General features: G+C 50.0%; 227 protein-coding genes, 3 tRNA genes and 2 riboswitches (1 of these 232 only partly in view). Of the genes, 123 read left to right on the forward strand and 107 right to left on the reverse strand.

All coding sequences use genetic code 11. The annotated features are described in order from the left end of the window. The first annotated feature begins 29 nt into the window (after positions 1-29). The 4 genes from rsmI (at position 30) to IE094_RS07055 (ending at position 3,198) form a co-directional block, all read left to right on the forward strand. Positions 30-887 carry a 16S rRNA (cytidine(1402)-2'-O)-methyltransferase gene (gene rsmI, locus IE094_RS07040; RefSeq protein ID WP_189639878.1) on the forward strand — a complete coding sequence of 286 codons (858 nt, stop codon included), beginning with the start codon at positions 30-32 and terminating at the stop codon, positions 885-887. After that, complete coding sequence (locus tag IE094_RS07045) at positions 884-1,231, forward strand: YraN family protein (protein ID WP_189639879.1); 348 nt, start codon at positions 884-886, stop codon at positions 1,229-1,231. The genes rsmI and IE094_RS07045 overlap by 4 nt, the downstream gene beginning before the upstream one ends. An 85-nt stretch (positions 1,232-1,316) precedes the next feature. Next, positions 1,317-2,264, forward strand: a complete 948-nt coding sequence (gshB, locus tag IE094_RS07050; RefSeq protein ID WP_189639880.1) for a glutathione synthase — start codon at positions 1,317-1,319, stop codon at positions 2,262-2,264. A 25-nt stretch (positions 2,265-2,289) separates the two neighbouring features. Next, positions 2,290-3,198: an alpha/beta hydrolase gene (locus IE094_RS07055; RefSeq protein ID WP_229802136.1), complete on the forward strand. Its 909-nt coding sequence runs from the start codon at positions 2,290-2,292 to the stop codon at positions 3,196-3,198. Here the strand turns inward: IE094_RS07055 and IE094_RS07060 are convergent. Genes IE094_RS07060 through cobU form a run of 4 tightly spaced genes read right to left on the reverse strand, consistent with a single transcriptional unit; the run spans position 3,164 to position 6,770 of the window. Beyond that, positions 3,164-4,678: a YifB family Mg chelatase-like AAA ATPase gene (locus IE094_RS07060; protein ID WP_189639882.1), complete on the reverse strand. Its 1,515-nt coding sequence runs from the start codon at positions 4,676-4,678 to the stop codon at positions 3,164-3,166. The two genes, IE094_RS07055 and IE094_RS07060, sit on opposite strands and share 35 nt — an antisense overlap. Positions 4,679-4,722: 44 nt before the next feature. Continuing rightward, positions 4,723-5,592, reverse strand: coding sequence for a glutathione S-transferase (locus tag IE094_RS07065; protein ID WP_189639883.1), 870 nt, complete (start codon positions 5,590-5,592; stop codon positions 4,723-4,725). A gap of 57 nt (positions 5,593-5,649) precedes the next feature. Beyond that, positions 5,650-6,228, reverse strand: a complete 579-nt coding sequence (locus IE094_RS07070) for a histidine phosphatase family protein (RefSeq protein WP_189639884.1) — start codon at positions 6,226-6,228, stop codon at positions 5,650-5,652. After that, complete coding sequence (cobU, locus tag IE094_RS07075) at positions 6,225-6,770, reverse strand: bifunctional adenosylcobinamide kinase/adenosylcobinamide-phosphate guanylyltransferase (protein ID WP_189639885.1); 546 nt, start codon at positions 6,768-6,770, stop codon at positions 6,225-6,227. Before cobU ends, IE094_RS07070 begins: the two co-directional genes overlap by 4 nt. Before the next feature lie 162 nt (positions 6,771-6,932). Between cobU and coaBC the strand changes: the two genes are divergently transcribed. The 3 genes from coaBC to IE094_RS07090 are packed head-to-tail and all read left to right on the forward strand — an operon-like array spanning position 6,933 to position 9,505. Further along, positions 6,933-8,129 carry a bifunctional phosphopantothenoylcysteine decarboxylase/phosphopantothenate--cysteine ligase CoaBC gene (gene coaBC / locus IE094_RS07080; RefSeq protein ID WP_189639886.1) on the forward strand — a complete coding sequence of 399 codons (1,197 nt, stop codon included), beginning with the start codon at positions 6,933-6,935 and terminating at the stop codon, positions 8,127-8,129. Beyond that, a complete protein-coding gene (gene dut / locus IE094_RS07085) occupies positions 8,126-8,596 on the forward strand; it encodes a dUTP diphosphatase (protein WP_189639887.1) in 471 nt (156 codons plus the stop codon). Before coaBC ends, dut begins: the two co-directional genes overlap by 4 nt. Beyond that, the gene (locus IE094_RS07090) at positions 8,597-9,505 is read left to right on the forward strand and encodes a HesA/MoeB/ThiF family protein (RefSeq protein ID WP_229802137.1); all 909 of its coding nucleotides are present in this window, start codon (positions 8,597-8,599) and stop codon (positions 9,503-9,505) included. A 2-nt stretch (positions 9,506-9,507) separates the two neighbouring features. Here the strand turns inward: IE094_RS07090 and IE094_RS07095 are convergent, their stop codons facing one another. Beyond that, positions 9,508-10,494, reverse strand: coding sequence for a 2-hydroxyacid dehydrogenase (locus IE094_RS07095; RefSeq protein ID WP_189639888.1), 987 nt, complete (start codon positions 10,492-10,494; stop codon positions 9,508-9,510). Between the two features lie 118 nt (positions 10,495-10,612). Here IE094_RS07095 and IE094_RS07100 point away from each other — a divergent pair, with 118 nt between their 5' ends. Continuing rightward, positions 10,613-11,110: an SH3 domain-containing protein gene (locus IE094_RS07100; RefSeq protein WP_189639889.1), complete on the forward strand. Its 498-nt coding sequence runs from the start codon at positions 10,613-10,615 to the stop codon at positions 11,108-11,110. A 32-nt stretch (positions 11,111-11,142) separates the two neighbouring features. Here IE094_RS07100 and IE094_RS07105 read toward each other — a convergent pair whose 3' ends face one another. Continuing rightward, positions 11,143-13,176, reverse strand: a complete 2,034-nt coding sequence (locus tag IE094_RS07105) for a M3 family metallopeptidase (protein ID WP_189639890.1) — start codon at positions 13,174-13,176, stop codon at positions 11,143-11,145. Between the two features lie 153 nt (positions 13,177-13,329). Here IE094_RS07105 and IE094_RS07110 point away from each other — a divergent pair, with 153 nt between their 5' ends. The 3 genes from IE094_RS07110 to IE094_RS07120 all read left to right on the forward strand — a co-directional run bounded on the left by IE094_RS07110 (position 13,330) and on the right by IE094_RS07120 (position 17,038). Further along, positions 13,330-13,647 (forward strand): hypothetical protein, encoded by a 318-nt coding sequence (locus IE094_RS07110; protein ID WP_189639891.1) that lies wholly within the window; start codon positions 13,330-13,332, stop codon positions 13,645-13,647. A 122-nt stretch (positions 13,648-13,769) separates the two neighbouring features. Beyond that, the gene (locus tag IE094_RS07115; protein WP_189639892.1) at positions 13,770-16,271 is read left to right on the forward strand and encodes a GcvT family protein; all 2,502 of its coding nucleotides are present in this window, start codon (positions 13,770-13,772) and stop codon (positions 16,269-16,271) included. A 47-nt stretch (positions 16,272-16,318) separates the two neighbouring features. After that, positions 16,319-17,038 (forward strand): hypothetical protein, encoded by a 720-nt coding sequence (locus tag IE094_RS07120; RefSeq protein ID WP_189639893.1) that lies wholly within the window; start codon positions 16,319-16,321, stop codon positions 17,036-17,038. On the opposite strand, the gene IE094_RS07125 is transcribed toward IE094_RS07120, so the two are convergent. The 8 genes from IE094_RS07125 to fabA all read right to left on the reverse strand — a co-directional run bounded on the left by IE094_RS07125 (position 17,039) and on the right by fabA (position 24,149). Beyond that, positions 17,039-18,238 (reverse strand): endonuclease/exonuclease/phosphatase family protein, encoded by a 1,200-nt coding sequence (locus IE094_RS07125; RefSeq protein ID WP_189639894.1) that lies wholly within the window; start codon positions 18,236-18,238, stop codon positions 17,039-17,041. Continuing rightward, a complete protein-coding gene (locus IE094_RS07130; RefSeq protein ID WP_189639895.1) occupies positions 18,235-19,218 on the reverse strand; it encodes a threonine ammonia-lyase in 984 nt (327 codons plus the stop codon). The genes IE094_RS07125 and IE094_RS07130 overlap by 4 nt, the downstream gene beginning before the upstream one ends. Next, complete coding sequence (locus IE094_RS07135; RefSeq protein WP_189639896.1) at positions 19,215-20,039, reverse strand: alpha/beta fold hydrolase; 825 nt, start codon at positions 20,037-20,039, stop codon at positions 19,215-19,217. The genes IE094_RS07130 and IE094_RS07135 overlap by 4 nt, the downstream gene beginning before the upstream one ends. After that, positions 20,036-20,725 carry a haloacid dehalogenase type II gene (locus IE094_RS07140; protein ID WP_189639897.1) on the reverse strand — a complete coding sequence of 230 codons (690 nt, stop codon included), beginning with the start codon at positions 20,723-20,725 and terminating at the stop codon, positions 20,036-20,038. Before IE094_RS07140 ends, IE094_RS07135 begins: the two co-directional genes overlap by 4 nt. A gap of 67 nt (positions 20,726-20,792) precedes the next feature. Further along, a complete protein-coding gene (locus tag IE094_RS07145; protein ID WP_189639898.1) occupies positions 20,793-21,569 on the reverse strand; it encodes a metalloprotease in 777 nt (258 codons plus the stop codon). Positions 21,570-21,594: 25 nt separating this feature from the next. Then, positions 21,595-22,383 (reverse strand): enoyl-ACP reductase FabI, encoded by a 789-nt coding sequence (locus tag IE094_RS07150; protein ID WP_189639899.1) that lies wholly within the window; start codon positions 22,381-22,383, stop codon positions 21,595-21,597. A gap of 4 nt (positions 22,384-22,387) precedes the next feature. Continuing rightward, positions 22,388-23,617, reverse strand: coding sequence for a beta-ketoacyl-ACP synthase I (gene fabB, locus IE094_RS07155; protein ID WP_189639900.1), 1,230 nt, complete (start codon positions 23,615-23,617; stop codon positions 22,388-22,390). A 25-nt stretch (positions 23,618-23,642) separates the two neighbouring features. Next, complete coding sequence (gene fabA, locus IE094_RS07160; RefSeq protein WP_099592246.1) at positions 23,643-24,149, reverse strand: bifunctional 3-hydroxydecanoyl-ACP dehydratase/trans-2-decenoyl-ACP isomerase; 507 nt, start codon at positions 24,147-24,149, stop codon at positions 23,643-23,645. A gap of 158 nt (positions 24,150-24,307) precedes the next feature. On the opposite strand from fabA, the gene irrA reads away from it, so the two are divergent. After that, on the forward strand, positions 24,308-24,724 hold the full coding sequence (irrA, locus tag IE094_RS07165) for an iron response transcriptional regulator IrrA (RefSeq protein ID WP_189639901.1): 417 nt from the start codon (positions 24,308-24,310) through the stop codon (positions 24,722-24,724). Between the two features lie 9 nt (positions 24,725-24,733). Here the strand turns inward: irrA and IE094_RS07170 are convergent, their stop codons facing one another. After that, a complete protein-coding gene (locus IE094_RS07170; RefSeq protein ID WP_189639902.1) occupies positions 24,734-25,573 on the reverse strand; it encodes a hypothetical protein in 840 nt (279 codons plus the stop codon). Positions 25,574-25,724: 151 nt separating this feature from the next. Here IE094_RS07170 and IE094_RS07175 point away from each other — a divergent pair, with 151 nt between their 5' ends. The 13 genes from IE094_RS07175 (at position 25,725) to IE094_RS07235 (ending at position 37,285) form a co-directional block, all read left to right on the forward strand. Then, positions 25,725-26,162, forward strand: a complete 438-nt coding sequence (locus IE094_RS07175) for a Ros/MucR family transcriptional regulator (RefSeq protein WP_229802139.1) — start codon at positions 25,725-25,727, stop codon at positions 26,160-26,162. Between the two features lie 87 nt (positions 26,163-26,249). Beyond that, positions 26,250-27,575, forward strand: a complete 1,326-nt coding sequence (gene miaB, locus IE094_RS07180; RefSeq protein ID WP_189639903.1) for a tRNA (N6-isopentenyl adenosine(37)-C2)-methylthiotransferase MiaB — start codon at positions 26,250-26,252, stop codon at positions 27,573-27,575. 171 nt (positions 27,576-27,746) lie between these two features. Continuing rightward, the gene (locus tag IE094_RS07185) at positions 27,747-28,310 is read left to right on the forward strand and encodes an OmpA family protein (protein WP_373295859.1); all 564 of its coding nucleotides are present in this window, start codon (positions 27,747-27,749) and stop codon (positions 28,308-28,310) included. Further along, positions 28,310-28,618: a hypothetical protein gene (locus IE094_RS07190; protein ID WP_189639904.1), complete on the forward strand. Its 309-nt coding sequence runs from the start codon at positions 28,310-28,312 to the stop codon at positions 28,616-28,618. Before IE094_RS07185 ends, IE094_RS07190 begins: the two co-directional genes overlap by 1 nt. A 130-nt stretch (positions 28,619-28,748) precedes the next feature. Further along, positions 28,749-29,768 carry a PhoH family protein gene (locus IE094_RS07195; RefSeq protein ID WP_373295860.1) on the forward strand — a complete coding sequence of 340 codons (1,020 nt, stop codon included), beginning with the start codon at positions 28,749-28,751 and terminating at the stop codon, positions 29,766-29,768. Beyond that, the gene (gene ybeY, locus IE094_RS07200) at positions 29,761-30,279 is read left to right on the forward strand and encodes an rRNA maturation RNase YbeY (RefSeq protein WP_189639905.1); all 519 of its coding nucleotides are present in this window, start codon (positions 29,761-29,763) and stop codon (positions 30,277-30,279) included. Before IE094_RS07195 ends, ybeY begins: the two co-directional genes overlap by 8 nt. A 5-nt stretch (positions 30,280-30,284) precedes the next feature. Next, complete coding sequence (locus IE094_RS07205; protein ID WP_189639906.1) at positions 30,285-31,154, forward strand: hemolysin family protein; 870 nt, start codon at positions 30,285-30,287, stop codon at positions 31,152-31,154. 10 nt (positions 31,155-31,164) lie between these two features. Continuing rightward, positions 31,165-32,676 (forward strand): apolipoprotein N-acyltransferase, encoded by a 1,512-nt coding sequence (gene lnt, locus IE094_RS07210; RefSeq protein WP_189639907.1) that lies wholly within the window; start codon positions 31,165-31,167, stop codon positions 32,674-32,676. A gap of 46 nt (positions 32,677-32,722) precedes the next feature. Beyond that, a riboswitch (SAM-SAH riboswitch) is annotated at positions 32,723-32,771 on the forward strand. Positions 32,772-32,775: 4 nt separating this feature from the next. Continuing rightward, positions 32,776-33,942, forward strand: a complete 1,167-nt coding sequence (metK, locus tag IE094_RS07215) for a methionine adenosyltransferase (protein ID WP_189639908.1) — start codon at positions 32,776-32,778, stop codon at positions 33,940-33,942. A gap of 90 nt (positions 33,943-34,032) precedes the next feature. Then, complete coding sequence (trmB, locus tag IE094_RS07220; RefSeq protein ID WP_189639909.1) at positions 34,033-34,749, forward strand: tRNA (guanosine(46)-N7)-methyltransferase TrmB; 717 nt, start codon at positions 34,033-34,035, stop codon at positions 34,747-34,749. Positions 34,750-34,815: 66 nt separating this feature from the next. Next, positions 34,816-36,150: a 3-phosphoshikimate 1-carboxyvinyltransferase gene (aroA, locus tag IE094_RS07225; protein WP_189639910.1), complete on the forward strand. Its 1,335-nt coding sequence runs from the start codon at positions 34,816-34,818 to the stop codon at positions 36,148-36,150. Further along, positions 36,147-36,782: a (d)CMP kinase gene (cmk, locus tag IE094_RS07230; RefSeq protein ID WP_189639911.1), complete on the forward strand. Its 636-nt coding sequence runs from the start codon at positions 36,147-36,149 to the stop codon at positions 36,780-36,782. The genes aroA and cmk overlap by 4 nt, the downstream gene beginning before the upstream one ends. A 266-nt stretch (positions 36,783-37,048) precedes the next feature. After that, positions 37,049-37,285 carry an EF-hand domain-containing protein gene (locus tag IE094_RS07235; protein WP_189639912.1) on the forward strand — a complete coding sequence of 79 codons (237 nt, stop codon included), beginning with the start codon at positions 37,049-37,051 and terminating at the stop codon, positions 37,283-37,285. Between the two features lie 119 nt (positions 37,286-37,404). Here IE094_RS07235 and IE094_RS07240 read toward each other — a convergent pair whose 3' ends face one another. Beyond that, positions 37,405-38,454, reverse strand: coding sequence for a Hint domain-containing protein (locus IE094_RS07240; protein WP_189639913.1), 1,050 nt, complete (start codon positions 38,452-38,454; stop codon positions 37,405-37,407). 331 nt (positions 38,455-38,785) lie between these two features. On the opposite strand from IE094_RS07240, the gene rpsA reads away from it, so the two are divergent. The 5 genes from rpsA (at position 38,786) to trpB (ending at position 43,391) form a co-directional block, all read left to right on the forward strand. Next, a complete protein-coding gene (gene rpsA, locus IE094_RS07245) occupies positions 38,786-40,465 on the forward strand; it encodes a 30S ribosomal protein S1 (protein WP_189639914.1) in 1,680 nt (559 codons plus the stop codon). A 314-nt stretch (positions 40,466-40,779) separates the two neighbouring features. Continuing rightward, positions 40,780-41,061, forward strand: a complete 282-nt coding sequence (gene ihfB / locus IE094_RS07250; RefSeq protein WP_189640241.1) for an integration host factor subunit beta — start codon at positions 40,780-40,782, stop codon at positions 41,059-41,061. Between the two features lie 49 nt (positions 41,062-41,110). Next, complete coding sequence (locus tag IE094_RS07255; protein WP_189639915.1) at positions 41,111-41,452, forward strand: LapA family protein; 342 nt, start codon at positions 41,111-41,113, stop codon at positions 41,450-41,452. Between the two features lie 69 nt (positions 41,453-41,521). Then, on the forward strand, positions 41,522-42,166 hold the full coding sequence (locus IE094_RS07260; protein ID WP_189639916.1) for a phosphoribosylanthranilate isomerase: 645 nt from the start codon (positions 41,522-41,524) through the stop codon (positions 42,164-42,166). Next, on the forward strand, positions 42,156-43,391 hold the full coding sequence (gene trpB, locus IE094_RS07265; protein WP_189639917.1) for a tryptophan synthase subunit beta: 1,236 nt from the start codon (positions 42,156-42,158) through the stop codon (positions 43,389-43,391). Before IE094_RS07260 ends, trpB begins: the two co-directional genes overlap by 11 nt. A 96-nt stretch (positions 43,392-43,487) precedes the next feature. Here the strand turns inward: trpB and IE094_RS07270 are convergent, their stop codons facing one another. From IE094_RS07270 to IE094_RS07290, 5 genes are read right to left on the reverse strand one after another with little or no spacing between them, the layout of a single operon-like run. Further along, complete coding sequence (locus IE094_RS07270; protein ID WP_189639918.1) at positions 43,488-44,273, reverse strand: SDR family NAD(P)-dependent oxidoreductase; 786 nt, start codon at positions 44,271-44,273, stop codon at positions 43,488-43,490. Further along, positions 44,273-44,980 (reverse strand): acylneuraminate cytidylyltransferase family protein, encoded by a 708-nt coding sequence (locus tag IE094_RS07275; RefSeq protein WP_189639919.1) that lies wholly within the window; start codon positions 44,978-44,980, stop codon positions 44,273-44,275. Before IE094_RS07275 ends, IE094_RS07270 begins: the two co-directional genes overlap by 1 nt. Further along, entirely contained in the window at positions 44,977-45,909 is a 933-nt protein-coding gene (locus IE094_RS07280; RefSeq protein WP_189639920.1) for a Gfo/Idh/MocA family protein, read from the reverse strand. Before IE094_RS07280 ends, IE094_RS07275 begins: the two co-directional genes overlap by 4 nt. Positions 45,910-45,969: 60 nt before the next feature. Continuing rightward, on the reverse strand, positions 45,970-47,094 hold the full coding sequence (gene neuC / locus IE094_RS07285; protein ID WP_189639921.1) for a UDP-N-acetylglucosamine 2-epimerase: 1,125 nt from the start codon (positions 47,092-47,094) through the stop codon (positions 45,970-45,972). Beyond that, positions 47,087-48,121: an N-acetylneuraminate synthase family protein gene (locus IE094_RS07290; protein WP_189639922.1), complete on the reverse strand. Its 1,035-nt coding sequence runs from the start codon at positions 48,119-48,121 to the stop codon at positions 47,087-47,089. Before IE094_RS07290 ends, neuC begins: the two co-directional genes overlap by 8 nt. 159 nt (positions 48,122-48,280) lie before the next feature. Here IE094_RS07290 and IE094_RS07295 point away from each other — a divergent pair, with 159 nt between their 5' ends. Genes IE094_RS07295 through ccmI form a run of 4 tightly spaced genes read left to right on the forward strand, consistent with a single transcriptional unit; the run spans position 48,281 to position 52,437 of the window. Continuing rightward, positions 48,281-50,272: a heme lyase CcmF/NrfE family subunit gene (locus tag IE094_RS07295; protein ID WP_189639923.1), complete on the forward strand. Its 1,992-nt coding sequence runs from the start codon at positions 48,281-48,283 to the stop codon at positions 50,270-50,272. Positions 50,273-50,276: 4 nt separating this feature from the next. After that, complete coding sequence (locus tag IE094_RS07300) at positions 50,277-50,834, forward strand: DsbE family thiol:disulfide interchange protein (protein ID WP_189639924.1); 558 nt, start codon at positions 50,277-50,279, stop codon at positions 50,832-50,834. After that, entirely contained in the window at positions 50,834-51,304 is a 471-nt protein-coding gene (locus IE094_RS07305) for a cytochrome c-type biogenesis protein (protein ID WP_189639925.1), read from the forward strand. Before IE094_RS07300 ends, IE094_RS07305 begins: the two co-directional genes overlap by 1 nt. Beyond that, a complete protein-coding gene (gene ccmI / locus IE094_RS07310; protein ID WP_189639926.1) occupies positions 51,301-52,437 on the forward strand; it encodes a c-type cytochrome biogenesis protein CcmI in 1,137 nt (378 codons plus the stop codon). Before IE094_RS07305 ends, ccmI begins: the two co-directional genes overlap by 4 nt. Here ccmI and IE094_RS07315 read toward each other — a convergent pair. Then, positions 52,434-54,488: a protein-disulfide reductase DsbD family protein gene (locus IE094_RS07315; RefSeq protein WP_229802141.1), complete on the reverse strand. Its 2,055-nt coding sequence runs from the start codon at positions 54,486-54,488 to the stop codon at positions 52,434-52,436. The two genes, ccmI and IE094_RS07315, sit on opposite strands and share 4 nt — an antisense overlap. Before the next feature lie 173 nt (positions 54,489-54,661). Between IE094_RS07315 and IE094_RS07320 the strand changes: the two genes are divergently transcribed. Beyond that, the gene (locus IE094_RS07320; protein WP_229802143.1) at positions 54,662-55,387 is read left to right on the forward strand and encodes a DsbA family protein; all 726 of its coding nucleotides are present in this window, start codon (positions 54,662-54,664) and stop codon (positions 55,385-55,387) included. Here IE094_RS07320 and IE094_RS07325 read toward each other — a convergent pair whose 3' ends face one another. Genes IE094_RS07325 through bcoG form a run of 5 tightly spaced genes read right to left on the reverse strand, consistent with a single transcriptional unit; the run spans position 55,388 to position 61,718 of the window. Continuing rightward, the gene (locus IE094_RS07325; protein ID WP_189639928.1) at positions 55,388-56,173 is read right to left on the reverse strand and encodes a carnitinyl-CoA dehydratase; all 786 of its coding nucleotides are present in this window, start codon (positions 56,171-56,173) and stop codon (positions 55,388-55,390) included. Further along, positions 56,166-58,214, reverse strand: coding sequence for an acetate--CoA ligase family protein (locus tag IE094_RS07330; protein WP_308429207.1), 2,049 nt, complete (start codon positions 58,212-58,214; stop codon positions 56,166-56,168). The genes IE094_RS07325 and IE094_RS07330 overlap by 8 nt, the downstream gene beginning before the upstream one ends. Then, positions 58,211-59,371, reverse strand: coding sequence for an acyl-CoA dehydrogenase family protein (locus tag IE094_RS07335; protein ID WP_189639929.1), 1,161 nt, complete (start codon positions 59,369-59,371; stop codon positions 58,211-58,213). Before IE094_RS07335 ends, IE094_RS07330 begins: the two co-directional genes overlap by 4 nt. A gap of 5 nt (positions 59,372-59,376) precedes the next feature. Next, positions 59,377-60,813, reverse strand: coding sequence for a carnitine 3-dehydrogenase (locus tag IE094_RS07340; protein WP_189639930.1), 1,437 nt, complete (start codon positions 60,811-60,813; stop codon positions 59,377-59,379). Next, positions 60,810-61,718 (reverse strand): 3-dehydrocarnitine:acetyl-CoA trimethylamine transferase BcoG, encoded by a 909-nt coding sequence (gene bcoG / locus IE094_RS07345; RefSeq protein ID WP_189639931.1) that lies wholly within the window; start codon positions 61,716-61,718, stop codon positions 60,810-60,812. The genes IE094_RS07340 and bcoG overlap by 4 nt, the downstream gene beginning before the upstream one ends. 78 nt (positions 61,719-61,796) lie before the next feature. Between bcoG and IE094_RS07350 the strand changes: the two genes are divergently transcribed. Continuing rightward, positions 61,797-62,738: a GlxA family transcriptional regulator gene (locus IE094_RS07350; protein WP_189639932.1), complete on the forward strand. Its 942-nt coding sequence runs from the start codon at positions 61,797-61,799 to the stop codon at positions 62,736-62,738. A gap of 2 nt (positions 62,739-62,740) precedes the next feature. Here IE094_RS07350 and IE094_RS07355 read toward each other — a convergent pair whose 3' ends face one another. Together IE094_RS07355 and IE094_RS07360 are read right to left on the reverse strand one after the other, a co-directional pair. Further along, the gene (locus IE094_RS07355; protein ID WP_189639933.1) at positions 62,741-62,959 is read right to left on the reverse strand and encodes a DUF6500 family protein; all 219 of its coding nucleotides are present in this window, start codon (positions 62,957-62,959) and stop codon (positions 62,741-62,743) included. Beyond that, positions 62,959-65,793 (reverse strand): [protein-PII] uridylyltransferase family protein, encoded by a 2,835-nt coding sequence (locus IE094_RS07360; protein ID WP_189639934.1) that lies wholly within the window; start codon positions 65,791-65,793, stop codon positions 62,959-62,961. Before IE094_RS07360 ends, IE094_RS07355 begins: the two co-directional genes overlap by 1 nt. Positions 65,794-65,988: 195 nt before the next feature. On the opposite strand from IE094_RS07360, the gene rpsD reads away from it, so the two are divergent. After that, the gene (rpsD, locus tag IE094_RS07365) at positions 65,989-66,609 is read left to right on the forward strand and encodes a 30S ribosomal protein S4 (protein ID WP_189639935.1); all 621 of its coding nucleotides are present in this window, start codon (positions 65,989-65,991) and stop codon (positions 66,607-66,609) included. A gap of 53 nt (positions 66,610-66,662) precedes the next feature. Here rpsD and IE094_RS07370 read toward each other — a convergent pair whose 3' ends face one another. Together IE094_RS07370 and IE094_RS07375 are read right to left on the reverse strand one after the other, a co-directional pair. Further along, positions 66,663-67,607 carry a glycosyltransferase family 2 protein gene (locus IE094_RS07370; protein WP_189639936.1) on the reverse strand — a complete coding sequence of 315 codons (945 nt, stop codon included), beginning with the start codon at positions 67,605-67,607 and terminating at the stop codon, positions 66,663-66,665. Between the two features lie 113 nt (positions 67,608-67,720). Beyond that, positions 67,721-67,924: a hypothetical protein gene (locus IE094_RS07375; protein WP_189640271.1), complete on the reverse strand. Its 204-nt coding sequence runs from the start codon at positions 67,922-67,924 to the stop codon at positions 67,721-67,723. A 199-nt stretch (positions 67,925-68,123) separates the two neighbouring features. On the opposite strand from IE094_RS07375, the gene IE094_RS07380 reads away from it, so the two are divergent. The 3 genes from IE094_RS07380 (at position 68,124) to IE094_RS07390 (ending at position 70,846) form a co-directional block, all read left to right on the forward strand. Further along, positions 68,124-69,356: an MFS transporter gene (locus IE094_RS07380; protein WP_189639937.1), complete on the forward strand. Its 1,233-nt coding sequence runs from the start codon at positions 68,124-68,126 to the stop codon at positions 69,354-69,356. Positions 69,357-69,422: 66 nt separating this feature from the next. Then, positions 69,423-70,295 (forward strand): 50S ribosomal protein L11 methyltransferase, encoded by an 873-nt coding sequence (locus IE094_RS07385; RefSeq protein ID WP_189639938.1) that lies wholly within the window; start codon positions 69,423-69,425, stop codon positions 70,293-70,295. A 53-nt stretch (positions 70,296-70,348) separates the two neighbouring features. Continuing rightward, positions 70,349-70,846 carry a hypothetical protein gene (locus IE094_RS07390; protein WP_189639939.1) on the forward strand — a complete coding sequence of 166 codons (498 nt, stop codon included), beginning with the start codon at positions 70,349-70,351 and terminating at the stop codon, positions 70,844-70,846. Between the two features lie 41 nt (positions 70,847-70,887). Here IE094_RS07390 and IE094_RS07395 read toward each other — a convergent pair whose 3' ends face one another. Beyond that, positions 70,888-71,103, reverse strand: coding sequence for a DUF1127 domain-containing protein (locus IE094_RS07395; protein ID WP_189639940.1), 216 nt, complete (start codon positions 71,101-71,103; stop codon positions 70,888-70,890). 187 nt (positions 71,104-71,290) lie between these two features. On the opposite strand from IE094_RS07395, the gene ruvC reads away from it, so the two are divergent. The 16 genes from ruvC (at position 71,291) to folD (ending at position 87,251) form a co-directional block, all read left to right on the forward strand. Next, on the forward strand, positions 71,291-71,803 hold the full coding sequence (ruvC, locus tag IE094_RS07400; protein ID WP_189639941.1) for a crossover junction endodeoxyribonuclease RuvC: 513 nt from the start codon (positions 71,291-71,293) through the stop codon (positions 71,801-71,803). Further along, positions 71,800-72,474, forward strand: coding sequence for a Holliday junction branch migration protein RuvA (ruvA, locus tag IE094_RS07405; protein WP_189639942.1), 675 nt, complete (start codon positions 71,800-71,802; stop codon positions 72,472-72,474). The genes ruvC and ruvA overlap by 4 nt, the downstream gene beginning before the upstream one ends. 17 nt (positions 72,475-72,491) lie before the next feature. Beyond that, entirely contained in the window at positions 72,492-73,526 is a 1,035-nt protein-coding gene (ruvB, locus tag IE094_RS07410) for a Holliday junction branch migration DNA helicase RuvB (protein ID WP_189639943.1), read from the forward strand. Continuing rightward, positions 73,526-74,179: a hypothetical protein gene (locus IE094_RS07415; protein WP_189639944.1), complete on the forward strand. Its 654-nt coding sequence runs from the start codon at positions 73,526-73,528 to the stop codon at positions 74,177-74,179. Before ruvB ends, IE094_RS07415 begins: the two co-directional genes overlap by 1 nt. Next, positions 74,179-74,577, forward strand: coding sequence for a YbgC/FadM family acyl-CoA thioesterase (locus IE094_RS07420; RefSeq protein ID WP_189640246.1), 399 nt, complete (start codon positions 74,179-74,181; stop codon positions 74,575-74,577). Before IE094_RS07415 ends, IE094_RS07420 begins: the two co-directional genes overlap by 1 nt. A 110-nt stretch (positions 74,578-74,687) precedes the next feature. Beyond that, the gene (gene tolQ, locus IE094_RS07425; RefSeq protein ID WP_189639945.1) at positions 74,688-75,383 is read left to right on the forward strand and encodes a protein TolQ; all 696 of its coding nucleotides are present in this window, start codon (positions 74,688-74,690) and stop codon (positions 75,381-75,383) included. 9 nt (positions 75,384-75,392) lie between these two features. Further along, on the forward strand, positions 75,393-75,866 hold the full coding sequence (tolR, locus tag IE094_RS07430) for a protein TolR (RefSeq protein ID WP_189639946.1): 474 nt from the start codon (positions 75,393-75,395) through the stop codon (positions 75,864-75,866). Positions 75,867-75,870: 4 nt separating this feature from the next. After that, the gene (tolA, locus tag IE094_RS07435) at positions 75,871-77,016 is read left to right on the forward strand and encodes a cell envelope integrity protein TolA (protein ID WP_229802144.1); all 1,146 of its coding nucleotides are present in this window, start codon (positions 75,871-75,873) and stop codon (positions 77,014-77,016) included. Next, on the forward strand, positions 77,013-78,443 hold the full coding sequence (tolA, locus tag IE094_RS07440) for a cell envelope integrity protein TolA (RefSeq protein ID WP_189639948.1): 1,431 nt from the start codon (positions 77,013-77,015) through the stop codon (positions 78,441-78,443). Before tolA (IE094_RS07435) ends, tolA (IE094_RS07440) begins: the two co-directional genes overlap by 4 nt. After that, positions 78,440-79,762 (forward strand): Tol-Pal system beta propeller repeat protein TolB, encoded by a 1,323-nt coding sequence (gene tolB / locus IE094_RS07445; protein WP_189639949.1) that lies wholly within the window; start codon positions 78,440-78,442, stop codon positions 79,760-79,762. Before tolA (IE094_RS07440) ends, tolB begins: the two co-directional genes overlap by 4 nt. Positions 79,763-79,825: 63 nt before the next feature. Further along, positions 79,826-80,356, forward strand: coding sequence for a peptidoglycan-associated lipoprotein Pal (gene pal / locus IE094_RS07450; RefSeq protein WP_189639950.1), 531 nt, complete (start codon positions 79,826-79,828; stop codon positions 80,354-80,356). 10 nt (positions 80,357-80,366) lie between these two features. Further along, a complete protein-coding gene (gene ybgF / locus IE094_RS07455) occupies positions 80,367-81,185 on the forward strand; it encodes a tol-pal system protein YbgF (RefSeq protein WP_189639951.1) in 819 nt (272 codons plus the stop codon). 50 nt (positions 81,186-81,235) lie between these two features. Continuing rightward, entirely contained in the window at positions 81,236-82,444 is a 1,209-nt protein-coding gene (gene tilS, locus IE094_RS07460) for a tRNA lysidine(34) synthetase TilS (RefSeq protein WP_268247220.1), read from the forward strand. Positions 82,445-82,523: 79 nt separating this feature from the next. Beyond that, a complete protein-coding gene (gene ftsH, locus IE094_RS07465) occupies positions 82,524-84,440 on the forward strand; it encodes an ATP-dependent zinc metalloprotease FtsH (protein WP_189639953.1) in 1,917 nt (638 codons plus the stop codon). 172 nt (positions 84,441-84,612) lie between these two features. After that, positions 84,613-86,289 (forward strand): formate--tetrahydrofolate ligase, encoded by a 1,677-nt coding sequence (locus tag IE094_RS07470; RefSeq protein WP_189639954.1) that lies wholly within the window; start codon positions 84,613-84,615, stop codon positions 86,287-86,289. 62 nt (positions 86,290-86,351) lie between these two features. Next, on the forward strand, positions 86,352-87,251 hold the full coding sequence (gene folD / locus IE094_RS07475) for a bifunctional methylenetetrahydrofolate dehydrogenase/methenyltetrahydrofolate cyclohydrolase FolD (RefSeq protein WP_189639955.1): 900 nt from the start codon (positions 86,352-86,354) through the stop codon (positions 87,249-87,251). Positions 87,252-87,292: 41 nt separating this feature from the next. Here the strand turns inward: folD and IE094_RS15545 are convergent, their stop codons facing one another. The 17 genes from IE094_RS15545 to IE094_RS07560 all read right to left on the reverse strand — a co-directional run bounded on the left by IE094_RS15545 (position 87,293) and on the right by IE094_RS07560 (position 105,369). Beyond that, a complete protein-coding gene (locus tag IE094_RS15545) occupies positions 87,293-87,643 on the reverse strand; it encodes a sarcosine oxidase subunit gamma (RefSeq protein ID WP_229802146.1) in 351 nt (116 codons plus the stop codon). A 184-nt stretch (positions 87,644-87,827) separates the two neighbouring features. Continuing rightward, entirely contained in the window at positions 87,828-90,773 is a 2,946-nt protein-coding gene (locus tag IE094_RS07485) for a sarcosine oxidase subunit alpha family protein (protein ID WP_189639957.1), read from the reverse strand. Continuing rightward, complete coding sequence (locus tag IE094_RS07490; RefSeq protein ID WP_189639958.1) at positions 90,770-91,054, reverse strand: sarcosine oxidase subunit delta; 285 nt, start codon at positions 91,052-91,054, stop codon at positions 90,770-90,772. Before IE094_RS07490 ends, IE094_RS07485 begins: the two co-directional genes overlap by 4 nt. Before the next feature lie 12 nt (positions 91,055-91,066). After that, positions 91,067-92,317: a sarcosine oxidase subunit beta family protein gene (locus IE094_RS07495; protein WP_189639959.1), complete on the reverse strand. Its 1,251-nt coding sequence runs from the start codon at positions 92,315-92,317 to the stop codon at positions 91,067-91,069. A gap of 239 nt (positions 92,318-92,556) precedes the next feature. Further along, positions 92,557-93,216: a metallophosphoesterase family protein gene (locus IE094_RS07500; protein ID WP_189639960.1), complete on the reverse strand. Its 660-nt coding sequence runs from the start codon at positions 93,214-93,216 to the stop codon at positions 92,557-92,559. A gap of 68 nt (positions 93,217-93,284) precedes the next feature. Continuing rightward, positions 93,285-94,595: a DUF8689 domain-containing protein gene (locus tag IE094_RS07505; RefSeq protein WP_189640248.1), complete on the reverse strand. Its 1,311-nt coding sequence runs from the start codon at positions 94,593-94,595 to the stop codon at positions 93,285-93,287. Between the two features lie 231 nt (positions 94,596-94,826). Next, positions 94,827-95,312 (reverse strand): A24 family peptidase, encoded by a 486-nt coding sequence (locus IE094_RS07510; protein WP_189639961.1) that lies wholly within the window; start codon positions 95,310-95,312, stop codon positions 94,827-94,829. Beyond that, the gene (locus IE094_RS07515) at positions 95,309-96,163 is read right to left on the reverse strand and encodes a tetratricopeptide repeat protein (RefSeq protein WP_189639962.1); all 855 of its coding nucleotides are present in this window, start codon (positions 96,161-96,163) and stop codon (positions 95,309-95,311) included. The genes IE094_RS07510 and IE094_RS07515 overlap by 4 nt, the downstream gene beginning before the upstream one ends. Positions 96,164-96,192: 29 nt before the next feature. After that, positions 96,193-96,729: a tetratricopeptide repeat protein gene (locus tag IE094_RS07520; protein WP_189639963.1), complete on the reverse strand. Its 537-nt coding sequence runs from the start codon at positions 96,727-96,729 to the stop codon at positions 96,193-96,195. 31 nt (positions 96,730-96,760) lie between these two features. Then, positions 96,761-97,750 carry a type II secretion system F family protein gene (locus IE094_RS07525; RefSeq protein WP_189639964.1) on the reverse strand — a complete coding sequence of 330 codons (990 nt, stop codon included), beginning with the start codon at positions 97,748-97,750 and terminating at the stop codon, positions 96,761-96,763. A 13-nt stretch (positions 97,751-97,763) separates the two neighbouring features. Next, positions 97,764-98,726, reverse strand: coding sequence for a type II secretion system F family protein (locus tag IE094_RS07530; RefSeq protein ID WP_189639965.1), 963 nt, complete (start codon positions 98,724-98,726; stop codon positions 97,764-97,766). A gap of 9 nt (positions 98,727-98,735) precedes the next feature. Further along, positions 98,736-100,145: a TadA family conjugal transfer-associated ATPase gene (locus tag IE094_RS07535; protein ID WP_189639966.1), complete on the reverse strand. Its 1,410-nt coding sequence runs from the start codon at positions 100,143-100,145 to the stop codon at positions 98,736-98,738. Between the two features lie 3 nt (positions 100,146-100,148). Then, positions 100,149-101,681, reverse strand: a complete 1,533-nt coding sequence (locus tag IE094_RS07540) for a CpaE/TadZ family protein (protein ID WP_189639967.1) — start codon at positions 101,679-101,681, stop codon at positions 100,149-100,151. Between the two features lie 181 nt (positions 101,682-101,862). Then, positions 101,863-102,510 carry an OmpA family protein gene (locus IE094_RS07545; protein ID WP_189639968.1) on the reverse strand — a complete coding sequence of 216 codons (648 nt, stop codon included), beginning with the start codon at positions 102,508-102,510 and terminating at the stop codon, positions 101,863-101,865. A 4-nt stretch (positions 102,511-102,514) separates the two neighbouring features. Beyond that, entirely contained in the window at positions 102,515-103,945 is a 1,431-nt protein-coding gene (locus IE094_RS07550) for a type II and III secretion system protein family protein (protein ID WP_189639969.1), read from the reverse strand. A 166-nt stretch (positions 103,946-104,111) separates the two neighbouring features. Then, positions 104,112-104,957 (reverse strand): Flp pilus assembly protein CpaB, encoded by an 846-nt coding sequence (gene cpaB, locus IE094_RS07555; RefSeq protein ID WP_189639970.1) that lies wholly within the window; start codon positions 104,955-104,957, stop codon positions 104,112-104,114. A gap of 202 nt (positions 104,958-105,159) precedes the next feature. Then, positions 105,160-105,369 carry a hypothetical protein gene (locus IE094_RS07560; RefSeq protein ID WP_189639971.1) on the reverse strand — a complete coding sequence of 70 codons (210 nt, stop codon included), beginning with the start codon at positions 105,367-105,369 and terminating at the stop codon, positions 105,160-105,162. 330 nt (positions 105,370-105,699) lie between these two features. Here IE094_RS07560 and IE094_RS07565 point away from each other — a divergent pair, with 330 nt between their 5' ends. The 3 genes from IE094_RS07565 to IE094_RS07575 all read left to right on the forward strand — a co-directional run bounded on the left by IE094_RS07565 (position 105,700) and on the right by IE094_RS07575 (position 108,917). Then, on the forward strand, positions 105,700-106,500 hold the full coding sequence (locus tag IE094_RS07565) for a lytic transglycosylase domain-containing protein (protein ID WP_189639972.1): 801 nt from the start codon (positions 105,700-105,702) through the stop codon (positions 106,498-106,500). Positions 106,501-106,591: 91 nt separating this feature from the next. Beyond that, entirely contained in the window at positions 106,592-108,541 is a 1,950-nt protein-coding gene (locus IE094_RS07570) for an acetoacetate--CoA ligase (protein WP_189639973.1), read from the forward strand. Positions 108,542-108,545: 4 nt separating this feature from the next. Beyond that, a complete protein-coding gene (locus tag IE094_RS07575) occupies positions 108,546-108,917 on the forward strand; it encodes a diacylglycerol kinase (RefSeq protein WP_099592322.1) in 372 nt (123 codons plus the stop codon). Here the strand turns inward: IE094_RS07575 and IE094_RS07580 are convergent. Further along, entirely contained in the window at positions 108,914-109,153 is a 240-nt protein-coding gene (locus IE094_RS07580) for a DUF8831 family protein (RefSeq protein WP_099592323.1), read from the reverse strand. The genes IE094_RS07575 and IE094_RS07580 overlap by 4 nt on opposite strands. A gap of 147 nt (positions 109,154-109,300) precedes the next feature. On the opposite strand from IE094_RS07580, the gene IE094_RS07585 reads away from it, so the two are divergent. Further along, positions 109,301-109,654 carry a YigZ family protein gene (locus IE094_RS07585; protein ID WP_189640250.1) on the forward strand — a complete coding sequence of 118 codons (354 nt, stop codon included), beginning with the start codon at positions 109,301-109,303 and terminating at the stop codon, positions 109,652-109,654. An 84-nt stretch (positions 109,655-109,738) separates the two neighbouring features. Continuing rightward, complete coding sequence (locus IE094_RS07590; protein ID WP_099592324.1) at positions 109,739-110,473, forward strand: lysozyme inhibitor LprI family protein; 735 nt, start codon at positions 109,739-109,741, stop codon at positions 110,471-110,473. Here IE094_RS07590 and trhA read toward each other — a convergent pair. After that, positions 110,470-111,132, reverse strand: coding sequence for a PAQR family membrane homeostasis protein TrhA (gene trhA, locus IE094_RS07595; RefSeq protein WP_189639974.1), 663 nt, complete (start codon positions 111,130-111,132; stop codon positions 110,470-110,472). The two genes, IE094_RS07590 and trhA, sit on opposite strands and share 4 nt — an antisense overlap. 295 nt (positions 111,133-111,427) lie before the next feature. Between trhA and IE094_RS07600 the strand changes: the two genes are divergently transcribed. Continuing rightward, complete coding sequence (locus IE094_RS07600; RefSeq protein ID WP_189639975.1) at positions 111,428-112,165, forward strand: DUF2971 domain-containing protein; 738 nt, start codon at positions 111,428-111,430, stop codon at positions 112,163-112,165. A 120-nt stretch (positions 112,166-112,285) separates the two neighbouring features. On the opposite strand, the gene rimO is transcribed toward IE094_RS07600, so the two are convergent. The 3 genes from rimO to IE094_RS07615 form a co-directional block, all read right to left on the reverse strand. Further along, on the reverse strand, positions 112,286-113,665 hold the full coding sequence (gene rimO, locus IE094_RS07605) for a 30S ribosomal protein S12 methylthiotransferase RimO (protein WP_189639976.1): 1,380 nt from the start codon (positions 113,663-113,665) through the stop codon (positions 112,286-112,288). Between the two features lie 42 nt (positions 113,666-113,707). After that, positions 113,708-114,499: a crotonase/enoyl-CoA hydratase family protein gene (locus IE094_RS07610; protein ID WP_189639977.1), complete on the reverse strand. Its 792-nt coding sequence runs from the start codon at positions 114,497-114,499 to the stop codon at positions 113,708-113,710. A gap of 71 nt (positions 114,500-114,570) precedes the next feature. After that, positions 114,571-116,241, reverse strand: coding sequence for a saccharopine dehydrogenase family protein (locus IE094_RS07615; RefSeq protein ID WP_189639978.1), 1,671 nt, complete (start codon positions 116,239-116,241; stop codon positions 114,571-114,573). A gap of 154 nt (positions 116,242-116,395) precedes the next feature. Here IE094_RS07615 and IE094_RS07620 point away from each other — a divergent pair, with 154 nt between their 5' ends. From IE094_RS07620 to IE094_RS07635, 4 genes are all read left to right on the forward strand, one after another. Continuing rightward, positions 116,396-116,938 carry a TetR/AcrR family transcriptional regulator gene (locus IE094_RS07620; protein WP_189639979.1) on the forward strand — a complete coding sequence of 181 codons (543 nt, stop codon included), beginning with the start codon at positions 116,396-116,398 and terminating at the stop codon, positions 116,936-116,938. 81 nt (positions 116,939-117,019) lie between these two features. Further along, a complete protein-coding gene (locus IE094_RS07625; RefSeq protein WP_189639980.1) occupies positions 117,020-119,029 on the forward strand; it encodes a hydantoinase/oxoprolinase N-terminal domain-containing protein in 2,010 nt (669 codons plus the stop codon). 9 nt (positions 119,030-119,038) lie between these two features. After that, a complete protein-coding gene (locus tag IE094_RS07630) occupies positions 119,039-119,743 on the forward strand; it encodes an HAD family hydrolase (protein ID WP_189639981.1) in 705 nt (234 codons plus the stop codon). 118 nt (positions 119,744-119,861) lie between these two features. Continuing rightward, entirely contained in the window at positions 119,862-120,263 is a 402-nt protein-coding gene (locus IE094_RS07635) for a BrnA antitoxin family protein (protein ID WP_229802149.1), read from the forward strand. Here IE094_RS07635 and IE094_RS07640 read toward each other — a convergent pair. Together IE094_RS07640 and ettA are read right to left on the reverse strand one after the other, a co-directional pair. After that, complete coding sequence (locus IE094_RS07640) at positions 120,260-120,457, reverse strand: hypothetical protein (RefSeq protein ID WP_229802151.1); 198 nt, start codon at positions 120,455-120,457, stop codon at positions 120,260-120,262. The two genes, IE094_RS07635 and IE094_RS07640, sit on opposite strands and share 4 nt — an antisense overlap. Positions 120,458-120,689: 232 nt before the next feature. Then, the gene (gene ettA / locus IE094_RS07645) at positions 120,690-122,345 is read right to left on the reverse strand and encodes an energy-dependent translational throttle protein EttA (protein WP_189639983.1); all 1,656 of its coding nucleotides are present in this window, start codon (positions 122,343-122,345) and stop codon (positions 120,690-120,692) included. A 152-nt stretch (positions 122,346-122,497) separates the two neighbouring features. On the opposite strand from ettA, the gene IE094_RS07650 reads away from it, so the two are divergent. After that, entirely contained in the window at positions 122,498-123,286 is a 789-nt protein-coding gene (locus IE094_RS07650) for a siderophore-interacting protein (protein ID WP_189639984.1), read from the forward strand. A gap of 99 nt (positions 123,287-123,385) precedes the next feature. Here the strand turns inward: IE094_RS07650 and IE094_RS07655 are convergent, their stop codons facing one another. Both IE094_RS07655 and IE094_RS07660 read right to left on the reverse strand, forming a co-directional pair. After that, the gene (locus IE094_RS07655) at positions 123,386-124,015 is read right to left on the reverse strand and encodes a hypothetical protein (protein ID WP_229802153.1); all 630 of its coding nucleotides are present in this window, start codon (positions 124,013-124,015) and stop codon (positions 123,386-123,388) included. A gap of 185 nt (positions 124,016-124,200) precedes the next feature. Continuing rightward, complete coding sequence (locus IE094_RS07660) at positions 124,201-126,138, reverse strand: DEAD/DEAH box helicase (RefSeq protein ID WP_189639986.1); 1,938 nt, start codon at positions 126,136-126,138, stop codon at positions 124,201-124,203. A gap of 320 nt (positions 126,139-126,458) precedes the next feature. Between IE094_RS07660 and IE094_RS07665 the strand changes: the two genes are divergently transcribed. The 3 genes from IE094_RS07665 to dacB all read left to right on the forward strand — a co-directional run bounded on the left by IE094_RS07665 (position 126,459) and on the right by dacB (position 129,076). Further along, entirely contained in the window at positions 126,459-126,725 is a 267-nt protein-coding gene (locus IE094_RS07665) for a VOC family protein (protein ID WP_189639987.1), read from the forward strand. Between the two features lie 227 nt (positions 126,726-126,952). Continuing rightward, positions 126,953-127,546: a nicotinate-nucleotide adenylyltransferase gene (locus IE094_RS07670; protein WP_308429208.1), complete on the forward strand. Its 594-nt coding sequence runs from the start codon at positions 126,953-126,955 to the stop codon at positions 127,544-127,546. 39 nt (positions 127,547-127,585) lie between these two features. Beyond that, entirely contained in the window at positions 127,586-129,076 is a 1,491-nt protein-coding gene (gene dacB, locus IE094_RS07675; RefSeq protein WP_189639989.1) for a D-alanyl-D-alanine carboxypeptidase/D-alanyl-D-alanine endopeptidase, read from the forward strand. A gap of 12 nt (positions 129,077-129,088) precedes the next feature. Here the strand turns inward: dacB and IE094_RS07680 are convergent, their stop codons facing one another. Next, complete coding sequence (locus IE094_RS07680; protein WP_189639990.1) at positions 129,089-129,514, reverse strand: tellurite resistance TerB family protein; 426 nt, start codon at positions 129,512-129,514, stop codon at positions 129,089-129,091. Positions 129,515-129,609: 95 nt separating this feature from the next. On the opposite strand from IE094_RS07680, the gene IE094_RS07685 reads away from it, so the two are divergent. Then, the gene (locus IE094_RS07685; protein ID WP_189639991.1) at positions 129,610-131,256 is read left to right on the forward strand and encodes a lysine--tRNA ligase; all 1,647 of its coding nucleotides are present in this window, start codon (positions 129,610-129,612) and stop codon (positions 131,254-131,256) included. Here the strand turns inward: IE094_RS07685 and chrA are convergent. Next, the gene (chrA, locus tag IE094_RS07690) at positions 131,248-132,519 is read right to left on the reverse strand and encodes a chromate efflux transporter (protein WP_189639992.1); all 1,272 of its coding nucleotides are present in this window, start codon (positions 132,517-132,519) and stop codon (positions 131,248-131,250) included. The two genes, IE094_RS07685 and chrA, sit on opposite strands and share 9 nt — an antisense overlap. Positions 132,520-132,524: 5 nt before the next feature. Continuing rightward, positions 132,525-133,415, reverse strand: a complete 891-nt coding sequence (locus IE094_RS07695) for a chromate resistance protein ChrB domain-containing protein (protein ID WP_308429209.1) — start codon at positions 133,413-133,415, stop codon at positions 132,525-132,527. Positions 133,416-133,519: 104 nt separating this feature from the next. Between IE094_RS07695 and IE094_RS07700 the strand changes: the two genes are divergently transcribed. Further along, entirely contained in the window at positions 133,520-133,921 is a 402-nt protein-coding gene (locus IE094_RS07700) for a DUF4864 domain-containing protein (protein WP_189639994.1), read from the forward strand. A 105-nt stretch (positions 133,922-134,026) separates the two neighbouring features. Then, entirely contained in the window at positions 134,027-136,321 is a 2,295-nt protein-coding gene (locus IE094_RS07705) for a glycosyl hydrolase family 28-related protein (protein WP_189639995.1), read from the forward strand. Here IE094_RS07705 and IE094_RS07710 read toward each other — a convergent pair. After that, positions 136,318-136,872: a DUF4453 domain-containing protein gene (locus tag IE094_RS07710; RefSeq protein WP_229802154.1), complete on the reverse strand. Its 555-nt coding sequence runs from the start codon at positions 136,870-136,872 to the stop codon at positions 136,318-136,320. The genes IE094_RS07705 and IE094_RS07710 overlap by 4 nt on opposite strands. A 76-nt stretch (positions 136,873-136,948) precedes the next feature. After that, complete coding sequence (uvrB, locus tag IE094_RS07715; RefSeq protein ID WP_308429210.1) at positions 136,949-139,129, reverse strand: excinuclease ABC subunit UvrB; 2,181 nt, start codon at positions 139,127-139,129, stop codon at positions 136,949-136,951. A gap of 397 nt (positions 139,130-139,526) precedes the next feature. Here uvrB and IE094_RS07720 point away from each other — a divergent pair, with 397 nt between their 5' ends. The 5 genes from IE094_RS07720 (at position 139,527) to IE094_RS07740 (ending at position 142,664) form a co-directional block, all read left to right on the forward strand. After that, a complete protein-coding gene (locus tag IE094_RS07720; RefSeq protein WP_189639997.1) occupies positions 139,527-139,838 on the forward strand; it encodes an ETC complex I subunit in 312 nt (103 codons plus the stop codon). A gap of 87 nt (positions 139,839-139,925) precedes the next feature. Then, positions 139,926-140,002: transfer RNA gene (locus IE094_RS07725), tRNA-Arg, on the forward strand. A gap of 62 nt (positions 140,003-140,064) precedes the next feature. Next, entirely contained in the window at positions 140,065-141,711 is a 1,647-nt protein-coding gene (locus tag IE094_RS07730; RefSeq protein ID WP_229802155.1) for a glycosyltransferase family 4 protein, read from the forward strand. Between the two features lie 83 nt (positions 141,712-141,794). Then, positions 141,795-142,262 (forward strand): hypothetical protein, encoded by a 468-nt coding sequence (locus tag IE094_RS07735; protein WP_189639999.1) that lies wholly within the window; start codon positions 141,795-141,797, stop codon positions 142,260-142,262. 186 nt (positions 142,263-142,448) lie between these two features. After that, on the forward strand, positions 142,449-142,664 hold the full coding sequence (locus IE094_RS07740; protein ID WP_189640000.1) for a DUF1127 domain-containing protein: 216 nt from the start codon (positions 142,449-142,451) through the stop codon (positions 142,662-142,664). A gap of 77 nt (positions 142,665-142,741) precedes the next feature. On the opposite strand, the gene IE094_RS07745 is transcribed toward IE094_RS07740, so the two are convergent. From IE094_RS07745 to IE094_RS07755, 3 genes are read right to left on the reverse strand one after another with little or no spacing between them, the layout of a single operon-like run. Then, positions 142,742-144,949 (reverse strand): 3-hydroxyacyl-CoA dehydrogenase NAD-binding domain-containing protein, encoded by a 2,208-nt coding sequence (locus tag IE094_RS07745; protein WP_189640001.1) that lies wholly within the window; start codon positions 144,947-144,949, stop codon positions 142,742-142,744. A gap of 24 nt (positions 144,950-144,973) precedes the next feature. Beyond that, entirely contained in the window at positions 144,974-145,432 is a 459-nt protein-coding gene (locus IE094_RS07750; RefSeq protein ID WP_189640002.1) for a cupin domain-containing protein, read from the reverse strand. Then, on the reverse strand, positions 145,432-146,643 hold the full coding sequence (locus IE094_RS07755) for an acetyl-CoA C-acetyltransferase (RefSeq protein WP_189640003.1): 1,212 nt from the start codon (positions 146,641-146,643) through the stop codon (positions 145,432-145,434). The genes IE094_RS07750 and IE094_RS07755 overlap by 1 nt, the downstream gene beginning before the upstream one ends. Positions 146,644-146,850: 207 nt before the next feature. On the opposite strand from IE094_RS07755, the gene IE094_RS07760 reads away from it, so the two are divergent. Further along, positions 146,851-148,035, forward strand: a complete 1,185-nt coding sequence (locus IE094_RS07760; RefSeq protein WP_189640004.1) for an FAD-dependent monooxygenase — start codon at positions 146,851-146,853, stop codon at positions 148,033-148,035. On the opposite strand, the gene IE094_RS07765 is transcribed toward IE094_RS07760, so the two are convergent. After that, positions 148,036-148,800, reverse strand: a complete 765-nt coding sequence (locus IE094_RS07765; protein WP_189640005.1) for an SDR family NAD(P)-dependent oxidoreductase — start codon at positions 148,798-148,800, stop codon at positions 148,036-148,038. It abuts the gene before it with no gap. Between the two features lie 104 nt (positions 148,801-148,904). On the opposite strand from IE094_RS07765, the gene IE094_RS07770 reads away from it, so the two are divergent. After that, positions 148,905-149,960, forward strand: a complete 1,056-nt coding sequence (locus IE094_RS07770) for a saccharopine dehydrogenase (protein ID WP_189640006.1) — start codon at positions 148,905-148,907, stop codon at positions 149,958-149,960. On the opposite strand, the gene fghA is transcribed toward IE094_RS07770, so the two are convergent. The 3 genes from fghA to IE094_RS07785 are packed head-to-tail and all read right to left on the reverse strand — an operon-like array spanning position 149,957 to position 153,421. After that, positions 149,957-150,784 carry an S-formylglutathione hydrolase gene (gene fghA / locus IE094_RS07775; protein WP_189640007.1) on the reverse strand — a complete coding sequence of 276 codons (828 nt, stop codon included), beginning with the start codon at positions 150,782-150,784 and terminating at the stop codon, positions 149,957-149,959. The genes IE094_RS07770 and fghA overlap by 4 nt on opposite strands. Positions 150,785-150,791: 7 nt before the next feature. Next, positions 150,792-151,502 (reverse strand): response regulator transcription factor, encoded by a 711-nt coding sequence (locus IE094_RS07780; protein WP_189640008.1) that lies wholly within the window; start codon positions 151,500-151,502, stop codon positions 150,792-150,794. After that, on the reverse strand, positions 151,499-153,421 hold the full coding sequence (locus IE094_RS07785; protein WP_189640009.1) for a PAS-domain containing protein: 1,923 nt from the start codon (positions 153,419-153,421) through the stop codon (positions 151,499-151,501). Before IE094_RS07785 ends, IE094_RS07780 begins: the two co-directional genes overlap by 4 nt. Positions 153,422-153,598: 177 nt before the next feature. Here IE094_RS07785 and IE094_RS07790 point away from each other — a divergent pair, with 177 nt between their 5' ends. The 23 genes from IE094_RS07790 (at position 153,599) to ppk2 (ending at position 180,027) form a co-directional block, all read left to right on the forward strand. Continuing rightward, positions 153,599-155,560 (forward strand): AMP-binding protein, encoded by a 1,962-nt coding sequence (locus IE094_RS07790; RefSeq protein WP_189640010.1) that lies wholly within the window; start codon positions 153,599-153,601, stop codon positions 155,558-155,560. After that, complete coding sequence (locus IE094_RS07795) at positions 155,557-156,372, forward strand: ABC transporter ATP-binding protein (RefSeq protein WP_189640011.1); 816 nt, start codon at positions 155,557-155,559, stop codon at positions 156,370-156,372. The genes IE094_RS07790 and IE094_RS07795 overlap by 4 nt, the downstream gene beginning before the upstream one ends. A 36-nt stretch (positions 156,373-156,408) precedes the next feature. Then, positions 156,409-157,407, forward strand: coding sequence for a branched-chain amino acid ABC transporter permease (locus IE094_RS07800; RefSeq protein WP_189640012.1), 999 nt, complete (start codon positions 156,409-156,411; stop codon positions 157,405-157,407). A gap of 2 nt (positions 157,408-157,409) precedes the next feature. Further along, a complete protein-coding gene (locus IE094_RS07805; protein ID WP_189640013.1) occupies positions 157,410-158,486 on the forward strand; it encodes a branched-chain amino acid ABC transporter permease in 1,077 nt (358 codons plus the stop codon). A gap of 58 nt (positions 158,487-158,544) precedes the next feature. Further along, positions 158,545-159,831, forward strand: coding sequence for an ABC transporter substrate-binding protein (locus IE094_RS07810; protein WP_189640014.1), 1,287 nt, complete (start codon positions 158,545-158,547; stop codon positions 159,829-159,831). A 70-nt stretch (positions 159,832-159,901) separates the two neighbouring features. Then, complete coding sequence (locus IE094_RS07815; protein WP_099592361.1) at positions 159,902-160,726, forward strand: ABC transporter ATP-binding protein; 825 nt, start codon at positions 159,902-159,904, stop codon at positions 160,724-160,726. After that, positions 160,726-161,940, forward strand: a complete 1,215-nt coding sequence (locus tag IE094_RS07820; protein WP_189640015.1) for a phenylacetate--CoA ligase family protein — start codon at positions 160,726-160,728, stop codon at positions 161,938-161,940. Before IE094_RS07815 ends, IE094_RS07820 begins: the two co-directional genes overlap by 1 nt. Before the next feature lie 23 nt (positions 161,941-161,963). Beyond that, positions 161,964-162,932 (forward strand): NAD(P)H-dependent flavin oxidoreductase, encoded by a 969-nt coding sequence (locus IE094_RS07825; protein ID WP_189640016.1) that lies wholly within the window; start codon positions 161,964-161,966, stop codon positions 162,930-162,932. Positions 162,933-162,954: 22 nt separating this feature from the next. Continuing rightward, positions 162,955-164,136, forward strand: coding sequence for a thiolase family protein (locus IE094_RS07830; protein ID WP_189640017.1), 1,182 nt, complete (start codon positions 162,955-162,957; stop codon positions 164,134-164,136). Then, positions 164,133-164,900: an SDR family NAD(P)-dependent oxidoreductase gene (locus tag IE094_RS07835; protein ID WP_189640018.1), complete on the forward strand. Its 768-nt coding sequence runs from the start codon at positions 164,133-164,135 to the stop codon at positions 164,898-164,900. Before IE094_RS07830 ends, IE094_RS07835 begins: the two co-directional genes overlap by 4 nt. Before the next feature lie 14 nt (positions 164,901-164,914). Next, on the forward strand, positions 164,915-166,063 hold the full coding sequence (locus IE094_RS07840; RefSeq protein ID WP_189640019.1) for an acyl-CoA dehydrogenase family protein: 1,149 nt from the start codon (positions 164,915-164,917) through the stop codon (positions 166,061-166,063). Continuing rightward, positions 166,064-167,095 carry an enoyl-CoA hydratase/isomerase family protein gene (locus IE094_RS07845; RefSeq protein WP_189640020.1) on the forward strand — a complete coding sequence of 344 codons (1,032 nt, stop codon included), beginning with the start codon at positions 166,064-166,066 and terminating at the stop codon, positions 167,093-167,095. Between the two features lie 12 nt (positions 167,096-167,107). Further along, a complete protein-coding gene (locus IE094_RS07850; protein WP_189640021.1) occupies positions 167,108-167,878 on the forward strand; it encodes an enoyl-CoA hydratase in 771 nt (256 codons plus the stop codon). Between the two features lie 82 nt (positions 167,879-167,960). Further along, positions 167,961-168,566 (forward strand): TetR/AcrR family transcriptional regulator, encoded by a 606-nt coding sequence (locus IE094_RS07855; protein WP_189640022.1) that lies wholly within the window; start codon positions 167,961-167,963, stop codon positions 168,564-168,566. Beyond that, a complete protein-coding gene (locus IE094_RS07860) occupies positions 168,566-169,729 on the forward strand; it encodes an acyl-CoA dehydrogenase family protein (RefSeq protein WP_189640023.1) in 1,164 nt (387 codons plus the stop codon). Before IE094_RS07855 ends, IE094_RS07860 begins: the two co-directional genes overlap by 1 nt. Continuing rightward, positions 169,729-171,336: a carboxyl transferase domain-containing protein gene (locus IE094_RS07865; RefSeq protein ID WP_189640024.1), complete on the forward strand. Its 1,608-nt coding sequence runs from the start codon at positions 169,729-169,731 to the stop codon at positions 171,334-171,336. The genes IE094_RS07860 and IE094_RS07865 overlap by 1 nt, the downstream gene beginning before the upstream one ends. 10 nt (positions 171,337-171,346) lie before the next feature. Further along, on the forward strand, positions 171,347-173,350 hold the full coding sequence (locus IE094_RS07870) for an acetyl/propionyl/methylcrotonyl-CoA carboxylase subunit alpha (protein WP_189640025.1): 2,004 nt from the start codon (positions 171,347-171,349) through the stop codon (positions 173,348-173,350). After that, positions 173,350-175,023: an AMP-binding protein gene (locus IE094_RS07875; RefSeq protein ID WP_189640026.1), complete on the forward strand. Its 1,674-nt coding sequence runs from the start codon at positions 173,350-173,352 to the stop codon at positions 175,021-175,023. Before IE094_RS07870 ends, IE094_RS07875 begins: the two co-directional genes overlap by 1 nt. Then, positions 175,016-175,870 carry a hydroxymethylglutaryl-CoA lyase gene (locus IE094_RS07880; protein WP_189640027.1) on the forward strand — a complete coding sequence of 285 codons (855 nt, stop codon included), beginning with the start codon at positions 175,016-175,018 and terminating at the stop codon, positions 175,868-175,870. The genes IE094_RS07875 and IE094_RS07880 overlap by 8 nt, the downstream gene beginning before the upstream one ends. Then, positions 175,867-176,658 carry a crotonase/enoyl-CoA hydratase family protein gene (locus tag IE094_RS07885; protein ID WP_373295861.1) on the forward strand — a complete coding sequence of 264 codons (792 nt, stop codon included), beginning with the start codon at positions 175,867-175,869 and terminating at the stop codon, positions 176,656-176,658. Before IE094_RS07880 ends, IE094_RS07885 begins: the two co-directional genes overlap by 4 nt. A 13-nt stretch (positions 176,659-176,671) precedes the next feature. Next, a complete protein-coding gene (locus tag IE094_RS07890; RefSeq protein WP_189640028.1) occupies positions 176,672-177,385 on the forward strand; it encodes a type 1 glutamine amidotransferase in 714 nt (237 codons plus the stop codon). Beyond that, on the forward strand, positions 177,382-178,779 hold the full coding sequence (locus tag IE094_RS07895; RefSeq protein ID WP_189640029.1) for an aspartate aminotransferase family protein: 1,398 nt from the start codon (positions 177,382-177,384) through the stop codon (positions 178,777-178,779). The genes IE094_RS07890 and IE094_RS07895 overlap by 4 nt, the downstream gene beginning before the upstream one ends. Positions 178,780-179,109: 330 nt before the next feature. Beyond that, positions 179,110-180,027: a polyphosphate kinase 2 gene (gene ppk2 / locus IE094_RS07900; RefSeq protein WP_189640030.1), complete on the forward strand. Its 918-nt coding sequence runs from the start codon at positions 179,110-179,112 to the stop codon at positions 180,025-180,027. Here the strand turns inward: ppk2 and IE094_RS07905 are convergent. The 4 genes from IE094_RS07905 to IE094_RS07920 form a co-directional block, all read right to left on the reverse strand. Then, positions 180,024-180,281, reverse strand: coding sequence for a hypothetical protein (locus IE094_RS07905; RefSeq protein ID WP_189640031.1), 258 nt, complete (start codon positions 180,279-180,281; stop codon positions 180,024-180,026). The genes ppk2 and IE094_RS07905 overlap by 4 nt on opposite strands. Before the next feature lie 62 nt (positions 180,282-180,343). Beyond that, a complete protein-coding gene (locus IE094_RS07910; RefSeq protein ID WP_189640032.1) occupies positions 180,344-181,621 on the reverse strand; it encodes a DUF2254 domain-containing protein in 1,278 nt (425 codons plus the stop codon). A gap of 12 nt (positions 181,622-181,633) precedes the next feature. Beyond that, positions 181,634-182,602, reverse strand: a complete 969-nt coding sequence (gene speB, locus IE094_RS07915; RefSeq protein ID WP_189640033.1) for an agmatinase — start codon at positions 182,600-182,602, stop codon at positions 181,634-181,636. An 11-nt stretch (positions 182,603-182,613) separates the two neighbouring features. Next, on the reverse strand, positions 182,614-183,954 hold the full coding sequence (locus IE094_RS07920) for a glutamine synthetase family protein (protein WP_189640034.1): 1,341 nt from the start codon (positions 183,952-183,954) through the stop codon (positions 182,614-182,616). A gap of 100 nt (positions 183,955-184,054) precedes the next feature. On the opposite strand from IE094_RS07920, the gene IE094_RS07925 reads away from it, so the two are divergent. Then, a complete protein-coding gene (locus IE094_RS07925; RefSeq protein ID WP_229802157.1) occupies positions 184,055-185,422 on the forward strand; it encodes a glutamine synthetase family protein in 1,368 nt (455 codons plus the stop codon). A 9-nt stretch (positions 185,423-185,431) separates the two neighbouring features. Next, entirely contained in the window at positions 185,432-186,730 is a 1,299-nt protein-coding gene (locus tag IE094_RS07930; RefSeq protein WP_189640258.1) for an NAD(P)/FAD-dependent oxidoreductase, read from the forward strand. Between the two features lie 16 nt (positions 186,731-186,746). Here the strand turns inward: IE094_RS07930 and IE094_RS07935 are convergent, their stop codons facing one another. From IE094_RS07935 to IE094_RS07950, 4 genes are all read right to left on the reverse strand, one after another. After that, complete coding sequence (locus IE094_RS07935; RefSeq protein WP_189640035.1) at positions 186,747-186,995, reverse strand: peptidase; 249 nt, start codon at positions 186,993-186,995, stop codon at positions 186,747-186,749. A 103-nt stretch (positions 186,996-187,098) separates the two neighbouring features. Then, the gene (locus IE094_RS07940; protein ID WP_189640036.1) at positions 187,099-188,724 is read right to left on the reverse strand and encodes an ABC transporter ATP-binding protein; all 1,626 of its coding nucleotides are present in this window, start codon (positions 188,722-188,724) and stop codon (positions 187,099-187,101) included. Continuing rightward, positions 188,714-189,634 (reverse strand): ABC transporter permease, encoded by a 921-nt coding sequence (locus IE094_RS07945; protein WP_189640037.1) that lies wholly within the window; start codon positions 189,632-189,634, stop codon positions 188,714-188,716. Before IE094_RS07945 ends, IE094_RS07940 begins: the two co-directional genes overlap by 11 nt. Continuing rightward, entirely contained in the window at positions 189,631-190,611 is a 981-nt protein-coding gene (locus IE094_RS07950; RefSeq protein ID WP_189640038.1) for an ABC transporter permease, read from the reverse strand. Before IE094_RS07950 ends, IE094_RS07945 begins: the two co-directional genes overlap by 4 nt. A gap of 257 nt (positions 190,612-190,868) precedes the next feature. Here IE094_RS07950 and IE094_RS07955 point away from each other — a divergent pair, with 257 nt between their 5' ends. From IE094_RS07955 to IE094_RS08005, 11 genes are all read left to right on the forward strand, one after another. Continuing rightward, a complete protein-coding gene (locus IE094_RS07955) occupies positions 190,869-192,470 on the forward strand; it encodes an ABC transporter substrate-binding protein (RefSeq protein WP_189640039.1) in 1,602 nt (533 codons plus the stop codon). 192 nt (positions 192,471-192,662) lie between these two features. Continuing rightward, positions 192,663-193,406, forward strand: coding sequence for a gamma-glutamyl-gamma-aminobutyrate hydrolase family protein (locus tag IE094_RS07960; RefSeq protein WP_189640260.1), 744 nt, complete (start codon positions 192,663-192,665; stop codon positions 193,404-193,406). Between the two features lie 99 nt (positions 193,407-193,505). Beyond that, a complete protein-coding gene (locus tag IE094_RS07965; protein ID WP_189640040.1) occupies positions 193,506-193,964 on the forward strand; it encodes a (2Fe-2S)-binding protein in 459 nt (152 codons plus the stop codon). A 2-nt stretch (positions 193,965-193,966) separates the two neighbouring features. Beyond that, positions 193,967-196,213: a xanthine dehydrogenase family protein molybdopterin-binding subunit gene (locus tag IE094_RS07970; protein ID WP_189640041.1), complete on the forward strand. Its 2,247-nt coding sequence runs from the start codon at positions 193,967-193,969 to the stop codon at positions 196,211-196,213. Between the two features lie 9 nt (positions 196,214-196,222). Beyond that, positions 196,223-196,858: a hypothetical protein gene (locus IE094_RS07975; RefSeq protein WP_189640042.1), complete on the forward strand. Its 636-nt coding sequence runs from the start codon at positions 196,223-196,225 to the stop codon at positions 196,856-196,858. Positions 196,859-196,867: 9 nt separating this feature from the next. Further along, positions 196,868-197,185, forward strand: a complete 318-nt coding sequence (locus IE094_RS07980; protein ID WP_189640043.1) for a hypothetical protein — start codon at positions 196,868-196,870, stop codon at positions 197,183-197,185. Positions 197,186-197,262: 77 nt separating this feature from the next. Beyond that, the gene (locus IE094_RS07985) at positions 197,263-198,099 is read left to right on the forward strand and encodes an arsenate reductase/protein-tyrosine-phosphatase family protein (RefSeq protein WP_189640044.1); all 837 of its coding nucleotides are present in this window, start codon (positions 197,263-197,265) and stop codon (positions 198,097-198,099) included. A gap of 11 nt (positions 198,100-198,110) precedes the next feature. Then, positions 198,111-199,109: an ArsJ-associated glyceraldehyde-3-phosphate dehydrogenase gene (locus IE094_RS07990; protein WP_189640045.1), complete on the forward strand. Its 999-nt coding sequence runs from the start codon at positions 198,111-198,113 to the stop codon at positions 199,107-199,109. After that, positions 199,106-200,359: an organoarsenical effux MFS transporter ArsJ gene (arsJ, locus tag IE094_RS07995; RefSeq protein ID WP_189640046.1), complete on the forward strand. Its 1,254-nt coding sequence runs from the start codon at positions 199,106-199,108 to the stop codon at positions 200,357-200,359. Before IE094_RS07990 ends, arsJ begins: the two co-directional genes overlap by 4 nt. A gap of 54 nt (positions 200,360-200,413) precedes the next feature. After that, entirely contained in the window at positions 200,414-201,385 is a 972-nt protein-coding gene (locus tag IE094_RS08000) for a LysR family transcriptional regulator (RefSeq protein ID WP_189640047.1), read from the forward strand. 128 nt (positions 201,386-201,513) lie between these two features. Further along, positions 201,514-203,949 carry a GcvT family protein gene (locus IE094_RS08005; RefSeq protein ID WP_189640048.1) on the forward strand — a complete coding sequence of 812 codons (2,436 nt, stop codon included), beginning with the start codon at positions 201,514-201,516 and terminating at the stop codon, positions 203,947-203,949. Between the two features lie 30 nt (positions 203,950-203,979). Here the strand turns inward: IE094_RS08005 and IE094_RS08010 are convergent. From IE094_RS08010 to IE094_RS08040, 7 genes are all read right to left on the reverse strand, one after another. Further along, positions 203,980-204,054 (reverse strand) — tRNA-Phe (locus tag IE094_RS08010). An 82-nt stretch (positions 204,055-204,136) separates the two neighbouring features. Then, positions 204,137-204,319, reverse strand: coding sequence for a DNA gyrase inhibitor YacG (locus IE094_RS08015; RefSeq protein WP_189640049.1), 183 nt, complete (start codon positions 204,317-204,319; stop codon positions 204,137-204,139). Then, the gene (locus IE094_RS08020) at positions 204,316-205,359 is read right to left on the reverse strand and encodes a ribonuclease E/G (RefSeq protein WP_189640050.1); all 1,044 of its coding nucleotides are present in this window, start codon (positions 205,357-205,359) and stop codon (positions 204,316-204,318) included. Before IE094_RS08020 ends, IE094_RS08015 begins: the two co-directional genes overlap by 4 nt. Continuing rightward, entirely contained in the window at positions 205,356-205,943 is a 588-nt protein-coding gene (locus tag IE094_RS08025; RefSeq protein ID WP_189640051.1) for a Maf family protein, read from the reverse strand. The genes IE094_RS08020 and IE094_RS08025 overlap by 4 nt, the downstream gene beginning before the upstream one ends. Before the next feature lie 4 nt (positions 205,944-205,947). After that, the gene (infA, locus tag IE094_RS08030) at positions 205,948-206,166 is read right to left on the reverse strand and encodes a translation initiation factor IF-1 (RefSeq protein WP_099592398.1); all 219 of its coding nucleotides are present in this window, start codon (positions 206,164-206,166) and stop codon (positions 205,948-205,950) included. A gap of 227 nt (positions 206,167-206,393) precedes the next feature. Further along, the gene (locus tag IE094_RS08035) at positions 206,394-206,639 is read right to left on the reverse strand and encodes a hypothetical protein (RefSeq protein WP_189640052.1); all 246 of its coding nucleotides are present in this window, start codon (positions 206,637-206,639) and stop codon (positions 206,394-206,396) included. A gap of 83 nt (positions 206,640-206,722) precedes the next feature. Beyond that, on the reverse strand, positions 206,723-206,968 hold the full coding sequence (locus IE094_RS08040) for a hypothetical protein (RefSeq protein ID WP_189640053.1): 246 nt from the start codon (positions 206,966-206,968) through the stop codon (positions 206,723-206,725). A gap of 584 nt (positions 206,969-207,552) precedes the next feature. Here IE094_RS08040 and upp point away from each other — a divergent pair. After that, positions 207,553-208,185: a uracil phosphoribosyltransferase gene (gene upp, locus IE094_RS08045; protein ID WP_189640054.1), complete on the forward strand. Its 633-nt coding sequence runs from the start codon at positions 207,553-207,555 to the stop codon at positions 208,183-208,185. 3 nt (positions 208,186-208,188) lie between these two features. On the opposite strand, the gene IE094_RS08050 is transcribed toward upp, so the two are convergent. Genes IE094_RS08050 through IE094_RS08080 form a run of 7 tightly spaced genes read right to left on the reverse strand, consistent with a single transcriptional unit; the run spans position 208,189 to position 213,077 of the window. Continuing rightward, complete coding sequence (locus IE094_RS08050) at positions 208,189-208,905, reverse strand: FkbM family methyltransferase (RefSeq protein ID WP_189640055.1); 717 nt, start codon at positions 208,903-208,905, stop codon at positions 208,189-208,191. Continuing rightward, complete coding sequence (locus IE094_RS08055; RefSeq protein ID WP_189640056.1) at positions 208,902-209,357, reverse strand: arsenate-mycothiol transferase ArsC; 456 nt, start codon at positions 209,355-209,357, stop codon at positions 208,902-208,904. Before IE094_RS08055 ends, IE094_RS08050 begins: the two co-directional genes overlap by 4 nt. Before the next feature lie 4 nt (positions 209,358-209,361). Further along, entirely contained in the window at positions 209,362-209,841 is a 480-nt protein-coding gene (locus tag IE094_RS08060) for a UPF0262 family protein (protein WP_189640057.1), read from the reverse strand. Then, entirely contained in the window at positions 209,834-211,147 is a 1,314-nt protein-coding gene (gene hisD / locus IE094_RS08065) for a histidinol dehydrogenase (protein ID WP_189640058.1), read from the reverse strand. The genes IE094_RS08060 and hisD overlap by 8 nt, the downstream gene beginning before the upstream one ends. Positions 211,148-211,155: 8 nt before the next feature. Then, positions 211,156-211,641: a DUF2948 family protein gene (locus IE094_RS08070; RefSeq protein WP_189640059.1), complete on the reverse strand. Its 486-nt coding sequence runs from the start codon at positions 211,639-211,641 to the stop codon at positions 211,156-211,158. Next, complete coding sequence (gene murA / locus IE094_RS08075; RefSeq protein WP_189640060.1) at positions 211,638-212,906, reverse strand: UDP-N-acetylglucosamine 1-carboxyvinyltransferase; 1,269 nt, start codon at positions 212,904-212,906, stop codon at positions 211,638-211,640. Before murA ends, IE094_RS08070 begins: the two co-directional genes overlap by 4 nt. Before the next feature lie 12 nt (positions 212,907-212,918). After that, complete coding sequence (locus IE094_RS08080; protein WP_189640061.1) at positions 212,919-213,077, reverse strand: hypothetical protein; 159 nt, start codon at positions 213,075-213,077, stop codon at positions 212,919-212,921. Positions 213,078-213,247: 170 nt separating this feature from the next. Between IE094_RS08080 and IE094_RS08085 the strand changes: the two genes are divergently transcribed. Next, positions 213,248-213,322 (forward strand) — tRNA-Thr (locus tag IE094_RS08085). Between the two features lie 251 nt (positions 213,323-213,573). On the opposite strand, the gene IE094_RS08090 is transcribed toward IE094_RS08085, so the two are convergent. Beyond that, complete coding sequence (locus IE094_RS08090) at positions 213,574-214,095, reverse strand: hypothetical protein (RefSeq protein WP_189640062.1); 522 nt, start codon at positions 214,093-214,095, stop codon at positions 213,574-213,576. 495 nt (positions 214,096-214,590) lie between these two features. Between IE094_RS08090 and IE094_RS15630 the strand changes: the two genes are divergently transcribed. From IE094_RS15630 to IE094_RS08110, 5 genes are all read left to right on the forward strand, one after another. Further along, complete coding sequence (locus IE094_RS15630; RefSeq protein ID WP_373295863.1) at positions 214,591-214,683, forward strand: DUF6537 domain-containing protein; 93 nt, start codon at positions 214,591-214,593, stop codon at positions 214,681-214,683. 150 nt (positions 214,684-214,833) lie between these two features. Beyond that, positions 214,834-215,265: a hydroxyphenylacetyl-CoA thioesterase PaaI gene (gene paaI, locus IE094_RS08095; RefSeq protein ID WP_189640063.1), complete on the forward strand. Its 432-nt coding sequence runs from the start codon at positions 214,834-214,836 to the stop codon at positions 215,263-215,265. 159 nt (positions 215,266-215,424) lie between these two features. Continuing rightward, the gene (locus tag IE094_RS08100; protein WP_189640064.1) at positions 215,425-218,232 is read left to right on the forward strand and encodes a molybdopterin oxidoreductase family protein; all 2,808 of its coding nucleotides are present in this window, start codon (positions 215,425-215,427) and stop codon (positions 218,230-218,232) included. After that, positions 218,229-218,975: a 4Fe-4S dicluster domain-containing protein gene (locus tag IE094_RS08105; protein WP_189640065.1), complete on the forward strand. Its 747-nt coding sequence runs from the start codon at positions 218,229-218,231 to the stop codon at positions 218,973-218,975. The genes IE094_RS08100 and IE094_RS08105 overlap by 4 nt, the downstream gene beginning before the upstream one ends. 89 nt (positions 218,976-219,064) lie before the next feature. Beyond that, entirely contained in the window at positions 219,065-220,114 is a 1,050-nt protein-coding gene (locus tag IE094_RS08110; RefSeq protein ID WP_189640066.1) for an extracellular solute-binding protein, read from the forward strand. A 43-nt stretch (positions 220,115-220,157) separates the two neighbouring features. On the opposite strand, the gene IE094_RS08115 is transcribed toward IE094_RS08110, so the two are convergent. The 14 genes from IE094_RS08115 to IE094_RS08180 form a co-directional block, all read right to left on the reverse strand. Further along, a complete protein-coding gene (locus IE094_RS08115; RefSeq protein ID WP_189640067.1) occupies positions 220,158-221,240 on the reverse strand; it encodes an ABC transporter ATP-binding protein in 1,083 nt (360 codons plus the stop codon). Then, the gene (locus tag IE094_RS08120) at positions 221,237-222,049 is read right to left on the reverse strand and encodes an ABC transporter permease (protein ID WP_189640076.1); all 813 of its coding nucleotides are present in this window, start codon (positions 222,047-222,049) and stop codon (positions 221,237-221,239) included. Before IE094_RS08120 ends, IE094_RS08115 begins: the two co-directional genes overlap by 4 nt. Before the next feature lies 1 nt (position 222,050). Next, a complete protein-coding gene (locus IE094_RS08125; protein ID WP_189640079.1) occupies positions 222,051-222,935 on the reverse strand; it encodes an ABC transporter permease in 885 nt (294 codons plus the stop codon). Positions 222,936-223,041: 106 nt separating this feature from the next. Then, positions 223,042-223,773 carry an ABC transporter permease gene (locus IE094_RS08130; RefSeq protein ID WP_189640082.1) on the reverse strand — a complete coding sequence of 244 codons (732 nt, stop codon included), beginning with the start codon at positions 223,771-223,773 and terminating at the stop codon, positions 223,042-223,044. Then, positions 223,770-224,522: an ABC transporter ATP-binding protein gene (locus IE094_RS08135; RefSeq protein ID WP_373295862.1), complete on the reverse strand. Its 753-nt coding sequence runs from the start codon at positions 224,520-224,522 to the stop codon at positions 223,770-223,772. The genes IE094_RS08130 and IE094_RS08135 overlap by 4 nt, the downstream gene beginning before the upstream one ends. Further along, positions 224,495-225,181: a thiaminase II gene (gene tenA, locus IE094_RS08140; protein WP_189640085.1), complete on the reverse strand. Its 687-nt coding sequence runs from the start codon at positions 225,179-225,181 to the stop codon at positions 224,495-224,497. The genes IE094_RS08135 and tenA overlap by 28 nt, the downstream gene beginning before the upstream one ends. After that, positions 225,178-226,116: an ABC transporter substrate-binding protein gene (locus tag IE094_RS08145; protein ID WP_189640088.1), complete on the reverse strand. Its 939-nt coding sequence runs from the start codon at positions 226,114-226,116 to the stop codon at positions 225,178-225,180. The genes tenA and IE094_RS08145 overlap by 4 nt, the downstream gene beginning before the upstream one ends. Before the next feature lie 15 nt (positions 226,117-226,131). Beyond that, on the reverse strand, positions 226,132-227,103 hold the full coding sequence (locus tag IE094_RS08150; protein ID WP_189640090.1) for a HesA/MoeB/ThiF family protein: 972 nt from the start codon (positions 227,101-227,103) through the stop codon (positions 226,132-226,134). Further along, the gene (locus tag IE094_RS08155; RefSeq protein ID WP_189640092.1) at positions 227,100-227,696 is read right to left on the reverse strand and encodes a thiamine phosphate synthase; all 597 of its coding nucleotides are present in this window, start codon (positions 227,694-227,696) and stop codon (positions 227,100-227,102) included. The genes IE094_RS08150 and IE094_RS08155 overlap by 4 nt, the downstream gene beginning before the upstream one ends. Further along, positions 227,693-228,466 (reverse strand): thiazole synthase, encoded by a 774-nt coding sequence (locus tag IE094_RS08160; protein WP_189640094.1) that lies wholly within the window; start codon positions 228,464-228,466, stop codon positions 227,693-227,695. Before IE094_RS08160 ends, IE094_RS08155 begins: the two co-directional genes overlap by 4 nt. A gap of 3 nt (positions 228,467-228,469) precedes the next feature. Further along, positions 228,470-228,667: a sulfur carrier protein ThiS gene (gene thiS / locus IE094_RS08165; RefSeq protein ID WP_189640097.1), complete on the reverse strand. Its 198-nt coding sequence runs from the start codon at positions 228,665-228,667 to the stop codon at positions 228,470-228,472. Continuing rightward, positions 228,657-229,631, reverse strand: coding sequence for an FAD-dependent oxidoreductase (locus tag IE094_RS08170; protein ID WP_189640099.1), 975 nt, complete (start codon positions 229,629-229,631; stop codon positions 228,657-228,659). Before IE094_RS08170 ends, thiS begins: the two co-directional genes overlap by 11 nt. Further along, positions 229,631-230,431 carry a bifunctional hydroxymethylpyrimidine kinase/phosphomethylpyrimidine kinase gene (gene thiD / locus IE094_RS08175; protein ID WP_189640100.1) on the reverse strand — a complete coding sequence of 267 codons (801 nt, stop codon included), beginning with the start codon at positions 230,429-230,431 and terminating at the stop codon, positions 229,631-229,633. The genes IE094_RS08170 and thiD overlap by 1 nt, the downstream gene beginning before the upstream one ends. Before the next feature lie 49 nt (positions 230,432-230,480). Further along, a riboswitch (TPP riboswitch) is annotated at positions 230,481-230,585 on the reverse strand. Positions 230,586-230,667: 82 nt separating this feature from the next. Then, a protein-coding gene (locus IE094_RS08180) for an MBL fold metallo-hydrolase (protein ID WP_189640102.1) crosses the window boundary here: on the reverse strand, positions 230,668-230,686 show its final stretch. Its footprint extends 746 nt past the window's final position; the window shows 19 of its 765 coding nt (coding positions 747-765); its start codon lies beyond the right edge, outside the window — the gene reads right to left on this strand; it ends in the stop codon at positions 230,668-230,670.

Consider the following 230,686-nt stretch of genomic DNA (forward strand, 5'->3'; position numbering starts at 1 on the left):
GGCAAGCATACAAAGGCGGATTTAATATAATGACGGATAAAAAGCTGCCAGTTGGGCTGTATTTGGTATCAACACCGATTGGCGCAGCGCGTGACATTACATTGCGCGCTTTGGATATCTTGGCCAACGCAGATGTGTTGGCCGCAGAAGATACGCGCAACACACGCCGATTGCTGGATATTCATGGCATTTCGCTGGGGTCGCGACGGATCATTCCATATCATGATCATAACGGCGCTGGGCAACGGCCAAAATTGCTGGGTGCCATTCAAGACGGAAAAACCGTTGCTTACGTTTCGGATGCGGGTACACCGCTGATTGCAGATCCTGGATATGGGCTTGCAAAGGAAGCGGGCAAACAGGGCTTGGATGTGTTCGCAGCGCCAGGAGCTTCCGCGTTGCTGGCCGCATTGGTGGTGTCTGGCATGCCAACGGATCGATTTATGTTTGCTGGCTTTGCGCCCAATAAACAAAAGGCAAAACAAAATTTCTTGTTAGAGTTCGCAGAGCTGCGATCAACCCTTGTGCTATATGAATCGCCCAAACGTGTGTGCGATACGCTTGAGCAAATGGTGCAAATTTACGGTCCCTCACGCCAAGTTGCATTGTGTCGCGAATTAACCAAAAAGTTTGAACAAATTGTGCGCGGAACGCTCGAAGATGTATTCGCGCAACTGAAAGATGTACCGACAATAAAAGGTGAATGTGTGTTGGTTTTGGGCCCGCCCGTGCCCAAAGAGATTGCAGATATCGAGATTGAAGAAAAAATTAGGGAATTGTTAGGGGAACATAAAGTAAAAACGGTGGCACAGATCGCGGCGGATGAATTTAATATCCCGCGCAAACAAGCATACGATATCGCGCTAAAGGTGAAAAAAAACGAATGAACGCCTCAAAAAACTATCACGCCGGTCAAATGGCCGAGGAAATTGTTGCGCAAAAATATGCAGCGGCGGGGTTTGACATTATTTCCAAACGCTATCGCCGCCGCGAGGGGGAAATTGATTTGGTGTTGGGCCATCAAAGCAAACTTTATTTTGTTGAGGTGAAAAAAAGCAGCAGTTTTGAAAAGGCGGCCGAACGAATTAATCTGCATCAAATCGCGCGGATCAAAAACGCAGCACTGCGTTTTCTTGTTGATACGGGGCGTATGTTAGAAACGGAAATGCGGTTTGATGCGGCATTGGTGAACGACGCTGGTCAGGTAAAAGTGATCGCAAACGCGTTTTAGTCCACATGTAAAACCATTTTCGCTTTGCATCCTTTGCTGCACTGGTTCATGAAGTATCAAATTGTTTGTAAATGAGGTTTCTTTCATGACCAATTCTTTGAATGTGGCGATCCAAATGGATCCAATCGCGCCAATTGATATCAACGCAGATAGCACATTTCGCATTATGGAAGAGGCGCAGAAACGTGGGCATAATTTATTTTACTACACGCCCGACAAATTGGCCTTTCAAGAAGGTGTCATAACTGCAAAGGGATGGCCCGTGCGTGTGCAGCGCGAAGTAGGAAACCACTATACGCTGGGAGAGTTGCAAGAAATTGAGCTTCAGACCCAAGATGTTGTTTGGCTTCGCCAAGATCCGCCGTTTGATATGGGATATATCACGACGACACACTTTCTGGATATGGTGCACCCCGAAACGCTGGTTGTGAATGATCCAACTTGGGTGCGCAATTATCCAGAAAAACTTTTGGTGTTACAATTTCCTGAATTGATTGCCCCCACGACAATTGCGCGAGATTTGGAAACGCTCAAGGCATTCAAAGAAAAACATCAAGATATTATTCTTAAGCCTTTGTATGGCAACGGTGGTGCAGGCGTTTTTCGACTTGGCCCCGATGATCGTAACATCAATTCGTTGCACGAATTGTTTTCTGGCATTAATCGCGAACCGCTGATTGCGCAAAAATTTCTGCCAGATGTATCCAAGGGCGATAAACGCGTGATCTTGGTTGATGGTGAACCTGTTGGTGCGATCAATCGCGTACCAGCAAAAGGTGAAACGCGTTCCAACATGCATGTCGGTGGACGACCGGAAAAGGTGGAATTATCCGAACGAGATTTGGAAATCTGTGCCGCGATTGGGCCGTTGTTGCGTGAAAGGGGACAGGTGTTCGTTGGCATCGATGTGATTGGCGGGGTCTTGACCGAAATTAACGTAACATCGCCCACTGGCATTCAAGAGCTGGAGCGATTTGATAACATCAATGTTGCCGAAAAAATTTGGCAAGTTATCGAAGATAAGTGCGCGTAAAATGCCATCTATTCGCTTAAAATTAATGTCGCTGATCACTCGGTTGGGATTCAAATCCGTGTTGGCGCGGACACATGACATCAATTTTATGCGTCACTATACGAACAAACTTGCAAAGCGAACAACAGTTGATCCCAAAAATGTGACCTATGGTCAAATTCAACTCGCCACTGGCGCCACCAAGGTAACGTTTACAACCGCAAAGTTTGAACAGAAATCGAACGCAGGAGCGTTGTTGTATATTCACGGTGGTGGGTTCGTTTTTGGTGCGCCTGAAATGTATCGTCATTTGGCGGCGGATATTGCCGATCAAATGGGGTTGATGGCCTATGTGCCAAAATATCGTTTGGCCCCAGAGAATCCATATCCTAACGGTATTGATGATATCAAATCTGCATATCATGCATTGCTTGATGCGGGCATTGATCACAAAACGATTGTTATCGGTGGTGACAGCGCGGGTGGATGTTTGACGCTTTTGTTGCTTGCCTATTTATTGGAGAATAATTTACCATTGCCGGCCTGCTGCTTTGCTATTAGCCCAGTTGTCGATCTGACATTTTCAAGCGAAAGCATCAAAAAAAATGCCCGTTCAGATTCGGTTTTACCCGCCAAGCGCGCGGGTTTTTTATGCGAATTGTACTTGTCGGATAGTGATCCTGCCGATCCTAGGGTATCACCGATCAATGCCGATTTTACGGGTGCGCCACCGATATTACTCCATGCGTCATCAAAGGAAATTTTGCGCGATGATACCATCCGCATGACCAAACATTTGGTGCAACAAAAAGTCGAAGTGCGCACGAAGTTTTGGCAAAATAATTACCATGTTTTTCACATTCTGCGCGGCCGTGTGCGAGAGGCGGATCAAGCCGTTTCTGAAATCGCTAAATTTGCGATCAAGCATTTACCGCAGAAATCAAACGATAGCTAAGCGCCTCTGCAATATGGGTCTCATTCACATTTTCACGAGCATCCAGATCGGCAATGGTGCGAGAAACACGTAAAATGCGATGATACCCCCGCGCGGTTAGTTGAAATTTTTGCGCAGCGCGCGCCAAAAAATCTTGGCCGGCGCGATCTGGTGTCGCGACTTGTTCCAACAATCCCCCTTCGATATCGCTGTTCAGGCGTACGCTGGGGTGATCCGCGTATCGCGCGAATTGAATGGCACGCGCTTTGGCCACGCGTTTGGCAATAACATGGCTCGGTTCGCCGTCTGATTTGATGTTAAGGGCGTTAATGTCGACTGCGGGGACCTCGATGCGTAAATCAAAACGGTCCATCAATGGCCCTGATATCCGCCCCAAATAATCCTCACCGCATTGGGGAACACGTGAACAGGCACGATTGGCATCGGCGAGATATCCACATTTGCAGGGGTTTGCCGCGCCAACCAACATGAATTTGCATGGATAATGTGTATGCGCATTTGCACGCGCCACCATGACCTGACCTGTTTCAATCGGTTGGCGCAAAGTTTCCAACACTTGGCGATTAAATTCTGGGAGTTCATCAAGAAATAATACGCCGTTATGCGCGAGTGAAATTTCGCCAGGTTTTGCACCGCGCCCGCCACCAACGATTGCCGCCATAGATGCGGTATGGTGAGGATCACGAAACGGTCGGGTTTTGGAAATTCCGCCTGATGTCAGCAATCCAGAAACGGATTGGATCATTGATGTTTCCAATGCCTCTTGTGCATCGAGGGGTGGCAGCAAATCGGGTAATCGCGCAGCCAACATGGATTTCCCCGCACCGGGTGAGCCGACCATAATCATATGATGGCGCCCCGCCGCGGCGATTTCCAATGCGCGTTTGGCGCGTTCTTGGCCTTTGACATCGGACAGACATTTGCCAGTGGATTGCGATCGCACCTCGCCAGGGCGTGCGGGGGGGAGTGGTTTTCGTCCCGAAAAATGGTTCATCGTTTCCAACAATGTTGCGGGGGCAGTGACACAAACCGCGCCAACCCACGCCGCCTCTGCGCCGCAATCCTTGGGACAAACCAAATCGCATGATGCCTCTGCGGCGGCAACGGCGGCGGGTAATGCGCCGTTTACGGGGATCAATTTCCCATCAAGCGAGAGTTCACCAAGCGCCACAGTTCGCGCAACCTCGTCTTGTGGTAACACATCCATTGCGGCCAACACCGCCAGCGCAATGGGTAAATCAAAATGCGACCCTTCTTTGGGTAAATCAGCGGGTGACATATTTACTGTGATTTTTTTGGATGGCATCGCAAGTGCCATTGACCCAATTGCGGAACGCACGCGCTCCTTTGCTTCGCTGACCGCTTTGTCTGGCAAACCAACGATGTTGAAGCTTGGCAACCCAGGGGACAGGGCGCATTGCACCTCTACCAAACGCGCATCGACGCCTTGGAATGAAACCGTGTATGCGCGTGAAACCATTGATACCCCCTGTTAACCAAGGTTAACGCTATGGGGGCATTAGTTTAATTTTGGTAAATTTTTATGAAATTTGTCCATGCTTCGGGGTCTGCAATGGTTTTATCGCGGCAAAAAGCGTTGCAAAAACCAAAGATGCGCCCATCAATTTCGAGAAAATGGGTTACTGGATCGCCAGAATAGGGGCAGTTGGAATTTTCGGGTGTGCCCGTTTCAATCGCTTTCGCAACAAGCGGTTTTGGCCCTGGCCATTCAACATTTGGTAGGTCTAGATCATACCCTGGTTGAACATAGTTTTGCGCAATGCCCATCGCGCGCCACATGCGAAATTTTTGATCCGTAAGATGGGTATTGATATAGGTATCAGCGGTTTCACTCCGTGGGAGGTCATAAGTAGCAAATCGAGTTGCAACGGGTGCATAGAATACATCGGCGATCGAATATTGGCCAAATAACCAAGGGCCATCTGCGCCAAATTCGCGACGTGCGTGTGACCATAATTCGTTGATGCGTGCCACATCGGCCAGCACCTGTTCGGACGGTTTGAAATCGGGGTAACATTTGCGCAAATTCATCGTGCAATCGCTGCGCAATGGGCCAAAACCGGCGTGCATCTCTGCGGTCATGCTGCGTGCATATGCACGCGCGGCGGGGTTGCTCGGCCACATGTTGGCATCGGGGTGGCGCTGGTTCAACTCCTCGGCAATGGCGAGGCTGTCCCATAATACGGCGCCATCCAATTTTGCCGCGGGCACCAATTTTGTTGGCGCAAATTGCGCAATTAGTCTTTTGAATTCATCGGTATACATGCGCGCATTATGAATGCGTACATCATGATTGAATTTGGTAAATAGTAGCCAGCCCCGCAAGGACCAACTTGAATAAGTTTTATCGCCAATGGCCAGTTCATATGTCATGTGAAAACCTTGCCACAGGGTGAAAAAAATTCCTAATCGAAAATTGTTAATGGTGCATCACGGATTATGATTAACGCCCATTATCCGCCACGCATCGCCCAGATGTTCCAAATGTGTCACCGAAAGATTGTCGATTTTAAAGCCAAGTGCAGATGCCGCGTGCATGTTCGCAGCGCGTTGCAGTTGGGTTAAGATCACACCAAAATGCGCAACGATGATGATATTTTGCCCTGAATGTTCTTGGATCAGAGCATCAACCGTTGCGGAAATACGGGTTGCCCCTTGGTTCCAGCTCTCTCCATTTGGCGGTGCGATGTCACCTGGATTGGACCAATAATCGTAGGATAAATCTGGGTGGGATTGCGCCACTTGTGAAAATGTTTTTTCCTCCCAGTCACCGAAATGAAATTCGCGCAGATCGCGGCGATGGGGTAGGCGTGTTCTGCTACCACCAATCGCATCGGCGGTATGAACGCAACGTTGCAGATCTGATGAAATGACGATGCCATCAGATGGCAGGTGGGCATTCAGGCGTGATAATGCCTGCGTATCGGATAAATCAGCGCCGACATCTGTCCAGCCGATCAACCCATCGCGATGGGTTGGGCCGTGACGCACCCAATAGATATTTGTCATGATATCCCCGTAGGCATTTGCCCTTTGATCGCTGTTGGGATGCCTGCGATCACATGAACCACCAGATCGGCGCGCGTTGCGATGTCTTGGTTCAATCGTCCTTGGGCGTTTTGGAATTGCCGCGCCAATGCGTGTTCGGGCACAACGCTTTGGCCGACTTCGTTGCTGATTAATATGACGGGTGCTTTGGTGGTGGAGATTGCGTTCATCAGATCCGCCGCCAATTCCCCAACAGGATTTTCTGCGAGCAAATTATTGGAGAGCCACAGTGTGATGCAATCGACAAATACAATTGAATCCGCTGGAGCATTTGCCACGTGTTGCGCCAGTTCAAGAGGTGATTCAATCGTTGTCCAATCCAGGCCACGATCATTGCGATGCTGTGCGATTTTCGCGCGCATTTCATCATCAAACGCCTGCGCAGTGGCGATGTAAATTTTCGACAATCCCGCATGTCGCGCCAATAATTCACCAAAACGCGATTTGCCACTGGCAGCACCACCAATGATCAGGCAGAGTTTTGGAAAGTTGGGAGTTGTCACATGCGTGTCCTTAATGAATGATGACTTTTCCTAGCACCGCATCGTGTGAATTGAAATATCAGAGTATCGAGATCGTACCAATGTCGATGTGTGCGCCAAACGCTTGCAGGTTATACTGGGCGTGATTACAGTATCGCTAAGGAACAATTGGGATAGTGTTATATGTTACATGGCCGGAAAATATTGCTGATAATTGGTGGGGGTATTGCGGCCTATAAATCATTGGAATTGATCCGTGGTTTTCAAAAACGTGGTGCCAGTGTTGTGCCTGTGTTGACCAAGGCTGCGGAAGAATTTGTAACACCGCTATCGGCGGGTGCGCTGGCAGGAAACAAGGTTTATCGTGATTTGTTCAATCTGACTGACGAGGCGGAAATGGGACATATCGAATTGTCTCGTGCCGCCGATTTGGTTGTTGTGGCACCTGCCACCGCCGACCTGATGGCGAAAATGGCACATGGCTTGGCAACAGATTTGGCCAGTACATTGTTGATGGCCACGGATAAACCCGTGATGATCGCTCCTGCGATGAATGTGAAAATGTGGGAACACGGCGCAACACAGCGCAATTTGGAAACGTTGAAAACCGACGGTATCCATATCTGTGGCCCTGATGAGGGTGGCATGGCTTGTGGTGAATTTGGCATGGGTCGTATGGCGGAACCTGAATTTATCGCATCCGCTGCCAGTGATGTTTTGCTCAATGGCCCACTGAAAGGTAAACACATTTTGGTGACATCCGGGCCAACGCATGAACCGATTGATCCCGTGCGCTATATAGCCAACCGATCATCGGGTGCACAAGGAAGTGCAATTGCCAATGCGTTGATCGCATTGGGTGCGCGCGTGACGTTTATTACTGGACCAGCGCGTGCGGAAATGCCGATGGGATGCGTGATTGAACGGGTGCAAACCGCGGGTGAAATGCTGACAGCCGTTGAAAAAACACTGCCCGTTGATGGCGCGGTTTTTGCCGCGGCCGTAGCTGATTGGCGTGTCACATCTGCATCGGATAGCAAGATCAAAAAAACCAAATCGGGCGATCTGCCCACGCTGAGCTTTGCCGAAAACCCAGATATATTGGCGACGGTGTCACAGATGAAAAAACTGCGTCCTAAATTGATCGTTGGGTTTGCGGCCGAAACCGATGATGTGATCGACAACGCAACGGCTAAACGCGCCCGAAAGGGGTGCGATTGGATTGTGGCCAATGATGTATCACCCGAAACGGGGATAATGGGTGGCGCGGAAAATGACGTGACATTGATTACGCCTGATGCTGCGCATGATTGGCCACGTATGTCCAAGGATGCAGTGGCGCAAAAATTAGCCGCTGAAATTGCAAAGGCGTTGAAATGACGGATCTAATCGTGGATGTACAATATCTTCCCCATGCGGATCATGCGATACCACTCCCCAGTTATGAAACATCGGGTGCGGCGGGTATGGATTTACGCGCAAACTTTGAAATCGGTCTTCGGGGTGATGGAATCACCATTGATGCGGGGCATCGCATGTTGATCCCAACGGGATTGGCAATCGCAATTCCAAAAGGATACGAGGCACAGCTTCGGCCGCGTTCGGGTCTTGCGCTGAAACATGGGATCAGCCTGCCCAACAGCCCAGGAACAATTGATGCGGATTATCGCGGGCCGCTTGGGGTGATTTTGATTAATCACGGTACGGAATCATTTCACGTTGCACATGGTGATCGTATCGCGCAAATCGTGTTTGCCCCTGTGTTACAGGCCAATTGGCAACTGGTTGATGCGCTGGATGCAACATCACGCGGTGGCGGTGGGTTTGGTTCAACGGGGCGTAAATAGGTGGAATTTTTAGAAAGTCTAATCCCATCCATCAGCGCCGAAGGCGCGGTGTTGGTTGGTCTGATCGCGTCCGTTTTTTTGTATCTGTGGTTTTTGCGTGGATTGCGTAGGTCCGCAGTCGTGAAAATGAATGAAACTCCCAATTCCGATGGTTTTTCCGATACGGAATTGGAACGTTATGCACGTCATATCGTTTTGCGTGAAATTGGCGGCGTGGGGCAGAGCAAGTTATCCAATGCGCGGGTTTTGGTGATTGGCGCGGGTGGACTTGGATCGCCCGTGTTGCAATATTTGGCCGCTGCGGGTGTTGGCACAATTGGTGTGGTTGATGACGATACGGTCAGTCTTTCAAACCTTCAACGCCAAGTGTTGTTTGACGAAGATCAATTGGGCAAGCCCAAGGTTTTTGCGGCGCAACAACGATTGCACGCGATTAACCCGCATGTTGATATCCTGCCATATCATCGTCGATTGGAAACCGAAGAGGCGCAAGATTTGATCGCTGAATTCGATTTGGTTTTGGATGGGTGTGATAATTTCAAAACGCGCAGCATGGTGAATAGCGCCTGTGTGGCAACAGATGTCCCATTGATTTCGGGCGCGATAAGCCAATGGGAAGGCCAGATTAGCCTGTTTCACCCCAAAAGCGGTTGCCCGTGTTACGCATGCGTTTTTGACAAAGAACCAAGCGCCGGTCTGGCGCCAAGCTGTGCCGAAGCAGGTGTCATGGGGGCATTGCCTGGCATCGTTGGTGCGATGATGGCGGCCGAGGCGATCAAATACATCACGGGTGCGGGCAAAACGCTGGCGGGTGATATGATATTTGTCGATGCTCTGTTCGGTGAAAACCGTAAAATGAAATTATCGCGTCGGGCGGATTGCGCCGTTTGCGGTGCAAAACCACAATAGCGTTACACCATATTGGGCAGGATCAGGTTTGGCGGGCGATGTCCGTCTTCCATCATTTTGATGTTATAGACTAGCTTTTCACCCATTTCTTGGCGCGCTTCTTTCGTCGCGGAACCCATATGGGGCAATAACATCAGGTTGTTCAGATCGCGAAGGGCGGGGTTGATTTCGTGACCACGTTCCAAAACATCCAAACCCGCACCCGCCAATTTGCCGTTTTTCAGCATATCAGCCAAAACGTCTTCGTCGATCAATTCACCCCGTGCAGTGTTAATCAAAAACGCATCTGGTTTCATCAATGCGAGCGATCGCTTGTTCAAAATTTTGGCGGTTTTGGAATTAAAAGGACAGTTCACGGATAAAACATCAACATCGGTCAGCATCAATTTTAGGCTGTCCCAATAGGTGGCGTTTAACTCTTTCTCGGTGGCTGGATGAACTCTTTTGCGGTTGTGATAATGGATATCCATACCAAATGCGCGTGCTCGTTTCGCAAGTTCGGTACCAACACGCCCCATGCCCAAAATGCCAAGCTTTTTGCCCTGCACACGCGTTCCCAGAAAATCAGATGGCGACCAGCCTGTCCAATCACCAGATGACATCACGGCCGAACCTTCTTTGAACCGACGTGTGACAGCCAAAATCAATGCCATTGCCATATCTGCGGTGTCGGATGCGGGGCCACTGGGTGTGTTCGTCACAGCGATTTTGCGCTTTTGTGCGGCCTTTACATCAATGTGGTCAAAGCCAGAGCCATAGTTCGCGATCAGCTTGAGCTGGTTACCAGCTTTGGCCAATAATTTGGCGTCAATGGAATCATTTAATGTGGACACTAGAACGTCCGCTGATTGCATAGCGGTTTCCAAATCACTACGGGTGAACAACGTGTCGGTTGCGTTTAACGTCGTGTTAAATAACGCAGTTAAGCGCGCCTCGACGCTTTCAGGTAGGCGTCGCGTTACGATCACTTTCAAAGACTTTGTTGACAAGTTGCCATCTCCACACTGGATTTCTGTGCTGCATTCTGGCAAAAAACCGATGTAAGGCAAGGCAAAAGCCACCAATCGCCGAAACTTCGGCATTTTAAGGATCGAGCAGGGTCTGAAAATGATTAAAAATCAGTATCTTGGCGTGTTATGCGCCGTGGTTATCACATCCACCGCCTACGCCGAAACGGAACGCGGGCCGGTGACCAACCTGCCGATGCCGCGATTTGTTTCGATGAAAACGGGCGAGGGCAACGTGCGCCGTGGCCCCAGTTTAACCCATCGCATTGATTGGGTATTTAAGCACGAAGATATGCCGCTAAAGGTTGTCGGTGAATATGGTCACTGGCGCCGTGTTTTAGATGCAGACGGACAGGGTGGCTGGATGCACTTTCGCCTTTTGTCGGGTGTGCGCACCGTGACCATTGAAAAAAACCGAACCCCAATGCGCCGCAAACCTTATGAAGGTGCACAAGCCGTAGCATTCGCAGAAGACGGAGTTATTGCGCGCCTTGGTGAATGCACCATCGATTGGTGTAAAATCAGCGCGGGCAAAATTCGCGGCTGGGTCAAAAAGGGTGAAATCTGGGGCGTCGGCAAAAACGAATTGCGCGATTAGCCCAACCAAATTTCACCGCTGGGCCCGATGAATCAGGCGGTTTTATCCAACCCACGTCCCTTGAGCAATGCGTCAACCTTTGGCAATGACCCGCGAAATTCTGTGTAGAGCACATCGGCGGGTTTTGATCCGCCAACAGAATAAATGTGATTATGCAGTTTTTGCGCTGTCTTTTTGTCAAACGCATCACCTGTTTCCATGAATGCAGCGAATGCGTCGGCATCCATCACTTCTGACCACATGTATGAATAGTATGCGGATGAATATCCATCGCCGGAAAAGACATGCGCAAAATGAGGTGTCGCATGGCGCATAGTGATCGCGTTTGGCATGTCTAACGCGGCCAAAATCGCGGCTTGTTTCACCATTGGATCCGATGGCGGCGTTTCGGTGTGAAACGCGAGATCCACCAACGCACTGGCAGTGTATTCCACCGTGGCAAACCCTTGGTCAAAATTTTCAGCGGCCAACAAGCGATCCAGCAATTCACGCGGCATGGCATTGCCTGTGTCTGCGTGACGCGCGAATTGTTCCAAGACTTCTGGCACACTTAACCAGTGTTCATACAGCTGGCTGGGCAATTCAACGAAATCGCGCGCAACGGATGTGCCTGAAATGAAACCGTATGTCACATCGGACAACATAGAATGAAGAGCGTGGCCAAACTCGTGAAACAACGTGCGTGCATCGTCGAATGTTAACAAGGCTGGTTCGCCTTCTGGTGCCTTGGCAAAGTTGCAAACGTTAACAGTAATCGGGCGAATATCGACGCCATCTTGTACTGATTGCCCACGAAAGCGCGAACACCAAGCGCCAGATCGTTTTGATGATCGTGCGAAATAATCACCGATGAATACGGCCATGTGGCGACCGTCTTTTAACACTTCCCACGCGCGCGCGTCAGGGTGGTATAGCGGCACATCAAGCGGTTTGAACGTCAGGCCAAACAGTTTGGTCGCACAATCAAACGATGCCTCGATCATTTGGTCGAGCTGGAAATATGGTTTCAGCTCGCTTTCATCCAGATCATGTTCTGCCTTACGCAATTTTTCCGCGTAATATCGCCAATCCCACGGCGCCAAATCTGCGTTGATCCCATCCTCATGCATCAACTTGGTCAGCTTGGCCGCATCGGCATTTGCCGCCGCCTTGGCGGGTTCCCAAACGGCCATCAACAGATCACGTACATTCGCAGGTGTTTGTGCCATTTCCGTTTCCAATTTGAAATCAGCGAATGTGCCATAGCCCAACAAATTTGCACGTTCTTCGCGCAGTTGTAGCGTTTCTGTGACGATATCAATGTTATCCGTTTTGCCACCATTTTCGCCACGTTTCACCCATGCATTAAACGCAGTTTCGCGCAGATCACGGCGCGGGGAAAATTGCAAAAATGGCACGATCAGGCTTCGCGAGAGGGTGATCACATAACCATCTGTGTCGCGTTCCTTGGCTGCCTGTTTTGCCGCGGATTTTAGAAAACTTGGGCAACCATCCAAGTCTGTTTCTGATAATTTCATGAACCATTCGCGTTCATCCGCCAGCAAATTTTGTGTGAAATCCGTGCCCAGTTCGGCCAAACGCTGCATGATTGCGGCCAAACGTTTGCGATTATCGCCCGTAAGGTTTGCACCCGCACGCACGAACATACGGTGATAAAGTTCCAACACGCGCAATTGTTCCGCGTTCAAACCCGCAGTTTGGCGGTTTTGAAACAGGGTATCAATGCGCGCGAACAATTTTTTGTTCATCATGGTTTCTGCATGGAATGCCGCATAACGCGGGGACAAGTCACGTTGTAGCGTTTCCAATTCGGGGTTTGACACGCTGCCAACAAGGTTGTGAAAAACGCCAAGCACCCGATCCATAACGCCATCTTGATCCATGGCGCCAATCGTGTTGTCAAAACTGGGTGCATCGCCATTATTTGCAATTGCATCAATGTTTGCACGTTCCGTATCAAACGCGTGATCAAACGCAGCCGCGAAATGGTGATTTTCAATTTGATCAAATGGGGGAATGGAAAACGGTGTGTTCCATTCAGAAAGCAGGGGATTTGATTGTGTCATTGCTTGCTCCGACATTGTTTTTGTCACGATACTGCGCAGCGCCAAGATGTACCAGTCACAGAAAGGTTAATGAGTACGGATTTTTAACTGTTGTAAGGGATAGGTTGGTTGTAATGTGACCGTGTTCGCGAAATCTGTTTGTTTGGGGGTAAAATGCGAAAAGTAATTCTTGCGTTATTGTTGACCGTTTTTGTGGTCTTTACGGGCCTTACCATTTGGATGCAGTTTAATCCTGCGGTGCAATCCGAAATCAGCGAACAAACAATCACAACTGAACCTGAAGCGGCGGCAAAGGTTGCGGGAACCACTGCTGAAAGCCTTGAGCAAGATGAAAATGTGGTTAAGCCAACGCTGTGGCAACGCATCGTTGCACTGTTTCGGGGTGGAAAACCCCCTGACAAGGGATATGGTTTTAAGTATGGCGAATGCTCGCGCTGGGGCGTTGCCAATAAATGTAAGGCCAAAGATTAACTTAAATCCGTGACTGCAAATTTCCAAAATGTCGTAACAGCGATATGTCTGGTCGAGTTTTCTGCGCAAGGTTATTGTGAATCCTGCGATGAATACGCAGAATTATGCAAAAGGTAACTCCGATGAAAACCCATGTAAAAGCTCTTGTTGTTGGTGGCGGCGCGGTTGGCGCAGGGATTGCGTATCATCTGGCCAAATATGGCTGGAAAGATGTTATGTTGTTGGAACGTGACGAACTGACATCGGGTTCAACGTGGCATGCTGCGGGTTTGTTGCCCTTGTTTAACATGGGATATGCGACAACGCATCTACACGATTATTCGGTCGATTTTTATAAATCACTAGAGTCGGAAACAGGGTTAAACGCTGGGTTTTCGGTGGTCGGTAATTTGCGTATGGCGCAAACCAAGGATCGCATGGATGAATATATGCTTTATGGTTCCACAGCGGAAACTGTTGGTATCGAATATCACCGCATGACGCCCGCACAGATCAAGGAACGCTGGCCCTTGATCCGCACCGATGATCTGGAAGGGGCGATTTATCACCCAACGGACGGTTATATTAACCCCGCCGATGTGACGATGGCCATGGCCAAGGGCGCGCGCCAACGTGGTGTCACGATCGAGCGTAAATGGCAGGTTGATGGATATGAATGGACGGGGTCGGAATGGCGCGTCACCGTCACCAAAATGGTGGAAAAGGGCGGCAATTTGGTGCCATCCGATGAACAGGTTGTCATTTCGGCCGAACATGTTGTGACCGCCACGGGAAATCATGCGCAACGCACGGCGAAATTGCTGGGCATCAAAATACCCGCGATCCCCGTGGAACACCAATTTATCGTCACCGATGTTGATCCAGCATTGCAAAAATGGCGTGCGGATGGGAACCCAGAACACCCTGTCATTCGCGATGCGGATGCGCAGAGCTATGTACGCGAAGAACGCGGTGGTTGGATTTTGGGCGTTTACGAAAAAAATGCGCCAGCACGTTTTGAATATGGTGTACCTGACAGTTTTCGCGCGGATTTGTTCCCGCTGGATTTGGAACGGATCGAAGACCAATATATGGCGATGATCCACCGTATGCCATCATGTGAACAAAGCGGTCTTAAGGATGATTTTAACGGCCCTATTTGTTACACACCCGATGGCAACCCATTGGTTGGCCCCGCACCAGGATTGCGTAACATGTGGCTGGCCGAAGGGTTTAGTTTTGGCATCACTGCTGCGGGTGGTGTTGGTAATTATTTGGCGCAAATGATGGTCGAAGGCGAGGCCGAAATTGATATGGCTAGCCTTGATCCGAAACGCTATGGCTCTTGGATGACAACCGAATATGCCGCGCGTAAAAACGAAGAATGTTACGATCACGTTTATATTTTACACCACCCTGATGAGGAACGCCCAGCATGTGCCGCATTGCGCACATCCCCCGCATATGATCGCCAGAAGGCGGCGGGGGCACAATTTGGCCGCGTGAACGGGTGGGATCGCCCCAATTACTTTGGCCCCGTTGATGCCGATGAAAATTTTGATCATGATGGTCGATCATTTCGTCGTGGTGCATGGTGGGAATACGCCGTGGCAGAGGCCAAGGCGATCCGTAACGGGGTTGGATTGGTTGATGCAACCGCATTCACAAAACATGTGGTCAAAGGACCGGGTGCAACACAATTTTTGGATTGGTTTACTTGTAACAAGCTGCCAAAAATTGGCCGCATCAATCTGACATATGCGCTTACGGATCACGGCACAACGCGCACCGAATATACCATCGTGCGTAATGGTGAGGACAACTATTACCTTGTTTCTGCGGGTGCGTGGACTGCGTATGATGCGGATTATTTGCGCAAAGCGGCAGAGGATAAAGCGGGTGAATTTGGATATATCGAAATCCAAGATGTCACCACGCAATGGGGTGTATTCGCCATCGCGGGTCCAAAATCACGCGATGTGTTGAAAAAAATCATCAAGGATGCCGATCCCGAAACAGCGCTTTCAAACAAGCGGTTTCCATGGCTATCCGCGCGTCAAATCGAATTGGGCATGTGCCCTGTGAATGCCATTCGCGTGGCATATACGGGGGAATTGGGTTGGGAATTGCACCACCCGATTGAAATGCAAAATTACCTGTATGATCTGATCATGGAGGCGGGCGCTGAAAATGATATGAAACTGGTTGGTGCGCGCGCGCAAAACTGGCTCCGCCAAGAAAAATCATATCGTGCATTTGGTACGGAATTGGGGCGCGATGCCACGCCACAAGAGGCCGACTTGCCAAGGTTCATTGATCTATCCAAAGATTTCCATGGCAAAGATGCAATGCTGGAAACAGGTGTGCGTGCCAAATGTGTGACCTTGTTAATCGATGGCCCTGCGGACGCCGACCCTTGGGGGCGCGAGGCATTGTATCATGGTGATACAAAGGTTGGGCGATTAACATCAGGCGGGTATTCCGTCGCGTTCAAAAAATCCATCGGCATGGGGTATGTTTCACCTGACATGGCAACCGTTGGGCAAAAGTTGCAGGTTAACATTTTGGGTGATCGGTATGATTGTGAAATTGTTGAAGACAGCCCGTACGACCCAACAAACGCAACCATTCGTGTGGATGGTTAGGAGCAATCAACACTTGTGATCGCATGGCGTTGGGCTAAAGTCTAAATATGTTTTTAGCAATTCCCAACGCCATCATTTCCGCCATTCCTATGCTCTTGCTGGGGCTGTATATTTCAACACCAGGGTGGCATCGTGCATTAACACCTTGGGCGTTTGGCGTGACGCAAGTGGCACCTGATATTTATTCGGATGCACCTGAACGTGGGCCAGAATTTGAACGTATGGTGGCCAAGGCGAAAACAAACGCGGAAAAGTTTTTTGTAACCACACGCACCAAGCCGATTTATATCTTTTGCACGAAAAGACCGTGCCACGAAACATTTGGAAGCTATCCCACAGGATTGGCGATGGGGTTTCATCGTGTGATGATCGCGCCAAGCGGGATCAAGCAAAACATCGTTAATCATGAACAAGTACACATCGAATTGCACCGCTATGTGAATTCAACAAATTTCCTTCAACCACGTTTTCCCGCATGGTTTGACGAAGGCTTGGCCGAACATTTATCGGGGCAACCACGATTTTTTGCGCAAGTTTCTTCCAAGAGCAAATCTGATGTACAAAGTGCGATTACATTTGGCGATTGGAACACATTGGTACGGCGCAAAGGCCCAGCATATGCCTATAGTGCCGCGCAATCTTTGGTCACAAACATTATGCGTCAAACAGGGCGTGATGGAATGTTGGAAATCATTCAGACCACCAAATCACGCAGTGAGTTCATGCGGGCCTTGCCCGATGTAGCGTTAAATCGTACGCGTTTTTGATTAACTGTTATCGTCAAACAGCTGCATATGCGCCATGATCTGCCCGTGATCGGATGCCAGTTTGTTATACGGTGCCTCTGGATGTGAACCATCGGTCAGGTGATCGTTTAGCACGCTAAAATACTGCATTTCGCCGATACGGGTGTTGTTTTCTGGATTGAAATGCCGTGACATCAAAATCTGATCGATGCTTTCGTAAACCCCACCAAATGCGGATGTGTAAACCATATCCCGCATGCTTTTCTGTACGAATAGTTTTTCCGCGCTGACCATGCCAAATTTTTCGATTTTCCCACGAATGATTTCGTTTTCTTCGTCGCTATAACGATCGCTGCGATTTTTTGCGTCATGGCGGCGCATCCAAGCGTAGTTCTTGAATGGTTTTTCACCTGCGATAATCTCTGAAGAAACCGCGTGTTCGCCATCGTTATAATCGCCCAGAACCATGACGGGATTACCAAGATTCAATTCGTCGATAATTAAGCCGCGTAATACGGCAGCCTCTGCCATGCGGCGCACGGTGGCGCGCATCGCACCCATTGCACGGCCAAACGGATCGTAATTCACCAAATCCGCCTCAGGTGAAAATTCGGCACCTGCGGGTTTCAGATATTCACCGAGTTTAGATTTTAGGTGACAATTGAACACTGTCACAACATGATCACCAACGGGAATTTTCGCCTTAATGATCGGGCGCGACAAACGAGTTATGTTGAAGTGCCCTGCATCGCCACCACCAAGTTCTGGAAATTCAAATGTCAGGGGCTGATCTAGTTGCTGCACAATTTCGGGTGTTCCAGCAAATCCACGGCGCGACAGCATCGCCAAACCGGGGCGACGATGGCCCGGTTCGCCATCATGGATGTTGGGGGCAAAGAATATGTGTGCAGGATCATAAGCTTGGTAAAGCAGTTTTTTAAAAATCGCCTTGCGATGATATCGTTTTGATTTGTCGGGGATCACATCTGCATTCGCAGCAATCCCGCGTGCGTTGGTTTCATTGACCACAGCGGTCAGCGATTCAAGATCGAAAATTTCCTGAAACCCGACGATATCCGCGTTCAGTGTGAAAAGCTGATCCGCCAACCAATCTTGTTTCCATGCGTATTCTTCGGGGGTGTAGGATTCAAAACGGTAATATTCGTGATCCGCACCAATCAGGTTTTTGACGTTGAAACTGGCGATGGTAAATTGGGTCATGATTTGGTTCCAAACTTTTGCAGGGCTTGTATGAAAACGCTAGTGTCCACATTGCCACCTGTGGCAACTGCGATGACATTTTCGCTGTTCAATTCATTGCCGTGGAATAATGCAGCGGCCAATGCTGCAGCGCCCCCGGGTTCTATCACAATGCGCAAACGTTCATAGGCAAGTGCTACGGCGTGCAGGCATTCATCTTCGCTTACAACCAATCCCGCGCCGCACAGTTTTTGCATGATCGGGAATGTGATTTCACCAGGGGATGGCGTGATGATAGCATCACAAATTGATCCAGATTTACGAGCATTGGTTTCGATTTTTCCAGATGCAAGCGATCGCGCAACGTCGTCAAATTCAGCGGGTTCGCATGTGCGAGCTGTGAAATTGGGCGCACTGTTTTGTAACGCCAATGCAATCCCCGCTGTTAAACCACCTCCGCCGCAACACACCAAAACCTCGCCCTGTTCAATCCCTTGTTCGCCAGCCTGTTGGGCGATTTCCAATCCTACCGTACCTTGCCCAGCGATCACTTGGTCATTGTCATAGGGTTTGATCAGGGTCATTTTCCCATCTTGGTTCACCTGCGTTGCAACATCATCGCGGTTTTGGTTTTCGCGATCAAATAAAACCACTTCTGCGCCCAATGCGCGAGTGTTCTCGATTTTGATTTTGGGTGCATCACTTGGCATCACGATCACCGCTTTGGCGTTATGACGCGCGGCTGCAAGCGCAACACCTTGGGCGTGGTTGCCCGATGAAAACGCGATCACACCATTGGCGCGTTGTTTATCGTTTAGTGCGGACACCGCCGACCAGCCACCGCGAAATTTGAACGAACCCGTGTGTTGTAGGCATTCTGCTTTAACCCAGATATTGCGCCCTGCAATGTCGTTCAAAAATGGAGACAATAACAATGGGGTTACGCGTGCGTGACCTGCCAAACGCGACTGCGCGGCGCGGATCATATCGATGTTGCTCATGAAATGGCCTTTATGAATTTGTTGATCACATCCAAGGATTCGGGTTCATCTAAATAGGGAATATGCGCTCGTTTTTTCGCCTCGGCACAAATCATATCTGGTCGTCTTTTTTGCATTTCTGTGACGGTATCACGCGACAATAGATCGGAGTTTTCGCCACGGATCAGCGCAATAGGTTTGCCCGCGAGCTCATCAAAAAACGGCCACATATCGGGGGCGACGCTGTGATCGGCAGCCTCGATTGCGTCGCGCAATTTGGGATCATATCGCAGACGCAGCCCATCGTCGCGCTGTTCCCAGCGGTTGCGCACCTCTTGCTGCCATCTGGCGGCGGGAACATCCACGAAACCAGTTGTTATTTTGGGCAACGCGGCGGCGGCTTCGTCGTAGGTTTTGAATTTTGGGCGGCGTCCCAAAAATCCCATGATGGCGGATAATCCGTCTGGTTCCAACACAGGGCCAATATCGTTCATTAACACCCCGCGCAAACGTTCGGGTGCGGCGGCGGCCAACCCCATGCCGATCAATCCACCGCGTGACGTTCCGATAATGCCAACACTATCAAGACCCAGATGATCCAACAGTTCCACCGCATCTTGGCCCTCGCGCACAATGGAATAATTTTCGAAATTTGAATCGAAATCCGATTGCCCACGCCCACGATAATCCATCGCAATCAGACGCGCGTTTTGAATATGGGGTGTCATGTAATCAAAATCGGTACTGTTGCGCGTCAACCCAGACAGGCAGAGGATGGGAACGCCAGAACCCTGATCGCGATACGCGATTTTTAGACCGTCAGAGGTTGTGAAGAACATCATGAAAGCTGGCCAAATATTTTTGGAATATCGGTCAGATCCGACAGGATAAATTTTGGTCCGTGAGGCAGGCGATCAACGGGTTCGCCTGCGCGATTGACCCATGTGGTTTGAAACCCAAATCCAGATGCCCCTGCCACATCCCAGCCGTTCGATGATATGAACAACACGTTTTCAGGTTTACAGCCAAAGCGATCACAAACCAATTGGTAAACGGATGCATCGGGTTTGAAAACGCCAACGTCCTCGACACTAATCACGGCATCGAGCACATCAGACAGATTTGCAGATTTAACCGCACCACCAAGCATATCAGGCGACCCGTTTGATAAAATTGCGGTTTGCGTACCGGCAGATTTAAGCGCCGATAACATTTCTGGAACCTCACCGTAAGCATCAAGTTCCCAGTACAAATCCAACAAGCGTTGACGCAGCGCATCGTCGCCGTTCAGGTCACTGTTTTCCAGTGCGAAATCAAGCCCGTCTTGGGTCACTTGCCAAAAATCACAGTGTTTTTTTGTGATCGCACGTAGCCATGTATATTGCAGTTGTTTTAGTCGCCAATCATTTGCGACCGTTGGCCAGATGTCTTTTAGTTTGCTGAAACTTGGTTCCGTCGCAGCCTTTCGCGCAGCGGCGGCAACATCGAAAAGCGTGCCATAAGCATCGAAAACGCAAACTTTGATCATCTGAAAACTCCTTTATTCGGAGTAGAAAGGTTTTTATTCACAGGGTCAAACGTCTTGGCCGCAAATTTTATAACCAATTCGCGAGGAAGCTGAATCCAGCGAATAAGAAAAACACGGCGGTGAAAATATAGGCCGTCAATGCCACCAGCGCGTGTGATTTGCGCATAGGGCTTACAACAACGTAATTCACAGGTTGTAACGCAGATGGCAAAGTTATCAACGCAAACCCAAGAAGCAAATATGCACGTAGATAAAGCGCGATTGCCGCCAATGCGATGCTCATGGTGATGGTGATCGCATTGGCATATTTCGGTGCCAATTCGAGTGCCAAAATACGTGTGCAGCGCCCACCATCCAATGGCCACAGCGGGAGCAAGTTGAAAAAATTCAATGCCCCGCTAAAGCTTGCAAATACCCACAAAAAGTATCCAGCGGGTGGGTAGATTTGATAGGCATAGGGGCTAGTGAATAACGCAAGCAACGTTGGTGCAATGCAAATCGCAGGCCCCATCAACGAAATATAAAAATCTTTTAATGGGCTGTCGGGCAGGCGGTTGGATATCGCAACCCCGCCCATCAATGGGACAAGGCGAAACCGGGCATCATCATGCCCCGCCACGCGGTAGGCCGCGACATGACCAAACTCGTGGATAATCACGGTAACGATCAGCGCCGCCCCTGCATACGCCCCGATGAAATACACGGCGGCGGCCACCGCAAGCGCGCCCATGATCAAGGCATCTGGTGATGCCTCGAACGCCATTGCACGGTTGCCAGCGGTCCAGCCCCCGCGCAATATCAAAAAGGTGATGAAACAAACGCCAAGCGCGATGACAATTTCCATGCAATTCCAAACTTGGCGTTATGCTTTATAAATTTTCTGGCTGTGCCATGCCAAGCACGTGATAACCACCATCGACACAGATGATTTCACCCGTGGTGCATTCACCATAATCAGACGCCAAATATACCGCAGTACCACCAACAGATTCCAATGTTGCATTGGCGCGAAGGGGCGAATTCGCCTCTGTTGTACGGAATGTTTTGCGTGCTCCACCAATGGCGGCACCTGCAAGGGTGCGCATGGGGCCTGGGCTGATTGCGTTGACGCGAATGCCTTCTGGACCCAGATCATTGGCTAGATAACGCACGGCTGATTCCAACGCGGCCTTGGCCACACCCATGACGTTGTAAAACGGCGTGACGCGGTTTGAACCTTGATAGGTGAGGGTCAAAATCGTGCCGCCATCTGTCATCAATGGGCGTGCACGACGCGCAACCTCGATCAAGGAATAACAGGAAATATCCAACGAGTTTTTGAAGTTGGCGCGGGTGGTATCAGAAATACGCCCCGTCAATTCATTCTTGTCGGAGTAGGCAATGGCGTGCACCAGAAAATCAATCTTGCCCCATTCTTTTTCAAGGGTGGCGAACAGATTATCAAGTGACGCATCATCTTGCACATCGGCTTCTATCACGAGGTTTGAGCCAAGGCTTTCGGCCAATGGTTTCACGCGTTTGCCAAAACCATCCCCTTGATAAGTAAAGGCAAGTTCGCCACCTTGCGCCGCCATTTCGCGGGCAATACCCCAAGCGATTGATTTGTCATTGGCAACGCCCATGATCAAACCGCGTTTTCCCTGCATTAATCCTGTCATAAGATTAGCCTTTATATTTGCTGAGCAGCATCGAACCATTCGTGCCGCCAAAACCAAAACTATTGGTCATTAATGTGTCTAATCCTGCGTTTTCCACCAATGATGTGGCGATTTCAGCGGGGTCGAGCGCGGGGTCAAGGTTTTCCACGTTGATTGATGGGGCGATAAAGTCATCCTGTAGCATCAACAAACAAAAGATTGCCTCTTGTGCGCCTGTGGCACCTTGGCTGTGACCTGTCATGGATTTGGTGGAGCTGACAGGTGGCGTTGATCCTTTGCCGAACACACGACGCACGGCTTCGATTTCACCAACATCGCCAACGGGTGTCGATGTGCCATGGGCGTTGATATAGCTAACTTTGCGACCCTCTGGCAGGGTTTCAAGCGCCAAGCGCATCGCGCGTTCGCCACCTTCACCAGATGGGGCGACCATATCGTGCCCATCTGATGTCGCGGCAAAACCCGTGACCTCTGCATAGATTTTTGCACCGCGCGCAAGGGCGTGATCCAAATCTTCCAAGACAACCATGCCACCGCCGCCTGCGATCACAAACCCATCGCGATCAGCGTCAAAAGCGCGGGATGCTTTGGATGGGTCGTCGTTGTATTTTGATGACATCGCGCCCATTGCATCGAACAGGCATGACAGCGTCCAATCCAGTTCTTCGCCGCCACCTGCGAACATTACATCCTGTTTGCCCATCATGATTTGTTCGGTTGCAACGCCGATACAATGCAATGATGTGGAACAGGCAGAGGTGATCGAATAATTGATGCCCTTAATTTTAAACGCGGTGGACAGGTTTGCCGAAATGGTTGATCCCATACATTTGGGAACCGCAAACGGTCCGATGCGTTTGGGCGCACCTTTTTCCAGCACAGTTTGATGTGCCGCGAACATCGCAGATGTTGATGGACCACCAGAACCCGCAATCAAACCTGTGCGCAGATTGGATACCAATTCTTCGCCAAGTCCTGCATCGGCAATCGCTTGTTGCATCGCGATATGGGCATATGCCGCACCTGGTCCCATGAAACGTAATGTGCGTTTATCCACGTGTTCAGCGACATCAATATCGGGTTTCCCGTGAACCTGTGAGCGAAACCCACGTTCAGTATATTCAGGGGCGGCCACGATGCCAGATTTGCCAGCCTTAAGGGCGGCGGTCACTTCGGATGCGGAATTTCCGATAGACGAAACGATCCCGAGACCGGTTACAACAACTCGACGCATATGCGCTCTCCTTCGTATTGGAAGATTATTCGGCAGCGAGGCCGACTTTCATATCGCTTACTTGGTAAATCAATTCACCATCGGCCTCGACACGGCCATTCGCAACGCCAACTTTGATTTTGCGATCAATGACGCGAGTGAAATCAACGTGATATGTCAGCATTTTACGATCAGGTTTCACCATGCCAGTGAGTTTGACTTCGCCAACGCCAAGCGCCATGCCTTTGCCCAACATACCGCGCCAGCCTAGGTTAAACCCAGTAAGCTGCCATAAACCATCAAGACCAAGACAACCGGGCATAATGGGGTTTCCAGGGAAATGGCATTCGAAAAACCAAAGATCGGGTTTGATGTCAAATTCGGCAACAACATGACCTTTGCCAAATTCACCACCATCAGCGGAAATATCTGTGATGCGATCCATCATCAACATGGGCGGTGCGGGCAATTGTGCATTCCCTGGGCCAAACATTTCGCCGCGTGCACATTTCAAGAGATCCTCATAGCCAAAGCTGGTTGGTCTGTCGGTCATTTTCGCCTGTTCCTTATCGTGTTTTTGTTATGCTATTCCTATCATTGGATGATTGATGCTTGCAATAGTGGGTTGAAAACAGCGGCGATGGAAAAGAATTTGAATTTCCTTGCGATTCAAGCCATATATAGATGTGCAACTTGCGGAAATGTAATGACATGACAACGGCAGCGGAACAACGCAGTTTAGAATGGTTGAAAAGTGCAGACGTGCGCCCGACACGCCAAAGGCTTGCTTTGGCTCAATTGCTGGTGGGCGACGGAGAGAACCGTCATGTCTGTGCAGAAAGCCTCCACGAGGCAGCACAGCTTGGGGAATCTTCGGTTTCCTTGGCAACGGTTTATAACACGCTGCGCGTTTTTTGTGATGCGGGCTTGATGAATGAAATTACCGTTGATGGCCACAAGTCATATTTTGATACGCGCACGGATGAACACCCACATTACTATTGGGAAAATTCGTCCAAGGTGACGGATGCCCCCAAAGATGCGGTTAAATTTGTCAGCTTACCAAAGGCGCCCGATGGCACCGAGGTTGCCCGCATTGATGTGGTTATTCGCCTGCGCGAAAAATAGACGCCGTTGTTAAAACCACTGACCAGGTTCCATAAAACCCAGTTCCATCAATTGGTGTGATGATTTTTCGAATGGTGCGCTGCATGACCATGACAGCTTTTGAAACATGCGTTTGTCATGGGTATTGAGGTGCAGGAATTTGGTCGCGCGAAATGACGCGATCACAATTGTTGGGCTGTTGTGCCACGGTGCGCCAATTGTTCCAAACTCGGGCAGATTGCCATCCAGATTTTCATCTAATTGTAAACCAGTGACGGCTTTGAACAGATTTGTGCGATCAATGCGACGCCGATGCGGCGGGAAAAATTCCTCTAATCTCCAACGAAGCCCACCATAGGTTTCAACGTATCGCATTGGGGTTTGGTCTTGGTCGTCGCGATAATTTGCAAAATAACCAGATTTATCAAACAGCCAGTTTTCATCGTCATAACCACAGGTTTTTGGCGTGTTTTCTTCTGTGTAAAGATCAACAATCGTGCCAGCCATGCTAATTCTATTTTCTTCGTCAGCAAAACAAAGCAGATCGATGATGCTGCGCGTTTCACAAAACGGGAAATATATAAACTCACCGTTGAAACAGTGGAAAATCCATTGATTTGGAAATGCCTTTATCACCAAATTCAAAAACGTTGACACAGCGTTTGTTCGATCTGGGTCGTGATCGAAAACATGAATATCATCGGCGGGTTCCAACCGCCGTGTCGACAGCAATGTGCCCACCACAAAAATATTCGCAAAACCAACTTTGCGCAGATGTGCAACCGTATCGACAAGGCCAATATCATCTTCGGCAAAGATAATGCCAATCGGGCCAGGTTGTAATCGTATGTTCGCCAATGCTACTTTCATGATGCATTCTTTAGAGCGTTTGGCGATTGAATAAAACCGTCTCTTTTGGAAATGATTTGACCGCAAACAATTGAAAAATTGAATTCGGCGAACTTGAAACATCCAAAATACGTCTTAACTAATCTGTATTAATGTTTCGGGGAGTGTGATTGTGAAAGTTGAATTTTTTAACACAAATGAAGAAGAAATTTCAGTATCAGACACTTCCGATCTGGTCGCACAAACGGCACAGATCGTTTCGTCGTTTTTGAATTCAAGCAAGGTCGCCGCGGATGAATTGCCCTGCCTAATTCGTTCAGTGCACCAAACCTTGGAACAATTGGCACAAAGCGACGCAAACGATCGCGAAACGCAACCTCCCGCCGTTGCAATCGAGGATTCGGTAACACCTGATCACATTATCTGCCTTGAAGACGGCAAGCCGTTTAAGATGCTGAAAAAACATCTGATGGCGGTTTATGGAATGACGCCACAACAATACCGTTCAAAATGGCAGTTGGCGCATGATTACCCCATGGTTGCGCCAAACTATGCGATGAAACGCCAAGAATTGGCCAAGAAAAGCGGCTTGGGGCGTAAACGTACCTAAAATTTTGCAGCAAAGTTGCGTCTTTTTCACAAGGGGTATATGGGCAGTGTCACTGTGCGTATGCGCAACTAGATGCGGGATTCCAAAATGTCTGAACAAAAAAAGCTTTTCGTCAAAACCTATGGCTGCCAGATGAATGTGTATGATTCAGAGCGCATGGTCTCGGCACTTGGTTCTGATGGTTATACCGAGGTTGATACACCCGAAGAGGCGGATATGATCCTGTTGAACACCTGTCACATTCGTGAAAAGGCCGCAGAGAAAATTTATTCCGAATTGGGGCGTTTTCGCCCGCTGAAAAACGCAAAACCGGATTTGAAGATTGGCGTCACAGGTTGTGTGGCACAGGCCGAAGGCCAAGAAATTATCGCACGCCAACCTATGGTAGATTTGGTGGTTGGACCACAGGCGTATCACCGTTTGCCCGATATGGCGGCCAAGGTCGGAAACGGTAAAACGCTGGTTGATACCGATTTTCCCGAAGAGGACAAATTCGATCACTTGCCGCGCGGCCCCAAAATGAAACGCGCGCCATCTGCATTTTTAACGGTGCAAGAAGGTTGCGATAAGTTTTGTGCGTTTTGTGTTGTGCCTTATACGCGGGGTGCAGAGGTATCGCGCCCTGCGGAAAAAATCATGGCAGAGGCACGCGATTTGGTCGAACGTGGTGTGCGTGAAATCACGTTGTTGGGGCAAAATGTAAATGCCTATCACGGGGCGGGCGCCGATGGTGTTTGGTCGCTTGCGCGTTTGATTAATGAACTGGCAAAAATTGATGATTTGTTGCGCATTCGTTTTACGACGTCGCACCCCAATGACATGGATCAAGATTTGATCGACGCTCATGGGACACTGGATAAATTGATGCCATACTTACATTTGCCCGTTCAGGCTGGTTCGGACAAAATCCTCAAGGCAATGAACCGCAAACATACCGCCGAAAGTTACCATCAGTTGATTGAAAAAATCCGTGCAGCGCGCCCAGATATTGCGCTGTCTGGTGATTTCATCGTCGGTTTCCCAGGTGAAACCGAAGAAGATTTTCAAGCGACGTTGGATTTATGTGAAAAGGTGCGTTATGCGCAAGCCTATTCATTTAAATATTCCGAACGTCCTGGAACACCTGCCGCAGAACGCAAAACACAAGTGCCAGAGGATGTGAAATCCGAACGTTTGGCGCGGCTTCAGGCGTTGTTGTCAAAACATCAAGCAGAGTTTCAGCAAAGTTTGGTTGGAAAAACCATTCCAGTGTTGCTGGAAAAACACGGTCGTCTTGATGGACAGCTTATTGGCCGATCAGAGTATTTATTACCCGTGCATGTTTTGGCAAATGCGGAAAAAATAGGGACGATCATCAATGTAAAAGTTGAACGTTCGGATCGAAATTCGCTTTCAGCGCGAGAGGTCGGTTGATTTTTTGATACGTGATGTGCCGAAAAAGATAGCGAAGGACATTTGGTATTTAAAAACGTATCGATTATACATAGTATTAAGAGCATGGCTTGGTCACGGAGATATTTCTTATGGCATTTTTAAGCCTAAATGTTTACAAGGTCTTGACGTCTTTCAATAGGGGCTAAAAACGTGAGAAAAAATATAGGTAAAATGGCAATTCTGGCTGTCGCAAGCACATGTATTTCTGGTGCTGTATTTGCGCAATCCGATATGACCGAAACTTATGTTCCAACAATCTGGGTTGATCCAGACGGTTGTGAACATTGGGTATTTGATGATGGTTTTGAAGGTTTTATGACACCAAATGTAACGCGTGACGGCCTGCCGGTTTGTCAACGTGGTTCATTGTGTTTGGTCGAAAATAGTGACCAACTTTTCGAAACTGCATCAGCAGTGATTAGTGCAAACGGACGCGCATCATTGGAAGAATTTTTCAGAACACAAAATTCAGCAGAATATTTAATTAGTGGGCACACTGACTCTGACGGTGGCGATGCATATAACATGTCGCTTGGTCAACGTCGCGCAGATGCGGTTGCCGAAATTGCACGATCAGTTGGCGCAGGTGTCACAAAAACACGTAGCTATGGCGAACGTGTACCTGTTGCATCGAACGACACGGCCGAGGGTAAAGCACAAAACCGCCGCGTGGAAATTCAATGTGCCGCTGAAACATACGGAGGCAAATTATAATGTATAAATCAATTTTTATCGCCGCGGCCGCGACACTTGCACTGGCAGGCTGTGAAGGTGGCTCCGTTGGTGGGGTTCAAGACAAAACCAAAGACTATGGTATTGATGCCAAAGGTTTGGAACAGCTAAAAGCGGGTATCTGGGTTGATCCACATGGGTGTGACCACTGGATCATTGATGATGGCACCGAAGGATATTTGTCTGCGCGTCTTGGCCCTGATGGCAAACCTGTTTGTTCAGGCGTCGCCGTGCCAAATACCGCAACCGGTGGCTATAAATCTGGTTCAAACGTATTTGACCCAATCTAAGCGATTGCTGATATGAATTTTAAGGGTCGCATTTTTGCGGCCCTTTTATTTTGATCTTTGGCTTGCGTCGTTCACATGGTTGGGGCAACATTGAACCAAGTGAAATTTTTACCAAGAAAGGTTTGTCGATTTGACAACAGATACAATGACTCCTGCATCAAACGCAGGCGCGCCAACCGACGTTGTACTGAACTTTCCCGATAACCGATTGTTAATTGACCTTTGTGGTGAATTTGACAAAAACCTGACCCAAGTCGAAACTGCATTGCAGGTAAAAATCATCCGTCGCGGCAATGAATTGGCGCTGGTGGGTGAAATGCAGCCCACAGCGGATGCCGCGCAGGTATTGCAACAACTTTATGAGCGTTTGGAACAGGGTAAAGACCTTGAAACTGGCGATATCGACGGCGTCATTCGCATACGTCAATCGGTGCAGGGGACAGGTGTGCGCGACGGCGATCAGATCGAAATGTTCAAAGGCGGCGGTATGGAAATTCGCACGCGTAAAAAAACCGTAGAACCGCGCACCGTCACCCAAGGCAAATTTGTTGAACATTTGTTCGAAGACGAATTGGTTTTTGGTCTGGGCCCTGCGGGGACAGGTAAAACTTATCTTGCGGTAGCAGTTGCTGTTTCCATGTTCATTGACGGGTTGGTTGATAAAATCATCCTATCGCGCCCTGCGGTCGAGGCAGGTGAGAGGCTTGGTTTTCTACCAGGTGATATGAAGGACAAGGTCGACCCATATATGCAGCCGCTATATGATGCGTTGAACGACTTTTTACCGGGCAAACAGCTGGCGAAATTGATCGAAGAAAAACAAATCGAAATTGCACCGCTTGCGTTTATGCGGGGGCGGACATTATCAAACGCCTTTGTCGTGTTGGACGAGGCGCAAAATGCCACAACGATGCAGATGAAAATGTTTCTTACCCGCCTTGGCGAAGGATCGCGAATGGCGATTACGGGCGACACCAGCCAGATTGATTTGCCGCGCGGCACCAAATCAGGCTTGGTCGAGGCGGAAACCGTTCTGCGCGATGTCAAAGGTATTGGGTTTGTGAAATTCAAAGCAGAAGACGTGGTGCGCCACCCTATGGTTGCCAAAATCATCAAAGCATATGACGCAAATTCGGATCGCAATGGCTGATATCTGTGAACTGGATATCAACGATCCGCGTTGGAATGATATCGAAATTGCAAAACTGGCGGAAATTGCGTTTGCCAGTGTGCTGGCTCATCACAAATTGGACACGGATTGGGAAATTGGTGTTTTGGCCTGTTCCGATGAACGTATCGCGGAATTGAACGATACATATCGTGAGAAAAACCAACCTACCAATGTTTTGTCATGGCCAAATTTTGATTTAACCCCCGAAAATGCCGGCGCGATACCAGCGCCAACAGGCTTTGACGACAGTCTGGGCGATATTGCCGTATCCTATGACACTTGTGTGAAAGAGGCCCAAACGGGTGGTATTTCGATTCAATCCCATTTAACGCATTTGTTAATACATAGCTGTTTGCATTTGCTGGGATATGATCACGAAACTGATGCAGATGCTCAACGCATGGAAAATTTGGAAACAGAGCTACTTGCAAAACTGGGTATAGATGACCCATATAAGAACGACGCCAATAGCGGCGTGCATTTCGGATAGGAGCCATGGGCGACACAACTGACGGATCTTCTAGCGCAGCGCAGCGCGCGCAAACGCAAGTTGAACAGAAAAAAGGCGGGTTTTTGAAACGCCTCTTTGCACGCTCTGGAACGACAGAGATCGTGCAGCATCACACACACGAACATATCACAATTATGCCAGCGGGCGGATTGGGCAATCTGCGCAATTTGCGCGTGGATGATGTGGCCATTCCGCGCCCCGATATCGTGGCGGTGGGCAATGATATTGATCTGGATGGTTTGGTCGATGTGTTTCGCGACAGCGGGTATTCACGCGTACCGGTTTATAACGAAACGCTGGATGAACCGTTGGGGATGATCCACTTGAAAGACGTTGCATTGAAACATGGTTTCAACGGTAAAACGCGCCAATTTAACGTCGAAAAAATGATGCGCCCGTTATTGTTCGCCCCGCCTTCGATGCCGATTGGTGTGTTGTTGCAAAAAATGCAAACGGACCGCTTGCACATGGCCTTGGTGATTGATGAATACGGTGGCGTTGATGGGTTGGTTACGATCGAGGATTTGGTTGAACAGGTTGTCGGTGAAATTGCTGATGAACATGACGCCAAAGAAGACGAACCATGGGTCGAAGAAAAAACTGGTGTTTATCTGGTGCAAGCACGCGCCGATCTGGAAGATTTCGAAAAAGTGCTGGGTGTTGATTTATTAAGCGACACAGAGGACGAAGACATCGACACCATGGGTGGCTTAGTATTCATGTTGTCAGGGCGCGTACCCACACGCGGCGAGGTTATTTCGCACGTCTCAGGATACGAATTCGAAGTTGTGGATGCAGACCCACGTAGCATTAAAAAACTGCGCGTGTTCAAAAACAGCACCTCCCCCGCATAAGGATAACCGCGTGATCAATTTAGCGGCTCTTTCGCAAAAACCGTGGTTGTCGCGCTTTGCATATATTGTGCTTGGCCTGTTATTGGCATTCGCACATGTGCCGTTTTCAATTTATCCGCTGATGCTGATCGTAATTCCCATTGTTGGGCAGATGTTCATACATCGTACAACACCGCGCGGCGCATTTGGCATGGGGTGGTTTATTGGTTTTGGCTATTTCGCGCTGAATTTACATTGGATTGTTGAACCATTTTTGGTCGAACCCGAAATATTTGGCTGGCTTGCGCCATTTGCATTGTTTTTGATGGCGGCAGGAGCGGCGATATTTTGGGCCGTCCCGTTTGGATTATCAAAACGATTTGGACGTGATCGCGTATCGCAAATCATTCTGTTGGCGTGCTTATGGACGTTCAGCGAATATTTACGCAGTTTTATTTTCACGGGGTTTCCATGGTCGTTGCTGACCTATGCTTGGATTGATACTCCGCTGTCGCAAATGTTGGCCTATGTTGGGCCGCATGGTGCGGGGCTGATCACGCTTTTGGTGTTGTTCATCCCTGTGATGATGTCGCAAAAATGGCGGGGTGGGTTGATCGCGCTCGCCCTGATTGGGATCATTGCAATCCTTGGCTGGTTGCGCGTCCCCAACACCGTGCCAGATCATACGAGCGATACAGTTGTGCGCATGGTGCAACCAAACGCTGAACAGCACATGAAATGGCGCGCGGATATGATCCCTGTGTTTTTTGAACGCAGCGTTGCGTACACCGGCGCCAACACGCTGCGCCGCCCTGATATCGTGATCTGGCCAGAAACCAGCTTGCCGTTTCTGCTCGGTATGGACAACCAAGCATTACAAGACGTGGCCGACGCGGCAGGGAATGCATCCGTGATCGCGGGTATTCGCCGTGTCGATGATCATGGCGGTTATAATTCGCTGGTCTATCTTGATCCGCGCGGCGGGGTGACTGCGGTTTATGACAAACACCATTTGGTGCCGTTTGGTGAATACTTGCCGTTTGATGCACTGTTTTCAAAAATTGGGCTTAGTGCGATTGCTGATAACATCGGTGGGTTCACCGCGGGTACGGGGCCGCGAGTGATTGACGGGCATAATGTCCCCGATTTTATGCCGCTGATTTGTTACGAGGCGATTTTTCCATATAGCACCCATACCAAAACCCGCCCTGAATGGATGGTTCATATCACCAATGATGCGTGGTTTGGAACATTTTCAGGGCCCTATCAACATCTTGCACAAACCAAGGCGCGGGCAATTGAATCGGGGCTGCCCATTGCACGCGCGGCCAATACGGGTGTGTCTGGGATGATTGATCCCTATGGTCGCATGTCGCAATCGCTGGAACTTGGCCAATCGGGATATGTTGATGTGATACTTCCCGCACCACTCGGCAAAACCATTTATGCGCGCACGGGTGAATGGCTCTGGTTTTTGATTGCTGCGGTTTTGTCATTGTCGTGTTTGATTCCCGCAAACAGAGGGCAAAGCAGCGCACGCTGATATTATTGGATTGACCATCTGCATTTGGAACCCTAGTCATGGGTGATCAGCCCCACAACGGCTTCCTGACGTGGTGGCATTTCAATATTGGAGCGTTATATGTCCCGTAAGAATTACTTGTTTACCTCGGAATCGGTATCCGAAGGTCATCCCGATAAAGTATGCGATCGCATTTCTGATGCAATTCTCGATGCATTTATCGGCGAAGAAGAAATGGCACGCGTTGCCTGTGAAACATTCGCCACAACCGATCGCGTTGTAATCGGTGGCGAAGTAGGGCTTTCCACCCCTGCAAAGCTTGATGAATTCATGGGGCGGGTCGAAGGTATCGCACGCGAATGTGTGCGTGATATCGGCTATGAACAAGACGGGTTTCATTACGCCAATTTCGAATTGCAAAACTATCTGCACGCACAATCCGCGCATATTGCACAAGGCGTTGACAAAGATGGCGCAGGTGATCAGGGAATCATGTTTGGCTATGCGGTTGATGAAACCGATGCATTGATGCCAGCGCCGATTCTGTATTCCCACGCGATTTTGCGCAATCTTGCCAATGCGCGTAAATCTGGCGAGGCGTCCGTATTGGGTCCAGATTCCAAATCACAGTTATCTGTTAAATACGAAGATGGAAAACCCGTTGGCGTCACATCCATCGTGTTATCGACACAGCATTTGGATGAAAACATGTCATCCGCAGATGTGCGCGATGTGGTCGAACCATACATTTTGAAAACCTTGCCCAATGGTTGGGTTACACCCCAAACCGAATGGCACGTGAACCCCACAGGCAAATTCGTCATCGGTGGCCCCGATGGCGATGCGGGTCTGACGGGCCGTAAAATTATCGTTGATACCTACGGTGGTGCCGCACCTCACGGTGGTGGCGCATTTAGCGGCAAAGATCCGACAAAGGTTGACCGTTCCGCGGCTTATGCTGCGCGTTATTTGGCGAAAAACGTTGTTGCTGCTGGTTTGGCGAAACGCTGCACAATTCAGGTGTCATATGCGATTGGTGTGGCGAAACCATTGTCAATTTATTGCGACACACATGGCACAGGTCAGGTTGACGAGGCCGCGATTGAACGCGCGGTGTCACAGGCGTTTGATCTTACCCCGCGCGGAATTATCGAACATTTGCAACTGCGCCGTCCGATTTACCAACGCACCGCCGCCTATGGTCACTTTGGCCGCACGCCAACGGATGATGGCGGGTTTAGCTGGGAAAAGACAGATTTGGTCGATGCGTTGAAACGCGCTGTTTAACTAAATTCGGGCGGGTATTTCCCGCCCTTATTTTTATGCATGGGCGCAAGGTTCTAGACCTTAACGCAAGCCTGCGTTATAGCCCCCATCATGAGAGATAAACACACATCAGGCGCCCCGTGGCGCAATTTTTATGGCCGCATCAAGGGCAAAGGTCTGCGCGATAGCCAAGAACGCTATTTGGCCGAAGATTTGGGAAAACTCGCACCAAGCGGCGTGACATGGGATGATAACCCTGATCGCAAACTCGCCGATTTAACACAGTGGTTTGGCGATAGTCGCGATGTCTGGCTAGAGGTTGGATTTGGCGGTGGCGAACATATGGTGCATCAGGCCGCGAGCAATCCCGATGTTGGGATTATTGGTTGTGAGCCATATATCAACGGCGTTGCGATGTTGCTGGGTAAAATCCGTGACGCAGGCGTTGAAAACGTCAAGGTTCACGCAGGCGATGCGCGCGATATGATGGATGTCTTGCCCGAAAATTCAATCAGCCGCGCGTTTTTGCTCTACCCTGATCCGTGGCCGAAAAAGAAACATCATCGTCGGCGGTTTGTCACACCAGAACACCTTGATCCATTGGCCAAAGTGTTGAAATCAGGTGCGATTTTTCGTGTTGCCACCGATATTGAGGATTACGTGCGCCAAACCTTGGAACAGGTTTTGGCCAGTGGTGAATTTGATTGGCTCGCGGATGGTCCCGATGACTGGCGCAAACCGTGGGGTGATTGGATTTCCACGCGTTACGAGTTGAAGGCACTGCGCGAAGGGCGCACGCCGCATTATCTGACATTTCGCAAACGCTAGGTCGCTCGGTTCTGGACGCGATTGCCAAGCTGGGCTAGTAAGAACGCGCTAATTAAAGGAAATACAATGTCTGGCCACGGTACCCCCATCCCAATGACCTCGCGCGCATCTGGTGCGCTTACTGGAACGGCGAATGTCCCGGGCGATAAATCGGTTTCGCACCGCTCTTTGATCCTTGGTGCGTTGGCGGTTGGGCAAACCCATGTGACGGGTCTGCTCGAAGGGCAGGACGTGCTGGACACGGCCAAGGCAATGGCCGCATTTGGCGCGGATGTGAAACGTCTGGGTGATGGCGAATGGACAATCAATGGCGTTGGTGTTGGCGGGTTCGCCGAGCCAGAGGATGTGATTGATTGTGGTAATGCGGGAACGGGTGTGCGCTTGATTATGGGCGCAATGGCGACCAGTCCGATTAATGCAACATTTACGGGTGACGCCAGTTTGCGTTCACGCCCGATGGGGCGGATTACGGATCCACTTGCGTTGTTTGGCGCACAGGCCGTTGGGCGCGCCAATGGGTTTTTGCCACTGACCATGGTTGGGGCGCAAAACCCGATGCCCGTGCGCTATACATCCCCACATCCATCAGCACAGATTAAATCCGCTGTATTGCTTGCAGGGTTGAATGTGGCGGGTGATACCGTGTTGATTGAAAAAGAAAAAACTCGCGATCATTCTGAACGTATGTTGCGAGGGTTCGGCGCGGATGTGACCACGGTTGAAACGGATGAAGGTTTTGAAATCACACTGAAGGGGCAACCTGAATTAAAGGCGCAAACCATCGCGGTTCCACGCGATCCAAGCTCTGCTGCCTTTCCTGTTTGTGCGGCCTTGATTGTCGAGGGTTCGGATATTCTTGTGCCCAATATCGGGTTGAACCCAACCCGCGCTGGGCTGTTCACCACATTGGTTGAAATGGGCGCGGATATTACATTTGAAAATGAACGCGAAGAGGGTGGCGAACCGGTTGCCGATCTGCGCGTGCGTTCCAGCAAATTAACAGGTGTCGAGGTTCCTCCAGAACGCGCGCCTAGCATGATAGATGAATACCCGATCCTGTCGGCCGTGGCCGCATTTGCCAGCGGAAAAACCGTGATGCGTGGCGTCAAAGAGTTGCGGGTCAAGGAATGCGACCGCATTGATGCGATGGCGCGTGGGTTGGAAGCCAACGGTGTGAAAATCGAAGAGGGTGACGATTTTTTAATTGTACATGGCCAAGACGGAAGCGTGCGCGGCGGGGGAACCTGTGAAACGCATTTGGATCATCGCATTGCGATGTCATTTCTGTGTATGGGGCTGGCGACGGATGAGGCTGTGAATGTTGATGATGGCGGTGCAATCATGACAAGTTTTCCAATATTTCAAGAGCTTATGCGTAATCTGGGCGCAGATATTTCATGAGCTTTACCGTCGCCATAGATGGACCAGCGGCGGCGGGAAAGGGCACGGTTGCGCGTGCTTTGGCGGATCATTTTGGATTTGCATATCTTGATACGGGATTGTTGTACCGCGCGGTTGGGCGCAAGGTTTTGGATGCAAAACAACCCCTGACAGATACCGCATTTGCATTGAAAATGGCGCAGGAATTGGGCGAATCCGATCTGTTGCGCGATGATCTGCGCAATATGGAAACGGCCACCGCGGCAAGCGCAGTTGCGGCGATGGGTGATGTGCGCAAAGCATTGGTTTCATTCCAAAAAAGCTTTGCCAAGCGCGATGGTGGTGCGGTGCTGGATGGGCGCGATATTGGGACGGTAATTTGCCCCGATGCGGATGTGAAATTGTTTGTAACAGCCAGCGAAGAAGTGCGTGCAGAGCGACGATATAAAGAGTTGTCAGCCAAAGGTGATGACACCAGTTTTGAAGCGGTTTTAGCGGCGTTAAAAGCACGCGATGCACAGGATGCAAAACGCGATGTTGCACCAATGGTGCAGGCGGATGATGCGGTGTTGATTGATACGTCAACGATGTCGATCAGCGATGCGTTGGCGGCGGCGGTGGATGTTGTGAGCAAAACGTACAAATCCGCTTAACCCTCTAAAATCATTGGAAATATACGGTATGACAACTGTCGGACATACGTCGGACACCCGTAGGACATGTGGCGGACAGGTTTGCCCACCATAATGCGCCAAATTTGGCCGATAAATCGGCGTCATAAGCCAAAAGACGCCAGCCAATTTTTCGCCGTGAAAATAGGTTTTGCAGTTTCCAAAAATAGGATTAATGATCCGATTCAAGATCAGCATTTTGATCTTGGCGTGGGTGATTCCCCCGCCTTTTCATATCGGAGAAAAACATGAAAAAAGCTGCTGTTGTATTGCTTGCAATGGTAATGGGTACTGCTGCGTTTGCAGCGGAATTCGCGGTTATGGACACAGACCAAGACGGTGCGTTGTCTGTCACAGAATTCGCAACTGCCTACCCTGATGCGGACGAAGATTTGTTTGGTTCAATCGACACCAACACAGATGGAAGCCTGGACGAAATCGAAATCGCGGCGGCGATTGATGAGGAACTTTTATCCGCTGAATAACGATCGGCACTGACAATTATCAACAGATGTTGATTATTTGTTGGTAACGATTGAAAGATGTCAAACCCCTGTCACGATGTGGCAGGGGTTTTTTGTTGGTGAAATGTGCAAACGGTTTTTCAGTATTCAAGGTTGAGTTGAGCCAAACATTTCGCTGTCAAATCATCAACACAGGGTCGCGCAATTTGTGACGACCTCTTAAATTTACTTTGTTGTGTTGGGAAAATTTCCATCAATTCATTCGCCATAGCGGACGAGTTATCCATGTTTGGTAGATAGCTTTCGCTTAGCAAACCATTGCTATTAAGGATGTGATGTTGATCGAGCAGGAGGTGAAAATATTCGACTGTTTGCGCGGGTTCACAAATGACTGTGCGATCATTCACAAGTTTAATCGCAGGCACAAGTATTTCGGGTTGTCCAAACAAGAGCTGTGCCTGCCAGCCAGTGATGAGGATACGATGTTGTGGGGACACGACCACGTCGGTTCTCGGAATACCTTCGCCAAAGCTATCGGTACGGATACGCACGGGGCGAAAACGGGGTTCGTTTTCAAGCAAAGCCTTTGGCAGTGTTGTTTGCCAAATCTGACGTATGGGTTGTGGCTCTGAATCATAGGTGTTAACGAAATCACCGACTTTCAAGTCTTGTATACGGCGCTGACCACTTGGCGTTGCAATCATGGAATCGGCGCTAAAACATAGAGGCGTTGCTAGGCTGGTATATGGCGTTGATGGCCCTTCGGATGTGGCAATTACCGTTAAAGGCACGCCGATCGGGGGGAAACCACCCACGCCACCCTGAAATGCAAGACCTTCAACCGTGCCATAGGACACGCCGCCGCCCTCGTTTATATTGAAACCATAGACGTTATACGTGTTTCCATCTGGGTCTTGTAGAACCAAACCATATTCGGCCTCTACCCTGCTATTATCGGTATAGGTTTCACCATCAAAAACCTGTGTTCCTTCTAATGTTTGGCTATTGTCGGAATCTTGAAAGTTGGCGTCAGTGTCATCAATTGTGACAGCTTCCCAATTGTTGCTGTTTAAAGTGATAGTTACACCATCGAGATGGGCGCCATTGCCAGATGTAATGCCAGATAATTGTTCACCATCTGATACGGTAATCTGTGATTCACCAAGTGCGTATATAACCTGTGTCGCCATTTTTTTGAGCGTTCGCTTTCCCGTTGAGCCTTGCACATACATAGGCGACGGACTGTTTAATTTCAATAAATCCACAGATTGTACGCCTAGCAAGGCATAATTGCGCGGTTATCTGGGCAATGCCCTTTACCATCACCCAAAAATCCCCTATATGCGGCGCTAATCGCGCAAAGCGGCGGGGCAATGACCCCATTGAGTGAGCAGGGCTGGATAAATTCTGGCCCTTTGTGTGTTTGAAGCGAACTCTTGCACGCGTGATTGTAACGAAACCCAAAGACCCGTGGAACCAACCGCGCGGCCCGTATAAATGACTATGATAGGAAACTGATATATGTGCGCTAAAGCCACTATGGACGAGTTTGAAGCACTCTTACAAGAAAGCTTCGAAATTGACACACCTGAAGAGGGTTCTGTTGTCAAAGGTAAGATCATCGCAATCGAAGCTGGCCAAGCCATCATCGATGTAGGCTATAAAATGGAAGGCCGCGTTGATCTCAAAGAATTCGCAAGCCCCGGACAAGCAGCAGAAGTAGAAGTCGGCGATTCTGTCGAAGTCTTCTTGAAGCTGGTTGAAAATGCCCGTGGCGAAGCCGTGATTTCACGTGACGCAGCGCGTCGCGAAGAAGCATGGGATCGTTTGGAAAAAGCATACGCAGCTGAAGAGCGCGTTGAAGGCGCGATCTTTGGTCGTGTTAAAGGCGGCTTTACTGTTGATCTGGGCGGCGCTGTTGCGTTCTTGCCAGGTTCACAAGTTGACGTGCGCCCCGTGCGTGATGCTGGCCCATTGATGGGCATGGCGCAGCCGTTCCAAATTTTGAAAATGGACCGTCGTCGTGGCAACATCGTTGTATCACGTCGTGCAATCCTTGAAGAATCACGTGCAGAACAGCGCGCAGAGATCGTTGGCAAATTGGCCGAAGGCGATGCAGTTGAAGGTGTTGTGAAAAACATCACTGAATACGGTGCGTTCGTTGATCTGGGCGGCGTTGACGGCTTGTTGCACGTCACTGACATGGCTTGGTCACGTGTGAACCACCCATCAGAAGTGTTGGCAATTGGTGAAACTGTGAAAGTCCAAGTTGTGAAAATCAACAAAGAGACACACCGCATTTCATTGGGCATGAAACAGTTGCAAGACGATCCATGGGGCGATGTTGAAGCACGCTATCCGTTGGAATCAGTGCACACTGGTCGCGTAACAAACATCACCGATTACGGTGCGTTTGTTGAACTAGAAGCCGGCGTTGAAGGTTTGGTTCACGTGTCCGAAATGTCTTGGACCAAGAAAAACGTACACCCAGGCAAAATCGTTTCCACATCACAAGAAGTGGACGTTATGGTTCTGGAAATCGAAACAGCGAAACGCCGCGTTTCACTGGGTCTGAAACAAACACAAGGCAACCCATGGGAAGGTTTCGCGAAGAACTTCCCAGAAGGCCAAGTTGTTGAAGGTGAAGTTAAGAACATCACTGAATTCGGTTTGTTTGTTGGTCTAGAAGGCGACATCGACGGTATGGTTCACTTGTCCGATTTGGACTGGAACCGTTCTGGCGAAGAAGCGATCCAAGACTACAAAAAAGGCGACATCGTGAAAGCGGTTGTAACAGATGTTGATGCAGAAAAAGAACGCATCAGCCTGTCTATCAAAGCGCTAGAAGGTGACCCATTTGCAGATGCAACAGCTGGCGTGAAACGCGGTGCGGTTGTAACTGTTGAAGTGACCAAAATCGAAGATGGCGGCATCGAAGTTGAATATGACGGCATGAAAGCATTCATCCGTCGTTCCGACTTGTCTCGTGATCGCGCAGAGCAACGCCCAGAGCGTTTCAGCGTTGGTAACAAAGTGGACGCACGCGTAACATCTCTTGATCCAAAAACACGTAAACTGGGTCTGTCAATCAAAGCACGCGAAATCGCAGAAGAAAAAGAAGCGGTACAACAGTACGGTTCTTCCGATTCTGGCGCGTCATTGGGCGACATCTTGGGCGCAGCCCTGAAAGACAAAGAATAAGTTTTTCACTCCATTTTAAAAATTTTGAAGCGGCGTCCATCAGGGCGCCGTTTCTTTTTGCGCATATCTGTCCGCGCGAATCACCGCTGAAATGATGGTGGTTGATCTGTTGGACGTAGCGTCAGTCACTGATACTTTTCTGCAAACCTATGTAAACTCGCAATAAATTTTGAGTTTTGTGTAAAAATATGCATCAAATCGGAAAATTATTGAAACGACTTCTTTGCGAAACGCGCAAAGTCTGTAATATTTAAAACAGTCCGCACCGGCTGCTCGGTGATAGAGACAAAAAAGATTTGGGGAGAATGCTGGCGATGATCCGTTCGGAACTGGTGGATAAGATAGCGGCCGAAAATCCGCATCTTTATCAAAGAGATGTTGAACTGATCGTTGCGACGATTTTCGACGAAATAATAGAAGCAATGGCCAATGGCGATCGCGTTGAATTGCGCGGATTTGGTTCGTTTTCTGTGAAAAAACGCGAAGCGCGCGTCGGGCGCAATCCGCGCACTGGTGAATCTGTGCAAGTCGAAGAAAAATTCGTACCGTTTTTCAAAACCGGAAAACTTTTGCGGGATCGCTTGAACGGCGGCTGATACAAGATTACATCTTGTATAAGACTTTGCTGATCAAAGGGGCCGTATCATGCGCTATATTCGTTATGCTTTCTTTTTCGCAATCGGGCTGTGCCTGATCTTGCTGGCTTTGGCGAACCGTCAGATGGTTACGCTGAACGTGTTGCCGCATGAATTGTCAGGCGTATTTGGTATATCCGAATCCATTACATTGCCATTGTTTTTGGTCATCCTGTTGGGTGTGCTGATCGGTTTAATGATTGGTTTCGTCTGGGAATGGATGCGAGAATATAAACAACGGCGCGAGCTGGGTGCCAAGGCGAAACAAGTGCGCGGATTAGAGCGCGAAGTTGAAAAGCTAAAGGCGAAAACAGGCGAAGAAAAAGACGATGTTTTGGCGCTGTTAAAATAGTATCGCGCTTTTGCTTGGCTGACCTTCCTGTTAGGGACAATCGTAATAATTCAAATATAAGGTGCAGTCATGCGCGTGAAAATCTGTGGTCTGTCGAATGTTGAAACGCTGAATGCTGCGGTGACGGCGGGTGCGGCATATGTTGGGTTTGTGTTTTTCAAAAAATCCCCACGCCATGTGTTGATTGAACAAGCCAGAACATTGGCGCAAACCGTGCCCGTTGGCATTTGCAAAGTCGCATTGACCGTGAACGCAGACGATGCATTTCTGGATGAAATGCTGGAAAGCGTTCCCATTGATATGTTGCAATTGCACGGGAGCGAAACGCCCGATCGTGTGGCGGATGTGCGCACGCGTTACGGATTGCCCGTGATGAAGGCCGTTGGCATCGCCGATGCCGATGATTTGCCCGCAATTGGCGAATACGCACAGGTGGTGGATCAGTTGTTAATTGATGCGAAGCCACCCAAAAACGCAGACCTGCCGGGGGGGAATGGATTGGCGTTTGATTGGCGTTTAATCGCAGGGCGGCGTTGGGCGGTTCCATGGATGTTAGCGGGTGGTCTTCGCCCCGATAATGTGGCAGAAGCAATCCGTCTGACAGGGGCGCAACAGGTGGATGTTTCATCCGGTGTAGAAACCACGCCAGGCATCAAAGATGAAAAAATGATCGCGGAATTCATCCGCGCTGCGGGAGGCAAAAATGGCCACTGATATGTTTAATTCACTGATGAATGGCCCAGATGAACAGGGGCGGTTTGGTGATTTTGGCGGGCGGTTTGTATCCGAAACCCTGATGCCGTTGATTTTGGATTTAGAGGCCGAATATGAAAAGGCCAAGACCGATCCAGAATTCTGGGCGGAAATGGATGATTTGTGGAAACATTACGTTGGCCGCCCATCACCGCTATATTACGCGGATCGTTTGACCCAAGAATTTGGTGGCGCGAAAATTTACCTAAAACGCGATGAATTGAACCACACGGGTGCGCATAAGATTAACAATGTTTTGGGTCAAATCCTGTTGGCGCGACGCATGGGGAAAACACGCATTATTGCGGAAACGGGCGCAGGGCAGCACGGCGTTGCCACGGCGACAGTTTGTGCGAAATTTGGTTTGAAATGTGTGGTGTATATGGGCGCGCATGACGTTGAACGCCAAGCACCCAATGTGTTTCGGATGAAATTGCTGGGTGCCGAAGTGATCCCCGTAACATCTGGTCGTGGCACGTTGAAAGATGCGATGAACGATGCGATGCGTGACTGGGTGACATATGTTGATGAAACATTTTATTGCATCGGTACGGTTGCAGGTCCGCACCCATACCCCGCCATGGTGCGTGATTTCCAAAGCATCATCGGCAAAGAGGTTAAAACCCAAATCATGGAGGCCGAAGGTCGTTTACCCGATTCTGTGGTGGCCTGTATCGGTGGTGGATCAAATGCAATGGGTCTGTTTTACCCGTTCTTGGATGATAAATCCGTGCGCATCATCGGTGTCGAGGCAGGTGGCAAGGGCGTGAATGACAAGATGGAACATTGCGCATCGCTTACGGGCGGACGCCCCGGCGTGTTGCATGGCAACCGAACATATTTGTTGCAAGATGACGATGGGCAAATCCTTGAGGGGCATTCGATTTCTGCAGGATTGGATTACCCCGGCATCGGGCCAGAACATTCGTGGTTACATGACATTGGCCGCGCGGAATACGTTTCAGTGACCGACACAGAGGCATTAGAAGCATTTCAATTATCCTGTCGTACGGAAGGTATCATTCCCGCACTTGAACCAAGTCATGCATTGGCGCATGTGGCGAAAATTGCGGGCGATTTACCATCGGATCATTTGCTGGTGATGAATATGTGTGGCCGCGGTGACAAGGATATTTTCACCGTTGCGCGCGCGCTTGGTTGGGACATGTCCACATCAGATGCATAGGCCGTGTTCGCAAGTCGTGCGGCTAATGGATATTGAGATTAGATAGAAATGGGGCGTATCCACATTGGATGCGCCCCGTTTTTGCATCGCCTTATGTTACCAAGCGTTATAGCCGCCATCGACGTTGATAAACTGACCCGTCATATGGTTTGCGGCATTTGAGCTAAGGAAGAGTGCGACATCAGCGATTTCATCTGGTTGCGCCATGCGATCTTGCATGATCAAGGATGACACGCGTTTTTGAAATTCTTCGGAATGGCCATTGAAAACCGCACCAGGGGCAAGCGTGTTCACGGTTGCCTTTTTGCGCCAATAGCTCGCGAGCCAAAGCGTGATGCCGTGAACGCCAGCTTTGGTCGCTTGGTAAGCAGAAAAGTTTTTGAACGGCATGCCATCGTAAATATCGTGATGGGGGGCGCGAAGTGCATACATCGATGCGATATTGATCAGTTTCAGATCCCATTTTCCAATGATTTGACGATCCATTTCACGCGCGACAAGGAATGGCCCCGTGAGGTTCACATCAAGCGTTTTATTCCAAGAGGCGAGGGTGGTATTGGCAAAATCGGGGAATTCGGCACCATCCTTCATCAACATTTCACCTGTAATCGATGCGTTGTTGAAAAACACATTTGGTTCATGCCCATCACCCAAAAAACGGCTAAAGGTTTCTGTTACGGCGTCTTCGTCCGAAACATCCATTTCATAAAGCGCAAAGTTATCGTTTTTGCCGAATGTGTCGTGAAGCCCATCGTATCGAGCTCCCTTAAGTTCGGATGCGACAACCTTGGCACCTGCGTCCAACATGCGGCGCACATATGTGGTGCCAAGCACACCTCCAGAGCCGGTCAGAAAGACGGTTTTTCCAGATAAGTTGTTCATTATTTTTTACCTTCGCTCATTTGGCGCGACAGGCGCCATTCTGCATATTCGAAATCTTCGATTGCATCGATATCATGGGCACGATCAGAAGGCACAACACATGGGATCACACGCCCGTCATAAAGGAATGTGCCACGGCGCAGATATGCGGGATCCAACACATAGGTGGACGCCGCATGTTCATAGACTACTGGAGCTTGTTGGCGCGCAACGACATTTCCAGGCATAGGTTTTGAAACATGTAAGGCACCTGTTTCGTCCGCTTCCATCAAATTGAAATAAGGGTTTCTGTCGGCAATAGCACAGGTCATGACCATGTCGGGCTTTTCCGCCTGAAACAATTCCACGGCGTTTGTGATATCAATGGGTTGGCGAAGCGGTGCGGTCGCATCCACATCAACAAATACGGATACAGATTTACCGGTAACCTGTTCAACCGCCGCCAGCGCATGGCGCCAAACATCCCATTTCGATGCGGTGTCATTGGCCAGTTCATCGGGGCGCAACCCAATATCAATTGCCCCGCGTTCGGTGGCAAATTTCAACATATCCGTGCCATCGGTGGACACCACAACAGCATCAATCAGCGGGTGTTCAAGCAATTGATCAAGGCTCCATTGCAGCAAGGGTTTGCCCAATAACATTTTCATGTTTTTCCCAGGAAGCCCCTTGGATCCTGCGCGTACGCCAATATGGCCAAGTATCATGTTTTACTCCTGAGTTTGCCGGTGAATTCGCGCTGTTCATATGCTGCGCAAATGAGTTGGCAGGTTGCCATTTCGCTGTATAAGATTGGCGCGATTGGGTTTTCCAATTTTTCCCCACGCACAAGGCGAATGAAATCGGCCATTGCGTTTTGAAACATGGCCTGTCGATCAATGTCGAGGGTGAGCTGCTCAATGCCGGCATCTGTTTCAATCTGATAGATATTGTTAGCAAGATCAAATGTGATCTTTTGCGACTGCCCCCAAAGGACAAGCTTGCGCGTGCTGATGGGGCTTAGATAATCCATACAGACCGTGCCATGTGCATTTTCATTATGCAGCGCAATGCGCGTTGAAAAATCCACGCCTACGTGATCGGGGTGGGATAGACAGCCGATGGAATCAAGGTCTAGCGCCCCCATGATCGTATGCGCCATATCCAATTCATGGCACAGATCAAGCAAGACGCCACCGCCATCGGGATTGGCGGCGTAACTGTCCGAAAAATTCCAGTTTTCGCGCCATTGGTTCACATCATGTCCAATATCAAAGGTGAAGCGGTAGGTATCCAAATCCGCACTTGCCAGATAACGTATCGCTGGATGATAGCGCATCATGAAACCAGCAAAACAACGATCTGCAAGCGGGCCGAGTTGTTTCATGATCAAATCCAGATCAACCCGACGATAGGCAATCGGCTTTTCAATATAGATCGGCAGTTCATGTGCGGCCAAAATTTCAGTGATTTCTGTGCGAATTTGCGTGGCGGTACACAGAACCGCCGCTTCGAAATTATCTGACTTTAAGCGTTGTTTTAATCCGTCAATACCATCGGATTTCATGGAAATGCTGACAACATCTTGGCCAAGATGCGACAGGTTGTTTGCATGGCGTTTGCCGATGGCACCCGTTCCGATGACAAGAAAGGTCATGATATTTCCTTTCGTGAAACTGTTGCGGTGTCATGTGTTATGCAGTGATTATTCATGCCATCAATCAACAAAGGTTTTTTGCAAGCTGCGATCCCAAAACGTGTCATCGTTTAATACTTCAACAAACCGTTTCGCGGTGTCACCACCACCAAAGCCAGTGTCAGCATCAAATTTTTGCCCCCAAGAATTGGCGAAAAACGCTGCAATTTTATCGCCGTCATTTGCGGCTGTTTGGGTGATCGATGGCGCGTTTGAACGATTTGTTTGGCGTGTGCCAACATCAAGGCTCGGCACACCTAAAAATGGCGCTTCGCGCACACCTGCGGAGCTGTTGCCGATTAACGCCTTTGCGTTGCGCAACAATTCGGAAAAATACAAAAACCGCATGGATGGTATTTGACGGAAACGATCCGCAGGTAATTTGGCAATTGCGTCGAAAATTTCCGTTGATCCTGGATCATTGTTGGGCAGGATCACGACGAAATTTTTGCCGCTTTGATCCAAGGCTGCGAATAAATCGCGCGCCTGTTGCCCCATTGATTTGGTTTCGGATGTCACCGGGTGAAATGTTACGATGCCATAGTCATCAAATGGAATTTCATAGCGGGTTTTGACTTGATCAAGGCTTATCCCCGTTGGCGCCCCGTGCGCATCTAGTTCGGGCGATCCAATGGTATAAATCGTTTCAGCAGCCTCGCCCAATGCCATCACACGTGATTTTGCATTTTCTGAGCTGACAAAATGTGCCGCCGCCAATTTGGAATTACAATGGCGGAAAATTTCGTCGATCGTGCCTGATACTTCGCCACCCTCAATATGTGCGCAGCGCACATAGTTGGTTGCGCAAACCAAGGAACAGGCCAATGCTTCGACGCGATCGCCGTGAATGACCACCAGATCGGGTTGGCTTTCACGGATAAAATCGGAAAAACCAAGCACGGTTTTTGACAGAATTAAATCCTGTGGATCGCCTTCGCGTTGGTTGATAAATTCCGCGATTTCGACACCTGTAACGCGTTGCACCTCGATCCTCGTTTGGCCATAGCGTTGCATCATATGCATGCCCGTGACGAAAAAGGTAACACGAAAACCTGCATCGCGCGCAGCAATGGCCAGCGGTTCCATTTTGCCAAAATCCGCGCGTGTTCCCGTGACGAAAACCAGATGTTTCTGGGAATTAGGCATCTTCAAAATCAGACCATTTAAGTTGCTGATTACGTTTTGCCGCAACTTTTAACTTGCGCCCCAGAACCGCGTCAAATTCAAAGCCCGCGATTTCACCACTGCCTGGGCGGCGCGCCCAGATATCGGATTCACCAATCACGGTGCCTGCTGGCAAATCTTTGTCGGCGACAAGTGATCCACGCGCAAAACGATACACATCCTCTTCTGGGCCGGTGCGTTCCTTTTTATTGTGCAACGCCGTGTGAATGTGGCGTGATTTTTCAATGATCAATGCCAATTCCGCAGGGTCCATTGAGCAGACAATATCGGGGCCAACGCGTTCCATTGTATCGGTGAAGTGGCGTTCCAAAATACACGCACCCAAAGCCACGGATGACAGCGCCATTTCTGGCCCAATGGAATGGTCGGAAAATCCAACAACCGCATTTGGGAATGCTTTTTGCAAATCGGTGACACCTTGCAATGATACGATTTCAGGTGGGGATGGGTACAGGTTGGTACATTCCAACAGCGCGTATTCGATACCTGCATTGTCCAAAATTTCCACCGATGCGCGAACAGTGTCGATGGTTTGCATGCCCGTTGACATAATCACGGGCTTTCCAAAGCTCGCGATATGGCGGATCAGGGGCAGGTTGTCTGCCTCGCCCGATCCGATTTTATATGCGGGCACGTCCAGACTTTCTAAAAAATCGGCGGCGGCGCGAGAAAATGGGGTGGAAATGAAAATCATACCCAAGGATTCGGCGTACTCTTTCAATGCTTTTTCATCTTCGCGTGACAGGGCGCATTGTTCCATGACCTCCCAAATCGACACATCGGCGTTTGGTGGAAATATCTGTTTTGCCTCTTCTGTCATTTCGTCTTCGACGATATGGGTCTGGTGTTTGATCATTTCACAGCCAGATTCATGTGCCAAACGCACCATGTTTTTCGCAACCTCCAGATCACCGCCGTGGTTGATGCCAATTTCGGCGATCACAAGTGGCGGATGGTTTGGGGAAATTTCGCGGTTACCAATTTTCATGGGGCAAGTCCTTGTTGTTTTGATTGGTTTTAAACCGCATTTGAAAGGGAGGCAAACAAAGAAGCGCAGAATTGACGTTTAGGCATTATGCCACATAAGCGTTACTTGACCCCATTGGGTGAAAAAGGGGAAAAGAACGCTGAAATTGGAGCAAACCCTATGATCCCTGAATTTGGACATCTGGCATTAACCTTGGCCTTGGCGATTGCATGTGTGCAAAGCGTTCTGCCTATGTTGGGCGCTGGACGGCGCAATGTACAATGGATGCAAACCGCCCGCACGACGGCGATATTACAAGCTGCGCTTATCGCGATTGCTTTTGGTGCTTTGATGCGATCATTCATGGTCAGCGATTTTTCAGTGTTGAACGTGGTGGAAAATTCACATTCGCTGAAACCAATGTTGTTCAAAATGGCCGGAACATGGGGGAGCCACGAAGGTTCGTTATTGCTCTGGGTGTTTATCTTGGCGATTTTTGGCGCGGCGGTGGCGGTGTTTGGCGGCAATATTCCCCTGACGTTAAAGGCACGTACATTATCGGTTCAGGCGTGGATTACGGTTGGTTTTCTATCGTTCCTGTTGTTCACATCTAACCCGTTTTTGCGCGTATTCCCCGTGCCATTGGATGGCAATGATTTGAACCCGTTGTTGCAGGATGTTGGGTTGGCGATCCATCCACCATTATTATATATCGGGTATGTCGGGTTTTCGATTGTGTTTTCATTTGCGGTGGCCGCATTGATCGAAGGCCGTGTCGATCCTGCATGGGCACGTTGGGTACGCCCATGGACATTGGCCGCATGGGTGAGTTTGACTGCGGGTATTACACTTGGATCTTGGTGGGCTTATTACGAGCTGGGCTGGGGCGGCTGGTGGTTTTGGGACCCCGTTGAAAATGTTTCCTTTATGCCTTGGTTGTTGGGAACGGCATTGTTGCATTCCGCAATCGTGACAGAAAAACGCGATACGTTCAAAAGCTGGACGATATTATTGGCGATTTTGACGTTTTCATTGTCCCTGCTTGGTACGTTTATTGTGCGCTCTGGCTTGTTAACATCTGTTCATGCTTTTGCTGTTGATCCCGAACGTGGGGTTTATATCCTCGCACTGTTGGGAGTTTCGATTGGTGGGTCGCTGACCTTGTTTGCGGCGCGTGCGGGCGCGATGGAGCCAGGTGGGATTTTTGGCACGATCAGCCGCGAAACCGGATTGATGATCAACAACCTGTTGTTGGCAACGGCCACCGCTACGGTGTTGTTTGGCACATTGTATCCGCTGTTTTTAGAGGCGGTTGCAGATGAAAAAATATCTGTTGGGCCGCCGTTTTTTAACGCAAGTTTTATCCCCATCATGCTGCCATTGGTGATCGTGATGGGTGTGGGGCCATTTTTGCCATGGAAACGCGCCGATTTGCCCGGTGTTTTAACGCGGCTAAAATGGGTGGCGGCCATTTCCATATTGGCGATGATCGCTGTTTGGTATTGGGCAACCAAGGGTCCTGCATTGGGCGTATTGTCCATTGGTGCGGCCACATGGTTGTTGCTTGCAACCCTATTGGAATGGGGTAAGCGGGTGAAATTATTCCAAGAACCACTTGCAACATCATTGCGCCGTGCGCGCAATCTACCCCGCGCAAGCCACGGTATGACACTGGCACATGCTGGCCTTGCGGTTTGTATTCTTGGGTTCGTGGGATCAAGTGCGTGGAAAGAAGAAGTCGTCACATTTGTTGAAACAGGAACGGATGTAAAAATCGCAGGGTTTGATGTGCAATTCCAAGGTGTAGAGCGCGAAATGGGGCCGAATTACATTGCCCAAGTCGGCACGCTTGTCGTGGCAAAGAATGGCAAGTTTGTCACCACATTGCACCCAGAGCGGCGCACATATCCGGTGGCGCAGTCAACCACGACGGAATCGGCCATTCGCCAAACCATTGCGGGCGATCTCTATGCATCGATTGTGGAGCCAAGCGCAGAATCTGCACGTGGAAAATGGACGTTACGGATTATTTATGAACCCTTGGTGAATTTCATCTGGTTTGGCGCGGCCTTGATCGTGTTGGGCGGTGTGTTTTCGCTCAGCGATCGTCGATTGCGCGTGGGCGTTCCAAAGAAAAAAATATCACGGGCGGTTCCCGCCCCAGCGGAGTAGTACCATGAAAAGAATTTTGATGACTTTGCCCATGGTGGTGGTGCTGATTTTGGGTGGGTTTTTATACTGGGGTTTGAACGCGGATCGCAATCCAAATGAAATTCCGTCGCCACTATTGGGTAAGGTTGTGCCTGAATTTGCGCTGGATAGCATTGATGGCGTTGGCGTTGATGGGTTTGGTTCCGCAGAATTATCGACGGGCGGTATAAAGTTGGTAAATGTTTTTGCATCGTGGTGTGTGCCATGCCGTGCAGAACATGGCGTTTTGATCAAACTGGCCGCGCGAGAAGATGTTGATCTGTACGGTATCAATTACAAGGATCAACCAATTGATGCGCAAAGATGGCTGGCCGAAATGGGGAATCCATACACAGGTGTTGGTTCCGATTTCACCGGACGCGTTGGAATCGAATGGGGTGTTTCGGGTGTGCCAGAAACATTCATCGTCAGCCCCGATGGCGTGATCATGTACCATTTTCGCGGCCCATTGGTTGGTGATACGGCGCTGCGCGATTTTGGCGAAGGTTTGCGCCGTGCGCGTGAACAGATCGGGCAATCTTGATGCTAAAATACTTTGTTCTGGTTTTCACAATTCTGTTTGTTTCGCCCAGTTTTGCAGTGGAGCCAGATGAAATTTTGGATGATCCAGTATTGGAAACACGTGCGCGCGACATATCCGTAAATGTGCGCTGTGTGGTGTGTCAGAATGAACCGATTGATACATCAAATGCGGGCGTTGCGCGTGATCTACGTCTGTTAATTCGCGAACGCTTGGTTGCGGGCGATAGCAATGATCAGGTCTATGAATTTTTGGTGGCGCGATATGGTGATTATGTATTGTTCAAACCACCGTGGCGGCCAAGCACCTATTTGTTGTGGCTAGCGCCATTTTTGATTTTGGGCGGTGGCATTATCGGCATGGTTTATACGTTATCGCGCAAACCTCAAAAACCGCGTGATGGATTAAGTGCCGATGAACAGGCCACATTGGACAATTTAATCGGATCCAACAGCGAAAAGGATGCGTCATGATTTGGGGTGCCGCGATTATATTGGCGTTAATTTGTTTTGGTATTCTGATGAAACCCGTGTTGCGTCCAACTATGGCTGCGCAGTTGGAACATAACGAAACGGCGCTTGAAATTTACAAGGATCAGTTGGCGGAAATCGATCGGGATTTGGTGCGTGGTTTGATCGGTGACACCGATGCCGCCGCCGCGCGATTGGAAATTCAGCGCCGCATTTTGGCGATGGGGAAAGGGCGAAAATCAATTGCATCGACGTCCAAATCAAATGGGTTGCTCCTGGCGATTGCTGCTGTATTTGTGCCCATTGCTGGCATGGGAATTTACGCTATCACGGGCTCCCCAGATGCACGATCTGTTCCATACGCAACGCGCGGTGAAGAGGTGGCGCAGGCACGCGAAATCACCGATTTGGCAACGCGATTGCGTGAAAAACTGACAGCACATGCGGATGGCGGCCCATCGGAAGGGTGGATATTGTTGGGGCAAACTTATATGGGCATGGCGCGCTACAATGATGCCGCAGAAGCATTTGGCGTTGTTGCCGCGCGCGAAGATGCGGATTCTGTTGTGTTTTCACGCTATGGCGAGGCATTGATTGCCGCAGAAAACGGGTCGATCACACCGCTTGCAGAAACGCAACTAGATCGATCTTTAGCGATGGATCCGCGCAATCCTGCCCCCAGTTACTACAAGGCATTGGCGCATCAACAGCGTGGCGATTTAGACAGTGCATATCAAGTTTTGTCAGATCGGTTGGCCCAAGCTGAAAATTGGCAGCCTTGGATGGAAAGTTTTGCCATGCTTGCCAATGATATCCGTGGTCAGATTGATCGCCCAGCATTGGTGTTGCCAGATCGCCCCGCTGGCCCAAGTGCGGCGGATATGCAAGCGGCTCAAGATATGGATGCAGACGATCGAGCTGCGTTTATTCAATCCATGGTAACAGGGCTGGCCGAACGGTTGGCACAGAATCCAGACGATCTGGATGGGTGGTTGCGGTTGGCGCGAGCATATGACGTGTTGGGAGAGGCTGACAAAGCCAAACAGGCCTATCAATCTGCGAAACCGTTGGTTGATAACCTTGCCGATGATGATCCACGCAAGGGAATCGTGGAAAACGCGTTATCGCTGAATTAACGCGCGGCGCGTTTCAATGCATCCAGCACATGTTGCGTGGTCAACACCTCTGGCAGTGGAATGCCATTGGGTGCATTTGGCCCGTAAACGATGTTGAACGGGATGCCGTAGCGTTGATTTGTGCTCAGAAAAGCCGCAATCGCATCATCAGGTTTTGTCCAATCGGCAACCATTGCCACCATGTCTGGCTTGGCCAAAGTGTTGGCGATGTCGTCGCGTTCAATCACAAGTGTTTTGTTTGCCTTACAGGTCAGGCACCAATCGGCGGTGACATCGACGAATACGGTTTTGCCTTGGGATACTAGTGTTGGAATTTGGTTGCGGTTAAATGTTTGCCACGGGATGTTTGATGCAATGGCATTCGCATCGGTGCTGGATTTTGCAAGCGCGATGGGTGACACCATCGCCAAGCCGATCATCGCCAATGCAGAGAGTTTTCGCAAACCTTGTGATATCTTTGTTTGCGCCAAAATCACGATGGCAACAATTGCCAACGACACTGTGACAAGCACAACATTTACCCCCGCAATTTTGAAAAGCACTGTCGCCAACCAAATGGCAGTAATTGCTAGCAACCCACCCAGAACAAATTTCAGTTTGTTCATCCAAGCACCAGGTTTTGGTAAATAACAAATCAAGGTCGGACGCAGCGCAAGCGCAATATACGGAAGTGCCAACCCAACCCCCAATGCGGTAAACGTCGCAACCGTTTCAAAACTGTTCCCAGACAAGGCAAAGGCCACCGCAGTACCCAAAAACGGGGCAGAACAAGGTGTCGCCAATAATGCGGCAAAGGCACCCGTCAGATAATCACCAACAAGCCCATCATTGCATTCGGACTCTGCCAGTGCGCTGTTGATTGATTGGGGTAATGTAAATTCATATATTCCAATCATATTGGCCGCAAATAACAGTAGCATCGAAATCACAAAGGTTAGAAAATATGGGCTTTGGAATTGAATGCCCCAGCCAACTGAATGGCCCATCGATTTGGCAATGATTAACGTCGCCGCCAAAAGCCACATAAAAGATAAAACGCCCAAGGTCGACATCCAGAAGCCCTGTTTAATGCGTTTTAACGAATGGTTTCGAGCCTTGATCGCGCTGGTAATCTTGATCGACAAAACAGGTAAAACACATGGCATGATGTTTAGGATGACACCCCCCACCAGCGCGATGAAAACAATCCACCATATGCCAGCGCGATTGTTTGAATCTGTGGTGAATGGTGCATCGGATAATTCGCGCGTAACCGCGTCAAAACTTGCAGAGTTTTTTCCGTTCACAATGGTCAGGCGTAAATCATGGGAGGCAGCGTCATTTTGTAAAATGGGAAATTTTGCCCATAAAACCGCTCCGTTATTTTCGGTGATGATTTGAGGTTTTCCAAATCGTGTTTGGCCGTATTCAGGAAACACATCAGCTGCAACGAATTGGTCGTTGGTTTCAAATTTGGCGATCAATGTGTGATCGGTCTTGTTAATTTCGGCACCTAATAATTTTATCGCGCTGCTGTTGTTTAACGGTGGAATTAACGCGTTTGAATTAGCAATGCGGCGCGCCGAAAGACCATCGATACCAACGCCATTTGCGATTTCGAGGTTCAATTCAAACGTTTCGGGAATGCAGATGTCCGAACAAACGAGCAAATTTACCTTTGCATCCAAAGTAGCGGGTTTTCCAGTATCTGTTAGAAGAATGTGTAATGGGAAAGTAACGCTCTTTTTATATCCAAAATTTTCGATGCCAAAGGCACTAAATCGTGTCGGAGCAGGCCATTGAAAGTCAACATTGGCAAGGTTCGCGGAACCCGACCAGTCGATCTCCGGAGGAAGTCCAACTTCGCCTGGGGAACGCCAGTAAGTTTTCCAGTCATCTTTTAATGTGATATGTAACGCCGCGGATACGGTCGTTTGATCGGGGGCGACACCATTATGGGCGCTAATCAGTTTAGCACTTAATGAGTGGGAAAAATAACCTTTGGATTCTAACGCAGAAACCTGTGTTCCGATCAGAAGCACAGTCAACAGCGCGACAATGCGCGTAAGCATAGATTTAATTTCCCCAAATTTCATAATTCTTCTTTGGTTTGATCTTTCGCTCAGGTCAATCAACATCTGTTTCACATTCACGCGAAGAATGTGTCAAATCGCATCAAGTTTACTTGATGTATCTGTGCAAGCATGATTGAACATAACCAAGTTTTACCAAAAAGGTGCCTGTTATGAAACGTTCTCTGTTCGCCACGCTAGCCGCTGTTGGCATGTTGTCAATGACACCTGTAACGGCACAGGATTTTAGCGAAGAAGATATTAAACGCCTTGCGATCGAGGCAATATTAGAAAATCCACAAATCGTTATGGATGCGGTGCAAATCCTGCGTGAACGTGACGAGGCGCAAAAGGTAGCAGACACCGCGCAAGCATTGGCCGAAAACAAAGACACCATTCTGGATGTGTCCAACGCGGTTGTGCTGGGTAATCCAGATGGGGACGTTACCATCGTGGAGTTTTTCGACTATAACTGTGGTTATTGTAAACGCGCGGCGCCAGCTGTTCATGATTTGATTGAATCAGACAGCAATATTCGTGTGATTTACCGCGAATGGCCAATTTTAAGCGAAGGTTCGGTTGCCGCGGCCAAGGTTTCATTGGCTGCACGTAACCAAGGGAAATACGAAGAATTGCATTGGGCTTTGATGGATCTACAACAGGTGGACGAAGCGACGGCATTGAATGTTGCTCAGGGGCTTGGCATGGATATTGCGCAACTCAAAACAGATATGGAATCTGATGAGGTTGCTGAACATATTGCGACATCGCGCAATATTACATCTGCGCTTGGTCTGACAGGGACACCGTCATTCATTGTGGGTGACACCGTTGTCCCCGGTTTCGTTCCCAAAGAAAGCCTTGAAGAATTGGTCGCAAAAGTCCGCGCAGAAATGTAATTACGTGCCCTTCCAAACGGGGTCACGTTTTTCTGCAAATGCGCGTGCGCCTTCCAATTGATCGTCAGAGTTGTACAGAACATCCACGGTTTCAAATTGGCTTTGGGTGATTTTGTTCATCGCATCTTGGAATTTCATATTTTCTGCTTCGCGAACGATCTCTTTGATTGCTGCGTTCACAAGCGGTGGTCCCGATGCGATTAACGCCGCCATTTCGCGGGCCTTTGTCATCAATTGATCGGCTGGATGAATGTGGTTAATCATCCCCCAACGCGCGGCCTCGGCGCTGTCTAACCAGCGGCCAGTGAACAACATTTCCATGGCGATGTGATAGGGGATGCGTTTTGGCAATTTGATTGATGCCGCATCGGCCACGGTGCCGCTACGAATTTCGGGCAGGGCGAACGATGCGTGTTCAGCGGCGATGATGATATCGGCGGACAGCGCCAGTTCCAATCCACCGCCACAGCAAATGCCATTGATTGCGGCGATCACAGGTTTGTTTAAGCCGCGCAATTCTTGCAAACCACCAAAACCACCAACCCCGTAGTCACCATCAACCGCATCGCCATCCGCTGCGGCCTTTAGATCCCAACCAGGGCAGAAGAATTTTTCACCAGCACCAGTGATGATCGCTACGCGCAACTCTGGATTATCGCGAAAATCGCGAAATATTTCGCCCATGATACGACTAGTCGCCAGATCAATCGCGTTTGCCTTCGGGCGATCAAGTGTAACTTCCAGAACCGCGCCATTGCGCTTGGTTTTGATTGGCGTATCAGTCATCTTTTTCTCCTAAAATGATTAAGGCATCGGCGGCGATTGCACGGGTTGGTGTACAGATTAACGGGTTTATCTCAATCTCTGTTACGCGCCCTGCGTTGGCAATAACATAGTTTTGCAAAGATAACGCAGCATCAATGATGGCCTGTTGGTTCGCCGCAGGTTTTCCGCGATACCCTGACAGTACCTTGTTAATTTTCAACTGTGAAATGGCTGCGGCAATGTCTTGGCTGCGTGTCGGAAGTGTGATCGTGGCGCTGTCGGTTAACAATTCTGACAACACTCCACCCGCCGCGATCGTCATACAATATCCATGCGCAGGATCAAGTGTGACGCCGATTAGTAATTCAGCGATGCTATCGATGATCATTTCTTCGATCAGAAAATCGTCACAAAGCATGGATTTTGCTGCTGTTTCTACTGCGGATCCATCGGTGAGGTTTAACACCACCGCACCCGCTTCGGTTTTGTGCGCAACCCCTTGCCCTTTGAGCGCAACAGGAAAACCAATGTTTTGTGCCATGGCGGCCAGCGCATTGATATGTGCCGATGATGTTGATTTTGGCACTGACACGCCAAAATCATTGAGCAGTTGTTTGGATAAATTTTCCGCTAGTGTCTGTGTCTTTGTGGGGGCTTTACCCGCCAAAACGGGTTGACCGTTTCCCTCCAACTGGCCAAGTTTCGACACCGCTGAGATGGCGGCGAGTGCATCATCAATACCAAGCAGGGGAATGATTTTGTTGTCTATTAGGATGCGGGCCAAATCCTCTGGCATATTTTCGGGAAGTGTCGCGAGAATGGCCATAGGAACATTGGTCTGATCGCGTGCATCAATCACGCATCGCATCCCATCGATCCATGCCGATTGATCGCAAATATCCGCGCGCGGAACATCCAACACCAAAAGCCCAAGGCCGATATGTGGTTCCAACATTGCCCGAAAGGTTGCGGTCATTTCGGATGCATTGCCCCAGATATATGTGTGGTAATCCAACGGATTTGACAGCGCCACCATTGGGCCAAGGGCGTTCGATAGGTTCGTTTTTTGTGTTTCGTTCAACGATGGAAAAGTCACGTCATACGCCAATGCGCAATCGGCCACCAAACTTGCTTCGCCACCAGAGCAGGACATGGAAACAATTGAATTGGATGCAAGCGATCCAACACAATGCAGAATTTTCAATGCTTCCAACATTTGTGGTAAGCTATCGACCTGCGCAATTCCCAGCCGCGTAAACAGAGCACGGGCGCTCGCATCGCTCCCAGCCAAGGATGCAGTGTGCGAAATGGTTGCCGATTGTGCACGTTCCGATTTGCCGACCTTGAGTGCCACGATGGCTTTCCCAAGTGCCTTTGCCGTCGCCGCCAATTGTTGGAATTCGGGCAGATCAATAATGCCTTCGATATGAAGTCCGAGTGCAGTGACACGCGGGTCTGACAATAGGTGTTCGCCGATTGTGGACAGGCTGATCTGTGCTTGATTACCCGCAGTTACGACATAGGCAATCGGCACGCCGCGTCGTTGCATCGTAAGGTTTATCGCAATGTTGGATGATTGGGTGATGATCGCAACCCCACTGTCAACGGGTTGCCCGCCATGTTGATCGGGCCAAAGCGCGACGCGATCAAGATAGTTTATGTATCCATAACAATTGGGGCCGATGATTGGCATATCACCAGCGCTGTCCAAAAGGGAGGATTGCAGGTCTGCGCTGGTTTCATCCTCTGCAAATGCTTCCGAAAATCCGCTGGCAAAACAGATTGCGCCACCAGCACCGATTTCGCGCAATTGTGAAACCACATCAATTGTGGCGTATCTGTTTACGCCGATGAAACAAGCGTCGGGTGGTGTTGGCAGATCGTGAACAGATGCAACGCAATCGAACCCATGGATAGTTGATTTGGTCGGATGGACGGGATGAATTGATCCATGAAATCCAATTTTCAACGCTTGTTGAATTATGCTTTCACACCAAGAACCACCGCCAATCACCGCGATTGATTTGGCGCGAAGAAGTCTGGTCAGGTCGCGTGTCATCATGCACCCAATGGGCGCAATAAATCGCGGCTGATAATATGGCGCTGAATTTCTGATGTTCCATCCCAAATGCGTTCCACACGCGCGTCACGCCAAAACCGTTCAATGGGGAAATCGTCCATTAATCCCATGCCGCCAAAAATTTGCAATGTGGTATCGGTGACGCGTGCCAGCATTTCAGTGGCATATAATTTGGCGCTCGCGATTTCTCGGTTGGCGGGCAATCCTTGATCCAGCCGCCATGCAGCAGCGAGCGTGAGCCAATCGGCGGCATCAATTTCGGTAATCATATCGGCGATCTGAAAACCCACGCCCTGAAATTTACCAATAGGTTGGCCAAACTGTTTACGTTCGGCGGCGTAGTTCAACGCATAGTCAAAACAGCGCCGCGCACGACCAACGGACATGGCTGCGACCGTCAGGCGGGTGGCGTAAAGCCATTCATTCATTACCGCAAAACCACCGTCAACTTCGCCCAAAACCTGTTCCTTGGGCAAACGACAATCATCAAATGAAAGAATGCAGTTTTTATAGCCTTTATGGGATACTGAATTATATCCATCGCGCACATCAAATCCGTGAGTGCCGCGATCAACCAAAAACGTCGTGATGCGCTTTTTGGGGCCGCGCGGGGTTTCATCAACACCTGTGGCAACAAATACGATAAAGAAATCCGCGTGCTCTGCCCCGCTGATGAAATGTTTGGATCCGTTTAAAACCCAGTCATCACCATCGCGCACAGCACTGCAATTCATGCCCCGCACATCAGAACCCGCATCTGGTTCTGTCATCGCCAAGGCATCCATGCGATCCCCACGCACGGCTGGCAAAAGATAGCGTTCAATCTGTTCCCCCTGACAAGCCATCAGGATATTTTGAGGACGTCCGAAAAAATGATTGAGCGCCATCGAACCGCGCCCCAATTCGCGTTCCACAAGCGCAAAATCCATATGGGTTAGCCCTGCGCCACCAACGGATTCTGGGAAATTACATGCGTAAAAGCCAAGCTCTTTGGTTTTGTTTTTGATATTTTGGGCGATTTCGGTTGGAACTTCACCGCTGCGCTCTACCAATTGTTCATGCGGATAGATTTCGTTTTCAACAAAACTTCGCACCGTATCAACAATCATTTCTTGTTCTTGTGTCAGGCCAAATTGCATCACGACTATCCTCTGGTTTGCTTGGGATCGGGCAGGGCTGCATGCGCCGCTGCCATGGTTGCGAGATTTTCTGCAAGTTCGGGTTGTGGTTCACAAGCGCGGCGTGTTTCAAGGCTGACATGGATTAACAATTGTTCACCTGTGGCCAACAATGTTCCATCCGCCGCCAACATACGATGGTGCAACCGTAGCTTTTTACCCTTGGCTTCTAATAGCTGTGATTGCACAGAAATGGTGTCACCCGCATGGGTTTCCTTGATAAATTGGATATGAATATCAACGGTGAAAAAGCTGTGACCATTGGCGACATAGGTTTCATCCGCCCCGACCGCGCTCATCATCACATCGGCAGCATCCGAAAAGACTTGGCCATAACGGCTTTCGTTCATGTGACCATTGTAATCGGTCCAATCCACGGGAATGATCCGATTGGCAGATACGACAGGTGTTGCCTGTGTCGCGTCAATGGTTGGGCGAAACGATTTTTCGTGGGTGTTGATCAATGCACCCGCGGCTGAATCCTGACCTTTCAGCGCACGCATCATGGCGACTAGGTTATCATCGCGTAACCGTTCCAATTCACGAATGGATTTTCCGTCCGCTTGGTCATCGGATTGCGCACCAATCGTGTCGACCAATTCATCGGTTAGTTCAGGCACGTCCATCAGTTTGGTCCAAGGCCATTTTAGGCAGGGTCCAAACTGTGCGATGAAATGTTTCATGCCGGCCTCGCCACCCGCGATACGATAGGTTTCGAACAAACCCATCTGCGCCCAACGCAGCCCAAACCCATACCGGATCGCATTGTCGATTTCTTCGGTTGTTGCGATCCCGTCATTGATGAGCCATAGGCCTTCGCGCCAAACTGCCTCTAGAAAACGATCGGCGATATGTGCGTCGATTTCTTTGCGAACATGTAGTGGGAATAGACCAAGTGAGGTAAGAATCGTTTTTGCACGATCTACGATTTCGGTTGGGTTTTGCGCACTTGGTACCAACTCGATGAGGGGCAACAAATACACTGGGTTGAACGGGTGGGTTACAACCAGTTGCGCGGCGCAATCCATGCCGTCTTGTAATTCAGACGGCTTGAATCCTGATGTGGATGAACCAATGATCGCGGCGGAAACGACCGACTTTGCAATTTCTTGATAAACCGCGTGTTTCATGTCCAACCGTTCTGGCACGGATTCTTGCACCCAAGATGCACCCGTGACAGCGTCGCCAATTGTATCGCAAAATGTAATGTTGCCTTCGGTTGGCAAAGCGGTGTCGTACAACATCGGAAACGCGCGGCGCGCATTTGCAAGTACCGCATCAATTTTGCGCGCGGCCTCTGGATCAGGGTCGAACACGCGGACATCCCAGCCATTCAATACGAACCGCGCCAGCCAGCCGCCGCCAATAACACCACCACCAATAATTGCTGCTGTTTTGGTCATTTTGGTGCTCGTTTTGTTAGGTTTAGTTTTTCACGAACCTCTGCGGGGCCGATGATTTCTGCACCCATATTTTCGATGATGATGCGTGCACGCATGACCAAAGCCTCGTTCGTGGCAAGTTCGCCTTTGCCAAGCCAAAGGTTGTCTTCTAATCCTACACGCACATTGCCACCCGCCAAAACGGACGCGGCAACGAATGGCATTTCATTGCGGCCAATTGAAAATGCCGACCAGTTCCAATCAGATGGCACATTATTTACCATCGCCATAAAGGTATTCAAGTCATCGGGCGCGCCCCATGGGATACCCATGCAGAGTTGCACCAACGCAGGAGATTTCAAAACCCCGCGTTCAACCAAGTTTTTAGCAAGCCACAAATGCCCAGTATCGAATGCCTCAATCTCTGGCTTTACGCCCAACTCTTCCATCATTGTTCCCATGGCCTCTAACATGCCAGGGGTGTTGGTCATCACATAATCGGCCTCTGCAAAATTCATCGTGCCACAATCAAGCGTACAAATTTCGGGCAAACATTCGGCGATGTGCGCCACGCGCTCTTCTGCGCTTGCCATGTCGGTCCCTATACCAAGTGGCAGAGGCGCGCTTGGTGATCCAAAAACCATGTCACCCCCCATGCCCGCGGTCAGGTTCAATACCATATCAACATTCGCTTCGCGCACGCGATCCGTGACCTCGCGGTAAAGTTTGGGATCACGTGATGGTACGCCCGTTTCGGGATCACGCACATGGCAATGCACAATCGCAGCACCCGCGTTCGCGGCGGCGATACAGCTGTCTGCGATTTGTTTTGGGCTTCGTGGTACATGTGGGCTTCGGTCTTGTGAAGATCCAGAACCTGTGACTGCACAGGTGATAAAGACACGTTTGTTTATTTCAAGTGGCATGCTGATTTCCTTGGAACTTTGGTTGATTAAACGTGATATGACTTGCGTTTAAATGGCGTGCTGAAATAGACATAAATCATGCGATTTTGGACAAAGCCCTTACAGGATCAGATTACGGTTGATATCCTGCTGTTTGATCAATTTTCCAACCATTGTTTGGCAAATTGTTTGGAACCATTGCGTGCGGCAAACGATCTGGCGGGGCAGCGCATTTATCAATGGCGGTTTTTCACATTGGACGGTGCGCCGGTGCAATCATCAAGCGGATTGCCCGTGTTGCCCGAACATGCGTTGGGGGCGGCGCAAAACGGCGAATATTTGTATGTGATCAGCAGTTATCATTTCCGCAAATTTGACACGGTGGCAACCAAGCGTGCGTTGCAAGGAGCGGCGAAACGATCCAAAAACATAATGGGTTTGGATACGGGGTCGTGGTTGATGGCATCGGCGGGATTGCTGGATGGATGCGCTGCGACAATTCACTGGGATATCTTTGACAGCTTTAGTGAAACATTTTTGAACGTGAATGCCAAAAAAGAACGTTTCATTTTGGATGACAACCGTGGCACATGCGGCGGTGCGATGGCCGCGTTTGATATGGCGCTTGCTTTGATTTCAAAATTGAATGGTGAGGCGTTGAAATTGGATGTGGCAACGTTATTCATGCATGATACGCCCAGTGAATTTGGGCGTTCATTGGTCATTCACCGCGCAATTGTGCGCAACGCGGTGCATATCATGCGTGAACATTTGGAAACGCCGATCACCATCGCACAAATTGCGCATGCGTTGGGCTGTCATGAAAAACATTTGCAACGTGAATTTGTCGCTGACCTTGGTGCGCCGCCTGGTAAAATATATCGCTATATTCGGTTGTCCGCTGCCCGTGATTTGGTGGTGTCAACACAGCTAGCAGTTTCAGAAATCGCGGTACGCGTTGGTTATGAAAATGCCAGCGCCATGGCGCGAGCATTTAAATCACGTTTTGGGCTTAGCCCAGAAAATTTTCGCAAAAAATAGGGCTATTTTCCTGATTGGATCAGAGTGCGAATTTTCAATACCTTTTCAAAGTGATCTAATTGATGGGTTTCAATCCACCAAGTTGCCGCTTCCATCAACAATTCTGGATCGTCGTTTTTGTTGGCAAAAAATGCATAAAATGACAGACCAACATTGTCGCCCTTTTGCGTGATTTTCTGATCGCAAATTCGAATTGCTTTTTCGCGCAAGGATTGGCGCATTACTTTGTTCCTTTGGGGGCGGCAATGCCAAAATGAGCATCGATAATTTTTCTTGCTTTGGTCATGCGCATTGTAATTTCTTTGCCCAGCAATTCAATTGATGTCGTGTCGGTTGCGGTTTGAAATAAAATTTCACCTGCAGTGCTTAGCTCGTCAGATTTGAAATCCTCTTTTAACAACAGACGTTTTAGATGCTCTACTTTGGTTAAAAATTGATGCGTGTCGATCAAATCATTCCCAGCGCTTTTTGTGAGTTGGCCTGTTTGAATCGCCCCTTGTAATTGACCCATCGGCGTGAGGGCATCAATCTTGCTTTGTAATACGCATGATTGCGCCAAAAGTTCAATTTCCAACAAACCACCCGGTGCTTTTTTCACAGGAAGCGTGGGGGCTTTACCATATGGTTCGGATCGCAACCGTTCGATCATTTCAACGACCTGAGTTTTAACCTTGGTGTGGTCTGTCTCTGATACCAGCACATCTTGGCGAACGGAATTTAGAATGCTGTCCAATCGATCATCGGCTGCCAAAACCCGAGATCGCGCAAGAGCGAGATGTTCCCAGACCCACGCTTTGTTTTTTTGATAATCCTCAAATGATGTAATGCTCGTGGCAACAGGGCCTGATCGCCCTGATGGGCGCAGGCGCATATCCACATCATAGAGTTTCCCGCTATGCATTGATGCCGATAGCGTGGAAATTAATGTGCGTGTGAATTTGGCGTAGTAGCTACGTGTATCAAGCGCGCGTTTGCCATCTGAATCGGCCAAGGGATCGCCAGAAAAGATAACAATGATATCCAGATCAGACGTACATGTCATTTCGCGAGATCCGAGTTTACCCATGGCAAGTACAGCAAATTCACTCCCTGCTATTTTACCATAGCGTCGTTCCATTTCGCGGCGCACCAATGCAACGCAATGTTCAACGCTGACTTCTGCAAGGTTGGAAAATGCGCGTTCTGCAGCGCTGATGTTCAGGGTCCCGCGCAGCTGTGCAACAATAATGCGAAAATGTTCTTCACGATGCCAACTGCGGATTTGGTTTAGAGATAATTCCAAATCGTCGGGATCGGTAACAATTGTTGAAAATATATTGCGATAGGTGTCGCGATCGCGTTTCGCGGGAGCAAGGGCGGCATCCTCCAGCCCATCCAGCACCTCTGTTTGTTGCGCCAGGCTGCGTGCCAATGGTTTTGACAGCGCACAAATATCCATGACCAACTTTAATAATTCGGGGCGCTTATCAAACAGAGATAACAACTGAACGCCTGAGTTGAGTTGGGACATAAACAAATCGAAATGTTCCAGATGTTCGCGGCTGTTGGGGGCATCGTCCGTCTCTTGCAAAATGATGGGGATGATACGATCAAAGATGTCTTTGGCGCGATCGGTTCGCAAGGCGCTGAATGACTGCCAACGATCAAACATCGCCTGTTGTTCGATGTTTGGCGTATGGCCTGTGTCCGTTTTGACATTGGCAACGCCAGTGACCTCTGTTGTGGCGCGGGTGGTTTCCAATGCGGCGAGCACATCCTTGGAAAACGTGGCCAAATCTGCATAACCCGACAGATTGGCAAGCTGTAACATGCCCTCGTCATTATTAGGAAGGTTATGCGTTTGTGCGTCGCGCATCATTTGTATGCGGTGTTCGATTTCACGGTGTTGACGATATGTCGTGGTAAGCTTTTCTGCGACGAGGCGATCAAGGCGCTCTTTGTCGACCAGCTGTTGTAATGCATCGACGGTGCAGGGCGATCTGACTCCATCATCGCGCCCACCATAGGTAAGTTGATGGGTTTGGGTGAAAAATTCGATTTCACGAATGCCACCGCGCCCCATTTTCATATCATGGCCCAACAGGGTGATCGGGCCATTCACCCCCTTGTGCAAACGTGCTTGGACCAAGATATTTTGCACATCCTCCATCGCGGCGAAATCAAGGTTTTTGCGCCAAATGAAATTTTGCAGACGTTTTAAAAACGCGTTGCCCGCATCAATATCACCCGCACAAGCGCGCGCCTTGATAAATGCGGAACGTTCCCATGTACGACCTTCTTTGACGTAATAAACTTCTACGCTGGACATTGCGGGGCACACGGGTGTGACGGATGGGTTTGGGCGCAGCCGCAGATCGGTGCGAAAAACATAGCCATCGCCGCGCCGTTCATTCAGCGTTTTGTAAACAGCCCGCGTGATTTTCACAAATTCTGCGCGAATTTCATGCACGTCGGCGGAGGGATATATTTTATCATCAAACATGAATATCAGATCGATGTCTGAGGAATAGTTTAATTCAAACGCGCCCATTTTTCCCATCGCCAACACCACCAGCCCGCCCAGTGGGTGCGCGCGTAATATATCATGTGGAAGCGCATCTTTGGCCAGCGCCTTGGCTATTTCTTCTTTGCACGCCGTATCTGTTGCGAAATCTGCAAATTCGGTCAATTTTTGTGTGATTGTTTCAAGCGGCCAAATTCCAGACAGATCACAAATCGCGAGCAACAACGCCACGCGTTTTTTGGCGAGGCGTAACCGAGTACCCAATTCAATGTCTGGATTTTTAAGTATGTCAGCTAAAATTGCATCAAACGTGGCGTTGGGATCAATTTCTGATACCAATACTAACCATTCATGTTGCGAATTAAGAAGATCACGCAAATACGGGCTGGAACCCGCGATTCCAGCAACCAAGTCTTGGGCCCGTTTTGGCAATTTGCCGTAAAGTTGCGCAGTTTCCTTCCCCAATTCGGGATCAAAAGCGATGGGCAGTTTTTGGATATCTTGGTTGAAAATCATAAGCGTATTTAGACATTGCGTAAATTGGATGGTCAAGCGCAGGATTATCCTAATTAATTGCGCCAAGACGTGTTGACTCTGTCTATTTTGCGCCTATAACCCGCCCATCGCTGTAAATGCAGTGACCATATTGGTGTTTGTGGCCCCAGCAATGGGATTAGCCTGTCGCCCGACGCGATGATGCGAAGGGAAAGGAAAGCACCTTTCATATAAGATGAGAGGAACCAGCCAGTGACTAAACGTACTGCTGCCAAACATAAATTAGACCGCCGCATGGGTGAAAACATCTGGGGTCGTCCAAAATCACCAGTAAACCGTCGTGAATATGGCCCCGGTCAGCACGGCCAACGCCGCAAGCAAAAATTGTCAGACTTCGGTATTCAGTTGCGCGCAAAGCAAAAACTGAAAGGTTACTACGGTGATTTGACAGAAAAACAATTCCGCCGCATTTATGCCGAAGCTGTGCGTGTTAACGGTGATACAGGTGAAAACTTGATCGGTTTGCTGGAACGTCGTTTGGACGCTGTTGTATATCGTTCAAAATTCGTACCAACAGTATTCGCCGCACGCCAATTTGTGAACCACGGCCACGTGACAGTGAACGGTCAAAAGGTAAACATCCCTTCTTACCGTGTTAAAGAAGGCGACGTGATCGAAGTACGCGAAAAATCAAAACAAATGGTTTTGGTTTTGGAAGCAACACAATCAGCGGAACGCGATTTGCCTGATTACCTGAACGTGGACAACGGCAAGTTGACATCAACATTTGTTCGCACACCCGGTTTGTCAGACGTGCCATACCCAGTGATGATGGAACCAAACTTGGTTGTGGAATATTACGCGAAAAACTAATTTTCGCCGACATTCGAATTTTAAGGCCGCTCAAATTTGGGCGGCCTTTTTCGTTATGACGGATAGGTATTGAAACGATCTGGAAATTCAAAGCGATATTTCCAAAACAGTTTTACAACCTGTTGATCAAAAAAATGATCAAGCTTTACTTGCTGGCGCGGTGATTTTTTCTGTCGTTTGAATGTAGCGTCGCTGATTTCGGTGTCACGATAACCTGGGATGCATTCATCCAAAAATTCGTAATGTGGCATATCCATTTCGGCAGGGGTGCGTGCCCAAAACGCGTCCATTTTTTCTTGGGTTTCGCCCAAGGACAGTTTCCAACGTGATGCTTCGCCACCACGGCTTTCGCTATAGGCCAGTAGCCGTTTTTGTTGGCGTTGGAATAGTTCGTCATTATCGACAAAGCGCAGGTGCAACATCAACAATTTTGGATCAAGCCATACGGGCCCAACCGCCCCATTTCCCCCGATGAGCGTTGGTTTTGTTAAAATACACGGACGACAGATATTCCAACGATAATAGAAATGTTTTCGTTGTTCGAAAACGGGTTGTGTCGGATCGAATGGGGTGTCGGATGTATGTTGAAACAATTCCACGCCAACACCCGCGCGATTGCCGATTTCGGGGATGCTATCTAGATACTGCCGCAAACCCATGGTGTCATCAGTGACAAAAATTTCATCAACATCGTTGTAAATAACGCAATCATAATAATGCAACAGGCTTGCCATCATATCGCTTATGGCGTGAAATCTGACGTGATCAAAATTACGTCGATCCTGCGCCTGTTTATCTTTGGCCGGGTTATCAAAGGGAATTCGCGTAATATTTTTCAAACTTGGAATAACAGATTGGGGAGGGTTGGTTTGTGAGTTGTGATCAATCACAAACAGGTTTTCGTCGCCAAATTCACGGGCGTAGTGGCGGTGCCAATTGTGTAAAAAAAATGTTTCATCACGCACCATCGTCAGCGCGGCATATCTTCGTTTGGTCACGTTAATCTATCCAACTTTATACCGTGTTTTGCATCATGATAGATTACGCAAAAGAAAAAGCCAGCGTCACTTCGGATCGCTGGCTTTTGATTGTCAATTTCAAGCGATGTTGATTAACGACAGATACCCACATCGTCACAGAGCACACCCGCAGCACCACCAACGACAGCACCTGCAACGACGTTACCGCCTGCTGTGCTTGCTACCACGGCACCAGTCGCAGCACCCACAAGCCCGCGTTCGGTTTCCGTATTCACAAAGCAACCCGTTAATGCCAACATGGCGCTACCACAGATAATAAGAGATAATTTTTGCATTGTTCTGCCTTTGTTTAAGTCAGCAAATTGTATTGCATCGACGTGTGGCGATTGTAACCAACTTTTTTGTGAGCGGCGGTTTTGTGCTGTTTTGGAAGTTTGATCGGCAAACCATTGCTTATATATATTTTTTTGTAAATCTGTGAGCCCTTATAAATTGGCGCTCGCAAAAACGCCGCGCAAGGGATAGTGGTTGCACATGAAAAGTCTTTCGATCGCAGAAACAATCTCGCTCCCGCGGTGGCGACGCCCATTTGCGTTGTTGGCGTTGATGACGTTCGTCATGCAACTGGCCTATGCCACTTGGATGGCATTGCTGAATAATTTCGTGCATGATCGGGCAGGCTTTGATGGATCGGATATCGGTTGGTTGCAATCCATACGCGAAGTCCCGGGATTTTTTGCTGTTGGCGTAATTGTCGTGCTCTGGGTGATGCGCGAACAGGTCTTGGCGATTGTTTCACTGATCGTTCTTGGTGGCGCGGTTGCCGTGACCGCGTGGTTTCCAACCTTTGGTGGATTGTTGATCACAACTTTTATTTCCAGCCTCGGTTTTCATTATTATGAAACAGCAAAACAATCATTAGAGTTGCAATGGTTACCCAAGGATCGCGCCCCTGTGATGCTGGGCTGGTTATTGGCAATCGGGTCGGCTGGTTCGCTCTTGGCGTATGGTTCGATTATGCTTGCATGGAAAGTGTTGGGTTGGGATTACAATGCGCTTTATATGATTGGTGGTTGTTTAACGTTAATCATCGCAGTGTTTTGTTATTTTGCGTACCCGCCATTTCATGGGCCAGCGGTGCAGCATCGCCATATGGTATTACGTAAACGATACTGGTTGTATTACGCGCTGCAATTCATGGCGGGTGCGCGGCGACAAATATTTTTGGTATTTGCCGCGTTCATGATGGTTGAACGGTTTGGCTTTGAGGTGCACGAGGTTACCGCACTTTTCCTAGTCAACTATATCGCCAATATGATTTTTGGACCGATCATGGGCAATTTAGTTTTGAAAATCGGCGAGCGAAATGCGCTGGCGGTTGAATATGTTGGGCTGGTACTAATTTTTGCAGCATATGGCGGCATCTATATCTTTGGCTGGGGTATTTTCTTGGCGGCGAGCTTGTATGTGTTGGACCATCTGTTTTTTGCATTGTCGATTGGTTTGAAAACCTATTTTCAAAAAATCGCAGACCCAGCGGATATCGCACCCTCGGCGGCGGTAGCATTCACGATCAATCATATTGGCGCGGTGGTGTTGCCAGCATTGCTTGGCTATTTGTGGTTGGTATCACCCGCATCAGTGTTTGCAGCGGCGGCGTTCATGGCATTTCTATCGCTTGTGTTGGCGCTTTGTATTCCGCGCAATCCACGCGAAGGGCATGAAACGATTTTCACGCGCGCCGCGCCGCAACACCACGCCGTGTAATTGCGCCTGACAAGCCATACGCGGTGGTGTAGATAAAACGCAACCCGCATAGATTCAGAGACACAAATGCCCACATTTACCGCCCTTACAACGCTTTCAAAAAAACCAAACGCAGATGCATTGGCCGAGGCGATGGAAAATATCTATCCCGAACCAACTGGCGTTGGCGTGTTTGAAATCGAAGATGGTTCAGGCATGTATGAGGTTGGGGTTTATTTCATCGAACAACCCGATGATATTGCATTGGCACTATTAGCGGCCGCGCATGGCGCCAAACCTTTTGCGATTTCTGAACTGCCTGAAACAGATTGGGTTGCCGAAGTGCGCCGTGAATTGGCACCCGTGCACGCAGGGCGATTTTTCGTATACGGTAGCCATGATGCGGACAAGGTTCCAGATGATGTTATGCCTTTGCTGATCGAGGCCGCGATGGCGTTTGGCACGGGGCATCACGGCACAACACAGGGCTGTCTAACGGCGCTTGATACGCTTGCAGTTGGCGGGTTTCACGCAAAAAACGCGGTGGACATTGGGTGTGGTACCGCCGTCTTGGCGATGGGTGCCGCCTGTTTGTGGCCAGAAAATGTTATGGCCAGCGACATTGACGAGGTTGCGACCGAAACGGCACTCGCGAATGTGAAATCTAACGGGTTAGAAGGGCGCATTGATGTGGTGACATGCGCGGGATTTGATCACCCTGATTTACGCGCCAAAGCACCATATGATTTGATCCTAGCTAATATTCTTAAGGGGCCATTGGTTGCATTAGCACCTGATATGAATACCCATTGTGCACCAAATGGTTACGTTATCCTGTCTGGTTTATTGAATGAACAGGCGGATGATGTGAAATCGGCATATATTGAAAATGGCTTCGCTTTGGTTGATCATTTGCAAATTGGTGAATGGTCAACATTGACCTTGCAGCGAAACACTTAACATTTCATTTTTTTGAGTTATGGTACAGCATAAGGCTAAAACTAGGTGATGCCATGGATAACAACGTAAAAGATTTCGAAAAACGCTTAAAAAAGATTGAAAAGGGTTATAAAAAAACTGGTCGCCACAAGGTGGGTAGTAACCCAAAAGCGAAAGCATACGCAGGGCGTACCACATATGGATCGCCAGATACGGGTATGAATTATTATCGCAAACGCGAAGGGTTTAAATTTTGGACATTCATGCGCCGCGCGATGTTTTTTGGTATTTTGGCGTTTTTCTGCGCACTTGGTTTGCGTGTGTTTATGTCAATTCAGATGGGTGCAGATGCGTATGACGCACGCGTGGGGGAACTGCGCGAAGGCACACAGGGTGAACAATACGCGGCCATGGGAATGCAACGTGGCCCGTTGATGTTAACGGTTGAAAATTTCGTACGCGAAGTGATGAACAAACCCGATGAAAGCGCACCCGAAACAGCATTGCCAAATGGTACCGCCGAACCTGGCGATGTACAAACCCCAAATGCAGAACAAGCGCCAAGCAATTAAGCATTGGCGCTTGTTAAGCGTATCAAAATGTTGGGGAGAGATTACATTTTGATTTTTTGGCAAACTGTTGAAATATCGCCATAGCAAAGACCGATGTCTGTCAATTCGCGATCAGACAAACGTGACAATTCTTTTGCTGTCAAACGACGTGCATTCCATGTTGAAAATGCTGAACGTGCGTTGTCCAAAACATTGATTGCGCGGAATACGGAGATTGCACCAAATGGCGCTGTTTTAACTGGTGATTGAATAGCCATTGGAACATCCTCTTGTTGGCATTGATTTCTTATTCCGCATGTAGGGGGGCGTTAAGCGATTCACAAATGCCCAATTGGCATACCCGTGATGCAATCACTGCATATATTTTACGCAATGATTGCTTGGCTCTTGGCAGATGTTCTTGTTTCGTGCTATCCCTTGCAAAACAAAAACAAGAGGCAGGGCATGCGCGTTATTGGAATTGATCCCGGATTGCGAAATATGGGCTGGGGAATCGTGGATGTGTTTGGTTCCAAAACCAGACATATCGCAAATGGAACTTGTCATAGTTCGAACAAAGAAACCCTTGCTATGCGTTTGATGTCATTGCATCGCCAATTGTCGGATGTTTTGGCCATTCACCAACCTGATACATCGGCGGTGGAACATACATTTGTGAACAAGGATGGCGCGGGGTCGTTAAAATTGGGGCAAGCGCGCGCGATTTGTTTGCTAGCACCTGCGCAATATGGTTTGGACGTTGCCGAATACGCCCCCAATCAGGTGAAAAAGGTTGTCGTTGGAGTGGGGCACGCAGAAAAACAACAGGTCGATCATATGGTACGGATGCAGCTGGGCGCGGTTGAAATTCATAGTGCTGATGCCGCCGACGCTTTGGCGATTGCGCTATGCCATGCGCATCATGCACAATTCGCAGGGCGTCTCGATGCGGCCATCGCAAAGGCAGGTGCCGCATGATTGGGAAAATCACAGGGCGCGTTGATTATCGCACAACCGATTACGTCTTGGTTGATGTGCAGGGTGTTGGATACGTCGTTTATTGTTCTGATCGCACCTTGGCGATGTTGCCGGGCAAGGGTGAGGTTGCGGCGCTATATACGGATTTGTTGGTGCGCGAGGATAACCTTCAACTGTTTGGTTTTCTGACATTGGCGGAAAAGGAATGGCATAAATTGCTGACCACGGTTCAGGGCGTGGGCGCAAAGGCCGCGCTTTCAATTGCTGGAACCTTGGGGGTTGATGGTATTTCACGTGCAATCGCGCTTGGCGATATTGCTGCGGTAAAATCCGCACAAGGTATCGGGCCAAAAATCGCACAGCGGATCGTGACCGAATTGAAAGATAAAGCACCAAGTATTATGGCACTTGGCACTGCGGGTAACGCCACCGTCGAGGCCGACACCGATATGGTTATCGAAACGCCAAGCCCAAGTACCCGTGCAGCGTCATCACCGCCGCCAGCGCAAAGTGCGGGTGCGCAGGCCGATGCATTATCCGCGCTGGTAAACCTTGGATACGGCCAAGGCGAGGCGGCGAGCGCCATTGCAATGGTTTTGGGGGATCAGCCCGATTTGGATTCGGGTGGATTGATCAAGGCCGCGTTGAAACGCTTGGCTCCGACAAGTTGATCGGTTAGGGCTGTAACATGAATGAACCAGACCCAACATTGCGCCCTGACGAATTGCCCGAAGACATTGATCGTGCAATGCGCCCAAGTGCGCTGGACGATTTTATTGGTCAGGCAGGCGCGCGTGCAAACCTAAAGGTATTCATTGAAAGCGCGAAAAAACGCGGGCAAGCGATGGATCACACGTTGTTTTATGGCCCCCCTGGTTTGGGAAAAACGACGTTGGCGCAAATCATGTCCAAAGAATTGGGTGTGAATTTTCGCATGACTTCCGGCCCCGTGTTGGCCAAAGCGGGTGATCTCGCGGCGATTTTAACGAATTTAGAAGAACGCGATGTTCTGTTCATTGATGAAATTCACCGCCTGAACCCTGTGGTGGAAGAGGTGTTATACCCTGCGCTCGAAGATTTCGAATTGGATTTGGTGATCGGCGAAGGCCCCGCCGCACGTACCGTGCGCATTGATTTACAACCTTTCACACTTGTTGGAGCAACAACTCGGCTTGGGCTGTTAACAACGCCGTTGCGTGATCGGTTTGGTATTCCAACACGGTTGGAATTTTATTCGGTTGATGAACTGTGCCAAATCGTGGAGCGCGGCGCGGGTTTGATGGGGATTCCGACTTCCCCCGATGGGGCACGTGAAATTGCCCGCCGTGCGCGTGGCACACCGCGTATCGCGGGGCGATTACTGCGCCGCGTTGTCGATTTCGCTGTGGTCGAGGGCGATGGCACCATTGATAAAAAAATGGCGGATGGTGCGTTAACACGTTTGAACGTGGATGATCTGGGGCTTGATAGTGCGGATCGGCGTTACCTGCGCCTGTTGGCGGAAAATTATGGTGGCGGGCCTGTTGGTGTTGAAACGATTGCTGCCGCATTGTCAGAATCGCGCGATGCGATTGAAGAGGTGATCGAGCCATATTTGTTGCAACAAGGCTTGATACAACGCACTCCGCGCGGGCGGATGTTGGCGGCAAAAGCATGGGTGCATTTGGGGTTGGCGGCACCAAAGCCCACGCCGCAAACTGATTTATTTGGAACAGGAAAGTAATGTCAAAAACTACATCCCCCGAGGCCATCGAAACGCTGTTCGATCATAACGGAACCTATCGTTTTGCACGATGGGGGCGCCCGATTGCGCCTGTCGTGTTTGGTGTTGATGACGACACGTTGACGGCAATGAAATCGGCGATGGCAACCACCGTGGGGGTTGCAGGGCAAACACTTGTGGAAACAGATCCCGAGCTTGGGTCAAATTTCATGTGGTTCTTTTGCCAAGAATGGAACGAAATTTTATCGGTTCCCGATTTGGATAAACTGGTTCCAAATCTAGATCAAACGATTGCACAACTGGAACAACGCGATTTAAATTCGCACCGTGTGTTTGCGTTTGATAATGATGGCGCGATCAAGCTGTGCGTGATGTTTGTGCGCATCAAAGGTGAAATGGCCGACGTGCCGGTGCATGTTTTGACCACGGGCGAAACTTTTCAGGCCATGGCGCTATGGTCGCCTAATGCGTTTCAAGACGAAAGCCCAATTGCGATTATTCAGGAAAACAACCTGTGTTTGGTCAAACCAGAATACGCCGCGATTTTGCGCGCAAGTTATGATGCAACCATGCCTGCAGTTGCGGATGATGCATCCCATGCGTTGCGCGTGTCTGCGCGTGCGCTAAAGCTGTGGCAGGATATGCAACAATGATCCCACATGAATTTAAACTGAATGTGTTTTACGAAGACACGGATATGGCAGGTATCGTTTATTACGCCAATTATTTGAAATTTATCGAACGTGGGCGTTCCACATTAACGCGTGAAATTGGGATTGATCAGTTGGAAATGCAACGCAAGGGCGTTGTTTTTGCAGTGCGAAAGATAGAGGCAGAATACCTTGGCGCGGCGAAATTAGATGACGAATTGGTGATTGCTACAGTTTTGCAACAAGTTACGGGTGCAAAAATCCTGTTTCAACAGGAAGTGTTGCGTGGTGATGATGTGTTGTTTTCTGCTTTGATAACAGTGGTTTGCATTGGTGAAAATGGACGCGCAACGCGCATTCCCAAGGAAGCGTTGCAAAAATTCCAGAAATTTTCCGCTTAATGCGTCAAATACCCCCAAAATTCTAGTTTTTCCCAAAAAAACCAGCTAAACTGACCCGATAATAATAATCGCCACGTAAAAATACGGGCATAGGCAGAACGAGCGGTAACATGGAAGCAGAAGCACTTGGTGCGGCAGCAGAAATTGATTTTTCTATGCTGACTTTATTTTTAAGAGCAACTCTCACTGTAAAAATTGTGATGTTAATATTGATTTTCGCGTCCGTGTGGTCGTGGAGCATTATCATCCAAAAATTTATCAACTACAAAAAAGCCAAAGAAGAAACCGCGATGTTTGATCGTGCGTTCTGGTCTGGTGAGCCGTTGGATAAATTATACGAGCGCACGGGTTCCGAGCCCAAGGGTGGCTCTGAAAGGATATTTGCATCTGCCATGGGCGAATGGCATCGATCATATCGCCAAGACGGTGAATTGATCGCAGGTGTTCAACAACGTATCGATCGATCAATGGATGTGGCCATTGCACGCGAAAGCGAAAAACTGAACAACGGTTTGACGTTTTTGGCAACCGTGGGTTCCATCGCGCCGTTCGTTGGATTGTTTGGCACGGTCTGGGGCATCAAAAACGCGTTTGAAGAAATCGCCATTCAGCAAAATACCAACCTTGCCGTTGTGGCACCTGGTATTGCAGAGGCGTTGGTTGCGACCGCGCTTGGCCTGTTGGCCGCGATCCCTGCCGTGATTTTCTATAATAAACTGTCAGCGGACGCCGATAAATTGATCGGTGATTACGATAGTTTCGCCGACGAATTTGCAACAATTCTGTCACGTCAACTCGATAGCTAGGAGGCCATCATGGGTGCAGGTGTAGTGCAACGTGGTGGCGGCGGTGGCGGTAAGCGCCGAAGCCACGCAAAACGCAGGCCAATGTCAGAAATCAACGTAACCCCGTTTGTGGATGTCATGTTGGTTCTGTTGATCATCTTTATGGTGGCCGCGCCGCTGTTAACTGTGGGTGTGGAAATTGATTTGCCTGATACCAGTGCCGAGGCATTGCCAACAGAGCAAGAAGAACCACTGACAATCACAATTAGTGCCGATGGTGAAATTCAAATTCAAAACGAAGGTTTGGATGGCACACCATTGGTTGCAAAGCTAAAGGCAATCGCCGCTGAACGAGAAGGCGACAAAGTATTTTTGCGCGCCGATGGTGGCGTAAGTTACAGCGTCGTCGCCGAAGTGATGGGCGCATTGAACAGTGGTGGGTTTAAAAACATCGGCCTTGTCACCGACGCAGGTGGCCCAGCACTTGATGGGACTGACCAGTAACCAAATGGATACCGGGATTAAAATATCAGCATCGGCGCATGTGGCATTAATTGCCGCCGCGATTTTTTCAGGTCAGTTGTTTAGCGCTGCGCCTGACGAAGCGGTGTCGGTTGCGCAAGTGTCATTGATTTCGGGCGATGAATTGGACGCGATGACAATCCAATCTGTGGATGAAACAAATGTCGACGAACCCGCGCCAAACGTAGCCGAACCCGTCGTCGTCGAGCCAGAAGTTCAAGAACCCGATGTGGCAGAGCCGGAACCAACATCACCAGAAGTGACGGAACCTGAACCCGTTGGCGAAGTTGAAACAGCAGATGTCGGAACAGAAGCAATCGTTGAACAAGCCGGCGAAGTTAAGGACGAAGAATTTGCAATGGCGGCGCCCAAACAGGCCGACATTGTTGCAGATCAAGTCACAGAAAAACCCGAAGATATCGCGCAACCCGTAGAAGAGACTGTGCCGTCAGTAACACCAAAAGAAAAGCCCAAGGATTTGGTTGAACCGGTAGAGCCCAAAGAAGAGGCAACACCAAAAGAGACAACAACCAAAGTTGTGACAGAGGCGGACGAGCCAGATCAAAATGATCCTATGAAAACGGTGCGTCCAAAGGGACGCCCACAGCAATTGGCGAAACTGGAAGAACCGGCAGAGGAAAAGCCAGAACCCAAACCCGCCCCAGAGCCAGAACCCAAACCCGATCCAGAATCCGCGGTTGATCCGTTGGAACAAGCGATTCTGGATGATCTGAAAGCAGAAGAAGCAAAGCGTACAGCAGCCGAAACAGGTGTTGCAAACGCATCGGCGGGCGAATCCAACGCGCGCAAGGGTTCACCGTTGTCGCAATCCGAAAAGGATGGTTTGATTTTCGCAATCAAGGAATGCTGGAATGTTCCATTTGGTATTGAAAACGCCGATGAACTTGCAGTGACAGTTGGATTTGAGCTGCATCCAGATGGACGCCTTAAGGGACAGATCAATTTTCTATCCGAAGGAGATGAAAATTCCGGTTTGACGGCGGTTGCATACCGCGCGGCGCGCTCTGCGATTGTACGCTGCCTTCCCTATGACAAACTGCCCCAAGACAAATACGATTCTTGGAAAAAGGTTGAGGTCACATTTGACCCCAAAAAAATGGTGCTGCGATGAGCTTTGATCGTGAAAAATGGACAATCATTGGCGGTATTTGCGCGATGGTGTTATCGGGGGGACTGGTTGCCGCAACATGGATTGGCGGCCCTGCTGATGTCGTGGCCACTGACGATCAAATCCCCGAAAGAACGCTAAATGCGCAAAAGGAAATTGAGGCCGTTATTGCCGCCGAAAAGGCAGCAATAGCTAAGGACACCGCAGATCAAGAAAAACGTGATCGTATTGCCGAAGACGAAAATAACAAAGCGGTCGCTGACCAAATAGAACGTGAGCGCTTGGTAAAACAAGCTGCTGAAGAACACGAACAAGAAGTTGCAGCGCAATTCATCACCAGTAAAGTGAGCATTGCAGAAGCCGAAAAACAAAAAAACGAAGTTTCACAAGCAGAGCAACCATTGGAACAGGAAGAAATGGCGACAGAGGTTGCCAAAGAAACGGTTGTAGATATTGATAAAGAACCAAGCGCTATCAAAAAACTGGAAACCCAAGCAGAGCTGTTGAAACAAAATAAGTTGGCCGCGCAGAGGGAAGCCGAACTTGCCGCGCAAAAAGCACAACAAGAGTTGAATGCGCGAAAAAAAGTAGAAGAAGTGAAGCGAGCGGAATTGGCAGCGCTGCAAGAGCGTGCGCGTAAGTTAGCAGAACAACAAAAAGTTGAGGCACAAAAACGCGAGCAAGAATTATTAGCCGCGCAACAACGTTTGCAAGAGTTTCAAGAAACACAAACATCCAAAGTTGTTAGTCCCGATGAGAGCGAAAAATCGGTTGGTGAGCAGGCGGAAACACAAGCAAAACCAGCACAAGAAAACGTGGTGAAAAGCGTGAAAACGATTACGGAAAAAGTTGAAACCGTTGTTGTCGCTCCCAAAACACAGGAATCGCCAATCGCGGTTACTACACCAACAATTACACCGCTCGATTCAGACGCAGATCAGACGACAGCGGCGTTCGACACTGCCACGATTGTTGAAATTGCGAAAGAGAAAGACGTTGCGCGGGCAAAATGGGATGCCAAAAAATCTGATAACGTTTTGTCCGCTGCGCCAAAGCAGGTGATTAAACAAGTGAAGCCACAAGCTAAAAAGAAGCAAGCGAATACAACAAACAATGCAAACCTATTGCCGCGTGTTGCCAAAAATTCAATTGCTGCACAAATCGCTGGGTGTTGGAAATCGCCCCAATTATTCGCCGAGAACAACGATAATCGCATCACGCTCCGTGTGGCGCTTAACAAGCAAGGGTTTTTATTAAGCAGCCCGAAAATGACAAACTGGACCGCAGATAATTTTGCCAGATCGGACGGTTTCAACATAGCGCGCCGTGCATTGACGCGCTGCCAACCATATCAACTGCCTGTTCAAAGTTACGCATCTTGGCGTAATCTTTCGATTGTGTTCGGGCCTCAATCAGTGAGTGTGAAATGAAAAATTTCTTAAAATCATTTGCAATCGCGAGTGTGATTGCCGCCCAACCAATCAGCGTGTTCGCCCAAGACGAGGGTACGCTACGCATTACCATTGACGAGGGTATCATCGAACCAATGCCCATCGCCCTGCCAACATTTGTGGCGGGAAGCGGCGCAAATGAATATGTGCAAAAAGTGACCGACGTCATCATTCAAGATTTGGTTGGCACGGGATTGTTTCGCGCAATTCCCAAAGATGCGCATATTTCCACAATCACGGATTTCGCAGCACCTGTTGAATATGCGAATTGGAAAGCGATCAACGCTGATGCGCTTGTAACGGGGAATGCCACCAACGCAGGTGGCAAGCTAACGCTGCAATTTCGCCTCCATGATGTGACGGGCCAGCGTAACATTGGCGAAGGTATGCAATTTGTTGCTGGTTCAGACAGTTGGCGGCGCATGGCGCACAAGGTTGCCGATGTTATATATGCCCGCCTCACTGGTGAAGAAGGTTATTTCGACAGCCGTGTTGTGTATATCGCCGAGGAAGGCCCAAAGAATGACCGTAAAAAACGCCTTGCCGTGATGGATTATGATGGCGCGAACATTCGGTATTTGACCGATAGCAATTCCATCGTTTTGGCACCGCGGTTTTCACCAAATGCGCGTGAAATTGTTTACACCAGTTATGAAACTGGGCAACCCACTGTGTTTACGATGAATGTGGACACGCTTGCGCGCCGCGCTCTTGATCAAACACCAGGAATGACGTTCGCGCCCAGATTTTCACCCGATGGCACCAAGGTTGTGATGTCGCTTGCAGATCGCGGAAATACCGACATTTATATGATGGATATTCAGTCGGCGCAAAAAACACGTTTGACGGATTCCGCCGCGATTGAAACCGCGCCAAGCTTTTCCCCCGATGGTTCGCAAATCGTATTTGAATCGGATCGCGGTGGCGGGCAGCAAATTTATATAATGGATGCCAACGGCGGCGGCGTGCGTAAGGTTAGCAACGGGAATGGTAACTATGGCACGCCCGTGTGGTCGCCGCGCGGTGATATGATTGCGTTTACAAAAATGGTTAACGGGCGATTTCATATCGGCGTAATGCGTACCGATGGCAGCAATGAAAAATTGTTGACGGCATCCTTTCTGGATGAGGGGCCGACATGGTCACCCAACGGGCGTGTTGTTATGTTTTTCCGTGAAACACCAGGCGAAAGTGGCGCACCATCGTTACATTCGGTTGATATTACGGGGCGAAATTTGAAAAAAATTCCAACCCCAACTTTTGGATCTGATCCTGCGTGGTCAAATCTGTTAGACTAAGGCAAGAGGGCGGTGCCCGAACAACGATAACAGCGGAAAATCCGCGATAAAAAGGTAGAGCAAATGCAAATTACAAAACTAGCGATTGCCGCGATTGCGGTGTTAAGTGTTGCAGCATGTGACAAAAACAACGGTCTGGATGACGGACCAATGGATGGCGTAAACGGCGCCAACGCTGGCATGACGGGGAATTCAGACAATATTTCTGCGTCAAACTTGGACCCATCATCAATTGCGTATTTCAAAGAAACGATCGGTGATCGCGTTCTGTTTGCGGTTGATCAGGTACAATTGGCACCAGAAGGTGCCGCAACATTGGATAAACAAGCGGGTTGGTTGATTGCAAATCCCAACGTAAGCATTTTGATTGAAGGCCACGCGGATGAACAAGGTACGCGTGAATACAACCTTGCGCTTGGCGCGCGACGTGCAAGTTCGGTATCGAACTATTTGGCGAGCAAAGGAGTGCCCGATTCACGTCTGAAAACCATCACCTATGGCAAAGAGCGGCCATTGGAAGTATGTTCAACCGAAGTTTGTTATTCTAAAAACCGCCGCGCAGTAACCGTGGTTGCTGGTGGTTTGGGAAGCTAGGTAAAACGTGATGAAATTGGCGAAATCATTTATTCTGACCGCATCGATCGCAATGTTTGCGTTCGGCGCATCCGCACAAGATAACAGTCAAACCTTGGCAGATATCCGTTCCGAAATGACATTTTTATACGCAGAAATTCAAAATCTTCGTAATGAATTGTCAACGACGGGCAATGCAACAGCACCCGCAAATTCCGGTCCTGCATTGTTGCGTGTGGATCAGGTGGAAAATGATTTGCGCCGCATCACGGGCCAAATTGAACAACTGGAATTGCGGATTAACCAGATCGTGAAAGACGGGACAAACCGTATTGGCGATTTGGAATTCCGTTTGGTTGAACTGGAAGGCGGCGATATCACCGCGCTTGGCAAAACACCAACATTGGGTGGTGATGTTGCGGCGGCACCGTCGCCCACGAATACAACAGAAACGGGCATGGAATTGGCCGTGGCAGAAAAATCAGATTACGAAATGGCTGTTGCCGCGTTTCAATCGGGTGATGCAACTGGCGCGGAGACACAATTCGCGACGTTTTTGCAAAATTACCCTGGTTCACCGCTGACCGCGGCGGCGCAATATTGGCAAGGCGAAGCGCAAGCGAGCCTTGGCAATTGGAATGAAGCATCGCGTAATTTCTTGGCCAGCTTGAAACAAGATGGTGCCAGCGAACATGCGGGCAAGGCGATGTTGGGGCTTGGCATTGGTTTGGCACGTTTGGGCAAAACCGAACAAGCATGTCAGACGTTGACCAGCGTCGCCACGCGTTACCCAAATGATACGGCTGTTGATCAAGCAAACGCCGAGGCAATCGAGCTTGGCTGTTCTTGACCGAGGAAAAATCAAAGTTTAATTTAACACAATTTGAGCAACGCTTAACCTTGCTATCGGATGGGCCTGTTGGGGCTGCTGTTTCTGGGGGGAGTGATTCAATTGCAATGTTGTTGCTGCTTGCCAATTGGTGCGCGAAAAACGGGCGTGCGTTGCATGTTGCCACAGTCAATCACAATCTGCGCGCTGACGCGGCAATCGAAGCAAGATTTGTCGCAAATGTCTGTGCAAAACTTGGCATTCCGCATGAAACGCTGGTGTGGCCTGGTTGGGATCAACGTGGAAATTTGCAGGAGGCGGCGCGAAATGCGCGCAAGACGTTGTTGTCTGATTGGGCCAAGCAAAATGAGCTTGGATCCGTCGCGATAGGTCATACCAAGGATGATCAGGCGGAAACGATTTTGATGCGAATGTTGCGTGGTTCGGGTGTGGATGGGATCAGCGGCATTTATCCAATTGAGAACGGTGATGGATTTGTTTGGCTGCGCCCATTGCTTGATTATGAACGACAAGAATTACGCGCCTATCTTACATCCAAGAACCAAGACTGGATCGACGACCCAAGCAACCAAGAAACGCGATTTGATCGGGTGAAACTGCGCCGCATTTTGCACGACATCACCGAGGCTGGATTTTCCACGCATGGAATGATCACAACCGCTGAAAATATGAAACGCGCCCGTCATTTTTTGGAAAATGCACTGGCAAACCATGCCCAAGATATCTGCGAAGTCACGGACGCAGGATCAATTTTAATTCACAAAGAAAAACTTTGCGTTGCTGAACCTGAAATGCGGTTTCGCCTGATCGCGCATTGTTTGAAACGCATTTCAGGCAATATTTACCCACCGCGATTACATGCACTGGAACTGGTCGATGCGCAGGTATTGTTGGGAGAATCAACCGCATTGCATGGGTGTTTGATCCGTCAAGCGTCCGATGATAGAGTTGAAATATCGCGCGAACCCAATGCAATGCCATCGCAACATGGCATTAAAGAGCTGTTTGATAATGCGTGGGAAATTAACGCTGTGGATCAAATCGGCGACGTCGTAGTTGCCCCAGTTGGTGAAAATGGGATTTCACAAATTGCGGATTGGCGCGATCTTGGGTTATCTCGATACGCCTTGATGGCCACCCCTGCCATTTGGCGAAAAGAGGAATTGATAGCGGCGCCAATTGCGGGTATGTGCAATGGCTACACCTGTCGTTTGACGTGGGGTTATCACGAGTTCTTGACGTCCATCCTGACGCATTGAATCTTTTGTAAATAACCTTAAGTTTAATAGGCAAAATAGAATCTGTCGTACCCCCGCGACAGGATTTAGGAGAATTACCTTGGGCAACAGCAGAAACTTGATATTTTATATCGTTGGCTTTTTCCTTTTGATGGCGATGTTCAACATCTTTAACGGCGCTGCGAGCACGCCGTCTGATCGTTTGGTTTATTCGGAATTGATGGAAAAAGTCGAAGCAGGCGAAGTGAAAACCGCACAGCTAAACGGCGAAAATGTCGTGATCGAAGATTCAGCAGGCAAAAAATACCGTGCGGTTGTGCCATATGACGAAGGCGAGTTGATCAAAAATCTGCTTGATGCTGATGTCGAAGTAACCGCAGAACCGCAGGGCGAAACAGCATTTGAATTCTTTGCCAAATATTTCTTGCCGATCTTGTTGTTAATCGGTGTGTGGATTTATTTCATGAACCGCATGCAAGGTGGCGGCAAAGGTGGCGCAATGAGCTTTGGTAAATCCAAGGCGAAAATGCTGAACCAAAACGAAGATCGCAAAACATTTGATGATGTTGCTGGGATCGACGAGGCCAAAGAAGAGCTAGAAGAAATCGTTGAATTTTTGCGTGATCCACAAAAATTCTCGCGCCTTGGTGGTCAAATCCCAAAAGGGGCATTGTTAATCGGCCCTCCTGGTACTGGTAAAACCTTGCTTGCACGCGCAATCGCGGGCGAGGCGGGTGTTCCGTTTTTCTCTATCTCTGGTTCTGACTTTGTTGAAATGTTCGTTGGCGTTGGCGCATCACGTGTACGCGACATGTTTGAGCAGGCCAAAAAGAATGCACCTTGTATCGTATTTATCGACGAAATCGACGCTGTTGGTCGCCATCGTGGCGCGGGTTACGGCGGTGGTAACGATGAGCGCGAGCAAACATTGAACCAATTGCTGGTTGAAATGGACGGGTTCGAGGCGAACGAAGGTGTGATCCTGTTGGCCGCAACCAACCGCCCAGATGTTTTGGACCCTGCACTGAAACGCCCTGGTCGTTTTGATCGTCAAATTCAGGTGCCAAACCCAGACATCAAAGGCCGCGAAAAGATTCTAGAAGTGCACGCACGCAAAACGCCACTTGGCCCGGATGTGGATTTGCGCATCATTGCCCGTGGTACACCTGGGTTTTCTGGTGCGGACCTTGCCAACCTTGTGAACGAGGCCGCATTGACCGCTGCGCGCACTGGCAAACGGTTCGTCACGATGGAAGATTTCGAATTCGCCAAAGACAAGGTGATGATGGGATCAGAACGTCGTTCAATGGTTCTGACAGAAAAGCAAAAAGAAAAAACCGCTTACCACGAGGCAGGGCACGCATTGGTTGGCATGTCGCTGGACGAATGCGATCCTGTTTACAAGGCCACGATCATTCCGCGCGGCCAAGCGCTAGGCATGGTGATCTCGCTGCCAGAGATGGACAAACTTCAATACAGTCGTATTGGTTGCGAGCAGTATCTTGCGATGGTGATGGCGGGCAAAGCCGCCGAAATCATGAAATACGGCGAAGATCAGGTTACCAGTGGCCCCAGTGGCGATATCCAGCAAGCATCCGCGATGGCGCGTTCCATGGTGATGCGTTGGGGTATGTCTGATAAGGTGGGTGATATCGATTACCAAGCAGCCCACGAAGGCTACACAGGTGGCAACGTTGGTGGTTTTTCAATCTCTGCCAAAACCAAAGAGTTGATCGAAGATGAGGTGAAACGCCTAATCGATGACGGTTATCAAACCGCGGCCAGCATTTTGAAAAAGAAAAGCAAAGAGTTTGAGCGTTTAGCACAAGGTTTGTTGGAATACGAAACATTGACTGGCGAAGAAATTCAAAAGGTCATTGATGGCAAGAAAATCGGCAAAGATGATGACGATGACAAACCATCCGGTGATGCAAAACCAAGCGTTGCCGCGATTCCAAAGACCAAGAAAAAACCGCGCAAGCCTGACGCGGGATTGGAACCTGAACCAACCGCATAAAAAGAGGACCCGCCATTGGCGGGTCTTTTCTTTTGGGGAACAAGATTTCTGATATGAAACGGAAAAACTACACAAAGCCGATTCAGATACGTTTTGTGTCGGTTTTTATCTGCGCCATGGGTTACAAATCGCGCCATAGATAGTTATCACATTTCTCTGGGAGAGCTTGAATATGGCCTATAAGACCGACATCGAAATCGCACGCGAGGCGAACAAGAAACCGATTCAAGAAATTGGCGCGAAACTGGGTATCCCCAGTGATGATCTTTTACCCTTTGGCCATGACAAAGCAAAGGTCAGCGCGGAATTTATCGCCGCGCAGCGTGACAAAGAAAACGGCAAACTGATTTTGGTCACTGCGATCAACCCAACACCCGCTGGTGAAGGTAAAACAACAACCACTGTGGGATTGGGTGATGGTCTGAACGCCATTGGTAAAAAGGCAGCGATTTGTATTCGCGAGGCATCCCTTGGTCCGTGTTTCGGAATGAAGGGTGGTGCCGCTGGTGGTGGCTATGCTCAAGTTGTGCCAATGGAGGAAATGAACCTTCATTTCACAGGCGATTTTCACGCGATTACATCGGCGCATAACCTTTTGTCGGCGATGATCGACAATCACATTTATTGGGGTAATGAGCTGGAAATCGACCAACGCCGTGTGGTTTGGCGCCGCGTTTTGGATATGAACGATCGTGCATTGCGCGATGTTGTGACCAGCCTTGGTGGTGTATCAAACGGTTTCCCACGTCAAGCAGGTTTCGATATTACGGTGGCGTCCGAGGTCATGGCGATTTTGTGTTTGGCACTGGATATTGACGATCTGCAACAACGACTAGGCGATATTATTGTTGCCTATCGTCGTGATCGCACCCCTGTGTATTGCCGCGATATCAAGGCCGACGGCGCGATGACAGTATTGTTGCAACAAGCGATGCAGCCAAATATCGTGCAAACCTTGGAAAACAATCCTGCATTCGTGCATGGGGGTCCGTTTGCGAATATTGCGCATGGTTGTAACTCTGTTGTGGCGACAACGACTGCGCTGAAATTGGCGGATTACGTCGTAACGGAGGCTGGATTTGGCGCCGATCTTGGCGCCGAGAAATTCATGAACATTAAATGTCGCAAGGCAGGCATCGCGCCAAGCGTGGTTGTTTTGGTTGCAACCGTGCGGGCGATGAAAATGAACGGTGGCGTTGCCAAGGCGGATCTGGGCGATGAAAATGTTGATGCGGTGAAAAGTGGTTGCCCCAACCTTGGCCGCCATATTGAAAACCTGAAATCATTTGGCGTTCCTGTTGTTGTGGCAATCAATCATTTTGTCACGGATACGGATGCCGAGGTGCAAGCAGTGAAAGATTTCGTCGCAAGCCAAGGTTCCGAGGCGATTTTGTCTAAACATTGGGAATTTGGTTCGACTGGTTCTAAGGATTTGGCAACACGCGTGGCGGAAATCGCCGATGCGGATATGGCAAGCTTTGCGCCAATTTATCCTGATGATATGCCATTGTTTGAAAAAGTCGAAACGATTGCCAAACGTATTTATCGCGCGGACGAAGTTTTGGCCGATAAAAAAATTCGCGATCAGCTAAAACAATGGGAAGATCAGGGTTATGGCAATTTGCCTGTTTGTATGGCGAAAACCCAATATAGTTTCAGCACAGATCCAAACCTGCGCGGTGCACCGGTGGGTCATTCTGTTCCTGTGCGCGAAGTGCGTCTGTCAGCGGGCGCTGGATTTATCGTTGTTATTTGCGGGGAAATCATGACCATGCCAGGGTTGCCAAGGGTTCCGTCAGCCGAAGCAATCTGTATCAATGATGACGGTGTGATTGACGGATTATTCTAAACAACAACGTTTGACGACACCGCGTCCAAATGGGCGCGGGTCGTTTATTGAAAGGTGTGCACATGACTGCGAAAATTATTGATGGTAAAGAATTTGCAGCGGGTGTGCGCACCAAAGTGGCAACGCATGTAGCGCGCCTAAAAGAAGAAAACCATATCGTTCCAGGGCTAGCCGTGGTTTTGGTTGGCGAAGATCCCGCATCAGAGGTTTATGTACGCAACAAACATAAATCCACACTTGAGGTGGGTATGAATAGTTTTGAGCATAAACTCCCTGCGGACACATCCGAGTCAGATTTATTGGCGCTGATTGACCAGTTAAATAATGATCCGTTGGTGCATGGTATCCTTTGCCAACTTCCACTGCCAAACCATTTGAACGAAGAGCTAGTGATCAATTCAATCATTCCATCAAAAGATGTGGACGGATTTCATATATCCAATGTTGGTTTGTTGGGAACAGGGCAAAAATCAATGGTACCGTGTACACCGCTGGGATGTTTGATGATGCTGCGTGATCACCACGGGAGCCTGTCCGGGCTGAACGCTGTTGTTGTTGGGCGATCCAACATCGTGGGTAAACCGATGGCAAATTTGTTGTTGCGTGACAGTTGTACAGTCACCATTGCGCATAGCCGCACCAAAAATATAGAAACGCTTTGTGCCAGCGCGGATATTGTCATCGCGGCTGTTGGACGCCCCGAAATGATCACGGGTGATTGGATCGGAAAAAGCGCAACAGTTATTGACGTTGGTATTAATCGCATTGCGCATCCAACCGTCGAAGGAAAAACCAAGTTGGTAGGTGATGTGCATTTTGAATCTGCTAAGGAAAAAGCCGGTGCGATCACGCCAGTTCCCGGTGGCGTTGGACCAATGACGATTGCCTGCTTGTTGGCCAATACGCTAACTGCTTGTTGTCGTGCGAATGGCTTGGAAGAGCCAGAGGGCCTAACGGCCTAGGTATATGCCTGCGGCGCGGATATTTGAAATATTTGGAGAGTCTAAGTTACGTTTTTGATCGATGTTTCGACCGCGTGTAGGAAGCTCTCTGCAGATGAGCTTGCGCTGAATAAGTGAAAGGTTTGAGTGTCTGTGCGTAAGATGATGCACCCCATATGTTCCATAGCAGTGCGCGCCGCATGACCAATTTGAAATTGATCGGGGTGCAGGTTGATCGGGCAGATACGTTCCAACGCTGAAATTGTGTTTTCGCCAGAGATTTCGAGAGTGACCCATCCGTCAGTTTGATCCGTTGTATAATCAAATTTCGTGCGGATACCATTAGCATCGCCGATGATGAACCATTGATCGCGTTGGGTTTGAATGACACGGCAATCGTTCGTTTTAGACATTAGCGTATTTGGCGCGAGTGGCGCGTCGTTTCCAAACACCGCGGCGAATGTTTTCGTAAAATCATCGGTGTTATGGGACGGTCTCGCAATTGATGTGATCGATATATCTGTGATTTCACGAAGCGAAATTCCATTTATTTCTGTCGCATATCTGGCGAGCCGAGATCGTGATTTTAGGGTTGGTTTAGCCACGTTGGATCGTTCCTTCTGGATCATACATATGGGGTGATACGATTTTCACTGGGATATCTTGGCTGCGAATGCCATCCCATGCGCGAATGGTTTCACCGTGACGCGCATCGCCATTTTTCACAAATCCCAACCCGATCGAATGGCCGAAGGTTGGCGAATAGGCAACAGATGTCATCCAACCCAGATCGTTTTGTGTGGACGGTTCCGCACCCATTTCGACGAAATGAGCACCTGCGTGAAGCGATTGAGATTTGTCCACGGGTTTCAATCCGACCAACCGCACGATGTCCCCGCTGATCATTGCGTTGCGTTGGGATAGCGTTGCACCGATACTGTCTTTTTTCTGAGAAACCATGCCACCCATGCCAAGGTTCAATGCCGTTGTGGTTCCGTTGATTTCATTTCCAACGACATGGCCTTTTTCAATGCGCATAACGCTGAGTGCTTCGGTACCATATGGGGTGACATCGAATTCCTGCCCTGCGGTCATCAACGCGCGGATCAGTGCATCGCCGTATCGTGCGGGAACAGCCAATTCATACGCGAGTTCTCCCGAAAACGAGATGCGAAACAAGCGGGCAGGGGTGCCGCCACATATGGTTACATCGGCGCAAGCCATGAATGGGAATGCATCGTTTGATAGGTCTTGATCGTCGACTATTTTTGTGAGCAAGGCACGCGAATTTGGGCCTGCGATGGCATATTGTGCCCATGCATCGGTTGTCGAAATCAAATGGACATCCATGTCAGGGCACAAGCATTGGCGGGCAAATTCCAATCGGCGATACACCAGAACTGCATTCGCGGTTGTTGTGGTCATCACGAAATGATTTTCGCCCAACCTTGCGGTGGTTCCATCGTCATAACAAATTCCGTCTTCGCGCAGCATGAGGCCATACCGCACCTTGCCAACGGGCACCTTGAGAAACGGATTGGCATAGACGAAGTTGAGGAATGCGGCGGCATCGATTCCTTGGATATCAATTTTTCCAAGCGTCGTGACATCGCAAATACCAACGGATTTACGTGTTGCCAAAACCTCGCGATCGACAGATTCGCGCCATGTGGTTTCGCCTTGTTTTGGATACCATTGCGCCCGCAGCCAGTTGCCTGTTTCAACAAATACAGCGTTTTGCTCGATTGCCCATTGATGGCTGGGTGTTTTGCGCGTTGGTGCATAGTTTTTGTCCCGTGCGCGCCCACCAAGTGCCCCCATGGCGACGGGGGAATATGGGGGACGAAATATGGTTGTGCCTGTTTCGAGGATTGATTTCCCCGTTGCTTCGGCCATCACGGCCAAGCCCAATACATTGGATGTTTTCCCTTGATCGGTGGCCATGCCAAGGGTGGTGTAGCGTTTTAGGTGTTCAACAGAACCAAAACCTTCGGCTTGGGATTGTTTGATATCCTTGGTGGTGACATCGTTTTGCAAATCGACCCAAGCGCGGTGTTTTTCATGTGCGACATGCCAATATGGACTGATTGCAAAGGGTTCGTCATCAGCATGTGGCGGCTGTTTGCGCGATGGTTTGTATCCAAGAGATTTCACAACAACATTTGCTGTTTGATGCGCAGATTTAATTGCAGCGCCAAGTGTCAGATCACCATTCGCTGCCCCCACAACCGACATGCCAACAGGCAAGGGTTTGGATGGAACGAACGCCGCGATATCATCCCGCCATTCGGGGCGTCCGCGTTGATGGCAGGTCAGGTGAACATTGGGCGACCAACCGCCAGACACGGCCAAGCAATCGGATTGAATGATTTGTCCGTTTGATAGGGTGATGGAACGCAATGCCCTGCGCCCAGTGGTGTTTACAACCTGCGTTCCCATTAGAATCGCGACGCCTGAAAATGTTGCGGGTGCGGGAATGTCGCGGGTATCGACGATGGCCGCGACATTTGCACCTTGATCAACCAAATCTTGTACCACCTGCCAGCCAGAATGGTTGTTGGTGAAAATGGAGATCTGATTTCCCGCGGCAACGCCGTGCCGGTTGGCATAGCTGCGCACCGCACCTGCAAGCATTATGCCAGGGCGATCATTGTTGGGAAATGCGATTGACCGTTCGGTGGCGCCACTTGCCAAAATTGCGCCTTTGGAATAGATACGCCATAGTACTTGGCGCGGTTTGCCATCGCTGTTTATCAGATGATCCGTTTTACGTTCCAATGCGCTGTAAATACCGTGATCGAATGCGCCCAGAACAGTGGTGCGCGACATCACACGCACATTGTCAAAACCACGCAACGCTGCAACCGTTTGGGATACCCATTGATCGGCGTGAACCCCGTCGATTTCGTGTTGTTCGCTGTTCAGGCGACCGCCCAATAAAAAATCTTCATCCGCGATAATGACTTGCGCACCCGCGCGAGCGGCGGTTAAGGCAGCGGTTAAACCAGAGGGGCCAGCGCCGATGACTAACAGATCACAATGCAAGAAACCCTTGTCATAAATATCGGGATCTTCGATGCCAGAGAGCTTGCCCAAACCAGCACTTGCGCGGATCACGGGTTCGTATAATTTTTCCCAAAATGTTCGTGGCCACATGAAGGTTTTATAATAAAATCCAGCGCCCAAAAATGGTGATAGCAGATCAGCCGTGGCCATGAGATCAAATTTCAATGAACCGCGGTGGTTCTGGCTGTTGGCGGATAGTCCGTTGTAAAGCTCGGCCATGGTGGCGCGAGTGTTTGGTTCATTCGCCGAACCTTGGCGCAGTTGCACCAGTGCATTTGGTTCCTCTGACCCTGCGGTAAATATCCCGCGTGGGCGATGGTATTTGAAAGAACGTCCGACAAATTTGATACCGTTTGCCAGCAATGCGGATGCGAGTGTGTCGCCCTGATATCCGTGCAGTTTTTTACCATTGAACGTAAAGGAACACGAAACGCCGCGGTTTATTTTGCCACCTTTCAATCGGTTTACCTGTGTCATGATAGTTGCTCCTGTCGGGCAACATCACGTGCCAATTCAACGGCGCTTATTTCATGTGTGATGGTGTTGCGGGTCACGATTAGCCAGCTGCGATCACCTTGTTCATGATACCAAAGCTCGCGATATTCTCCCGCAGGATTGTCGCGCTGATACAGATATTCGTGAAACTGTGCGATGGCATCGACCGCTTGCCAATCTGGGCGTGACAAAAGGGTGGCATCACCCAAATGCACAAATTCAGATGCATCGCGAGGGCCAAGGAGGGGGTGATTAATGATCATATCTCGTACCTGTTAATGCAAGTTTGGTTGCGAACCTGCGCCTTTTTCATCGATCATCGCACCTTGTGCGAAACGATCCAGCCGATATTGTGTTGCGGTTTCGTGCGGGCGATCAGTGGCCAGTAAATGTGCATAGGCATCACCCGATGCTGGCGTTGCTTTGAACCCGCCGTAACACCAACCGCCGTTAAAATAGAGCCCGTCGATTGGCGTTTTATCAATGATGGGTGACCCATCCATCGACATATCCATAACGCCGCCCCACATACGCAACAATCGCGCACGCCCCAAGAATGGCATCAAGGCCATCATATCTTCGGCTACATGTTCGATAACGGGCATATTTCCACGCTGTGCGTAACTGTTGTATCCATCGATATCACCGCCAAACACCAAGCCGCCTTTGTCTGATTGGCTGATATACAGATGCCCCGCGCCAAACGTGACAACGCCGGGTATGGTTGGTTTTAACCCCTCGGTTACAAAGGCTTGCAACACATGGCTTTCGATCGGGAGGCGCATGCCAGCCCGTGCCATCACCACGCTGGATGATCCTGCAACGCAAACGGCAACCTTGTTTGCGCTGATGGTGCCACGGCTGGTTTCGACACCGCTACATTTACCATCCTTGATGGTAAAACCAGTCACTTCGCAATTTTGGATGATGTCCACACCATGGCTATCTGCGCTGCGGGCATATCCCCATGCCACCGCATCGTGGCGCGCGGTTCCAGCGCGGCGTTGTAATAATCCGCCTTGGATGGGGAAACGTGCATTATCAAAGTTCAAAAATGGCACCATGTTGCGCACGGCGTCCGCATCAAGCAATTCTGCATCCGCACCCGACATCAACATCGCATTGCCACGGCGTGCAAATGCATCACGCTGCGCATCCGAATGCGCAAGGTTCAAAATACCTCGCTGTGACATCATCACGTTATAGTTCAGATCGGTTTCCAACCCTTCCCATAATTTCATCGAATGTTCGTAAAACGGCTGATTTCCATCCAGCAAATAATTGGATCGCACAATTGTTGTGTTACGCCCAATGTTGCCGGAACCAAGCCACCCTTTTTCCAACACGGCCACATTGGTAACACCATATTTTTTCGCCAAATAATGCGCTGTTGCCAAACCATGCCCACCGCCGCCAACAATGACTATATCGTATTTTGGTTTTGGATCAGGTTCACGCCAAACAGGTTTCCAGCCCTTGTTGCCGGTTAAACCGTTTTTGATAATACTCAGCGCCGAATATCGCATTGGCATGCCTCCCGCGGACAGATTGGCACGATCGCGATAATTCACAAGCCTAAATAAGACATTTGAAGCGACAGAATGGACAGAAAAATGTTTATGAAAATGATGGGCTGGCGCCAGAATTACCACTTGAACTGATACTCATTAAACTACTCGCGACCAGCCCTAACGCAAGGTTCCACCCCCCGCGTTACCCAAGACATAAGATTTTGTTACAAACTTACAAGGCGTCGGACGCCAGTTTATTTCATCAATACTGGTTTTATTTCGCGCCCTAACGTAATTGCGATAGCGTTGTCGCCCATTAACATATCTAAGGTTGTGTTTTTGGTGCCGTCGCGTTCGTCACCCTGCGAAAACGCGGGTAAAATTATCCGGTTGTCATCAACTGCAAAACATCGATGAATTGTTGAGATCCCATTTTCATTCAAAATTTTGGATGGATTGTGGTGCCCCGATATTTCACAAACGCCCGCATGTGTTGCTTGGTTGCGAAAAGATAGGTGTTTGTGGCGAAATTCATTGTGATGACTACCACCCAAATCCACAGGCCCTGCATTTGAATCGCCGTCTATCCAAACCCAACGCCGACCAGCGGTCAGCGCAGCCAAGCGTTTGTGATCAACACTGTGCAATGAATCGAGGGATTTTAATTCGTCAAAGCTATTTCCAAGGCAAATTACAATAACGGGGTTAATTTGTTTGATTTCGTCACCCAACCGAGCAAGGCTTTCTTGGGTATGAAAAGGGGGGAGCATGTTTTTATACGCTTTGTTCTGCGTATCGGATTTTGCCAAATGAATGTTGGATACGCATAACAACTTCTCACTTGGCCACCACAACGAACCCGATTGGTTCGCGACCATTTGTTGTCCTGAAAAATTGAATTCATGCTGTTCCATAAATACAGAAAATCCCCTGCAACGTATTATTGCAAGGGATTTTAAAATTTTGGCAGTCATACAAAGTGTTATTTTTCGATAATCGAATCCGCCACAAACAAGTTTTCCCATGCGCGATCCAACAGTTCTGGTGTTAACTGTGGTTCGCGACCCTCATAGGCGCAAATGGTCAACATCTGTTCAATCAAGAACCCTGGCTGATAGGCCGCGTATTTGTTATCCACTGATGGATATTTTTCAGTGAACAGATGAATGGCAACTTCTTCGGGCAATTTCACATTTTTGGCTTTGGCCACCAACATCATGATTTGCAACAATTGTTCACGATTAGGCGCATCAATCAAAATTTTAGAATTAATCCGTCGCAACGCCGCACCGTCAAAGATTTCTTTGGGGTGAAAGTTGGTGGAAAAAATAACCAGCGTGTCAAACGGCACGAGGAATTTTTCACCAGAGTTAAGCGCCAAAATGTCTTCGCCTGCTTCCATTGGGGTAATCCAACGGTTGATCATCGCCTGTGGTGGATCGACTTGTCGGCCAAGGTCATCCACGATGAACAGGCCACCTGTTGATTTCAACTGTAACGGCGCTTGGTACGTTTTGGAAATGGGGTTATAGATCAGATCCAGCATATCAAGGCGCAATTCACCACCTGTCAAAACCGCTGGGCGGCGGCACAATACATAACGTGCATCAAATCGATCGGCGCGCACACGCAGCGCATGAACATCTTCGTGTTCTTCCACGGCCTGTTCATGCACGATCGGATCATAAAGAGAAATAACCTGTCCCTGATATTCCAATACGCGGGGAATATAGATTTTTTCACCAATCGCGTCACGAATACGCCCAGCGAGCGTTGATTTGCCGTTACCAGGAGGGCCGTAAAACAGCACGGATTTACCAGAATTCACCGCTGGTCCAATTTGATCCAACAATGATGCGCTAATCACAACGCCTTTGAACTTATCGACCAATCGTTCTTTTTCGATGGTCAGGTGTGAAACCGATTGGCGTTCAACCTGTTCGGCAAACATTGCCATGGGTACGGGCAGCGCGCCAAAATATTCGGATTGCATGAATGCTTCGATAGCACGTGATTTACCGTTTTCCGTTAACTGATAGCGAAGTTCAGAGTTTTCCGTTTCACCAGTTTTACCCAAGGTTTCTATCAATTTCTGATCGCGACAAATGGTAATCAACTCGTTCAAGACTGATGCGCCAACACAGAGTGCCTTGGACATTTGAGAAACGGTTTCCAAATTGGTCCGAAAAATCGTTTTGATCAAAAGGTCGCGCATAAATACAGTGCCCAAACCCGTTTCGGCGATGCTACGCGGCGCTTTGGGCGGGATGATTTTGCGCGCATCTTGCGGCACAGCTTTTGGTTTGTCTCGCTTTGTCAGCGTTGAAACAATCGATTTTTCTGGGGCGGGTTCTTTTGTGCGACCTTTGCCAAACTGTGTACTACGAAAATCCATATTTAATACCCTTGGGAAAATTCGGTTATATATCCATGCATCGCGTGCATTGTCGGCCAAGAATGCGCGTTTTTTGAGGCAAAATCAAATTCTTATCAATCGGGGTGTCCAATTAGATGCCCACTGTGCCTATTGCATTGCGCTATAGATTAGATATGCGGACAACGATCCCGCTAGTGGTAATCCAAAGGGAAATTTTATTTTCTCCGACCATGATTTCCAATTGCTAAACACCGTGTTTTTCAATGTTGTTCTATCGATAACGCGGTGTAAAACGACTGCGCTAATTGATAAAAAAGACAATAAAAACAGATATATGGTGACATCGCGATAGGCGACATAAGGTGCGATTGCCGCAAATAATTTTGCATCACCCCCGCCAATCAATCCCATAGAGTTCAGCACAAAAAACAACACCAAAACACCGATTGCTTGTAAAATTCGGATGCCAAATTCGGGAAGTGGCATGAAAAATGCACCGAAAATTACGAATATCGCAAATAATACGATATTCGCTTTGTTCGGAATAATCATGTTTTTCAGATCACTCCACGCGCACCAAATCACGATTGGAAAGGTGGAGCACAGAAAAAACCAAAGCCCAACTTCGCTCATCTTACGACGTTCTTGTTCAATGCCTTAAGCGTATCAACCGCTGCTGTAAAATGGCGCGGATGAAGATCTATCGCCTCTTCTATCATGCCACGGCCAAGATCTGTTTTCCCTTGTTTTATTGCACTTAAACCAGCCGTGTAGGTTAATTCGGCGCGTTCAATCTCGGTCATCTGCACAATCGGCAGCGCAAATTCACCACGCTGTGCACGTGCCATAACAAGGTTATTTTTCGCGGTATATAGTTTTGGATTGTATGTGATCGCTTCGAGGTACAATTTTTCCGCGGCCTTATAATCACCGCGCACAAATTTGGAATAACCCCAGTTATTTAAAATGCCCGACGGTTGCGTGGTTAAACCAGCTGCCGTTTCATAAAAACTGTCGGCCTTTTTCCATTTTTTCTGAGAATCGGCGATCATCGCCTCAAACCGGTAACGCTGGAACGTTTCAACAGTTGGCGGCACCAAATTAAGCTGTTCCGCTGCGCGGGTCCATTGATTACTACTGATCAACGCCCCTGCAAAATCTATGCGATCTTGCGATACGGACTTATCTTCTTTGACCAATTTTTCGTAAATTAGCACCGCTTCTTCGTGGCGTTTTGCTCGTACCAAAGATTTTGCCAACCCGCGTTTCAGATCAATACGTTTTGGATCTTTAAGCGAGGCATCCAGAAAATATGCGGCTGCCTCGTTTGGATCAGCCATCGTTAACATAATTTCGTTGAGGTTGGTTTCATCCACAACCCCGACCACAGTTTTTTCTTCTTTTGATTTACTATTCTTGTCACAAGCCACCAATAGCGTGCTCGACGCGATGATTGCGACAGTCGAAAATAGAAATTTCCGCATGACCAATTCCCTGTAACTGCCCGTATGCGTTATGATTTTAACAGCAAGTATCGTCCGTTGCCGCGTCGAACCAACGCAAAGTTATTGTTATTATTAACGCTAGAATAACGACTTTCTTCGAGATTTGCGATAGCCTGTGTAAGATTTGCGCGAATTTCGTCCGATTTGCCACTATCCAGTGCAAAGGCCAGCCTGAAAACACGCTCTGCTTCGCCATATTGCTGTTGATTTGACAAAACGACACCCAAATTATTCCACGCAGGAACAAATTCGGCGTCTTTCTTAACAGCAAGATCCAGAAATTGTTTGGCCTGTCCCAATCGGCCAAGCCGTAGGTTTGCAGAACCAAGTGCGCTGAGCACATCAACACTAAACCCTTGATCAACTGCGGCACGATTATATGCACGTAGCGCCAATTCATATTCACCGCCTGCCATCAATCGATGCCCCACGATTAAACCATCAACCGCTTCTTCAACGCGTGAAAAACCGACGGGGGCATTCACGCCATCGTTGACAGATTTCAAAGGTTTATTTGCGGGATCGCATGCGACTGCCAGGATCATAATACTAGCAAGACCTAGTGGTTTTACAATTTTATTGGCTTTGGCCCAAGACCAAGAAACGATAGATGTCATAAATAGATGGACCGATCAAAATCGCCAGAAGCGGTGGCAAGATAAACAGCATTGTACACAGTGTCATTTTTGTAGGCAATGTGTTTGCTTTTTCTTCGGCGCGCATTACGCGTTTATCACGCATTTCAGATGAAAATAGACGCAATGCTTCACCAATGGTGGTACCAAATGTTGCCGATTGAATCAGCACTGTCACAAATGCTTTGATATCGGCAACGTCGCTACGGCTGGCAAAATCACGCAGCACGGTTGAACGATCTTTACCCGCGCGCATTTCGTTTGAAATGATTGTGAGTTCTTCGGCCAAAGTCGGGTAACCGTCTTCGATTTCGCGTGAAACACGTAGAATAGTATGATCCAAGGTTTGACCAGATTCCACACAGATCAACATCAAATCCAACGCATCTGGAAACGCTTCTAACAATTCTGTCTGGCGGGTTTGACGGCGACGTTCGACCCAGTAATGCGGCAGATAATAGCCAGCCAACGCTGGCCCCAAAATCATTAGCGACATTTTTATGGGTGTGCTTCCTTCGGTAAACAGAAAAACATACAAAGAGGCAGCAACCAGTGAGCCAAGCGACAGAAGCAATTGCGCGGCATGAAACGTGCGTACGGCGCTACTGGTGCGATAACCCGCTTGAATGAGCTTGAGGCGTCGCGCACTATACTGCTTTTGGTCTTGTGGTTCTAAGTATGCCGCAAAACGATCGAGATTGGGCCCAGATTGTTTTTGACGCAAACTAGCTTTGTTTTTCGGATCATGTTTGTTGGTCGCGATAAATGCGGTGGACCCTTCTAGTTTGTCAAATGGATCCACTTGGCGTTTCAGTGCCATAGGCAGGGCGATCATCACGAGGAATACGCCAAGCATACCGATTACGATTAGCGGCCCATTGGGCCCTAATGCGTCCACAATAAATGCGAAAATTTCTTGAATAAGTTCCAAATCGCTACCCTGTCTATACTTTAATATTAACCATTGCGCGCATTACAAAAATATTGACCACCAGCATGGCAATTACAAAAATTGCACCTGGCACGTAAATTACGCTTTCTTTAATTGCATCATAATAATTCGGGTTCATCAATTGGATCGCAACCAATGCGCCAAATGGAAAGATGGACAAAAACCAACCTGACCATTTTGCTTCGGCGGTAATCGCACGCACACGGCGGAATAGTTTGAAACGTGCACGAATAATTTTCGACAACCCGTCTAAAATTTCCGCCAAATTACCACCAGAACGCGCCTGAATACCAACGGCGACGGCAAAAAATCGCACGTCTTGCAAATCAATGCGTTCCGCCATGTCGTTTAGCGCTTCTGTAATTTCCATGCCGTAAGTGGATTCATCTGCAATAATTCCAAACTCACTGCCAATGGGATCGGGCATTTCTGCGGCCACCACGTTAATCGCGCTGGAAAACGGATGCCCAACCTTAAGGGATCGTACAACCAAATCTACCGCATCAGGAAGCTGTTCTTCAAAATCGGAAATACGCTTTTTCGCTTTGGAGTTTAACCAATAATACACCCCACCGACGCCCAAAATCACAGCAACAATACCACATGTTGTTGGGCTGGCGCTGGTGAAAAACGAAAGCATTATAAAGCTGAAAATAGCAACAAAAATCATGATGATGAATAGAGCGCGTGGCGAAAACTGAATATTCGCTTGGGCTGCTTTTTTGGTCAAGATAGACACAATCGGAAGTGAAAGTGAACGGCGATGTTGGTCACGTTCTTTGCGCAAAGTTTGCAAAACTTCTTCTTGGTCTTTGCCTTGTTCCAATAGCGCCAAACGGCGGTTCAGGGTTTTGGCGTTACTGATGCTTTTGCCAAACGCCATAAGGTACAGGCCTTCGACGATCAGAATAACGCCGATAAAAATCAATAAAAATATGATCGCCTGATAACCCATAATATTCCCCTATTCTGCCGCTGTCTGCGTATAGATACTGGTCGGAAGACCATAGCCCCATTGTTCAAAGCGACCCGTAAATATCGAACGGATACCTGTTGGCATAAAGCGGCCTTCGATCTTACCATCAGAGTTAGTGCGCAAGACGTCGTATTTAAAGATCTCTTGCATAGAAATAATGTCGCCTTCCAAACCCGTAAGCTCGGTAATTGATGTCATGCGGCGCGAACCGTCTTGTAGACGTTTTACCTGTACCACCACATTCACCGCTGATGCGATTTGTGAACGTGTTGCGCGCAACGGCATTTCAACGCCGGTCATCGCAATCATGTTTTCCATACGCGATGCCGCATCACGTGCAGAGTTGGCGTGGATTGTTGTCATCGAACCATCGTGGCCCGTGTTCATCGCTTGCAACATATCGATAACCTCGTCGCCACGCGTTTCACCCACGATGATACGATCTGGTCGCATACGCAGGGCGTTTTTTAGCAAATCACGTTGTGATACTTCGCCTTTTCCCTCGACGTTTGCTGGGCGACTTTCCATGCGTGCGATATGTGTTTGTTGTAGCTGAAGTTCCGCTGTATCCTCGATCGTGGCAATACGTTCGTTATTGGCGATAAACCCTGACAAAGCGTTAAGCGTTGTGGTTTTACCTGAACCGGTACCACCCGATACGATGATGTTTAAGCGACATGAAACGGCGGCCTGCAAATACGCGGCCATTTCTTCGGAAAAAGCACCAAACGCGATCAACTTATCAATGCTTAGTTTTTCTTTTTTAAACTTACGAATGGAAACCAATGCGCCATCAACGGCGATTGGTGGAACCATCGCGTTGAAACGCGAACCATCGGTTAAGCGGGCGTCAACATATGGGTTGCTTTCGTCGATACGACGACCAACCGCAGATACAATTTTGTCAATCACACGGCGAAGATGGGCTTCGTCGCTGAACTGAACGCTCGTGAGGGACAGTTTGCCATCAACCTCGATAAAAATCTGCTTACAGCCATTGATCAAGATGTCGTTGATTGATTCGTCTTTCAACAAAGGTTCAAGCGGACCCAGGCCAGTAACCTCGTCAAACAATTCTTGGATCAGATTTTCGCGCTCGGTTTTGTTTAACACGGTGCCGGTTTCGGCCAAGCCATCCATGGTAATCGCAAGGATTTCACGCTTAAGATCGGCATCACTTGCCGTTTCAATCGCGGCCAAGTTTAAATTTTCCAAAAGCCTGCGGTGCATATCAAGACGCAGATCCATCAACATCCGACGGCGCTTGTCCTCTTTGGACATGGCCTGTTGCGCAGGCGCCGCCGCTTTTGCAGTAGGTTTTGCAACCGCAGCAGATGTTGAAACGGGTGCGAGTGTTGCGCCAGTCGGTGTTGCTGGCTTTTGGTACTTTTTAAACATACGTTATGCCCTTGCTTTTACTTCCGCCGCGTCCTTGGAAACAGAAACCAAGTTTTCGGCAATTTTGCGTATTTCTTTACGCAGCGGATTGCGGCCCGCCACTTCGGCCAAGGGTGTGCCTTGGTCACATGCATTTAATACTTGTTTGCCGCCATCTGGCAGCGCCCAGCGGAATTCCACGTTCAAACTATCTGACATGCGCTTCATGCGTGAACGCCCAGACAGATCGGTTTTCTTTGGTGCGCGGTTCATAATGAACTGCACCTTTTCATATGGGAGATCATCCGATTTCAACACGCGCAAGAAACGCAAGGCGTTTTGGGCGGTGCGCATTTCCACTTCGCCCACAGCGAGATAAAGTTTGGCACGTTGCAATACGGCTTCGCTCCAGCTGACCAAGGCTGTAGGCAGGTCAACGATGACATAGTCATACATTGACATCGTCAAATCCAATAGTTGTGCGATTTCTTCTGCATCCGCAACTTCGAGCGGTACTGCATCGATTGGTGCGGGCAAAATATCTAGTTTACCTTTGTATTTTGGTACGGCTTGACTGAACGCTTGACTGTCGAGGCCTACGCCAGATGACAGCAATTCCAAACCAATATCGGAACGGCCAACGTCAAGATATGTTGCGATTGATCCAAATTGGAAGCCGAAATCCAACAAACAAACTTTGGCGTCGTCTTTGGCAATAATATTCTGAATTTCCCATGCAAGATTGGCCGCAAGCGTCGATGCGCCAACACCACCAGCCAAACCATAAACTGGCAGCAAGATACCGTCTTTGCCTGTTGCCACTGGTGCTTGTTGTGGTGCTGGGGCTGGGGCCGCTATTGGCTGCACATTTGATGCGACTGGAGGTTCTGATTGTGGCGCTGCGGGTGCTTCTGGCGCGGATTGGGGGGCTGATGCGCCCATTTGTGGTTCAGGAGCAGGCTCAGGGATTGTTGGGTCTGGCTCGGGTGCTGCGTTAAATGTTGGCGCCTCTTGGGGTTCAATTTCGGCGGCGACTGGCGCTGGATTTTCATTTTCGGGCGCGTCTTGTGCAACAGGTGGTTCTTGTGGAATCGGTGTGGATGGCGCACCCGTATCTGTGAGATCAAAATTCATCATCGGTGCTGTGGGCGTGGCCACAACGGGTGTTTCATCCGCCTTGGCGAACGATGCTTTTAACGCGCCGTCGGGCAAAGGATAGGGCAGAAAATCATCCGCATCAGATCGCATAAGTTGTTGTAATGAAACGGCATCCAAATTCTTGGTAACCAAGGTCACAGACAGTTGGCGCGATTTTGCCGCGGCGACGATTTCGACGATGCCGTCAATATCCACGTCATCAGTTTCATCAATCGCAATCAGGACATGATCCATTTGTTCCGAATGGCGACTGTTAAGCACTGGGAGTGCATCCTCTAAATTCAGTCCGCCCCAATTTTCGCCAAATAGATCCTGCATTTGATCAATGATTTGATCAAAGGCTTCAAGATTTGGTGCAATTGCGCATGCGATGATGCGGCCGCTATTGTCAGATGTCATGTCCCGTACTTCCCTCGTATTAGCGAATCGATAAAATCTTATTCATAGGTGCTAACCATAAGCCAAGTATAGAAAGAATATGGCTTTTTTTGGGGCAGGGCTGGCCATTGCCCATAAAAAAAGTGCAGCAAAGACACGGTTCTGCTGCACTTCAAAGGTTAATTTTTCGTTAAGCCTCAACCTATTGGTTCGAACTTACCTGCGTATTATCACCTTCGCCAACGTATCGACGATAGATCCCGCGTGCATATTTACCGTCCAACAGCCCGTCGTTTGCAGGGTTATAGAACCCTTTGACTTCGGTCACTGTACGGCGATTTTCGCGGCTGCGGCCTTGGGTTAGAACCAATGGGCGTGTTTCGCCAAATGAAACCACAGCCTCCACTTTGCGACGATCAACACCTTGGGCGATCAAGTAATTAACGGCGGCTTGTGCGCGACGTTTACCCAGACGTTGGTTATATGCGTTACTACCAACCTTATCCGCATGTCCAAACACACGGAATGTGATGTCTGGGTGTGCCAGGATCCATTGTGCTTGTTGGCGCAACTGTGCCTGTGCGTTTGCATCAAGTTGTGATGAATTAAACGCAAAGTTGATGGTTGCTGGTGCTTCGGATGCGAACAAACGTGTCAGGCTTTTGATATATTCCAGACGTTCACTGATTGACATAACCTTGACGTTATTGGCTGTCGCGTATCCAAATCCTCCGTGCAACGCATCCGCGCCGGCGTCACGCCCACCCAGAGTTGTGTAACGTGATTCAGGTGCGCAAGCGCCAAGAGCGGCCAAGAACGAAATGCTGATTGTAAGTTTTTTCAATGTCATTGTCTTACTCCACCACATATCCATAGGAACCTTTGAAATCCTGTGAGGTAACAGAGCCCGCAGCGGTACCTTGGACCGTGCCACGTGAAAGTGGTGCTGCTGTTTTACCATTTAGGAAAAGATCCGATTCAGTTGGCAATTTCACGCGATCCGTTGGCAAGACCAAGCTGTCGCCATTGACAGGTGTCACCAAATGCGGCGTCACGATAATCACCAATTCACTTTGGCTGCGCGCGTAATCGGCACTGCGAAACAGTGAACCAAGGATTGGAACGTCGCCGATCCAAGGAACCTGAGACGCGACATCGTTAAAGTTGTCTTGCAACAGACCCGCAATTGCGATGCTTTGACCATCTTTCAATTCCACAACCGTTTCGGCGCGACGTGTGCTGAATGCTGGCACCGAAATACCACCGGACGTTACTGAATTGGTTGAATCAACGGCACTTACTGATGTGTTGATGACCAAATTAATCAGTGAATCGCGCAATACCGTTGGTGTGAATTCCATTTCAACACCAAATGGGCGGTAATCAACAGAGTAGCCACCGTCGCCGTCACTTACGGGGATGGGGAATTCACCACCAGCAAGGAAATTTGCCTCTTTGCCAGAAATAGTGGTCAGGTTTGGTTCCGCCAATGTGCGAACCATGCCTTTGGTTTCAAGCGCTTCAAGCAAAAGCCCCATGGTTGCGCCACCGACACTGAAATCCAACCCAAGCATGCCCTGACGATTGTTGCTGGATGAAACTGCACCAATCCCGCCACCAGTGAAAGCGCTAAAGTTGCTGCCTTGTACGGCTTGACCCGCACCAGCGGCAACATCGCCCGCACCGTTAATAAATCCAATGCTTGCGCTCAGCTCTTTTGATACTGAACGGCTCATTTCGGCAAAGCGTACTTTTAACATCACCTGTTGTGCGCCGCCAACATTCATTAAGTTGGTGATTTTGTCAGGTGCGTAACGCCCAGCCAATTCCAATGCTTGGCTTAATGGTTGAATGCCGCTGACTGTACCGCTTAATACGATGCCTTCGCCCGCTGTGCGGACATCAATTTTTTCATCGGGCAGAATTTCGCGTAAACGCTCTTTGAATTCTGCAATATCTGGGGCAACTTGAATTTCAACGTTTGTGATCAAGTTCCCTTCTGGTCCCAACAACGTTAGCGTTGTGCGCCCAGGGGTTTTACCAATGATATAAATGGTGCGATCGGTTAAAACCGCAACATCGGCCACGCCTGGGTTCGCAACGGATAATTCAGCAAACGGTTGGTCTGCTTCCATTACGACGGCGCGGTTAAGTGATATGCGGATATTACTAGACGTAGCTCCGCGCATAATTTTCAATGTTGATTGTGCTGCTGCGATATCAACAATTGCTGCACTGCTAGACAAGCCGATAAGGCTTGCCGCAAGTAAATTGCGTATTTTCATTGTGATCCTGCCTCTCTGAACCACGGGTGTGTGACATATTTTTTTTGTCGTTATGGGGTAACTGTGGAACAATTCGTGTTTTATTTCAAGAATCAATATCTTGGACACCACAAATTATGTGGACAACACGCAACAGTATTGGTTTTGACAGGTTGTTTAACGGGGCCTAATTACAAGGAACTGGAATGCGTTTCACTTCGCCACCTTGGCGCGAAACAACTGTACAAACTTTGCGTTTTTCAACGGGTGCCTGTTTTTCGGGTTCTTTGATATCAAGCAAAATGCGTTGGTTGATTTCGATTTCTTCGCCGCTTTTCTCGGTATCTTCGACACCGCGAAGTGACATTTGCAATTTGCCTGTCGCTTGCGCTTGGGCCAATGATGCCACCGTGCGTGGTGGAACAGCAACCGTAATGGTGCGCGCCACAACAGAACGGTTGATATCTTCGTCGGAAATTTGGTCAATTGCGATCAATGTAATGCCATCAAGGATCAAACGCGAAATGGTTTCATTACCAACGCGACCCGTCCAATACACATCAATATTGTCACCAGGGCGCAAAAATCCAGATACGCCAGATGCAACATCAACACGTAATGCAAATGCGCGCAAACCTCTTTCCAATGTTGTGGACAGGCCGCCGCCTTGGCCGAAATCAGAAACCTTTTTCACAGAAATGATTTCGCCCGCATCAATCGCGCGCAACACTGTACGTGGTTCGGTGTCCACGCCTTCTGCGCCAAAAAGTTTTTCTTTGTCATTGAATGCGGCCTTTGGCACGCCTTCGCTTGGCCAGTCGATGAATTTCACATCGCTGTCTTTTAAGCGCACGCCATAGCGTAAATCTTTCGTGGCGATGGCAACGGGAACGAATTTGATATTTTTGGCGACTTTGCCGCGCAATTGGTTCACCAATTGATCTTGTTCTGTCAGGCGCTGCATAACCATGTACGCAACCGTGCCAGCGATCCCTAAACCAAGCAAAAGAATTAAAATCGACAAAAGGCGCATATAAAGGTTCCCAACATTTGGTCAGCGTCAAAGTGAAATTTGTTTCACAACAGCATTCATCATAAGCATCATTAAATTACAAGCAAGACATGCGTGGATAAATAATCTGTGTGTTGGATGAAAAAAACAGCCCCGCAGGGCTGTTTTCGAATTCAAATTCTGTTTGGTGACAAAACGCTGTGTCTTGAAACCAAGTCAGCTATTAAGAGCCAGTTGCATCAGCAGCAGCTTCTTCCATTGCTACGCCTGACGCAGTTACTTGAGCGCCGATTTTTCCAACTGTTTCTTCGATTGGGCCACGCAATACGTTGCCGATACCCAAAGCCAAGATAACCAAAGCAGCTGCAAGTACAACCCAGTCTACAGTAACCGCACCAGATTCGTCTTTTTTGAACATTGTGAATAGTTTCATAATTTTACCCTTTTCAAGTTTTAAGTCGCCCCACCCTCATGAGGCATTTGTTTAGATAGTTGTGATCGTCTTAGCGTTGATCGACACTTCCCGTTCTCGGTGATACAAATAAAGCCACCAATTGCGGCAACAATTGGTTTTTAGGAATGTTTTTCGAACAAATCTAAATATTTTTTGATTTACCCTTATAAAACAGCAGCTTATCGCTCATTTTTTTTTGCGTTGCGGTTCAAAAGACACATGTTTGCACCGTTTTGCCCTTATTCCCGCCTGATTTTAGCACTGGTTTTTGGGTTTTTTACGTGTCTAATGGTCCAAAAGGGTGAATTCATGTGGCTAAATTCGATCAGCAAAGGAATCGCGATTGCGTTGATTCCAGCATTTTTCACCTCTGTGCCTGTATTTTCGCAAACTGCGGACTTTACCTTTAAGCGGGTAAAGGTTGATCCAAACCGCAAAGGTCCGCGGATGAATATCCAAATTGAACCAAAGGCCGAGGAGCCGAAACCCGAGCCAGAGGTTATCGCCACCCCGGACGATGTCGATCTACAAGATTGGTTCTGGTCTGATGTTTCGCCAGATTTGGCCAAAGCAGATATTAATCGGATGAATGTGGCGCTGGCCAAGTTGCAAGCAGAGAGCGAAAAAAATGCAGCGCTCAAGCCGCGACTTGATTCAATGCAAGGCATGGTCAACAAATTTGGCAAGGACATATTGGTTGCCTCTTTGGGCAAACAAGTGTCGCCTGCATTTTTGTTGGCGATCATTTCGGTGGAATCTGGCGGGCGTGTTGATGCCACCAGCAGCGCAGGTGCCCAAGGGTTGATGCAATTGATTCCCGCAACCGCCAAACGCTTTAATGTCGATGATCCAACCGATCCAGTGCAAAACATTACAGGTGGTGCTGCATATTTGGAGTGGTTATTGGCCGAATTTCGCCACGACCCATTGTTGGCACTGGCTGCATATAACGCAGGCGAGAATGCGGTGAAACGACATGAGGGTGTTCCACCATACGCCGAAACCCGCGCCTATGTGCCCAAGGTTGTGGCGGCATGGCAGGTTGCGCGCATGTTATGCAAAACACCACCGATGGGGGTTTCGGACCCTTGCGTGTTTAACATCCAATGAAAATAGCGAATATCTAAACCCGCTTGCGGCTGTTTTGCTTGACCTGCGTTTCTATATTGCCCATCAATCCTGCAACAATCGGGAGAGAATTATGACCAAGCAACTTTGGCAGCCATCGGATGCGCGTATCGCGGCAAGTTTAACACAGAAGTTTATCAATGGCCTGCCCGATGGTGCTGGGGATATTCCTGATTATGACGCGCTGTGGGAATGGTCGGTAAACGACATGGGCGCATTTTGGTCTGCGTTTTGGGACTTTGCGAATATCATCGGGGTTAAGGGTGATGTTGCGGTCGAAAATCAGAGCGATGTGAAGAATGCAAAATTTTTCCCGAATGCAAAACTGAACTATGCCGAAAACCTGTTGCGCCATACGGGCGCAAACCCTGCCGTGGTGTTTCACGGCGAAAACGGTGATCGGTTGGAATGGAGTTGGGATGAACTGCGCGCACAAACATCGCGTATTCAACAAGCACTCATAAAACAAGGTATTGGTCAGGGTGATCGCGTGGCGGCATTCGTGCCAAACACACCTTATACATTGGCGGCAATGTTGGCGGTCACAAGCCTTGGCGCAGTTTGGTCATCCTGTTCGCCCGATTTTGGATATAACGGTGTGATGGATCGTTTTGGCCAGATTGAACCAAAACTGTTGTTTTGTGCTGATGGCTATTTTTACAATGGCAAAGAATTTTCAAGTGTTGAAACCGCGCAAAAACTAGGGGCGGATATCCCCAGTGTGCAACAGGTGATTATCACTCCTTATATAGCGACTGATTTATCAGCCATTGATTTGGGCGATAAATGCACAAGCCTTGCGGATTTTACCGCATCATTTGAACCCAAGAAAATCGCATTCACACGCGTTGAATTTAACGCACCCTTGTTCATCCTGTTTTCATCGGGCACAACAGGTTTGCCAAAATGCATCATCCATTCCGTTGGCGGCACGTTGTTACAGCATGTCAAAGAGCACCAATTGCAGGGCGACATTCGCGATGGTGATCGGGTGATGTATTTCACCACCTGTGGCTGGATGATGTGGAACTGGTTGGTCAGTGGACTGGCATCAGGTGCCACATTGATATTGTTCGACGGGTCACCGTTCTATCCAGATGGTAATCGCTTGGCCGATATCGCACAGCGTGAAAAGGTCACGCATTTTGGCACATCTGCGAAATATATCGATGCATGTGCCAAGGGTGGGATTACCCCCGCAACCACACATGATCTATCCGATTTACGCACGATATTTTCCACAGGATCGCCGCTGGCTCCTGAAGGGTTTGAATATATCTATGACGCGTGGAAATCAGATGTATGCCTTTCATCCATCGCGGGTGGTACAGACATCGCCGCGTGTTTCACAGGTGGCAGCCCGATCAGCCCTGTTTATTCTGGCCAATGCCAAAAACGCCAACTGGGTATGAATGTGCGTGTATTTGATGACGAGGGGCGCGAAACCAACGGCGAACCGGGCGAGTTGGTTTGTGTTGGCCCGCATCCATCGCAACCGATTGGTTTTTTCAACGACCCAATGGGCGAAAAATACCACAATGCCTATTTCGCGAAATTCGACAATGTCTGGCATCACGGCGATTGGGTTGAAATCACACCAGAGGGTGGCGTTGTGTTTTTCGGGCGCTCTGATGCGGTGCTAAATCCAGGTGGTGTGCGTATCGGTACGGCGGAAATCTATCGCCAAGTGGAGCGGATCGACCAGGTGTTGGAAGGCTTGGTCATTGGCCAGCAATGGGACAATGATGTGCGGGTGGTATTGTTCGTGCGCCTGCGCGATGGTGTGACACTGGACGATGAACTGGCCGCACGGATCCGCAAGGAAATTCGCGCCAATGCAACCCCGCGCCATGTACCAGCAAAAATCATTGCGGTGGCAGATATTCCGCGAACCAAATCGGGAAAGATAACGGAACTTGCGGTGCGCGACGTTGTGCATGGACGCCCTGTGAAAAACACCGAAGCCTTGGCAAACGCAGAGGCGCTGGAGTTGTTTAAAAACCTGCCAGAGCTTCAGGATTAAGCGCATGTTCAATTACGTCGCGCGCGAAAGCAAACGTTTCATCACCCGCTGTGTGAACACGTGGGAAGGGATTGCGATCACGTGGAAAGACGAAGCGAGCTTTCCCCAATGGGTGGTGATCAACATTATTTCGATCACGCTGACATTCGTGTTTCCCATCAGCACAACGCAACAGGCATTGTTGATTGCGCTGGGTCTTTTGATCCTTGTGGTGGAGTTGCTCAACACCGCGATCGAGGCTTGCATTGATCGTATCTCAGACGACATTCATCCCTTGTCGAAAAAGGCCAAGGATGCAGGTTGCGCCGCTGTGGCGTTGACCGCGATCACGGGATTGATCGTTTGGATTATCGTGCTGTGCGGGCTTTATGCCTAGGGCGTTTTGCCTTCAAACATATAGCTGCCTTCGGGCAAATCCAGTGCCGCCTGTAAATCGCGAAGCTGTGCGTTTGACAGCGTTATACGCATCACCGTTTCGGTGCGCGGGTCAAGCTGTTCTATGGTGACTTGTGATGCGAATGCATTGATGGTGACATCCTCTTTCAACGGGATTTCTCCGTCATCAACAAGGGTCACTACGGTGGCGTCAAATTCGTGTTCGATTGTAAACATAACGACAGCTTAGGCAGTGAGCCGTGGCGCGTAAAGACGTAAAAACACCCGTGGGACAAGTGTCGGACAACTGTCGGACATATGGCGGACAAGCGGGGGACAGATCGCCAGCTTGTCAAACCACGCAAAAACCGCCAAACCATCCCCATGTTACAGATTGAAAATGTGGTATCGGACAAGGGTTCGAAATACGCGGTCAGCGGTGGCGCGGTTGCCAGCCGTGACGACGCATTGGTATTTATCAAAACCCTTAAGCGCAAAAAGAAATATGCAAAGGCCACCCATAACACATGGGCGATGATTCAATCCGATGGCACCCAGATCAAAAACGACGATGGTGAATCGGGGGCGGGCGCAATTATTTTGCGCATGTTGGAACGCGACGGCGTGTTCGATCATATCATTGTGGTGACCCGATGGTATGGCGGCACGCATCTGGGCGGAGATCGTTTTCGCCATGTGCAAACCTGTGTGCGTGCCTGTCTTGATGCGCTAAAATAATGCGCGCAAAAAAGAGACTCTAATTTTCACGCCATAAATGATAGTATCTTGCGATAATCTTCAATTTTCGGAGGTCGTATCGTTATGAATTTATTTACCAAGTTCTTTTTATTATTGTTTCTTATTGCCCCTACTGCCCATGCCCAAGACCCGCGTTTGGATTTGTTGCGCGAAATGATGGATGCGGTTTGTGGCGAATATCAATATTCGGGTGGACAACAGGGCGTTAAAATCAGCGGCGATGCCGAGGCCAAGATTGGTGGCATCATGAATAAACTTGTTGATGTCGGCGTGTCTGCCGCGGGCGAGTTTAACGAAAAGGAATATGTTGGCGTTCTGCGTGCCGAAGCAGGGGCGCAATTGATGGATGTGCGCGCCTGTCGTAAAAAGGTTTTTGACGACATGAAGGTCATGGTTGTTTCCACCCCAGTGGAAAAGATCGAAGAATCCGAAACGCTTCCAACCAAACCGCATTCGGCGCTGACCCCACAACCATTGTTGCAACCCGTAACCACGCAACCTGTGGCAACCGCACCTGTTGAAAATACATTTGCAAAAGAAACGCCAAACCCCAGCTTTGATTGTAACAAGGCGGGAACGGCGACGGAATTTACATTGTGTGGTGATGCCTATCTCGCGTCATTGGATCGCCGCGCATCTGCTCTTTATTTTGCGCTTCGTGATCGGCTGGGTGGGCAAGCGCGCAAAAACCTGTTGGCATCACAGCGTGAATTTTTAAAGGTGCGTAATGATTGCGGGGCAAGTGTGCCATGTTTAACAGCCGTACAGGAACGCCGCATTGTGGAATTGGATGGCTAAATCGCGCGTGCCAATTGGCCAAGGATAATCGCGCTAAATAAACAGGCGGATGCGGCCAGAACAAACCCGTGCCAGATCGCCACCGAATACCGCAAGCTATCCCAGCGGTAAAATACGACACCGGCTGTGTATGTTAACCCGCCCGCTGCGATCAATGCAGAGCTGGCAATTGGCATGGTTTGAATGATCGGCCAAGCGAGTGCCAAGCTTAACCAACCAAGGGCGAGATATAATAACGTGGATTTCCAATTCGGTGTTTGCCAAAAAAACACCTTCCATACCATTCCGCCCAGCGCAATCAGCCAAACGAGGCATAAAACAGAATAGCTAAACCCGCCCCCGATTAACACCACCAATGGGGTGTATGTGCCCGCGATTTTTAAGAATATCGCGGCGTGGTCGAATTTGCGAAACGTCGGGCGCAGGCGTTCATTGGGTGTGAAATGATAAAGCGCGGATGCGCTAAACGCGAAAACCATTGCGATGGCATAAACCGTAGCGGCGGCAATATCGCCCCGCTCGCCAATGCGCGTGACCAAGATCAACAGCGCAACACCCCCAACCAAAGATCCGATGATCCCCAAGACATGCATCATCCCATCCGCCACCCGTTCGGGGCGGCTGTAAGGGGGATAATAATTTGGCTGTCTCTGTTCCATATCTAGAAAATAGGAGGGAATTGCGGCAAAATAAGTGCCAAATTTTACCGATTTGGTGAAGTTGGGGGGGTAGACGTGGGGTTTGTGACTAAAAACAAAGGCGGCGACAGCCGCCCGCGCCCGTACCTCCCCCATGGGGAGGGCGCGAACGCCCACCCCGAGGTACGGGTGCTAGGGTTGTTATCAACCGCTGTTAATCTTAACGTTGTGACACAACCAATTTAAAGCCTGAGATTTCGAGATGCGCATACCTGCCCCTGATACTCTTTATTACTATTGTAGCAACGAGGTATTTATGTCGATTTGGACGGCGAATAAACTTCGTTTGTCTTCTATGTCTATGTCTAATGATAGCTTGGAAGGGCGATGGTTTTTTGAAAGATTTAGAGAGAAGCTAACATCAATTGAAAATGGGCTGCTATTGAAAGGCAAAACCGATGTATTTAGTCTTTTTGATAAAGTTTTTAGTAGGTCTGGACTTGATTTGCTTAGCATGTGTTTTTCAGAAGAAAGAGATTTACTAAGCCAGTGGCGAGGATACGCATCTGACGCCGAAGGGATTTGCATTGGGTTTTCTACCCAAAAACTTTCTGAGTTGGAATATTGTGACAATGGAAGCCCAATCGCTTTGTCGAAAGTGATTTATGATAAAGACCAGCAAGACACGATAATTAGTGAGATGTTGGACGAACACCTAGATATCTCGAATGTCGACGATATTATTATGCACAGAGGGCTAGTGGAAAGAATAGTGACTAATACGTTTATGTATAAAAATCCTGCATTTCACGAGGAGCGAGAATGGAGATTAAGCTCTGGAGCGACGAACGACGATTATGATCCGTCTAGTATGTTACTTCATGTAAAACACAATAAGTTCGTACCATATCGTGAGGTTTCGCTTCCAAAGGATAGGTCAACTATATCTGAGGTTATTCTTGGGCCTAAAAACAAAACGCCTGAAAAAATCCTCGAACAATTTGTTAGAGGCCATGATATATTAGTTAGCCGTTCAAATGCATCTCTGCGATGAGTGACCTTACCTACCGGGCCATATGGCCCGCGCCTGACCTTCCCCCTGGGAAGGCGCTTCGCACCGTCCCAAGGTCAGGCTCTGCGTTGCTATTAATGTCATTGGTTGGTCTTGGTGTTTCTAACCAAGGCGACCCCACAAATCATATTCACTCGCTTCATCAACCTCGACGCTGACAATATCCCCAACGCTCAACGCATCCGTGCGCTCATCAATAAACAGGTTGCCGTCAATCTCTGGCGCGTCTGCTTTGGTGCGACAGGTGGCGATGCCGTCCTCGTCTATATCGTCGATAATCACATCCATGGTGGTGCCAACTTTGGCGGCTAATTTCGCCTCTGATATTGCTTGGGATTTTTCCATGAAACGATTCCAGCGGTCTTGTTTCACATCATCCGCCACATGATCGGGCAGCGCGTTTGAACGTGCGCCATCGACGTTTTCATATTGAAAACAGCCGACGCGATCCAATTGTGCCTCGTCCAGCCAATCCAACAGATGCTGAAACTCCGCCTCGGTTTCACCGGGGTAGCCGACGATAAATGTCGAACGCAGGGTGATATCTGGGCAAGTGTCGCGCCACGCGGCGATTTCGGCCAATGTGTTGGATGATTTCGCTGGGCGCGCCATGCGTTTCAACACATCTGGGTGGCTGTGTTGAAACGGAATATCCATATAGGGCAGCACGTTATTGGACGTATCCGCCATGATCGGGATCAGATCGCGCACATGGGGGTATGGGTAAACATAATGGAGCCGCACCCAAGCACCAAGGGACCCCAGATCGCGGGTCAGATCGGTGATATGTGCGCGGTGATCGCGATCAACGGCATGTTTGATATCAACGCCGTAAGCGGATGTATCTTGGGAAATGACCAGCAATTCCTTAACCCCTGCATCCACCAGTTTTTCCGCCTCGCGTAGCACCGCATGCGCTGGGCGGGATTGCAGACGCCCGCGCATATCAGGAATGATGCAGAATTTGCACTTGTGATTACAACCCTCAGAGATTTTGAGATAACTGTAATGGCGCGGGGTCAATGACACACCGCTTGCAGGCAACAGATCGATATAGGGATCGGGCGCGGGTGGCACGGCGGCGTGGACGGCATCCAGCACCTGTTCATATTGATGGGGGCCAGTAACGGCGAGCACGGATGGGTGCGTACCGCGAATGTAGTCTTCTTCTGCACCCAAACAGCCCGTGACGATCACCTTGCCATTTTCCGATAATGCCTCGCCAATGGCATCAAGGCTTTCGGCCTTGGCGCTATCAAGGAAACCACAGGTGTTGACGATCACGGCCTCGGCTCCTGTGTAATCGGGGCTGATGGCGTAGCCTTCGGCGCGCAGGCGTGTCAGGATGCGTTCGCTATCTACCAATGCCTTGGGACAGCCCAGCGATACCATGCCGATTTTCGGCTGGCCGTGGCGGGTTGGTTCCACAATACGTGCGCGGGGCGCCAGATCAGGGCGCAGATTTGGTGGGTTCTGTGACATGGATGTTGCCTTAACGCGCACAATGGGCGCTGGCAAGTGGGCTTAGGTGAACTTGGGCGGGCGTTTGGCCATTTGCGCGGCGACCTTTTCCATCTGGTTTTTGCCACCGATGATTTCGGCCTGAATGTGTGCTTCTGTATTCAGGGCGGATTTGGTGGTGCCCCATGTTTCATTGACCAGCCGTTTGGACGCGGCCAATGCATCGGGGGATTGTTGTTTCAACCCATCAATCATCCCCATGGCAACGGCCAAAGGATCGGCGGCAACATGGGTGATAAGCCCCAGTTTTTTCGCCTCTTTCATATCCAAAACGCGCCCTGTCATGATCAGATCAAGCGCTTGATCGGCGCGCATCAAACGGGGCAGGGATTGGGAAATGCCCATATCGGGGATCAGACCCCATTTGGCCTCCATAATCGCGAATTTGGCATCCTCGGCGGCGATACGAAAATCCGCGCCAAGTGCAAGCTGTGCGCCCGCGCCAAAACACACACCTTCGATTACCGCAATCACGGGAACGGGCACTTCGGCCCAGATTGCGGAGGGGGCTTGGAATTCATTTGGCGCACCTTCGGGGACTTCGACCATGCGTTTTTTCACGCCTTCCAAATCACCCGCAAGCGACATCAAACTAGCCAGATCAATGCCCGAACAAAATGTGTTATCCGCACCTTGGATAATCACCGCACGCAATCCTGCGGTCTGCGCAAGCTCTGCACCCGTTGCGGCCAGTTCCTGCATCATTTCAAATGACATCGCGTTTTTCTTGTCGGGGCGGTTTAACGTGACCAATGCGATATTGTCATCAATGTCGAGTGTCAGCGTATTGAGCATGGTTCTGTCCCTTGGGTTGTTTGGTGGCAGGTTAGCGTGTTGCCAAACAAAACGCCAAATGAAACGTGGCGTTATTTATCAGGGGTGAGCGTACCGCGATAGGCTGCGATTAAACCCACGAATGGGGCGGCGATCCGCACGTTGAAATGAAATTTCCCATCAAGGGTGGATTCAAAACTGTCCCCACTTGGCAACAGGAATTTTGGCATGGGAATACCCAAGAAGGACCAGCGCCGTGGTTGCAAATATAAGCGATCATCGCGGATAACGAGCGCCATTGAAACGCGGATCACGCCAAAGCGTTCGGTTAACAAATGCGCATCGCGCCCCGTACCAATAGATTGGGTAGAGCAAAATTTTTGCCCATCGAAATCGCGTTCCCACAGCTCGCTGTTTTTTGATGGGGTAAAGGTGACGCTGACAGGAATTTCACCATCTGTTGTGGCAAATCCAAACATGCGCGCAATGATACGCGCCACGCGTGAATTTCCATGTTCGCCAGTAGCATTCCCCGACCAGCGACGCGGACGAGTAACATTGTGTAAATCCTGAACCTGTTTTGGCAGGGTATCAAACGCCGCGCCCAAAATTTGGCGATAAATCGGGGTATCACTGGTAATGCTTTCACGCCAACCCGTGATAATTGTGCGATTGTTAAACGCCATATCATAATCTGCGAGTGACAATGCATTTGTAGCAGGACGCGCACCGTTTTCGGGGCGTTCCCCGCGCAAAAACTTGCGCAATATCACCTCGATCGCCATGGATGGGATGAAGGGGCCATCGTCGCCCTCTGCCAATAAATGCCACGACATTTCATGGAGTTGGCCTTTGCGTGTTCCCTTGCCGTGGACAAACATTCCGCCACGATGTTCGCCAAACTTCATACGGTTCAAAACCCAATAAAATAGCGGCGAAAATCGTGTGAACGCTGGCAAGTTGAACTTTGCACGCGCCTTTGCCAACAGGTTCAAAATACGATGCAAGGACTCGGGCACGGGGCCTGCCCCCATCCAAATGTCGGTGATGTCGGGATGGGCGCGTGGAATGACCTGTAGATCGGGAACATCAACCAGTGAAAAGCGCAAATTGCGCAACGGCAATTCACCAGGGGGTGCCACGGTGAAATATTTGCTTTCGCCAAGCCCGATTGCACGGGTGACAACACCACCGCGAGTGAGTTTCACATCACCACCTGCATAGCCAACAACGGCGCGCATCACGTTTAACCCGATCCCCGCATAGGGCGATGGCGCAATGCCACCTGTAACCTGTTGCACCACCATCGTGTTTTCCATTTCGCGGATCACGGCGGCGGTTAATACAGGAAAGCTGCTCACGCCAGAGAGCATGAAAATATCAGCATCCTTGGCGGCGGCGTCAAATTGCGATGTGCCATAGACAAAGTCAGAGCCATCGGCAAAATCAAGATAGTTTACACCAGCGGCAATACATGCCGACAACACGTTATATGGATCATCGCCGTATTCTTGGAATGGGCCGGTGGCATCGATCAATACATCGGGGCGCAGATCAACTAAAATTGGTGCAATGGCATTACGATCAACGCCGATGGGTGTATATTGCGCCGTGCCAGATTGCGCCGCGCAAAATGTACGCGCTTTGGCCAAATTACGCCCTGCGATGTAAATTTGAAATGGTGTATCCGACAATAATTCGGCCAAACGGCCACCAAACACGCCGTAACCACCAAGAATCATGATTGTTTGGGCTTTTGACATCTGCGTCCCCGAATTGGATATGTCGTGATCAAATACTGACACTGGCGTGGGCACAACTGCGCGAAATGGCGCAGGTTTGGGCGAAACCCATCGTTTCGCAACGTCCAAGTCAATTGACGTTGACATACACAGTACATCGCGACAATGCTCTGATATGAGCAAATCAGATAAAACCAAATCCGCCATTTTGAATGTGGCACGCAAACAATTTTGGGCGCATGGCTATTCCAACGTGTCTTTGCGCGATATTACATCAGAGGTCGGTGTCGATGTCGCACTTGTGTCGCGCTATTTTGGATCGAAACTCGGCCTGTTTAACGCCACTTTGGCCGATGTTTATGACTGGCCAGAATTGTTTGAAAGCCGCAATCCAGACGTTGCAAAGGTGTTGATCGCTCGGCTTTGCGATGATGGCACTGGTCAAGCCGTGGTTCAGATGTTGATCGCAAATGTCACCGACCCAGAGGTTGGCGCGATGGTACAAGAGGATTTCACAAAACGTGTGGTCGCACCACTGGAAACCATCGTTGGGAGCGCGTGGGCAAAGGAACGCGTAGCCATGTTCTTGGCTGCAATGATTGGCATGTCGATGATGCGACAATCATTTGGTGTGGCAGGTGTCGCCGATGCCAGTAATGAAAATTACGCCAAACAGTTGCAACATCTGGCGCGAAACGCGCTGCGCTATATTGCTTAAACTGGTGTGAAAGCGTCTTTTTTCGACTGACATAAAAAATTCAACACGCTACATCTGGTGCAATCGAAAAGGATTGTGAACATGGCGTTGATGTTGGGTGTTGATACGGGTGGAACATATACCGATGCGGTGTTGATCCGCGACGAGGAAACGGTTGTCGCATCCGCGAAATCCCTAACCACGCGTCAAGATTTATCCGTGGGCATTTCACGCGCAATTGCATCCGTTTTGGAACAATCTGGCGCGGATAAATCCCAGATTGCAATGGCGTCCATGTCCACCACACTGGCCACAAACGCGCTGGTCGAGGGGCAGGGTGGGCGCGTTGGTTTGATCCTGATTGGGTTTTCGGAAAAGGACGTTGCGCGCCAAGGATTGGAAGCCGCGCTAAAGGGCGATCCGGTGGTTTTTGTTACGGGTGGTCACAACCATGCGGGTGGCGAAATTGCACCGTTGGATGTGGTGCATTTGCGCGCTGAGCTGGCGAAAATCGCGGGTGATTTATCGGGCATCGCAATCGCGAGCCAGTTTGCCACACGCAACCCCGTGCATGAAGTGGAAGCGCGTGAAATTGTGCGCGAAACCTGTGCGTTGCCCGTGTCTTGCTCGCACGATCTGAGCGCGAAATTGGGCGGACCGAAACGTGCGATGACAGCGGTGTTGAATGCGCGCCTGATTGGCATGATCGACCATCTGATCGCTGCGACCGAAGGGTTGTTGTGTGATCTGAATATCAACGCACCCTTGATGGTTGTGCGTGGTGATGGCGCATTGATCAGTGCGGATCAAGCCCGTGAAAAACCGATTGAAACCATCCTGTCTGGACCCGCCGCATCCATCGTGGGGGCGCGTTGGTTAACCGATGCAACCGATGCGTTGGTGTCTGATATTGGTGGCACGACCACGGATATCGCATTGCTGCGCGATGGGCGCCCGATGATTGATCCTGATGGTGCAAGTGTGGGTGGTTTGCGCACCATGGTGGAGGCGGTTGCAATGCGCACGACGGGTCTGGGCGGGGATTCAGAGGTGCATATCGACAAGGATGGCTTGAGCGGTGGATTACAGCTTGGCCCGCGCCGTGTGTTGCCGATTTCGTTGCTGGCAAAGGATTGGCCGGAACTGGTTCACGCCACCTTAGATCGGCAAATAAATGATTGGCGCGTGGGTGAATTTACCGCGCGGTTTGTTGTGCCCGTGCAAGGTTTTGATCGGTCTCCCGCAGGTTTGGATGCACGTGATTTGCGGCTGTTAGAACGCATCGGCGATACACCAAAACCGCTAGGTGATGTGTTGCAAACACGGGTGGAATTGGGGGCGCTTGATCGGTTGATTTCGCGCGGACTTGTGATCGTCAGTGCGATCACCGCATCGGATGCGAGCCATGTTTTGGGGCGGGTTGATATTTGGGATATTGGCGCGGCTGAAAAGGCACTGACGCTATTTGCGCGCCAACGCACGGGGGCGGGTGTTTGTGTGGCGCGTGATGCGCCTGAGTTAGCGCAAAAAATTGTTGATCAACTGACCCAACAAACCAGCGAGGCATTGTTAGAAGCCGCATTCGCAGAGGAACCAATTTTCGACGGTTCCCCGCGCGAATTGGCGCGCCATGCGTTAATGAAATCGGGGCTGAATAATCATCGTAATGTTGTTGCGATCAAGGCGGGTTTGAACCTGCCCGTCATCGGGCTGGGTGCATCAGCGCGGTCGTATTACGGCGCGGTTGGCGATCGGTTGAACACCACGACAATTTTACCCGAACACGGTGGTGTCGCCAATGCAATTGGCGCGGTGGTGGGCCAGATAACCATGCGCGAAACGGGCGAAGTGAATAGTGCCGGCGAAGGGCGTTTTCAGACATTTCTTGATAACGGCCCTCAGATGTTTGATGATCAGACCCAAGCATTGGCAAAGCTGGAACAAGAATTGAAAAATCGCGCCCACGCGGCGGCCATTGCGGCGGGCGCACAGGATGTGCGTATTCAAGTGTCACAAGACATTCAAACTGCTGATGTAGAAAACCGGCAAGTGTTTGTTTCAGCACAAATAACCGTCACAGCAAGCGGGCGACCACGCATTGCAATTGAATAGGAAAGACCAATGATTACACATGTTTGTTTCGATGCGGATGACACGCTTTGGGAAGAGGGAAAATTTTTCATCGCGGCGGAATTTGTATTGGCGGATGTGTTGGCAAAATATGCGCCAAACGAGGATATCGCCGATATTTTATTGGGGGTCGAACGCGCCAATGTTCCCACGCTTGGCTATGGTGTGAAAAGCTATACCTTGTCGTTGATCGAGGCGGCGTTAAAGATTTCAGATTACCAAATCAGCGCACGCGAAATCGGGCGGGTGATGGATGCGGGGCGCGCCATTTTGCGCCATCCGATGGAAATGCCAGAAGGGTTGGTTGATGTTTTAACCAGTTTGCGCAAATCCTATAAATTGGTGGTGATTACCAAGGGTGATTTGGTGGATCAAAACCATAAATTAGATCGATCAAACCTGCGCGATTATTTTGATGAAATCCATGTGGTGATCGAAAAAGACGCGCCAAAATATACCGAGATTTTTGATGGGTTTGATGTGGCGCCTGAACACTGTTTAATGATCGGGAATTCGATGAAATCCGATGTGGTTCCTGCGATTGATGCAGGGGGTTGGGGCGTGTATTTGCCCCATACGGTCACATGGCAATTAGAGAGCGCGGATGAACCCGTGGATGCACCAAAATACCGCCGCTTGAAACATATTTCAGAGCTGCCCGCATTGCTGGCCGAATTGAATAAAACGCCCGTGTGACAGACGTGGGACACATGGCGGACAAACGTGCGACATGTGGCGGGCGGGTTAAGGGCGGGTAAATGCGCCGCGCGAATGCTTGGCAAAATGTAAACACCCGTCTGGCAATCTGTTTGTCATGACAACAAATGCACAAAAACAAAAACGCGCCCTGACGCAATTCATGGACAGCGCGCTGGATTTACAAAGCAATTTTTTAATCTGGAACATGCGCGGGGCATTGCCCCCTGAATGGGACGAGATTGACATCAACGCACCCGTTCCACCCAAAAAAGAAAAGATCAGCATCCGCATGGACGCCGATGTAATTAAATATTTCCGCGCGCTTGGCCCCCATTACACAACACAAATCAACGCTGTGTTACGCTGTTTCGTGATGGGACGGCTGGCCAATACATTACACATCCGCGAAGAAGGTTTGAGCATTGACGAATTGATGAACGGCTATCGCCAGAAAACAATCGCGGAGCTGGAAATGGAAGCGCGGATGAAAGCACGGCGGGAGGGTGGTGAGAATTAATCGAAGTTGATTTTTGGTTTACCCAATGTCGGTTCTGACTTGGTATGCAACTTTGATTTATCAAAATTTGGCGAAGTCGAAGAGCGATTTAGTAATTCTCTGGTCGCTTCGGCAGTGTCGATATTTGCGCGGGTGTTTTGCGCTTGCATCACGGTGAAAATTCCAGCGATTGAAATGATTAGCGGTTCGAGCACAGAAAGAATATACAGTTGCTTTGCCAATTCGCTGCCAAAGATATGTGATTGTGGGCTTTGGGTTGCGAGAAGATAGCAAAATAAGATGATTCCAAATAACACAAGAAACCATCCGATGACTTCACAGATTGCGCTCACTGTTTTGTTGAGCTGATAGTTATAGCCTTGTTGCATTGTAACCTCTGACAAAAGCCAAACGCAGTGTTGCGTCTGGCTATGAAATGCAAGTGTATTACCGCGTAAACTTCTTATATTTCACACGCTTTGGTTCCAGCGCATCGGGGCCTAGGCGGCGTTTTTTGTCTTCTTCGTAATCTTCAAAGTTGCCTTCGAACCATTCGACATGGCTGTCGCCCTCAAACGCGAGCATGTGGGTACAGATCCGATCGAGGAAAAAGCGATCGTGGGAAATGACCACGGCGCAGCCTGCGAAATCTGTGAGCGCGTCTTCTAGTGCACGAAGTGTTTCGACATCCAGATCGTTTGTCGGTTCATCGAGCAGCAACACATTGCCGCCATCCTTGAGCAATTTTGCCATATGCACGCGGTTGCGTTCACCACCTGACAACAGGCCAAGCGGTTTTTGTTGATCGCCGCCTTTGAAATTGAATGATGAACAATAAGCGCGAGAGTTTACCTCTGCGTCGCCCAGTTTGATGATGTCGGAACCACCCGAAATTTCATCCCAGACGGTTTTCTTGTCATCCAGCGCATCGCGGGATTGATCGACATAGGATAATTTCACCGTGTCACCAAATTCCAATGTGCCACTGTCGGGCGTTTCTTGGCCTGTCAGCATCCGAAACAGCGTGGATTTACCCGCACCATTGGGGCCAATCACGCCAACGATCCCACCAGGGGGGAGCGAGAATGACAGATCATCAATCAACAGATTGTCGCCAAATGCCTTGGACAAGTTTTCAACCTCGATCACCTTGGAACCCAGACGTGGGCCGTTGGGGATAATGATTTGTGCACGCCCGACCTTGTCCCGTTCGGATTGTTCGGCCAGCTCGTTATAGGCGTTGATCCGTGCCTTTTGTTTGGCTTGGCGGGCTTTTTGACCCTGACGCATCCATTCCAATTCGCGTTCCAGCGTTTTTTGTTTGGATTTGTCTTCGCGTGCCTCTTGTGACATGCGCTTGGCCTTTTGTTCCAGCCATGCGGAATAGTTGCCCTCGTATGGGATGCCGCGCCCGCGATCCAATTCCAAAATCCACGATGTGATATCATCAAGGAAATAACGATCGTGGGTGACGATCAAAATTGTGCCTTTGTAATCGATCAAATGGTTTTGCAGCCATGCGATAGTTTCCGCATCCAGATGGTTTGTCGGTTCGTCCAAGAGCAACATATCTGGTTTTTCCAAGAGCAATTTGCACAAGGCCACACGGCGTTTTTCACCACCAGAAAGTTTGGACACATCCGCATCATCAGCGGGGCAGCGCAATGCTTCCATCGCGATGTCGATGCTCGCATCAAGGTTCCACAGATCAGCCGCGTCGATTTCATCCTGAAGTTTCGCCATTTCATCGGCGGTTTCTTCGGAATAGTTCATCGCAAGTTCGTTGTATTTATCCAATACCGCCTTTTGATCGGCAACGGCGAGCATCACGTTTTCGCGCACATTCAGCGTTTCATCCAAATGGGGTTCTTGGGGTAGGTAGCCAACGCGCGCGCCCTCTGCCGCCCATGCTTCACCTGTGAAATCCTTATCAATCCCCGCCATGATGCGCATCAAAGTGGATTTACCCGTGCCGTTCACCCCAACCACGCCGATTTTTACACCGGGCAGGAATGACAGGCGCACATTTTCAAAGCATTTTTTGCCACCGGGATAGGTTTTGGACACGCCGTCCATGTGATACACATATTGATAAGATGCCATGTTGGATGCTCCGAGATTAAAAGTTTCATTGCGGTTTAGCGGGTTGGCAGACCTGTTTCAATGGGACGTCGTGATTTTCACGCTTTGATCTGGACATTTATAACCAACTAAAATACTAGGAATTGAATTTTACGATAGAAAGTGCGCAAATCATGATAAAACCCCAACGCCCAAGCCCGCGCGTGTTGACCGTAAAAACGGTACAACATCTGACCCCGAATATGATCCGTGTAACGTTTCAAGGGCCAGAGCTGGCGGGGATTACGCCAGATTGTGCTGGTGCGAATTGCAAGATTTTCATGCCCGCCGCGGGGCAGAGCCGTGACGATTTCACACATGAATTGGAAAATGGTCGCCCGACCGTGCGCACATATACGGTGCGTGCCTATCGCGGTGAAGTTTTGGAAATGGATATTGATTTTGTCGATCACGGCGATGAAGGGCCTGCAAGCGCGTGGGCGTGCAATGCCAAGGCAGGGGATTTTCTGGGATTTCGCGGGCCAAGTGCGCTTAAACTTAATGAATTTTATGCAGATTGGTATTTGGTCGCGGCGGATATGTCGGCATTACCAGTGGCGGGGGCGGTTTTGGAAACCATGCCGCGCGATGCCAAAGGTGTGGCGATTTTTGAAATCACATCGCCCGAGGATAAACAGGATATTGATGCGCCAAAGGGAATTGATATTCATTGGCTGGTGCATGAAAACCCGCATCACGCATCCACCGCCCAAGAAGATTTCATTCGCGCGATGGATTGGCCAACGGGCACATGCCAAACCTGTATCGCTGGCGAAAGTGGCGTGATCAAATCGCTGCGCGGATTTTTGACAAACGAGGTCAATTTACCACGCGAAGATGTATACATCAGTGGATATTGGAAAATCGGCCTGATCGAAGATGAGCATCAAAAAATGAAACGTGCAGAGGCCGCAGCGGCGTGATCTGTAACGAAATTATTCGATAGTTTTATTATAAAAAGTGACGCTCTGATTTGAAGTTTTTTAACACATTTCAAATCGGGGCGCGATGCGCTGCGCGGGTTAAGGCGCGGCGGTGTTGGCAATGTTTCGTGCATCGCGGGTCGCCAATTTGTAGGCAAGGATTGCCACACACTGTCCCGCGACGGTCAACAGGATGAACCAGCCAACGAACAAAGGAATTAACACGTCCCAAGGTGCGGTTTTTAACACGACGCTTGCGCCCAAAAATACCCCGGACGACCAGCAAAACATTGATAAAATCGCCGCCTGTGATGCCGCCACATAACGCATGAGCGGCAGATCAGACAGAGCACGATGTACATTGTTGCGCATCAAAGGCATGATAAACGCTGCGATGATTTTCGTGTTCAATGTCATCAATGTCATCAAGCCAAGTTTCAGCCACAGTTTGGGCGAAAACGCGGAAATCTGAAATCCGGTACGCACGTAAACCAACGCAATGCCCGTGATCCATAACCCCAAAAACGCGACCGCGATCCAATTGTGAATATGTTCCAATTGTGCAATGTCTTCGGTTGTTGATGGGCGGCTGATCGCGCCCAGCGCGCGAAAATCGAAGTAAAGTGCGGTGCCCATACCCGCAGCAAAACAAAATAAATGCGCGATACGCAACAGATCAATTGCCGCTTGTGGAATATCCAAAATACTCGTCCTTACAATGCGCGCCATCGCTCTTGTCACGCTTTTGCTACGGAGTATTCTTCCGATAAAACCGATGCAATACTGGTAAGGATATTAACGCATAGGTGGTGTAAATTTTACACAGATTTTATGCGTATTGGGTAGCATTTGTGCAGTATGTTAAGATCAATGATTACCAAGCAACACCAACACACGAAACGCGCAGATGTCGTTCACCCATTTCGGTTTTTTTGTTTTTTTGCATCCTTGGCCGCGGCTTTGCGTGCGCGGTTTTTCTTGCTTGATGGTTTACCTGCTGGGGGCTTGGGGCCGCTTGGGGCATCCTTATCTCGTGGGGTGCGTGAAGTTTTGCCACCGCCTTTGGGTTTTCTGACCTTTGGTTTTGGATCATCATTCCAATCAATTGGGCCACACGCGGTGTTCGCATTTCGTTTGTCTGACTTTGGCTTATCCGTCGGGGCGGCTTTGCGATCAACATGGCGATCATCACGACCACCTGTTTTACGGTCACGATTGTCATTGCCGCGTGGTTTACGATCGTTATGGCGCGGCTTGCCACGGCCACTTGATTTATCCAGTTTTGGCGCACTCGCCAATTGGGTTAACGGCGCGCCGTCCTCGAGCACCATATCTGGTCCAACAGCGGCCAAGAAACCAGCCACCGCGGATTTGCGGATTTCGATGAATGACATATCCGATTGCAAACGGATCGCACCGATATCGTCGCTTGAAATATTCCCCAGCTTGCACACCATTGGCAACAAGCGGCGCGGTTCTGCACCTGCGTTTCGCCCACCCGCCAATGAAAACCAAACGCTTGGGCCAAAGGCCTTGCGCGGTGTGTTTTTATCATCATTTGGGGTCGATAACTCTTCGGGTGCGGTGTGTTTTTCACGATAAAGGCGCAGATAGGCCGCCGCGATTTGCGTTGCGCTAAATTGTTCCGTGATTTTTTCAACCGTGCCCGCATCAGATGGGGCGATATCTGCCAACCAATCGGGGTTTTCCAACATGCGTTCTTCGTCCTTGGCGGACACCATTTTTGCGGTTGGTGCATCTGTCCAATTTGCGGTGAGCTTGGCCGAGCTTAACAATCGCTCGCACTTGCGCCGTGCAGATGGCGGGACGATCATGACACTGACACCTTTGCGCCCCGCGCGGCCTGTACGGCCAGAACGATGGAGCAATGTTTCTTGGTTAATCGGAATTTCAGCGTGGACCACCAAATCAAGGTTTGGCAGGTCAATACCGCGTGCCGCCACATCGGTTGCAACACAAACCCGCGCACGCCCATCGCGCATTGCCTGAAGCGCATGTGTGCGTTCGGATTGTGACAATTCACCCGACAAAGCAACCACAGAAAACCCACGGTTGGATAGGCGCGTGGTTAATCGATTAACCATGGCGCGGGTATTGCAAAACACCAATGCATTTGGTGCCTCGTAATAGCGCAGAACATTGATAATCGCATTTTCACCGTCGCGCGGGGCAACGCGACAAGCGTGGTAATCAATATCGGCATGTTGTGTTTCGCCACTGGTGGCGGCGATGCGCAACGCATCCTTTTGATAACTTTTGGCGAGCTTGGCGATGGCATTTGGCACGGTGGCCGAAAACAATAATGTTTGGCGATCGGCGGGTGCGTTTTCGAGGATGAATTCCAGATCTTCGCGAAAGCCAAGATCAAGCATTTCATCCGCTTCGTCCAAGACAACAGCGCGCAAGGAACCTAGGTTAATCGAACCGCGCATAATGTGATCGCGCAAACGCCCAGGCGTGGCGACAACAATATGCGCACCACGCGCCAATGCACGACGTTCATCGCGCATATCCATACCACCAACAGTAGATCGAACAGTCGCGCCAGCCTTGGCAAATAACCAATCCAATTCGCGCTTCACTTGTAACGCCAATTCGCGTGTCGGTGCGATGATCAACGCCAATGGTGATCCCGCTTGTTCAAACACATCAGCGTCGCCCAACAGCGTTGGCGCAATCGCCAGACCAAACCCCAGTGTTTTACCCGACCCAGTTTGAGCCGAGACCAACATATCGCGCCCCGATGTGTCTGGTTCGGTCACGGCTTGTTGCACGGCGGTCAGCGTTGTGTATCCGCGAGCATCCAGTGCCGCTGCGATTGTTTGTTTCACTGTGTTTGATCCTAGGTTTGGGATTCTGGAAGGGAAAGAGAGCGTTTAGGGGGGCGATGCGGGAATGTACAGGTATTTATCCAAAGCCGTTGGGGAAGGTGGCAAGGGCAGTTATCAAACGCCATCGCAACGAAAAGCGGTTTGATGGGGATAGGTTCTTGAATCTGTTAGGTTCGCGATGTGAACATTGCAGACGTTGAACGTTTCTGACATCTTGTTCAAACCGCAGCAAGGAGTACCTCGTGAACGGAAAAAACCTCTCTGATACGATGCTATAACCGGTTACGCCCTGCTTTACAGTTCGAGGGGCCGATTGTTTGATGAAATTCTTGGTGCGCGCGTTCGAAGCAACGATCGTCAGGGACAACAGGTACGACGATGGCAGCGTTCAGCATGCCCGCCTTTTGATCGGCAATTTTTTGATTATGCTGAATGAATGTACTGATGACCATGCTGCCAATATATCCCAGATGCATATCTACGTTGAAAATGCTGATAGAACTTACCAATCTGCACTTCGTCTGGGTGTGACATCATTGATGGAGCCAAATGATCGACCACATGGCGACCGAATGGCGGGAATATAAGACCCATGTGGCAATGTTTGGTGGCTGGCGTCCCATCAAGTTTAACGGATACGTTCGTCGGATTGCCCAATGATGCGTGGGCTTCAATCCCGACGAAGTCAAATTAGTTACTTATTGAACCTAGGCGCGATGTGACCAACACGCCCCTCTTTTCGCCTTGGATGATCCCCAAAACTTCTTTACACCTGTTTTAAGTTTGAATTGCACAGGAAAAACACATGCGCGGGATGCCGATTGCCACTGCTGGTCTGCGTGTGGGATTGTTGGGTGGTTCGTTTGATCCACCCCATGCGGGGCATTTGCATATTTCCAAATGGGCGCTCAAGGAATTTGGGCTGGATCAGGTTTGGTGGCTGGTCAGCCCCGGCAATCCTTTAAAATCAGAGGGTCCGGCCGATATTGATCGCCGCGTTCTGGCCTGTGAACAGTTGGTGGATAACCATCCGCGTATTGTGATCACCGATTTAGAACGGCGATTTAACACGCGATACACAGCACAGACTTTGCAAAAAATTCAGCAACGATATCTGGGGGTGCGGTTTGTGTGGTTGATGGGGGCGGATAATCTGGCGACGTTTCATCGCTGGGATCGTTGGGATGAAATCATGCATATGATGCCGATTGGCGTCTTGGCGCGCCCCGGTGATCAACTGGCGGCGGGATGTTCGCCAGCGGCACGCCGCTATCGTGATTATCGCCTGAAAGCGCGGCGTTCAAATGCGCTGCCTTATCGCGCGGCCCCTTGTTGGACACTGCTCACAGGGCCAATGGTGAACATGTCCAGCACAGAAATCCGCGCACGCGGAGAATGGCAACGATAAGTGACTTGCCCTTAATTGATCTTGTTCTAAGATATACGCATGCGTAGTGATTTGAACCATTCCCGTCTTTCTCGCCGGTTATTTTTAGCCAGCCTTGCTGCTTGTACTTCAAGCGTTGCGATTGCCCAAACACAGGTTGCACCAACAGGTGCGAAACGTGTTGTTGTGCCAATTCCAAGCCTGTCACAGATCATGGCGAAATATGCGGTATCTGGCGATCAATCCATCGTCGTGATGGATGTGGCCACAGGGCGTGTGTTGGAACAAGTGAACGCAGGCAAATCATTACCGCCCGCCAGTGTAACCAAGGTGGCGACCACATTATATGGTTTGCGCAATTTGGGCAGCGATTTTCATTATGTGACGCGCCTTGTTGGATCGGGCAAGGTGGCGAACGGTGTGCTGCAAGGTGATTTAACCCTGATGGGCGGTGGTGATCCATTGTTGGATACCGATGCGCTGGGCGCAATGGCACAGCGGCTTGCCACGAAGGGTATTCGCGGTGTTGCAGGCAAATTTCAGGTGCATTCCGATGCGCTCCCGTATCAACGTGTGATTGATAAGGAACAGTTGGATCACGTGGGATATAATGCGTCCGTGTCTGGGTTGAATTTGAATTTCAACCGTGTGTTTTTTGAATGGAAACGCAATGGTTCGGGGCATGAAATCAGCCTGACCGCAAAAGGGCGCAAATATGCGCCACGTGTGTCGGGCATAAAATTGAACACCGCGGCGCGTAAATTCCCTGTGTATGCATATCGTTCGGTGAATGGTGCTGATCATTGGACGGTGGCGTCTGGTGCATTGGGCGGCGGCGGGAGCCGTTGGTTGCCCGTACGCGCACCCGCAAATTACGCGGCCGAAACATTTCGCGCAATTGCACAGGAACTGGGCGTGACATTGCCCAATCCCACAACCACACGCACCAATCCGCGTGGCGTAGTTTTGGCGCAATATAACAGTGATAGCTTGGCCGCGATCACCCGTGATATGCTGAAGTTTTCCAATAATCTCACGGCCGAGGTAGTTGGCCTGACAGCCAGCAAACGGCGCAAGGTTTCTGGTAAATCTTTGGCCGCGTCTGGCAAAGAGATGGGGAATTGGTTGGCAAAAACCTACAAGGTGAAGGGTGCGAAATTTGTCGATCATTCGGGGCTGGGCGATGGATCACGGATCAGCGGGCGCGACATGGTATTGTTGCTGCGCCGCGATGGCTGGAACGGGCCGCTGCGCGGATTGCTTAAAGACATCGGGCTGCGCGATGCGAATTGGAAAGCAGCACCGATTGCGGGCGTATCCGTGGTGGCAAAAACGGGAACGTTGAATTTCACATCCGCATTGGCGGGATATGTGGAATGCCCCAACGGGCGCCAATTGGCATTCGCGATTTTCACCGCAGATCAACGTAAACGCGCCGCCATTGCCAAGGATCAAACCGATCGCGCACCGGGGGCAAAATCTTGGGCGCGGGGCAGCCGCATTTTACAACATCAACTGATCGCACGTTGGGCCAAGGTTTACGGGGCGTAATCGCCCCGCGCGTTATAGGGTCATATGGCGTGCACGTGCACCCCATTCAATCGCAGCGGTGCGCAGACGATCAATTTCCAGTTCGTAACGGGTTTCTTGTAAAAACCGTAACTCTTCTTCGCGCAAGCGCCCATCGGCGGCGGCCACATCACAGCATAGCGCATACGCAGTTTCATAAAGCTTTTCTGGCAAAGCGTCTTTGACCAAACCAAATAGCGCATCAAGCCCATCATCGATTTCCATCAGATCGAAAACCGAATTGGATACGGATCGCAAATGATCGGTGTTGTAACCGGCAAACACTGGTAGGTGATTGACGATGCGTTCAATTGACAAAAGCTCGATCGTTTTGATCGCTTGGTCGGCAACGGATGCGGCAACCATCATCGCGACAAGCGCGTCTTGGGCGGACCAGGGTGTTGTATCTGAATCAGACATGATATTTCCTTTGTTTCGTAACGCAGATTATTGACCACAGGCGCGCGGGGCAATAGGAGAGGTGAACAAAACCAACCTCAATCTGGAATAAAACCATGTCTGATATGCGCAATGCGGGAATGAAAAGCAAAGCTTGGCCGTTCGAAGAGGCGCGCAAGCTGTTGAAACGTTTTCAAAAGGGCGCGCCTGAAAAGGGTTTCGTTTTGTTTGAAACGGGTTATGGCCCATCGGGTTTGCCCCATATCGGTACATTTGGCGAGGTTGCCCGCACAACCATGATCCGCAATGCGTTTGAGGTTATTTCAGACATTCCCACAAAATTGATCTGTTTTTCCGATGATCTGGATGGGATGCGCAAAGTTCCCGAAAATGTGCCGAACCCAGATAACCTGACGCCGCATTTGCAAAAACCGCTGTCCGATGTGCCGGACCCGTTTGAAAAATTCGACAGTTTCGGTGCGCATAACAATGCGATGTTGCTGCGGTTTTTGGACACGTTTGGTTTTGAATATGAATTTTACAGCGCTGCGGATTTTTACCGTTCAGGGCAGTTTGACAGAATCTTGCTGCGTGCAGTGGAAAAATACGACGAGATCATGAAGGTGATGCTCGCATCCCTGCGCGAAGAACGTCAAAAAACATATTCACCGTTTTTGCCAATAAGCCCGACATCTGGGCGCGTGTTATACGTGCCGATGAAGGCAGTGAATGCCAAGGATGGCACGATCACGTTTGATGATGAGGATGGCACAGAACACACCGTGAGTGTCACTGGTGGTCAGGTGAAATTACAATGGAAGCCAGACTTTGGTGCGCGATGGGCGGCACTGGAGGTGGATTTTGAAATGTATGGCAAGGATCACTCCACCAATACACCGATCTATGACAAAATCTGTCGTATCTTGGGCGTGCCAGCGCCTGAACATTATGTTTACGAGCTTTTCTTGGATGAAAACGGTGAAAAGATTTCAAAATCCAAGGGTAACGGGATTTCGATTGATGAATGGCTGACCTATGCGAGTGCGGAAAGCCTGTCGTATTTCATGTATCAGAAACCACGCACAGCAAAACGGATGCATTTTGATGTGATCCCAAAGGCGGTTGATGAATATCATCAACAACTGCGTGCTTATGAGGACCAAGATATCACACAGCGTTTGAATAACCCTGTGTTTCATATTCACGGTGAAAATGTACCAAAATCCGATATGGTTGTGCCATTCGCGATGTTGTTGAATTTGGCATCTGTTTCCAGTGCAGAAACCAAGGATGCGATGTGGGGCTTTATTAACAAATACGCGCCAGAGGCATCGCCAGAAACACACCCTGGGTTGGATGCAGCGGCTGGATTTGCCGTGCGTTATTATCATGACTTTGTAAAACCCAACAAAACATTCCGCGCACCAAGCGATCAAGAACGTGCAGCGTTCGCCGATTTGGCCGCAGCGCTTGGCGATGCCGAAGTTGCAAAATCTATGATCGATAAGAAAAATAAAATTAAGGGGAACGGGCAAGCCCCCGTTGAAACACTTGATTTCACCAATGCAGATGATTTGCAATCCATCGTATTTGCGGTGGGGACAATCCACGGGTTTGAACCGCTGCGCAATTGGTTCACTGCGATTTACGAGGTATTGCTTGGCGCATCACAAGGGCCGCGTTTTGGCGGGTTTATCGCACTTTACGGTGTGGATGAAACCATCGCTTTGATCAAGGATGGTTTGGACGGGAAACTATCCTAAGCCAACGGCGCTGGCGATCGCCGCCAGTGCACCGCTTAACCCCAATACAGTGACAACATTCCAGTGGCGTTTTAACAGCAATACGCCACAAAGAATTGCCAGTGACACAACCAGCCAATTGATGCTGGCAATGCTGGGGATCAGCAATGTGATGGGACCAAGGGTGTTGGTGTTTACAACATCGAAAAATACGTGCAGTGCAAACCAAATTGACAGGTTCAAGATCACGCCAACAACAGCGGCGGTGATGGCGGATAACGCGCCGTGCAAACGTGGCTGTGCACCAATCCAATCGATATAGGGGGCAACTGCGAAGATCCACAAAAAGCAGGGGGCGAACGTAACCCAGAGCGTTACAATCGCGGCCATGATTGCCATGCCAATACCGCCATCGCGAAAGCCGGCGATAAACCCGACAAATTCGGTGACCAATATGAGCGGCCCCGGTGTGGTTTCCGCCAAGCCCAACCCATCCATCATTTCACCAGTTTGTAACCAACCTTTTATCGCAACAACGTCTTGCGCCATATAGGCGAGCACCGCATAGGCGCCGCCAAACGTGACCACCGCCAGTTTGGAAAAGAAATAGGCGATTTCGGTGAGGATGGATTGTTCAGTCACCAGTTCAAGCGCCAAGACAGGCAGCCACCAAATTGCCAGCCATATCACCACCGTGCGCAACATTTTTGAAAGCGGTTGGCGGGGTTGAACAGGTTCAGAAATATCACTGTTTTTGAGGAATGCCCAACCTGTGAGTGCTGCGAGTAGGACGATCAACGGATAGGGGATTTGAAGGAAGAAAATGCCGATGAATGCCGCCAATGCAATCGCCCAATGGAGCGGTTGATGCAATGCCTTTTTGGCGACGCGCAACAAGGCCTCAATCACGATAATCACGACCGTTGCTTTGACCCCAAGGAAGAGGTCGCTGACCAAAGGAACGGAACCAAAATAGGCATAGATCGTGGCAAGGATTGCGATCACAAATGCACCGGGAAGGACGAACATTAACCCTGCAATCAATCCACCAATTGTGCCGTGCAATCGCCACCCCGCATAGGTGGCCAATTGCATTGCCTCTGGCCCAGGTAACAACATGCTAAAATTCAACGCATTCAGGAATTGTCGCTCGGTTAGCCATTGATTTTGTTCGACAATTTCACGGTGCATCAAGGCGATTTGTGCCGCTGGTCCACCGAATGACAACAGGCCGATTTTTGTCCAAACACGGCTGGCCGTGCGCAAGGTTGGGGTGGATGACATTTGACTTAAACCTTGTTCTTTGCGTTTGGCCAATCATGCTTTTCACCCGTGGCATCACGCGCCCAGCGATAAAAGCTGTCGTATAATGTCATGCCCGCATCAAGTTGTTGGTGATCGTTGGAATACATGCGCGACAATCCAAGGGATGCCGCAACAAGACCTGAACATTCAGGGGCAAGATCATGGCGATTTGTATCTGCGCCACGAATGATGGTGGCAAGGCGATTAAGGGCAGGGGAATGGAGGTTAAAGTCATCGCAAAACGCATCAAAGCTACACCGATCATCGCGATGGGAAAAGGGCACGTTTTCAATATCAAACGGGGTGGCGTTAAAACGTTCTGCGACGCCTGTAACTTCGGATGGGGACACGAATAAAAATTGCGCGTTTGGATCGATGAAACGGCGGATCAACCACGGGCAAGCGATGCGATCAATCTTGGGGCGGTGGCGCGTGACCCAGATGCTATGCCCCTGTGGGCCGCGCGGGATTGCGGCATTTTCGATCCGCAGCTCACCCGCATCACGCCATGCGTAATTCCCACCCTCAAGGTTTTCTGCCGCTATGCCATGTCCGCGCAATATTGCCGCCACGCCTTGGGACAATTTTTTGCCTTTTTGACAGATGACCACCGCGGTTTTACGATGTAGTGCGGGAACCAGCGCGGCGATGTCGTCAAATGGGTGACGGATTGCAGTGGGGATCAGATAGGGATCGGCGTTGAAATCTTCGTCGATGGAAACATCGATCAAGATCGGGCAATTGGGTGTGCCGATCAGTCGTGACAGTTTTGATATGCTAATTTCATTTGGCGATGGCATAGGCGCATCCTTCCTCTTGGATTGGTTGGACACGAAACTTGGGCCAAAGCCTCTTGGGGTGTTCGTAAACCCCATGGGGTAATTATGGCAAAGTAAAATGCACCACGTCAAGCAATGTTGAAACTATTTCGCACGCAATTGCGTGTCTTCGTCAGAAGACCAACAGAGAGGGAAGGAAAATGAAAAATTTAATCATTAGCATTGTCATGATGTTTTGCGCCGCATTTCCATTGCACGCCCAAAACAAGGATATCGAAGGCGTGATCAGCAATCAGTTCAAAGCGTTTCAGATGGATGATTTTGAAGGCGCATATGAATTCGCATCGCCCAATATTCAACGCATGTATGGTGATGTGGAACGGTTCACACAGATGGTCACAAACGGTTATCCAATGGTACATCGCCCCAGCCGTATCGAGTTCAAAGAACAACAAGAAAAGGGTGGCGTTACGTATCAATACGTATACATCATTGATCAACAAGGGCGCGGTTTTATTGCCGAATACGCAATGATTGAGATGGAAAACGGTTGGAAAATCAACGGCGTAGATATTCAGCGCAGCAAAGATATTGGCGCCTAATCCCAAGCAGCGCACGGTGACATAAGCGGTTATTAAATCCTTAACGATAGATTGCATTCAGTTTTGCATGCACTGGCGTTTGCCAGATTATCAAAGGATTTTTAGATGAATAAAGCAGTCACAGATGGCATTAATTTCACACCCGCTCCGTTTGGCGACGGGCTGGATATGTGGTCCAGCGTGGATGGCACGCCGGGGTCGGCAACTTATGACGGAGCGACAAATGCAACCTTGATCGCAGCGGATGCGGATTTTGGTCTGTGTTTGGAAATGCAAAAAACACAAGGCGTTCAGCATCTGCGATATATGGGTGAAATTCCGATGTTGCCAGGGTGTTATCTGCGCGTGCGTGTGCGCATCAAAGCGATCAGCGGGCAAATGCCATCAGTGCGCATCGCTGGCTGGGCAGGGGGTGCGGGTGGTGGCCATGTTTCTGGTGTTGATGAAACGGGGCCGCTGACGGCGCTTAGCGAATATGGCAAAGTTGAAACCATCGAGGCGATCATTGGTTCGGGGACACGCAAGGGCGTTGATATGGTTTGGGGACGGGACCCGATTTACGGGCATTTTGGCATCGACTTAACGGGTGCGGATGGTGGCGTGGTGCGTATCGAGGATATTAGCATCGAGGATGTGACATCCGTGTTTCATCGCAATATGATGGATGTTGTTGATGTTGCCGATTACGGCGCGGTTGGTGACGGCGTGACCGATAATTCAAGCGCGTTCGAGGCCGCCGATGCAGATGCCAATGGGCGCGATATTCTGGTGCCAGCGGGCACATATTACATCGCGCAAACCATAACCATGAACAATCGCATTCGGTTCGAGGGTCATTTGGTGATGCCCGATGATGCGATTTTGCAATTGGCAAAGAATTTCAATTTCAACATGTACGAAGACGCATTTGGCGACGAAGAAATCGCGTTTAAAAAGGCCGTTCAAGCATTGTTCAATTATACCGACCACGAGGCGTTGGATTTGAACGGGCGCATTGTGCATCTGAGCGGTCCGATTGATGTGCACGGCGTAATCGGCAATCGCGATAGTTTTGGAACGCGAAAGGTTATTCAAAACGGCGAGCTTTATGCATCGAACAATGCAAACTGGGATATTGATACGGTTGTCGCATCGGCTAGTTACGATACCGACGCGCCAACAACGCTGACAAATGTGCAAAATATTTCCAGCATTCAAATCGGATCGCATGTTGCGGGTAACGGTGTTGGGCGCGAAGTTTACGTGCGCGATGTTGATGTCGCCAATAATGAAATCACTCTAAGCCAAGCATTGTATCGTGCAAATGCAAACCAGAATTACACGTTCACGCGGTTTAAATATCTGTTGGATTTTTCAGGATTTGATTCCATGCAACGCTTTGTTGTGGATGCGATTGATTTTCGCTGCAACCAAAATGCCAGTGCAATTTTATTGCCGCGCGATGGTAAAATTTTTCATGTCAAAGACTGTTTCATCACCAGCCCCAAACACCGCGGGATTACATCGGCGGGTAATGGGTGTTCTGGCATCATGATTGACCGTTGTCAGTTTTTATCATGGGAACAAAACGAAGCGGTCGCGGATCGTGTCACGATTGGGTTTAACGTCAATGCCAATGATGCAAAAATTCGCGACAACCGCGCGACACGTTTCATGCATTTCGGTGTTATCAGTGGCACCGGCAACATCATTTCGGGGAATCACTTTTTCCAAGGTGACAATCAGGGTACATCGGATCGCACCGCCGGCATGGTTTTTGCCACCAAGGGGTTTAAGAGCACATTCACAGGCAATTATGTGGATAATTGTTATCTGTCTTGGACGAATGAGCATTCCCCAAAGCCCGATGATGATGGCACATCGTTTGGCCAATTGTCGGTGACGGGAAATGTGTTTACGGGCAGCGGTACCGAAACTTGGTTTAGCTATATTCGCGTCAAACCATATGGCACGGGGCAATATATTAGCGGTCTTTCGGTTACGGGGAATACGTTTAAACAATTTGGCCCCGTGGATATTGACCGTGTTGAACAAGTCACAACCACATTTGCGCAATTGGATGGATCAAAAACAAAGAATTTGATTTTTGCCGATAATCAGTTTGCACGGGTAAATTATGTGACGCAAAGCCCAGTGAATATCGAAGTTTCACGCAGCAGCAATGGTGCGGTTTGGTCTGCTGATCTGGGGGATTATCTGCCCTTTGGTTTGCCTGCGCGCCATGTTACCGCCGTTGTCCCAGAGGGCCCCGTTTTAGGGTCGTCGGGTGCGGTTTATACCATGCCTTATGCGTTGACGGAACTTGGAAGCAATAAATCACAGATCAGTTTGAATTGGTCACAGGCCGTGCACGGCAAGGTGCGATGCGAAGTGCGCTGTGATGATCCGATCCAAGTTTAACCCGCGATTTCATCGCATCGTAAATCACCTGCTTGATCCGTCCAACCAGACGAAATTTTGCCAGCGGTGGATTTGCTCATCAATGTGATGAATTGCCAGTCACCCTCATTAAGGTGAAGCCAGCCAAGCGTGTCACCCGTGTCGATGGTCGCCAGCACGGGTGATGTATCTGTTTTATCTTTGTGCAAAACAATGGGGTTGTTGGGCTGTGCACCAAAGCAAACCTTTACGTTATCTTCGGTTGCAATGGGTTGCGTTAACAGACGTAAACGCGCCGCTTGATTATACACATTGATGTTGGTTTGGGATTGATCGACGGCACATTCCAGCGATCTGTCCTGTGTCCAAATCCGTTTGATGCGGTCTTGTAAATCGGGGGGCAAGGTGGGATCGACGCTGGTACAACCGTTATTGTCAAAAATTGCTTTGCCAAGTTCCGATCCAAAGCAATAGCCATGAGCATCATAGATCACATTTCGCGACAACCACAGATCATCACAAACCGATTGGGCCCATGTTGGGGCGGCGAAAAAGACTAGAGAAATAAGCACATAAAATTGTTTCATTATGAAAAGTTTAAATCAAAGAATTAATATTGTAACCTAGCTTTTCAGCTAGGTATGTCATTTAAAACCGTCGCTGGGTCTTGCCCTTGCGCACGCGCGTCCCGCCCTTACCAGCCGAGCTACGTCCCGATTTTTTGATTGCGTCATCAACGGCGGCTTCGATCACGGATTGGCGTGCCATTGGGTTTTCCGCCACGGCTAGTTCCACCGCCTCTAGGCGTTTGACCTCGTCGCGGATGCGTGCGGCCTCTTCGAATTCCAAATTTTCGGCGGCTTTCAACATATCCTTGCGCAAGCCATCCAGATGCGCTTGTAAATTTGCGCCGATCAAATTGGCCGATTTGGTTTTTGCGGTGATCCGCGATTCATCTGTGTCACCACCAAACACGCCTTGTAATACATCCTCGACGTTTTTCTTTACCGTCAGCGGTGTAATGCCATGTTCGATATTATAGGCATGTTGTTTTTCGCGCCGTCGGTTGGTTTCGCCAAGCGCGCGTTCCATGCTGCCCGTGATGCGATCCGCATACATGATCACACGTCCATCGGCGTTACGCGCCGCACGTCCAATGGTTTGCACCAAAGATGTTTCAGAGCGTAAAAAACCCTCTTTATCCGCATCCAGAATGGCGACCAATCCACATTCAGGAATGTCCAATCCTTCGCGCAGCAAGTTGATTCCGATCAGCACATCAAATGCACCCAACCGCAAATCGCGCAGGATTTCGATACGCTCAATCGTGTCGATATCGCTGTGCATATAACGCACGCGAATACCCTGTTCGTGCAAATATTCAGTGAGGTCTTCGGCCATGCGTTTGGTCAGGGTTGTCACCAAAACGCGATTGCCTGCATCCGCCACGATGCGAATTTCATCCAGCAAATCATCGACCTGCGTTTCAACGGGGCGAATTTCAACGGGCGGATCTAACAACCCCGTGGGGCGAATAACCTGTTCGGCAAAAATCCCCCCCGATTGTTCCAATTCCCATTTTTGCGGGGTGGCGGACACGAACACCGATTGTGGACGCATCGCATCCCATTCTTCGAATTTTAACGGGCGGTTATCGGTGCAAGACGGCAATCGAAATCCGTGTTCGGACAGGGTGATTTTACGGCTAAAGTCACCTTTGTACATGCCGCCGATTTGGGGAATGGACACATGGCTTTCGTCTGCGAAAACAATGGCATGATCGGGGATATATTCAAACAGGGTGGGGGGCGGTTCACCCGGTGCACGCCCCGTTAAATAGCGTGAATAGTTTTCAATTCCATTGCAAACACCCGTCGCCCCCAACATTTCCAAATCAAATTTGGTGCGCTGTTCCAAACGCTGTGCCTCTAACAATTTTCCTTCGGCTTCGAATTGTTTTAGGCGGGTTTCCAATTCGGCCTTGATGCCGACCATTGCTTGGCTCATTGCGGGACCTGGGGTGACATAGTGTGAATTGGCGTACACCCGAACCTTTTCCAAACGATCAGTTTTTTCACCTGTTAGCGTGTCAAATTCGGTGATGCTTTCCAACTCTTCGCCAAAAAACGACAAACGCCAGCCGCGATCATCAAGGTGGGCGGGCCAGAGTTCCAAGCTATCGCCGCGCACACGAAATGTGCCGCGTGCAAACCCTTGGTCATTGCGTTTATATTGCTGTGCTACCAGATCAGCCATGATTTGGCGCTGATCGTAACTTTCGCCAACCAACAAATCCTGTGTCATGGCGGTATAGGTTTCAACCGAACCGATGCCGTAAATACATGAAACGGATGCCACGATAATCACATCATCGCGTTCCAACAATGCGCGGGTTGCGGAATGGCGCATTCGGTCAATCTGTTCGTTAATTTGGGATTCTTTTTCAATGTAAGTGTCGGACCGTGGGACATAGGCTTCTGGTTGATAATAATCATAGAAGCTCACGAAATATTCGACGGCGTTTTCTGGGAAAAAGCTTTTGAATTCACCATAAAGCTGTGCTGCAAGTGTCTTGTTTGGGGCCAGGATAATCGCGGGGCGCTGTGTGGCCTCGATTATTTTGGCAACGGTGAATGTTTTACCAGTACCCGTTGCCCCCAATAAAACCTGATTTTGTGATCCCGCTTCCAGCCCACCAACCAATTCGGCAATGGCCGTTGGTTGATCGCCTGCGGGGGAAAATTCGGAATGCAGGATGAATTTTTTCCCACCTTCCATTTTATTTTTCTGAGCGCGTGGATTTTGCGTGATGACTTCGGCTTGCGACATGAAAAACGATTCCCAGATGGATGATGAATGGACAGGTTGCAACACCGAGGTCCCAAAACACAAGTGTCCTAAAAATAATGTGAATATTTAACGCGTTGTTAACCAAGTCATTGCAAACCAGATGTACAGAAAGCGTAGACGAATACTGCATTGATTAATTGGGTTAAATTTACTTGGTATTGCAATTTAATTGGTTTGTTCTGTTGCTCGGCTTGCTGAACCAGCGTGTTCGGTGATGATAGCCGCGAAAAGTTACTGGTCAATTGTTTGACCCACCCCACCCCTCACCTTAAATGATTGGCCAGTAACGCCCTTGACGAAAACACCAAGGAATACTTGATCAATTGCAAAGATTTGGCGATAAGCAGTGGAATCGTAACACAAAGGGTTTTGTTCAATGACCGCGCGTATTTATCAACCTGCCCGCAATGCAATGCAATCAGGTCAGGCGAAAACAAAAAATTGGATTTTGGAATATGCACCAGAAGAACCACGCGCCGTTGACCCGTTGATGGGATGGACAAGTTCGGGCGATATGGACAGCCAGATCAAATTGACATTTGAAAGCAAAGAGGCCGCAATCGCCTATGCGCAATCCAAAGGCATTGCATATAGCGTCCAAGAACCAAAACCACGCAAACACAATGTGCGCGCGGGTGGATATGGTGAAAATTTTGCCACCAACCGCCGCGGTGTTTGGACACATTAACGAAATAGCACAGGTTATACGAAAGGCGGGTTTTGGCTGCCTTTAACCTTGAAAACAAACCCCAGCTATAGCAAAACTTCATCACAAGGTCCCATAGCTCAACTGGATAGAGCACCTGCCTTCTAAGCAGGGGGTTTCAGGTTCGAGTCCTGATGGGATCGCCACATTTTGTTGTACTGGGCTGGGAATGTCATCGCGAAAATCTTCAAATTCTGGTGCGTCTGATGTGGCCATCTATTTTCATAATGATGGATTTGACCCCAAGAAAAATACGCTAAACGGGCGGCGCATCGCGGGTGAATCGTTTTTGCGTGGATTTATCCAACACGCCGGCACGGATCGATTGTGCGGTGCGGTGGATAACAAAATCCAAGGCGACGGATTTCGTGAATTTGTAAAATCCATCGGTTACGATGGCGAGGTCGTCACGCGCATGTTATCGCGCCAAGGGCTGGCAGGGGATGCCAGTGTTTTAAACATGCCAGGGCCAAACCTGTCAGAACAGGCTTGGCGGCGGCATCATTTGGGTGGGCGTGCCTTTTCAATCTGTGGAATTACGCACACCACCGCAACCAAACGCGTGATGCAGGGAATTTTTGATATGCGCTCGGCACCCGTGTTGGAATGGGACGGGATTATTTGCACATCAAACGCGGTGAAAGCATCGGTTGATTATCAATTTGATCAAGCGGATCAATTTTTGGAACAACGATTTGGAAAACTGCCCGCACGCCCACAAACCCCTGTGATCCCATTGGGCATTCACAGCAAAGATTTTGCTCGCGATGAAAATGCACGAAAATCATGGCGTGAACGGTTGAACGTGGGACCCGATGAAATTGTGGTGCTGACGATGTCGCGGCTTAACAGTTTTGGCAAATTTGATCCGCTGCCGTTATTTCAGGCACTCGAAATCGCTGCGGGAAATGCCGCGCATAAAGTACATTTTCTGGCCGTTGGTCCATATAGCGATAATGTCACCCGCCGTGTGTTTGAAAACGGCGCACAAAAATTGGCTCCAAGCGTGAAGTACCACCATGTTGATGGCACCAAGGAGCCAATGGCCTTGGGGTTATGGTCCGCCGCGGATATATTCACCCATCCCGTGGATAATATCCAAGAAACATTTGGCCTTGCCCCGGTTGAGGCGATGGCAGCTGGTTTGCCAGTGGTGGTATCCGATTGGGATGGGTTCAAGGATACGATCACATCAGATGTCGGTGCACGTATCGGCACCTTTGGCCCAAAATCAGGGGCGATGCGCGCCGAAGCATTGCGCCATTATTTGGGCACAGACAGTTACGCCCAATATATGGGGCAGGTGAGTTTCCAAACCTATATCGACGTTGCCCAGATGGCGGGCGTGTTCACTCAGTTGATTAATGATCCCGAATTGCGCAAGAAAATGGGCGCGGCGGGGCGCAAGCGAGCGCAAAATATCTATGACTGGAAAAACGTGATCCCACAGTATCAAGAATTCTGGGCGGAACTGGATGCACACCGTTTGCACCATCTCAACGAAAATTTTATCTATAAATCCCAATCCGCGCCCGTTGCACTTGATCCCAGTGAGTTATTCGCCAGCTATCCCACAGATGCGGCGGAATTTGTGGGGCGCGGATTTTGTGCGATTGCAACGGGTGACCCAAAACAATCGGTTTTGGATATGGTGCGATTGCGTGAAATTCCCGCGTTGAAACGCGCATCGACCAAGGCGGATAATTACGCGGCTGTTTTGGAATATATCCAGAACCAAAAGCGCACATCGTATGAATCCTTGCAACGCGGTGTTTTTGATATGGATGATACGGTGCTGGATAAATGTTTGATCTGGCTGTTGAAATACAACCTTATTTCTATCGGCAAGGATTAGACGAAATCGGCCATCTGTGCATAAACTTGTATCTGTAACATCAGTCCCTAGATATAAGGGGATAAATCATTAGCGATGAGGGTATGATGCTATTTAATCTGATATTGGGTGTGGTTGCGGGGATCGCGTCACGTTATGTGGAAAAACCGCTTGGGGGCGTGATAGAGGAACATTTGGAATTGCCAGAGCCAGATTTGCGTGTCTTGGCATTTGTCGCCAGCATGCTGATCGCTTCATTGTTGATCGCGATAGCAGGGGCAAACGGGATGCCAATTGTTCTGTTGATCGGCGGTGCATTGGGTATTTTTGGCAGCCATGTGATGAAATTTGGCCGCGCACAAAAAGATGTGTTTCAGCAAAAACTGGATGAACGCAAAGCAAACGCGGGCAATGCAACACCATATCGCGCCGAAGATGTGAACCAAGACGTTGCCGATGCGGTTGACGAAGCTGTTGAGGCCGCGAAAGAGGCATCAACCAAATCCAGCCGTGCGGTGAAAAAAACGGCAGCCAAGAAAACAACGCCGAAAAAGCCAGCAGCGAAAAAATAAGTCGTTTTCAAACTGACTAATTTTTAAAAAGGGTAGCAATTGCTGCCCTTTTATTTTGCATAGATGTTACGTTAAGTTATGCGTTCAGCGCATATCGACTTTGCGATTTGAATTGTTGTGCATCGCACCATCAAGGCCCATATTCAAGGTAACAAAACACACGACAACCAAGAAAGGAATGTCACAATGGCACAAGTAGCAACAACAACCGCATCAGTTCGCGACATCGCAGTATCAGTATTATCTTCTATCGGTAACTGGTTTATCAAAGTTGGCGAAGCACATTCACGTTCTTCTAAATTCGAAGAAATGAACAACCTGACAGACGTCGAATTGGCAACAAAATACGGTATTAACCGCGATCAAATCGCTGCTTATATCTTTCGTGACCGCATGATCTAATCCGATCATTCGTTCATGAAAAAGGCGGGCAAATTGCCCGCCTTTTCTATTTTATGATGGGGCTTTCGCCCCTTTTTTTATGCGGCTTTTTCAACCTTTGGGCCGTATTTTCCGTAAAATGTTTCACCTGATGCAGCCAGATCGCGCAACATTTGCGGTGTCGTGAAACGCTCGCCATATGTTTTGGTCAAACCATCACAGATTTCCACAGCCTTTTCTGCCCCGATCATATCCAACCAGCTGAACGGGCCACCAGACCATGGCATAAAGCCCCAGCCAAGGATCGCGGCAACGTCGCCTTCGCGGATATCCATCAACACACCATCTTCAAAGCTACGCACTGCTTCCAAAACCTGTGCCATCGCCAAACGGTGTTGAACGGTGGTCAGATCAAGCGCATCTTCGGTCACAGGCCATTCGCGGCGCAGACCTTCCCAGATGCCGATACGTTTGCCTTTTTCGTCATAGGCATAGAAACCAGCGTTGTTTTTACGCCCCATGCGTTCTTCTTCGAACAATTTGAACAAGATGCCTTCGGCCTCTGTCGCTTTGTAATCATCGCCAAGTGCGGCTTGTGTTGCCTTGATGATTTTCACTGACAGGTCGATGGAAACCTCGTCCGCCAATTGCAATGGGCCAAGCGGCATACCAAGCAATTTTGCAGCGTTTTCGATCAATGCCGGTTCCACACCCTCGGCCAACATTGTGATACCTTCGTTCACATATGGCAGGATACAACGGTTGGCATAGAAGAAACGCTCGTCATTCACAACGATCGGTGTTTTCTTGATTTGCGCCACGAAATCCAACGCTTTGGCCACTGCTTCATCGCCAGTGTTTTTACCTTTGATGATTTCGACCAAATTCATTTTGTGAACAGGGCTGAAAAAGTGGATGCCGATGTAACGGTTATCATCGCGGCTGGCCTTGGCCAATTCGGTGATTGGCAATGTGGATGTGTTGGTTGCAAAAATTGCATCCGCTTCCAATTGCGCCTCTGCGTCTTTGGTGACACCTGCTTTGACTGTTGGGTCTTCGAACACGGCCTCGACGATCAAATCACAACCCTTAAGCGCTGCGTAATCTGGTGTTGCTGTCAAACGGCCAAGGATTTCTGCTTTCTTCTCTGGTGTTACCTTTTTGCGTTTCACACCTTCATCAAGCAAACCTTCCACTGTGGCATAACCACGATCCGCCGCTTCTTGGTCGCGGTCCAGCAATACAACTTCGATCCCGACTTTGGCGGATACGAATGCAATGCCTGCACCCATCATGCCCGCACCCAGAACACCCAATTTTTTGACTTTCATGTCAGGCACGCCAGCAGGGCGCACGGCACCTTTTTCAAGCGCTTGTTTGGATGTGAACAACGTGTTGATCATCGCGGATGATGATGGGTTCATCAAAACCTTGGTGAACCAACGTGTTTCGATTTTGATCGCGGTATCGAAAGGTACTTGCGCACCTTCGTAAATTGCAGACAACAATGCTTTGGCCGCTGGATAAACGCCTTGGGTATTGTAATGCACCATTGCGGATGCGCCAACATAGTTCATGAAACCAGCAGGGTGATACGGTGCACCACCTGGCATTTTGAAACCTTTTTGATCCCAAGGTTTCACGATATCCGCATCCGTTGCGTTCAAAACCCATTCTTTGGCTTTGGCCAGCAATTCATCGGCAGGCACTACTTCGTCAACCAAACCAATTTTTTGTGCTTTGATTGGGTCATGCAATTTGCCCTGCAACAGGATTGGTGACACGGTCATCATATCCATTTTGCGTGACAGGCGCGTAGTACCACCTGCGCCTGGGAAAATGCCGACCATGATTTCTGGCAGACCTATTTTTGCCTTTGGGTTATCCGCGGCGAAAATGCGATGACATGCCAATGGAATTTCATAACCAATACCAAGTGCAGTACCCGGCAGAGCCGCTGCGATTGGTTTACCACCCTTGTTGGTTTTTGGGTCCATGCCCGCCCGCTCGATTTTACGTGTGATGCGGTGAAAATTCATGATCCCGTCAAACAGACCTTGAGCGGGGTTATCACCCGCCATTTCGGCCATTTTCTTGATCACGTTCAAATCCATGCCGCCAGCGAAATCTTTCTTGGCGGATGTGATAACCACACCTTTGACTGCATCATCGGCCAATGCTTTGTCAACCAATGCGTCCAATTCGGCCGTGCCTTCAAGGTTCAGCACGTTCATGGATTTGTTGGGCAAATCCCATGTGATTGTGGCAACGCCGTCGCCGTCTACGTCATAATGAAAATCTGTCATATTCTCTTCCCTTTCGATGGGTGCTCACAAAGGTGAGCCATCCTTGCGCATAAAGTTATAGGAACCGTCCTTTACCTCTAACTTCATGTCGATGTCTGAATAGGTTGCTGTTTCTGTCGGGGCCTTGGTGCCAACCACCAGAAAACGCGCCTCGCTATCCGTTTTGTTGATAAAATGGTGACCATTCGCATCGCCCGCAGGAAATGCTGCACAGTCGCCAACGTTCATTTTGGTTTCGCCGTGATCGTCGATCAACGTCACAATACCATCCGTGACCATGACAAATTCGTCTTCCTTCAAATGCCAATGGCGCAATGATGATTTCGCCCCTGGTTCAAGGATGACAAGATTGGCGCCAAATTGGGTCAACCCACCCGCATCCCCCAAACGCAACGATGTGCGCCCCACCATTTCAGCGGCCAGAGGATCGGGATAGATCGAACCCGTTTTCACAGGCACCGTATCAAGGTCAAGTTTTGGCATTATACGCGTTCGATAATGGTTGCTGCACCCATGCCAGAACCGATGCACAATGTTGCAAGACCGGTTTCTTTGTCGCTGCGCTCCATTTCATCGAGCAACGTGCCAAGGATCATCGCACCCGTCGCACCCAATGGATGACCCATCGCGATTGCGCCGCCGTTAACGTTCAGCTTGCCATGATCAACATTGAAATGCGTCATGAAACGCAGAACAACAGATGCGAATGCTTCGTTCACCTCGAACAAATCAATGTCGCCAATGTTCATGCCTGAATCGCGCAGGATTTTTTCCGTTACGGGAACGGGGCCTGTCAACATGATGGTTGGGTCAGTGCCGATTTTTGCGGTTGAACGAAAACGTGCACGTGGTTTCAAACCATTTGCTTCGCCAAACTCTTTGTTACCGATCAAAACAGCCGCCGCACCATCAGAAATCGCAGATGAATTGCCCGCGTGGTGAACGTGATTGATGCGTTCCAGTTCTGGGTATTTCATCAATGCGACTTTATCAAAACCAGGCATGGTTTCGCCCATGTCTTTGAATGATGGGCGCAATGAACCCAAACCTTGCATATCTGTTGGACGAATTTGTTCATCCACACCCAAAATGTCCAAACCGTTTTGGTCTTTCAACATGATGCGTGATTTATCGAAATGCCCTGCTTTGGTCGCAGCCGCTGCACGTTTTTGGCTTTCAACTGCGTATGCATCACAATCGTCACGGGTGAACCCGTATTTGGTTGCGATGATGTCTGAACTGATACCCTGTGGTACGAAATATGCTTTCATAGCCAAATATGGGTCAACGGCGATTGCACCACCGTCCATGCCCATTGGCACGCGGCTCATGCTTTCAACACCACCAGCGATATATGCGTTACCCGCACCGCCGCGCACTTGGTTTGCGGCCATGTTCACTGCTTCCAAACCGGATGCACAGAAACGGTTTACGGAAACGCCTGGAACGCTTTCGTCCAGATCGGAATATAAAACCGCAGAACGCGCCAGACATGCACCTTGTTCGCCAACTTGGGTCACATTGCCCCAAATTACGTCTTCGATTTGCGATGTATCTGTCAGGTTATTGCGCTTTGCTGTTTCGTTCAGCACTTCCGCAGATAGGCGCACAGCAGTCACTTCGTGCAAGCTGCCGTCTTTTCTGCCTTTGCCCCGTGGGGTTCGAATTGCATCATAGATATAGGCGTCTGTCATAATAGCCCTCTTTAGTGTGAATTGAGCCGCGTCAGAAACGCGAGATTGCTGGCGACATAAAACAGTGTGAACCCTGCAAGGCGCAAGGTGTAATTTGGCAGAATCGCTCAATTAGACGTTACGTTCTTACGTTCACGTCATCGTTTGCGCAATAAATTGACCTTTTCCGCTGGTTGGTGAATGTGGTGCGACAAAGGAAAGAATCTTATGAAAGCAGTGATCGTTGGGGCGGGAATTGGCGGCATAGCTTCGGCGTTGGCCTTGGCAATGCGTGGCTGGGATATAACGGTGCTGGAACGCGCGGCCAATATCGGCGAGGTTGGCGCGGGGCTTCAGATCAGTCCAAATGGGCTAAAGGTTTTGCATGCGCTCGGCGTGACACCGTTTATTGAAAACAAATGGTTTGAACCCGAACGTATCGAATTGCGCGTGGGGCGCACAGGGCGACGTATTTTTCAAATTCCAATAAAGAATCAGGCGCAAAAACGGTGGGGTGCCAAATATGTGCAAATTCACCGCGTTGATCTGTTGGATGGTTTGCTGGCGGCGTTAATCGCGCGCGCGGGTGATGTGGTGCAAACCGATTGCCATGTCACGGGGTATACAAATGCGCATGGAACGCCATCCGCGATCTGTGCCGATGGTCGCATGTTTGATGCTGACCTTATTATTGGGGCGGATGGAATACGTTCAGAAATTCGCGCCCAAATGATCGGCCCTGATAAACCGCGTTTCACTGGAAACACTGCATGGCGCAGCGTTGTGCCCATGGATCAACTGGGCGAAAATGTACCACCTTCTGCGGGGTGTATTTGGGCGGGATCTTCGCGCCACGCTGTCACCACGCGCATTCGCGCGGGCAGGGTGGCCAATTTTGTAGGCATCGTTGAAACCGATGATTGGACCCGTGAAGGTTGGTCTGTTCAGGGTGAAAAATCACACGCCTTGGCCGATTTTGATGGTTGGGACCCAATTATTCAAACGATCATCGAAAAATCGCCCAATATGTTTCGCTGGGCGCTGTTTGATCGTGCGCCGCTAAAACAATGGTCGGATGGTAATGTGGTGTTGCTGGGTGATGCGGCGCACCCGATGCTACCATCAATGGCACAAGGTGCCGTGCAAGCCATCGAAGATGCCTATATCTTGGCGGATACCGTATCAAGCGCACCAAGTATCGCAAACGGGTGTTCGCATTATTTTGAAAAACGCATCAAACGCACGGCCAACATTCAATCGATCTCGGCACGCAATTTGCGCATGTTCCATCGACGTGGCAAGCTGACACAATGTTTAACATATGCCCCACTTTGGGCAGTGGGGCAGGTGGCACCAAGAATGTTGCTTGCGAAAAATGATTGGATTTACGGGCTTGATCCCACTCAGACTTGATTAATCTGCGGTCCAGCCACCATCAATTAACAATGACGTACCCGTCACCATCGCGCTGGCGTCACTTGCCAAAAACACCGCGGCACCCATGATATCCGAAACCTCGCCCACGCGACCGAGTTTGATTTTCGACATCACCCATGCTTCTTTTTCGGGATCATCAAATGTGGCTTTGGTCAATGGTGTGCGAATGAATGTCGGGCAAATGGTGTTCACACGAATGCCCAGCTTACCCCATTCAATCGCCATGGATTTTGTGAACCCTTCGACCGCGTGTTTCGTGCTGCAATAAATAGCGCGATCAATGCCGCCCACATGTGCCATCTGTGATGAAATGTTGATCAGGCTGCCAGACTTGCCCGCCGCAATCAAACCCTTGGCCACGGCTTGGGTCAAAAAATACGCGCCCTTGATATTCAGATCACTGACCGCGTCAAAATCATCGGGGGTGGTTTTTGTGGCCTCGCTATGACGGGCCAAACCAGCGGAGTTGATTAATATGTCAAACGGGCCGTGATCCGCGACTTGTTTGGCCGTGTTTTCAACATCGCCAATATCCATGACCAATGCTTCAATTTCCCAACCTTCGGCGCGCATTTGTGTTGCGATATCTTGCAATCGATCCGCACCTCGTGCGGCAATGGTCACATTTGCGCCAGCCTCGGCAAGTGCTACAGCACAGCCAAGCCCGATGCCCGAACTTGCCCCCGTCACCAAGGCGCGTTTGCCGTCTAGACGAAATGATGGGGTTTTGGGCAATGTCATATCGCAATCCTTTTTGGTGGAAACTTGCGCAGAATGAACATCGGGTCAAGCATGGACTTGGCGCATCAATTGCGGTTTAAACCGTCAACGGCAAAGGAAAATCCATGGCACCACATTTTTGGCTTCGTGCAGAAGATCACAATAACGAACATCGTAGCCCCATCACCCCAACAGAGGCATCCGCATTAATGAAAGCGGGCGCAAAACTCACGGTGGAACGCAGCGATGATCGCGCGCATAACGATGCAGATTTCGCCGCATTGGGCTGTGATATGGTTGATCGCGGTACATGGATGGATGCACCGCGCGATACGGTGATCCTAGGGTTAAAGGAATTGCCAATTTTGGATTTTCCGCTGATCCATCGCCACATCCAATTCGCCCATGTGTTCAAGGGGCAAGATGCCGCGCCCCAAAACCTAGATCGGTTTAAACGCGGTGGTGGCACACTTTATGATCTGGAATTTTTGGTTGATGACACGGGGCGTCGGGTGGCGGCATTTGGATATTGGGCGGGGTTTGCCGGTGCGGCCATCGGGTTGATGGCGTGGATTGCACAACAACGCGGTGAAATGCTTGGCGCTGTGCCAAGTTATCCAAACCAAGCGGCCCTTGTTGATGAATTGAAAACGGCGCTTGGTGCGATTGAACCGCGCCCCAATGCGATTGTGATCGGCGCACTTGGGCGTGTTGGCACAGGCGCGGGTGATCTGTTTTCGGCGTTGAATATGGATGTCACCAAATGGGACATGGATGAAACCGCAAGCGGGGGGCCGTTTCCGGAAATCGCGCAGCATAACATTTTTCTCAACTGCATTTTGGCATCTCCCAACACACCGTTGTTTTTTGGCGCCGATGATGTTGCCAAATCACGAAACCTGAGCGTGATTGCCGATATCGCCTGTGATCCAAACAGCCCCTATAACCCGATCCCAATTTATGGCGATAACACGCGGTTTGATGCGCCCATCATTCGCGTGGCGGACATGCCGGTGTTGGATGTGATGGCGATTGATAATCTACCATCCATGTTACCACTGGAGAGCAGTGCGGATTACGCCGCGCAACTCTTGCCCGTTTTATTGGACTTTAGCGAAGATAAACTTGGCACTTGGGCGCGCGCAAAATCCGTATTTGATGAAAAAATCGCAGCGCTTTAGCTCAACAATGCCGCGTGATGTTTAATGTGATCTTCCATAAAGCTTTGTACAAAATAGTAGCTGTGATCATACCCATCCTGCATACGATATTCACCCGCTTGCCCACGCGCGGCCATGGCATCGTTCAGGGATTGTGGTTTCAATAAATCCAGAAAATTATCGCCTAAACCTTGGTCGATTAAAACGGGGGAATGAAAGCCGTGGTCACGCATTAAAATGCTGGCATCATGCGCGACCCAAGTGGTTTCGTCATCGCCCAAATATGCGCTAAACTGTTTGCGTCCCCAATCGGATGTAGTGGGGTTGGCGATGGGTGCAAATGCCGAAACTGATTGATAACGATCGGGCAGGGTCATCGCGATGGTTAATGCGCCATGTCCCCCCATCGAATGCCCCGTGATCCCGTTTGCATCACCGCGCACGTTAAATTCATTGGCAACCAACGCGGGTAATTCATCCGTTACATAATCCCACATTTGAAAATGCGGTGCCCACGGTTTTTGCGTGGCATTCACATAAAAACCAGCGCCCTGACCCAAATCATATTCATCATGATTTGCAATATCATCCCCGCGTGGGGACGTGTCGGGAAATACAAGTGCCAGCCCATGTTCAGCGGCGAAACCTTGGGCGAATGCCTTGGTCATGGCGTTTTCGTGGGTGCAGGTCAGCCCAGATAAATACCACAATACGGGTACGGGGGTTTGTTTTGCCTGCGCTGGCATAAACACTGCGAATGTCATGTCGCATTGGGTGGCGTTTGATGCGTGTTTGTAAACGCCTTGAGCGCCACCAAAACACTTGTTTTCTGAAATGATTTCCATGATTTTGCTAGCCTTCTACATTGCCAATAAAAATATAACCTGCACCATAAATCGTTTTGATGATTTGCGGGTTTTGCGGATCGTCGCGCAGTTTTGTGCGCAATCGGGATACGCGAACATCAATCGCGCGATCAAAATTTTCACCCGCCGTTTGATCCAATGCGGTGAAAATTTGATCGCGGGTTATCAAACGATTGGGTGCATCTAAAAATATGCGCAAAACCTTGCTTTCTGCGTGGGATAAATCTTGGGTTTCGCCGTTTTCATCCGTCAGACGATATTGTTCAAAATCCGCGATCCAGCCTGAAAAGCGCACCACTTTTGATGTGGTTTCAACCGTTTTTTGCGTGTTGCGGCGCAATAATGCGCGCACGCGTGCAACAACCTCGGCGGTTTCAAAGGGTTTGGTGATATAATCATCCGCGCCCAGTTCCAGCCCGATGATTTTATCCTGCACCAAATTGCGCCCCGATATGATAATCACGGCGGCACCGCTTTCCAGTGCCAAACGGTTGACCAACGCCAAACCATCCTTGTCGGGCAACCCTAAATCGACCAAGCATACATCGGGGGACAATGTGCGAATTGCACGTTCAAAATCGCCAGATCTGCCAAAGCTTTTGGTGTCATACCCCGCGTCTTGGAGCGCGGTAGATAACATTTCACGAATTTCGGGGCTGTCGTCCAGAATAGTTATCAGCGATTTTTGCGGGTTCATTTTGAAATACTTTGGAACATGTGTTGCAGTTCCTCTTGGCTAAACGGTTTGCCAAGCAAAGGAAATGTCTCGCGTGCCTTTTGATGGATTTTATTGCTTTGGGGTAATCCTGTAACGATCAAAACGGGCGTGTCTTGGTCGCTCTCGCGCAGCTTTTGTGCCAGATCCAGCCCCGTCATATCACCCGCCAGCATCAAATCTGTCACGATGTGGGTGATGTTTGGAATTTTACGCAATTCCATCGCCTCTTCGCCGCTGGTGGCCTCAATCACGGAATGCCCCATGGCGCGTAAATATCCACGCACTGTTTTGCGAATTTCATCCGTATCTTCGACCAATAAAACCAGCCCATCGGGCACAATTTCCGCCTCGCGGTAGGGAATTTGAATTTTAACAAAACCACCGTTTTCATGATTGCCGATATGCGCATGACCATCGCACAGTTTGGCATAATCAAACACCGTCGATAAACCCAGACCGCGCCCGGTGTTGTTTTTCTTGGTTGTGAAGAATGGTGCAAACCCGTTTTCCAAGGCTGGCGCGCTAAACCCTGGGCCCGTGTCGGATACGTTAAACTCCAACCAGTCACCATGGACGTGGTGAATAGTTATCGTGATAACGCCCGCACCATTCATCGCCTCGGCGGCATTCAATACCAGATTTAACAATGCATCTTGGGTGAACCCTTGATCCAGCAAAAGCGTTTTGCCATCGGTTAGGTTACGAATATCGAGCGTGATATTTTCGGGCACTGCGGCATGTGCCAATTGTGAAAAACCTTTGGCGAATTTCGCCATTTCAACCGTGCCTAGGCGCAAGTTGCGCTGTGCCGATAAATTCGCAAGACCATCCAACAATGCACCGCCACGCAACGCGGCGGCCTTGGTTGTTTCAACGATTTCTTTGGCAGGGGCGGGTAAATCGGCAAGCGATTCCAGTTTGTTTTGTTGCCCCAATATGATCGTCAACAGATTGGCAAAATCATGTGCCATGCCACTGGTTAATTGCGCGGTCAATTCACGCCGCCGCGCGTGGGTCAATGCTTCGCGGGCTTGGGATTCCGCTGTGATGTCCATCGAGAGCAAATAAACACCCACAACCTCGCCATCTGTATCAACTTCGGGGGTAAAGGCGACGCGCACCTTGCGGTTTTCGTCGCGCAGGGCAAATTCAAACACGTTGGATTGACCCGACAGTGCATCCTCAAATTGAGGTCTGATATGATGATATGCCTCGGTACCAAGGGCCTGTTCAAAATGCAGGCCGATAATGTCATGCGGGCGGTTTGGCACCACCGTGTCCAATTTGTGATTGGTATAGGTATAACACCCATTTACATCCACATGCGCCAAATGGGCGGGCATCATTTCCGCAGTCATTTGGGTGCGTGCTTGGGTTTCAGTCAGCTCGCGTTTAGCCTCTTCCAATGCAGTAATGCTGGCTTGTAATGCGCGGTTGGTATGTTCCAATTCTTGGCTGCGCCGTATCAGTTTGGCGTTCAATTCATCAGACCGGCTGCGCAGCATGTCTTCTTGGCGGTGGATTTCGGTGATGTCGGTATAAACCGTCACCCACCCGCCTTGGCGAAGCGGGCTGCCTTCAACGGATATATGCATACCATTGTCGCGCACACGTTCAACATAATGGGGTTGAAAATCGCGCGCCTGTTCCACACGTTCACGCACGAATTGTTCTACATCATCCACAACGCCATAATCGCCGCTTGTTGCCAAATATCGAATTGTATCGGAAAAATCAGCACCCCGTTCCAACAGGTTTTGGGGCAGGCCAAACATGTCTTTGAACCGTTGATTGGATACCACCAAACGCAGATCGCTATCATAAATCGAAATGGCTTGTTTAATCAGGTTCAAACCTGATTGGGTCATTTCGGCGATATCTTGTCTGCTGCGTTTCATGGCCTATCGCTAGCATTGCGATGGCTGGATTGACCAGTGATTTTGCAAAAAAATTGCCGTGATACAATTCGTTACATTTGCGAAAAATTTTTGCAAAACTGAAATGTCAGCGTAGGTTCGAGGAATAGCACAGGGATTCGGCTCCTGTGCACGTCTGACAAGACGCTGGGAGGAAATATGTCCGAGATTATGGGTAATCCACAATTGGATACCGTGCCTAAGCTATTGGCGCGCAATGCGAAAACGTATGGGGATTCCCCAGCGTATCGCGAAAAAGAATTTGGAATCTGGCAAAGCTGGACCTGGGCGCAAACCGCGCAAGAGGTTCACGCGCTTGCACTTGGGTTTTTAACCCTTGGGGTTAAACAGGGCGATCACATCGCCATTGTCGGGCGCAATCGTCCGCATTTTTATTGGTCAATGTTGGCGGCACAATCGGTGGGTGCAATACCCGTTCCATTGTACAAAGACGCGGTTGCCGATGAAATGGCATTTGTTCTGGATCACTGTTCTGCACGGCTTGTCGTGGCAGAGGATCAAGAACAAGTGGACAAAATGATCGATGTGAAAGATCAGCTGCCCAATCTGGCCAATATCGTCTTTTTGGATCCGCGCGGTATGCGCAAATATGAACGCGAAGCATTGTTCGATTTCACCGATGTTCAGGCCGCAGGGTTGGCGAAGGCGGGCGAATTGCAGGGCGAATTGGATGCACGACTGGCCGCGCCAAATTACGACGATACCTGTGTGATGCTTTATACATCTGGTACAACTGGCCGCCCCAAGGGCGTGGTTTTATCCAACCGCAATATCATCGAAACGGGTAAAAACACATCTGAATTCGATAATTTGAAACACACAGATTCCGTTCTGGCCTATTTGCCGATGGCATGGGTTGGTGATTTCATCTTTTCCATTGCTCAGGCATACTGGTCTGGGTTTTGCGTCGCTTGCCCCGAAAGCGAGAGCACGATGCAGGATGATTTGCGTGAACTTGGCCCTAGCTATTTCTTTGCCCCACCACGCTATTTCGAAGGCGTGTTAACAACCGTGCAAATTCGCATGGAAGATGCGGGGAAATTCAAACAACGCATGTTTAAATGGGGCATGAATGTTGCCAAGAATGTAGGGCCAAACCTGTTGGATGGGAAATCCGTTGGGTTTGGTGATCGCATTAAATACCAATTGGCAAAACTGTTTGTCACGGGCCCGTTGAAAAACACGCTTGGGCTGTCATGTGTGCGCCTTGGCTACACCGCGGGCGAGGCCATCGGGCCAGAGATTTTCGATTTCTACCGCTCGCTCGGCATTAACCTGAAACAGCTTTACGGCCAAACCGAAGCCTCCGTTTTCATCACCCAACAACCCGATGGACAGGTGCGCGCCGATACGGTGGGCATTCCATCCCCCGGCGTTGAATTGAAAATTTCCGACACTGGCGAGGTGTTTTACCGATCTTCTGGTACGTTTGTGAAATATCACAAAAACCCAGAAAGCACGGCAGACACCAAAGATGCCCAAGGTTGGGTTGCCACAGGTGACGCTGGTTTTATCGAAAAAGATTCTGGTCACCTGCGGATCATTGATCGCGCAAAGGATGTTGGCAAAATGAAAGACGGGTCTATGTTTGCCCCCAAATTCGTTGAAAACAAGCTCAAGTTTTTTGCAAATATTCTGGAATGTGTGGTGTTTGGCAATGGGCGCGAAATATGCACGGCGTTCATCAATATTGATCTAACAGCCGTTGGTAACTGGGCAGAGCGGAACAACATCGCCTATTCATCGTACCAAGAATTGGCAGCACATCCCGAAGTGTACAAAATGATCCAATCCCACGTGGAAGAGGTGAACGCATCGGTGGCGCAGGACGAAATGTTATCGGGCTGTCAAATTCATCGGTTCTTGATTTTGCACAAAGAATTGGATGCAGATGATGGCGAATTGACCCGCACACAAAAGGTACGGCGCAATATCATCGCGGAAAAATACGACGATCTGTTGATCGCACTGTTTGACGGCAGCAGCGAAATTTCCACCAAAACCGAGGTCACATACGAAGACGGGCGCAAAGGATCCATTTCCGCCACGCTTGAAATTCGTGACGCCAAAATTTTTGAACGCGCAAAGGTGGCAGCATGAACGCGATAGACAGCTATCTCACACCAGATGGGCGCACCATTGGTGCCCCTGTGATGGAAATGAAAAATATCACGCTGCGTTTTGGCGGTGTGGTGGCGATCAAGGATATTTCCTTTGATATCCGCGAAGGCGAAATTCGCGCGATCATCGGGCCAAATGGCGCGGGCAAATCATCCATGTTAAATGTGATGAACGGGTTTTATCACCCCCAAGAAGGCGAAGTCCATTTTCGCGGTGAAAAACGCGGCCCCATGCGCCCGCATCAAATCGCGCACCAAGGCATCGCACGCACATTCCAAAACATCGCGCTGTTCAAAGGCATGTCGACCCTTGATAACATCATGACAGGTCGATTGACCCATATGAAAACGGGCATGTTATCTCAGATCAAATGGTGGGGTGCGGCGCAACGCGAAGAAACCGCAAACCGCGAACTGGTCGAAAAGATCATCGACTTTTTGGAAATTCAAACGATCCGCAAAACACCTGTTGGTCGTTTGCCCTACGGTTTGCAAAAACGCGTGGAATTGGGGCGTGCATTGGCAGCAGAACCAAAATTATTGCTGCTTGATGAACCCATGGCGGGCATGAATGTCGAAGAAAAAGAAGACATGTCGCGCTTTATTCTGGATGTGAATGATGAATTTGGTACCACGATTGCCCTGATCGAACATGACATGGGCGTGGTGATGGATATCGCAGATCGTGTCGTGGTTATGGATTACGGCAAGAAAATTGGCGATGGCACACCCGAAGAGGTGCGCACAAACCAAGACGTGATCGACGCCTATCTGGGGGTTGCACATGATTAATACTCCCCAACGCAATCCCAAGACGAGGGTAAATCAATGAGCGCTAATTTCTATTTCGGGGTCGAGGTTTTCCTTAACGGCCTGATGGCGGGGGTTATGTATTCCCTTGTTGCACTTGGCTTTGTTCTGATTTTCAAGGCTTCTGGTATTTTCAACTATGCCCAAGGTGTGATGGCGCTGTTTGCAGCCCTTACATTGGTCGGGTTTCAAAATGGACAAATCCCGTTTGCACATCTGATCAATGCGATTTTTGGCACGGATTTACACCATTTTGGCTGGCATATGCCCGCATTTCTGGCAATTCTATGTGCGCTTGGTGTGATGATATTATTCGCCTTCCTTGTGGAGCGATACATTCTCAAACATCTGGTGAATCAAGAACCGATTATCCTGTTTATGGCGACCATTGGGTTAGCCTATTTCATGGAAGGTTTTGGCGATCTGATGTGGGGCTCTGACATCAAAAAATTGGATGTCGGCATTCCGCAGGGCGGCAATATCTGGCTTGAGGAAAACACAGCCTTTTTGGGCGGCGAAGATTTCTATGGTTTCTATCTTGATAACCTAGATATCTGGGCCACAGTTCTGGCGGCGATCCTTGTGACCAGCCTTGTTTTATTCAGCCAATACACCAAAACGGGTCGCGCATTGCGTGCGGTGGCCGATGACCATCAGGCGGCATTGTCGGTTGGTATATCATTGCGATCCATCTGGGTGATCGTTTGGTCAATTGCAGGTTTTGTCGCATTGGTTGCGGGGATCATGTGGGGTTCCAAATCAGGCGTGCAATTCTCCCTGTCCTTGATCGCGCTTAAGGCATTACCAGTGTTAATGCTGGGTGGATTTACATCCATCCCGGGTGCGATCATCGGCGGGTTGATTATCGGCGTCGGTGAAAAGATGTTTGAATTCCTGATCGGTGCGCCTTTCTTGGGCGGCGCCACGGAAAACTGGTTCGCCTATATGCTGGCATTACTGTTCCTTGTCTTCAGACCCCAAGGTCTGTTCGGCGAAAAAATTATCGAGAGGGTGTAATCATGATTTATCGCGAAGCAGGTGATTTCAAAACATCCTATGCCAAGGATCAACAAACATTCCCGATTGCGTTTGATCGCTGGGGCTATTTCATCACACTGGCGTTTGCCTTTTTGGTGGTGCCATTCATCATCAATGATTATTGGATCAACGCGGTTGTTCTGCCATTCCTGATCTATGCCATTGCCGCGATCGGGTTGAATATCTTGACGGGATATTGTGGACAGGTCAGCCTTGGATCGGGTGGGTTTATGGCCGTTGGTGCCTATGCTGCATATAAATTGATGACGGGTTTTCCTGATCTGAATATCGTTTTTGTGATTTTCTTATCGGGTGGTGTCACCGCGTTGGTGGGGATGCTGTTTGGTTTGCCATCGTTGCGGATCAAAGGGTTCTATTTGGCGGTGGCCACGCTGGCCGCGCAATTTTTCCTTGTCTGGTTGTTCAACAAGGTGCCGTGGTTTTATAACTACTCTGCATCTGGGCAAATTTCTGCACCAGAACGCTCGATATTTGGCTATGCCGTGACGGGTGCGAATGCATTACCTGCGGTCAGCTATCTGTTTTGTCTGTGCTTTGTTGTGATCCTTGCATGGGCTGCGCGTAACCTTACACGGGGTGCCAATGGGCGCAAATGGATGGCCATTCGTGATATGGATATCGCCGCGGAAATCATCGGGGTAAATCCGTTGAAAACCAAACTGACTGCATTTGGCGTATCCAGCTTTTATATCGGGATTGCGGGTGCAATGTTATTCGCGGTTTACCTTGGTGCGGCAGAGGTCGGCGAAGCGTTTGGTATCTCCAAATCATTCCTGATCTTGTTCATGGTGATTATCGGTGGCTTGGGGTCCATATTTGGATCATTCGCAGGTGCGGCATTCATGGTTTTGATGCCCGTATTGTTGAAAAACGTCATGGTTGGCCAATTGGGGTGGCCCACGGACATGGCGGCACATTTTGAATTTGTAATCGTAGGTGGCTTGATCGTTCTATTCTTGATCGTTGAACCACATGGGCTGGCGCAATTGTGGCGCTTGGCCAAGGAAAAACTACGTCTTTGGCCCTTCCCACATTAGGGCCAAACAATTTGCGCGTTCGCGCAGAACTTATGTCAACCTTAGGGAGGAAAACGACATGAAAATGACTAAACTGGCCGCCTTTGCAGCGACCGCAATTACAATGGCAAGCCCTGTGCTGGCGGACCTTGTGTTCCCATCACTGAGCTATCGCACAGGCCCATATGCGGCGGGTGGTATTCCGTTTGCTGATGGTTACGCGGATTATTTCACTATGGTGAATGCGCGTGATGGTGGCATCGGTGGCGTGCCGATCAAAATGATCGAATGCGAAACGGGTTATAACACCGAAAAAGGTGTGGAATGTTATGAGTCAACCAAGGGCGAAGGCGCACTTGTTTATCAACCATTGTCCACAGGTATCACATATCAGTTGATCCCAAAGGTGACGGCAGACGGCATTCCAATGCACACAATGGGTTACGGTCGTACGTCCGCTGCCAACGGCAAAGTGTTTTCAAACGTGTTTAACTATCCAGCCAACTACTGGAATGGTGCATCAAACGCGGTGAACCACATTTTGGATATCAACGATGGCAACATCGAAGGCAAAACAATTGCGCTGGTCTATCACAACTCTGCCTACGGCAAGGAACCAATCCGCACATTGGAAGAGCTTTCCAAAAAGCATGGTTTTAAGCTGAGCCTTCTTGCGGTGGATCACCCAGGCCAAGAGCAAAAATCACAATGGCTACAAATTCGCCGTGAAAAACCGGATTACGTTGTGATGTACGGCTGGGGTGTGATGAACCAAGTTGCTGTGCAAGAGGCGGCAAACATCCGTTTCCCAATGGAAAATTTCATCGGCATCTGGTGGTCAGGTGGTGAACATGACGTATTGCCAGCGGGCGATGCTGCCAACGGTTACAAGGCATTAACATTCCACGGGGTGGGCAAAGACTATCCTGTATTTGCGGATGTTCAAAAATACGTTGTTGAACCGGGCAATGCTGCGGGCGCTGGCGATCAGATCGGTACAGCCGTTTACAACCGTGGTTTTTACGCGGCGATGTTGGCGGTCGAGGCTGCAAAAACAGCCCAAGAAATCCACGGCGTAAAAGACATCACACCAGCAATGATGCGTGATGGCATGGAAGCATTGGTGATTGACGAGGCGAAAATGACCGCTCTTGGCATGCCAAACTTTGGCCCATCATTTTCCGTGTCTTGTGAAAACCACGGCGGCCCAGGTTTGGGTGGTGTGGCGCAATGGGATGCTGGTGCAAAAGAATGGAAATTGATTTCCGATTATGCGCCATCCGACATGGAAGTGATTGGCGAATTGATCGTTGAAGACAGCATGGCATTCGCCGCTGAAAACAACATCGAAGAACGCTGTAACTAAGCAAATGAACGAACCAACGCCCTTGGCCCGCGCGGCCAAGGGCACCCATTGAAAAAGGGTTTTGTGAACCATGCTAGACACAACAGAAAATTCAGAGACACTGCTTGAGGTGAACAATATCGAGGTGATTTATAATCACGTGATCCTTGTGCTCAAGGGTGTGAGCCTCTCTGTGCCAAAGGGCGGGATTACCGCGCTGTTGGGGGGCAATGGTGCGGGTAAAACCACCACGCTCAAGGCGATATCAAACTTGCTGCATTCCGAACGTGGCGAGGTCACCAAAGGGTCGATCAAATATCGCGGCAATGCCGTTGCCGATTTGAACCCCGCAGCATTGGTGAAATCTGGTGTTATTCAGGTGATGGAAGGCCGTCATTGTTTCGAACACCTCACCGTCGAAGAAAACTTGATGACAGGTTCATATACACGCCGTGCCAGCCGCGCCGAATTGGCACAAGATCTGGAAATGGTTTACGAATATTTCCCACGCCTGCGCGAACGGCGCAAATCACAGGCGGGATATACTTCGGGTGGTGAACAACAAATGGTTGCTATTGGTCGCGCACTCATGTCGCGCCCTGAAACCGTATTGCTTGATGAACCTTCCATGGGGCTTGCACCGCAATTGGTCGAAGAAATTTTTGGCATTGTCAAAGATTTGAACGAAAAAGAAGGCGTTTCATTTCTGCTCGCCGAACAAAACACCAATGTGGCGCTGCGCTTTGCGCATTACGGCTATATTTTGGAATCTGGTCGTGTGGTAATGGACGGCCCCGCCGCCGAATTGCGCGAAAACCCAGATGTAAAAGAATTCTATCTTGGCATGTCGGACGAGGGGCGCAAATCCTTTCGTGATGTGCGTTCTTATCGTCGTCGTAAAAGGTGGCTCAGCTAATGACACAATACTTTGATGCGCTTGAAACCCGCACTGCGGATCAACGCGCAAATGATCTGGCAATTGCCTTGCCAGCACAGATTGCGCGCGCCCAAAACACCGCCCAATCGGGCGCGTTGTCGGGGGTCGATGCGGCCAAAATTACCACTGTGGATGATTTGGCTGATCTGCCAGTTTTGCGCAAATCCGCATTGCTGGATGCACAAAAACATAACGCACCCCTTGGCGGTTATGCCGATGCCTTGGCGGCGCGTCACATTTTTCAATCACCCGGTCCGATTTATGAAATCGGCCACACATCGCATGATTGGTGGCGTTTTGGGCGGGCGATGAATGCGGCAGGGCTGAACGCTAATGACATCGTGCAAAACACGTTTTCGTACCATTTCACCCCTGCGGGGATGATGTTTGAAAATGGCGCGTCGGCGATTGGTGCAACAATTTTCCCCGCGGGAACTGGCCAGACCGAACAACAGGCACGCGTGGCTACCGATATCGGCGTCACCGCATACGCGGGCACGCCCGATTTTCTTAAGATGATTTTGGAAAAGGGTGATGCGCTTGGCCTTGATCTGTCCAAAATCACCAAATCATTGGTAAGCGGCGGACCGTTGTTTCCACAACTGCGCCAATATTACATTGATCGCGGTATTAGCTGTTTGCAATGTTACGGCACGGCTGATTTGGGGCATGTGGCCTATGAAACCGATGCGATGGATGGCATGATCGTGGACGAAGGCGTGATCGTTGAAATCGTCACACCGGGCACGGGCAATCCTGTCGCAGCTGGTGAAATTGGCGAGGTTGTGGTCACAACCCTTAATCCAGATTATCCGCTGATCCGATTTGCAACGGGCGACATGTCGTCAACGCTGTCGGGTGTATCGGCTTGTGGGCGCACAAATATGCGCATCGCTGGCTGGCAAGGGCGCGCCGATCAAGCAACCAAGGTTAAGGGTATGTTCGTGCGCCCTGAACAGGTTGCGACCCTGATCGAACGCCACCCCGAAATCCACAAGGCACGCATCGAGGTTACGCATGACGGCAGCACCGATAATATGACGGTGCGTCTTGAAACCGATCATGGGGATGAAAAGCATTTCGAAAACGCCGTGCGTGACGTATTAAAATTGCGCGCAGATATCGAAATCGTTGCGAAAGATGCTTTGCCAAAAGATGGGCTTGTCATTCAAGATAAACGCGACCTAACCTAGGGTTTCAAAACCAAGGCACTGGTATGATTCACACACGACTTACCCAAATGCTGGGCATTCAGCATCCGATCATTTTGGCACCAATGGCGATGGCTGCGGGTGGCAAATTGGCGGCGAGTGTTTCAAACGCGGGTGGCTTGGGCTTTGTCGGTGGTGGATATGGCGATGTCGATTGGTTAACCACGGAATTGGCCAACGCGGGTGATGCGCCCATCGGTGTTGGGTTTATCACATGGGCGTTGGATGAAAATCCAGCGGCGCTTGATATCGCACTTGCGCGTAAACCACGCGCCGTATTTTTGTCCTTTGGCAACGTTGCCCCTTATGTTGATGCGATTAAGTCATCGGGTGCAGTGATGATCGCACAGGTGCAAACCATGGCCGATGCACGCGCTGCAATTGATGCTGGCGCCGATGTCATCGTCGCCCAAGGCAGCGAAGGCGGCGGCCACGGCCAATCACGCGCCACGATGTCATTTGTGCCAGAGGTCGCGGATTACATCGCCGCCCATTCCCCCCAAACATTGCTATGTGCCGCGGGTGGTATCGCCGATGGGCGTGGCATTGCGGCGGCGTTGATGTTGGGTGCAGATGGTGTTGTGATCGGTTCACGTTTTTGGGCAAGCGGTGAATGTTTGGCGCATCAAAATATGCAAAACGCGGCGATGGCGGCGGATGGTGATCAAACGCTACGCACCACGGTGATTGATATCACGCGCAACAAAAATTGGCCTGCGCGATATAATATCCGCGTCATGAAAAACGAATTTTCCGATCAATGGCACGGGGCCGAAGATGCGCTTCGCAAGGATGGTGCTGCAATTGATCAATGGAACGCGGCCCTTGCCGCAGGCAACCCCAAAATCGCCAACCCCATCGTGGGCGAGGCCGTGGGGATCATCAACGAAATACGCCCGACCAGCGATATTATGAATGATATCATGGCGGGCGCTGAAACCTTATTGGCGGGAACGCCATTTACCCAGAATTAATCACTGTACGAAAGGTGACATCATGACAAAATCAGTTGTAATCGCAGGGGCCGCACGCACCCCCATCGGGGGATTTCAGGGCGATCTGTCCGATGTGGCATCACCCGATTTGGGTGCCGATGCGATCAAGGCGGCGTTAACAAATGCTGGCGCATCTGCCGCTGATATCGACGAATTGCTAATGGGCTGTGTGTTGCCAGCGGGTGTTGGCCAAGCGCCCGCACGCCAAGCAGGCATTTTTGCTGAACTGGGCGAAAATACACCCGCCACCACGGTGAACAAGGTCTGCGGATCGGGCATGAAAACCGTATCCATGGCCACCGATCAAATCAAAGCAGGCAGCAACGATATCGTTGTCGCAGGTGGCATGGAAAGCATGACGCGCGCCCCGTATTTGGCACCCAATGCACGCGGTGGCGCACGCCTTGGTCACACCACCATGTTGGATCATATGTTCCTTGATGGTCTGGAAGATGCATATGACAAGGGTAAATTGATGGGACATTTTGCCGAAATGTGCGCCCAGAAATACCAGTTCACCCGCGAAGCACAGGATGAATATGCGCTCAAATCATTATCCAATGCATTAGAGGCGCAAAAATCTGGCGCATTCGATGGCGAAATTTTTCCCGTCACCGTTAAAACACGCCGTGGTGAAACCACTGTTTCTGCCGATGAACAACCCGCCAAAGCACGCCCAGAAAAAATTCCACAACTGCGCCCTGCATTTGCAAAGGATGGCACAGTCACGGCAGCGAACGCTTCATCCATTTCTGATGGTGCCGCCGCAATGGTGATCGCCGCCGAAGATGTGGCCAAGGCCAAGGGGCTAAACATTCGCGCCCGTATCGTGGGGTCTGCGGGTCATGCACATGCGCCTGAATGGTTCACAACCGCACCCGTACCAGCGGCGCAAAAGCTGTTGGAAAAACTGGGCTGGTCTGTTGATGATGTTGATCTGTGGGAGGTCAACGAAGCATTCGCCGTTGTACCAATGGCATTCATGCATGAATTGAACATTCCACGCGAAAAAATCAATGTGAATGGCGGTGCATGTGCGCTGGGTCATCCCATTGGCGCATCTGGTACGCGTATTATCGTGACCTTGCTGAACGCGCTTGAAAAACGTGACCTGAAACGCGGTATCGCCGCAATTTGTATCGGAGGCGGCGAAGGTTTGGCCATCGCCATTGAACGCGTATGATTATTGATAAAAATACCCCCGTTGTCGTCACTGGTGGTGCATCTGGTCTGGGCCATGCCTGTGCGGTTATGTTCGCCAAACTGGGCGCAAAGGTTGCGATTTTTGACCTGAACGATGAAATGGGAAATGCGGTCGCCGCTGAAATTGGTGGGATCTATGTGCATGTGGATGTGTCCGATCCGGCGTCTGTCGCGGATGGGTTCAAAACGGCACGTGCGGCACATGGCCAAGAACGCATTTTGATCAATTGCGCGGGCATCGCACCGGCGCGTAAAACCGTATCACGCGGTGCGGCGCACGATCCCGCATTATTCGCCAAAACCATTGGTGTGAACCTGATCGGATCATTCAACACCGCCAGCCAAGCGGCAGAGGGAATGGCTGCAAGCGATGCGTTGAACGCCGATGGTGAACGCGGCATCATCATCAACACCGCATCGGTTGCGGCATATGATGGGCAAATCGGGCAAATCGCCTATTCCGCATCCAAGGGTGGCATCGTTGGCATGACATTGCCCATGGCGCGTGATCTGTCGGACAAAGGTGTACGTGTAAACGCCATCGCACCGGGAATTTTTGGAACACCCATGGTCAAGGCATTTCCACAAGAGGTGCAGGATGCGTTGGCGGCCGATATTCCATTCCCATCGCGTTTGGGTGCGCCAGACGAATATGCATCACTTGCCCGCCATATGGTGGAAAATGCGATGCTCAATGCCGAAGTGATCCGCCTTGACGGTGCGATCCGTATGGCGCCTAGATAACCCAAGGATCGATCATGGATTTTGGAATTTCAGAAGAACAACAAATGTTTTTTGACACGGCCTATGCCTTTGGTCAGGAACATATCGCCCCGTTCGCCTATGACTGGGAAGCGGCGGGCGCGATCCCGCGTAGCGTTTTGGAAGGTGCGGCCGAACTCGGCTTTGCCGCACTTTATGTGCCAGAGGATCAAGGCGGGACAGGGTTATCACGCCTTGATGCGACCCTGATTTTTGAAGCATTAAGCGCGGCGTGCCCATCCGTTGCGGCATTCCTGTCGATCCATAATATGTGCACCAATATGGTGGCAAAGTATGGCACCGATCAGGCCAAGGATGAATGGCTGCCTAAACTGATTTCCATGGAAAAAATCGCAGCTTATTGTTTGACCGAGCCGGGGTCTGGTTCCGATGCAGCCGCATTGCGCACCAAAGCGGAAAAAACCGATGCGGGCTATGCGCTGACGGGAAACAAGGCGTTTATTTCAGGTGGCGGTTTTGCTGATCTGTACGTTGTGATGTGTCGCACGGGCGAGGCAGGGCCAAAGGGTATTTCAACCGCTCTGGTTCCCGATGGTGCAACGGGTCTATCGTTTGGCGCGCTAGAGAAAAAGATGGGATGGAAAGCACAACCAACCGCACAGGTGCAAATGGATAATTGCGAAATCCCTGCGCATAATTTGCTGGGTGACGAGGGCAAAGGTTTCAAATACGCAATGGAAGGCCTTGATGGCGGGCGATTGAACATTGCGGCCTGTGCATTGGGGGCGGCGCAATCGGCACTTGATATGGCGCTTGCCTATGTGGGCGAGCGCAAGGCATTCGGCAAAACGCTTGATCAATTCCAAGCGCTGCAATTCAAACTGGCCGAAATGGAAATTGAATTACAGGCGTCGCGTGTATTTTTACGCCAAGCAGCGTGGAAATTGGACAATGCACAACATGACGCCAGCAAACATTGCGCCATGGCCAAGAAATTCGTAACCGAGGCGGCAAGCCGCGTTGCCAACGAAGCATTACAATTGCATGGCGGTTATGGATATCTTGAAGACTACAAAGTTGAAAAAATCGTGCGTGATCTGCGTGTGCACCAAATCCTAGAGGGCACATCGGAGGTGATGAATTTAATCACCGCACGCACATTGCTGGCTGAACGAGGCAATTAAATGGATGACGAAATCCTGATCCGTCAAAACGGACATATTGGCCATATCACATTGAATCGCCCAAAGGCGCTGAATGCCTTAACCCAAGGCATGGTCGATGCAATGGAACCCGCGCTTGTTGCTTGGGCCATGGATGATACGATCAAGGCTGTTGTGATTGATGCGACAGGGGACAAGGCATTTTGTGCCGGTGGTGACGTGACCCAACTTTATCATGAAAGCCGCGCTGGAAATATCGGTTTTGGTCATAAATTCTGGCGCGATGAATATCGTGTGAATGCGATGATCGCAGAATTTCCCAAACCCTATGTTGCATTGATGGATGGCATTGTGATGGGCGGTGGTGTTGGTGTCTCTGCACATGGATCGCATCGCATTGTCACCGATCGCACCATGTTTGCCATGCCCGAATGCGCCATCGGTTTGATCCCCGATGTTGGTGGCACATATTTGCTGGCAAATGCACGCGGGAGCCTTGGTGAATATCTGGGTATCACCGGTGCACGTATGAACGGTGCTGATTGCATTTATGCAGGGCAGGCCGATTTTTATGTGCCACATGAACAATTGCCCGCGTTGCTGGATGAGTTGGTGAAAACGGGCGATGTGGGCGTGATCGCAAATTTTGCCCAGTCCCCACCAAACAGTGCGCTTGCCGATCAACAATCCACAATTGATGCGGTGTTTGGTCTGCCCGATATGGCGCAAATCAATGCGGCCCTTGACGGTGATGACACCGAATGGGGCGCAAAAACGCGCAAACAAATTTCCCACGGCGCACCATTGTCGGCGGTGATGACATTGGAATTAATCCGCGCTGCACGTGGTGGCGATATCAAATTGGCGCTTCGCAATGAATATCGGTTTGTGTCACGCTGTGCCGAGCAAAGCGATTTCGTCGAAGGAGTGCGTGCCATGTTGATCGACAAAGACCGCAATCCAAATTGGCGTTTCAAATCCATCGCCGACATTCCCCAATCATTGATTGACGAATTGATGCAACCCGCGCCAGATGGCGACTTGAACCTATAAGGAATCCCCCCGATGCCAAATTCTATCAAAGTAACCCAAACCGGCGGCGTTGTTCTGGTTGAACTGAACCGTCCAAAGGCGCTTAATGCTTTGAACCAAGAAATCATGGAAGAGATCGTTGAAACGCTCGTCCCGCTTGATCGCGATCCATCCGTTGGCTGTTTCGTGCTCACGGGCAACGAAAAGGCATTCGCCGCAGGGGCGGATATCAAGGAAATGGGCAGCAAAACATATATGGATGTTTTCACCAATGATCTGTTTGCAGATTGGGATAAATTTGCAGCGATGCGCACGCCAAAAATCGCCGCTGTTGCGGGTTACGCGCTGGGCGGTGGCTGTGAATTGGCGATGATGTGTGACATGATTTTTGCCGCTGAATCCGCGCAATTTGGACAGCCTGAAATCAAGCTGGGCGTGATGCCGGGCATGGGTGGTTCACAACGCCTGACCAAACTGGTCGGCAAAAGCAAAGCCATGGATATGATCCTGACAGGTCGCATGATGGACGCAGTAGAGGCCGAACGTTCAGGTCTGGCCGCACGTGTGATTGCCAATGATGAACTGATGGCCGAAACCATGAAGGCGGCCGAAACAATCGCATCCTTTGGTAAGCCAAGTGTGATGATGGCACGCGAAACCGTGGAACGTGCATTGGAATCCAGCCTGCGCGAAGGCTTGATGTTTGAACGCCGCGTATTCCAATCCATGTTTGCCACCGAAGATCAAAAAGAAGGCATGGCGGCATTCGCAGAGAAACGAAAAGCCGAATTCAAAGGCAAATAAGCACGATCATTACCAACAGAATCCTTGATTTGCGTGCCTATGTCTGATTAAATGAACGAACGTTCATTAATTAAGGTTTCACATGGCACGCCCCAAGGCATCAACAGGTGTAAAAACCGCCGATCGTATTCTGGATGAAAGTCTGGCATTGATCGCACGCCTCGGTTATGCGGCCGTATCAATGCGCATGATTGCCGATGCGGTGGGGGTGAACGCATCCGCAATTTACAACCATTTTCCCACCAAACAGGCGATTTTGCATCGCCTTATGGCGGATCACATGACGGGTCTGTTGGATGCGTGGCAGGGCGAAATCACCACGGGGATGACCCCAGCAGCTACACTTGCCCATTTTGCGCGGTTTCACATTCGATACAATATCGCCCGCCCCGATCAGGTGTTCATTTCCTATATGGAACTGCGGGCATTGGAACCTGATAATTTTGAGACCATCGAAACCCTGCGCCGCGAATATGAACAAATTCCGCGATCCATTATCGATGCGGGACAGGCCAGTGGCCAATTTGAAATTGATGATGCCCATGTCGCAACGATGGCCGTTTTGGCCAGCCTGACGGGCGTGAATACTTGGTTTAAAACAACGGGTCGCTTGTCGGCCAAAGACATTGAAAATACCTATGCCGCATTCATTTTGCGCGCCGTGGGATGCAAGCTGGAGGAGCTGTAATGTTTAACGCATCTATGAAATTCGACCTTGGTGAAGACGTCAACGCATTGCGCGAAACGATGCATCGTTTCGCACAGGATCGCATCAAGCCATTGGCGGAAAAAACCGATGTGGCCAATGAATTTCCAGCCGAGCTTTGGGCGGAAATGGGTGAAATGGGGATGCATGGCATTACCGTTCCCGTCGAATTTGGTGGCGTTGAAATGGGATACCTTGCCCATGTTGTCGCGGTGGAAGAGGTCGCACGTGCATCCGCATCTGTGTCGCTTTCATATGGTGCTCATTCCAACCTTTGCGTTAATCAAATCAATCTGAACGGCACTCCAGAGCAGAAACAAAAATACCTGCCAGATTTGATTGCAGGCACTCGCGTTGGCGCACTTGCAATGTCAGAGGCCGGTGCGGGTTCCGATGTTGTTGGTATGCAGCTTAAGGCGGAAAAAAAGAATGGGTATTACACATTAAACGGCACGAAATTTTGGATCACAAACGGGGGCGAGGCGAACACATTGGTAGTTTACGCCAAAACCGACCCCGAAGCTGGTTCCAAAGGCATGACCGCATTTTTGATCGAACAAGACATGCATGGTTTCAGCCAATCCAAACATTTTGATAAATTGGGTATGCGCGGATCAAACACCGTGGAATTGGTCTTTGAAAACGTCGAAGTACCGTTTGAAAATATCCTTGGCGAAGAAGGCAAGGGCGTGAACGTTTTGATGTCTGGCCTTGATTACGAACGCGTTGTTCTTTCTGGCATTGGCCTTGGCATTATGGCGGCCTGTCTGGATGAGGTCATGCCATATATGGTGGAACGCAAACAGTTTGGAAAACCAATTGGTTCGTTCCAACTGATGCAGGGTAAAATTGCGGATATGTATACCAAAATGAATTCCGCGCGCGCCTATGTCTACGAGGTCGCCAAGGCCTGTGATCGTGGCGAAGTTACCCGCCAAGACGCCGCCGCATGTGTGCTTTACGCGTCAGAAGAGGCAATGACAGTCGCCCATCAGGCCGTACAGGCAATGGGTGGCACTGGGTTTATGAACGAAAGCGTGGTATCACGCCTGTTCCGCGATGCTAAACTAATGGAAATCGGTGCGGGCACATCGGAAATTCGCCGTATGTTGATCGGGCGCGAATTGATGGCGGCGATGGCATAATGGCCGTTCTTCGCTCGCAAATTTCACCAAATTCCGAAAGCTTTGCCGCCAACACGGCCGCACATTTATCGGCGATGGGTGGCATTGAAACCGCGGCCAACACCGCAATGGCAGGGGGCGGCGATGGCCCACGCGAACGCCATTTATCGCGTGGCAAAATGTTGCCCCGTGACCGCGTACAAGGCTTGCTTGATCCAGGTTCCCCGTTTCTTGAGGTGGGGATGTTTGCCGCCAACGGTTTGTACGATGGCGCATGTCCATCGGCGGGAATGATTGCGGGTATTGGGCGTGTGTCTGGGCGCGATGTGATGGTGATTTGCAATGATGCCACCGTGAAAGGTGGCACATATTTCCCCATGTCGGTGAAAAAACACCTCCGCGCCCAAGAAATCGCACAGCAAAACAATCTTCCTTGCGTTTATCTGGTCGATAGTGGCGGTGCAAACCTGCCAAACCAAGACGAAGTTTTCGCCGATCGCGATCATTTTGGCCGTATCTTTTTCAATCAGGCGAATATGTCCGCAATGGGTATTCCCCAAATCGCGGTGGTGATGGGGTCATGCACGGCAGGGGGCGCATATGTGCCCGCCATGTCTGATGTTACGATCATTGTGCGCGAACAGGGCACGATTTTCCTTGCAGGCCCGCCATTGGTCAAGGCCGCGACGGGCGAGGTTGTTTCGGCGGAAAACCTTGGCGGTGGTGATGTCCACACCCGCCTGTCGGGTGTTGCGGATTATTTGGCCGATGATGATGCACATGCGCTTGCATTGGCACGCCAAGCGGTTGGAAACCTTAACCGTCCCAAAAATTCAAATATCGAATTTCAAACACCAGAAGACCCGCTTTATGATCCATCCGAAATCCTTGGTGTGGTGCCAGCGGATCTTAAAACCCCCTATGATATCCGCGAGGTGATCGCACGTCTGGTGGACGGAAGCCGCTTTGATGAATTCAAGGCGCGATATGGCACAACGCTTGTCTGTGGTTTTGCCCATGTCAAAGGCATGCCCGTTGGCATTATCGCCAATAACGGTGTTTTATTTTCTGAATCCGCGCTTAAGGGCGCGCATTTTGTGCAATTGTGCAGCCAGCGCAAAATCCCATTGGTGTTTTTGCAAAATATCACGGGGTTTATGGTTGGTGAAAAATACGAAACAGGTGGCATTGCCAAGGATGGTGCGAAACTTGTCACAGCCGTTGCCACAACCAATGTGCCTAAAATCACCATGCTGGTGGGCGGATCATTTGGTGCGGGAAATTATGGCATGTGTGGTCGCGCCTATTCTCCGCGATTTTTGTGGACATGGCCAAATTCACGGATTTCCGTGATGGGTGGCGAACAGGCGGCAGGGGTGCTTGGCACCGTGCGCCGCGATGCGATTGAACGCAAAGGTGGCACATGGTCAGCGGAAGAAGAAGCCGCATTCAAACAGCCCACCATTGATATGTTCGAAGAACAATCGCACCCGCTCTATGCCTCTGCACGGCTCTGGGATGATGGGATCATTGATCCGCGCCATTCGCGTGATGTGCTTGCGTTGTCGCTATCTGCGGCATTGAACCAACCAATCGAGGACACGCAGTTTGGCGTGTTCCGCATGTAAGGGGATCGCGATGTTTGATAAAATTCTGATTGCAAACCGCGGCGAAATTGCATGCCGCGTGATTGAAACCGCACGTCGTTTGGGTGTGCAAACCGTGGCCGTTTATTCCGATGCGGATGCGCATTCCAAACATGTGGCGCTGGCCGATCAGGCGGTGCACATCGGCCCACCTGCGGTGAATGAAAGCTATCTTTTGGGTGATCGCATTATAGCGGCGGCCTTAAAAACCGGCGCACAGGCCATTCATCCGGGATATGGGTTTTTATCCGAAAATCCCGATTTTGTTGATGCGGTTGTTGCAGCAGGGCTTAAATTTATCGGGCCATCTGCGGATGCGATTCGTGCGATGGGGCTGAAAGATGCGGCGAAAAACCTGATGCAAAAATCGGGCGTTCCTGTTGTGCCCGGTTATCACGGGGAAAGCCAAGATTTGGAATTACTGCAATCCGAGGCCGAGAAAATCGGATACCCCGTGTTGATCAAAGCGCGCGCAGGGGGCGGTGGCAAAGGCATGCGTTTGGTTGAAAACGCCGCTGATTTTTCCGCCGCACTTGATTCCGCACAGCGCGAAGCGTCAGCAAGCTTTGGCGATCCGATCTGTATGGTTGAAAAATACATCACATCACCGCGCCACATCGAAATTCAGGTGTTTGGCGATGAACATGGCAATGTGATCCACCTGTTTGAACGCGATTGTTCGCTGCAACGTCGCCATCAAAAGGTAATCGAAGAAGCCCCCGCACCCGACATGCCCGCCGATGTGCGCGCCGCCATGGGACAGGCGGCAATCGATGCGGCCAAGGCGGTGAACTATGTTGGCGCTGGCACAGTAGAGTTTATCGTTGATGGTGGCGATGGTTTGCGCACCGATGGGTTCTGGTTCATGGAAATGAACACCCGATTACAAGTGGAACACCCCGTATCCGAAGCGATCACAGGGCTTGATTTTGTTGAACTCCAACTGCGCGTCGCCGCTGGCGAAGAATTGCCCGTGAAACAGGATGATCTGCGCATCAACGGTTGGTCGTTCGAGGCACGCGTCTACGCCGAAGACGTGCCAAAGGGTTTCTTGCCATCAACAGGCACATTGCATCATTTGCAATTCCCAACAGGATCACAATTCGCACTTGGGTCAACACGCATTGACAGCGGTGTACGCATGGGCGATGCCATCAGCCCCTATTACGACCCGATGATCGCAAAGGTTATCGTACACGGCCCAACCCGCGCCGCCGCACTTGGACAATTGCGCGCAGCCCTTGCCGATACGCATATCGCAGGGTCTGTGACCAATATCGGTTTCCTATCGGCCCTTGCCGCCCATGATGGGGTTGGCGCAGGACAAGTGGACACAGGATTGATCGCACGCGATATTGATGCGCTGACCGATATGGGAACCGCGCCCGCTGAATTGATCGGTTTTGCCGCTGTGGCATCTTTGGGGCTACTGGACGGCGCACAATCACATGATCCATTCGCCGCAAAATCAGGATTTCGCGCATGGGGTGTTGCCAATCCCGTGGCGATATTGCTGATGGGTGATGACACATTGCAATGCCATGTGGAAATTTTGGGGCATGATCAGTTTAAAATCACCCAAGGTGATGTTGAATCAAGGCTGCACATTCAAGCAGGGCAAAACGGTGATTTCACCCTGTTACATGACGGTGTGACCAGCATCGTATCGCTCTATCAAGGTGACAACGCGATCAGCGTTTTTGCTAATGCGCAAACGCTCCATTTCACACGCCCAGACCCATTACTCGGCAGCAGTGACGCCGCCGATGGTGGTGATGGGATCATCGCCCCCATGCCCGGATTGGTGAAATTGTTGAACGCGCATGCGGGGCAATCCGTGTCCAAGGGCGATGTTTTGATCATGCTGGAAGCAATGAAAATGGAACACAGCCTAACCGCGCCGCGTGATGGTATCATTGCAGAGGTTTTGACAGATGTCGGTGATCAGGTGTTGGATGGCGCGATGTTATTGCAACTTGAACCCGTCGATATCTAATGCTGCCCATCGTCAACAGCTTTGATGCGCTGAATGCGGAATTCGCATGGGATATCCCCGAATTTTATAATATCGGCGTTGATATCTGTGATCGCTGGGCGGATCGCGACCCTGATCGTATTGCCATTATCGATGTGAAATCATCGGGCAAGGGGGTGCGACACAGCTTTGCCAATTTGCGCGATCAATCCAATCGGCTGGCCCATGCGCTGTCCCGTTTGGGGATCGGCAAATCGGGCGCATTTGGTGATCGCGTTGGGGTGTTATTGCCCCAATGCGTTGAAACCGCATTATCCCATATCGCATTGTCAAAAATGGGTTGTATCAGCATTCCATTGTTCACATTGTTTGAACGGCTTGCATTGCTGCATCGCCTGCGCGATGCAGGTGCGGTTGCAGTTATCACGGATGCAACAGGGGCTGCAAAAATCGCCAGCCTGCGCAATGAATTACCGGAACTGCGCCATGTGATTTGCATTGATAATGGTGTGGATGACACGCATCATTTCGATACGCTCATCGCGGATGAAAGCATTGATTTCACGCCCAACAAAACCCGCGCTGATGATCCGGCATTGTTGATCTACACCTCTGGCACCACGGGCAATCCCAAGGGTGCGTTGCATGCACACCGCGTGTTGCTGGGCCATTTGCCAGGGGTCGAGACCAGCCATAATTTCATTGGTGATCAGGGCGATGTGTTCTGGACACCCGCTGATTGGGCGTGGATTGGTGGATTGCTTGATGTGATGATGCCAGCATTGCATCATGGTGCGAGCGTGATCGCCCATCGATTTGAAAAATTCGACGGGATCGGGGCGTTTGAATTGATGCGCAAACACGGTGTTACCAATTCTTTCCTACCGCCAACCGCGTTGAAAATGATGCGAAAACTCGAAAACCCAGAACGATACGCATTGAATTTACGCGCGGTGGCCAGCGGGGGTGAATCGCTAGGCGCGGATTTGCTTGAATGGGGCAATCGCGCGTTTGGCGTGGCGATCAACGAATTTTACGGCCAGACCGAATGCAATATGATTGTGTCATCCTGTGCGGGGCTGGAACCCGTTGCGGCGGGGATCATGGGGCGCGGTGTTGTTGGGCATAATGTTGCGATCATTAATGAAACCACGGGCGCAAAGTTACCAGCCGATACCGAGGGCGCAATTGGCGTGAAATCCCCCGATCCTGTGATGTTTCTGGGGTATTGGAACAATGAAACCGCAACAGCGGAAAAATTTGTAAGCGGCGCGGATGGCAAATGGTTATTGACGGGGGACCGTGGATTGCAAACCCCATCGGGGCATTTCCAATTCATCGGGCGCGATGATGATGTGATCAGCTCGGCTGGATATCGCATTGGCCCCGCTGAAATCGAGGATTGCATCACAACGCATAAGGCCGTTCAATTCGCAGGCGTCGTTGGCAAACCTGATGCAACGCGGGGCAGCGTGATCGCCGCCTATGTGACTTTAATCGCGGGTTTCGAACCCAACGATGAATTGGCAGGTGACATTGCCGGTCATGTGAAATCACAGCTTGCCGCATATGAATACCCGCGCGTGGTAAGGTTTTTGGATGAAATGCCAATGACGACCACAGGCAAAATCATTCGCCACGAATTACGCGCATTGGCCAAGGCAGAGGCCGCATCGGAGGAACAAAATGGCTGAACATGTGACATTATTTGAAATGGGGCCACGCGATGGGTTGCAAAATGAATCCGTGCAAATCCCGAAAGCGCAAAAAATCGCACTGGTTGATGGCCTGTCCGATTGCGGCCTGCAAAAGATAGAGGTCAGCAGCTTTGTCAGCCCCAAATGGGTGCCACAAATGGCCGATGCAGCGGATGTATTCGCGGGGATCAGGCGGCGCGATGGTGTATCTTACGCAGCACTCACGCCCAATATGCGCGGATATGATGGTGCGATTGCGGCGCGCGCCGATGAAATCGCGATTTTCGCCTCCGCATCAGAAGGGTTCAGCCAGAAAAACATCAACTGTTCCATTGACGAAAGCTTTGATCGTTTTGCCCCGATTATCGCGGCGGCAAAATCGGCGGGGATACCTGTGCGTGGTTATGTGTCTTGTGTGATAAAATGCCCTTATGATGGCGATGTTGCACCATCGGCGGTGGCGGATGTGGCGGCGCGATTGTTCGCCGTTGGTTGTTATGAAATCAGCCTTGGCGACACCATTGGTGCGGGCACACCCGATACGATTGATGCGATGTTATCGTCCGTGTTGGCGGCGGTTCCTGCGGATAAACTGGCTGGGCATTATCACGATACAAACGGGCGGGCGCTGGACAATATTTCAACCAGCCTTGATCGGGGGTTGCGCACATTTGACGCCGCCGTTGGCGGATTGGGCGGTTGCCCATATGCACCGGGTGCGGCGGGGAATGTGGCATCTGAATCTGTGGTGCAATTATTGCATGATCGTGGGTTTGAAACGGGCATTGATCTGGAAAAATTGCGCGCCATGGGCGCATTCGCAAAATCATTAAGGACAGCATGATGACAACATATGAAACGCTTGAAATTTCGATGGATGATCGCGGTGTTGCCACCGTGACCATGAACCGCCCTGATAAACGCAATGCGTTGAATGCACAGATGATGCTGGATCTGACCCATATGGCGCAAAACCTGGGTGCAGCGGATGAAACGCGGGCAATTGTGATCAAGGGTGCTGGCAAATTGTTCTGTTCGGGTGGCGATTTGCAGTGGATGATGGATCAAATTAACGCGGATCGCCAAACCCGCATGGCCGAGGCACGCAAACTGGCCACCATGTTGCAGGCATTGAATACCATGCCAACACCCCTTATCGGGCAAATTCATGGCGGCGCATTTGGTGGCGCGGTTGGTTTGGCCTGTGTCTGTGATGTGGCGATTGCACAGACGGGTACAAAATTTGGTCTGACGGAAACCAAACTGGGTCTTATCCCCGCAACGATTAGCCCCTATGTGATCGCGCGTATGGGCGAGGGTTTCGCACGGCGCGTTTTCATGTCTGCACGCATTTTTGATGCGACCGAGGCAGCGGCATTAAACATCATCGCCAAAAGCGTGGATGCATCCGATTTGCCCCTTGCCATCGAAGCAGAAATCGCGCCATATTTGCACGTCGCACCACAAGCGGTGGGCCATGCAAAGGCATTGGCGCGCAAACTTGGCCCTAAAATTGATGATGCGGTAATCGACGAAACAATCACCCTTTTAGCAGACGTCTGGGAGGGTGCAGAAGCATCCGAAGGTTTGGATGCGTTTTTAAACAAAACGACCCCAAGCTGGGCAGATTGACGAAAGATGCGACATGAAAATTGGCATTTTGCAAACAGGGCACGCACCTGATGAATTGATCGGCAAACATGGCGATTACGATCAGATGTTCGTTCGCCTGTTGGCAGGGCTTGGGTTTGAATTTGAAACATTTCCCGTTTTGCACAATGAATTCCCCGAATCGGTCACGTCCAAGGATGGCTGGATTGTGACGGGTTCCAAACATGGCGCCTATGAGGATCACGATTGGATCCCCCCGCTTGAAAATTTCATCCGCGAAAGCTTTGCAAAAAACGTCCCCATGGCGGGGTTTTGTTTTGGCCATCAAATCATGGCACAGGCCTTGGGCGGCAAGGTTGTGAAATTTGACGGTGGCTGGGCGGCGGGGCGCACGGATTATCGCATGGGTGATGAAACGCTAACTATGATCGGCTGGCATCAGGACCAAGTGGTTGAAATCCCACCCATGGCAACGCCCACAATGGAAACCGATTTTTGCAGATATGCAGGGCTATCATACGGATCAAACGCCATGTCATGGCAACCCCATCCCGAATTCACCACGGAATTCGCCAAAGGGTTGCTGGCGGCACGCTATTCCGTATTTGACGATGCACAGGCAAAACAAGTCGCCGACAGTTTGACCGACGAACCATTATCAACGCCCAAGTTGGTTGAAATGGTGCGCGATTTTTTCATGGCGGCAAAACAGGGCGCCACATCACAGGGCACAAAGGAAGCATCATGAATAAAATCACCAACCATCTGCCCACCGCCGAATTACAAGCACTTGATGCCGCGCACCACATGCACCCGTTTACCGCTGGCGCAGAGCTTGCGAAAAAGGGTGCGCGAGTGATTACCGCCGCAAATGGCGTGACATTAACGGATTCTGACGGCAATCAGATGCTGGATGCCATGGCAGGCCTGTGGTGTGTGAATATTGGATATGGGCGTAAAGAATTGGCCAATGTGGCCGCCGCACAAATGGAACAATTGCCCTATTACAACACGTTTTTTCAAACCACGCATGTGCCCGCAATTGCATTAAGTGCAAAGCTCGCTGAACTGGCACCCGCCCATATTAACAACGTTTTTTATGCAGGTTCAGGTTCCGAGGCGAATGATACAAACATCCGCATGGTGCGCCATTATTGGGCCGCCAAGGGCAAGCCCACGAAAACCACAATTATCAGCCGCAAAAATGCCTATCACGGGTCAACAATTGGTGGCGCGTCATTGGGTGGCATGTCAGGGATGCATGCGCAAGGTGGGCTTCCGATTCCGGGCATTGCCTATATCGATCAGCCAAATTGGTATGCAGAGGGTGGCGATTTATCTCCCGAAGATTTCGGTCTTGAACGTGCGCGCCAATTGGAATTGAAAATCGCCGAACTTGGCGAAGATAACGTGGCTGCATTTATCGCCGAACCGGTACAGGGTGCGGGCGGTGTGATCGTTCCCCCCGCAACATATTGGCCAGAAATTCAGCGCATTTGTGATGCGCATGACATCCTGTTAATCGCGGATGAGGTGATTTGTGGATTTGGGCGCACGGGCAATTGGTTTGGGTCGCAAACCTATGACATTCGCCCCGATATTATGACCATCGCCAAGGGGCTATCATCGGGTTACGCCCCGATCGGTGGGTCATTGATCAGCGATGAAATCGCCGATGTGGTTAATAACGCAGGCGATTTTAACCACGGTTATACCTATAACGGGCATCCTGTGTCCGCCGCTGTGGCCTTGGAAAATCTGCGAATTTTGCAAGAGGAAAAAATCATCGAAACCGCGTGTGAAACCACCATGCCCTATCTGGCCGAAAAATGGCACGCTTTGGCGGATCACCCGTTGATTGGCGAAACAAATATTGTGGGCATGATGGGATCAATCGTGATGACCCCAGATAAATCTGCACGCGCGCCGTTCAAATCGGATGCGGGGACGGTTGGGTTTATTTGCCGAGAGTTTTGTTTTGAAAACGGTCTGGTCATGCGCCATGTCGGTGATCGCATGATTATTTCACCGCCACTTGTTCTGACCACATCGGATGTGGATGTGTTGATTGAACGCGCCGTCAAATCATTGGATCAAACATTGGCCAAGGCAACAGCGGATGGGTTGATGGTGGCAGGATAGCGAACGCTATGCTCATCAAATCCTAACGCATTTCACGCTATAACATTCCCGACGTCAAAGTGGTTTCACTTGTTTGTGGGCTGGCACCCACAGACAGGTTCCAAAATCATCGGTGGATAGGCGAAAGCCTTGGACAAACGGATATAAAACCCCCGTTTGATTGAACAACCGCAACGGCGGGCCCGCCCAATTTCAAGACCCATATGCAAATATGCATGAACCCTCGCAACCCAATCAGGTTGCGGGGTGTTTGTGCTGTTTATTTATCAAACTGTCACAGTGTTTGGGTATACATTGGCGCTGATGAATAGCGCGCAGATGGGAAAGATCATGAGCCTCGATAAGCCAAACACCAACGACAGTTGGAGCAAAACCGAATTTCAGGATTATCTGGACGAAGAATTAGAACAGGAAATGTATGATTCCCACATTCCCGATGAATTGCGCAATCTTGATCGCCCACATAAAACCGACCCGATTGATCGCCACATTTATTTTAACGAACTGTTCCGCCTGCAAGCGGAATTGGTGAAATTGCAGGAATGGGTGATCGAAACCAAATCCAAGGTTGTGATAATATTCGAGGGTCGCGATGCCGCGGGCAAGGGGGGCGTGATCAAACGCATCACGCAGCGCCTGAACCCACGCGTGTGCCGCGTGGTGGCATTGCCCGCACCCAATGATCGCGAAACTTCGCAATGGTATTTCCAGCGGTTCGTGCCCCATTTGCCCGCGGGCGGTGAAATCGTTTTGTTTGACCGATCATGGTATAACCGCGCAGGCGTGGAACGGGTGATGGAATTTGCCGATGACAATCAGGTTGATCAATTTTTCCACGACGTTCCTGAATTTGAACGCATGTTGGATCGATCTGGGATCAAGCTGATTAAATATTGGTTTTCGATCACTGACGAAGAACAACAATATCGCTTCCTCACCCGCATCCACGACCCAATGAAACAATGGAAGCTGAGCCCAATGGATTTGCAATCGCGTATCCGCTGGGAAGATTACACCGTCGCAAAAGAGGAAATGTTACAACGCACCAACATACCAGAGGCACCTTGGTTCATTGTTGAAGGTAACGATAAAAAACGCGCACGCCTCAATTGTATGGATCACCTGTTGGCGCAAATCCCATATGGTGATGTGCCACATGATACAATCACATTGCCCGAACGTGTTTCAAACCCTGACTATGAACGGGCAGTTCTGCCAACCGACCTGTATGTTCCGAAAAAATATTAACGCAGGCGGCGGTAAATGATTTTATCGCTGTCTGATTTTTCAGGCCGACCATTTGGCAAAATTGCGTGATAGACGATGAAATCCAGCCGATTGTCATTGATGTCTTTGATGGATTTAGACACCTCTGTGCCAAATTCCGCCAATGTGCCGCATTCGGGGTGACGCGCGGAAATGTCCTCTAATGTGAAACTGGCACCCACATCCAATTTATCGACCTCTGTGCGCAAAATTTCGATGTGATCATTTGTTAGCATGACTATCCTCCCATAGTGTCGGATTAGCCTAGCGGTGAATGCCCATGTTTCAAAACAAAAATTTAGCCCAAGATTTCATCGCGCTGTTTCAAAATGAAATCCATATCCACATCCAGCAGCGTTTTTTGTTTTGCGCTCTCAATCATCAAATCAATATGGGTTTTCAGGATATCACGCGCATCATCATCACCCTGATGATACAGCCGCCCCAAAGCATCCAAAATATGTTTGGTCATCAACACATTCCCCGCCGCCGCACGGCGCAATGGATGAAATGCTGTGTTGATCAAATCGCGCAATGTCATGCCCGGTAAATGCAGCCGCGCAATCCCATCGCCATCACCCCGAATATGTTCGCGTAAGCCACGGCAAACGGGATTGCGCAATGCGGATGAAATCCGATCAATACAGGTGATCGCAGTGAACGTATCATTAATCCCGGGCGAAAGGGCGCGCAGGGCAATTTCGATCATCAAACGGATCGAAAAATCTACATCCGACACAGGGGATCGTGACTCGGATAACATCACGGCAGCTTGCACATATTGCGTCACCTCGTCATCGGATGAAAGGTTGCCTTTCGCATAGACATTTGCGATTTTTGATCCCTTGATCACAAAATCCCCAAACCCGTGGCAGAGCTGAAAATACAGATCATGTTTTTGCGCAAATGCGATCAAACCCTTGCTGTCGATTTCGTCGATATACCCTGATCCGTCGGCGCAAATGGTCAGCGCGACATCTTTGTTGGTGTCATGTTTGGATTGAAATTCCTTTGGGTCTTCCGATGCGATCAACGCGTCAATATCGCGACCCAATTGTGATGAAATCGCCGCCAGTTCTTCGTCAACGGTGACGCTCACCGATGCGGTGCGAACGAAATAAATCAACTGTAATACCGCCAAAACCGCGAGTAACATGGTGATGGTGACGGATATTTTTGGAACAAAATCAGCGGTGGTTTGATATAAAACTGTCAATGAAAACAAAAACGTACCGCCAAATAGCCCTGCGGTGAATTGGTTGACGCGATCGGATGTAAACCGTTGCAACAATCGCGGCCCAATATTACCCGCCGCCGTGGTGAACACCACCAGCACAATGGAATACACCAGACCAAGCGTGGTGATCGATGCCGATGCAACCGTGCCAAGAACGCGCGCGGCCGTGGTTTCATTCACGGCCAGAAACGAAAACCAGCCCGTTTCAAACGCATTTGGGAAATATCGATCCACGCCTAACCAGACAAAGGCAAAAAACCAAAAGGTCAACGCAATCAGCCCAGGAACCGTGGACAGTCCGCGTAATTGTTTTAGCCGTTTGCGCAATGCGCTGATCATGAAACCCCCTTGTTAAATGCGCCCGATCACGTGGCCCTTGGCGCCTTTTTTCTGTGCCAGCAAACACAACCAATCATGCGCCACCGTGGCCGCGGCCAATGCGGTGATTTCGCCGTGGTCATAGGCGGGCGCCACCTCGACCACATCCATGCCGATCAAGTTTAGATCACCCATGCCACGGATCAACTCCAATCCTTGCCAACTGGCCAACCCACCCACCACGGGCGTACCTGTGCCAGGGGCAAATGCGGGGTCGAACCCATCAATGTCGAACGAGATATAAACAGGCGCATCGCCTGCACGTTTTTTGATAATATCAAGGGCGGCATCAATGCCATTGCGATGCACCCACGGCGCGGTCAGGATTTCAAAACCCGCATCCGTATCATTATATGTACGCAGCCCAATTTGTGTGGATTTTGATGTATCAATAATCCCATCCGCCGCAGCGCGCGCAAACATCGTGCCGTGATCCAATTGTTTGCCATCATCGGGCCATGTGTCGCAATGGGCGTCAAATTGCACCAATGCAATCGGCCCGTGTTTTTCGGCATGTGCTTTTAACAATGGATAGGCGATGAAATGATCGCCCCCAAGGGTCAACATTTTTGCATCCGATTTTAAAATTTCTCGTGCGTGATTGGTGATCGTATCAGCAATCGTTTCGGGATGATGGGGGTCCATGTAACAATCGCCATAATCCGTGACGGCAAGCGTATCAAATGGGAAAAACCCAAATGGAAATGCATCCAATTCCGCCAATTGCGTTGATGCTTCGCGGATTGCGCGTGGCCCAAAACGACAGCCAGAGCGATTGGTCACAGAACAATCATACGGCACACCGCTGACCACCACATCAACATCGTTCAATTCACGGGTGTAACGGCGGCGCAGAAAGCTGAGCACACCAGAATAGGTGCGATCATCCGAACGCCCCAAATTTTCATTTGATCGAAATGCAAAATCACCTTTGGTTGTCATGGTTGCAATCCCTATAGTCGGTTGAGGTAGGTGCGATATTCAATCGGTGCGATTTCCGTGGTTAACTGCGCAATTTCATCGCGCCGCACAGTGGCGTAAATATCGCGATATTCCGCGCCAAAAATTTGTGCGGCAATATCCGATGTTGCGAATTTTTCAACGGCTGTTGACCAATCATGAGTCAGCTTTTCAGGGATCACCGCATCATCGGCATCAATCGCGGGGGGCACGGGCAATTTGTTATCCAGCCCATGTAACATCCCACCCAAAATGGCGGCAAAGGCAAGGTATGGGTTCACATCTGCACCGCTAATCCGATGTTCCAGACGTGCGTCGTTGTTATCCGTGTCGGGCAGACGGATCGCAGCGCCGCGATGATCCAATCCCCAATTTGGATGGGTTGGCGCAAAGCTGTTTGCCTGAAAACGGCGATATGAATTGAGGTGGGGCGCAAAAATCGCCTGTAATTCTGGCATGGTTTCCAAAACACCACCAACAGCGTGGAACAGGCGTTCGCCCACACCATCATCGCTGGCGAAAATATTATTGCCATCATCATCCAACACAGATGCGTGCAAATGCATACCATTGCCCGGGTGTTCGGCGTATGGTTTGGCCATAAACGTGGCCTCCATCCCGTGATTTTGCACCACACCGCGCACAAGGCGGCGAAACATCAGCGCGGTATCGGCGGCGTAAAGCACATTATCGGTATGCTGAAAATTGATCTCGAACTGGCCGGGGCCAAATTCCGCGATCAATGTATCAATCGGCATGTCCATCGCCAATGCGGCGGCCTGAATATCGCGTAACAAATCCTCTGATCGGCTCAGCACATCCAGATCATAGTTTTGCGCATCGGGCGACCAATCGGGCGGGGTTGGGGATTGATCGGGGTCATCGCGCGGATGGAATACGTAAAATTCCAATTCGCAAGCAATCACAGGGTGAAGCCCCTGCGCCTTGAACCGATCCCAGATATTGGCCAGTATTTGGCGAGATGATAGCGTGCTAATTTCGCCATTATCATCGGTCATTTCGACCAAAATTTGCGCCACATCGCCATCTGCCCATGGCACATTGCACAGGGTTTCAACAACTGGCACCAAATCGGCGTCGGGGTCACCGGCAACAATGCCAAGTCCCGTTTCATCCACATCATTGCCCAAAATATTGGGGCAATAGGTGGACATGGGCAAGCGCACGCTGCCTTTGCCAAGTTTGTCAATTTCGCTGCTCGGGAGCCATTTGCCGCGTAGCACCGCGTTCATGTCACATAACATGATTTCAATGCGTTCGGGCGTGCCATGTGTTTGGCAATATTCGGTGTAGATGTCTGAAAAATTGGACACGTTCATCTTCTCATTATAAGGTTGGTTTACACTATCAGGCGGATTGATTTTGTCCACTGTATGTGCGCCAGATCGGCATAATTTATAACAGGATACTATCGTGAGTAACGCATCTGCTAAAGGCTGGCTCGATAACGTGCCAGACGCGTTTAAAGCCTATCGTAATAATCGCCAATTGGACGAGGTGGAATGTATCATTCCCGATCTTGCAGGCATGTCACGCGGCAAGGCAATGCCCGCGTATAAATTTTCACCAGATGAAACATTTTTCCTGCCTATATCATTGTTTTATCAAACAATTTCTGGTGAATATGTGGATATGGACATTGAAAATCAATGGCTTGAAAAAGACATTGTTTTGCGCCCCGACATGGGTACGGTTACGGCTGTGCCTTGGGCCGAAGACCCCACCATGCAGGTGATCAACGATCTGGAAACACGCGATGGCACGCCATTGCCGATTGCACCGCGTAATGTCTTAAAACATGTGCTAAAGCTTTACGCAGATCAGGGCTGGCGCCCCGTTGTGGCACCCGAATTGGAATTTTATCTGACCACGCCCAATACCGATCCCACCGATGATATTGAACCCATGACAGGGCGCACAGGGCGCAAGGGTGCGGGACGCCAAGCGTTTTCCATGGTTGCGGTGGATGAATATGGCGAAGTGATCGATAAAATCTATGACTACGCCGATGCGCAAGGCCTGTTGATTGATACCGTGATCCAAGAAGGCGGCGCGGGACAAATTGAAATCAATTTGATGCATGGTGATCCATTGGCGCTGGCTGATCAGGTGTTTTATTTCAAACGCACTATCCGCGAGGCTGCGTTAAAATACGGGGTTTTCGCGACATTCATGGCCAAACCGATGCGCGATGAACCCGGCAGTGCAATGCATATTCACCAAAGCATCGAAGACATCAAAACCGGCGAAAACATATTTTCCGACAAGGATGGCAAACCCACCGATGCGTTTTATCATTTCATCGGCGGGTCACAAAAACATATCCAATCGGCGATGCCATTGCTCGCGCCATATGTGAATTCATATCGCCGCATTTCAGGCCAGATGAGCGCACCAACCAATCTGGAATGGGCCGAGGATAATCGCACCACGGGTATTCGCGTGCCAAATTCAGGGCCCAAGGCACGGCGCGTGGAAAACCGTGTCACGGGCAGCGATACAAACCCGTATTTGTCCATCGCCGCAAGTCTGGCGGCGGGCTATCTGGGGATGATGAATAAAATCGAACCCCGCCCAGAGGCCAAGAAAGAAGTTTATAAATCCGAACTTCCCTATAGTTTGAATTCCGCCTTGCGTCAGTTTGATATGGCAACCGAATATCGCGCCGTTTTGGGCGAAGAGTTCTGCAAACTTTACAGCGATATTAAACATGCCGAACTGGATGAATATCAGCGCGAAATTTCACCATGGGAACGCGAACATCTGTTGTTGCAGGCCTAAATGGCGGCGTTGGATCTATTGACGGCGAATGATGTGGCGGGGGAATATCCCGCGTCATATTACGCCGCCACGGCCAAACCATTGCCTGTATTTTCGCCCGCCAAGGGGCGGATTGATGCAGATATTTGTATCATTGGTGCGGGGTTTACGGGGTTATCATCTGCGCTTCATCTGGCGCGGGCGGGTTATCGCGTGGTGGTGTTGGATGCACAACGCATCGGGTTTGGTGCATCGGGGCGCAATGGTGGGCAGGTTGGCAAAGGCCAGCGTCTGGAACAGGACGAATTGGAAACCATGCTGGGGCGCGAACATGCACGCGCGCTTTGGGATATTTCCCAAGACGCTGTGCAATTGGTCAAAGATTTATGCGCAGATATGCCCGATTGTGCGTTTCAACACGGGTTAATCCACGCTGCGCACCGCGAACGATATGTGGCACATGAACATTCATACGTTGATAAAATGGCCGCTGAATATGACTATCCGCATATGCGCAAACTGGATCGCGATGCGCTGCGCGATTTGGTCAATTCCGATGCCTATTTCGGTGGTTCGTTGGATATGAATGCGGGGCATATTCATCCGCTGCGCTTTGCGCTTGGGCTTGCGCGGAAATGTGTGGATGCAGGAGTGCAGTTTTTTGAACAATCGCGAGTTACGCGCATTGATCGGGGCACGCCTGCCCACGTTCATACAGCGGACGCAGAAATCGATGCGGATTTTGTGATTGTTGCCTGCAACGGGTATCTTGGAAATCTGGAACCAAGCGTGGCCCAACACGTGATGCCCATTGGCAATTACATCGTGGCAACCGAACCAATGGATGTGGCGAATATGAACGCGGTGGTGAAAAACCATTACGCGGTGGCAGACACAAAATTCGTGGTGAATTATTTTCGGTTCTCCGATGATAATCGGTTATTGTTTGGCGGCACGGAATCCTATGGTTACAAATTTCCGCGCGATATTGCGGGAAAGGTGCGCAAACCCATGGCGGCGATTTTTCCACAACTGGCAGATGTGAACTTTGATTATGCGTGGGGTGGTACGCTTGGCATTACCATGAACCGTATGCCCCATTTTCACCGTGTGTCTGGCAATATCTTATCGCTGTCTGGTTATTCTGGCCATGGAGTTGCCATGGCAACCATGGGCGGGAAATTGGCGGCAGAGGTGATCCAAGGCCAAGCGGAACGGTTTGACATCATGGCAAATGTACCAAGCCAAAAATTCCCAGGAGGTGTGGCGCTACGCAACCCGTTGCTGATCGCAGCGATGGTTTGGTATTCGCTGCGCGATAAATTGTAACGCCAATCTATGGGCGCTAGGTATTAAGCAAAAAATACCGCATCAGTCCGTAAACATACAGGGCTGCAAACATCATATTGATATATTTCAACTGTGGCTCATTGCGCAGCCAGCCACAATAAATCCAGATCAAACAAAACGGCAGGCTCAGCATCATCGCTGCCAATTGCCAGCCCTGAACCACCGCAATCGCACTGCCCAGACCCAAGCCAAAGGCCAGCCATTTCAACGGTTGCTCGAAACGCGCAAACATCATCAATGTCATTCAAATACTTTCGGAATATCAGCGCCGTGAACCCGGCGTTCTGATCATGTCGAACGTATATCCGTTGAAAGATCGGCGCAATATTTTTCGCACTGAGCGACGGTTATTCGCGCCCATCCACCAGATTGGATAGCCAATCGGGGTCCATTTCGGGAACTGATGACAACAACAATTGGGTGTAGTCGGGATAGGGTGGGGACATGACCACGCTTTTGGGGCCTTGTTCGACAACGCCGCCTTGGTACATCACCACGATTTCGTCGCTGATGGCTTGAACCACCGCGATGTCGTGGGTGATGAACAGATAGGTGATGTTGAATTCTTTTTGCAAGCGTAGCAACAGGCGCAAGATGCCCTCTTGGACGATCTGATCAAGGGCGGATGTGACCTCGTCACAGATAATTACCTCTGGTTCTGCGGCCAATGCACGTGCGATACAGACACGCTGTTTTTGCCCGCCTGACAATTCCGATGGCAGACGGTCGTAAAAAGTTTGATCCAGCTCGATCATGTCCAACAATTCAAGAATGCGATCTTGTTTTTTGCGCCCGCGCAGCCCGTGGTAAAATTCCAACGGGCGGCCAATGATTTCAGCCACGGTTTGGCGTGGGTTCATGGCGGTGTCGGCCATTTGGTAAATCATCTGAATGCGCTGCAACTGATCTTTGCTGCGATCCTTTAATGCAGGGGGGAGCGGTTCACCGTTAAACAGGGTTTCACCCGTTAAGGGGGGTAATAATCCCGTAATCACACGCGCGGTTGTGGATTTACCAGACCCTGATTCACCCACCACGGCCACAGTGGTGCCGCGTGCGATTTTGATATTCACATCGTGCAAAACCTTGACCGTGCCCGCATAAGCGGCATCAACATTTTTGACCTCTAGAACCGTATCATCGCTGATGTTTTCGGGTTTTTCCAGTGCGCGCACAGACCAGAGCGATTTTGTATAATCCTCGGTTGGGGCGGACAGCATTTTGCGTGTTTCAGCCTCTTCCACCTCTTCGCCGTAACGCAGAACCTTGATGAAATCGGCCATTTGCGCGACCACGGCCAAATCATGGGTGATGTAAATTGCGGCGGTATTGAACCGTTCGACAATATCGCGCATCGCAACCAACACTTCGACCTGTGTGGTGACATCAAGCGCGGTTGTTGGTTCGTCGAAAATAATCAAATCTGGGCGTGATGACATCGCCATTGCGGTCATCATGCGTTGCAATTGACCACCTGATACCTGATGGGGGTAACGATCACCGATATTATCGGGATCTGGTAATTGCAATGAAGCGTATAATTCACGCGCGTCCGATTGTGCGGCGTCACTGGTTTGCAATGACGCATCTAATGTGGATTCAACGGTTTGATCCAACAAGCGATGTGCGGGGTTAAATGATGCAGCGGCGGATTGCGCAACATAGGCAATGCGTGTGCCCCAAAGCGCGCGAAGCTCATCCTCTGTCGCGTTGATCAAATCATGCCCGTCAAAATCAATTGATCCACCGGTGATTTTACATCCCGGGCGTGCAAACCCCATGGCGGCAAGGCCAAGTGTGGATTTCCCCGCGCCAGATTCACCGATCAAACCCATGACCTCGCCACGTTTCAAGGTCAGATCGACACCTTTGATAATCGGGTGCCACTTTTCATCTGAAAACCCATCAATCGTGATGTTTTTCATTTCAAGCAGGACATCGCCTTTTTGGCCTTTGGGGTTATCAGTGGTCATCTTTAAGTCCGCTTGATTTATGCAAGAACCAGTCAACGACAAAGTTCACAGCAACGGTTAACAGGGCAATCGCACCCGCAGGGATCATCGGCGTTAAGGCCGCCGTCAGATCATATTTGGCAAATTGGATCATGGATGCATTATCGCGCACCATTGATCCCCAATCGGCGGTGGGTGGTTGAATTCCCAAGCCCAAGAATGACAATGCAGCGATGGTTAAAAACACGAAACAGAACCGCAGGCCGAATTCGGCGATCAAGGGGGGCATGATATTTGGCAAGATTTCGCGGCGCATGATCCAGCCCAGTTTTTCCCCGCGCAATTTTGCCGCTTCGACGTAATCCATCACCACGACGCTGACCGCGACGGAACGGGTTAATCGAAACACGCGTGTGCTGTCGAGCACGGCGATGATGCAGATCAGGCTAAACACGCTGGACCCAAAAATGGTCAGCAACATCAGGGCGAAAATCAAACTTGGGATTGCCATCAGGATATCGACCCCGCGTGACAATAACTGATCCAGCCAATTGCCACTGATGGCCGCAACCAGACCCAAACCGCCACCAATCAGGAATGATAATAACGTCGCCGCCAGCGCGATGCCCATCGTATTACGCGCACCGTAAATCAGGCGTGAAAACACATCGCGGCCAATTTGATCGGTGCCAAAAATATGTTCGCCACCCCAAGGGGCAAACGGTGCTGGGAATACCTGTGCTTCGCCATATGGCGCGATCAGGGGCGCGAAAATTGCGACGATAAAATAGATCGCAATGACGATCATGCCAAACCACGCGGACCATGGTGCCTTGGACAATTCGATCTTTGCCATTTGCCAGCGTGTGCGGCGTTCGCGCAATGCGCCAACTTCGCCAGCGGCGGAATATGTTTGTTCTGTATCGCTCATCGTGGGTGCAGCAACCTTGGGTTTGTAACGATGCCAATGATATCGGCGATCAGGTTCAAAATAATATATGTGGCGGCGAAAATAAGGGCACATGCCTGTACCACGGGGATATCGCGGGTGGTCACCGCATCAACCATCAACTGGCCAATGCCAGGGTAAACAAACACCACCTCAACCACGACAACGCCCACCACCAAATAGGCAAGGTTAAACGCGATCACGGTTGCAATCGGTGCCCATGCGTTTGGCAATGCGTGGCGCAAAATCACGCGGGCGCGCGACACGCCCTTCAGCTTGGCCATTTCGATATACGGACTGGCGAGCAGATTGATAATTGCCGCGCGTGTCATGCGCATCATGTGCGCCACAATCACCAAGGTGAGCGTGAGCGCTGGTAATGCACATTTATAAATACGTTCCATGAATGGCGTATCCACATTCACATTTGCCAGCGATGGAAACACAGGCCAAAGCGATGCAAAGAACAAGATCAACAAATATGCGACGAAAAATTCGGGAAATGAAATCGTGGTCAATGTCGCCGCGTTCACCGTGCGATCATACATTGTGTTGCGATAAAGTGCGGCCGTTACTCCAAGGAATAGCGCAAGTGGTACGGCCACAATTCCTGCCATGCCCGCCAAGAACAATGTGTTCCACAAACGTGGCGCAATCAAATCAATAACCGCGCGCGATCGATCAACCCCAGATGCGGCGCGCCCTGAAAATGACGTGCCCAAATCACCGGTCATCACCGACCCAACCCAGTTGAAATAGCGAAGATATGCAGGTTGATCCAACCCTAATTCACGGCGAAACGCGGCAACGGTTTCTTCGGTGGCGGCCTGTCCAAGCACGGCTTGGGTGAAATCGCCTGGCAAAAATTCAATCGCGCTAAAGATGATTAAAGACACAAAAAACAGCGTGATAAGCCCCAACAACAGCCGTTGTAGGATGGTTCCAAGAATTGGATGCACTTAATATTCTCCCTCTCGCGCGGGTTTATCCCGCTGCGGTTTTGTTAATTTAACGCAGGGCATGGTGTGTTTGTAAAGCATTTGCTTGTATTTTGTGCGCAATGCGTATGTTTTATAGGCGTTGGAAACGCTGGGTCACACATAATTTTTACAAAGATACATTGGTAAAGCGCGGGGAATCATGCAACAGTCTGCGCGGCGGAATGATCCAACCAATAAAATAATGGATCACCTACTATCCAACTGGAGGACTAAAAATGAAAAAATTATTTCTTGCCAAGCAAGCCACAAAATTGACAGCAGGTCAGATTGATCGCCGTCAATTTGTGATGTCTGCGCTGGCCGCGGGCGTTGTGTTGCCAAGCGCGTTAAGCATGGCAGACAAAGCCATTGCCGCGACACCCAAAAAGGGCGGATTGCTGCGCCAAGGTATGGCACACGGTGGCACCACGGATTCGCTTGATCCTGCAACATATGAAAATTCCATGATGACGGGCATCGGTTTTGCCTATGGTAACTGTCTGACAGAAGTGGGCCCAGATGGTGCGCTGCGCCCTGAACTGGCCGAAAGCTATGAATCATCAGATGCAAAAACATGGGTGTTTAACCTGCGCCAAGGTGTGGAATTTCACAACGGCAAAACCCTGACAGCGGATGATGTGATCGCATCCTTGAACCATCACCGCGGCGAAGACAGCAAATCAGCAGCCAAAGGATTGCTGGCCCCAATCGTATCCATGAAAGCGGATGGCGCAAATCGCGTTGTGGTCGAATTGGATGCGCCAAATGCTGGTTTCCCATTCATCGTATCCGATTATCACCTTGTGATTATGCCATCGGTTGATGGTGCGGTGGATGCGCAGGCAGGCGTTGGCACCGGTGGCTATGTTTTGGAAAACTTCGAAGCAGGCGTGCGTTCAACATTTAAGCGTTTCGGAAATTATTGGAAAGAGGGCACCGCGCATTTCGACGAATTGGAAATGCTCAGCTTGCTTGACACAACCGCACGTCAAAACGCGATTATGAATGGCGATGTTGATGTGATTGACCGCGTCGATCCAAAAACTGTTGCCCTGTTGGCGCGTGTTCCAACGCTGAGCATTTTGGAAGCAGCGGGTACATTGCATTACACAATGCCAATGCGTGTGGATGCAGCACCGTTTGATAATTACGATCTGCGCATGGCATTGAAATATTCAATCAAACGCCAAGAGTTGGTTGATAAAATTCTGTTGGGCCATGGTCAAATCGGTAACGATCACCCGATTTCAACTGCCAACCAATATCACGCCGCCGATCTGGCGCAGCGTGAATTCGACCCTGAAAAGGCAATGGAGCATTACAAAAAATCGGGTCATTCTGGCACAATCCAATTGTCTGCATCCGATGCGGCATTTGCGGGCGCGGTTGACGCGGCGCAATTGGTTGCAGCATCCGCCAAAGAGGTTGGTATCGATGTGGAAGTGGTACGCGAACCATCCGATGGGTATTGGTCAAACGTGTGGAACAAGAAACCTTGGTGCACATGTTACTGGGGTGGTCGCCCGACAGAGGATTGGATGTATTCATCCGCCTATACGGCCGACACCGAGTGGAACGACACTGCATGGCGCGATACGCCAGATGCGAAACGTTTCAACGAAATCGTTATTGCCGCACGCGCGGAATTGGACGAAGCAAAACGCCGTTCCATGTATTTCGAAACTCAACAGTTGATCCATAACGACGGTGGCGCAATCGTGCCAATGTTTGCAAATCACATTCATGCCTTGTCCAAGAATTTGGTGCACGATGAACAGGTTGCTGGTAACTGGGAACTGGATGGTGGTAAAAACACCGAACGCTGGTGGTTTGCATAATTACCAATTGAATGATGGGAAAGGGCGGTCAGCAATGATCGCCCTTTTTCGTTTGAGCAAATAAAATGACCTGATCATCACCAGTAATTTTTGCATTGTGCAATTCTTGATCAAAACCAAGTCGAAAACCCCATTTTCATTCCCCAAGATATGGGTATGATTAAGATATTAATTTCAAATGCGAGTCTTGTTATGGCCAAACCAGTTGTTGGTATTATCGGAAATTCATACATCATCGACGATAGCTATCCCGTGCAATCCACAGGGGTGAGCAATGTCGAGGCAATCGCGCGGGTGTCGGGCGCATTGCCCGTGGTGATCCCTGCCATTCCCGATTTAGTGAATATTGATGATCTGTGTGGCCGCTTTGATGGGTTTTTGTTCACAGGTGGGCGCCCCAATGTGCACCCCGAAGAATACGGAGAGGCTGAAACGCCAGCGCATGGACAGTTTGATCGCGATCGTGATCGCGTCGCCTTGCCTTTGATCCGCGCTGCTGTGGACAAGGGCATACCGATCCTTGGTATTTGTCGCGGGTTTCAGGAATTTAACGTCGCCTTTGGCGGATCGCTTTATCCCGAAATTCGCGATCTGCCCGGACGCATGAACCACCGTATGCCCCCTGATGGCACGCTCGAGGAAAAATTCGCGCTTCGCCATGATGTCAGCCTGATCGAAGGCAGTGAATTTTCAAAAATGTTTGGCGCAACCGTGGTGAAAACCAATTCGCTGCATGGGCAGGGGATCAAGGAAAAGGGTGCGCGTATCATTATCGAAGGTCACGCCCCCGATGGCACACCAGAGGCAATCCGCATCGCCGATGCGCCCAGCTTTGCCATGGCGGTGCAATGGCATCCTGAATGGCGCGCGCATGAATGCGGTGTTTCACGCCCCTTGTTCGAAGCATTCGGCCAAAGCATGCGCGAACACGTTTAATCAAAAACCGTTACGCCACGACATTCACAGGCACTTGCGTTGCTTGGTGCATGCCCTTGCGCTAGCATCAGGTAAATCCATCTGTGCAAAGGGGCGAAGATGAAGCTGAACGTCAACGGAAATGAACATGAAGTGGATGTCGAACCCGACATGCCGTTGTTGTGGGTTTTGCGCGATGAATTGAATATCACGGGGCCAAAATACGGCTGTGGCGTTGCGCAATGTGGCGCGTGTACGGTGCATATTGATGGTATGGCTGTGCGTTCCTGTCAGATGGCGGCGGGTGATGTGGATGGTGACATCACCACGATCGAAGGATTGGGAACACCCGATGCCATGCATGCGGTTCAGGCCGCTTGGGTCGAACATCAGGTGGCGCAATGTGGATATTGCCAATCGGGGCAAATCATGGCCGCCGCATCATTTTTGGATGTGAACCCAGAACCAACAGATGATCAAATTGATCACGCCATGTCGGCCAATCTGTGTCGCTGTGGAACCTATCCACGCATCCGTGCCGCCATTAAAACCGCCGCCAAAAATTTAAGCGGGACGTGAATATGGGACGTATTGGAAATATCGCAAGACGTACATTTTTAATCGGGTCCGCCGCTGTTGCGGGGGGTGTTGCCTTTGGCACCTATGCCTATAAAAAACCAACGGATAATCCGCTGTTGGATCATCTGGGGGAGGGTGAATCCGCGATCACGCCATATGTGCGCATTGATGGCCAAGGGATCACATTAATCACGCCGCGTGCCGATTTTGGCCAAGGCGGATATTCCACACAAGCGATGTTAATCGCCGAAGAATTGGATGTTGATCCCAACGCCGTGCGCCTTGACCCCGGCCCGCCAAGTGCGGCCTATTACAACGGTGCCGTGATGGAAGAGGCATCGCCATTCCCCGCCTATAATACCGATCCAATCGCCGAACGTGCCCGCAGTTTCATGCATGTCCCCGCTAAATTATTGGGGCTGCAAATTACGGGTGGGTCATCCACCGTTCCTGATACATTTGTAAAATTGCGCAGCGCTGGATGTGTGGCGCGTGAAACGTTGAAACAGGCAGCGGCGCAAATGGCGGGTGTGGAACGCAGCGCGTTGAAAACCCAAAACGGACAGGTGATTTTGCCAGATGGCAAAACGCTGTCATATGTGGAACTGGCACCGCTTGCCGCAACACTTGATCCTGTGATGGATGTGCCATTGCGCGATGAATCCACGTGGAAATATATCGGCAAGGATACCACCAAACGCGTTGATATGATCGCACGTTGCACGGGCACATTTGATTACGGCATTGATTTGGCGTTTGACGATATGGTTTACGCATCCGTGCGCGCAAATCCGGGTATTGGCGGTGGTGTGAAATCATACGATGCGAACGCGGCGCAATCCATGCGCGGCGTGCAAAAAATCGTGCCCATTACATCGGGTGTTGGGGTGATTGCCGATAATACTTGGCGTGCAATGCAGGCGGTCAATGCGATTGATATCACATGGGATGCACCCGATTACCCCGCCAGTTCCGATGAAATCTGGCAGGTGTTGGAAAATGCCATATCGGATGAATATCAAGACACCCGTAACCGCGATGATGGCGATATTGACGCCGCGCTTGGCGATGGTGATGTGCTAGAGGCGACATACCGCATTCCGTTTTTGGCGCATGCACCGCTGGAACCGATGAATGCCATTGTCAAAGTCAGCGATGATAAATGCGAAATTTGGACAGGCACACAGATCCCGGGCTTTGTCAAAGCACATGCCGCCACGATGACAGGTTTGGATGCAGATCAGGTGTTCGTTTACACGCAACCGATGGGGGGCAGTTTTGGTCGGCGGTTAGAGGACACATATGTTCTGCAAACCATCGAATTGGCGATGGCGGTCAAGGGCACACCTGTGAAAATGACATGGTCACGTGAAGAAGATTTCGCCCATGATTACCCGCGTTGTGCACAGGTCAGCCGCGCACGGGGCAAGGTTGCCAATGGTCAGGTGGACAGCTTGGATTTATCCATCGCAGCACCATCAACGGCGGCGTCTTGGTTCGGGCGGATCGCGATGGCGCCCCCAGGCCCCGATGCATCATTGGTGGCGGGTGCGTGGGATCAACCCTTTGCCATTCCCAATTATCGCGTCACGGGATACCGCGCACCTGAAACCGTTCCGGTCAGTTCATGGCGATCTGTTGGCGCATCAGGAAACGGGTTTTTACACGATTGTTTCTTGGATGAATTGATCCACCGCGCGGGGGCAGACCCATTGATGGAACGCATTCGTTTGTGCCATCACGATGTATCGCGCAAGGTTTTAGAAACCGTGGGCGAGATGTGCAATTGGAATGGTCATGCGATTGGCGAAAACCGTGGGCGCGGCGTTGCTTTCACCATGGCGTTTAGCGTCCCTTGCGCCCAAGTGATCGAGGTGACGAACACACCAGATGGCATCAAGATCGACAATGTCTGGGTTGCCGCCGATGTTGGCAAAGTGGTGGAACCCATAAACCTTGAAGCGCAGATTTTTGGCGGGGTGATTTTTGGATTGGGCCATGCAATGAATTGCGAACTGACCTATGACAATTATGTGCCCGATCAAACGAATTATCATCGCTTTGAGGGAATGCGTTTATATCAATGCCCCCAAATCATGGTCAAAGCCTTGGAAAACGGTGCGAAAATTCGCGGCATTGGTGAGCCGGGTGTTCCCCCGGCAGCGCCCGCATTGGCCAACGCGATTTTCGCCGCCACGGGGCAGCGCATTCGTGAAATGCCGCTGAACAAACATATCAATTTTGTATAGGGGCGAGCGATGAACCGTATTGTGAAAACAGTTATCTTTGCGCTGGGCGTTATGTGTGTGACAGCACCGCTGTTCGCCGAAGGTGAAACCGATTTGGTTGTCACCCAACCCACCACCCCGATCAGCACCGAACAGGGCATGGCGGCATGGGATCGCATTTATGCGGTGGCCAGCCATCCGCGCTGTGCTAATTGCCATGTTGATGCGCGCAACATTCCGATCTGGACGGATGATGCCACGGGTATGGATCGTGTGCACGGGATGCATATCAATGCTGGCGAGAGCCGTTTGGGCGCCGAAGGTTTGATGTGCGCAACTTGTCATATGACATCAACGCGCCCCAACACCATTGAACACGCGCCACCCCATGCGGGGATTCCATGGCAGCTCGCCCCAGTGGAATTTTTGTGGCACGGTCAGAGCAGTGTGGATATTTGCGAACAGATGCGCGACGCAGATCGCAACGGCGGGCGTGATGGTGCGGGATTGGTTGAACATATCCTGCATGATGTATCGCTTGGCGGATTTATCGCATGGGGGTTTAACCCCGGCGCTGGGCGTGAACCCGCCCCTGGCACATTGCAAAACCATCTGGATGATATGATCACATGGACAGCCGCCAGCATGCCATGTCCCAATGATTAAGGAAAACACATGAGCGCAGGAATCGCAGGTGCCGTTTTAATATTTGTCGCCATTTGGCATTTGACCGAATGGATGATGTCGCATCGTGACAAAGATACATTGGTGTTGATCCCATTTGGGGTGCTTTATGCCATATTGGGATATCTGATTGTGAATCTGATCGGTGGTAAGGTGGTTTTGGCCATCGCATTGATTTGTGTCAGCATTGGCATGACCGCCGCCATCACCGTGCGCAAAACCAGCAGCGTGCGCCCATGGGTGATGCGGGCGTTTATCCTGATTGATATGGTGATTATCACCTGTTTGATTTTGGCGTTATTGGCGTAAATCAGAACCAGCAAAAAAATCTGTGAGTTGAGTAAAATAATTCTTGAATAATTTTATATTTCAAATATTCATGAAATATGGAAATAGAACTGATAAATCGCCTGTCCGCATTAAGCCATCCGCAACGCATGGCTGTGTTTCGCCTGTTAATGCGGCGTTGTCCTGATGAATTGCCCGCAGGTGAAATTGCCGATGCGTTGGGGTTCAAGGCCAGCACCGCATCGGTGTATTTATCCACGCTGACAAGTGTTGGGTTAATTGCACAGCGCCGCGATGGCACGCGGCTTTTGTATGCAATCAATCTTGGTGCCGCCAAAGACGTGGTTGCGGGGTTGTTTTTTGATTGCTGTCGTGGACGCGCCGATGTTTGCCCGCCGCAATTTGCAAATATCATCGATGGGGTGGCGCCAAGAGGTGATAAAAAATTCCATGTTCTGTTTGTCTGTACGGGCAATTCTGCGCGATCCATTTTTGCTGAAACGATTTTGCGCGATCATGCAGGGGATAAATTCAACGCCTATTCGGCGGGGACAATGCATCGATCCGAACTGAACCCATTTGCAATCAAAATGTTAGCGCAAAAAGGTCATAGCGTGGATGATTTGTGGTCCAAAAACATTTCCGAATTTCAATCATCACAAGCACCGCGAATGGATTTCGTTTTCACCGTTTGCGATCGTGCGGCAAACGAAGAATGCCCAACATGGGCGGGTCAGCCCGTTTCAGGCCATTGGGGTGTGCCAGATCCGGTAAAGGTCACAGGAACCGATGCGCAAATCAGCCTTGCATTTCAAACCGCCTATGGTGCGCTTTTCAATCGGATCAGCGCATTCACATCATTGCCATTTGACACATTGGATCGCCAGTCGTTGCAAAAACGTGTCGATGAAATCGGTCAACAACCCGCTGAATAGGATTTGATATTATGACAGTTTATGCGTTGAACGGCCTTGGCCGTATGGGGAAATTGGCGCTGCGCCCTTTGTTGGAACGGGGGGCAAAAATCGCGTTTATCAATGATGCGGTGGGTGATCCAGAAATGCATACGCATTTGTTGGAATTTGATTCCGTGCACGGGCGTTGGGATGCCGAATTTGCCCATGATAGCGATGCGATCACGATTGATGGTACGCGTATACCCGTGACATGCACACGCGATTTGAATGATCTGCCCCTTGATGGGGTGGATGTTGTGATTGATTGCACAGGCGCGTTTAAAACAGAGGCAAAAATTGCACCCTATTTCGCGAAGGGCGTGAAAAAGGTTGTCGTTTCCGCCCCCGTCAAAGACGGGCCAACCGCCAATATCGTTTATGGTGTGAATGATGATATTTATGATCCAGATACCCACCACATCATTACCGCCGCAAGCTGTACCACCAATTGTTTGGCACCTGTGGTCAAGGTGTTGCAAGAATCGATTGGCATTAAACACGGATCAATCACCACAATCCACGATGTGACCAACACGCAAACAATCATTGATCGCCCGGCCAAGGATTTGCGCCGTGCGCGATCCGCGCTGACCAATCTGATCCCAACCACCACGGGGTCGGCCACAGCGATCACGCTGATTTATCCTGAACTTACGGGCAAATTGAACGGCCATGCGGTGCGCGTCCCGTTGTTAAACGCATCGATCACCGATTGTGTGTTTGAGATGGAGCGCGACACAACCGTGGACGAGGTGAACGCATTGTTCGAAACCGCCGCCGCTGGCGCATTGAAGGGGATATTGGGCTACGAAACCCGCCCGTTGGTTTCATCCGATTACACCAATGATAAACGCAGCAGCATCATTGATGCGCCGTCCACAATGGTGGTGAATGGCACACAGGTGAAAATCTATGCTTGGTATGATAATGAATATGGCTATGCGCATCGTTTGGTTGATGTCGCAATGATGGTTGGCGGTGCGCTGTGACACGCGCGGGGGGGCTTGCACCGTTTATCACCGTCACCGCGGCCTATTGGGCGTTTATGCTGACCGATGGTGCGTTGCGCATGTTGGTGTTGTTGCATTTTCACACGCTTGGGTTTTCGCCCGTTCAACTGGCCTATCTGTTTGTTCTTTATGAAATTGCGGGGGTGATTACCAATCTGTCGGCGGGCTGGATCGCGGCACGGTTTGGTTTGACCGCAACGCTATACGCGGGGTTGGGGTTGCAGGTTGTCGCGCTCTTGGCGCTGGCACAATTGAACCCCGCATGGGGTATCACCGCATCGGTCGTGTTTGTTATGATTATCCAAGGATTGTCGGGCGTTGCCAAGGATTTGGCAAAGATGAGCTCGAAAAGCGCGGTTAAAATCCTTGCCCCGACCGATGGTGGTGGATTGTTCCGCTGGGTCGCGGTTTTGACGGGATCAAAAAACGCGGTCAAGGGCGTTGGGTTTTTGTTGGGCGCACTAGTGCTGGCGCTATTTGGATTTGTGCCATCGGTATTAACGATGGCGGCAATCTTGGCGGTGATCTTGATCGCTGTGGTGATCGGCATGCCATCTGGTCTGCCCGTGGGGCGCAAGGATGCAAAATTTTCCGAAGTGTTTTCCAAAAATCGCAATATCAATTGGTTAAGTGGTGCTCGGTTATTCCTGTTCGGGGCGCGTGATGTTTGGTTTGTGGTGGGCATTCCGATTTATTTTTACGCCGTGTTGTCCGACGGCAGCCATGACGGCAACCGTTCGGCATTTTTTATGATCGGGTCGTTTATGGCCGTTTGGACGATCCTGTATGGCATTGTCCAAGGATACGCTCCGCGTATTTTACGCGCGGCGAACCGAACACATGGGGAAATACTGGCACAGGCGAAACGCTGGGTTGCGTTGTTAATCATCACGCCTGCGGTGTTGGCGGCATTGGTGTGGGTTTTCCCCGAACCATCCAATGCGCTGACCATCACCATTGTGATTGGTTTGTTGATTTTTGGCGCGATTTTTGCGGTGAATTCATCGCTACATTCCTTTTTGATCCTCAGCTTTACCGATGCAAAACGGGTGACGATGGATGTGGGGTTTTATTATATGTCCAATGCGGCGGGGCGATTGGTTGGCACGGTGTTATCTGGTGCGACATATCAATTGGGTGGTTTGCCGCTGTGTTTGGGGACAGCCGCCATTATGATCGCGATCAGTTGGATTGCCACGGCGCAGTTGCGCAGTAACCCCACGAATTGACAGCACCCCACGCAAACGCCATAGTTCCGGTTCTATCGAAACTATGGGGTTTTTATGTCGCTTCCACGGATATCCATTCAGGCATTGGATGCGTTTGAGCGGGTTGCGCAATCTGGATCGGTTCAAATTGCAGCAGGGGAAATGGGATTGTCGATTTCATCGGTGTCCCATCATATTGCGCGCCTTGAAGAACAAATGGGTGTGACCTTGTTTGATCGATCATCGCGCCCATTCACATTGACCCATGCGGGGCAAAAGGCATTGGGGCATTTATCCCAAGGTTTATTTCATCTGCGCCGCGCCACAAGCGAAACACAGATTTCAGGATTGATCGGTACACGATCCTTGCGCATCGGCATCGTCGAAGATTTCGAAAGCAACGTCACACCCGAATTGGCGGTGGTGTTATCCCAGCAAATGCCACGCGCAACATTGTCGATCCGCAACATCCTGAGCCACGAAGCACCTGCATTGTTACGTAAAGGTGAAATTGACGTGGCCGTGGCATCCATGGGTGATGGGATGGGTGCAGATATTATGGGGGAAACATTGCTGCGCGACCCGTTTGTTATGGCGCTTCCTGATGGGCTGGACGTTGATCCAAATGCGTTGATGGGTGGGCAGGGGAAATTATCGTTCCTGCGATTTAACCGCAATCATTTGATTGGAAAACAGATCGACGAACATTTGGCGCGAAGCCGTATAAACTTGGTTGAACGGTTCGCATTTGACAGTGCGCAATCCATTATGGCGGTGGTTGCCAGTGGCGCGGCATGGTCGATTATCACACCACTTGGGTTTATGCGCAGCGAACGGTTTGCGCCGCGTGTGCGGCTTTATCCATTGCCCTCTGCCGCCTTTGCACGACAGATAAATTTGATGTCACGTGCGGATTTTGATGAACCCACACGGCGTGCCATCGCGGGGGTGTTGCGCCAGATCATTGATCGCACAGCGGTGGTGCCGATCAAGGGGATATATCCGTGGTTATCGGACAGCTACACCGTGCTGAACAGCGCGAATTAGCCCCAATTACACGCTTATGATCCAAGATATCAGTTTCGAAATTATCAAAACTGTTTCATTTTGATTGACCCGATCAGCGGCTGTGATTTGCTGATAAAAACAAATTTTTTGACCTAAGGATTCCCAAGATGAAAGATCAGGCACGCGTTGTTGTTATAGGTGGCGGTATCGCGGGGTGTTCGGCGCTTTATCATTTGACCCAAGAGGGCTGGACAGATGTGATGCTGATCGAACGCGATGAATTGACATCGGGCACCACTTGGCATTCGGCGGCCCAGGTCACGAATTTTGGCATGACGCAAACCATGGTGGGGCTGAAAACCCATTCGATCAATCTTTATCAAGAATTGCGCGACGATCCCGAATATCCCGTGGGCTATAACTTTGGTGATGGCGGCATTCGCCTTGCCAATACCGCGGAACAGATGGATGGCTATCGCCATTTTGCATCCATGGCCGCAGGCATGGATGTGGAATTTGAGGTGATCGACGCCGCCGAATGCGCACGGCGCCATCCGCTTATTTCAACGGATAACCTGTTGGGTGGTTTGTGGGACCCAACCGATGGGCATATTGACCCTGCACAATTATGCCAAGCCTTGGCACGGCGTGCACGTTTGGCAGGGGCAGAGGTGAACCGCCACACGTCGGTGACGGGATTAACCCAACATCGCGATGATACATGGACCGTTCACACCGACAAGGGCGATGTGAAATGCGAAATTGTGGTCAATGCAGGCGGGTATCGGTGCAATGAAATTGGCGCGATGATGGGCGTGCAACACCCCGTTGCATCCATGGAGCATCAGTATTTTTTAACCGAGGATATCCAAGGGATCGTTGATGCGGGCCACCGCATTCCATTGCTGCGCTGTCCGATCAGCGATTATTACTGTCGCCAAGAAAAGGGTGGGCTTTTGCTTGGGTTTTATGAACAGGATTGCCGCACTTGGGGGATGGATGGGATTGACCCTCATTTCACCAATGCGCTCTGTCCCGATGATCTGGATCGTGTGACGGATGTGTTAGAGGGCGCATTTGCCCGCATGCCCGCATTGATGGAAACCGGTATCCGCGAAGTGGTGAATGGCCCAATCACCTATACCATTGATGGGGCGCCATTGGTGGGGCCAATCCCCAATAAACGCAATGCGTTTTGTATCATTGGCCTTCGTGCCGGGCTTGGCGAAGGTGGCGGGCATGGCTGGTTATTGGCGCAACAAATTGTGCATGGCGAGGCTGAATATGACACTTGGGTCATTGATCCGCGCCGTTTCACAGGCCATGCGAGCGTTGAATTGACCGCGCTCAAGGCGATTGAGGATTACCAAAACGAATTTCGATTTCATTTCCCCCATGAACACCGCCCCGCAGGGCGCCCGATGAAAACAACCCCGCTGACAAATGTGTTGCTGAGCGAGGGGGCGCATATGGGCACGGTGAATGGATGGGAGCGCATTGATTATATTATGCCGACACCCGATTTCACCGAAACGCTGGGGTTTCGTTTTAACGAGGTGCACGATGTTGTCGCCGCAGAGGTGCAAAATGTTGCAACCAATGTCGGCCTGACCGAGGTTTCAGGGTTCAATCGGTTCGAACTAACCGGCAATGACGTTCACAGTTTCCTTGATCGGATGTTTTGTGGTGTGGTCACCAAACGAGCAGGGCGCGTTGGGCTTGGCTATTTGTTGAACGATCATGGAATGCTCAAGGGCGAGGCCACGATTGCCAATATCCCCGCATCGGATCGCGGTGGGAATCGCGTTTGGTATGGTTCCGCAGCGGCATCAGAATTTCACGATATGGATTGGCTGCAATCGCATCTGCGCGATGACGAAGATGTTGCGATAAAATCCCTGACCAACCAACAAACCATCCTTGTTTTGGCAGGACCAAAGGCACGTGATGTTTTATCCGCCGCTGCGCGTGGGGATTGGTCACGCGATGCATTCCCGTGGTTATCCGTACGCGAGGCTTATATCGGCATCGCGCCCGCCACCGTTCTGGGGATTAGCTTTTCTGGTGAACTGGCCTATGAAATTCATGTCCCGAATGAAAATCTGCATGCGGCCTATGCCGCGTTGCGCAAGGCGGGTGCGGCGCATGGTTTGCAATTATTTGGCGGGCGCGCGGTTGATTCAATGCGTCTGGAAAAAGGGTTCTTGCATTGGAAGGCAGATATCCTGACGGAATTTGATCCGTTTGAAACGGGGCTTGATCGGTTTGTGAAAATGGACAAACCCGATTTTATTGGCAAAGCGGCGCTGGAAAAACGCATGGCGGCGGGTATGCAGCGCAAACTTGTGACATTGGTTGTTGATACAAAAGATGCACCCGCACATGGCGGCGCATCGGTGCGCATTGATGGGCGGATCGTTGGCACGGTCACATCGGGTGATTGGGGGCATCGCACGGGGTTAAACCTTGCCTATGCGTTTGTGGAACCTGCGATTGGGGTTCCAGATACGCAAGTGACGATTGACGTTATTGGAGAACCAACAGCGGCGCGTGTGATAGAAATGGGGCCATATGATCCAAGTTACGCGCGAATGCGGGCGTAATGCGATTATGGAAAGGTTCACTTTGGAAAGTGGTGCCCGGGGGCGGATTTGAACCACCGACACGAGGATTTTCAGTCCACTGCTCTACCCCTGAGCTACCCGGGCATGGGTTTCGGATGGTAACGTTTCATCCTTGGGTCGGCGCGTTTTAGGATAGGGATAAAGGGTGCGCAAGAGGAAATTTTATTTAATGCAATTTAGATTCATCAGGGATGGTATCTGATGACATTCCGTCACCTTCATCGGTTTCTTGTGCGGGGATGGCATAGGCCCCTGTGAGCCATTTTCCCAAATCCAAATCGGCACAGCGCTTGGAACAAAATGGTCGGAATTGTTCGGTTTCTTCTTTTTCACAGATTGGGCAGGTCATAACAGCTCGTTTAATGGAATCCGTTCGCGTTTTCGTTGTAATTCATAATGCCCAAGAGGGGTCCAGCCGACAAGGGCTGTATCGATCCCATCGGCCTTAAATGCGCTGCGCAATGCGTTTTCAAAGGCGCGGCGATCCTTTTTCGGCATTGGGGCCAGATCCAGCACGATTTGCCCACCCAAGCCACGTAATCGCAATTGGCGCGGTAATTCACGAGCCACGGCCATATTGGCCTTTAACCCAGCGCTTAGGGAAAAATCATTGCCTGTGTTCACGTCCACGGCGATCAATGCGCTGGTGGGTTCGATAATCATCGATGCACCTGCGGGTAGGGGCGCACGGGGTTTTTCAAGCGCATGGATATGATCCCAAACGCCCAGTGTTTCAAAGCTATCTTCATCTTGGTGGACTTCGTCAGGATCGGGATTAACCCAATCGCGCCACGCTTTGGTGGCAGCGTCGGGTGCGGCCAGCAACATTTCAGGTGCGCCCGCAGAATCGCCAGTAATAGCCAATGCGATATCGCGCATGGCGGCAATATCATCGGCGATGGCGTCATCGGCGACCAGTTCACATGATGATCGCAGGATCAGACCAAAATGGTCTGGCACACTGTCCAGCACCGAATGGGCGATTTCCAACAGCCGTTCGCGTTCATCATCGTCGCGAATGCGCCGTGCGATATTCAGACCCGGTGCATCGGGTGTGATAATGGCATAGCGGCTTTTGAATAACAGTTTTTGCACCACGGGTGCCGCCTTGCCAGATTCGGCGTGGGTTGCGACCTGAACCAACATAGTGGTGCCTGGTGAAATTCCCTTGGCATTGCGCAAAAATCCACGTTTGCCATTACCAAGATCAAGGATAATCCCGTTTTGCCCCTTCATCGGTTGCAAGGATTTGGCGCGGTAAATTGATTCTGGCTGTGGGCCGTCGGATTTGGCGTCGATCAACAGATCATGCAATGCGCCATCCAGCAACAATGCAGCGGCAGAGCGACCATCAATGTGATCAATGACGGCGATACGTCCGTTTTTCATGACATTTGGTTCCCATCAAATGCAATGGGATAGCCGGCGGCGGCCAGCATCCCAGCTGTTTCTGTCAGGGGCAGGCCAACAACATTGGTATATGACCCGTTGATCGCAGGAATGAATGCCGCACCGATCCCTTGGATCGCATATCCACCTGCTTTGCCTTGCCATTCGTTGGAGCGGATGTAATCCGATATGTCACGATCAGACAGGGTTTTAAATTGCACCGAAGTTTGCACATCGCGCTGTTTTACACCATCACGCGTGCGCAATGCCATTGCGGTGATCACACGGTGGCGCCGCCCTGATAGCAGATTGAGATATTGCGCCGCTTGTGCGGCGTCGATTGGTTTGCCCAAGATGCGCCGCCCCACGGCCACAACCGTATCAGCGCAGAGCACCATTTCGCCGTCGCCAAGCGTGATCGCTGATGCTTTTTCCAGCGCCAAACGGCGCGCATAAACGCGAGGCAATTCAGATTTTTGCGGGGTTTCGTCAATATCGGCGGGGCGAATATCACTGGGCACCACGCCGATCTGCGCAAGCAAATCGCGCCGACGCGGGCTTGCTGATCCGAGAACCAGTTTCACCTGATTACTTGTAACGATAGCTGATGCGACCCTTGGACAGGTCATAAGGTGTCATTTGCACCTGTACTTTATCGCCTGCCAAAACACGGATGCGGTTTTTGCGCATCTTGCCTGCCATTGTTGCGATAATTTCATGGCCGTTTTCCAACTCTACCCGAAATGTCGCATTTGGCAGAAGCTCGTTTACGACACCATCGAATTCGAGAGGTTCTTCTTTAGCCATGAGGACTCCATTAGTTATTTTGGGCAATTTGCCCTTGCGTGGGTTACATGATGCCGATTGTCAGAAATATCAAGTAAAAAGGCAGTAAATAGCGCGATTTAGCAATTGATGCGCGAAATTTGCTGTCGATTATTTGGAATATGCCATTCTAGTCGTGCAAAAGTGGCGATAACAGAATAAAGGGCCGCCCGAAGGCAGCCCTAAATTTTAAGCGTTGAGGTGTTTGCTTAAGAAGCGAATTTCACCATCAAGCCGCGAACCGCGCCACGAATGTCAGCGTCTTCACCAGAGTGTAGAACGTTGGAGATTTGTGAAACTTGAGCGTCTGTCAAAGATTGAACTTCAGCTGCTGAAAAGCCCAAAGATTGGATTTCAGTTTTTGTTACGTTGTTACCTGACAAAGTCAAAGCTGATGCTGATACTGCGCCGAACAAAACTGCTGCGGTTGTTGCAAGTGTAAGAGTACGTTTCATGTTATTAATCCTTTAATATGTATGTTTGTTTTGGCTGTGCCGATCAGGGAGAAGCGATCGGCACAGTTTGTTTGAAGTGTCGCTTAAGAAGCGAATTTCACCATCAAGCCGCGAACCGCGCCACGAATGTCAGCGTCTTCACCAGAGTGTAGAACGTTGGAGATTTGTGAAACTTGAGCGTCTGTCAAAGATTGAACTTCAGCTGCTGAAAAGCCCAATGATTGGATTTCAGTTTTTGTTACGTTGTCACCTGACAAAGTCAAAGCTGATGCTGATACTGCGCCGAACAAAACTGCTGCGGTTGTTGCAAGTGTAAGAGTACGTTTCATGTTATTAATCCTTTGGTTGTATGTGCCGACCGGGGAGTAGTGATCGGCGGGGTTTATGTGTTTCGAACCGTGCGTTTCGCTGTTCGATGAATTACATTTAGGCCGCGGTTTCGCCGCTCTCAATTCACGAAATTCGTCACGGATTTGCACGGGTTTGTGAAGCACGGATTTTCACGAAAACGAGAGCGCGTCGCGCATTTGGAAACAGTGCGTTTCATGGTCCGTAACCCCTTTATGATAGGTCTATGAAAGCACCATGAATCTATTGCCTTTGGGTGGGAAAAATGAGCGTCGGATAGTTGGGAATCAAAAATAGAATGGTCAATTTCCGTCGCTCACGGTTGCGTGAATTTTACGCGATGAGTTTGTGAATGGCTGAAATGAATTCTCACAGCTGCGTGTGAATTGTGTCAGCATAAACAACGGGTTCTGGGGTGGTTTAAGGTTGAACCTTAGTAGAATTGGGATGGATTTTGGTGAATCGACTCGTCGATTTGGATGAACCAGAGGGGGTGATTCAATAACTACTTGTAGAATCCGCGCCTGATTTGCACACTGTGGCCAGATATCCAAAGGAGAATAACATGGATCAACACCTTACCGTCGTCGATCATCCGTTGATTCAGCATAAACTGAGCTATATGCGCAGTATCAAAACCCCGACAAATCAATTCCGCCAGTTGTTGCGCGAAATTAGCCATCTGTTGGCTTATGAAGTGACGCGCAATTTGGAAATGACCACCAAAAATATCAAAACCCCGATGCAAGATTTGGATGCACCGTTTGTTGCGGGCAAAAAGATGGCATTGGTGTCGATTTTGCGCGCGGGCAACGGATTGTTGGATGGCGTGTTGGATTTGGTGCCATCGGCGCGTGTTGGTTTTGTAGGGCTGTATCGAGACGAAGAAACGCTCAAGCCAGTGAAGTACTATTTTAAAGTGCCAAAACATTTGGACGAGCGTTTGGTGATCGCGGTTGATCCGATGTTGGCCACTGGTAATTCATCCGCCGCGGCGATTGATATGTTAAAAGAGGCGGGTGCGACGAACATTCGGTTTTTATGCCTGTTGGCAGCACCCGAAGGTGTGGCGTTGATGAAGGAAAAACATCCAGATGTGCCAATTGTCACTGCATCATTGGATGAACGCCTGAATGAACAGGGTTATATCCTGCCGGGGCTTGGCGATGCGGGTGATCGCATGTTTGGAACGAAATAGGGTTCAATCGCGATTTCGGTTATCCAAAAACAAGAACGACATTTTGTTGATTGAAACAATGCCATAATCGTTTGAAATCATTAAATTCACCAAGGGATGCGCTTGCGGATCTAAAAAATCGAACCGATAACATTCGATGCAACACAGTTTCGGGCGATATTTGTCAAAATCGAAGGCTTCCAGCGCAGTCTGATCATAGCCTTCGATATCGACATTCAGAAAATCAATTGGCTGGCCTTTGGGCAAATACGCATCCATGATGGCATTCATGCTCATCGCTGGCACGATATGGGACGGCAGCGCCTTTTTGTTTTTTGCAATTCCTTTGGCACGGTTTTCCAGAACAGTATTGGAAAGACCACGGCGAAAACGATAAAGCGTGACTTCGCTTTCTTCGTTATGAACGGCGATGTTTAAATTGATATCGTTTGGGCGGTGTTTTTCAAATCGTTGAAAGCCAACTGGATCAGGTTCAACATTGATCCCAGTCCACCCGATTTGATTTAACATTGCGGTATTCGATTTGCGAAACGGATCATGGGCGCCAATATCCACGTAAAACCCGCTGGTTTTGCGTTCTAAGAATATGAACGAAATGATGTCTTCGCCGAATTGGGAGTAGGTCGTTTGACCTTGGTCTTGATCGAGCCCCATAAATGCAGCCTTGGCCTTTTTTGCGCGCACCCAAATGGACGCGAAAATATGGCGCAGGTTTTTCATCTTGTTTCGCTAGCGAAACGCGCCTTGATCCGCGCTTGGATATCGTCGCGCACCGCGCGGTATTCATTCAGCTTTTCTTCGCGCGTTTCGCCCTTGATCGTTGGATCACCAATATCCCAAAATTCAACTTCGACGGCGGAACCTTTGGTGTGCATACGCGCAGCATCCGCAGAATTTTGTGAACAGGCGATGATCAAATCGTAACTGTCCAGGTCATCACCCCAATCTTCCAAATCTTCGAATGAGCGCACCTTGTGTTTGGTCAATTCGACACCGATTTCTTGGCACACGGCAATGGCGAACCCGTCGATGTCTTTGTCATTTTTTACACCCGCGGATTGCACAAAAATGGATGTACCGACATGTTGTTTTAACATGCCTTCGCCCATCGGGGATCGAATGGAATTATGATCGCAGCAAAACAAAACCGCGGATGGTTTGGATTGTGTCATGTGCCTATCCTTTGAATTGTAGTACGCAGATCAATGTGAACAGGCGACGCGCGGTCATATCATCAACTGCGATTTTACCGTCAAGCCGTTCTTGGAGTTGTGACGCACCCTCGTTATGAATCCCGCGCCGTCCCATATCAATTGCTTCGATCTGGGCAGGGGGCAGGCTGGTGACGGCGTTGAAATAGCTTTCGCAAATGTCGAAATAATCACGGATCACTTGACGCATGGGAGACAAGGACAGGTGAAATTCCGATGCGGGTTTATCATCTTTGGTGGTGATGCGAAACACAAGGCGGCGTTCAACAATACCAAGCACCAATTTATAGGGGCCGTTTGGCGCATCATCAATCGTCAGCGTGAATTGATTGTCTTCCAACAAATCATAAATCGCAACGCGGCGTTCCTGTTCGGTTTCCGCCGTGGGCGGGGGTAGTCCTGAATCATCCAGCGTGATATCAATCAAGAATGAGGGTTCAGCCATCGCGTGCCTCGTTCAATTGATCAAGACGTGCCCCAACAGACAGCCCATGCGCCTCTAGGCTTTCGGATGTGGCCAATGTTTTGGCGGCGGGGCCAATGGCGGATAATGCGGCGGGGGTCATCATGGATAATGTTGTGCGTTTCATGAAATCCAGCACCGACAGGCCAGATGCGAACCGTGCGGATCGCGCGGTTGGCAAAACGTGATTTGGCCCACCAACATAATCGCCGATTGCCTCTGGCGTCCACGCGCCGATAAATATCGCGCCCGCATGGCGGATTTTTTGCGCATAGGTTTCGGCATCCGCGACACAGAGTTCCAGATGTTCGGGTGCAATGCGATCCGAAAGTGTTGCCGCCTGTTCCAAATCGGTCACGGTGATCACCGCGCCGTAATCTGCCCAGCTTGGCCGTGCAATGTCGCGCCGTTCCAATGTTTCCAGCCGCATTTCAACGGCATCTGCAACGGCAACACCAAAATCGGCATCATCAGTGATCAGGATTGATTGGGCTGATGCGTCATGTTCTGCTTGGCTGAGCAAATCAATTGCGATCCAATCGGGATTGTTATTCTTGTCGGCAATCACCAAAATTTCTGATGGCCCTGCGATCATATCAATCCCCACGCGCCCATAAACGCGCCGTTTCGCTGCTGCGACATAGGCATTGCCAGGTCCTGTGATCGTATCGACCTTTGCGATTGTTTCTGTGCCAAACGCCATGGCCGCAATCGCCTGTGCCCCGCCAATGCGATAAACGGTTTCTACGCCAGACAGGCGCGCCGCGAGCAATACCAATGGGTTTACTTTGCCATGTGGGGTTGGTGCGCAAATCACCAGATTATCAACACCTGCCACCTGTGCGGGGATCGCGTTCATTAACACGGATGATGGGTATGATGCCAAACCGCCGGGCACGTATAAGCCCGCGGCCTCTACCGCGCCCCAGCGCCAGCCAAGTTTTGCACCGGTTTCATCCGTCCACCATGCATCATCGGGCAATTGTTTTTCGTGATAAGCGCGAATGCGTTTTGCCGCCAATTCCAATGCAGCGGCCTCTTGGGCGGGAACGGTTTCGATTGCTGCATCGATCTCTGCTGCGCTAAACGCCAAACTATCAGGTGTCAGATCAAGGTGATCAAATTTCGCGGTCAATTCAATAACCGCTGCATCGCCGCGTGTTTGCACATCGTTTAAAATATCGGCAACGGCTGCGTCAACATCCACATCCGACTCGCGCTTTGACCCCAAAAAATCGCGAAAGCGGGTTTCGAAATCGGCGTCGGAACTATTTAAAAATACGGGCATCAAATTGCCTATGACAAATCGTGTTCGGGGGATTTTTTTGATGGCGCGACATATGGGCGGGTCACGTCTTTTAATGTGGCTTGGATGGATTCAACATCCAATGCGATCATCCCATCGCCTGCCAAGATCAAATTGATGCTGCCCGCGCCGTCTTCGTCCGCCTCAAAATCAATCGACAGCAGGGAAATCACCTGATCCTTGTCCGACAGATCAATACCGTTGGATGCCACGGCCAAAACCGCATCGAACACCAAAACGGTTTGCACGCGTTCAAAATCACGACCTTGTTTTTGCGCCTTGGATTTATCTTCCCAGCGGAAACGGTTAAGCAACAGGCCAAAACGGTTTTCATCGGCGTTCCATTTGATTTCCGTGATCGGCAAAATGGCGTCTTGAACCAGTGTCGAAATGATCGCCAAATCTTCGCCGTCTTTGGCGCGGATTGCGATGGGTTGTTCGCCGCCGTCTTCGAATTTTGCGTCTTGTTGGGTCATTTGTTCGATACTCGTTCAATTGAGGCGCCAATGCCAGAAAATTTTCGTACCACTTGTTCATAGCCACGATCAAGATGATACACACGAGAGACGATGGTCTCACCCTCTGCCGCCAATCCCGCAAGGATCAAGGACACAGATGCACGTAAATCCGTTGCCATCACCGGCGCACCGCGCAGCTTATCAACACCCGTCACTGTGGCGGTGCCGCCGTGTACTTCGATATTTGCACCCATACGCATCAATTCGGGCGCATGCATAAAGCGGTTTTCAAAAATATTCTCTTCCAGCACGGATTTGCCATCGGCGGTGCACAGCAGTGCCATCATTTGCGCCTGTAAATCCGTTGGAAACCCAGGGAATGGTTCGGTTGTTACATCCACCGCATGAATGCGCCCGTTTTTCGCGCTGACCTTTAGCCCCGCATCGGTTTGCGTGATATCTGCGCCTGCGATTTCCAGTTTTTGGCAAAATGCTTCTAGCAAATCACGTCGCCCGCCCAGCAATTCAACCTCGCCACCCGCAATCAGGGGCGCAAGCATATATGTGCCAAGCTCGATGCGATCGGTGACAACAGGGTGGGTTGCGCCGTGCAATTTATCGACACCCTCAATGGTGATTTCAGGTGTGCCATCGCCGCTGATCTGTGCGCCCATCGCACGGAGCAAATCGGCCAGATCAACAATTTCAGGTTCACGTGCTGCGTTTTTCAAAACACTCGTACCCTTGGCCAGTGTCGCCGCCATCAGAAAGTTTTCCGTTGCACCCACAGATGCAAATGGCATGTCATATGTGCCACCTTTCAACCCATTTGGTGCCTTGGCATGGACATAACCATCACGCAGATCAAATTCAGCGCCCAATGCCTCTAGCCCACGCAGATGCAAATCAACGGGGCGCGCCCCAATGGCACAACCACCTGGCAAAGACACAGATGCATGACCTGAACGTGCCAACATTGGACCCAGTACCAAAATGGATGCACGCATTTTGCGAACAATGTCATAATGGGCGGTGTGATTGGTGATTTCTTTGGTATCCAAAACGATCAATTGGCCGTCTTGCATGACCGCGACCTCGGTGCCCAAGGATTGCAATAATTCATTGGTGGTCGCGATATCGGATAGGCGGGGCACATTGGTTAATGTGATCGGGTCTTCGGTCAGTAATGTTGCGGGCATCAATGTGAGCGCAGCATTTTTTGCGCCCGCAATTGGAATTTGCCCATGCAACGCGCCGTTACCTTTTACAATGATCGAATCCATTTTGCCTGTCCCTTATTCGTTTTTCGCATCATCATCGGTGCGGCTACGCGATTGCGCTTTGCGCCGTTGCAGGTTCGCACGAAGCTGTTTTCGCAGCCTTTCTGCGCGTGCTTCTGCCTTGACCACCTTGGTGCTTTTGGGTTGTTCGTTATCTTGTTCGTCTTTGTTCATGACAGGTCTTTACCGCAAGCTTTGATCGGGGTCTAGATTACCCTTGCACTATCGTTGAATTTCGCTAAAACCGCGCCAACTTACAGTGGTGATCGTGAATCTGTGTTAAGTGAAACAGAATCACACTGCAAGTTTTGATCGTTTCGGGTGGTTTTTACCCAGATCAGGATGCTGCCGTAGCTCAGGGGTAGAGCACTCCCTTGGTAAGGGAGAGGTCGGAGGTTCAATTCCTCTCGGCAGCACCACTTAGACCAATTTGTGAATGGCGCAGTAAGTTTGGCATTTTGATGCCACTTCATGTCGTAGTACTATTTGAGGCTCAAAACACCGCGAAAAGCGGGGTTGTTATCTTGACGGGGGAGTCATTAAGGAAATGGCCTGATGTCGGCTTTGTGGAATATGCTGCCGTTCACGGCCATTGCGCCAAGGTCTGCTTCCGAGTGAAGATGTCGAATGAATTTACATTGACGGAGTGGAGCCTGAAGCAAAAAGGGTGCTACTGGCGCATTGCCTCAATTTCTGCTCGCCATACTTTGGCCTGCTCTTCTTGGTCTGCCGTCGCAGAATCCAGTGGCCGACGTTCGACCTTACGGCCATCAGGCAATGTCACCGTGAGTTTCCAGTACCCGCCTTCCGAGTAGTCAGAATTTCTATGCCAAACCACTTCCAGCTGGCCTATTTCCTTCAGCGCAAACACGTCATTGCGCGTATAGCCGAACGGGTAACGATATTTCACACGAACGTCTTGCGAGGCCGCGTCGAAGACCACCTTTTTAGATGGATTAATAAACACCCAAACAAGCAAAGCCCCGAGCAGTATTGAAATTATTATGCCAAATGGGAATAAAACATAGTGCTCAGGGGGATGCGCGTTTCCGAAAAAGAAGCGCAGAGTGTCTATTGTTAAGATTACAAATAGCCAAAAACCGAATGCCAGAAACATCAGCCCTATCACACCGGACATCAGTGCCCAAAACCACGGGGCAGCGCGTTCTTCAATGGTAACAGTTTTTGACATCACGGCCTCTATTAGGATGTCCGCGTCCAAGACGCTGGATTTTGATTGGATGGTGTGCCGCGAGACCAAAATGTTCGGACAAGTTCGTATATCAGCCCATCATAGAGCACAGACACCAGTCAAACGCAATTGCTCTGAATACTGAAAAGCAACCATTGATTTGCGACGGGCATCCGTCGGATTGGGCTCAAACCGGACTTTCGATGAATGGCAAGAAGTGGCGTCAGAATGGTCTGAATAATTATATCCAATGATAACAATAATGGTTTTCATGCATAATGATCAACTTAGACCGTCCGCCACACAATTAATATGTTTTGGATGAACTGTGTTGCGTGGAAACATGGTTGATACGCATGATGCTTGCTTGTTAATATTTTTGTATGTGTGATGCGCAAATATCGGGACATATGACTTGGGCTGAAATTTACAGCATCCAACGCGCATTTCTTGAAAGTTTTGAAATGATAGAGTTGACTGCGCCATGCGTTTCGCCTGATGCAACATGGCAAAATCCTGCGCGGTACAAAATTTGATCCCTTTGGTGATACTGCGGATCGACATTTGGAACGTGATTTGATGACTTAGTATGAAAATGTTTTGCGAGATTGTGTGAACCATCCAGATGTGCTTGAAATTGTTGACGCACCAATGCACATTCGCTTCTATCGCCCCATCAAAGAGGCGAGCGCCGAACGGCAACGCGATTAGGTTGCCAAATTGATGCAAGGATAAGATATGTCGCCTGACACCATCGCGCGCAAGGTTGCCCAATTGATGCAGACCAAAGACGCCAGCATTCGAAGTGTCGGAATCACCTATGACGATAGCGGGGTTGGTTGGGCGCGTATGAAAATGCTGGTGTCAGAAAAGAACGCCAACACCCAAGGGTTTTGCCATGGTGGATTCATTTTCACATTGGCGGATTCAGCATTCGGATATGCCGCGAACAGCCATAACCAACGCACCGTCACCGCATCAGCAGATATCATTTATTTACTGCCAGGGGTAATGGGCGATGTGTTAACGGCCGAGGCGGTTGAACAATCGCGTTCAGGACGATCAGGTATTTATGATGTAACCGTCACCAATCCACAGGGTGAACAGGTTGCACTATTTCGCGGGGTGGCGCGCACGGCCAAGGGCGAACATATCGAAACATTGGCCTAGGTTTCGCATCAGAAGCAATTCAAATTGATTTCATTTTCAAAAACGCAGTTTCGGGAAAACGAAAACAAGATTTTTCTGCTATTTCATAGTGCAAATTGATTTTACCATTTATGGAATTCACCCTATGCAAAGAGGTGTAATTTCAACAAGGATATTGATATGGCGCAACCACCCAATTTGAATACTTCGCCCAGCGTATCCGATGAAATTCGCAAAACCACCTGTTATATGTGCGCGTGCCGCTGTGGCATCAATGTGCATCTTAAGGATGGCAAGGTCGCCTATATCGAGGGCAACAAAGATCACCCCGTGAACAAAGGCGTTTTATGCGCCAAAGGATCGGCGGGAATTATGCAGGTAAATGCCCCATCAAGGTTACGTGCGCCACTGAAACGTGTGGGGCCGCGCGGGTCTGGTGAATTCGAAGAAATCAGTTGGGACGAGGCATTGGGCATCGTGACCGAACGTCTGGGAAAAATCCGCAAGGATAACCCAGATAAGCTTGCGTTTTTTACGGGGCGCGACCAATCACAATCATTTACATCATTCTGGGCTCAGGCGTTTGGCACACCCAATTATGCCGCCCATGGTGGATTTTGTTCGGTGAATATGGCGGCGGCTGGTATTTACACAATGGGTGGTGCGTTTTGGGAATTTGGCCAGCCCGATTGGGATCACACCAAAATGTTCATGTTGTTCGGTGTTGCCGAAGACCATGATTCAAACCCGATTAAAATGGGCCTTGGTAAATTGAAATCACGCGGTGCCAAAGTGATTGGGGTGAACCCCATTCGATCAGGATATAACGCGATTGCCGACGAATGGGTTGGAATTACGCCAGGCACAGATGGGTTGTTTATCACGGCCTTGATCCATGAATTGCTGCGCGCGGGCAAAATTGATCTGCATTATTTGGGGCAATATACCAATGCGCCTGTGTTGTTGGACAGCGATCCCAAAAGTGAAACATATGGCCTGTTTCTGCGCGATAAAAACGACAAGCCATTGGTGATTGATCGCAACACTGGCGATTTGGTGGCATTTGACAAAAAGGGTATTCGCCCCGATTTAAATGGTGAAATCCGCAAAGCAGGGATCAGCCACACAACCGTTTTTCATAAAATGGCGCAAACCTATTTGGGGGCTGAACACGCCCCTGCCGCCGTTGCCGATCGTTGCGGGATCAGCGTTGAAACCATCCAACGCATTGCCGCCGAATTGGCCCATGTAGCGTTCGAACAATCAATATCGTTGCCCATTGAATGGACTGATTTTCGCGGCGAAAAACACAGTGAAATGACGGGCCGCCCTGTTTCATTTCACGCCATGCGCGGGATTTCGGCGCATGCCAACGGGTTCCAAACCTGTCGTGCGCTCCATATTTTGCAAATCATTCTGGGGAGTGTTGAGGTTCCTGGCGGTTTTCGTTTCAAACCACCATATCCAAAACCACCAGAGGCGCATCCACGCCCGCATGTTGCAAGCTGTCCCGATGCCCCCCTTGATGGGCCGCATCTGGGGTTCGTTCATGGGCCAGAGGATTTGGCGCTACGCCCTGATGGCACGCCTGCACGGATTGACAAGGCATTCACATGGGAAAACCCGATGTCGAGCCACGGGTTGATGCATATGGTGATTTCCAATGCGCACGCGGGTGACCCATATAAAATCGACACGTTGTTTATGTATATGGCAAACATGTCGTGGAACAGTTCAATGAACACCAAGGGTGTGATGGAAATGTTAACCGACAAGGATGAAAACGGCGATTACGTGATCCCCAATATCATCTATTCCGATGCATATTCTTCTGAAATGGTGGCATTTGCCGATATCGTTTTACCCGATGCAACATATTTGGAACGCCATGATTGTATATCCCTGTTGGATCGCCCGATTTGCGAGGCGGATGGGGCGGCCGACGCCATTCGTTGGCCCGTGATCGAACCCGATCGCGATGTGCGCGGATTTCAATCGGTGCTGTGTGATTTGGGGCATCGGTTGGGATTGCCCAATTTCATCAACGATGATGGCGGTGCGAAATACAAAGATTACGCCGATTATATCGTGAATCATGAACGCCGCGCGGGCATTGGCCCCTTGGCAGGGTTTCGCGGTGATGGCGATGCAGTCGGGCGCGGTGATGTGAACCCAGATCAGTTGGATCGCTATATCGAAAACGGCGGTTTTTTTGCGGAACACATCCCCAAAGGTGCCACATATTACAAGCCGTGGAACGTGGAATACCAAGATTGGGCCGTGGGCATGGGGATTTACGATGCGCCACAGCCATATTTGTTTCAGCTGTATGTTGAACCCATGCGCCGTTTCCAATTGGCCGCAGAAGGGCACGGCGAACGCCAGCCGCCCGAACATCTGCGCGAATTGGTGAAAACATCGATGAAACCATTGCCCGTGTGGTCGGATTCGACCAATTCAGGCGCTGAATACCCCATTCACGCGCTGACCCAGCGCCCAATGGCAATGTATCACAGTTGGGGCACACAAAACGCATGGCTACGCCAAATTCATGGCCGCAACCCATTGTATTTGCCGACAAAAATATGGAATGAGCATGGGTTTTCAGATGGCGATTGGGCGCGCGTAACATCGCCCCACGGCGATATAACCGTGCCTGTTGCACATCACGCGGCGTTGAATGAAAATACCGTTTGGACTTGGAATGCCATCGGGAAACGCAAAGGTGCATGGGCGTTGTCCAATGATGCGCAGGAAACCACCAAGGGGTTTTTGTTAAACCATCTGATCCACGAATTATTACCGCCCAAGGGTGATGGTCTGCGCTGGGCCAATTCCGATCCGATCACAGGACAGGCAGCGTGGTTCGATTTGAAGGTTAAAATTGAAAAGACTGCGCCATTGAGCGAAACCGCACCCAATTTTGCGCCGGCAAAATCACCCGTCGAACGCGGCCCCAAAGATATCGCATGGGAGGTAGGGAAATGACCGATTTACCGAATGAAACAACACGAAAAATGGGATTGGTCATTGATCTGGATACCTGTGTTGGCTGTCATGCGTGTGTGGTGTCTTGTAAGGGGTGGAATACGCAAAATTACGGTGTGCCGTTATCCGACCAAGACGCATATGGCGCCGAACCATCTGGTACATTTTTAAACCGTGTTCACACCTACGAAGTGCAACCAGAAACGGGTGCTGCACAAACATTCCATTTTCCAAAATCATGTTTGCATTGCGAAGACGCGCCATGCGTTACGGTTTGCCCAACAGGCGCAAGTTATAAGCGCAGTGATGACGGGATCGTTTTGGTGAATGAAGACGCCTGTATTGGTTGTGGATTATGTGCATGGGCATGCCCATATGGTGCACGCGAATTGGATCAGGCCGCGGGTGTGATGAAAAAATGCACGCTATGTGTTGATCGCATTTACAACGAGAACCTGCCAGAGGAAGACCGCCAACCCGCCTGTGTGCGCACATGCCCAGCGGGTGCGCGCCATTTTGGTGATTTGGGCGATATCGACAGCGACGTGAGCAAACTGGTCGCCGATCGCGGCGGGTTTGATTTGATGCCAGAGTTGGGCACAAAGCCCGTGAATAAATATCTGCCACCACGCCCCAAAGATACAGGCGATGAAATTGATATCCTCGCACCTTTGCTGGCACCTGTTGCGGCGGAACCGACTGGATTTTTGCGCTGGTTAGATAACGCATTGGATAAGATTTGACGCGCAATACCCCATGAAACAATGCTTTGCTTAGGGATGTTATGCGGTTAATCTATTGATCCTAGGCAATGTATTTTCAGGGAGAAAACATGAAACATTCACTGCGTAAATTGTTTCTGGGCACAACAACGATTGTGGCCACGACAATTGCTGCCAACGCGGCAGATAAAGAGCTGATCGTTTTTGATTGGTCGGGTTACGAGGACACTGGATTTTTCCAAACATATATCGACAAACATGGCGACAGCCCGACATTTGCATTCTTTGGCGAAGAAGAAGAAGCATTTCAAAAATTGCGTGCTGGGTTCAAGGCGGATGTTTCCCACCCTTGTAGCCAATCGGTGGCGAAATGGCTGGAGGCCGATTTGATCGAGCCATTGGATATTTCCAAAATCGATCGTTGGGACGAAGTGAACGCAGATATGAAAGAGGCGTTTAAATTTGACGGTTCTTATTATTTCTTGCCTGCCGATTGGGGCACAACGGCGTTGACGTATCGCACCGATATGGTGGATGCGGCCAAGATGACAACATTGGAAGTATTTCTTGACCCCGAGTATGCAGGGCGCACGGCTATTCCAGATAATGTGGATGATGCATATGCGTTGGGCTATTTGGCAACAGGTACAACCGATTGGTCAAAGGCCACGGATGATGATTTCAAACGTGCATCCGACTGGTTGCGCCAAGCGCATCAAAATGTACGTGCCTATTGGGCGGATGGTGCCGAATTAGGGCAGCTGTTAACCAGTGGCGAGGTCATCGTTTCATGGGCATGGAACGAAACCCCAACCGCATTACAGTCCGAAGATATCGCGGTTGAAGCGAACCGTTCCACCAAAGAAGGATCATCATCGTGGTTTTGTGGTTATGTGAACCTTAAGAACGGCGAAAATGGCGAAGACAAGGTTTACGATTTCTTAAATGCGTGGATGGATCCATCATCGGCAGAATATATTGTTGCTGAATGGGGATATGGTAACGGCAATGCCACAGCCATGGCATCACTTGGCACCGAGGCGTTGGATGGTGCTGGATTGGGCGAAGTTGACGTGCCCATTTTGGCGCAAATCCCAATGGATCAGGCGTTGCGTGAAAAAATGGTCGCCGAATTTGAGAAAATCAAAGCTGGTTTTTAAACCAATTGAAATGATTGTATTTAAGGGGCGCGTTATGCGCCCTTTATTTTAACAGCAAGATCGATTCAGCGCCCCAACCCACACGCGCGGTATCACCCACGGCCAACACACCACGCCCTGCGGTGTTGCGCATGGAAATGGTCACGGGTGTTTCCACACCATCCAGCAATACATCATAATACGTCATATCGCCGTAATAGAACACTTCGGTCACCTTGGCGCTGGTTTCGTGCTCTGCTTTTTCATCGCCAATCAGAATGGTGAGCATTTCGGGGCGGATACCGACGCTAACATCAGTTGAAATGCCAGCGGGTGCTTGGGTTTTGGGAACGATAACCTTGCCCAAACCAGCAACAGTGGTTTCATAGCCCTTGCTGGTTTCCTTGATCGCTCCTGCGTCCAAAAAATTCATCACCCCAATAAAATCTGCGACTGATCTGTTGATCGGGCGTTGATAGAGATCATGAGGGCTTGCCAATTGTGCAATGCGCCCCTCGTTAATCACGGCGATACGATCAGACATTGTTAATGCCTCTTCTTGATCATGAGTGACCAAAATAAACGTAATGCCAACCGCACGTTGAAGATTGCGCAACTCCGATTGCATTTGTTCACGCAGCTTTTTATCCAGCGCAGACAGCGGTTCATCCAACAACAACACCTTGGGTTTTAGCACCAAAGCGCGCGCGAGCGCGACGCGTTGGCGTTGACCACCCGACAGGGCATGGGATGCACGTGCACCATATCCACCCAGCCCAACCATTTCCAAGGCTTGGGCAACCTGTGTTTTGATTTCATTTTTTGGTGTTTTACGCGCCTTTAACCCATAGGCCACATTTTCCGCGACACTCATATGGGGAAAGATGGCATAGCTTTGGAATACCATATTGGTGGGGCGTTGGTTGGCGGGAACGCCGCGCATGGATTTACCATCGATGAACACTTCGCCACTGCTGGGATGTTCGAACCCTGCAATGGTGCGCAACAAGGTGGTTTTACCACAACCAGATGGACCAAGTAGCGAGAAAAACTCGCCCCGTTTGATATCGACGCTGACATCGTAGAGCGCTTGAAAATCGCCATAAAATTTATCGATGTTATTGAGGCGAATAATAGGTTCGCTCATATGAAACCTCCGGTGTCGGCAGTGCCGGTTTTTTGTGCGCCACGTCGGCGGAAATATTCCGCCAAGATTAGCAAGATTAATGACACCGCCAGCAACAATGTGCCAAGCGCCATAAGGCTGGGCAGGCGTTGTGGGAAACGCAATTGACCCCAGATGTAAACGGGCAGGGTTGGTTCTGTTCCCGAAAGGAAAAACGCGATGATGAATTCATCCAGTGATATGGTAAATGAAATCAACAGGCTGGAAATTAACCCCGGCATCACAAGCGGCACAGTTACGAGCCAAAATGTTGCGATTTTTGTTTGGCCAAGGTCAAATGATGCCTCTTCCAGACTTTGATCCAAGTTCATGAATGCAGATGAGAGGATCGCGATGCAAAACGGGGTGCAGATTAACACATGCCCCAGGATGATTGTCCAAAGTGACAGATCAAAGCCAAGCTGTAAGATCACCACGAGCAATGACACCCCGATGATGATTTCGGGTAACACCATTGGCAACATAATTAACCCCATGGCGGGGCGTTGAAATGGGAATTTGTATCGCGCATTTGCGCGTGCGGCCAACATCCCCAGCAGGGTCGATAAAATCGCCGTGGTCACAGCAATGAGCAAGCTGTTCTTGGCAGCGGAATGCAATGCCTCAGTTTCCCATAGTACGCCAAACCACTCTGTTGTGAACCCTTTCAGCGGGAACGCCACAACGGAGCTGTCGTTAAACGCAAAAATCGGCAACAGGATTGCGGGTGCGTAAAGAAACACCAGAAAAAACAGCATGTATATTTTCAGCGGTGTGATGGATTTCAACATATCATCGCGCCTTTAAATATTTACGGTTCAGCCAAACAAAGATCAGCGAAATCACACTTACGATCACCATCGCAGACACGGCAAGTGCGGCGCCAAGTGGGGCGTTATTCGCCTTTTTGAATTGCAATTCGATCATGTTTGAAATCATCAAACCATTGGGACCACCCACCAAACGGGGGGTGACATAATCACCAATTGTGGGGATGAACACAATTACGGTTGCCGCCAATACACCTGGCATTGACAGGGGTAATGTGACACGTAAAAAACGACGAATGGGACCTTCGCCCAAATCTTGGGCCGCCTCTAGCAGTGAATGGTCAATTTTTTCGAGTGCAACGAATATAGGAAGGATTGCGAAGGGCAACCACGCATGACCCAATGTCAAAACCACTGCGTTTTGATTGTATAAAATAAAGCTAAGCGGTTTTTCAATCAAACCCGCCCCGATCAATGATCCATTGACCACGCCGTTATATCCAAGGATGACTTTCCACAAGAATATCCGCATCAGATAGCTTGTCCAAAATGGAATGGTGATCAGGAAAATCCACATCGCCTTGTGTTTCGGTTTGACGTGAAACGACACGAAATAGGCGACGGGATAAGCCAGCAAAACGGTCAAGATCGTCACACATGCCGATATTTTTAACGAACGCGCCATCAGTGTTTGATAAATCGCCTCGCCCCATGCGGTTTTGTAATTGGCAAGAGTCAGCGTTTTATCAAGTTCCAGATAGTTTTGTGTCCAAAAGCTCAGCGCGAGCACAAGCCCAAGGGGGATTGCCAATAAAACAACGCAAAAAACAAAAGTTGGACTGATCAAAAACAAACCCTGTGCGGCATCTGATTGGCGCCAATTGTTGTGGGTTTTATTCTTGTTCATCGTTGGGAATGGCCTGTAGTTTCGGGCGGTATGGGTGAACTATCGGACAATTATTTGCGTGATAAATCAAGATGGAAAACACGTTGGCCGCTACTAATTCACCGGATTAGTGGTCTTTTGCCAATCTGCGCGCCAAAATATCGACAGACAGGTGTAAACACACGGTCAGCACGGCCAAAACGATCAATGTTGCAAATAACAGATCGGTTTTGACCCGCCCGTTTGCCAATAACATCAAATATCCCAGCCCCTTTGATGCGCCAACCCATTCGCCAATCACTGCTCCAATGGGGGCGTAAACGGCTGCCAAGCGTAGGCCAGAACCAAGGGATGGCATTGCTGCGCGCATACGGATATGCCACAATTCTCGCGAACGCGTTGCACCCATGGTTTGCGCCAAATCCAAATATCCGCTTGGCGTTTTCATTAACCCATCGAAGAACGCGGATGCGACGGGGAAATAAATAATCATCACTGCCATGATGATTTTTGATCCCATGCCATACCCAAACCAAAGTGTCAGCAATGGCGCGAGCGCGAAAACGGGGATGGCCTGTGAAAACACTAATATGGGGCGCAAAATTGCACGCGCGGTGGACGAGGTTGCCAAATTTATCGCGGTTAATATGCCAAGGATCGATCCGATGATAAGGCCAAGGATTACCTCCGCCAGTGTTACCCATGCGTGTTCTGCGATTAACGCGCGGCTGTACCAAAGCGCGTTTGCCACGCGCAACGGCGAAGGCAGGATAAAGGGTGCAACACCTGATAGCGTGACCGTCAATTGCCACAACGCGATCAACACGATTGCGGATATGATGCCGTGTTTCCAATTCATTGTGGACCCTCGCGCAGAATTTTCAACATCTTGCCTTGGGTAGCGAGTGTTTGGGGATCATCGATGCCACGCACGGGCGGCGTTTGGGGCATATCGATATGCCGTAATCCCGTTGCCTGCATCACGATTGCATGATGAGACAGGCGCGCGGCCTCTGCGGGGTCATGTGTAACCAATAATACAGTGCGATCAATCAATAATTCCGCCGCCAATTCTTGCATATCTGCACGTGTTTTTGCATCGAGCGCACTAAACGGTTCATCGAGCAGGATCACAGGGCGGTCCTCCATCAATGTGCGCGCCAATGCGCCGCGCTGGCGTTGCCCGCCTGATAATTGAGATGGTTTTTTATCTTCGTGTCCGGCAAGCCCGACACGTGAAATCATTTGAGTGGCGCGCGCTTTATCTACCTGATCCCCGCGCAATTTCGCACCAATACAGACGTTTTCCAGAAGTGTCAGCCACGGAAACAACAGATCGCTTTGCGCCATATAGGCAGTGCGATTTAGCAAGGGCTTCTTATCGCTGCTGATGATTTCACCGCGAAAATCAACAGCGCTATCTAGCCCTGCGATAATGCGTAAAACGGTTGTTTTTCCCACGCCCGATGGGCCAAGCAAGCATGTCCATTCACCGCCCGTAATTTCCAGCGTGATGTCATGGAATAAGGGTGCGCCAGAAAATTCCGCCGCACCCGTAAATGTAATGGATGGTGCGCCCATCATGCGCCCCGCAGTCCCATATCCCAAAACCCGATTTCAAGGCGGGTTGCGGTTTCGAATTTTTTGCACAAGGCAGGCCAGCTTGGCGAATTTTCAAAATCATCACCAAGGCGTGCGATCAATGCCTGATCCAGCAATTTCCCGACATTGATACAGGCGGTTTGATAATCATCCCCCGCATAGGTATCGATCCATTCGCGGTAGGTTTCGCTGGAACCTTCATTGGCCAAGATTGCACCGATTTCACCATATCCCCAAACACAAGGTGCAAGTGCCGCCATCAGATCAAGAAAGCCGCCTGAAAAACCAGCCTCAAGCACATACCGAGTATACGCCATGTTTTCGGGTTCCTCGGCGGCATTGAATAACTGATCCTCTGCAATGCCATCACGCGCACAGGTTTGAACATGCAATTGCATTTCGCCGTTCACCAATGCATCAACCGTTGCGGAACAAAGCTGCATTTCGGCCAAGGTTTCTGCCTTGACCACACCCAATGCCCATGCGCGGGAATAATGGATCAGATAGACGTAATCTTGGATCAGATAGTGGATGAAATTGGCGCGGGGCAATGTGCCATCGCCCAATCCATTGACAAAATCATGGCGCGTGTAATCCCGCCACGATATTGCGCTGGCGTTGCGCCATGCGTTAAATGCGCGACCATAATCAGGGGCGTTGGTCATTTTACAACGCTCAAATCAATGGCCAGATCATCGATGGATTTGCGTTCGGTGATCAAACCTGCATCCAGCAGGAACGTTTCAAACCGTTGGTAGCGCCCATGATCCAACGCACTTGGGCGCAGTGCAAAACGGGGGAGGGTATCAACCCATGCCTTGGCGTTCAGCTCGTCTTGCAATTCTTTCGATGTGGATGAAAATACTTCCCAGCTTTGGTCTGGGTGATTAACGATATATTGCGTGGCCTTTTCCGTGGCGGCCAAAAAACGCGTGATCATATCGGCATTCATCGTATCTGGATTGGCGACATAAATTAGTTCGTCATAAGCTGGTAAACCTTCTTCTTCGACGTAAAAACATTTACCCTCGACACCTTCTATTTCCATCTGATTAAGTTCAAAATTACGGTATGCGCCAATGACGGCGTCCACCTGTTTTGACATCAATGACGGTGACAATGACCAGTTCACATTGACCATCTCAACATCATCCATCGACAAGCCGTTCTTTTTCAAGATCGTGCCAAGCACGGCCTCTTCGACACCAGAAACGGAAAACCCGACTTTGCCACCTTTCAGGTCGCTAATTTCTTTGATTGGCCCATCTTTCAGAACCAGCAAACAATTGAGCGGTGTGGCAACCAATGTACCAACGCGTTTTAATGGTAAACCTTCGGCCACTTGCAGGTGCAATGATGGTTGGTATGAAACGGCCAAATCACCCTTGCCAGCGGCAACCAATTTTGGGGGATCGGCGGGATCAGCGGGGGCGATGATTTCAACATCCAAGCCTTGGTCGGCAAAGTAACCCAACTCTTCGGCGACAATAATCGGGCCGTGATCGGGGTTGATGAACCAATCCAAAAGCAATGTCATTTTATCCTGTGCCATCGCCGGGGTTGCCATCATAGCAAGTGTTGCAAGTGTGAAAATACGCATATCTGTTCCTTTGCGTTAGTTATCGCCAAGAGCGGCCAAAACAATTTGCCCGTCCCATTTTAGTTGAAATTTTGCGCTCGCTTGCCATGATCGGAGCCCTGAACGACAACACATCACCATGCGTTGATCGGTTGCGGGCGGGGCAAGTTTTGAAATATCTGCGACGCTTGTGCGAATGGCGTTGGGGTGTGCAGGTGTTGGTGCCTCTGCCTCATCGCGCAGTTCAATAATGATGTCGTTTGGTGTGAATTGTGATGCTGCGACAAATCGGAAATTGTTACCCGTCGGTTCGGGTGCGTGATCGAACCGAAAACTGCTGGTGCGAAATGTTTTGGCGTTGTGTTGCACCATTTGGCCAAGGGGGCTTGGGTTGAATTTCAACAATACTGCCAGCGCCATTTGCGCCTGCATCGCACCAATCGTGCCCACAACGGGGCCAAGAACGCCAGCGGTTGCGCAATTTGCCGCGCGATCTGGCAGATCGGGAAACACCGCACGCAGGCTGGGCGCGCCTGCGCAAAAACCACCGACATATCCAGCCATGCCAAGTGCCGATGCGGTGATCAATGGGGTTTGCGTGTCCAAACAAATGTCCGACAGGATGTAAGACGCGGCAAAGCTATCAGCGCAATCCAGCACCAGATCAACGGGTGCAACCAATACAGGTGCATTGGCAGGATCAAGCGTGGTTTGTTGGCCATCTACGATACAATCAGGGTTCAGATCGGCCAATATTTCACGCGCGGCAATAACCTTGGGCTGCCCAATCCACTGCGTGCCATAGAGCGTTTGGCGATGTAGGTTGGATTGTTCCACAACGTCTGGATCAACCAGCGTGATTTTGCCAACACCCGCGCCAACCAGATATTGCAACACCGGGACACCAAGCCCCCCCGCACCAACGACCAAGACGTGGGCATTGGACAATATGTCTTGTCCCGTTTGCCCCAACTCTGGCAGGATCATTTGGCGCGCGTATCTGTTCATCGCGTTGCCGCTAACCATTGTTGAACGCGTGCCTCTGGATTGTCATGAAGCGTGATATCCGTTACGGCGGATACGATATCTGCACCCGCATCAAACACACCAGCCGCGCGTTCAACAGACATTCCGCCGATACCCACCAATGGTGTGTTACCCACACGTTTTTTCCAAACAGTCACACGTTCCAGACCTTGCTCTGTCCATTTCATTTTTTTCAAAATGGTTGGATAAACGGGGCCAAGTGCGACATAGGCAGGGTCAAAAGACAATGCGCGTTCCAGTTCGTCATCGTCATGTGTGCTGAGCCCGATGCGTAAATTTGCAGAGCGAATTTTTGCCATATCGGCGATATCCAAATCCTCTTGTCCAAGGTGGATAAAATCGCAGCCCAGATCAATTGCGGTTTGCCAATGATCGTTGACCACAAGCGTACACCCGTGTTTGGCGCAATCGGATTTGGCGCGTTTAATGTGTTCGCGGATGATGTCATCAGGCTGATCTTTCATGCGCAATTGCACCAGCTTTATCCCAAGGGGCAACATGCGAACGATCCAATCGGCGCTGTCGAAAATCGGGTAAAAACGATCAAGGGTCATTCCAAAAATGCCTTTCCAATAACAGGGGTGGATGGGGCGGCCATGTCGCGTGGTTCCATCGGGTCGGCATTTACACCCGCTTTCCCTGCCGCAAGTGCCAATGCCATCGCATGTGCCATTTCAACGGGATCACCTGCCTTGGCCACTGCGGTGTTTAACAAAACCGCATCAAAGCCAAGCTCCATCGCCGCCGTCGCATGGGAAGGCAGGCCAATGCCCGCATCAATCACCATTGGGATGTCAGGGAAATGGGCGCGCATACTGCGCAGCCCCAAGATGTTGTTCAAACCTTGCCCCGAGCCAATTGGCGCGCCCCAAGGCATCAAAACCTTGCATCCAGCGTGGAGCAGCTTTTCCGCCACGACCAAATCTTCGGTGGTGTAGGGGAACACTTGAAAACCATCCTCGGATAAAATACGCGCGGCTTCGACCAGGCCAAAAACATCGGGTTGCAAAGTGTCGGTATGGCCGATGACCTCTAGCTTGATCCAGTTGGTATCAAAAATTTCACGTGCCATATGGGCGGTTGTGACGGCCTCTTTCACGCTATGACAGCCTGCAGTATTGGGCAGGATATGCACACCGAGATCACGGATGATATTCCAGAAATCTTGCCCTGCTTGATCAACGCTTCCTTCGCGGCGCAAGGATACGGTGGCCACGGCGGCCTTTGATTTGGCAAATGCATCTGCCATGATTGCGGGTGACGGGTAAAGTGCGGTGCCCAGCATCAATGGATTATCCAAGGTTACGCCATAAAACGATCGCATGGTTTACCCCCCTTGCATCGGCGCGAGGATTTCAAGCCGATCATTGTTAACAAGTTCCGTATTTGCACGTAGCGTGGCAGGGACGAAATTTTCATTCACCGCCGTTGCTATTTTCGCATCGCCATAGCCAAGCTCAATCAGCGCATCAGCAAGATTGGGTGATGTAATTTCGCGCAGATCGCCATTTACATTAATTTTCATGCCAAAACTCCGGTTTGTTTCCTGTGAAAAGATAATCGGCCGTCATTTGCGCCAGCGCTGGCGCCAATAGGAACCCATGCCGATACAATCCATTGGCATAGATCACGCCGTCACGTTGTTGAATGCGCGGCAAATTATCGGGAAATGCGGGGCGAGCATCGACACCGATTTCCAAGATTTCCGCCTCGCCAAATGCAGGGTGGAGGGCGTATGCCGCCGACAGTAATTCCAACATTGATCGTGCGGTAATGCGATTACGTTCGTGTGATTCAATCATCGTCGCCCCCAACATGAACACCCCATCGCCACGTGGGACGATATAAATTGGAATGCGCGGATGGAGCAATCGAATGGGGCGCGACAGGGTGATGTCAGGGCAGCGCAAGATTAGCATTTCACCCTTCACGCCACGCAGATCAGAAACCGCATCACGCGCGGACAACCCACGACAATCGATGCGATTTGTGGTGGGGGCGGGCATATCGGTTTGCACCGATATACCGTTGGCTTGTAAATTTTTGCCCAGCGTGGATAGCGCATCACGGGGTGATAAATGCGCTTCTGACTTGAAAAATAAACCTTTTGCAAATCGTCCGGCCAGATCTGGTTCCAATGTGTCGATCATATCGGCATTGATCGTTTCCATCCCAGATGTGCGGCGTGAAAATCGGGTTAGTTCAGACGTGTCGCGCCCCAGTGCGATCACAAGCGATCCGTTATGCGTCACCGATGATGTGTGTTTGTTCCACCAGGCTGCTGCGGTTTGCCCCAGACGGACAACGGGTTCCTCTGCACTTTCGCCTTCGCAAAATGGAGCGAGCATTCCACCTGCCCACCATGAACAAGCGTGTTCGCCGATTTGGGGTTCTCGATCATAAATCACTACCTTGCCACCACGGGAATGGATTTCTGTTGCCAAACATAACCCCGCAACGCCCGCGCCGATGATGGATACGTCAACCATCAGTTTTCCCAGACCGCGTGAAAATGATGCACAGGGCCGTGACCCGAACCGACCTTTAATTCATCGGCGCGTGAAATGGCGGATTGCAAATATTGATGCGCCTTTTGTGCTGCATTGATCAGGGTTTGCCCTTTGGCCAGCTCTGCGGCGATTGCAGATGATAACGTACAGCCCGTTCCGTGGGTGTTTTTAGTGTTTACGCGTGGTGCACTAAATTCAGTGACATCGTCAGCGGTAATCAAATAATCTGTGCAGATCGCACCGGATGCATGGCCACCCTTCATAAATACGGCCTGTGCACCCATCGCCAATAATGCGTGACCTTGTGCCAAGGTTTCATCCTTGGTTGCGGCCTCTGCTGTGTTTAACAGTTTTGCCGCCTCTGGCAGGTTTGGGGTTAACACCGCCGCCTTCGGCAAAAGTTTGGATTTCAGCGCATCAATTGCGCTGTCTTGAAGCAAGGTATCACCTGATTTTGCGACCATGACGGGATCAAGCACAATGGGGTTGTTGAATGCATTCAGATGTTTCGCAACAACGTCGATAATTTCGGGTGATGACAACATCCCGATTTTAATCGCGTTCACCGCCAGATCATCCAACACGGCCGAAATCTGTGCGCCAAGGACATCAAGATTGATATCTTGCACCGCCGTCACACCGCGTGTGTTTTGCGCGGTGATCGCGGTGATCGCGCTGGCGCCATAAACGCCAAGTGCGCTAAATGTTTTAAGGTCGGCCTGAATACCCGCGCCGCCGCCGCTGTCAGAGCCTGCAATTGTAAGGGCAATTGGGGTCATCGCATATTCCAATTCGTTTGCGAGAATATGGAATGGGAGCGTGTGACATTTGCGTTTGTCTACCGTTCCCTACGCCGTTTATCTCGGATCAGGTACGATGGGTTTATGCGATTGCAAGTCTCAGCCTGTTGTACAGGCTCCCCAACGGTTTCCCTAGGGGTAGACAGTTCCGCGCGGTGTTGCAAGGGGGTTTTTTAAAGGGTGGTTTCAGCCCGCAATGCACGGGCTGAATAGTGTTATGAATACCAAGGGCCC

It is taken from the genome of Paramylibacter ulvae, from assembly GCF_014652655.1.
GTDB classification, from domain to species: domain Bacteria; phylum Pseudomonadota; class Alphaproteobacteria; order Rhodobacterales; family Rhodobacteraceae; genus Amylibacter; species Amylibacter ulvae.

Bases quoted from the DNA above. Each gene is read 5' to 3' on its own strand.
- IE094_RS07805 (WP_189640013.1), top strand. From the start codon at position 157,410: ATGATTTATCGCGAAGCAGGTGATTTCAAAACATCCTATGCCAAGGAT.
- IE094_RS07515 (WP_189639962.1), bottom strand. From the start codon at position 96,163: ATGCGGAAATTTCTATTTTCGACTGTCGCAATCATCGCGTCGAGCACG.
- IE094_RS08055 (WP_189640056.1), bottom strand. From the start codon at position 209,357: ATGACACAATCCAAACCATCCGCGGTTTTGTTTTGCTGCGATCATAAT.
- IE094_RS07705 (WP_189639995.1), top strand. From the start codon at position 134,027: ATGAATAAAGCAGTCACAGATGGCATTAATTTCACACCCGCTCCGTTT.
- IE094_RS07330 (WP_308429207.1), bottom strand. From the start codon at position 58,214: ATGATGACACGCGACCTGACCAGACTTCTTCGCGCCAAATCAATCGCG.
- irrA (WP_189639901.1), top strand. From the start codon at position 24,308: ATGACAACGGCAGCGGAACAACGCAGTTTAGAATGGTTGAAAAGTGCA.
- fabB (WP_189639900.1), bottom strand. From the start codon at position 23,617: ATGCGTCGAGTTGTTGTAACCGGTCTCGGGATCGTTTCGTCTATCGGA.
- ppk2 (WP_189640030.1), top strand. From the start codon at position 179,110: ATGAGCCTCGATAAGCCAAACACCAACGACAGTTGGAGCAAAACCGAA.
- IE094_RS07290 (WP_189639922.1), bottom strand. From the start codon at position 48,121: ATGAAAATTGGTAACCGCGAAATTTCCCCAAACCATCCGCCACTTGTG.
- dut (WP_189639887.1), top strand. From the start codon at position 8,126: ATGACGGATCTAATCGTGGATGTACAATATCTTCCCCATGCGGATCAT.
- thiD (WP_189640100.1), bottom strand. From the start codon at position 230,431: ATGACCCCAATTGCCCTTACAATTGCAGGCTCTGACAGCGGCGGCGGC.
- IE094_RS08160 (WP_189640094.1), bottom strand. From the start codon at position 228,466: ATGCGATCGTTTTATGGCGTAACCTTGGATAATCCATTGATGCTGGGC.
- IE094_RS07765 (WP_189640005.1), bottom strand. From the start codon at position 148,800: ATGACATTGCCCAAAACCCCATCATTTCGTCTAGACGGCAAACGCGCC.
- IE094_RS07305 (WP_189639925.1), top strand. From the start codon at position 50,834: ATGCTAAAATACTTTGTTCTGGTTTTCACAATTCTGTTTGTTTCGCCC.
- IE094_RS07135 (WP_189639896.1), bottom strand. From the start codon at position 20,039: ATGATGTTCTTCACAACCTCTGACGGTCTAAAAATCGCGTATCGCGAT.
- trhA (WP_189639974.1), bottom strand. From the start codon at position 111,132: ATGGAACAGAGACAGCCAAATTATTATCCCCCTTACAGCCGCCCCGAA.
- IE094_RS08020 (WP_189640050.1), bottom strand. From the start codon at position 205,359: ATGAAAAACGGACGTATCGCCGTCATTGATCACATTGATGGTCGCTCT.
- fghA (WP_189640007.1), bottom strand. From the start codon at position 150,784: ATGGAAATCATTTCAGAAAACAAGTGTTTTGGTGGCGCTCAAGGCGTT.
- dacB (WP_189639989.1), top strand. From the start codon at position 127,586: ATGCGTAGTGATTTGAACCATTCCCGTCTTTCTCGCCGGTTATTTTTA.
- IE094_RS07110 (WP_189639891.1), top strand. From the start codon at position 13,330: ATGCGAAAAGTAATTCTTGCGTTATTGTTGACCGTTTTTGTGGTCTTT.
- IE094_RS07820 (WP_189640015.1), top strand. From the start codon at position 160,726: ATGACACAATACTTTGATGCGCTTGAAACCCGCACTGCGGATCAACGC.
- IE094_RS07650 (WP_189639984.1), top strand. From the start codon at position 122,498: ATGATAAAACCCCAACGCCCAAGCCCGCGCGTGTTGACCGTAAAAACG.
- IE094_RS08110 (WP_189640066.1), top strand. From the start codon at position 219,065: ATGAAACATTCACTGCGTAAATTGTTTCTGGGCACAACAACGATTGTG.
- IE094_RS07960 (WP_189640260.1), top strand. From the start codon at position 192,663: ATGGCCAAACCAGTTGTTGGTATTATCGGAAATTCATACATCATCGAC.
- IE094_RS07140 (WP_189639897.1), bottom strand. From the start codon at position 20,725: ATGATCAAAGTTTGCGTTTTCGATGCTTATGGCACGCTTTTCGATGTT.
- IE094_RS07275 (WP_189639919.1), bottom strand. From the start codon at position 44,980: ATGATACTTGGCCATATTGGCGTACGCGCAGGATCCAAGGGGCTTCCT.
- IE094_RS07875 (WP_189640026.1), top strand. From the start codon at position 173,350: ATGCTGCCCATCGTCAACAGCTTTGATGCGCTGAATGCGGAATTCGCA.
- IE094_RS07895 (WP_189640029.1), top strand. From the start codon at position 177,382: ATGAATAAAATCACCAACCATCTGCCCACCGCCGAATTACAAGCACTT.
- IE094_RS07120 (WP_189639893.1), top strand. From the start codon at position 16,319: ATGTTTTTAGCAATTCCCAACGCCATCATTTCCGCCATTCCTATGCTC.
- IE094_RS07500 (WP_189639960.1), bottom strand. From the start codon at position 93,216: ATGGAACAGCATGAATTCAATTTTTCAGGACAACAAATGGTCGCGAAC.
- IE094_RS07905 (WP_189640031.1), bottom strand. From the start codon at position 180,281: ATGCTAACAAATGATCACATCGAAATTTTGCGCACAGAGGTCGATAAA.
- murA (WP_189640060.1), bottom strand. From the start codon at position 212,906: ATGGATTCGATCATTGTAAAAGGTAACGGCGCGTTGCATGGGCAAATT.
- IE094_RS08090 (WP_189640062.1), bottom strand. From the start codon at position 214,095: ATGTCAAAAACTGTTACCATTGAAGAACGCGCTGCCCCGTGGTTTTGG.
- IE094_RS07205 (WP_189639906.1), top strand. From the start codon at position 30,285: ATGGGCGACACAACTGACGGATCTTCTAGCGCAGCGCAGCGCGCGCAA.
- ybeY (WP_189639905.1), top strand. From the start codon at position 29,761: ATGGCTGATATCTGTGAACTGGATATCAACGATCCGCGTTGGAATGAT.
- IE094_RS07255 (WP_189639915.1), top strand. From the start codon at position 41,111: ATGCGCTATATTCGTTATGCTTTCTTTTTCGCAATCGGGCTGTGCCTG.
- IE094_RS07735 (WP_189639999.1), top strand. From the start codon at position 141,795: ATGATGCTATTTAATCTGATATTGGGTGTGGTTGCGGGGATCGCGTCA.
- IE094_RS07795 (WP_189640011.1), top strand. From the start codon at position 155,557: ATGAACGCGATAGACAGCTATCTCACACCAGATGGGCGCACCATTGGT.
- IE094_RS07870 (WP_189640025.1), top strand. From the start codon at position 171,347: ATGTTTGATAAAATTCTGATTGCAAACCGCGGCGAAATTGCATGCCGC.
- IE094_RS07865 (WP_189640024.1), top strand. From the start codon at position 169,729: ATGGCCGTTCTTCGCTCGCAAATTTCACCAAATTCCGAAAGCTTTGCC.
- IE094_RS08070 (WP_189640059.1), bottom strand. From the start codon at position 211,641: ATGACCCAACAAGACGCAAAATTCGAAGACGGCGGCGAACAACCCATC.
- IE094_RS07785 (WP_189640009.1), bottom strand. From the start codon at position 153,421: ATGAAACGCAGCAGACAAGATATCGCCGAAATGACCCAATCAGGTTTG.
- IE094_RS07655 (WP_229802153.1), bottom strand. From the start codon at position 124,015: ATGGCGCGCATTGTAAGGACGAGTATTTTGGATATTCCACAAGCGGCA.
- IE094_RS08170 (WP_189640099.1), bottom strand. From the start codon at position 229,631: ATGGTTGACGTATCCATCATCGGCGCGGGCGTTGCGGGGTTATGTTTG.
- speB (WP_189640033.1), bottom strand. From the start codon at position 182,602: ATGACAACCAAAGGTGATTTTGCATTTCGATCAAATGAAAATTTGGGG.
- rsmI (WP_189639878.1), top strand. From the start codon at position 30: ATGACGGATAAAAAGCTGCCAGTTGGGCTGTATTTGGTATCAACACCG.
- tolA (WP_229802144.1), top strand. From the start codon at position 75,871: ATGGATACCGGGATTAAAATATCAGCATCGGCGCATGTGGCATTAATT.
- IE094_RS07070 (WP_189639884.1), bottom strand. From the start codon at position 6,228: ATGACAAATATCTATTGGGTGCGTCACGGCCCAACCCATCGCGATGGG.
- IE094_RS07260 (WP_189639916.1), top strand. From the start codon at position 41,522: ATGCGCGTGAAAATCTGTGGTCTGTCGAATGTTGAAACGCTGAATGCT.
- IE094_RS08035 (WP_189640052.1), bottom strand. From the start codon at position 206,639: ATGAAACGTACTCTTACACTTGCAACAACCGCAGCAGTTTTGTTCGGC.
- IE094_RS07590 (WP_099592324.1), top strand. From the start codon at position 109,739: ATGAATTTATTTACCAAGTTCTTTTTATTATTGTTTCTTATTGCCCCT.
- ccmI (WP_189639926.1), top strand. From the start codon at position 51,301: ATGATTTGGGGTGCCGCGATTATATTGGCGTTAATTTGTTTTGGTATT.
- rpsA (WP_189639914.1), top strand. From the start codon at position 38,786: ATGTGCGCTAAAGCCACTATGGACGAGTTTGAAGCACTCTTACAAGAA.
- IE094_RS07990 (WP_189640045.1), top strand. From the start codon at position 198,111: ATGACAGTTTATGCGTTGAACGGCCTTGGCCGTATGGGGAAATTGGCG.
- IE094_RS07355 (WP_189639933.1), bottom strand. From the start codon at position 62,959: ATGCGCCAATCCTTGCGCGAAAAAGCAATTCGAATTTGCGATCAGAAA.
- IE094_RS07615 (WP_189639978.1), bottom strand. From the start codon at position 116,241: ATGTCAAAAGCCCAAACAATCATGATTCTTGGTGGTTACGGCGTGTTT.
- IE094_RS07550 (WP_189639969.1), bottom strand. From the start codon at position 103,945: ATGAAAATACGCAATTTACTTGCGGCAAGCCTTATCGGCTTGTCTAGC.
- IE094_RS08105 (WP_189640065.1), top strand. From the start codon at position 218,229: ATGACCGATTTACCGAATGAAACAACACGAAAAATGGGATTGGTCATT.
- fabA (WP_099592246.1), bottom strand. From the start codon at position 24,149: ATGACCGACAGACCAACCAGCTTTGGCTATGAGGATCTCTTGAAATGT.
- IE094_RS07170 (WP_189639902.1), bottom strand. From the start codon at position 25,573: ATGAAAGTAGCATTGGCGAACATACGATTACAACCTGGCCCGATTGGC.
- IE094_RS08005 (WP_189640048.1), top strand. From the start codon at position 201,514: ATGAAAGATCAGGCACGCGTTGTTGTTATAGGTGGCGGTATCGCGGGG.
- IE094_RS07685 (WP_189639991.1), top strand. From the start codon at position 129,610: ATGTCTGATATGCGCAATGCGGGAATGAAAAGCAAAGCTTGGCCGTTC.
- IE094_RS07415 (WP_189639944.1), top strand. From the start codon at position 73,526: ATGTCAAAAACTACATCCCCCGAGGCCATCGAAACGCTGTTCGATCAT.
- ruvC (WP_189639941.1), top strand. From the start codon at position 71,291: ATGCGCGTTATTGGAATTGATCCCGGATTGCGAAATATGGGCTGGGGA.
- IE094_RS07800 (WP_189640012.1), top strand. From the start codon at position 156,409: ATGAGCGCTAATTTCTATTTCGGGGTCGAGGTTTTCCTTAACGGCCTG.
- IE094_RS07300 (WP_189639924.1), top strand. From the start codon at position 50,277: ATGAAAAGAATTTTGATGACTTTGCCCATGGTGGTGGTGCTGATTTTG.
- IE094_RS07575 (WP_099592322.1), top strand. From the start codon at position 108,546: ATGTTCAATTACGTCGCGCGCGAAAGCAAACGTTTCATCACCCGCTGT.
- paaI (WP_189640063.1), top strand. From the start codon at position 214,834: ATGTCGCCTGACACCATCGCGCGCAAGGTTGCCCAATTGATGCAGACC.
- IE094_RS07620 (WP_189639979.1), top strand. From the start codon at position 116,396: ATGAGCAAATCAGATAAAACCAAATCCGCCATTTTGAATGTGGCACGC.
- IE094_RS08150 (WP_189640090.1), bottom strand. From the start codon at position 227,103: ATGAACAGATACGCGCGCCAAATGATCCTGCCAGAGTTGGGGCAAACG.
- IE094_RS07700 (WP_189639994.1), top strand. From the start codon at position 133,520: ATGAAAAATTTAATCATTAGCATTGTCATGATGTTTTGCGCCGCATTT.
- IE094_RS07860 (WP_189640023.1), top strand. From the start codon at position 168,566: ATGTTTAACGCATCTATGAAATTCGACCTTGGTGAAGACGTCAACGCA.
- IE094_RS07390 (WP_189639939.1), top strand. From the start codon at position 70,349: ATGGATAACAACGTAAAAGATTTCGAAAAACGCTTAAAAAAGATTGAA.
- IE094_RS07985 (WP_189640044.1), top strand. From the start codon at position 197,263: ATGGAAATAGAACTGATAAATCGCCTGTCCGCATTAAGCCATCCGCAA.
- IE094_RS08130 (WP_189640082.1), bottom strand. From the start codon at position 223,773: ATGAATTGGAAACACGGCATCATATCCGCAATCGTGTTGATCGCGTTG.
- infA (WP_099592398.1), bottom strand. From the start codon at position 206,166: ATGGCTAAAGAAGAACCTCTCGAATTCGATGGTGTCGTAAACGAGCTT.
- ybgF (WP_189639951.1), top strand. From the start codon at position 80,367: ATGAAATTGGCGAAATCATTTATTCTGACCGCATCGATCGCAATGTTT.
- IE094_RS07150 (WP_189639899.1), bottom strand. From the start codon at position 22,383: ATGACAGGATTAATGCAGGGAAAACGCGGTTTGATCATGGGCGTTGCC.
- IE094_RS07350 (WP_189639932.1), top strand. From the start codon at position 61,797: ATGCGATTTTGGACAAAGCCCTTACAGGATCAGATTACGGTTGATATC.
- IE094_RS07680 (WP_189639990.1), bottom strand. From the start codon at position 129,514: ATGTCTGATTCAGATACAACACCCTGGTCCGCCCAAGACGCGCTTGTC.
- IE094_RS07190 (WP_189639904.1), top strand. From the start codon at position 28,310: ATGTATAAATCAATTTTTATCGCCGCGGCCGCGACACTTGCACTGGCA.
- hisD (WP_189640058.1), bottom strand. From the start codon at position 211,147: ATGCCCGTATTTTTAAATAGTTCCGACGCCGATTTCGAAACCCGCTTT.
- IE094_RS07965 (WP_189640040.1), top strand. From the start codon at position 193,506: ATGAAGCTGAACGTCAACGGAAATGAACATGAAGTGGATGTCGAACCC.
- IE094_RS07910 (WP_189640032.1), bottom strand. From the start codon at position 181,621: ATGATCAGCGCATTGCGCAAACGGCTAAAACAATTACGCGGACTGTCC.
- IE094_RS08120 (WP_189640076.1), bottom strand. From the start codon at position 222,049: ATGTTGAAATCCATCACACCGCTGAAAATATACATGCTGTTTTTTCTG.
- IE094_RS07880 (WP_189640027.1), top strand. From the start codon at position 175,016: ATGGCTGAACATGTGACATTATTTGAAATGGGGCCACGCGATGGGTTG.
- neuC (WP_189639921.1), bottom strand. From the start codon at position 47,094: ATGCCTAATTCCCAGAAACATCTGGTTTTCGTCACGGGAACACGCGCG.
- IE094_RS07145 (WP_189639898.1), bottom strand. From the start codon at position 21,569: ATGGAAATTGTCATCGCGCTTGGCGTTTGTTTCATCACCTTTTTGATA.
- rimO (WP_189639976.1), bottom strand. From the start codon at position 113,665: ATGTCACAGAACCCACCAAATCTGCGCCCTGATCTGGCGCCCCGCGCA.
- gshB (WP_189639880.1), top strand. From the start codon at position 1,317: ATGACCAATTCTTTGAATGTGGCGATCCAAATGGATCCAATCGCGCCA.
- IE094_RS07235 (WP_189639912.1), top strand. From the start codon at position 37,049: ATGAAAAAAGCTGCTGTTGTATTGCTTGCAATGGTAATGGGTACTGCT.
- IE094_RS07720 (WP_189639997.1), top strand. From the start codon at position 139,527: ATGACCGCGCGTATTTATCAACCTGCCCGCAATGCAATGCAATCAGGT.
- miaB (WP_189639903.1), top strand. From the start codon at position 26,250: ATGTCTGAACAAAAAAAGCTTTTCGTCAAAACCTATGGCTGCCAGATG.
- IE094_RS07335 (WP_189639929.1), bottom strand. From the start codon at position 59,371: ATGCAATTTGGCCTGACACAAGAACAAGAAATGATTGTTGATACGGTG.
- IE094_RS07530 (WP_189639965.1), bottom strand. From the start codon at position 98,726: ATGGGTTATCAGGCGATCATATTTTTATTGATTTTTATCGGCGTTATT.
- IE094_RS07570 (WP_189639973.1), top strand. From the start codon at position 106,592: ATGACCAAGCAACTTTGGCAGCCATCGGATGCGCGTATCGCGGCAAGT.
- metK (WP_189639908.1), top strand. From the start codon at position 32,776: ATGTCCCGTAAGAATTACTTGTTTACCTCGGAATCGGTATCCGAAGGT.
- folD (WP_189639955.1), top strand. From the start codon at position 86,352: ATGACTGCGAAAATTATTGATGGTAAAGAATTTGCAGCGGGTGTGCGC.
- IE094_RS07585 (WP_189640250.1), top strand. From the start codon at position 109,301: ATGTTACAGATTGAAAATGTGGTATCGGACAAGGGTTCGAAATACGCG.
- IE094_RS07325 (WP_189639928.1), bottom strand. From the start codon at position 56,173: ATGACTGATACGCCAATCAAAACCAAGCGCAATGGCGCGGTTCTGGAA.
- IE094_RS07830 (WP_189640017.1), top strand. From the start codon at position 162,955: ATGACAAAATCAGTTGTAATCGCAGGGGCCGCACGCACCCCCATCGGG.
- IE094_RS07380 (WP_189639937.1), top strand. From the start codon at position 68,124: ATGAAAAGTCTTTCGATCGCAGAAACAATCTCGCTCCCGCGGTGGCGA.
- IE094_RS07340 (WP_189639930.1), bottom strand. From the start codon at position 60,813: ATGACCAAAACAGCAGCAATTATTGGTGGTGGTGTTATTGGCGGCGGC.
- IE094_RS07315 (WP_229802141.1), bottom strand. From the start codon at position 54,488: ATGCTTACGCGCATTGTCGCGCTGTTGACTGTGCTTCTGATCGGAACA.
- cmk (WP_189639911.1), top strand. From the start codon at position 36,147: ATGAGCTTTACCGTCGCCATAGATGGACCAGCGGCGGCGGGAAAGGGC.
- IE094_RS08145 (WP_189640088.1), bottom strand. From the start codon at position 226,116: ATGCGTATTTTCACACTTGCAACACTTGCTATGATGGCAACCCCGGCG.
- IE094_RS08015 (WP_189640049.1), bottom strand. From the start codon at position 204,319: ATGACCTGCCCAATCTGTGAAAAAGAAGAAACCGAACAATTCCGACCA.
- IE094_RS07385 (WP_189639938.1), top strand. From the start codon at position 69,423: ATGCCCACATTTACCGCCCTTACAACGCTTTCAAAAAAACCAAACGCA.
- pal (WP_189639950.1), top strand. From the start codon at position 79,826: ATGCAAATTACAAAACTAGCGATTGCCGCGATTGCGGTGTTAAGTGTT.
- IE094_RS07540 (WP_189639967.1), bottom strand. From the start codon at position 101,681: ATGACATCTGACAATAGCGGCCGCATCATCGCATGCGCAATTGCACCA.
- cpaB (WP_189639970.1), bottom strand. From the start codon at position 104,957: ATGCGCCTTTTGTCGATTTTAATTCTTTTGCTTGGTTTAGGGATCGCT.
- IE094_RS07610 (WP_189639977.1), bottom strand. From the start codon at position 114,499: ATGCTCAATACGCTGACACTCGACATTGATGACAATATCGCATTGGTC.
- IE094_RS07560 (WP_189639971.1), bottom strand. From the start codon at position 105,369: ATGAAACTATTCACAATGTTCAAAAAAGACGAATCTGGTGCGGTTACT.
- IE094_RS08115 (WP_189640067.1), bottom strand. From the start codon at position 221,240: ATGAGCGAACCTATTATTCGCCTCAATAACATCGATAAATTTTATGGC.
- IE094_RS07630 (WP_189639981.1), top strand. From the start codon at position 119,039: ATGATTACACATGTTTGTTTCGATGCGGATGACACGCTTTGGGAAGAG.
- trpB (WP_189639917.1), top strand. From the start codon at position 42,156: ATGGCCACTGATATGTTTAATTCACTGATGAATGGCCCAGATGAACAG.
- IE094_RS07665 (WP_189639987.1), top strand. From the start codon at position 126,459: ATGAAATTCTTGGTGCGCGCGTTCGAAGCAACGATCGTCAGGGACAAC.
- IE094_RS07375 (WP_189640271.1), bottom strand. From the start codon at position 67,924: ATGCAAAAATTATCTCTTATTATCTGTGGTAGCGCCATGTTGGCATTA.
- IE094_RS07975 (WP_189640042.1), top strand. From the start codon at position 196,223: ATGAACCGTATTGTGAAAACAGTTATCTTTGCGCTGGGCGTTATGTGT.
- tolB (WP_189639949.1), top strand. From the start codon at position 78,440: ATGAAAAATTTCTTAAAATCATTTGCAATCGCGAGTGTGATTGCCGCC.
- IE094_RS08080 (WP_189640061.1), bottom strand. From the start codon at position 213,077: ATGAACAAAGACGAACAAGATAACGAACAACCCAAAAGCACCAAGGTG.
- IE094_RS07845 (WP_189640020.1), top strand. From the start codon at position 166,064: ATGGATGACGAAATCCTGATCCGTCAAAACGGACATATTGGCCATATC.
- IE094_RS07850 (WP_189640021.1), top strand. From the start codon at position 167,108: ATGCCAAATTCTATCAAAGTAACCCAAACCGGCGGCGTTGTTCTGGTT.
- IE094_RS07320 (WP_229802143.1), top strand. From the start codon at position 54,662: ATGAAACGTTCTCTGTTCGCCACGCTAGCCGCTGTTGGCATGTTGTCA.
- tolQ (WP_189639945.1), top strand. From the start codon at position 74,688: ATGGAAGCAGAAGCACTTGGTGCGGCAGCAGAAATTGATTTTTCTATG.
- IE094_RS07980 (WP_189640043.1), top strand. From the start codon at position 196,868: ATGAGCGCAGGAATCGCAGGTGCCGTTTTAATATTTGTCGCCATTTGG.
- trmB (WP_189639909.1), top strand. From the start codon at position 34,033: ATGAGAGATAAACACACATCAGGCGCCCCGTGGCGCAATTTTTATGGC.
- IE094_RS07100 (WP_189639889.1), top strand. From the start codon at position 10,613: ATGATTAAAAATCAGTATCTTGGCGTGTTATGCGCCGTGGTTATCACA.
- IE094_RS07760 (WP_189640004.1), top strand. From the start codon at position 146,851: ATGAAAGCAGTGATCGTTGGGGCGGGAATTGGCGGCATAGCTTCGGCG.
- aroA (WP_189639910.1), top strand. From the start codon at position 34,816: ATGTCTGGCCACGGTACCCCCATCCCAATGACCTCGCGCGCATCTGGT.
- chrA (WP_189639992.1), bottom strand. From the start codon at position 132,519: ATGTCATCCACCCCAACCTTGCGCACGGCCAGCCGTGTTTGGACAAAA.
- IE094_RS07945 (WP_189640037.1), bottom strand. From the start codon at position 189,634: ATGAGCGATACAGAACAAACATATTCCGCCGCTGGCGAAGTTGGCGCA.
- IE094_RS07130 (WP_189639895.1), bottom strand. From the start codon at position 19,218: ATGAGCAACATCGATATGATCCGCGCCGCGCAGTCGCGTTTGGCAGGT.
- upp (WP_189640054.1), top strand. From the start codon at position 207,553: ATGGATCAACACCTTACCGTCGTCGATCATCCGTTGATTCAGCATAAA.
- IE094_RS07105 (WP_189639890.1), bottom strand. From the start codon at position 13,176: ATGACACAATCAAATCCCCTGCTTTCTGAATGGAACACACCGTTTTCC.
- IE094_RS07125 (WP_189639894.1), bottom strand. From the start codon at position 18,238: ATGACCCAATTTACCATCGCCAGTTTCAACGTCAAAAACCTGATTGGT.
- coaBC (WP_189639886.1), top strand. From the start codon at position 6,933: ATGTTACATGGCCGGAAAATATTGCTGATAATTGGTGGGGGTATTGCG.
- IE094_RS08155 (WP_189640092.1), bottom strand. From the start codon at position 227,696: ATGACCCTTGATCGTTTTTACCCGATTTTCGACAGCGCCGATTGGATC.
- IE094_RS07935 (WP_189640035.1), bottom strand. From the start codon at position 186,995: ATGACATTGATGATGTTTGCGCGTTTCGAGCAACCGTTGAAATGGCTG.
- IE094_RS07835 (WP_189640018.1), top strand. From the start codon at position 164,133: ATGATTATTGATAAAAATACCCCCGTTGTCGTCACTGGTGGTGCATCT.
- IE094_RS07240 (WP_189639913.1), bottom strand. From the start codon at position 38,454: ATGGCGACACAGGTTATATACGCACTTGGTGAATCACAGATTACCGTA.
- IE094_RS07545 (WP_189639968.1), bottom strand. From the start codon at position 102,510: ATGACATTGAAAAAACTTACAATCAGCATTTCGTTCTTGGCCGCTCTT.
- IE094_RS07495 (WP_189639959.1), bottom strand. From the start codon at position 92,317: ATGCGATATTCGGCGCTGAGTATTATCAAAAACGGTTTAACCGGCAAC.
- IE094_RS07885 (WP_373295861.1), top strand. From the start codon at position 175,867: ATGATGACAACATATGAAACGCTTGAAATTTCGATGGATGATCGCGGT.
- IE094_RS07780 (WP_189640008.1), bottom strand. From the start codon at position 151,502: ATGAACCCGCAAAAATCGCTGATAACTATTCTGGACGACAGCCCCGAA.
- IE094_RS07600 (WP_189639975.1), top strand. From the start codon at position 111,428: ATGTCGATTTGGACGGCGAATAAACTTCGTTTGTCTTCTATGTCTATG.
- tenA (WP_189640085.1), bottom strand. From the start codon at position 225,181: ATGACCAACGCCCCTGATTATGGTCGCGCATTTAACGCATGGCGCAAC.
- IE094_RS07815 (WP_099592361.1), top strand. From the start codon at position 159,902: ATGCTAGACACAACAGAAAATTCAGAGACACTGCTTGAGGTGAACAAT.
- IE094_RS08000 (WP_189640047.1), top strand. From the start codon at position 200,414: ATGTCGCTTCCACGGATATCCATTCAGGCATTGGATGCGTTTGAGCGG.
- IE094_RS07770 (WP_189640006.1), top strand. From the start codon at position 148,905: ATGGCACCACATTTTTGGCTTCGTGCAGAAGATCACAATAACGAACAT.
- ihfB (WP_189640241.1), top strand. From the start codon at position 40,780: ATGATCCGTTCGGAACTGGTGGATAAGATAGCGGCCGAAAATCCGCAT.
- IE094_RS07485 (WP_189639957.1), bottom strand. From the start codon at position 90,773: ATGACACAGGTAAACCGATTGAAAGGTGGCAAAATAAACCGCGGCGTT.
- IE094_RS07060 (WP_189639882.1), bottom strand. From the start codon at position 4,678: ATGGTTTCACGCGCATACACGGTTTCATTCCAAGGCGTCGATGCGCGT.
- IE094_RS07810 (WP_189640014.1), top strand. From the start codon at position 158,545: ATGAAAATGACTAAACTGGCCGCCTTTGCAGCGACCGCAATTACAATG.
- tolA (WP_189639948.1), top strand. From the start codon at position 77,013: ATGAGCTTTGATCGTGAAAAATGGACAATCATTGGCGGTATTTGCGCG.
- IE094_RS07280 (WP_189639920.1), bottom strand. From the start codon at position 45,909: ATGACCTTTCTTGTCATCGGAACGGGTGCCATCGGCAAACGCCATGCA.
- IE094_RS07745 (WP_189640001.1), bottom strand. From the start codon at position 144,949: ATGACAGATTTTCATTATGACGTAGACGGCGACGGCGTTGCCACAATC.
- IE094_RS08060 (WP_189640057.1), bottom strand. From the start codon at position 209,841: ATGGCTGAACCCTCATTCTTGATTGATATCACGCTGGATGATTCAGGA.
- IE094_RS07520 (WP_189639963.1), bottom strand. From the start codon at position 96,729: ATGATCCTGGCAGTCGCATGCGATCCCGCAAATAAACCTTTGAAATCT.
- IE094_RS07825 (WP_189640016.1), top strand. From the start codon at position 161,964: ATGATTCACACACGACTTACCCAAATGCTGGGCATTCAGCATCCGATC.
- bcoG (WP_189639931.1), bottom strand. From the start codon at position 61,718: ATGCCACTTGAAATAAACAAACGTGTCTTTATCACCTGTGCAGTCACA.
- IE094_RS07510 (WP_189639961.1), bottom strand. From the start codon at position 95,312: ATGAGCGAAGTTGGGCTTTGGTTTTTTCTGTGCTCCACCTTTCCAATC.
- ettA (WP_189639983.1), bottom strand. From the start codon at position 122,345: ATGGCATCTTATCAATATGTGTATCACATGGACGGCGTGTCCAAAACC.
- IE094_RS07890 (WP_189640028.1), top strand. From the start codon at position 176,672: ATGAAAATTGGCATTTTGCAAACAGGGCACGCACCTGATGAATTGATC.
- IE094_RS07295 (WP_189639923.1), top strand. From the start codon at position 48,281: ATGATCCCTGAATTTGGACATCTGGCATTAACCTTGGCCTTGGCGATT.
- IE094_RS07750 (WP_189640002.1), bottom strand. From the start codon at position 145,432: ATGCCAAAACTTGACCTTGATACGGTGCCTGTGAAAACGGGTTCGATC.
- IE094_RS07790 (WP_189640010.1), top strand. From the start codon at position 153,599: ATGTCCGAGATTATGGGTAATCCACAATTGGATACCGTGCCTAAGCTA.
- ruvA (WP_189639942.1), top strand. From the start codon at position 71,800: ATGATTGGGAAAATCACAGGGCGCGTTGATTATCGCACAACCGATTAC.
- IE094_RS07565 (WP_189639972.1), top strand. From the start codon at position 105,700: ATGTGGCTAAATTCGATCAGCAAAGGAATCGCGATTGCGTTGATTCCA.
- IE094_RS07635 (WP_229802149.1), top strand. From the start codon at position 119,862: ATGACAACAAATGCACAAAAACAAAAACGCGCCCTGACGCAATTCATG.
- IE094_RS07740 (WP_189640000.1), top strand. From the start codon at position 142,449: ATGGCACAAGTAGCAACAACAACCGCATCAGTTCGCGACATCGCAGTA.
- IE094_RS07580 (WP_099592323.1), bottom strand. From the start codon at position 109,153: ATGTTTACAATCGAACACGAATTTGACGCCACCGTAGTGACCCTTGTT.
- uvrB (WP_308429210.1), bottom strand. From the start codon at position 139,129: ATGTCGCAAGCCGAAGTCATCACGCAAAATCCACGCGCTCAGAAAAAT.
- IE094_RS07940 (WP_189640036.1), bottom strand. From the start codon at position 188,724: ATGACCACTGATAACCCCAAAGGCCAAAAAGGCGATGTCCTGCTTGAA.
- IE094_RS07065 (WP_189639883.1), bottom strand. From the start codon at position 5,592: ATGACATATGAACTGGCCATTGGCGATAAAACTTATTCAAGTTGGTCC.
- IE094_RS08040 (WP_189640053.1), bottom strand. From the start codon at position 206,968: ATGAAACGTACTCTTACACTTGCAACAACCGCAGCAGTTTTGTTCGGC.
- IE094_RS07955 (WP_189640039.1), top strand. From the start codon at position 190,869: ATGAAAAAATTATTTCTTGCCAAGCAAGCCACAAAATTGACAGCAGGT.
- IE094_RS07395 (WP_189639940.1), bottom strand. From the start codon at position 71,103: ATGGCTATTCAATCACCAGTTAAAACAGCGCCATTTGGTGCAATCTCC.
- IE094_RS07670 (WP_308429208.1), top strand. From the start codon at position 126,953: ATGCCGATTGCCACTGCTGGTCTGCGTGTGGGATTGTTGGGTGGTTCG.
- thiS (WP_189640097.1), bottom strand. From the start codon at position 228,667: ATGAAAATTAATGTAAATGGCGATCTGCGCGAAATTACATCACCCAAT.
- IE094_RS07115 (WP_189639892.1), top strand. From the start codon at position 13,770: ATGAAAACCCATGTAAAAGCTCTTGTTGTTGGTGGCGGCGCGGTTGGC.
- IE094_RS08100 (WP_189640064.1), top strand. From the start codon at position 215,425: ATGGCGCAACCACCCAATTTGAATACTTCGCCCAGCGTATCCGATGAA.
- IE094_RS07470 (WP_189639954.1), top strand. From the start codon at position 84,613: ATGGCCTATAAGACCGACATCGAAATCGCACGCGAGGCGAACAAGAAA.
- tolR (WP_189639946.1), top strand. From the start codon at position 75,393: ATGGGTGCAGGTGTAGTGCAACGTGGTGGCGGCGGTGGCGGTAAGCGC.
- IE094_RS08050 (WP_189640055.1), bottom strand. From the start codon at position 208,905: ATGAAAAACCTGCGCCATATTTTCGCGTCCATTTGGGTGCGCGCAAAA.
- IE094_RS07270 (WP_189639918.1), bottom strand. From the start codon at position 44,273: ATGAACAACTTATCTGGAAAAACCGTCTTTCTGACCGGCTCTGGAGGT.
- IE094_RS07755 (WP_189640003.1), bottom strand. From the start codon at position 146,643: ATGACAGACGCCTATATCTATGATGCAATTCGAACCCCACGGGGCAAA.
- IE094_RS07855 (WP_189640022.1), top strand. From the start codon at position 167,961: ATGGCACGCCCCAAGGCATCAACAGGTGTAAAAACCGCCGATCGTATT.
- IE094_RS07045 (WP_189639879.1), top strand. From the start codon at position 884: ATGAACGCCTCAAAAAACTATCACGCCGGTCAAATGGCCGAGGAAATT.
- IE094_RS07055 (WP_229802136.1), top strand. From the start codon at position 2,290: ATGTCGCTGATCACTCGGTTGGGATTCAAATCCGTGTTGGCGCGGACA.
- ruvB (WP_189639943.1), top strand. From the start codon at position 72,492: ATGAATGAACCAGACCCAACATTGCGCCCTGACGAATTGCCCGAAGAC.
- IE094_RS08125 (WP_189640079.1), bottom strand. From the start codon at position 222,935: ATGAACAAGAATAAAACCCACAACAATTGGCGCCAATCAGATGCCGCA.
- IE094_RS07625 (WP_189639980.1), top strand. From the start codon at position 117,020: ATGGCGTTGATGTTGGGTGTTGATACGGGTGGAACATATACCGATGCG.
- IE094_RS07970 (WP_189640041.1), top strand. From the start codon at position 193,967: ATGGGACGTATTGGAAATATCGCAAGACGTACATTTTTAATCGGGTCC.
- IE094_RS07695 (WP_308429209.1), bottom strand. From the start codon at position 133,415: ATGGGGTTTACGAACACCCCAAGAGGCTTTGGCCCAAGTTTCGTGTCC.
- IE094_RS15545 (WP_229802146.1), bottom strand. From the start codon at position 87,643: ATGTCTAAAACGAACGATTGCCGTGTCATTCAAACCCAACGCGATCAA.
- IE094_RS07490 (WP_189639958.1), bottom strand. From the start codon at position 91,054: ATGATCATTAATCACCCCCTCCTTGGCCCTCGCGATGCATCTGAATTT.
- IE094_RS07840 (WP_189640019.1), top strand. From the start codon at position 164,915: ATGGATTTTGGAATTTCAGAAGAACAACAAATGTTTTTTGACACGGCC.
- IE094_RS07535 (WP_189639966.1), bottom strand. From the start codon at position 100,145: ATGTTTAAAAAGTACCAAAAGCCAGCAACACCGACTGGCGCAACACTC.